The 230,686-nt window shown below is 63.6% G+C and carries 215 protein-coding genes, 7 tRNA genes and 2 pseudogenes (2 of these 224 only partly in view); 87 read left to right on the top strand and 137 right to left on the bottom strand.

Features of this window, described 5'->3' with window-relative positions; all coding sequences use genetic code 11:
- The 5 genes from dapD to cls form a co-directional block, all read left to right on the top strand.
- Positions 1-578 carry the 3' portion of a 2,3,4,5-tetrahydropyridine-2,6-dicarboxylate N-succinyltransferase gene (gene dapD / locus OKW30_RS07525; RefSeq protein ID WP_184066209.1) on the top strand. The gene continues 250 nt to the left of window position 1, outside the view, so 578 of the gene's 828 nt are visible here — the last part of the coding sequence; the start codon falls outside the window, past its left edge; the stop codon is at positions 576-578.
- Positions 578-943 carry an ArsC family reductase gene (locus OKW30_RS07520; RefSeq protein ID WP_018417635.1) on the top strand — a complete coding sequence of 122 codons (366 nt, stop codon included), beginning with the start codon at positions 578-580 and terminating at the stop codon, positions 941-943. Before dapD ends, OKW30_RS07520 begins: the two co-directional genes overlap by 1 nt.
- Positions 944-1,084: 141 nt before the next feature.
- Positions 1,085-2,224, top strand: coding sequence for a succinyl-diaminopimelate desuccinylase (gene dapE / locus OKW30_RS07515; RefSeq protein ID WP_429346400.1), 1,140 nt, complete (start codon positions 1,085-1,087; stop codon positions 2,222-2,224).
- A gap of 14 nt (positions 2,225-2,238) precedes the next feature.
- The gene (gene prmB, locus OKW30_RS07510) at positions 2,239-3,123 is read left to right on the top strand and encodes a 50S ribosomal protein L3 N(5)-glutamine methyltransferase (protein ID WP_429346399.1); all 885 of its coding nucleotides are present in this window, start codon (positions 2,239-2,241) and stop codon (positions 3,121-3,123) included.
- A 201-nt stretch (positions 3,124-3,324) separates the two neighbouring features.
- Entirely contained in the window at positions 3,325-4,812 is a 1,488-nt protein-coding gene (gene cls, locus OKW30_RS07505) for a cardiolipin synthase (protein WP_184066218.1), read from the top strand.
- A gap of 10 nt (positions 4,813-4,822) precedes the next feature.
- Here cls and OKW30_RS07500 read toward each other — a convergent pair whose 3' ends face one another.
- Positions 4,823-5,302 (bottom strand): glutathione peroxidase, encoded by a 480-nt coding sequence (locus OKW30_RS07500; protein WP_090800611.1) that lies wholly within the window; start codon positions 5,300-5,302, stop codon positions 4,823-4,825.
- Between the two features lie 166 nt (positions 5,303-5,468).
- On the opposite strand from OKW30_RS07500, the gene OKW30_RS07495 reads away from it, so the two are divergent.
- On the top strand, positions 5,469-7,424 hold the full coding sequence (locus OKW30_RS07495; RefSeq protein ID WP_429346398.1) for an ATP-binding cassette domain-containing protein: 1,956 nt from the start codon (positions 5,469-5,471) through the stop codon (positions 7,422-7,424).
- 108 nt (positions 7,425-7,532) lie between these two features.
- A complete protein-coding gene (locus OKW30_RS07490; RefSeq protein ID WP_018417629.1) occupies positions 7,533-8,588 on the top strand; it encodes a CaiB/BaiF CoA transferase family protein in 1,056 nt (351 codons plus the stop codon).
- Between the two features lie 70 nt (positions 8,589-8,658).
- Here OKW30_RS07490 and OKW30_RS07485 read toward each other — a convergent pair whose 3' ends face one another.
- From OKW30_RS07485 to alr, 3 genes are all read right to left on the bottom strand, one after another.
- The gene (locus OKW30_RS07485) at positions 8,659-8,937 is read right to left on the bottom strand and encodes a DUF2866 domain-containing protein (RefSeq protein ID WP_090800615.1); all 279 of its coding nucleotides are present in this window, start codon (positions 8,935-8,937) and stop codon (positions 8,659-8,661) included.
- 153 nt (positions 8,938-9,090) lie between these two features.
- A complete protein-coding gene (gene radA, locus OKW30_RS07480) occupies positions 9,091-10,467 on the bottom strand; it encodes a DNA repair protein RadA (RefSeq protein ID WP_184056927.1) in 1,377 nt (458 codons plus the stop codon).
- Positions 10,468-10,470: 3 nt separating this feature from the next.
- Positions 10,471-11,541: an alanine racemase gene (alr, locus tag OKW30_RS07475; RefSeq protein WP_429346397.1), complete on the bottom strand. Its 1,071-nt coding sequence runs from the start codon at positions 11,539-11,541 to the stop codon at positions 10,471-10,473.
- A 218-nt stretch (positions 11,542-11,759) separates the two neighbouring features.
- Here alr and lplT (OKW30_RS07470) point away from each other — a divergent pair, with 218 nt between their 5' ends.
- The gene (lplT, locus tag OKW30_RS07470) at positions 11,760-13,067 is read left to right on the top strand and encodes a lysophospholipid transporter LplT (protein ID WP_184066227.1); all 1,308 of its coding nucleotides are present in this window, start codon (positions 11,760-11,762) and stop codon (positions 13,065-13,067) included.
- A 61-nt stretch (positions 13,068-13,128) separates the two neighbouring features.
- The gene (gene thiD / locus OKW30_RS07465; protein ID WP_184066230.1) at positions 13,129-13,935 is read left to right on the top strand and encodes a bifunctional hydroxymethylpyrimidine kinase/phosphomethylpyrimidine kinase; all 807 of its coding nucleotides are present in this window, start codon (positions 13,129-13,131) and stop codon (positions 13,933-13,935) included.
- Between the two features lie 6 nt (positions 13,936-13,941).
- On the opposite strand, the gene OKW30_RS07460 is transcribed toward thiD, so the two are convergent.
- The 4 genes from OKW30_RS07460 to tsaB are packed head-to-tail and all read right to left on the bottom strand — an operon-like array spanning position 13,942 to position 17,267.
- Positions 13,942-14,973, bottom strand: a complete 1,032-nt coding sequence (locus OKW30_RS07460; RefSeq protein ID WP_429346396.1) for a DUF1853 family protein — start codon at positions 14,971-14,973, stop codon at positions 13,942-13,944.
- Positions 14,970-15,953 carry a uracil-DNA glycosylase family protein gene (locus tag OKW30_RS07455; RefSeq protein ID WP_429346395.1) on the bottom strand — a complete coding sequence of 328 codons (984 nt, stop codon included), beginning with the start codon at positions 15,951-15,953 and terminating at the stop codon, positions 14,970-14,972. The genes OKW30_RS07460 and OKW30_RS07455 overlap by 4 nt, the downstream gene beginning before the upstream one ends.
- Positions 15,940-16,434 carry a ribosomal protein S18-alanine N-acetyltransferase gene (gene rimI / locus OKW30_RS07450; protein WP_184049061.1) on the bottom strand — a complete coding sequence of 165 codons (495 nt, stop codon included), beginning with the start codon at positions 16,432-16,434 and terminating at the stop codon, positions 15,940-15,942. The genes OKW30_RS07455 and rimI overlap by 14 nt, the downstream gene beginning before the upstream one ends.
- Complete coding sequence (gene tsaB / locus OKW30_RS07445; RefSeq protein ID WP_184056942.1) at positions 16,431-17,267, bottom strand: tRNA (adenosine(37)-N6)-threonylcarbamoyltransferase complex dimerization subunit type 1 TsaB; 837 nt, start codon at positions 17,265-17,267, stop codon at positions 16,431-16,433. The genes rimI and tsaB overlap by 4 nt, the downstream gene beginning before the upstream one ends.
- Positions 17,268-17,434: 167 nt before the next feature.
- Between tsaB and OKW30_RS07440 the strand changes: the two genes are divergently transcribed.
- Positions 17,435-17,704 (top strand): acyl-CoA-binding protein, encoded by a 270-nt coding sequence (locus OKW30_RS07440; protein WP_184056944.1) that lies wholly within the window; start codon positions 17,435-17,437, stop codon positions 17,702-17,704.
- Between the two features lie 169 nt (positions 17,705-17,873).
- On the opposite strand, the gene OKW30_RS07435 is transcribed toward OKW30_RS07440, so the two are convergent.
- Positions 17,874-18,197 carry a hypothetical protein gene (locus OKW30_RS07435; RefSeq protein ID WP_184066241.1) on the bottom strand — a complete coding sequence of 108 codons (324 nt, stop codon included), beginning with the start codon at positions 18,195-18,197 and terminating at the stop codon, positions 17,874-17,876.
- Positions 18,198-18,205: 8 nt separating this feature from the next.
- Here OKW30_RS07435 and OKW30_RS07430 point away from each other — a divergent pair, with 8 nt between their 5' ends.
- A complete protein-coding gene (locus OKW30_RS07430) occupies positions 18,206-19,813 on the top strand; it encodes a DEAD/DEAH box helicase (protein WP_187629522.1) in 1,608 nt (535 codons plus the stop codon).
- A 401-nt stretch (positions 19,814-20,214) separates the two neighbouring features.
- Positions 20,215-21,519, top strand: coding sequence for an isocitrate lyase (gene aceA / locus OKW30_RS07425; protein WP_184066334.1), 1,305 nt, complete (start codon positions 20,215-20,217; stop codon positions 21,517-21,519).
- A gap of 270 nt (positions 21,520-21,789) precedes the next feature.
- On the opposite strand, the gene OKW30_RS07420 is transcribed toward aceA, so the two are convergent.
- Complete coding sequence (locus OKW30_RS07420; protein WP_090800630.1) at positions 21,790-22,224, bottom strand: universal stress protein; 435 nt, start codon at positions 22,222-22,224, stop codon at positions 21,790-21,792.
- Between the two features lie 127 nt (positions 22,225-22,351).
- Positions 22,352-23,254, bottom strand: coding sequence for a LysR family transcriptional regulator (locus OKW30_RS07415; RefSeq protein ID WP_184004033.1), 903 nt, complete (start codon positions 23,252-23,254; stop codon positions 22,352-22,354).
- Positions 23,255-23,405: 151 nt separating this feature from the next.
- Here OKW30_RS07415 and OKW30_RS07410 point away from each other — a divergent pair, with 151 nt between their 5' ends.
- Positions 23,406-24,212 (top strand): haloacid dehalogenase type II, encoded by an 807-nt coding sequence (locus OKW30_RS07410; RefSeq protein WP_429346394.1) that lies wholly within the window; start codon positions 23,406-23,408, stop codon positions 24,210-24,212.
- Between the two features lie 80 nt (positions 24,213-24,292).
- A complete protein-coding gene (gene aceB / locus OKW30_RS07405; RefSeq protein ID WP_429346393.1) occupies positions 24,293-25,885 on the top strand; it encodes a malate synthase A in 1,593 nt (530 codons plus the stop codon).
- Between the two features lie 127 nt (positions 25,886-26,012).
- Here the strand turns inward: aceB and OKW30_RS07400 are convergent, their stop codons facing one another.
- Complete coding sequence (locus OKW30_RS07400; RefSeq protein ID WP_429346392.1) at positions 26,013-26,414, bottom strand: gamma-glutamylcyclotransferase family protein; 402 nt, start codon at positions 26,412-26,414, stop codon at positions 26,013-26,015.
- Positions 26,415-26,596: 182 nt separating this feature from the next.
- On the opposite strand from OKW30_RS07400, the gene OKW30_RS07395 reads away from it, so the two are divergent.
- Positions 26,597-27,496, top strand: coding sequence for an AraC family transcriptional regulator (locus tag OKW30_RS07395; RefSeq protein ID WP_184066258.1), 900 nt, complete (start codon positions 26,597-26,599; stop codon positions 27,494-27,496).
- Positions 27,497-27,544: 48 nt separating this feature from the next.
- On the opposite strand, the gene OKW30_RS07390 is transcribed toward OKW30_RS07395, so the two are convergent.
- From OKW30_RS07390 to gltX, 7 genes are all read right to left on the bottom strand, one after another.
- Complete coding sequence (locus tag OKW30_RS07390) at positions 27,545-28,009, bottom strand: GNAT family N-acetyltransferase (RefSeq protein ID WP_018417609.1); 465 nt, start codon at positions 28,007-28,009, stop codon at positions 27,545-27,547.
- A gap of 688 nt (positions 28,010-28,697) precedes the next feature.
- Positions 28,698-28,774, bottom strand: a tRNA-Asp gene (locus OKW30_RS07385).
- An 80-nt stretch (positions 28,775-28,854) separates the two neighbouring features.
- Positions 28,855-28,930: transfer RNA gene (locus tag OKW30_RS07380), tRNA-Glu, on the bottom strand.
- 61 nt (positions 28,931-28,991) lie between these two features.
- Positions 28,992-29,068 (bottom strand) — tRNA-Asp (locus OKW30_RS07375).
- 87 nt (positions 29,069-29,155) lie between these two features.
- A tRNA-Glu gene (locus OKW30_RS07370) sits at positions 29,156-29,231 on the bottom strand.
- Between the two features lie 187 nt (positions 29,232-29,418).
- Positions 29,419-29,494, bottom strand: a tRNA-Ala gene (locus OKW30_RS07365).
- Positions 29,495-29,612: 118 nt separating this feature from the next.
- A complete protein-coding gene (gene gltX, locus OKW30_RS07360) occupies positions 29,613-31,022 on the bottom strand; it encodes a glutamate--tRNA ligase (protein ID WP_429346391.1) in 1,410 nt (469 codons plus the stop codon).
- A 338-nt stretch (positions 31,023-31,360) separates the two neighbouring features.
- Here gltX and OKW30_RS07355 point away from each other — a divergent pair, with 338 nt between their 5' ends.
- The gene (locus OKW30_RS07355; RefSeq protein ID WP_409340016.1) at positions 31,361-32,458 is read left to right on the top strand and encodes a patatin-like phospholipase family protein; all 1,098 of its coding nucleotides are present in this window, start codon (positions 31,361-31,363) and stop codon (positions 32,456-32,458) included.
- 113 nt (positions 32,459-32,571) lie between these two features.
- Here OKW30_RS07355 and OKW30_RS07350 read toward each other — a convergent pair whose 3' ends face one another.
- The 6 genes from OKW30_RS07350 to OKW30_RS07325 form a co-directional block, all read right to left on the bottom strand.
- Complete coding sequence (locus OKW30_RS07350; RefSeq protein ID WP_184066267.1) at positions 32,572-33,237, bottom strand: C40 family peptidase; 666 nt, start codon at positions 33,235-33,237, stop codon at positions 32,572-32,574.
- 136 nt (positions 33,238-33,373) lie between these two features.
- Complete coding sequence (locus OKW30_RS07345) at positions 33,374-35,005, bottom strand: ABC transporter ATP-binding protein (protein WP_429346390.1); 1,632 nt, start codon at positions 35,003-35,005, stop codon at positions 33,374-33,376.
- Positions 35,002-36,108: an ABC transporter permease gene (locus OKW30_RS07340; protein WP_184066272.1), complete on the bottom strand. Its 1,107-nt coding sequence runs from the start codon at positions 36,106-36,108 to the stop codon at positions 35,002-35,004. The genes OKW30_RS07345 and OKW30_RS07340 overlap by 4 nt, the downstream gene beginning before the upstream one ends.
- Complete coding sequence (locus OKW30_RS07335; RefSeq protein WP_013089745.1) at positions 36,108-37,145, bottom strand: microcin C ABC transporter permease YejB; 1,038 nt, start codon at positions 37,143-37,145, stop codon at positions 36,108-36,110. The genes OKW30_RS07340 and OKW30_RS07335 overlap by 1 nt, the downstream gene beginning before the upstream one ends.
- 49 nt (positions 37,146-37,194) lie before the next feature.
- A complete protein-coding gene (locus OKW30_RS07330) occupies positions 37,195-39,117 on the bottom strand; it encodes an extracellular solute-binding protein (RefSeq protein ID WP_187629514.1) in 1,923 nt (640 codons plus the stop codon).
- 192 nt (positions 39,118-39,309) lie between these two features.
- Positions 39,310-39,657, bottom strand: coding sequence for a hypothetical protein (locus tag OKW30_RS07325; RefSeq protein ID WP_184066281.1), 348 nt, complete (start codon positions 39,655-39,657; stop codon positions 39,310-39,312).
- Between the two features lie 464 nt (positions 39,658-40,121).
- Here OKW30_RS07325 and OKW30_RS07320 point away from each other — a divergent pair, with 464 nt between their 5' ends.
- The 3 genes from OKW30_RS07320 (at position 40,122) to OKW30_RS07310 (ending at position 45,109) form a co-directional block, all read left to right on the top strand.
- On the top strand, positions 40,122-41,408 hold the full coding sequence (locus tag OKW30_RS07320) for an MFS transporter (protein ID WP_429346389.1): 1,287 nt from the start codon (positions 40,122-40,124) through the stop codon (positions 41,406-41,408).
- Between the two features lie 19 nt (positions 41,409-41,427).
- Positions 41,428-43,863, top strand: a complete 2,436-nt coding sequence (locus OKW30_RS07315; RefSeq protein WP_429346388.1) for a TIM-barrel domain-containing protein — start codon at positions 41,428-41,430, stop codon at positions 43,861-43,863.
- A 61-nt stretch (positions 43,864-43,924) separates the two neighbouring features.
- Positions 43,925-45,109: a porin gene (locus OKW30_RS07310; RefSeq protein ID WP_090800656.1), complete on the top strand. Its 1,185-nt coding sequence runs from the start codon at positions 43,925-43,927 to the stop codon at positions 45,107-45,109.
- Between the two features lie 275 nt (positions 45,110-45,384).
- Here the strand turns inward: OKW30_RS07310 and OKW30_RS07305 are convergent.
- From OKW30_RS07305 to cysS, 6 genes are all read right to left on the bottom strand, one after another.
- Positions 45,385-45,478 (bottom strand) — tRNA-Ser (locus OKW30_RS07305).
- A gap of 180 nt (positions 45,479-45,658) precedes the next feature.
- Entirely contained in the window at positions 45,659-46,909 is a 1,251-nt protein-coding gene (locus OKW30_RS07300) for an aspartate kinase (RefSeq protein WP_090800687.1), read from the bottom strand.
- Between the two features lie 415 nt (positions 46,910-47,324).
- Positions 47,325-48,815: a tRNA lysidine(34) synthetase TilS gene (tilS, locus tag OKW30_RS07295; protein WP_429346387.1), complete on the bottom strand. Its 1,491-nt coding sequence runs from the start codon at positions 48,813-48,815 to the stop codon at positions 47,325-47,327.
- Between the two features lie 53 nt (positions 48,816-48,868).
- A complete protein-coding gene (locus tag OKW30_RS07290) occupies positions 48,869-49,840 on the bottom strand; it encodes an acetyl-CoA carboxylase carboxyltransferase subunit alpha (RefSeq protein WP_090800690.1) in 972 nt (323 codons plus the stop codon).
- Positions 49,841-49,968: 128 nt separating this feature from the next.
- Positions 49,969-51,093, bottom strand: coding sequence for a DNA-3-methyladenine glycosylase family protein (locus tag OKW30_RS07285; RefSeq protein WP_429346386.1), 1,125 nt, complete (start codon positions 51,091-51,093; stop codon positions 49,969-49,971).
- Between the two features lie 47 nt (positions 51,094-51,140).
- The gene (cysS, locus tag OKW30_RS07280) at positions 51,141-52,538 is read right to left on the bottom strand and encodes a cysteine--tRNA ligase (protein ID WP_429346385.1); all 1,398 of its coding nucleotides are present in this window, start codon (positions 52,536-52,538) and stop codon (positions 51,141-51,143) included.
- A 250-nt stretch (positions 52,539-52,788) separates the two neighbouring features.
- On the opposite strand from cysS, the gene OKW30_RS07275 reads away from it, so the two are divergent.
- The 4 genes from OKW30_RS07275 (at position 52,789) to OKW30_RS07260 (ending at position 55,694) form a co-directional block, all read left to right on the top strand.
- On the top strand, positions 52,789-53,580 hold the full coding sequence (locus tag OKW30_RS07275; RefSeq protein ID WP_184057269.1) for a tetratricopeptide repeat protein: 792 nt from the start codon (positions 52,789-52,791) through the stop codon (positions 53,578-53,580).
- Between the two features lie 50 nt (positions 53,581-53,630).
- Positions 53,631-54,212: a peptidylprolyl isomerase gene (locus OKW30_RS07270; RefSeq protein WP_184022474.1), complete on the top strand. Its 582-nt coding sequence runs from the start codon at positions 53,631-53,633 to the stop codon at positions 54,210-54,212.
- Positions 54,213-54,338: 126 nt separating this feature from the next.
- The gene (locus tag OKW30_RS07265; protein WP_090800697.1) at positions 54,339-54,833 is read left to right on the top strand and encodes a peptidylprolyl isomerase; all 495 of its coding nucleotides are present in this window, start codon (positions 54,339-54,341) and stop codon (positions 54,831-54,833) included.
- Between the two features lie 63 nt (positions 54,834-54,896).
- A complete protein-coding gene (locus OKW30_RS07260) occupies positions 54,897-55,694 on the top strand; it encodes a UDP-2,3-diacylglucosamine diphosphatase (RefSeq protein WP_429346384.1) in 798 nt (265 codons plus the stop codon).
- 45 nt (positions 55,695-55,739) lie between these two features.
- On the opposite strand, the gene cysE is transcribed toward OKW30_RS07260, so the two are convergent.
- Positions 55,740-56,585, bottom strand: coding sequence for a serine O-acetyltransferase (cysE, locus tag OKW30_RS07255; protein ID WP_429346383.1), 846 nt, complete (start codon positions 56,583-56,585; stop codon positions 55,740-55,742).
- 249 nt (positions 56,586-56,834) lie between these two features.
- Positions 56,835-57,665: an RNA methyltransferase gene (locus OKW30_RS07250; RefSeq protein ID WP_184067673.1), complete on the bottom strand. Its 831-nt coding sequence runs from the start codon at positions 57,663-57,665 to the stop codon at positions 56,835-56,837.
- Between the two features lie 407 nt (positions 57,666-58,072).
- Between OKW30_RS07250 and OKW30_RS07245 the strand changes: the two genes are divergently transcribed.
- From OKW30_RS07245 to OKW30_RS07230, 4 genes are all read left to right on the top strand, one after another.
- Positions 58,073-58,876: an inositol monophosphatase family protein gene (locus OKW30_RS07245; RefSeq protein ID WP_429346382.1), complete on the top strand. Its 804-nt coding sequence runs from the start codon at positions 58,073-58,075 to the stop codon at positions 58,874-58,876.
- Positions 58,877-59,089: 213 nt separating this feature from the next.
- Positions 59,090-60,388, top strand: a complete 1,299-nt coding sequence (lplT, locus tag OKW30_RS07240; RefSeq protein WP_429346381.1) for a lysophospholipid transporter LplT — start codon at positions 59,090-59,092, stop codon at positions 60,386-60,388.
- Between the two features lie 208 nt (positions 60,389-60,596).
- On the top strand, positions 60,597-63,284 hold the full coding sequence (gene mutS / locus OKW30_RS07235; RefSeq protein ID WP_187626686.1) for a DNA mismatch repair protein MutS: 2,688 nt from the start codon (positions 60,597-60,599) through the stop codon (positions 63,282-63,284).
- A complete protein-coding gene (locus OKW30_RS07230; protein ID WP_429346380.1) occupies positions 63,250-64,701 on the top strand; it encodes a hypothetical protein in 1,452 nt (483 codons plus the stop codon). Before mutS ends, OKW30_RS07230 begins: the two co-directional genes overlap by 35 nt.
- Here OKW30_RS07230 and OKW30_RS07225 read toward each other — a convergent pair.
- A complete protein-coding gene (locus OKW30_RS07225; protein WP_429346379.1) occupies positions 64,681-65,223 on the bottom strand; it encodes an FKBP-type peptidyl-prolyl cis-trans isomerase in 543 nt (180 codons plus the stop codon). The two genes, OKW30_RS07230 and OKW30_RS07225, sit on opposite strands and share 21 nt — an antisense overlap.
- Before the next feature lie 32 nt (positions 65,224-65,255).
- Between OKW30_RS07225 and OKW30_RS07220 the strand changes: the two genes are divergently transcribed.
- Entirely contained in the window at positions 65,256-66,509 is a 1,254-nt protein-coding gene (locus OKW30_RS07220) for a cupin domain-containing protein (RefSeq protein WP_184067658.1), read from the top strand.
- A 231-nt stretch (positions 66,510-66,740) separates the two neighbouring features.
- Positions 66,741-66,974 carry a hypothetical protein gene (locus tag OKW30_RS07215; protein ID WP_429346378.1) on the top strand — a complete coding sequence of 78 codons (234 nt, stop codon included), beginning with the start codon at positions 66,741-66,743 and terminating at the stop codon, positions 66,972-66,974.
- 192 nt (positions 66,975-67,166) lie between these two features.
- Here the strand turns inward: OKW30_RS07215 and OKW30_RS07210 are convergent, their stop codons facing one another.
- From OKW30_RS07210 to OKW30_RS07200, 3 genes are all read right to left on the bottom strand, one after another.
- Positions 67,167-69,428: an ATP-dependent DNA helicase gene (locus OKW30_RS07210; protein WP_429346377.1), complete on the bottom strand. Its 2,262-nt coding sequence runs from the start codon at positions 69,426-69,428 to the stop codon at positions 67,167-67,169.
- 63 nt (positions 69,429-69,491) lie between these two features.
- Entirely contained in the window at positions 69,492-69,710 is a 219-nt protein-coding gene (locus tag OKW30_RS07205) for a DUF465 domain-containing protein (RefSeq protein ID WP_013089766.1), read from the bottom strand.
- 148 nt (positions 69,711-69,858) lie between these two features.
- On the bottom strand, positions 69,859-70,806 hold the full coding sequence (locus OKW30_RS07200) for a hypothetical protein (RefSeq protein WP_429346376.1): 948 nt from the start codon (positions 70,804-70,806) through the stop codon (positions 69,859-69,861).
- Positions 70,807-71,125: 319 nt separating this feature from the next.
- Between OKW30_RS07200 and OKW30_RS07195 the strand changes: the two genes are divergently transcribed.
- Positions 71,126-73,480 carry a Tex family protein gene (locus OKW30_RS07195; RefSeq protein ID WP_429346375.1) on the top strand — a complete coding sequence of 785 codons (2,355 nt, stop codon included), beginning with the start codon at positions 71,126-71,128 and terminating at the stop codon, positions 73,478-73,480.
- Positions 73,481-73,629: 149 nt separating this feature from the next.
- Here OKW30_RS07195 and OKW30_RS07190 read toward each other — a convergent pair whose 3' ends face one another.
- The 17 genes from OKW30_RS07190 to ndk all read right to left on the bottom strand — a co-directional run bounded on the left by OKW30_RS07190 (position 73,630) and on the right by ndk (position 93,205).
- Positions 73,630-75,516 (bottom strand): potassium transporter Kup, encoded by a 1,887-nt coding sequence (locus OKW30_RS07190; RefSeq protein WP_429346374.1) that lies wholly within the window; start codon positions 75,514-75,516, stop codon positions 73,630-73,632.
- 262 nt (positions 75,517-75,778) lie between these two features.
- Positions 75,779-76,351, bottom strand: a complete 573-nt coding sequence (locus OKW30_RS07185) for a phosphoribosyltransferase (protein WP_184048954.1) — start codon at positions 76,349-76,351, stop codon at positions 75,779-75,781.
- An 18-nt stretch (positions 76,352-76,369) separates the two neighbouring features.
- On the bottom strand, positions 76,370-77,716 hold the full coding sequence (locus tag OKW30_RS07180; protein ID WP_090800717.1) for an adenylosuccinate synthase: 1,347 nt from the start codon (positions 77,714-77,716) through the stop codon (positions 76,370-76,372).
- Positions 77,717-77,937: 221 nt separating this feature from the next.
- On the bottom strand, positions 77,938-79,089 hold the full coding sequence (locus OKW30_RS07175) for an ATP phosphoribosyltransferase regulatory subunit (RefSeq protein WP_184067638.1): 1,152 nt from the start codon (positions 79,087-79,089) through the stop codon (positions 77,938-77,940).
- 217 nt (positions 79,090-79,306) lie between these two features.
- Positions 79,307-79,498, bottom strand: coding sequence for a DUF2065 domain-containing protein (locus OKW30_RS07170; RefSeq protein ID WP_090800720.1), 192 nt, complete (start codon positions 79,496-79,498; stop codon positions 79,307-79,309).
- A gap of 43 nt (positions 79,499-79,541) precedes the next feature.
- Positions 79,542-80,447, bottom strand: coding sequence for a protease modulator HflC (hflC, locus tag OKW30_RS07165; protein ID WP_184067635.1), 906 nt, complete (start codon positions 80,445-80,447; stop codon positions 79,542-79,544).
- Positions 80,448-80,462: 15 nt separating this feature from the next.
- Positions 80,463-81,866 carry an FtsH protease activity modulator HflK gene (gene hflK, locus OKW30_RS07160; protein WP_184067632.1) on the bottom strand — a complete coding sequence of 468 codons (1,404 nt, stop codon included), beginning with the start codon at positions 81,864-81,866 and terminating at the stop codon, positions 80,463-80,465.
- Positions 81,867-81,917: 51 nt separating this feature from the next.
- Positions 81,918-83,132 (bottom strand): GTPase HflX, encoded by a 1,215-nt coding sequence (hflX, locus tag OKW30_RS07155; RefSeq protein WP_184022437.1) that lies wholly within the window; start codon positions 83,130-83,132, stop codon positions 81,918-81,920.
- Positions 83,133-83,162: 30 nt separating this feature from the next.
- Positions 83,163-83,399 (bottom strand): RNA chaperone Hfq, encoded by a 237-nt coding sequence (gene hfq / locus OKW30_RS07150; RefSeq protein ID WP_006051315.1) that lies wholly within the window; start codon positions 83,397-83,399, stop codon positions 83,163-83,165.
- A 175-nt stretch (positions 83,400-83,574) separates the two neighbouring features.
- Positions 83,575-84,912, bottom strand: a complete 1,338-nt coding sequence (der, locus tag OKW30_RS07145) for a ribosome biogenesis GTPase Der (protein ID WP_184067628.1) — start codon at positions 84,910-84,912, stop codon at positions 83,575-83,577.
- A 468-nt stretch (positions 84,913-85,380) separates the two neighbouring features.
- Positions 85,381-86,526 (bottom strand): outer membrane protein assembly factor BamB, encoded by a 1,146-nt coding sequence (gene bamB / locus OKW30_RS07140; RefSeq protein ID WP_184067625.1) that lies wholly within the window; start codon positions 86,524-86,526, stop codon positions 85,381-85,383.
- A 79-nt stretch (positions 86,527-86,605) separates the two neighbouring features.
- A complete protein-coding gene (locus OKW30_RS07135) occupies positions 86,606-87,235 on the bottom strand; it encodes a YfgM family protein (RefSeq protein WP_184067622.1) in 630 nt (209 codons plus the stop codon).
- 66 nt (positions 87,236-87,301) lie between these two features.
- Positions 87,302-88,642, bottom strand: coding sequence for a histidine--tRNA ligase (gene hisS, locus OKW30_RS07130; RefSeq protein ID WP_184067619.1), 1,341 nt, complete (start codon positions 88,640-88,642; stop codon positions 87,302-87,304).
- Between the two features lie 21 nt (positions 88,643-88,663).
- Positions 88,664-89,980 carry a flavodoxin-dependent (E)-4-hydroxy-3-methylbut-2-enyl-diphosphate synthase gene (ispG, locus tag OKW30_RS07125; RefSeq protein WP_184067616.1) on the bottom strand — a complete coding sequence of 439 codons (1,317 nt, stop codon included), beginning with the start codon at positions 89,978-89,980 and terminating at the stop codon, positions 88,664-88,666.
- A gap of 85 nt (positions 89,981-90,065) precedes the next feature.
- Complete coding sequence (locus OKW30_RS07120; protein WP_429346373.1) at positions 90,066-91,205, bottom strand: helix-turn-helix domain-containing protein; 1,140 nt, start codon at positions 91,203-91,205, stop codon at positions 90,066-90,068.
- A 212-nt stretch (positions 91,206-91,417) separates the two neighbouring features.
- Complete coding sequence (gene rlmN, locus OKW30_RS07115) at positions 91,418-92,569, bottom strand: 23S rRNA (adenine(2503)-C(2))-methyltransferase RlmN (RefSeq protein WP_429346372.1); 1,152 nt, start codon at positions 92,567-92,569, stop codon at positions 91,418-91,420.
- A 210-nt stretch (positions 92,570-92,779) separates the two neighbouring features.
- Positions 92,780-93,205 (bottom strand): nucleoside-diphosphate kinase, encoded by a 426-nt coding sequence (gene ndk, locus OKW30_RS07110; protein ID WP_184067608.1) that lies wholly within the window; start codon positions 93,203-93,205, stop codon positions 92,780-92,782.
- 269 nt (positions 93,206-93,474) lie between these two features.
- On the opposite strand from ndk, the gene OKW30_RS07105 reads away from it, so the two are divergent.
- On the top strand, positions 93,475-94,173 hold the full coding sequence (locus OKW30_RS07105) for a Bax inhibitor-1/YccA family protein (RefSeq protein ID WP_018417558.1): 699 nt from the start codon (positions 93,475-93,477) through the stop codon (positions 94,171-94,173).
- Positions 94,174-94,318: 145 nt separating this feature from the next.
- On the opposite strand, the gene OKW30_RS07100 is transcribed toward OKW30_RS07105, so the two are convergent.
- The 10 genes from OKW30_RS07100 to OKW30_RS07055 all read right to left on the bottom strand — a co-directional run bounded on the left by OKW30_RS07100 (position 94,319) and on the right by OKW30_RS07055 (position 103,502).
- Positions 94,319-95,092 carry an MBL fold metallo-hydrolase gene (locus tag OKW30_RS07100; protein WP_429346371.1) on the bottom strand — a complete coding sequence of 258 codons (774 nt, stop codon included), beginning with the start codon at positions 95,090-95,092 and terminating at the stop codon, positions 94,319-94,321.
- A gap of 8 nt (positions 95,093-95,100) precedes the next feature.
- Entirely contained in the window at positions 95,101-96,240 is a 1,140-nt protein-coding gene (gene bamC / locus OKW30_RS07095; RefSeq protein ID WP_184022417.1) for an outer membrane protein assembly factor BamC, read from the bottom strand.
- A 123-nt stretch (positions 96,241-96,363) separates the two neighbouring features.
- On the bottom strand, positions 96,364-97,281 hold the full coding sequence (gene dapA / locus OKW30_RS07090) for a 4-hydroxy-tetrahydrodipicolinate synthase (protein ID WP_090800745.1): 918 nt from the start codon (positions 97,279-97,281) through the stop codon (positions 96,364-96,366).
- A gap of 43 nt (positions 97,282-97,324) precedes the next feature.
- Complete coding sequence (locus OKW30_RS07085) at positions 97,325-97,927, bottom strand: methyltransferase domain-containing protein (RefSeq protein WP_184067602.1); 603 nt, start codon at positions 97,925-97,927, stop codon at positions 97,325-97,327.
- Positions 97,928-97,955: 28 nt separating this feature from the next.
- Positions 97,956-99,158: a tryptophan--tRNA ligase gene (locus OKW30_RS07080; protein WP_090800748.1), complete on the bottom strand. Its 1,203-nt coding sequence runs from the start codon at positions 99,156-99,158 to the stop codon at positions 97,956-97,958.
- A 6-nt stretch (positions 99,159-99,164) separates the two neighbouring features.
- Positions 99,165-99,827 (bottom strand): site-2 protease family protein, encoded by a 663-nt coding sequence (locus OKW30_RS07075; RefSeq protein WP_184067599.1) that lies wholly within the window; start codon positions 99,825-99,827, stop codon positions 99,165-99,167.
- A 56-nt stretch (positions 99,828-99,883) separates the two neighbouring features.
- Positions 99,884-100,519 (bottom strand): L-threonylcarbamoyladenylate synthase, encoded by a 636-nt coding sequence (locus OKW30_RS07070; protein ID WP_090800752.1) that lies wholly within the window; start codon positions 100,517-100,519, stop codon positions 99,884-99,886.
- Between the two features lie 113 nt (positions 100,520-100,632).
- Positions 100,633-101,463: a 3',5'-nucleoside bisphosphate phosphatase gene (locus OKW30_RS07065; protein WP_184067596.1), complete on the bottom strand. Its 831-nt coding sequence runs from the start codon at positions 101,461-101,463 to the stop codon at positions 100,633-100,635.
- A gap of 178 nt (positions 101,464-101,641) precedes the next feature.
- Positions 101,642-102,526, bottom strand: coding sequence for an alpha/beta fold hydrolase (locus tag OKW30_RS07060; protein WP_429346370.1), 885 nt, complete (start codon positions 102,524-102,526; stop codon positions 101,642-101,644).
- 70 nt (positions 102,527-102,596) lie between these two features.
- Entirely contained in the window at positions 102,597-103,502 is a 906-nt protein-coding gene (locus OKW30_RS07055) for a ferritin-like domain-containing protein (RefSeq protein ID WP_187615534.1), read from the bottom strand.
- A gap of 279 nt (positions 103,503-103,781) precedes the next feature.
- Here OKW30_RS07055 and OKW30_RS07050 point away from each other — a divergent pair, with 279 nt between their 5' ends.
- From OKW30_RS07050 to OKW30_RS07040, 3 genes are all read left to right on the top strand, one after another.
- Entirely contained in the window at positions 103,782-104,306 is a 525-nt protein-coding gene (locus OKW30_RS07050; protein ID WP_184004143.1) for a gamma carbonic anhydrase family protein, read from the top strand.
- Between the two features lie 63 nt (positions 104,307-104,369).
- Entirely contained in the window at positions 104,370-105,320 is a 951-nt protein-coding gene (gene hslO / locus OKW30_RS07045) for an Hsp33 family molecular chaperone HslO (protein WP_090800759.1), read from the top strand.
- Between the two features lie 202 nt (positions 105,321-105,522).
- The gene (locus OKW30_RS07040) at positions 105,523-105,885 is read left to right on the top strand and encodes a hypothetical protein (RefSeq protein ID WP_429346369.1); all 363 of its coding nucleotides are present in this window, start codon (positions 105,523-105,525) and stop codon (positions 105,883-105,885) included.
- A gap of 95 nt (positions 105,886-105,980) precedes the next feature.
- Here the strand turns inward: OKW30_RS07040 and ftsB are convergent, their stop codons facing one another.
- The 6 genes and pseudogenes from ftsB to OKW30_RS07010 form a co-directional block, all read right to left on the bottom strand.
- On the bottom strand, positions 105,981-106,418 hold the full coding sequence (gene ftsB, locus OKW30_RS07035; protein ID WP_429346368.1) for a cell division protein FtsB: 438 nt from the start codon (positions 106,416-106,418) through the stop codon (positions 105,981-105,983).
- 114 nt (positions 106,419-106,532) lie between these two features.
- Complete coding sequence (eno, locus tag OKW30_RS07030) at positions 106,533-107,816, bottom strand: phosphopyruvate hydratase (protein WP_018417543.1); 1,284 nt, start codon at positions 107,814-107,816, stop codon at positions 106,533-106,535.
- Positions 107,817-108,030: 214 nt separating this feature from the next.
- Entirely contained in the window at positions 108,031-108,885 is an 855-nt protein-coding gene (gene kdsA, locus OKW30_RS07025; RefSeq protein ID WP_187626669.1) for a 3-deoxy-8-phosphooctulonate synthase, read from the bottom strand.
- Positions 108,882-110,543 (bottom strand): CTP synthase, encoded by a 1,662-nt coding sequence (locus tag OKW30_RS07020; protein WP_184022401.1) that lies wholly within the window; start codon positions 110,541-110,543, stop codon positions 108,882-108,884. Before OKW30_RS07020 ends, kdsA begins: the two co-directional genes overlap by 4 nt.
- Positions 110,544-110,685: 142 nt before the next feature.
- Positions 110,686-111,489 carry an alpha/beta fold hydrolase gene (locus OKW30_RS07015; RefSeq protein WP_184067577.1) on the bottom strand — a complete coding sequence of 268 codons (804 nt, stop codon included), beginning with the start codon at positions 111,487-111,489 and terminating at the stop codon, positions 110,686-110,688.
- A 116-nt stretch (positions 111,490-111,605) separates the two neighbouring features.
- Positions 111,606-111,860: pseudogene (locus OKW30_RS07010) on the bottom strand (hypothetical protein); the annotation flags it as partial.
- Positions 111,861-113,089: 1,229 nt separating this feature from the next.
- Between OKW30_RS07010 and OKW30_RS07005 the strand changes: the two are divergent.
- Positions 113,090-113,344 carry a hypothetical protein gene (locus OKW30_RS07005; protein WP_429346367.1) on the top strand — a complete coding sequence of 85 codons (255 nt, stop codon included), beginning with the start codon at positions 113,090-113,092 and terminating at the stop codon, positions 113,342-113,344.
- 41 nt (positions 113,345-113,385) lie between these two features.
- The gene (locus tag OKW30_RS07000) at positions 113,386-114,426 is read left to right on the top strand and encodes a trypsin-like serine protease (protein WP_429346366.1); all 1,041 of its coding nucleotides are present in this window, start codon (positions 113,386-113,388) and stop codon (positions 114,424-114,426) included.
- A 150-nt stretch (positions 114,427-114,576) separates the two neighbouring features.
- Here the strand turns inward: OKW30_RS07000 and OKW30_RS06995 are convergent, their stop codons facing one another.
- The 4 genes from OKW30_RS06995 to OKW30_RS06980 form a co-directional block, all read right to left on the bottom strand.
- Positions 114,577-115,110, bottom strand: a complete 534-nt coding sequence (locus tag OKW30_RS06995) for a lysis system i-spanin subunit Rz (protein ID WP_429346365.1) — start codon at positions 115,108-115,110, stop codon at positions 114,577-114,579.
- Positions 115,107-115,412, bottom strand: a complete 306-nt coding sequence (locus OKW30_RS06990; protein ID WP_429346364.1) for a holin — start codon at positions 115,410-115,412, stop codon at positions 115,107-115,109. The genes OKW30_RS06995 and OKW30_RS06990 overlap by 4 nt, the downstream gene beginning before the upstream one ends.
- Positions 115,412-115,927, bottom strand: a complete 516-nt coding sequence (locus OKW30_RS06985) for a hypothetical protein (RefSeq protein ID WP_429346363.1) — start codon at positions 115,925-115,927, stop codon at positions 115,412-115,414. Before OKW30_RS06985 ends, OKW30_RS06990 begins: the two co-directional genes overlap by 1 nt.
- A gap of 88 nt (positions 115,928-116,015) precedes the next feature.
- The gene (locus OKW30_RS06980; protein WP_429346362.1) at positions 116,016-116,348 is read right to left on the bottom strand and encodes a phage antirepressor KilAC domain-containing protein; all 333 of its coding nucleotides are present in this window, start codon (positions 116,346-116,348) and stop codon (positions 116,016-116,018) included.
- 123 nt (positions 116,349-116,471) lie between these two features.
- Here OKW30_RS06980 and OKW30_RS06975 point away from each other — a divergent pair, with 123 nt between their 5' ends.
- Positions 116,472-116,828, top strand: a complete 357-nt coding sequence (locus tag OKW30_RS06975; RefSeq protein WP_429346361.1) for a hypothetical protein — start codon at positions 116,472-116,474, stop codon at positions 116,826-116,828.
- 2 nt (positions 116,829-116,830) lie between these two features.
- Here OKW30_RS06975 and OKW30_RS06970 read toward each other — a convergent pair whose 3' ends face one another.
- The 22 genes from OKW30_RS06970 to OKW30_RS06865 form a co-directional block, all read right to left on the bottom strand.
- Entirely contained in the window at positions 116,831-118,927 is a 2,097-nt protein-coding gene (locus tag OKW30_RS06970; RefSeq protein ID WP_429346360.1) for a phage tail tip lysozyme, read from the bottom strand.
- Positions 118,911-119,081: a transglycosylase gene (locus tag OKW30_RS06965; protein ID WP_429346359.1), complete on the bottom strand. Its 171-nt coding sequence runs from the start codon at positions 119,079-119,081 to the stop codon at positions 118,911-118,913. The genes OKW30_RS06970 and OKW30_RS06965 overlap by 17 nt, the downstream gene beginning before the upstream one ends.
- A gap of 53 nt (positions 119,082-119,134) precedes the next feature.
- Entirely contained in the window at positions 119,135-119,506 is a 372-nt protein-coding gene (locus OKW30_RS06960) for a hypothetical protein (protein WP_429346358.1), read from the bottom strand.
- 11 nt (positions 119,507-119,517) lie between these two features.
- Positions 119,518-119,952 (bottom strand): phage tail fiber protein, encoded by a 435-nt coding sequence (locus OKW30_RS06955; RefSeq protein WP_429346357.1) that lies wholly within the window; start codon positions 119,950-119,952, stop codon positions 119,518-119,520.
- An 82-nt stretch (positions 119,953-120,034) separates the two neighbouring features.
- Entirely contained in the window at positions 120,035-121,525 is a 1,491-nt protein-coding gene (locus OKW30_RS06950) for a DUF3383 domain-containing protein (RefSeq protein ID WP_429346356.1), read from the bottom strand.
- 63 nt (positions 121,526-121,588) lie between these two features.
- The gene (locus tag OKW30_RS06945) at positions 121,589-122,185 is read right to left on the bottom strand and encodes a phage neck terminator protein (protein WP_429346355.1); all 597 of its coding nucleotides are present in this window, start codon (positions 122,183-122,185) and stop codon (positions 121,589-121,591) included.
- 3 nt (positions 122,186-122,188) lie between these two features.
- Complete coding sequence (locus tag OKW30_RS06940) at positions 122,189-122,584, bottom strand: hypothetical protein (RefSeq protein ID WP_429346354.1); 396 nt, start codon at positions 122,582-122,584, stop codon at positions 122,189-122,191.
- The gene (locus OKW30_RS06935) at positions 122,581-123,162 is read right to left on the bottom strand and encodes a hypothetical protein (protein WP_429346353.1); all 582 of its coding nucleotides are present in this window, start codon (positions 123,160-123,162) and stop codon (positions 122,581-122,583) included. The genes OKW30_RS06940 and OKW30_RS06935 overlap by 4 nt, the downstream gene beginning before the upstream one ends.
- Positions 123,162-123,596, bottom strand: coding sequence for a DUF4054 domain-containing protein (locus OKW30_RS06930; RefSeq protein WP_429346352.1), 435 nt, complete (start codon positions 123,594-123,596; stop codon positions 123,162-123,164). The genes OKW30_RS06935 and OKW30_RS06930 overlap by 1 nt, the downstream gene beginning before the upstream one ends.
- A 17-nt stretch (positions 123,597-123,613) precedes the next feature.
- Positions 123,614-124,096: a hypothetical protein gene (locus OKW30_RS06925; RefSeq protein WP_429346351.1), complete on the bottom strand. Its 483-nt coding sequence runs from the start codon at positions 124,094-124,096 to the stop codon at positions 123,614-123,616.
- Between the two features lie 70 nt (positions 124,097-124,166).
- Positions 124,167-125,270 carry a hypothetical protein gene (locus tag OKW30_RS06920; RefSeq protein WP_429346350.1) on the bottom strand — a complete coding sequence of 368 codons (1,104 nt, stop codon included), beginning with the start codon at positions 125,268-125,270 and terminating at the stop codon, positions 124,167-124,169.
- An 81-nt stretch (positions 125,271-125,351) separates the two neighbouring features.
- Positions 125,352-126,242: a phage cement protein gene (locus OKW30_RS06915; RefSeq protein ID WP_429346349.1), complete on the bottom strand. Its 891-nt coding sequence runs from the start codon at positions 126,240-126,242 to the stop codon at positions 125,352-125,354.
- A 27-nt stretch (positions 126,243-126,269) separates the two neighbouring features.
- Positions 126,270-128,300 (bottom strand): DUF2213 domain-containing protein, encoded by a 2,031-nt coding sequence (locus OKW30_RS06910; protein ID WP_429346348.1) that lies wholly within the window; start codon positions 128,298-128,300, stop codon positions 126,270-126,272.
- Positions 128,192-129,064: a phage minor head protein gene (locus tag OKW30_RS06905; protein WP_429346347.1), complete on the bottom strand. Its 873-nt coding sequence runs from the start codon at positions 129,062-129,064 to the stop codon at positions 128,192-128,194. Before OKW30_RS06905 ends, OKW30_RS06910 begins: the two co-directional genes overlap by 109 nt.
- Positions 129,061-130,641 carry a DUF1073 domain-containing protein gene (locus OKW30_RS06900; protein ID WP_429346346.1) on the bottom strand — a complete coding sequence of 527 codons (1,581 nt, stop codon included), beginning with the start codon at positions 130,639-130,641 and terminating at the stop codon, positions 129,061-129,063. The genes OKW30_RS06905 and OKW30_RS06900 overlap by 4 nt, the downstream gene beginning before the upstream one ends.
- Positions 130,638-132,215: a phage terminase large subunit gene (gene terL, locus OKW30_RS06895; RefSeq protein ID WP_429346345.1), complete on the bottom strand. Its 1,578-nt coding sequence runs from the start codon at positions 132,213-132,215 to the stop codon at positions 130,638-130,640. The genes OKW30_RS06900 and terL overlap by 4 nt, the downstream gene beginning before the upstream one ends.
- Positions 132,172-132,567 (bottom strand): hypothetical protein, encoded by a 396-nt coding sequence (locus tag OKW30_RS06890; RefSeq protein ID WP_429346344.1) that lies wholly within the window; start codon positions 132,565-132,567, stop codon positions 132,172-132,174. Before OKW30_RS06890 ends, terL begins: the two co-directional genes overlap by 44 nt.
- Before the next feature lie 4 nt (positions 132,568-132,571).
- Positions 132,572-133,921 carry a site-specific DNA-methyltransferase gene (locus tag OKW30_RS06885; protein WP_429346343.1) on the bottom strand — a complete coding sequence of 450 codons (1,350 nt, stop codon included), beginning with the start codon at positions 133,919-133,921 and terminating at the stop codon, positions 132,572-132,574.
- A 93-nt stretch (positions 133,922-134,014) separates the two neighbouring features.
- Entirely contained in the window at positions 134,015-134,614 is a 600-nt protein-coding gene (locus tag OKW30_RS06880) for a DNA-binding protein (protein WP_429347735.1), read from the bottom strand.
- Positions 134,615-134,639: 25 nt separating this feature from the next.
- Positions 134,640-135,113, bottom strand: a complete 474-nt coding sequence (locus OKW30_RS06875) for a RusA family crossover junction endodeoxyribonuclease (protein WP_429347734.1) — start codon at positions 135,111-135,113, stop codon at positions 134,640-134,642.
- Positions 135,114-135,292: 179 nt separating this feature from the next.
- Positions 135,293-135,514 (bottom strand): hypothetical protein, encoded by a 222-nt coding sequence (locus tag OKW30_RS06870; RefSeq protein WP_429346342.1) that lies wholly within the window; start codon positions 135,512-135,514, stop codon positions 135,293-135,295.
- Positions 135,511-136,626, bottom strand: a complete 1,116-nt coding sequence (locus OKW30_RS06865) for a hypothetical protein (protein WP_429346341.1) — start codon at positions 136,624-136,626, stop codon at positions 135,511-135,513. Before OKW30_RS06865 ends, OKW30_RS06870 begins: the two co-directional genes overlap by 4 nt.
- A gap of 116 nt (positions 136,627-136,742) precedes the next feature.
- On the opposite strand from OKW30_RS06865, the gene OKW30_RS06860 reads away from it, so the two are divergent.
- Together OKW30_RS06860 and OKW30_RS06855 are read left to right on the top strand one after the other, a co-directional pair.
- On the top strand, positions 136,743-137,042 hold the full coding sequence (locus OKW30_RS06860; RefSeq protein ID WP_429346340.1) for a type II toxin-antitoxin system RelE/ParE family toxin: 300 nt from the start codon (positions 136,743-136,745) through the stop codon (positions 137,040-137,042).
- Between the two features lie 3 nt (positions 137,043-137,045).
- Positions 137,046-137,345 (top strand): addiction module antidote protein, encoded by a 300-nt coding sequence (locus tag OKW30_RS06855; RefSeq protein WP_429346339.1) that lies wholly within the window; start codon positions 137,046-137,048, stop codon positions 137,343-137,345.
- A 173-nt stretch (positions 137,346-137,518) separates the two neighbouring features.
- On the opposite strand, the gene OKW30_RS06850 is transcribed toward OKW30_RS06855, so the two are convergent.
- Together OKW30_RS06850 and OKW30_RS06845 are read right to left on the bottom strand one after the other, a co-directional pair.
- Positions 137,519-137,722 (bottom strand): hypothetical protein, encoded by a 204-nt coding sequence (locus OKW30_RS06850; protein WP_429346338.1) that lies wholly within the window; start codon positions 137,720-137,722, stop codon positions 137,519-137,521.
- A 1-nt stretch (position 137,723) separates the two neighbouring features.
- The gene (locus tag OKW30_RS06845) at positions 137,724-138,035 is read right to left on the bottom strand and encodes a hypothetical protein (protein WP_429346337.1); all 312 of its coding nucleotides are present in this window, start codon (positions 138,033-138,035) and stop codon (positions 137,724-137,726) included.
- 160 nt (positions 138,036-138,195) lie between these two features.
- On the opposite strand from OKW30_RS06845, the gene OKW30_RS06840 reads away from it, so the two are divergent.
- Complete coding sequence (locus tag OKW30_RS06840; RefSeq protein WP_429346336.1) at positions 138,196-138,462, top strand: hypothetical protein; 267 nt, start codon at positions 138,196-138,198, stop codon at positions 138,460-138,462.
- A gap of 739 nt (positions 138,463-139,201) precedes the next feature.
- On the opposite strand, the gene OKW30_RS06835 is transcribed toward OKW30_RS06840, so the two are convergent.
- Together OKW30_RS06835 and OKW30_RS06830 are read right to left on the bottom strand one after the other, a co-directional pair.
- The gene (locus tag OKW30_RS06835; protein WP_429346335.1) at positions 139,202-139,564 is read right to left on the bottom strand and encodes a hypothetical protein; all 363 of its coding nucleotides are present in this window, start codon (positions 139,562-139,564) and stop codon (positions 139,202-139,204) included.
- Positions 139,561-139,926: a Cro/Cl family transcriptional regulator gene (locus OKW30_RS06830; RefSeq protein WP_429346334.1), complete on the bottom strand. Its 366-nt coding sequence runs from the start codon at positions 139,924-139,926 to the stop codon at positions 139,561-139,563. The genes OKW30_RS06835 and OKW30_RS06830 overlap by 4 nt, the downstream gene beginning before the upstream one ends.
- A 31-nt stretch (positions 139,927-139,957) precedes the next feature.
- On the opposite strand from OKW30_RS06830, the gene OKW30_RS06825 reads away from it, so the two are divergent.
- The 17 genes from OKW30_RS06825 (at position 139,958) to OKW30_RS06745 (ending at position 151,960) form a co-directional block, all read left to right on the top strand.
- Positions 139,958-140,374, top strand: coding sequence for a hypothetical protein (locus tag OKW30_RS06825; RefSeq protein ID WP_429346333.1), 417 nt, complete (start codon positions 139,958-139,960; stop codon positions 140,372-140,374).
- Between the two features lie 699 nt (positions 140,375-141,073).
- Positions 141,074-141,397 (top strand): hypothetical protein, encoded by a 324-nt coding sequence (locus OKW30_RS06820; RefSeq protein ID WP_429346332.1) that lies wholly within the window; start codon positions 141,074-141,076, stop codon positions 141,395-141,397.
- A 126-nt stretch (positions 141,398-141,523) separates the two neighbouring features.
- Positions 141,524-141,925 (top strand): hypothetical protein, encoded by a 402-nt coding sequence (locus tag OKW30_RS06815; RefSeq protein WP_429346331.1) that lies wholly within the window; start codon positions 141,524-141,526, stop codon positions 141,923-141,925.
- Entirely contained in the window at positions 141,922-142,092 is a 171-nt protein-coding gene (locus tag OKW30_RS06810) for a hypothetical protein (protein WP_429346330.1), read from the top strand. Before OKW30_RS06815 ends, OKW30_RS06810 begins: the two co-directional genes overlap by 4 nt.
- Positions 142,089-142,334 carry a hypothetical protein gene (locus OKW30_RS06805; RefSeq protein WP_429346329.1) on the top strand — a complete coding sequence of 82 codons (246 nt, stop codon included), beginning with the start codon at positions 142,089-142,091 and terminating at the stop codon, positions 142,332-142,334. Before OKW30_RS06810 ends, OKW30_RS06805 begins: the two co-directional genes overlap by 4 nt.
- The gene (locus OKW30_RS06800; RefSeq protein WP_429346328.1) at positions 142,331-142,552 is read left to right on the top strand and encodes a hypothetical protein; all 222 of its coding nucleotides are present in this window, start codon (positions 142,331-142,333) and stop codon (positions 142,550-142,552) included. The genes OKW30_RS06805 and OKW30_RS06800 overlap by 4 nt, the downstream gene beginning before the upstream one ends.
- A gap of 5 nt (positions 142,553-142,557) precedes the next feature.
- Positions 142,558-142,863 (top strand): hypothetical protein, encoded by a 306-nt coding sequence (locus OKW30_RS06795; RefSeq protein WP_429346327.1) that lies wholly within the window; start codon positions 142,558-142,560, stop codon positions 142,861-142,863.
- Positions 142,864-142,911: 48 nt separating this feature from the next.
- Positions 142,912-143,202, top strand: coding sequence for a KTSC domain-containing protein (locus OKW30_RS06790; RefSeq protein ID WP_429346326.1), 291 nt, complete (start codon positions 142,912-142,914; stop codon positions 143,200-143,202).
- A complete protein-coding gene (locus OKW30_RS06785; protein ID WP_429346325.1) occupies positions 143,199-143,999 on the top strand; it encodes a RecB family exonuclease in 801 nt (266 codons plus the stop codon). The genes OKW30_RS06790 and OKW30_RS06785 overlap by 4 nt, the downstream gene beginning before the upstream one ends.
- Positions 143,999-144,532 carry an HNH endonuclease signature motif containing protein gene (locus OKW30_RS06780; protein ID WP_429346324.1) on the top strand — a complete coding sequence of 178 codons (534 nt, stop codon included), beginning with the start codon at positions 143,999-144,001 and terminating at the stop codon, positions 144,530-144,532. The genes OKW30_RS06785 and OKW30_RS06780 overlap by 1 nt, the downstream gene beginning before the upstream one ends.
- A gap of 9 nt (positions 144,533-144,541) precedes the next feature.
- Entirely contained in the window at positions 144,542-145,765 is a 1,224-nt protein-coding gene (locus tag OKW30_RS06775; protein WP_429346323.1) for a hypothetical protein, read from the top strand.
- 27 nt (positions 145,766-145,792) lie between these two features.
- A complete protein-coding gene (locus OKW30_RS06770; protein ID WP_429346322.1) occupies positions 145,793-146,707 on the top strand; it encodes a DNA translocase FtsK in 915 nt (304 codons plus the stop codon).
- A complete protein-coding gene (locus tag OKW30_RS06765) occupies positions 146,704-148,443 on the top strand; it encodes an AAA family ATPase (protein ID WP_429346321.1) in 1,740 nt (579 codons plus the stop codon). Before OKW30_RS06770 ends, OKW30_RS06765 begins: the two co-directional genes overlap by 4 nt.
- A gap of 1 nt (position 148,444) precedes the next feature.
- Positions 148,445-148,633 (top strand): hypothetical protein, encoded by a 189-nt coding sequence (locus OKW30_RS06760; RefSeq protein ID WP_429346320.1) that lies wholly within the window; start codon positions 148,445-148,447, stop codon positions 148,631-148,633.
- A 112-nt stretch (positions 148,634-148,745) separates the two neighbouring features.
- Complete coding sequence (locus OKW30_RS06755; protein WP_429346319.1) at positions 148,746-149,816, top strand: hypothetical protein; 1,071 nt, start codon at positions 148,746-148,748, stop codon at positions 149,814-149,816.
- Positions 149,813-150,574: a hypothetical protein gene (locus OKW30_RS06750; RefSeq protein ID WP_429346318.1), complete on the top strand. Its 762-nt coding sequence runs from the start codon at positions 149,813-149,815 to the stop codon at positions 150,572-150,574. The genes OKW30_RS06755 and OKW30_RS06750 overlap by 4 nt, the downstream gene beginning before the upstream one ends.
- Positions 150,575-151,000: 426 nt before the next feature.
- On the top strand, positions 151,001-151,960 hold the full coding sequence (locus tag OKW30_RS06745) for a phage Gp37/Gp68 family protein (protein ID WP_429347733.1): 960 nt from the start codon (positions 151,001-151,003) through the stop codon (positions 151,958-151,960).
- An 11-nt stretch (positions 151,961-151,971) separates the two neighbouring features.
- On the opposite strand, the gene OKW30_RS06740 is transcribed toward OKW30_RS06745, so the two are convergent.
- The gene (locus tag OKW30_RS06740) at positions 151,972-152,193 is read right to left on the bottom strand and encodes a hypothetical protein (protein WP_429346317.1); all 222 of its coding nucleotides are present in this window, start codon (positions 152,191-152,193) and stop codon (positions 151,972-151,974) included.
- Between the two features lie 32 nt (positions 152,194-152,225).
- On the opposite strand from OKW30_RS06740, the gene OKW30_RS06735 reads away from it, so the two are divergent.
- The 5 genes from OKW30_RS06735 (at position 152,226) to OKW30_RS06715 (ending at position 154,885) form a co-directional block, all read left to right on the top strand.
- Complete coding sequence (locus tag OKW30_RS06735) at positions 152,226-152,699, top strand: ASCH domain-containing protein (RefSeq protein WP_429346316.1); 474 nt, start codon at positions 152,226-152,228, stop codon at positions 152,697-152,699.
- Positions 152,696-153,322 carry a J domain-containing protein gene (locus OKW30_RS06730; protein WP_429346315.1) on the top strand — a complete coding sequence of 209 codons (627 nt, stop codon included), beginning with the start codon at positions 152,696-152,698 and terminating at the stop codon, positions 153,320-153,322. The genes OKW30_RS06735 and OKW30_RS06730 overlap by 4 nt, the downstream gene beginning before the upstream one ends.
- Complete coding sequence (locus OKW30_RS06725; RefSeq protein ID WP_429346314.1) at positions 153,322-153,609, top strand: hypothetical protein; 288 nt, start codon at positions 153,322-153,324, stop codon at positions 153,607-153,609. The genes OKW30_RS06730 and OKW30_RS06725 overlap by 1 nt, the downstream gene beginning before the upstream one ends.
- Positions 153,606-153,953, top strand: a complete 348-nt coding sequence (locus OKW30_RS06720) for a helix-turn-helix domain-containing protein (RefSeq protein WP_429346313.1) — start codon at positions 153,606-153,608, stop codon at positions 153,951-153,953. The genes OKW30_RS06725 and OKW30_RS06720 overlap by 4 nt, the downstream gene beginning before the upstream one ends.
- Before the next feature lie 65 nt (positions 153,954-154,018).
- Positions 154,019-154,885, top strand: a complete 867-nt coding sequence (locus OKW30_RS06715; RefSeq protein WP_429346312.1) for a tyrosine-type recombinase/integrase — start codon at positions 154,019-154,021, stop codon at positions 154,883-154,885.
- Here the strand turns inward: OKW30_RS06715 and OKW30_RS06710 are convergent.
- The 4 genes from OKW30_RS06710 to OKW30_RS06695 form a co-directional block, all read right to left on the bottom strand.
- A complete protein-coding gene (locus OKW30_RS06710) occupies positions 154,832-157,381 on the bottom strand; it encodes a DNA internalization-related competence protein ComEC/Rec2 (RefSeq protein WP_429346311.1) in 2,550 nt (849 codons plus the stop codon). The genes OKW30_RS06715 and OKW30_RS06710 overlap by 54 nt on opposite strands.
- A gap of 115 nt (positions 157,382-157,496) precedes the next feature.
- Positions 157,497-158,285, bottom strand: a complete 789-nt coding sequence (locus tag OKW30_RS06705) for a TatD family hydrolase (protein WP_429293393.1) — start codon at positions 158,283-158,285, stop codon at positions 157,497-157,499.
- A gap of 43 nt (positions 158,286-158,328) precedes the next feature.
- Complete coding sequence (gene lolD, locus OKW30_RS06700) at positions 158,329-159,045, bottom strand: lipoprotein-releasing ABC transporter ATP-binding protein LolD (protein ID WP_409340030.1); 717 nt, start codon at positions 159,043-159,045, stop codon at positions 158,329-158,331.
- 31 nt (positions 159,046-159,076) lie between these two features.
- Positions 159,077-160,330 (bottom strand): lipoprotein-releasing ABC transporter permease subunit, encoded by a 1,254-nt coding sequence (locus tag OKW30_RS06695; protein ID WP_429346310.1) that lies wholly within the window; start codon positions 160,328-160,330, stop codon positions 159,077-159,079.
- Positions 160,331-160,635: 305 nt separating this feature from the next.
- On the opposite strand from OKW30_RS06695, the gene OKW30_RS06690 reads away from it, so the two are divergent.
- From OKW30_RS06690 to OKW30_RS06670, 5 genes are all read left to right on the top strand, one after another.
- On the top strand, positions 160,636-161,745 hold the full coding sequence (locus OKW30_RS06690; RefSeq protein WP_429346309.1) for a regulator: 1,110 nt from the start codon (positions 160,636-160,638) through the stop codon (positions 161,743-161,745).
- 16 nt (positions 161,746-161,761) lie between these two features.
- Complete coding sequence (gene recJ / locus OKW30_RS06685) at positions 161,762-163,468, top strand: single-stranded-DNA-specific exonuclease RecJ (RefSeq protein ID WP_429346308.1); 1,707 nt, start codon at positions 161,762-161,764, stop codon at positions 163,466-163,468.
- Positions 163,469-163,577: 109 nt separating this feature from the next.
- Positions 163,578-164,682 (top strand): peptide chain release factor 2 gene (gene prfB, locus OKW30_RS06680; protein WP_184067556.1). Its coding sequence is split into 2 segments (ribosomal slippage): positions 163,578-163,658 and positions 163,660-164,682, totalling 1,104 coding nucleotides; the frame shifts between segments, so codons are not numbered across the junction.
- A gap of 174 nt (positions 164,683-164,856) precedes the next feature.
- Entirely contained in the window at positions 164,857-166,398 is a 1,542-nt protein-coding gene (lysS, locus tag OKW30_RS06675) for a lysine--tRNA ligase (protein WP_429346307.1), read from the top strand.
- A 343-nt stretch (positions 166,399-166,741) separates the two neighbouring features.
- On the top strand, positions 166,742-167,476 hold the full coding sequence (locus tag OKW30_RS06670; RefSeq protein ID WP_187626664.1) for a glycine zipper 2TM domain-containing protein: 735 nt from the start codon (positions 166,742-166,744) through the stop codon (positions 167,474-167,476).
- 102 nt (positions 167,477-167,578) lie between these two features.
- On the opposite strand, the gene iscX is transcribed toward OKW30_RS06670, so the two are convergent.
- The 10 genes from iscX to OKW30_RS06620 all read right to left on the bottom strand — a co-directional run bounded on the left by iscX (position 167,579) and on the right by OKW30_RS06620 (position 174,798).
- Positions 167,579-167,776, bottom strand: a complete 198-nt coding sequence (gene iscX / locus OKW30_RS06665; RefSeq protein ID WP_027198111.1) for a Fe-S cluster assembly protein IscX — start codon at positions 167,774-167,776, stop codon at positions 167,579-167,581.
- 15 nt (positions 167,777-167,791) lie between these two features.
- A complete protein-coding gene (fdx, locus tag OKW30_RS06660; RefSeq protein WP_090800789.1) occupies positions 167,792-168,133 on the bottom strand; it encodes an ISC system 2Fe-2S type ferredoxin in 342 nt (113 codons plus the stop codon).
- A 188-nt stretch (positions 168,134-168,321) separates the two neighbouring features.
- A complete protein-coding gene (gene hscA, locus OKW30_RS06655) occupies positions 168,322-170,193 on the bottom strand; it encodes a Fe-S protein assembly chaperone HscA (protein ID WP_429346306.1) in 1,872 nt (623 codons plus the stop codon).
- A gap of 164 nt (positions 170,194-170,357) precedes the next feature.
- Positions 170,358-170,885: a Fe-S protein assembly co-chaperone HscB gene (hscB, locus tag OKW30_RS06650; RefSeq protein ID WP_090800792.1), complete on the bottom strand. Its 528-nt coding sequence runs from the start codon at positions 170,883-170,885 to the stop codon at positions 170,358-170,360.
- 137 nt (positions 170,886-171,022) lie between these two features.
- On the bottom strand, positions 171,023-171,346 hold the full coding sequence (gene iscA / locus OKW30_RS06645; RefSeq protein ID WP_184022376.1) for an iron-sulfur cluster assembly protein IscA: 324 nt from the start codon (positions 171,344-171,346) through the stop codon (positions 171,023-171,025).
- Between the two features lie 78 nt (positions 171,347-171,424).
- Positions 171,425-171,838, bottom strand: a complete 414-nt coding sequence (iscU, locus tag OKW30_RS06640; RefSeq protein WP_184022374.1) for a Fe-S cluster assembly scaffold IscU — start codon at positions 171,836-171,838, stop codon at positions 171,425-171,427.
- A gap of 72 nt (positions 171,839-171,910) precedes the next feature.
- The gene (locus OKW30_RS06635; protein ID WP_429346305.1) at positions 171,911-173,134 is read right to left on the bottom strand and encodes an IscS subfamily cysteine desulfurase; all 1,224 of its coding nucleotides are present in this window, start codon (positions 173,132-173,134) and stop codon (positions 171,911-171,913) included.
- 80 nt (positions 173,135-173,214) lie between these two features.
- Positions 173,215-173,745 carry a Fe-S cluster assembly transcriptional regulator IscR gene (gene iscR / locus OKW30_RS06630; RefSeq protein WP_184067539.1) on the bottom strand — a complete coding sequence of 177 codons (531 nt, stop codon included), beginning with the start codon at positions 173,743-173,745 and terminating at the stop codon, positions 173,215-173,217.
- Positions 173,746-173,908: 163 nt separating this feature from the next.
- Complete coding sequence (locus OKW30_RS06625; RefSeq protein ID WP_184067536.1) at positions 173,909-174,406, bottom strand: low molecular weight protein-tyrosine-phosphatase; 498 nt, start codon at positions 174,404-174,406, stop codon at positions 173,909-173,911.
- 152 nt (positions 174,407-174,558) lie between these two features.
- Complete coding sequence (locus OKW30_RS06620) at positions 174,559-174,798, bottom strand: hypothetical protein (RefSeq protein WP_184067533.1); 240 nt, start codon at positions 174,796-174,798, stop codon at positions 174,559-174,561.
- Positions 174,799-175,060: 262 nt separating this feature from the next.
- Here OKW30_RS06620 and OKW30_RS06615 point away from each other — a divergent pair, with 262 nt between their 5' ends.
- Complete coding sequence (locus OKW30_RS06615; protein ID WP_184067530.1) at positions 175,061-175,576, top strand: hypothetical protein; 516 nt, start codon at positions 175,061-175,063, stop codon at positions 175,574-175,576.
- Between the two features lie 95 nt (positions 175,577-175,671).
- Here the strand turns inward: OKW30_RS06615 and OKW30_RS06610 are convergent, their stop codons facing one another.
- Positions 175,672-177,087, bottom strand: coding sequence for a lactate utilization protein B (locus tag OKW30_RS06610; RefSeq protein ID WP_429346304.1), 1,416 nt, complete (start codon positions 177,085-177,087; stop codon positions 175,672-175,674).
- 111 nt (positions 177,088-177,198) lie between these two features.
- Complete coding sequence (locus OKW30_RS06605) at positions 177,199-177,921, bottom strand: (Fe-S)-binding protein (RefSeq protein ID WP_429346303.1); 723 nt, start codon at positions 177,919-177,921, stop codon at positions 177,199-177,201.
- Positions 177,922-178,099: 178 nt separating this feature from the next.
- Between OKW30_RS06605 and OKW30_RS06600 the strand changes: the two genes are divergently transcribed.
- The gene (locus tag OKW30_RS06600) at positions 178,100-178,930 is read left to right on the top strand and encodes an IclR family transcriptional regulator (RefSeq protein ID WP_090800805.1); all 831 of its coding nucleotides are present in this window, start codon (positions 178,100-178,102) and stop codon (positions 178,928-178,930) included.
- Positions 178,931-179,073: 143 nt separating this feature from the next.
- Here the strand turns inward: OKW30_RS06600 and pbpG are convergent, their stop codons facing one another.
- Positions 179,074-180,264, bottom strand: a complete 1,191-nt coding sequence (gene pbpG / locus OKW30_RS06595) for a D-alanyl-D-alanine endopeptidase (RefSeq protein WP_184067522.1) — start codon at positions 180,262-180,264, stop codon at positions 179,074-179,076.
- A gap of 745 nt (positions 180,265-181,009) precedes the next feature.
- Here pbpG and OKW30_RS06590 point away from each other — a divergent pair.
- Positions 181,010-181,585, top strand: coding sequence for a phasin family protein (locus tag OKW30_RS06590; protein WP_013089827.1), 576 nt, complete (start codon positions 181,010-181,012; stop codon positions 181,583-181,585).
- A 329-nt stretch (positions 181,586-181,914) separates the two neighbouring features.
- On the opposite strand, the gene lpdA is transcribed toward OKW30_RS06590, so the two are convergent.
- From lpdA to aceE, 3 genes are all read right to left on the bottom strand, one after another.
- The gene (gene lpdA, locus OKW30_RS06585; RefSeq protein WP_429346302.1) at positions 181,915-183,693 is read right to left on the bottom strand and encodes a dihydrolipoyl dehydrogenase; all 1,779 of its coding nucleotides are present in this window, start codon (positions 183,691-183,693) and stop codon (positions 181,915-181,917) included.
- Positions 183,694-183,826: 133 nt separating this feature from the next.
- The gene (gene aceF, locus OKW30_RS06580; protein ID WP_429346301.1) at positions 183,827-185,485 is read right to left on the bottom strand and encodes a dihydrolipoyllysine-residue acetyltransferase; all 1,659 of its coding nucleotides are present in this window, start codon (positions 185,483-185,485) and stop codon (positions 183,827-183,829) included.
- A gap of 83 nt (positions 185,486-185,568) precedes the next feature.
- The gene (aceE, locus tag OKW30_RS06575) at positions 185,569-188,265 is read right to left on the bottom strand and encodes a pyruvate dehydrogenase (acetyl-transferring), homodimeric type (protein WP_429346300.1); all 2,697 of its coding nucleotides are present in this window, start codon (positions 188,263-188,265) and stop codon (positions 185,569-185,571) included.
- A 275-nt stretch (positions 188,266-188,540) separates the two neighbouring features.
- On the opposite strand from aceE, the gene fixL reads away from it, so the two are divergent.
- From fixL to OKW30_RS06555, 4 genes are all read left to right on the top strand, one after another.
- Positions 188,541-191,057 (top strand): PAS domain-containing sensor histidine kinase, encoded by a 2,517-nt coding sequence (gene fixL / locus OKW30_RS06570; RefSeq protein ID WP_221309019.1) that lies wholly within the window; start codon positions 188,541-188,543, stop codon positions 191,055-191,057.
- Positions 191,054-191,698, top strand: coding sequence for an oxygen response regulator transcription factor FixJ (gene fixJ, locus OKW30_RS06565; protein ID WP_062129599.1), 645 nt, complete (start codon positions 191,054-191,056; stop codon positions 191,696-191,698). Before fixL ends, fixJ begins: the two co-directional genes overlap by 4 nt.
- 436 nt (positions 191,699-192,134) lie before the next feature.
- Entirely contained in the window at positions 192,135-192,998 is an 864-nt protein-coding gene (folD, locus tag OKW30_RS06560; protein ID WP_090800818.1) for a bifunctional methylenetetrahydrofolate dehydrogenase/methenyltetrahydrofolate cyclohydrolase FolD, read from the top strand.
- A 326-nt stretch (positions 192,999-193,324) separates the two neighbouring features.
- Positions 193,325-195,430, top strand: a complete 2,106-nt coding sequence (locus tag OKW30_RS06555) for a M3 family metallopeptidase (RefSeq protein ID WP_184057356.1) — start codon at positions 193,325-193,327, stop codon at positions 195,428-195,430.
- A gap of 130 nt (positions 195,431-195,560) precedes the next feature.
- Here the strand turns inward: OKW30_RS06555 and OKW30_RS06550 are convergent, their stop codons facing one another.
- Positions 195,561-196,862 (bottom strand): amidohydrolase family protein, encoded by a 1,302-nt coding sequence (locus OKW30_RS06550; protein WP_429346299.1) that lies wholly within the window; start codon positions 196,860-196,862, stop codon positions 195,561-195,563.
- A gap of 163 nt (positions 196,863-197,025) precedes the next feature.
- Here OKW30_RS06550 and OKW30_RS06545 point away from each other — a divergent pair, with 163 nt between their 5' ends.
- On the top strand, positions 197,026-197,724 hold the full coding sequence (locus OKW30_RS06545) for an aspartate/glutamate racemase family protein (protein WP_429346298.1): 699 nt from the start codon (positions 197,026-197,028) through the stop codon (positions 197,722-197,724).
- A 161-nt stretch (positions 197,725-197,885) separates the two neighbouring features.
- Here the strand turns inward: OKW30_RS06545 and OKW30_RS06540 are convergent, their stop codons facing one another.
- Positions 197,886-198,176 (bottom strand): contact-dependent growth inhibition system immunity protein, encoded by a 291-nt coding sequence (locus OKW30_RS06540; RefSeq protein ID WP_184067505.1) that lies wholly within the window; start codon positions 198,174-198,176, stop codon positions 197,886-197,888.
- A gap of 7 nt (positions 198,177-198,183) precedes the next feature.
- Entirely contained in the window at positions 198,184-199,023 is an 840-nt protein-coding gene (locus OKW30_RS06535; RefSeq protein WP_429346297.1) for an RNase A-like domain-containing protein, read from the bottom strand.
- A 173-nt stretch (positions 199,024-199,196) separates the two neighbouring features.
- Between OKW30_RS06535 and OKW30_RS06530 the strand changes: the two are divergent.
- From OKW30_RS06530 to OKW30_RS06515, 4 genes and pseudogenes are all read left to right on the top strand, one after another.
- Positions 199,197-200,444 (top strand): annotated as a pseudogene (locus OKW30_RS06530) (type VI secretion system Vgr family protein); the annotation flags it as partial.
- A gap of 226 nt (positions 200,445-200,670) precedes the next feature.
- On the top strand, positions 200,671-202,356 hold the full coding sequence (locus OKW30_RS06525; RefSeq protein ID WP_311539830.1) for a DUF4041 domain-containing protein: 1,686 nt from the start codon (positions 200,671-200,673) through the stop codon (positions 202,354-202,356).
- Positions 202,357-202,472: 116 nt separating this feature from the next.
- A complete protein-coding gene (locus tag OKW30_RS06520; RefSeq protein ID WP_184068046.1) occupies positions 202,473-202,787 on the top strand; it encodes a DUF3761 domain-containing protein in 315 nt (104 codons plus the stop codon).
- A gap of 480 nt (positions 202,788-203,267) precedes the next feature.
- Entirely contained in the window at positions 203,268-204,179 is a 912-nt protein-coding gene (locus OKW30_RS06515; protein WP_184067499.1) for a hypothetical protein, read from the top strand.
- A 104-nt stretch (positions 204,180-204,283) separates the two neighbouring features.
- On the opposite strand, the gene OKW30_RS06510 is transcribed toward OKW30_RS06515, so the two are convergent.
- A tRNA-Met gene (locus OKW30_RS06510) sits at positions 204,284-204,360 on the bottom strand.
- Positions 204,361-205,139: 779 nt separating this feature from the next.
- Between OKW30_RS06510 and OKW30_RS06505 the strand changes: the two genes are divergently transcribed.
- On the top strand, positions 205,140-205,385 hold the full coding sequence (locus OKW30_RS06505; protein WP_429347732.1) for a GNAT family N-acetyltransferase: 246 nt from the start codon (positions 205,140-205,142) through the stop codon (positions 205,383-205,385).
- Positions 205,386-205,390: 5 nt separating this feature from the next.
- Here the strand turns inward: OKW30_RS06505 and OKW30_RS06500 are convergent, their stop codons facing one another.
- The 12 genes from OKW30_RS06500 to OKW30_RS06445 form a co-directional block, all read right to left on the bottom strand.
- Positions 205,391-208,576: a multidrug efflux RND transporter permease subunit gene (locus tag OKW30_RS06500; RefSeq protein ID WP_429346296.1), complete on the bottom strand. Its 3,186-nt coding sequence runs from the start codon at positions 208,574-208,576 to the stop codon at positions 205,391-205,393.
- A gap of 7 nt (positions 208,577-208,583) precedes the next feature.
- Positions 208,584-209,147: a GNAT family N-acetyltransferase gene (locus tag OKW30_RS06495; protein WP_429346295.1), complete on the bottom strand. Its 564-nt coding sequence runs from the start codon at positions 209,145-209,147 to the stop codon at positions 208,584-208,586.
- A complete protein-coding gene (locus OKW30_RS06490) occupies positions 209,144-209,665 on the bottom strand; it encodes a GNAT family N-acetyltransferase (protein ID WP_429346294.1) in 522 nt (173 codons plus the stop codon). Before OKW30_RS06490 ends, OKW30_RS06495 begins: the two co-directional genes overlap by 4 nt.
- A gap of 94 nt (positions 209,666-209,759) precedes the next feature.
- Positions 209,760-211,148, bottom strand: a complete 1,389-nt coding sequence (locus OKW30_RS06485; protein ID WP_429346293.1) for a TldD/PmbA family protein — start codon at positions 211,146-211,148, stop codon at positions 209,760-209,762.
- A complete protein-coding gene (locus OKW30_RS06480; protein WP_429346292.1) occupies positions 211,145-212,584 on the bottom strand; it encodes a TldD/PmbA family protein in 1,440 nt (479 codons plus the stop codon). Before OKW30_RS06480 ends, OKW30_RS06485 begins: the two co-directional genes overlap by 4 nt.
- Positions 212,581-214,230 (bottom strand): ABC transporter ATP-binding protein, encoded by a 1,650-nt coding sequence (locus OKW30_RS06475; protein WP_429346291.1) that lies wholly within the window; start codon positions 214,228-214,230, stop codon positions 212,581-212,583. The genes OKW30_RS06480 and OKW30_RS06475 overlap by 4 nt, the downstream gene beginning before the upstream one ends.
- On the bottom strand, positions 214,230-215,342 hold the full coding sequence (locus OKW30_RS06470) for an ABC transporter permease (RefSeq protein ID WP_429346290.1): 1,113 nt from the start codon (positions 215,340-215,342) through the stop codon (positions 214,230-214,232). The genes OKW30_RS06475 and OKW30_RS06470 overlap by 1 nt, the downstream gene beginning before the upstream one ends.
- Positions 215,296-216,348, bottom strand: a complete 1,053-nt coding sequence (locus tag OKW30_RS06465) for a microcin C ABC transporter permease YejB (RefSeq protein WP_429346289.1) — start codon at positions 216,346-216,348, stop codon at positions 215,296-215,298. The genes OKW30_RS06470 and OKW30_RS06465 overlap by 47 nt, the downstream gene beginning before the upstream one ends.
- Positions 216,349-216,355: 7 nt before the next feature.
- On the bottom strand, positions 216,356-218,254 hold the full coding sequence (locus OKW30_RS06460; protein ID WP_429347731.1) for an extracellular solute-binding protein: 1,899 nt from the start codon (positions 218,252-218,254) through the stop codon (positions 216,356-216,358).
- 175 nt (positions 218,255-218,429) lie between these two features.
- Positions 218,430-219,173, bottom strand: coding sequence for an energy transducer TonB (locus OKW30_RS06455; RefSeq protein WP_429346288.1), 744 nt, complete (start codon positions 219,171-219,173; stop codon positions 218,430-218,432).
- Positions 219,170-219,589, bottom strand: coding sequence for an ExbD/TolR family protein (locus OKW30_RS06450; protein ID WP_429346287.1), 420 nt, complete (start codon positions 219,587-219,589; stop codon positions 219,170-219,172). Before OKW30_RS06450 ends, OKW30_RS06455 begins: the two co-directional genes overlap by 4 nt.
- A gap of 24 nt (positions 219,590-219,613) precedes the next feature.
- Positions 219,614-220,225, bottom strand: a complete 612-nt coding sequence (locus OKW30_RS06445; RefSeq protein WP_184063922.1) for a MotA/TolQ/ExbB proton channel family protein — start codon at positions 220,223-220,225, stop codon at positions 219,614-219,616.
- A 1,076-nt stretch (positions 220,226-221,301) separates the two neighbouring features.
- Between OKW30_RS06445 and OKW30_RS06440 the strand changes: the two genes are divergently transcribed.
- The 7 genes from OKW30_RS06440 to xth all read left to right on the top strand — a co-directional run.
- The gene (locus tag OKW30_RS06440) at positions 221,302-223,992 is read left to right on the top strand and encodes a TonB-dependent receptor plug domain-containing protein (protein ID WP_184067471.1); all 2,691 of its coding nucleotides are present in this window, start codon (positions 221,302-221,304) and stop codon (positions 223,990-223,992) included.
- 130 nt (positions 223,993-224,122) lie between these two features.
- Complete coding sequence (locus OKW30_RS06435) at positions 224,123-225,739, top strand: peptide ABC transporter substrate-binding protein (protein WP_184067468.1); 1,617 nt, start codon at positions 224,123-224,125, stop codon at positions 225,737-225,739.
- A 17-nt stretch (positions 225,740-225,756) separates the two neighbouring features.
- Complete coding sequence (locus tag OKW30_RS06430; protein ID WP_018417493.1) at positions 225,757-226,692, top strand: ABC transporter permease subunit; 936 nt, start codon at positions 225,757-225,759, stop codon at positions 226,690-226,692.
- A gap of 1 nt (position 226,693) precedes the next feature.
- On the top strand, positions 226,694-227,644 hold the full coding sequence (locus OKW30_RS06425) for an ABC transporter permease (protein ID WP_409340029.1): 951 nt from the start codon (positions 226,694-226,696) through the stop codon (positions 227,642-227,644).
- Between the two features lies 1 nt (position 227,645).
- On the top strand, positions 227,646-228,647 hold the full coding sequence (locus OKW30_RS06420; protein ID WP_184067465.1) for an ABC transporter ATP-binding protein: 1,002 nt from the start codon (positions 227,646-227,648) through the stop codon (positions 228,645-228,647).
- Positions 228,644-229,663, top strand: a complete 1,020-nt coding sequence (locus OKW30_RS06415; protein ID WP_184067462.1) for an ABC transporter ATP-binding protein — start codon at positions 228,644-228,646, stop codon at positions 229,661-229,663. The genes OKW30_RS06420 and OKW30_RS06415 overlap by 4 nt, the downstream gene beginning before the upstream one ends.
- 323 nt (positions 229,664-229,986) lie before the next feature.
- On the top strand, positions 229,987-230,686 hold the 5' portion of the coding sequence (xth, locus tag OKW30_RS06410; RefSeq protein WP_429346286.1) for an exodeoxyribonuclease III. The gene runs 77 nt beyond the window's last position; only the first 700 of its 777 coding nucleotides appear in the window; it begins with the start codon at positions 229,987-229,989; its stop codon lies beyond the right edge, outside the window.

The raw sequence follows: 230,686 nt of genomic DNA, 5'->3' as shown, positions 1-230,686 counted from the left end.
TCTACGACAAGGTGCCGTCGAAGTTCGCGAACTACACCGCTGAAGACTTCGCCGCCGGCGGCTTCCGCGTGGTGCCGCCCGCGATCGCGCGCCGCGGCTCGTTCATCGCGAAGAACGTCGTGCTGATGCCGTCGTACACCAACATCGGCGCGTACGTCGACGAAGGCACGATGGTCGACACGTGGGCCACCGTCGGCTCGTGCGCGCAGATCGGCAAGAACGTGCACCTGTCGGGCGGCGTCGGCATCGGCGGCGTGCTGGAGCCGCTGCAGGCCAACCCCGTCATCATCGAAGACAACTGCTTCATTGGCGCGCGCTCGGAAGTCGTCGAAGGCGTGATCGTCGAGGAAAACTCGGTGATCTCGATGGGCGTGTACCTCGGCCAGAGCACCAGGATTTACGACCGCGAAACCGGCGCAGTCACGTACGGCCGCATTCCGGCGGGATCGGTCGTGGTGGCGGGCAACCTGCCGTCGAAGGACGGCACGCACAGCCTGTACTGCGCGGTCATCGTCAAGAAGGTCGACGCGAAGACGCGCGCGAAGGTCGGCCTGAACGAGTTGCTGCGAGGCGATTGATGGCGCGCGGCACCAAAACCGTCGTCTACGGCATTCCGAACTGCGACACCGTGAAGAAGGCCCGTGTGTGGCTCGAAGAGCACGGCGTCGAGTTCGAGTTCCACGACTTCAAGAAGGCCGGCGTGACCGAGCCGCTCGTGCAGGACTGGCTCAAGGACGTCAAGCTCGACGCGCTGCTGAACCGCCGCGGCACGACGTGGCGCGCTCTGTCCGACGACATGAAGGCGGCCGCGGAAACGCAGCCGGGCGCGATCGCGCTGATGATCCACAAGCCGTCGGTGATCAAGCGGCCGGTGCTGGTCGTGAACGGGCGGGTGAAGTCGCTCGGCTTTTCGGCGGACGAGTACGCGGCGCTGTTTGTCTGAGCGCGGCGCTGAAGCGCCAGGCTCCAGCACGAGGTAGTCGAACGCGCGGCCTCGCGCCGCGTCGTTCAAAGGCTGTTGCCGGCTGCGGTGCCTCACCGCGAGCCGGCATTTTTTCATTTCAAAGTGGCTTGTACTGAATCCATGTCCGGCACCCTCGCCCTTACCGAACAACTGATCGCGCGCGCGTCCGTCACGCCCGACGATCAGCATTGCCAGCGTCTCCTGATCGAGCGCCTCGCCGCGCTCGGCTTCGAGCACGAGACGATCGAATCCAACGGCGTGACCAACCTGTGGGCCGTCAAACGCGGCGTCGACGGAACGCAAGGCAAGCTGCTCGCGTTCGCCGGCCACACCGACGTGGTACCGACCGGCCCGCTCGAACAGTGGCGCTCGGCGCCGTTCGAGCCGACCCAGCGCGACGGCAAGCTGTACGGCCGCGGCGCGGCGGACATGAAGGCGTCGATCGCCGGCTTCGTCGTCGCGAGTGAGGAGTTCGTCGCCGCGCACCCCGAGCACCGCGGCTCGATCGCGTTCCTGATCACGAGCGACGAGGAAGGTCCCGCCACCGACGGCACCGTCAAGGTCGTCGAAGCATTGCAGCAGCGCGGTGAGCGCATGGACTACTGCATCGTTGGCGAGCCGACCTCGAGCGAGCGTTTCGGCGACATGGTCAAGAACGGCCGGCGCGGCTCGATGTCGGGCAAGCTGATCGTCAAGGGCGTGCAGGGCCATATCGCCTACCCGCATCTGGCGAAGAATCCGGTGCACCTGCTGGCGCCAGCGCTCGCCGAACTCGTCGCCGAGCGCTGGGACGAAGGCAACGAATATTTCCCGCCGACCACCTGGCAGGTGTCGAACCTCCACAGCGGCGCCGGCGCGACCAACGTGATCCCCGGCCACGCGGACGTGATGTTCAACTTCCGCTTCTCGACCGCGAGCACCGTCGAAGGACTGCAAAAGCGCGTGCATGCGATTCTCGACAAACACGGCCTCGAATACGAACTGCAATGGACCGTGAGCGGCCTGCCATTTCTCACCCCGAGCGGCGAGCTGTCGAGCGCGCTCGCGCAGGCGATCAAGGACGAAACCGGCGTGGACACCGAACTGTCGACCACCGGCGGCACGTCGGACGGCCGCTTCATCGCGCGCATCTGCAAGCAGGTGATCGAGTTCGGCCCGCTGAACGCGAGCATCCATAAGATCGACGAACATATCGAAGTCGCCCATATCGAGCCGCTGAAGAACGTGTATCGCCGCGTGCTCGAACAACTGATCGCGTAACCTGGAACTTTGCGATGACGCTTCCTTTTTGCACCGTCCGCGACCTGCTGCGTTATGCAGTGTCGCGTTTTAGCGAGGCCAAACTGTCGTTCGGCCACGGCTCGGCCAATGCCTACGACGAAGCCGCCTATCTGATCCTGCACACGCTGCATTTGCCGCTCGACCTGCTCGAACCGTTTCTCGACGCGCGCCTGACCACGGCCGAAATCGAGGCGGTGCTGAAAGTGATCGAGCGACGCGCCGCCGAACGCGTGCCGGCCGCGTACATCACGCAGGAAGCGTGGATGCACGGCTATCGCTTTTACGTCGACGAGCGCGTGATCGTGCCGCGCTCGTTCATCGGCGAGCTGCTGCAGGACGGCCTGCAGCCGTACGTCGAGGACCCCGAGCAGGTCGGCGCGGTGCTCGAACTGTGCACCGGCTCCGGGTGCCTCGCGATCGTCGCCGCGCACGCGTTCCCGAACGCCGACGTCGACGCGGTCGATCTGTCCGCGCCCGCGCTCGAAGTCGCGACGCGCAATGTGCTGGACTACCACCTCGACGAGCGCGTCGCGCTGTTCGAAGGCGATCTGTATGCGCCGCTCGCCGAGCGCCGCTACGATGTGATCATCAGCAATCCGCCGTACGTGAACGCCACGTCGATGCAGGAGCTGCCGGCCGAATACAGGCACGAGCCGGAGATGGCGCTCGCCGGTGGCGCGGACGGCATGGACATCGTGCGCCGGATCATTGCCGACGCGCGCAACTGGCTGACCGAAGACGGCGTGCTCGTCATCGAGATCGGCAACGAACGCGAGCACGTCGAGGCCGCGTTCGGCGGTCTCGACCTCGTGTGGCTGTCGACCAGCGCCGGCGACGACAACGTGTTTCTGATCCAGGCCAGCGACTTGCCGGTCTGAGTCCGGCATGCTGACCGTTTGAGCGTCGTTTCAAGCGCGTTTCTCAGGCAGGGTCACGAGCAATCGCCGCGACAGCGCGTGGCCTTGCCCGCAACCGCAGCCTGAGCCCGTTGCCCGACGCGTTCGCCGCAGACCACGGAGCGAGCCCGTGCCCGCCTCCGTTTCCTGAACCACGGCGCTTCGCCAACTGTTCGCGAGCTTATGTCATTCGACCTGCTTCACGTCGGCACGCTGGTTGCTGTTGCCCACATTCTCGGCATCATCGCGGCCGCTCACGCGATTCTCCATACCCGCACCTCGCAAGGGGCGATCGCGTGGGCCGTGTCGCTGGTCGCGATGCCTTATCTGACGCTCGTACCCTACCTGTTTCTTGGCCGCAGCAAGTTCGCCGGCTACGCGGACGCGCGCCGCGTCGAGAACGAGCTGCTGCGCACGCGCGCGCATCCGCTGGTGTGGGACACGCAGGCGTCGTCGGCCGGGGTGCCGACGCAGCAGCTCGGCTCGCGGCTCGTGCAGTCGCTGACGCGCCTCGGCGGCATGCCGTTCCTGCCCGGCAATAGCGTGCGCACGCTGGTCAACGGCACGGCGACTTTCGAGGCGATCTTCGAGGCGATCGAGAACGCGCGCCGCTATGTGATCGTGCAATTCTTCATCGTGCGCGACGACGCGCTCGGCGACATGCTGAAGGACGCGCTGATCGCCAAAGCCAAACAGGGCGTGCGGGTGTACTTCCTGTATGACAGTATCGGCAGCTTCGATCTGCCGCACCGCTACGTCGCGGCGCTGCGCGCCGCCGGCATCGAGATGCAGCCGTTCGCCACGAACCGCCTCTTCGTCAACCGTCTGCAACTGAATTTCCGCAATCACCGCAAGATCGTGGCGGTCGACGGCGAGCGCGCGTTTGTCGGCGGTCATAACGTCGGGGTCGAATATCTGGGCGCGAAGCCGCCGCTGTCGCCGTGGCGCGATACGCACATCGAAGTGCGTGGTCCGGCGGTCGCAAGCATCCAGTTCGTCTTCATCGAGGACTGGTACTGGGCCACGCAGCAGTTGCCCAAGTTCGACGCGCCGGCCGCGGATTCCGTGACCCCATCCTTCGACCAGCCCGGCGACCACGGCGCCAACGAGCGCGCCGCGAACAACATGCACTGCCTCGTGCTGCCGAGCGGCCCGGCCGACAAGCAGGAGACCTGCTCGCTGTTTTTCGTCGAAGCAATCAACGCGGCACGTGAACGCATCTGGATCACGACGCCCTACCTCGTCCCCGACGAAGCCGTATTCGCTGCGTTGCGCCTCGCTGCGCTGCGCGGCGTCGACGTGCGCATCCTGATTCCGAGCCGGCGCGATCACCTCGTGGTGTTCGCGGCGTCGAAGCTCTATGCGTACGACTCGCTGCGCGCGGGCATTCGCATCTTCCGCTATCAGCCGGGCTTCCTGCATCAGAAGGTCGTGCTGATCGACAGCAGCGCGGCCGCGATCGGCAGCGCCAATCTCGACAACCGCTCGTTTCGCCTGAACTTCGAGATCATGGTGCTGACCGTCGACCGCGGCTTCGCGCTCGAAGTCGAGACGATGCTGCTCGACGACTTTGCCGAGTCGCGCGAAATCGACCGCGACGAGTACCACAAGTCGAGCGCGCTGCGACGCATGCTGATGCACGTCGCGCGGCTCTTTTCGCCGATCCTGTAGGCGTGCCCGCTTACAGCAGCGCTTCGATATCCCCGGTGATCGCCTCGGGCTTGGTCAGCGGCGCATAGCGCTTGACGACGTTGCCGTCGCGGCCGATCAGAAACTTCGTGAAATTCCACTTGATCGCCTCGAGACCGAGCAGTCCCGGCGCCTCGATCGTCAGATAGCGGAACAGCGGGTGCGCGTTCGGACCGTTCACGTCGATCTTGTCGAACATCGGAAACGTCACGCCGTAGTTCTTCTCGCAGAAGCTGCCGATCTGCGCGGCGTCGCCCGGCTCCTGCTTGCCGAACTGGTTGCACGGAAAACCGAGCACCGCGAGCCCGCGCGCCGCGTACGCGTCATACAGTTTCTGCAAGCCCGCGTATTGCGGCGTGAACCCGCATTCGCTCGCGGTATTGACGATCAGCATAACTTTGCCTTCGTACTGCGCGAGACTCGCTTCCTCGCCGCCGAGCGTGCGTGCCGAAAACGAAAAGATCGATGTCATGTGCCCTCCCGTGAAAGCCGTCAGTCTATGCCAAAAGCGCTGCCGATACAGTCGGCCGGATGGCCGATGAGCGCTGCGCGCGAAGTGACAGACGGGCAATCGGCGCCGCGCGCCCGGCAACGCGCCGGGCAGTCTAAAATAGCGGTTTTCTTCAGCCGGCCACGTCGTGATCCGCTTCAATCAGTTCAGCCTCGCGCGCGGCACCAAGCCGCTTTTCGACAACACCACGTTCACCTTGAACCCCGGTGAAAAAGCCGGCCTCGTCGGAGCGAACGGCGCGGGCAAGTCGACGCTGTTCGCCGTGCTGCTCGGCGAACTGCATGCGGACGGCGGCGATTTCTCGATCCCGCCGACCTGGCGCATCGCGCACGTCGCGCAGGAAACGCCCGCCGTCGACAAAACCGCCCTCGCCTACACGCTAGACGGCGACGCCGCGCTGCGCGACATCGAAGCGCGCATCGCTTCGGCCTCCGCGGCGCACGACGGCGCGGCAGAAGCCGAAGCGCACGCCGCGTTCGCCGACGCCGACGGCTACACCGCGCCGGCTCGCGCCGAAGCGTTGCTGCTCGGCCTCGGCTTCACGCTCGAGCAGACCCGCGAGCCGGTCAGCAGCTTCTCGGGCGGCTGGCGCATGCGCCTGAATCTGGCGCAGGCGCTGATGTGCCGCTCCGATCTGCTGCTGCTCGACGAACCGACCAACCACCTCGACCTGGACGCGATCGTCTGGTTGGAAGATTGGCTGAATCGCTATGCGGGCACGCTGATCGTGATCTCGCACGACCGCGAGTTTCTCGATTCCGCCTGCAACGTCACGCTGCATCTCGAGAACCAGCAGATCAAACGCTACGGCGGCAACTACTCGCAATTCGAAGTGCTGCGCGCGCAGCAGATCGCGCTGCAACAGAGCGCGTACGAAAAGCAGCAGCGCACGGTCGCGCATCTGCAGAGCTACATCAACCGCTTCAAGGCGCAGGCCACCAAGGCGCGTCAAGCGCAAAGCCGGGTGAAGGCGCTCGAGAAGATGGAGCTGATCGCGCCCGCGCACGTCGGGTCGCCGTTCACGTTCGAGTTCCGCACTCCCGACTCCGCGCCGAATCCGATGATGGTGATGGAAGACGTGCGCTGCGGCTACCATGCCGAAGACGGCAGCGGGATTCCGATCGTCGAGCGCGTGATGCTGTCGATCCAGAATGGTCAGCGCATCGGCCTGCTCGGCGCGAACGGCCAGGGCAAGTCGACGCTGATCAAGACGCTCGCGGGCACGCTCGAACCGTTGAGCGGCCACGTACGCGAAGGCAAGGGTCTGCGCATCGGCTACTTCGCGCAGCATCAGCTCGAAACGCTGCGTCCGGACGATACCCCGTTGCAGCACCTCGCGCGTCTCGCGCCCGATACGCGCGAGCAGGAGCTGCGCGACTTCCTCGGCAGCTTCAACTTTTCCGGCGACATGGCGACCGCGAAGATCGCGCCGTTCTCGGGCGGCGAGAAGGCACGCCTCGCGCTCGCGCTGATCATCTGGCAAAAGCCGAACCTGCTGCTGCTCGACGAGCCGACCAACCACCTCGACCTCGAAACGCGCCACGCGCTGACGATGGCGCTCGCGCAATTCGAAGGCACGCTGATCCTGGTCTCGCACGACCGGCATCTGCTGCGCGCGACGACCGATCAGTTCATGCTGGTCGCGAAGCATCGTCTGCAGGAATTCGACGGCGATCTCGACGACTACCGCGACTGGCTGCTGCAGCATGCAGCCGAGAAGCGCGCCGCGCTGAAGGCCAATGCTTCCGGTGCGTCGGACGCAGCGTCCAACGGCGCGGCAAGTGGCGACAGCAACGTCAATCGCAAGGAACAGCGCCGCCTCGAAGCGGAAACGCGGCAGAAGCTCGCGCATCTGAAGAAGCCGCTGCAAAGCCGCATCGCGAAAATCGAAAAGGAAATGGACGCACTCAACGCGGAGAAAGCGACGCTCGATACATTCGTCGCCGATCCCGCGAGTTACGAACCGGAGCAGAAGAGCAAGCTGACGGAGGCGATCCGCCGTCAGGCAGACGTGAACGCGCGCCTCGACACGCTCGAAGCCGAATGGCTCGAGACGCACGAGGAACTCGAACAGATCGGCTAGCGGCACCGCGCCGGCATCCACGGGAGCTTGGCTTTGTCATTTGCGAATTCATCGTCCGGGTTATCGGCCCCAGAATCCGAAGCTGCATCGGCAGCCGATGCGCCGCCGTTGCAAGGACTGCGCGTGCTCGACCTCACGCGTCTGTTGCCGGGTCCGGTGGCCGCGCTGCGCCTCGCCGAGCTCGGCGCCGATGTGCTGAAGATCGAGGCGCCCGGCGCGGGCGACCCGACTCGCACGATGATGCAGTCGTCGAGCGATCGTGTCGCGGGCCGACCCGGCGCGTTTTACCGGATGGTCAATCGCGGCAAGCGCGAGACGCGCCTCGACCTCAAGTCCGAAGCAGGACGCCAGGTGCTGCGCGCACTCGCGGCTGAAGCCGACGTGCTGATCGAGAGCTTCCGGCCCGGCGTGATGGAGCGGCTCGGCCTCGGCTACGCGACGCTCAGCGCAGCCAATCCGCGGCTCGTCTATTGCGCGATCAGCGGATATGGCGCGAGCGGTCCGTTCGCGGACCATGCCGGCCACGATCTGAATTACATCGGCTATGCAGGCGTGCTCGATCAACTGGCGAACCGCGACGGTGCGCCGATCCTGCCGAACTTCCAGATCGCCGATCTGCTCGGCGGCGCATTGAGCGCGGTCACGCAGATTCTCGCGGCGCTCTGGCATGTCGCGCGAGGCGGCGCGGGCCGCTTCGTCGATGTATCGATGACGCACACGAGCTATGCGCACAACTTCGTCGCGCAGGTGTCGCTCGTCAACGAAGGTGCGGCGCCCGCCGCGGGCAGTGGTCTGCTGAACGGCGGCGTGCCCTGCTACAACCTCTACCGCACCAGCGATGAACGCTGGCTCGCGGTCGGCGCGCTCGAATTGAAGTTCTGGGAAACGCTGTGCATGGCGCTCGATCGGCCGGAATGGGCGACGCGTCACTGGAGCCTGGGTCAGGCGATCGGCGGTCCCGATGCCGTGGCACTCATTCAGGAAGTCGCCAATCTGATTGCGACGCGCACGCTCGGCGAATGGGTGGAATCGCTGGAATCGCTCGATTGCTGCGTGTCGCCGGTGCTGACGCCCGCTGAAGCGGCGCAGCATCCGCTGTTCAATCCGCACGCGTATGCGGCGGTGGCCGCGAGCGCCGCCGACTCACACGACGACGGGGCCTAATGCGCGTGGCGCAGCCGCGACGCGGGCGCAATGAAGATCAAGGCCCGGTCAATCGAAAAACCCGCCGCCGTCAACGCCGCGTCGGCGTCTGCCTCGGCAGCGTTTGCCGCGGCGACTTTTCGTCGTCGTACAGCAGGTGCTTGCGGCCTTCCACATGGCGGCTGATCGTGGCACGCACTTCGGCGGCCGTTACGTCTTCAGCCACTACCCGCCGCGAGATCTGGCCCGCGGTGTCGATCCACTCGACGATCCGGCAAGCGCCGCCCCACGGCTGATGAATCGGTGCGGAGACCCGGCAGCCGCGCACCTGGATGTTATGGTGGGCAGCGGTTTCACGAGACTGTTTCAAGGCGCGATCCTTTTTCGAGCATCAGACGGGATGCATATCCTTACAGCTTAGAAAAAAGGGATGGCGACCAGGTTACAGCCAATATGAAGATATTTACCGGGCATTACGGTGCCGCAAGCGTACAAAGTACTGGCGAGCCGTCCCGGCCCCCGTCTATTCGAGCGTGCGGACGCGGTCGATGGCCTGTTCGATCCGTTCGACCGCAACGACCTGTAAGCCTTCGATTGGCTGTTTCGGCGCATTGGCCTTCGGAATCACCGCCACCGAGAAGCCGAGCTTGGCTGCTTCCTTCAGGCGCTCCTGACCGCGCGGCGACGGCCGGATTTCGCCGGCGAGGCCCACTTCGCCGAATACGACGAGCCCCTTCGGCAGCGGCTTGTTGCGCATCGACGAATGGATCGCGAGCAATACCGCGAGGTCGGCGGCGGGCTCGGAGATCTTCACCCCGCCCACCGCGTTCAGGAACACGTCCTGATCGAAACAGGCGATGCCCGCGTGCCGATGCAGCACCGCGAGCAGCATCGCGAGCCGGTTCTGTTCGAGGCCGACCGCAAGGCGTCGCGGATTTGGCGCGTTGGCCGCATCGACGAGCGCCTGCACTTCGACGAGCAACGGCCGCGTGCCTTCCTGCGTGACGAGCACACATGAGCCTGGCACCGACTGCTCGTGCTGCGATAAAAACAATGCCGACGGATTCGCGACGCCGCGCAAACCACGCTCGGTCATCGCGAACACGCCGAGTTCGTTGACCGCGCCGAAACGGTTCTTGATCGCGCGCACGAGACGGTACGACGAGTGCGTATCCCCCTCGAAATACAGCACCGTATCGACGATATGTTCGAGCACGCGCGGACCTGCGAGCGCGCCCTCTTTCGTCACGTGCCCGACCATGATGATCGTCGTGCCCGACTGCTTGGCGATGCGCGTGAGTTGCGCCGCGCACTCGCGCACCTGCGCGACCGAGCCCGGCGCCGATGTCAAAGCATCCGAATAGACGGTCTGGATCGAATCGATCACGGCGACTTCAGGCCGTTGCTCCGTGATCGTCGCCTGAATTTTTTCGAGCTGGATTTCCGCGAGCAATTGCAGCTCGCTTGCCTTCGAGCCGGGTTCGAGCAACGCCAGCCGTTGCGCGCGCAACGCGATCTGCGCGCCAGATTCTTCGCCGCTGATATAGAGCGCGCGTTTGTCCGCCGCGATTTCCGCGAGCGATTGCAACAACAGCGTCGATTTACCGATGCCCGGATCGCCGCCGATCAGCACCACGCCGCCCGGCACGAGGCCGCCGCCGAGCACGCGGTCGAATTCGCTGACGCCGGTGGAAAAGCGCGGCACGTCCGACGCGTCGATGTCGGCGAGGCGCCGTACCGGCGTGCTCTTCGCGAGCGACTGGAAACGGTGACCGGACGGCGCCTCCGCGACCGATTCGACGAGCGTGTTCCACGTCTGGCAGGACGGGCATTGACCGGACCACTTCGGCGACTGTCCGCCGCATTCCCCGCAGATGTACAACGTCTTCGCTTTCGCCACGCGTTACTCCGCCCGAACCGGCACACGCGGCGCGACCGCGCACATCAGCTCGTAGCCGATCGTGCCGCAGGCCTGCGCGACGTCGTCGATGGGCAGCGCGGTGCCCCACAATTCCACGCGCGAGCCGACGTTGGCGGTCGGCACCGGGGTCAGGTCGACGGTCAGCATGTCCATCGACACACGTCCAACGATCCGTGTGCGCACGCCATCGACGATCACCGGCGTGCCTTCCGGCGCGACGCGCGGATAGCCGTCCGCGTAACCGCACGCGACCACGCCGATGCGCATCTGACCGCGCGCAGTGAACCTCGACCCATAGCCGACCGAGCTGCCTTCGCCGAGCGTCTGCACGGCGATCAGTTCCGACGCGAGCGTCATCGCAGGCTGCAGGCCCGTGCCGTCGATCGCGGCCGTCACGCCGGACGGCGACGCGCCGTACAGGATGATGCCCGGACGCACCCAGTCGAAATGCGCTTCCGGATGCCACAGCGTCGCGGCCGAATTCGACAGACTGCGCGCACCGGCGATGCCCTGCGCGCCACGCTCGAACGCCTCCATCTGATGCGCGATGCCGCGCTCGGCATCGGCATCGGAAAAATGCGTCATCAACGTGATCTGGCCGACGCCCTGACAGGCGCGCGCACGTTCCCATGCGGCACGGAATTTTTCGACCGTGTAGCCGAGCCGGTTCATGCCGGTGTTCATCTTCAACTGAATATTGACGGGTTTCGACAGACGCGCCATTTCGAGCATGCGCAGTTGCTCGTCCGAATGCAGCGCCGTGGTCAAACTGTAGCGGTCGATTACGTCGATGTCGGTCGGCCGAAAAAAGCCTTCCAGCAGAAGAATTGGGCCCGCCCAGCCCAATTCACGCAACTTCACCGCTTCTTCGAGGTCCAGCAACCCAAAGCCGTCCGTAGCGCGCAAACCGGGAAACGCGCGCGCGAGGCCATGCCCGTAGGCATTAGCCTTGACGACGGCCCAGATTTTCGATTTCGGCGCATAGCGCCGCGCGACAGCGAGGTTATTTGCGAGAGCAGCGGTATGAATCGTGGCGGAAAGGGGGCGCGGCATGGGATTTTTTCGTAAAGACACTTGCGAATCAGCGGCTTACAGGGCGTTTTCAGCGCTCGGCGGCCCGCTGGGCGGTGCGATCAAGGATTCTGCTAGTCCGAATTCAGCTATTTTCATGATATAAAGCCGTGCGCACAACCCATTTCGATCGGCATAAGCCCGGACACATGACAAACGGCCGGGGCGGACAGACCGCAGCGAGGACAGCATCGCATCAGATGAAAAAAGGTTTTTACACCATCATGGCCGCGCAGTTTTTTTCGTCGCTGGCCGACAATGCGCTTCTGATCGCTGCTATCGCACTGCTGAAAGATCTTCACGCTCCGAACTGGATGACGCCGCTGCTCAAGCTGTTTTTTGTGCTGTCGTACGTCGTTCTTGCCGCCTTCGTGGGCGCATTCGCCGACTCCCGTCCGAAAGGACGCGTGATGTTCATCACCAATACGATCAAGGTGGTTGGCTGCATAACGATGCTGGTCGGCGCGCATCCGCTGATTGCGTACGGCATCGTCGGCTTCGGCGCGGCGGCCTACTCGCCCGCCAAATACGGCATTCTCACCGAACTGTTGCCGCCTGACCGGCTCGTTGCCGCGAACGGCTGGATCGAAGGCACCACGGTCGGCTCGATCATTCTCGGCACGGTGCTCGGCGGCGCGCTGATCAGCCCGCATATCGCCGCGCCGATTCTCAAATGGCACGTCCCCACCGTGAACACGCCCGCGGAAGCCGCGATGGTCGTGATCATGGCCATTTACGTGATCGCCGCGCTGTTCAATCTGCGCATTCCCGACACCGGCGCGCGCTATCCGCGACAGGAGCACGGGCCGATCCGCCTGATCACCGATTTCGCCGACTGCTTTCTCGTGCTGTGGCGTGACAAGCTCGGACAGATTTCGCTCGCCGTGACGACGCTGTTCTGGGGTGCGGGCGCGACGCTGCAATTCATCGTGCTGAAGTGGGCCGAAGTGTCGCTGGGCATGTCGCTGTCCGAGGCGGCGATCCTGCAGGCGGTGGTCGCGGTTGGCGTCGCGTTCGGCGCGATTTTCGCGGCTTCGCGTGTGCCGTTGAAGAAGTCGCTGTCGGTATTGCCGGTCGGCATCATGATGGGTATCTCCGTGATGCTGATGGCGTTCTACACGCGCGATCTGTTTCCCCCGCACTGGGGCGTGTATTTTGGCCGCATGCACGTGTCGGGCTATCTGATTTTCGCGTATATCTTCCTGATGTTCGTGGGCGGCCTGTCGGGCTTTTTCGTCGTGCCGATGAATGCGCTGCTGCAGCATCGCGGGCACGTGCTGCTGTCGGCGGGCCATTCGATCGCCGTGCAGAACTTCAACGAGAATCTGTCCGTGCTCGTGATGCTGTGCCTGTACGCGGTGCTCGTGTGGCTCGACGTGCCGGTCACCATCGTGATCGTGCTGTTCGGCACCTTCGTCTGCCTGATGATGTGGCTCGTGATGCGACGCCATCAGGCGAACCAGCGCGCCTTCGATTCGGTCGCGCTGATCGGCGAAGCCAAGCACTGATCGGCTGCGCCGGGCCGGCCGCGGCACACACGAGCGCGCCCCCCTTCTTCCTCGCTCGACCATGACTCAATCGATTCCCAATGTGCTGACGATCGCCGGTTCCGACTCCGGCGGCGGCGCCGGCATCCAGGCCGATCTGAAGACCTTCTCCGCGCTCGGCGCCTATGGCGCGAGCGTGATCACCGCGCTGACCGCGCAGAACACGCGCGGCGTGAGCGCGATTCACGCGCCTGACCCGGGCTTCGTCACCGCGCAGCTCGACGCGGTGTTCGACGACATCCGCATCGACGCGGTGAAGATCGGCATGCTCGCGAATGCGCCGATCGCGCGTGCGGTCGCCGACGCGCTGCGCCGTCATCAGCCCAAACACATCGTGCTCGACACGGTGATGATCTCGAAGAGCAATCACGCGCTATTACTACCCGATGCGGTCGCGGTGGTACGCGACGAACTGCTGCCGCTCGCCGATCTGCTGACGCCGAATCTGCCGGAAGCGGCCGCATTGCTGGGCATGCAACCCGCCGCCGACGAAGCCGGCATGGTCGAGCAAGGCGAAGCGTTGCGCGCGCTCGGCGCGCGCGCGGTGCTGATGAAGGGCGGCCATCTGAGCGCGACCGATAGCCCCGACTGGCTCGTGCAGGAAAGCGGCACGCTGCGTCTCGGCGGTCCGCGCGTGCCGGTGAAGAACACGCACGGAACGGGCTGCACGTTGTCGTCGGCGATCGCGGCCTTGATCGCGCAGCGCGACGATCTCGCTAGCGCGGTCGCCGATGCGAAGGTTTATCTGACGGGTGCGTTGCAGGCGAGCGAGCGGCTCGACGTCGGCCACGGCGTGGGGCCGGTGCATCACTTTCATCGGTGGTGGTGAGCGACGTCATTGCTTCGCGTAACGCCGCGCGTGCTCGGGCCAGTCGTCGGGCACGATAAAGCCGCGCGAGCGTTCAAGTACACGCCCCGCGTTGTCTTCGATGAATTCGGCGACCATCGTCGGGCCCTGTTGCGGTGAGATCCGCGCGGCGAGCGTGTTTGCGTCGACGTACCACGTGTCGTCCGCACCGGCTTGCGTTCGATCTTGCGGCGCGAGCCATTCGAGCCGCGGCAACACCCGCCACCTGTGCGCATGCGCGCACGCGAAAGCCGGCCAGTCGCGATGCGTGACCCACCAGCCGCGACCGTGCGCGGGATCGAGTTCGGCAGGATCGGTGGGCATCTCGCCATGCCGGTAAAACAGCCAGCCTTTGACGAACATCTGCGGCGTCCACGCGCCCGCATAGCCCGTCGAGGCAAATTCCTCGCGTGCGCTGAGCGGCAACTGATGATCGAGCAAATGCGCGAGCTTCAGATCGAGGCGGTCTTTCAGATTGGGGCCGACATAATCGGCGAGACGCGCCGCCTCTGCCCCATTCGCATCGCCCGCATGCAGATAGCACTTCACCGCGAGTTCCCAATGCAGTCGCGCGCCCTGGCGCGTGCGCACGAGGAAATCGCATTCACCGAGCGTGAGGCCCGCATGTCGTAGCGGCACGCCCGCTGCGATCAGTTGCGTCGCCGGTCCATGACGAAGGAAAAAGCCCAGCAGGCGTTCGGCGTAGCGGCCAAGGCGCGTGATACGCGTTGCCGCGAGATCCTGACGCAGAAGTGCCGGCGCGGCGTCGAGCGCGCGCAGCCAGTCGAGCGTGGCCTGCAATTCCTGCGGCGTGCCGAAAGGATCGGCGAGCGCGCCTGTGGGAAGCTGAGGGCGCAACAGATCGGGACTGAGCAGCAGCCACGCGAGATCGCGGACAGCGGGATCGCGCAGCGCATCGACGGAAGCATCGCCACGCAAACCCAGCAAGGTATCGAGAAGCGCCGCGCGGCTGACAAACGCGACGGGCATGCGCGCCGCCGGTCCCTCGGGCATCGTCACTTTGATTCGTTCGACGGCACGCCGCCGTTCGCGAGCCACGTGGCACGCGCGAGGCACAGATCCGCCCAGGCCTTGGCCTTGTCGGGCAGGCTACGCAGCAGATAGGCCGGGTGATAGGTGACGATCACCGGCACGCCCTCGTACGTATGCACGCGGCCGCGCAACGACGAAATGCTCGCGTCGGTCCTGAGCAGACTTTGCGCGGCGAAACGGCCGAGCGCGACGATCAGCTTCGGCTTCACGAGCGACACCTGATGCTGTAGATAAGGTTCACAACGCGCGACTTCGTCCGGCTGCGGATTGCGATTGCCAGGCGGCCGGCACTTGATCACGTTGGCGATATACACGTTGGTGCCGCGCGCGAGCGCGAGCGAGTGCAGCATGTTGTCGAGCAGCTTGCCGGCCTGGCCAACGAACGGTTCGCCTTGACGGTCCTCGTTCTCGCCGGGCGCTTCGCCGATCAGCATCCAGTCGGCCTCGCGATCGCCGACGCCGAACACCGTGTTCGTGCGCTTCTCGCACAGCCGGCACGCCTCGCATCCGGCGACGCGCTCGGCGAGCGCGTCCCAGTCGAGTGTGTGGATAGACGGCAGCGCGGGCGCGTCGCGGCGCGCTTCGGCGGGCGCGGGGGCCGATGCGGTTGGATCGTCGAACCACGCGAAGTCGTGCTCGGGAGGGGCGTCGGAAGTCGGCGGGGCTGAAAAGTCAGTTTGCGATTCTGATGTTTCGCGCCGCGCTGCAGTTTCGTCGAAGCGCGGCGTGGATTCGCGCTGCACTTGCGGCGGCTGCACCTCGGCGGACGCGCGCAGCGGTTCGCGCGAGGTCTGCGTCGCAGGCTCCGCGCGACGCAAGTCTTCCGCGTGTTCCCGCGGCGACTGCAGCGCATCACGCTGCCCGACCTCCTCTCGCGCCGCGAGTCCGCGACGCACCCACAACGGCGCGAGTCCGAATTCTTCGAGCACCGATTCATGCAGCGCCATCTGCGCCCTCCGTGGCTAACGACAGACGCATCACGATCGCGTCCTCCCGGCCGCGATGCCGCGCCGGATAATAATTTTTGCGCCGGCCGATCGACGCGAAGCCAAAGCGCTCGTACAACCGGATCGCCCGACGATTCGACGGCCGCACTTCGAGCAGCAGCCCCTCGAGCCTCTCCGCGTGCGTGATGCGCACCGCCTCGCGCAGCAGCGCGAGGCCTGCGCCGGCGCCTTGTGCTTGCGGCGTGACGCACAGATTCAGCAGATGCATTTCATCGACGACTGGCATCAGCACGCAGTAGCCGATCAACGTCCCCGTCACGTGACGCAGACAGACGCCGAAATAGCCATTGCGCAGCGAGTCGCCGAAGTTGCCGCGGCTCCACGGAAACTCATACGCGAGCTTCTCGATCGCGGCGACTTCGTCCAGGTCGCTTTCGGTCATCGGCGACATGTAGCGGTCCGTGAGCAGCACGCCGCTCATGGGCGCGCCTCGTCGTGGGACGGTTGGCCGGAGCCGCCATCGGGCGCGTGCTGCGCGGACTGCTCGGCGCTATGAGCCGCTTTGGCTGATTTCGCCGCTTTGTCGGCCATGCGCTCTGCGGTCGTCTGCGCGACCTTGTCGCGCACGTACTCGGGTGCGGCCTGATCGGCGCGCACCGTGCGGCCCGCATGAAACGCGCGCAGCGCCGCGTACGCAAGCGGCAACGCATGCGGCAACGCTTGGCCATCGACGCTCCGCGCGGCCGCGACCGCCGGCAAGCGCTCGCCGAACGCGGCGGCCGCGTTGCCGGCGAGTGTGAACGGCACGTCGGGCAGCACGAGCCGCTCGGGTGCATCGAGCGTCGCCGTCTGCACGGTGCGCCATTCGTGTTGCGTGTCGTCCCACGCGTAGTCGGCCCAGTAGATTTCGTCCATGCGCGCGTCGAGCGCGGCGAGCACGCGCGTCGTCGACGGATCGCGCAGGCGGGCGCTCTCCGCGCACGCGAGCAGCGTGCCGATCGGTACGACCGGCAGGTTCAGGCCGAACGCGAGGCCTTGGGCGACGCCGGTCGCCGTACGCAGTCCGGTGAACGAACCCGGACCCGAGCCGAACGCGATCGCGTCGCAATCCGCCAGCGTGAGGCCGGCTTCGTCGAACAGCTCGCGGATCGCCGGCAGCAGGCGGGTACTGGACACCGCGCCGGTTTGTTCGTGACGAACCCAGACGCGCGGTTCGGCGCTGGGCTGACCGGCGGCATCGACGGACGCGGACACGAGCGCCGCCGAGCAGAACTCGGTCGATGTATCGAGGGCAAGGAGCACTGTTTGAGTCATGGACCGTATTGTAATCGGCGCGGTACGCCTGAATCGTGGTTTGCGCGGCCGCGCTGCCCGGCTTCGCGGCCGTCATCGTTTGGAATAAGCCCTCGGTCCCGGGGCGGCGGGCAATTGCTATGATTTTCGGCCGATCTCATCTATCCCGCCACGCGGGCCAAACGACCATGACCGACATCAATTCCCAGTTCGAGCAAGCCCAGCAAGACGTCAAGCAACTGCCCGAGCGTCCGGGCAACCTGACGCTGCTGCGTCTCTATGCGCTCTTCAAGCAGGCGAGCGAAGGCGACGTGCACGGCGACAAGCCGGGCTTCACCGACATCGTCGGCAAATACAAGTACGATGCGTGGGCGGCGCTCAAGGGCACCGCGCAGGACGCTGCGAAGCAGCAATACGTCGAACTCGTCGAATCGCTGAAGAGCGGCACCGCGGCCTGAGTTTCCGGCGCGCCAATCATCTGCCGAAATGGCCGTCTGGCAATGCTGCGACCGCCTCGCGGCGGTTTCGGACACGAAGCTCCGGGCCGCCGCCCTCACTCGCCTACTTCATTCCGGCACTTTCTTCTGTCGGAACTGCCTGAATGGTGGCGCAGTGCAGCAAATGTCGCTATAATCCTGCCTGCGCTTCACTGCTTTGCCCGTCTTTTCCAGCGGTCCTCGCGGCGCAGCGTCCATAGCGTTTGCTCCAATCCAGTTTAGAACCTGTCCCCTTCTGCCTAGCCCACTCCGGGCTCAAGTCCCAGGCTGGCGACTCGCCATGTTGGCACGTCGCATCCGATACAGCTTCTAACGAAAAACTCGCCTTCATTGTCGCGAGTTGCCCCCGTTTTTCGATTTGCTCGCTGCTGTTTTGCTCGCTGAATCCGACGACTTGGGTATGCCGATTGGCGTTGACGTTTTCATCCGATGAACCACCCAGGATCGTTTTCAAGGATTCACATGACTTTGAGCAATACCTCCAGCAGCCCGTTGAACGCCATCGGCGACGAAGCACTCGGTCTTTCGCCCGCCGCTCCCGAAGCCGCCGCGCAGGCTGACGCCAAGCCGACCTTCGCGTCGCTCGGCCTGTCCGCGGACGTCGTCTCCGCGCTGACCGCCGCCGGCTACGAGCACCCGACGCCGGTGCAGCAACGCGCGGTGCCGGCAGCGATCGCCGGCCGCGATCTGCTGGTTTCGAGCCCGACCGGCTCGGGCAAGACCGCCGCGTTCATGCTGCCCGCCATCGAGCGTTTCTCGCAGCTGCAAAAGACGCAGGCGAGCCAGCCGCGCGAACCGCGCCCGGCCGACGGTGGCCGCGGCCGCCGTCCGCAGCCGGTCGCGCGTCCGACCATGCTGGTGCTGACCCCGACCCGTGAGCTCGCGATGCAGGTCACGACCGCCGCCGCGACGTACGGCAAGCACCTGAAGCGCCTGCGCACCCTCAGCATTCTCGGCGGCGTCGCTTATGGCCAGCAACTGATGCTGCTCGCGAAGAACCCCGAAATCCTCGTCGCAACGCCGGGCCGTCTGATCGACCACCTCGAGCGCGGCCGCATCGATCTGTCGCAACTGCAGATCCTCGTGCTCGACGAAGCCGACCGCATGCTCGACATGGGCTTCATCGAAGACATCGAAACGATCGTCGCCGCTACGCCGGCTACGCGCCAGACGATGCTGTTCTCGGCCACGCTCGACGGCAAGATCGGTTCGCTGACCGGCCGTCTGTTGAAGGACCCGGAGCGGATCGAGATCGTCCAGCGCATGGAACAGCGCACCAACATCGCGCAAACCGTCCACTACGTCGACGACCGCGATCACAAGGACCGTCTGCTCGACCATCTGCTGCGTGACGACGGCCTCGACCAGGCCATCGTCTTCACGGCCACCAAGATGGACGCCGACCAGCTGGCGGGCCGTCTGGCCGACGCCGGCTTCGAATCGGCCGCGCTGCACGGCGACCTGCCGCAAGGCGCGCGTAACCGCACGATCCGCGCACTGCGCGAGCGCCGCGTGCGCGTGCTGGTTGCGACCGACGTCGCCGCTCGCGGTATCGACATCCCGGGCATCACGCACGTGTTCAACTACGACCTGCCGAAGTTCGCCGAAGACTACGTGCACCGTATCGGCCGTACCGGCCGTGCGGGTCGCTCGGGTATCGCCGTGAGCCTCGTGCATCACGCCGAACAGGGCGCGTTGAAGCGAATTGAGCGCTTCGTGCGCACGCCGCTTCCGGTCAACGTCGTCGCAGGCTTCGAGCCGCGCAAGGCGGCGCCCTCGGGCAACGGCCGTCCTGGCTTCGGCGGCCGCGGCCGTCCTGGCGGTGGTAACGGCCGTCGCTTCGGCAGCGGCTCGGGCAAGCCGGGCGGCTACGGCGGCTCGCGCAACGGTAACGGCACCGGCAACAGCAACGGCGGCGGCTGGGGCAACAAGTCGGCCGGCGGTTCGCGCGAAGGCTTCGGCTCGCGCGAAAGCCACGGCGGTTCGCGCGAAGGCTTCGGCGGTGGCTCGCGCGACGGCTACGGCGCGCGCCGCAACGACGGTCCCCGTTCGGCACGTCGCGGCAGCTAATAGCGACCCACCTGACCGACCGGATGGCTTCGCGCCGTCCGTGACACAGAAGAAAACCGGCGCTCGGGCGCCGGTTTTTTTTCGTCTATCGACTGCCCGCCCCAAATTTCACGATGTAAAAAATTTTTTTGCGTCGTAAAAAATCATGCTGCAAGGCACAAGAAGGACTATTGCAACAGGGAAAATATCGTTTCTTATCGCGAAACGCAAGCATCAAGTCATTGATTTTATATAAAAATAAATATTGGAAAAACGCTTTGCGGTGTCTATTGCGCGTCCTTCGATTTGCCTAGACTCTTATATAAGACTTCACGAAACAGAACGCCTCTCCGGGCCCGACGCTTCGAGAAGACAGAGTCACCCATCCTCCATAACTGGCATCGAAGGAGCACATCATGACCATGACCCGCGAACAGCAAGTGCAGCAACTCAAGCAGCAATGGGAAGCGGACCCGCGTTGGAAAGGTGTCAAGCGCACCTACTCGGCCGAAGACGTGGTGCGTCTGCGCGGCTCGGTGCAACCTGAGCACACACTCGCGAAGCGCGGCGCGGAAAAGCTGTGGGCCGCCGTCAACGACGAGCCGTTCGTCAACTCGCTCGGCGCGCTGACCGGCAACCAGGCGATGCAGCAGGTGAAGGCTGGTCTGAAGGCAATCTATCTGTCGGGTTGGCAGGTCGCGGGGGATGCCAACGTCGCCGGTGAAATGTACCCGGACCAGTCGCTGTATCCGGCCAACTCGGTGCCCCTCGTCGTCAAGCGCATCAACAACACGCTGACGCGCGCCGACCAGATCCAGTGGTCGGAAGGCAAGAACCCGGGCGATGAAGGCTACGTCGATTACTTCGCGCCGATCGTGGCCGACGCGGAAGCCGGTTTCGGCGGCGTGCTGAACGCGTTCGAACTGATGAAGGCGATGATCGAAGCGGGCGCGTCCGGCGTGCACTTCGAAGACCAGCTCGCATCGGTCAAGAAGTGCGGTCACATGGGTGGCAAGGTGCTCGTGCCGACCCGCGAAGCCGTCGCGAAGCTGACAGCCGCGCGTCTGGCCGCCGATGTGTCGGGCGTGCCGACCGTGCTGCTCGCCCGCACCGACGCGGAAGCCGCCGACCTCGTGACCTCGGACATCGACGACAACGACCGCCCGTTCCTGACCGGCGAGCGTACCGTCGAAGGCTTCTATCGCACGAAGCCCGGTCTCGAGCAGGCAATCTCGCGCGGCCTCGCCTATGCGCCGTACGCAGACATGATCTGGTGCGAAACCGGCAAGCCGGACCTCGAGTTCGCCAAGAAATTCGCCGACGCGATCCACAAGGAGTACCCGGATCAACTGCTGTCGTACAACTGCTCGCCGTCGTTCAACTGGAAGAAGAACCTCGACGACGCGACGATCGCGAAGTTCCAGCGCGAACTCGGCGCGATGGGCTACAAGTTCCAGTTCATCACGCTGGCCGGCTTCCACGCGCTGAACTACTCGATGTTCAACCTCGCGTACGGCTATGCGCGCAACCAGATGACCGCATTCGTCGAAATGCAGCAGGCGGAGTTCGCGGCGGCCGAAAAAGGCTTCACCGCGGTCAAGCATCAGCGTGAAGTCGGCACCGGCTACTTCGACGCGGTCACGCAGACGGTCGAGCGCGAAGCATCGACGACCGCGCTGCACGGTTCGACGGAAAACGAGCAGTTCTTCGACAAGAAGGTCGCCTGAGATCAGCCAGTCGGGTTATGCAGTCCCGTGGCCTGAGCGCAGCAACGATCGGCAAACGTCGAGCGGCACCACCAGAGTGCCGCCGACGCAGGGAGGGCCGTGCCGTCCTGGATTGGTGAGAGCGTCAGCGCGAACGCCGACGGCCGGAGAGTCTCAAAGAAGCCAGCACGCGGCAAGCGTGCGGCGAACCTGAACGCGCCGGCAGCGCCGCCGGCGCGCTTTTTTTCGAAGGCGGTGCATGCCGGCACGCTGCCGGCAGTGCCAAGCGATTCAGCGATAGACGATCACAGGAATTTTCGTATGCGTGAGCACGCGCTGCGTTTCACTGCCGATCAGCAGGCTACCGAGCCCGCGCCGCCCATGCGATGCCATGAAGATCACGTCGCAGCGCCCCTGCTCGGCCGCTTCGATGATGCCGAGATACGGCGCCGGATGCACGCTCGTGCGGCTCTCGACACTGACGCCGACGCGGTGCGCCGCATGCTCGACTTCGCGCAGATGCACGCGCGCCTCGCGCTCGCTGCGTTGCAGGAACTCGCCGGGCGGTTCGACCACGACATCGGAGAACGGCGAGTACGGATATTGCGGCAGACAGGCGTATGCGGTAACGCGGGCGCCCACGGCCTGCGCGAGGTCGATCGCGCCCGCTATCGCCTTGCGTGACAGATCTGAACCATCGGTCGGAACCAGGATGTGCCTGAACATGATCCCCTCCGTCGCCGGTTGCCCGCAGCACGGCGTCAGCGTCCAACAAAGCCCAGGGTGCAGGCTGCTCGAAACGATTGTAATGCGTATGAATGCGGGTATTCGCGTCTGTCTGGAGATTGGCGCATCAGTCCCAGTAACCGGGTTCACCGTACGTATGCTTGAGAAAGTCCAGAAACAGCCGCACCCGCAGCGGCAGATGACGGCGCTGCGGGAACACCGCGTGGATGCCGATCGGCGGCGCGGCGAATTCGTCGAGCACGCTGACGAGGCGGCCCGTCGCGATCTCCGCGCCGACCTCCCACCACGAGCGCCACGCGAGCCCGTGTCCGGCGAGACACCATTCGTGCAGCACCGCGCCGTCCGAGCACTCCATCGTGCCGGACACCTTGATCGACACGACCTTGCCGTCGTGCTGAAACATCCAGCCGCGCTGCTGGTTCGCGCTGGCGCCGAGCGCGAGGCAGTTGTGGCGCGCGAGGTCGGCCAGGCTGTGCGGCGCGCCGCGCCGGCTCAGATACGCGGGCGACGCGACGCATACGCGCCGGTTCTCCGCGAGCTTCAGCGACACCAGCGACGAATCGGGCAACTCGCCGAGCCGCACCGCGCAATCGAAGCCTTCGTTGACGAGGTCGACGAGGCGGTCGGACAGATCGAGCGTGATCGACACGTCCGGATGCGCGACCGTGAACGCGGGCACCAGTGGCGCCACGTGCCGGCGCCCGAAGCCGGCCGGCGCCGACAGCCGGAGATGGCCGCTCGCCTTCACGCCGCCCGCCGACACGCTCGCCTCGGCGTTCTGCATGTCGTGAAGAATGCGCTGGCAGTCTTCGAGAAAGGCCGAGCCTTCGAAGGTCAGCGTGATCTTGCGCGTCGTGCGCACGAGCAGCTTGACGCCGAGGCGCTCCTCCAGTGCGTCGATGCGCCGGCCGATGATCGCGGGCGCGACGCCCTCGGCGAGCGCCGCCGCGGACAGGCTCCCTTTGGCCGCGACAGTGGCGAAGGTCTCGATCTGCTTGAAACGGTCCATGAACGATACGCGCCGCGGCGAGGCGGAACAGTGAGCAGTACGCGTCACATTAGGGACGAAAAAGTAAAAGATCAAGTGATCTTTAGCCTATTTTTTAGCACCTAAGGTCAGCAATACAATCGATCCCGACCTCTGACAGGAGCGCATGGCAATGTCGGCCACAACGACACCTTCCCCGCGAGCAGTGATTTTCGACGCCTACGGCACGTTGTTCGACGTGCATTCGGTGATCGCCGCCGCGGAGCAACTGTTCCCCAGCCACGGCGACGCGCTGTCGCAGCTGTGGCGCCAGAAGCAGATCGAATACACGCAATTGCGCACGCTCGCCGCGCGCAGCGACGCCCCCGGCGAACACTACCGCCCGTTCTGGGACATCACGCTCGACGCGCTGCGCTTCGCCGCGAAAAGACTGCAGCTCACGCTCGGCCGCGCGGCCGAAAAGCGGCTGATGGACGAATACGCGTGCCTGTCCGCATTTCCCGACGCGGTGCCCGTGCTGCGTGCGTTGCGCGAGGCCGCCGCCGTGCCACGCGTGGGGCTCGCGATTCTGTCAAACGGCAATCCGCAAATGCTCGACATCGCGGTCAAGAGCGCCGGCATGAACGCCCTCTTCGATCACGTGCTGTCGGTCGACGCCGTGCGCGCATACAAACCCTCGCCTGCCGCGTATGCGCTCGGCCCCGACGCGTTCGGCGTGGCCGCGCGCGAGATCGTGTTCGTGTCGTCGAACGGCTGGGACGTCGCGGGCGCGACATGGTTCGGCTTCACGACGTTCTGGCTGAACCGGCAGAACCTGCCCGTCGAAGAGCTCGGCGTGACGCCGCATGGCACCGGTAGCGGCATGAACGATCTGCTGGACTTTCTGCACACACTCGCGACGTCGCCACGCTCGAGCGGCGGCGGTCGAACGAAAGTTCCTGGCAGTGGCAGTCGCAAGCGCGCCGGCCCGCGCGTATGACGGCGCCCCTCGCATTCGGCAATCCACTTCCCCCTTTTCAACCTTCGCATTTCTGCAATCTGACCGACCAAGGAGAAAACATGGCTAATTCGCTGTCGTTGCCGCAAGGCATGGAAATCACCGGCGACATCAAGCCCGGCTTTGAAGCGATCCTCACCCGCGAAGCGCTGGAACTCGTCGCGGCCTTGCACCGTACGTTCGAGCCGCGCCGTCAGCAGTTGCTGCAGGCGCGCGTCGAGCGCGCGAAGCGGCTCGACGCGGGCGAGCGGCCCGACTTCCTCGCCGCCACGAAGAGCGTGCGCGAAGGCGACTGGAAGATTGCGCCGCTGCCACAGGATCTGCAGTGCCGGCGCGTCGAGATCACCGGCCCCGTCGAGCGCAAGATGATCATCAACGCGCTCAATTCGGGCGCCGACTCCTACATGACCGACTTCGAGGATTCGAACGCGCCGAGCTGGGACAATCAGATCACTGGTCATATCAATCTGAAGGACGCGGTGCGCCGCACGATCTCGCTCGAACAGAACGGCAAGGCGTATCGGCTCAACGACAGGACCGCGACGCTGATCGTACGTCCGCGCGGCTGGCATCTCGATGAGAAGCACGTGAAGGTCGACGGCCAGCGCGTGTCGGGTGGCATCTTCGATTTCGCGCTGTACATGGTGCACAACGCGAAGGAGTTGATCGCGCGCGGCTCGGGCCCGTACTTCTATCTGCCGAAGATGGAGAGCCATCTCGAAGCGCGGCTGTGGAACGACATCTTCGTCGCCGCGCAGGAAGCGGTCGGCGTGCCGCGCGGCACGATTCGCGCGACGGTGCTGATCGAGACGATCGTCGCCGCGTTCGAAATGGACGAGATCCTGTACGAGCTGCGTGAACATAGCTCGGGCCTGAACGCGGGCCGCTGGGACTACATCTTCTCGGCGATCAAGAAGTTCAAGAGCGACCGCGACTTCTGCCTCGCCGATCGCTCGCAGATCACGATGACCTCGCCGTTCATGCGCGCGTACGCGCTGCTGCTGCTGAAGACCTGCCATCGCCGCAACGCGCCGGCGATCGGCGGCATGAGCGCGCTGATTCCGATCAGGAACGATGCGGCCGCGAACGACAAGGCGATGGCCGGCGTGCGTTCAGACAAGGCGCGCGACGCGGGCGACGGCTACGACGGCGGCTGGGTCGCGCACCCGGGCCTCGTGCCGGTCGCGATGGAAGAGTTCGTCAAGGTGCTCGGCGATCGGCCGAACCAGATCGGCAAGCAGCGCGTCGACGTGCTCGTGACCGCGACCGACCTGCTCGACTTCCGCCCGGAAACGCCGATCACCGAAGCGGGCTTGCGCAACAACATCAACGTCGGCATTCACTACCTCGGTTCGTGGCTTGCGGGCAATGGCTGTGTGCCGATTCACAACCTGATGGAAGATGCGGCCACCGCCGAGATTTCGCGCTCGCAGGTCTGGCAGTGGATCCGCTCGCCGAAGGGCAAACTCGACGACGGTCGCAAGGTGACGGTCGAACTGGTGCGCGAGCTCGCGGCGCAGGAGCTCGACAAGGTCAAACAGACGGTGGGCGCAGATACGAAGCCATATGAGCGTGCCGCGCAGATCTTCGAGCAGATGTCGACCGCGGAGCAGTTCACCGATTTTCTGACGCTGCCGCTTTACGAAGAGATTTGATGGTGTTGATGATGCGGGCTCGAGCGCCTTGGGCCTGCTCGAGCCAGGTGATCGCATCGGCTTGAGCGACGGCACGCCGCGGACATATGTGGCGCGCCGTTTTTTTTGCTCGCCTTCGTGGACCAGCTCAGCGCGTGCGCCGATGTTCGACCCAATCTCCTGAACGGATCTCGGGCAGCCCTTTTACCGCGCTCGGCGCGACCGGATAGAAGCGGCAATTCACGACGTTGCCGTCCACTTTGACCATCACCTCACGTGCCAGAAAACGATCCTCGACGCCCGGATACACGGCTTCGATTTCGTCGAGCACCGCGACGAGCGCATCGTCGATTTCATAGACGTCGCCGCACACGTCGATGCCCGCTTCGTCGACGACGAGACCCGGATAGGCGCCAAAATCGAACAGATGGCCGCGCACGGTGGTACTGCCGAGCAGGCTCGGTGCGGGGATTTCGTTGCGCGCGGCGGCTTCGCTGATGTCGTTGGTTTCACCGGCACGCAGCGTGCCGTAGACAAAGACGGTCTGCATCGTCGTTGAGTCTCCATGGTCAGAGGTGATGTCGGTGGCTCGGGGGCCATCGGGACATTATGCAACGGCGGCCCGTCGGCAACAGAAACTGGGCACGGCCTACAATGCTTGATGCCCGCGGCGGTGAATGGCCTCGACCGCGCTTCGCCGTTGCCAGCTCCATGATCCGAACCGACCTTGCCATGACCTCGTCCTCCGACTCCGACTTGTTGAGCCGCGTGCGTTTCGCCGACATACCGCCCGAGTTCGCGCCGAACGAGATGCATCCGATCCGCGTGCGCTCGCGGCCAATGCCGGCGGGCTGGCATATCGCGCGTCATACGCATGCCTGGGCGCAGGTCGCGTATGCGTCGCGCGGCGTGCTGCGGGTCGCAACGACGGGCACGACATGGATGGTGCCGCCATCGCGCGCAATCTGGTTGCCGCCGCATGTGACGCACGAAGTGGTCGCCGTCGAGGATGCGTTCCTGCGCACGCTGTACATCACCGAGAGTACGGTGCCGGCCGGGCTCGATACGCCGCGCGTCGTCGAAGTATCGAACCTGTTGCGCGAGGTGATTGCCGCGCTCGATACGGCTGGCCTGTCCGCCGCGCGCGAGCAACTGCTCGGCGCGCTCGCGCTCGATGAACTGACGCGCTCCGAGCCGTTGCCGCTGTCCGTGCCGATGCCCAGCGAAAAGCGCCTGCGCGCGCTGTGCGAGGCCGTGATCGCCGACCCGATGCATGGCGAGTCGCTCGAGCAGTGGGCATCGACGGTGGGCGCGAGCACGCGCACGATCGCGCGGCTGTTCCGCCAGGAGCTGGGTGTGAGTTTTTCGCAGTGGCGTCAGCAGGCGATTCTCGCGCGCGCCATTCCATTGTTGAGCCAGGGACGACCGCTGTCGCACGTCGCGCAGGAACTGGGCTATCAGAGCCAGAGCGCCTTCTCCGCGATGTTCCGGCGTGCGTTCGGCGCGAGTCCACGCGCGTTTATCGAGCGAGGCGCCGAGCATCGCGCGAGCAACGGCGAGCATGATGACGCGCAAGCGGATGATGAAACGGCACAGGATCAAGCCGGTTCGACGGACGTCGCCGAGCGGTGAATGGCGACAACTAGCGCTGCGCGTCGGCCATCCAATGCGGGGCACGCCTCAAACCCGCCGCGCCAGATGACGGATTGCGCCTAGCTGTGCGAGCCGCGGCCCGGCGAGCTTATAGCCCTTGCGCTGATAGAGCCGCGCCGCCGGATTGTCGACGAACACGCGCAACTGCAACTCGCGCAGCCCGCGCTCGCGCGCCCATTGATGCGAGATGTCGAGCAGAAACGTACCGGCGCCAAGCCGACGATATCCTTCGGCGATCTGCACGTCGCGGATATGCAGCGAATCACCCTCCTCGGTGATGCGCAGCACGCCCATCGGCACGCCATCCACTTCGAGAATGAAATTCTCCGATTCGCGCCAACTGCCGAGAAACAGATCGCTGCGCCACACCAGATGATGCCGGCGATAGTAGCCGCCCATGTTGTTGCGGGTCAGCGCCTCGGCAAACTCGAAATCGTCCATGCTGGCCGTGCGCAGATGAAACGGTGACGGAGCTTCGGTGGGATCGAACATGGCAGGACCGCGAGGATGAGTCGGATAAACGGTAAAACAGGCCGCGCGCGCTGGCAATGGCTGTTTGTCCCGAGCCTTCCGGGAGGCGGTCGGCAACGGCAGTAGAAACGGAGCGGTTACGGTCCTATGCGCGGGCGCCATCACCCGCTCACCAGCACGACGGCTGCGGACATACACGTTCGCATCGTCGGCACAGCGCACGAAGCAGTGGCCGCGCCGTTCCAGTCCTTGTCCACCACGTCATGGCGCTGGACACGCCCTCCCGTTTGGCCCCTCATCACCAGTTCCAGTCTCACCGACCTGTCCTGTGACTACTTACGGCCTCTGCTGACTTCTCGCTCCGGCTCGACGCCGTCGCCCTTTCAGGCATGAGGCGAGATCTCCCCAGGTAAGAGCGCACTCCTTCATGGCACAGCCGCCGCATTTACGCCGCTTCGCCCTGGTCACGAGAGCTTCGCGGTCTATTACCCGGCCGCCCTGCTTGGCAACGCCTTCTATGCGGTTCTTGTTTATCGGCTCGCGACTTACGCTCCACGCTTGCTTCCCACATTCGGCCGCCGTCATGCAGTTGCACTTCACTTCATTCGCTGTGACCAGCTTATGGCGGGACTTGCACTCGCAGGAATGCGCCCATACTGGGCGCACAATAAAAAAAGCCCACTTCTTGCGAAGTGGGCTTTCTCAAATCTGGCGGAGCGGACGGGGCTCGAACCCGTGACCCCCGGCGTGACAGGCCGGTATTCTAACCAACTGAACTACCGCTCCAGATTTTGCATCGCAGCCTGCGAGCCATACTCTCAGCCTGCTGCACCGTTCAAACTTCCAACCGAACGACGCCGATGTTCTGGCGTCCCCTAGGGGATTCGAACCCCTGTACTCACCGTGAAAGGGTGATGTCCTAGGCCTCTAGACGAAGGGGACAACGTACCGCTTACACCTTTAATGAAAAAGCCCGTTCAAGTATGTGTGAACGGGCTTTGTCTGGCGGAGTGGACGGGACTCGAACCCGCGACCCCCGGCGTGACAGGCCGGTATTCTAACCAACTGAACTACCACTCCAGTCTTTACACCCTGCTTGCGAGCGTCGGTTAATTCTCTGCAAGCTGCGCTGCTCTACTACTCGAATACTAAAGCGACGCTGATGTTTGGCGTCCCCTAGGGGATTCGAACCCCTGTACTCACCGTGAAAGGGTGATGTCCTAGGCCTCTAGACGAAGGGGACAAAATCTTTTCAGATCCGTCTCAATTCGCTTTTGACTAGATCAACTTGCGCTAACTTTTCAGTTAATTCGCCAAGCCATTTTCTGGTCAACAGCGAAGACCGCCACTTTAACTACATTTCAGCGATTTGTGAAGTCTTTTTTCTACAACCATCAGACTTCTTAACCACTTTCACCTCTCTGCTCTGTTGGTGGAGGTAAGCGGGATCGAACCGCTGACCTCTTGCATGCCATGCAAGCGCTCTCCCAGCTGAGCTATACCCCCGCGCACATCAGAGAAACGAGATTTTAGAGGGCGATCTGCGCTTTGTAAATACCCTTTGAGCAATTACATTCGAATTTTCTCCGGAGGCATGCGAAACCTCTGACACGCCGCCAACGGATTAGCCAAGCGCTTTTTCGATGCGGCTAACGACGACGTCGCGACCGAACAGCATCAGCACGCTATCGATCGACGGTGTATGCGTCGTACCCGCCACCAGCAGACGCACCGGCATCGCGAGCTGCGGCATCTTCAGCTTGTGCGTGCCGAGCGTCGCTTTCAGCGCGGCGGCGATCGCCTCCTTGGTCCATTCGACCGTATTCAATGCAGCGGCCAGATCAGCGAGCGCCGGACGAACCGCGTCGGTGACGTGCTGTGCAAGCGACTCAGCGTCGGGCGCCGGGGTGCGATAGAACATCGCGGCGTTCTGCGCGATCTCCTTCACGGTCGACGCCCGATCCTTCATCAGGCCCACCACGCCCGTCAGATCCGGACCTTGGGCGAGTGTGGCTTCGTCGATGCCGAGCTCCGCGAAGAACGGTTTCGCCAGTTCGGCGAGGCGTGCGTTGTCGGCTTCCTTGATGTAGTGCGCGTTGAGCCAGTTCAGCTTGTCATGGTCGTACTGCGCCGGCGACTTGCCGAGGTGCTCGAGATCGAACCACTCGACGAACTGCTCGCGCGTGAAAATCTCCGCGTCACCATGCGACCAGCCGAGGCGCGCCAGATAGTTGACGACCGCTTCCGGCAGATACCCCGCATCGCGATAACCCATCACGCTCATTGCGCCGTGGCGCTTGCTCATCTTCTCGCCCTGCTCGTTCAGCACGGTCGGCAGGTGTGCATACACCGGCGGCTCGCCACCGAGCGCGCTCAGTATGTTGATCTGGCGCGGCGTGTTGTTGACGTGGTCGTCGCCACGAATCACGTGAGTGATGCGCATGTCGAGATCGTCGACGACGACGCAGAAGTTATACGTCGGCGTGCCGTCCGGACGCGCGATCACGAGGTCGTCGAGTTCTTCGTTCGAGATTTCGATGCGGCCTTTCACCGCGTCGTCCCACGCGACCACGCCGGTCAGCGGATTGCGAAACCTTAGCACCGGCTTCACGCCCACGGGCGGCTCCGGCAGCACCTTGCCCGGCTCCGGGCGCCACGTGCCGTCGTAGCGCGGCTTTTCGCCTGCTTCGCGCTGGCGCTCGCGCAGCGCGTCGAGCTCTTCGGTCGACATGTAGCACGGATAGACGAGCCCCGCCTCCTGCATCTGCTTCAGCACTTCGCGGTACCGGTCCATGCGCTGCATCTGGTAGAACGGGCCTTCGTCGAAATCGAGGCCAAGCCACGCCATGCCTTCGAGAATCGCGTCGACGGATTCGGTCGTGGAGCGCTCGAGGTCGGTGTCCTCGACCCGCAGCACGAAGGTCCCTTTCATCTTGCGCGCGAACGCCCACGGATACAGCGCGGAGCGGATGTTGCCCAGGTGGATGAAGCCGGTGGGACTCGGTGCGAAACGGGTACGAACGGAGGTGGTCATTAGCGGTTACTCGGAAAACAGGCGCCGGCGCTCAGGCGAACATGGCTGCGAAGCGCGGCAGCGGAGCGTGCCCATGCTGCGCGCGACGTCGCGCACGGCCACGAGGGAATAAGTGCAAGAGCCGAATTATACCTTCCGCACGCGGGTTGCCGCCCTCGTCCGAACGGCCTAAGGCGCATGGGCGAACGGCGTCCGGACATCTGCGTACACACCTTCCCAGCGCCCGCCCAACTCATCTTGAAAAAGCGCCGCATCAGTTCCGAATACTTCCTCTGCAACGTTTCATTACAGCGGACCGCGCGAGCCGATCGTTTGCATTAAGATGTGCGCGCGCTGCGATGCGGGCTTACCGCACATCGATCCGATACGGAGCGAACAACGCTGCAAGCGCGCGCAATCGCCGCCGGCGATCCGCCCGGGCTGACCTCAGCCTGATCGCGGCGCGCGCGACACCGCTCGCGTCGCGCGCGCCGTTGCTGGAGAACTCGTTGAAACCCTCATCCCCGAACTTGAGCCGCCGCAGCTTTTCGCTGGCGGCCGCATCCGCGGTGCTTGCCGCCTGCACCACGACCGCCGGCAAACTCGATGGCGCGCCGATCACCGCGACGTCCGCCGTTCCCCCGCCGCCTGAAAAAGCGCAACAGAAGCCGGTTCGCGTCGCGCTCGCTCTCGGCGGCGGCGCCGCGCGCGGCTTTGCGCACATCGGCGTCATCAAGGCTCTCGAGGCGCGCAATATCCAGATCGACCTGATTGCCGGCACGAGCGCCGGCTCCGTCGTCGGCGCGCTGTACGCGTCGGGCATGAACGGCTTCGCGCTGAACAAGCTCGCGCTGTCGATGGACGAAGCGTCGATCAGCGACTGGGCGATGCCGTTTCGTACGCGCGGCTTCCTGCAGGGCGTCGCGCTGCAGAACTACCTGAACACGACGCTGAACAACCGCCCGATCGAGAAGATGGCGAGGCCGCTCGGCGTGGTCGCGACCGATCTGCAAACCGGCCAGCCGATCCTGTTCCAGCGTGGCAACACCGGCATCGCGGTGCGCGCGTCGTGCAGCGTGCCGTCGATTTTCGAGCCGGTGAAGATCGGCGGTCACGAGTACGTGGATGGGGGTCTCGTGAGTCCGGTACCGGCGTCGTTCGCGCGCAAGATGGGCGCGGATTTCGTGATCGCCGTCGATATCTCCCAGCGACCGGAAAACGGCGTCACGGCAAGCTCGTTCGACGTGTTGATGCAGACCTTCACGATCATGGGCCAGACGATCAAGGCCTACGAGCTCGACAAGTACGCCGACGTGGTGATCCGGCCGAATCTCGCGGCGATGAGCGGCAGCGATTTCTCACAGCGCAACGCCGCGATCCTCGCCGGCGAGGAAGCGGTCGCGAAGATGATGCCGGAGTTGCAGCGCAAGCTCGCCGCGCGGCGCATGGGAGCCTGAAAGCCCGGCGACGCACAGTCGCTGTGCGTCGCCATGGCAAAAATGCGCGCATCAAACGCGAAAAGCCTGCTTCGAACGAAGCAGGCTTTTTTATCGCCAGGCCTGGCGCCGAATCAGTTATTCCCGCCGATCGTCGCGGTCACGCGCTTGCGCAGATCGTCGGCCTGATACGAGGTCTCGATCCGACGCGCACCCGTAAAGCGCTTTTCCCAGTAGCCGTCATCCATGTCGTCGACGCGGATCGTGCTGCCGGTGGACGGCGAGTGCACGAACTTGTTGTCGCCGATATAGATGCCGACGTGCGAGAACGTGCGGCGCATCGTATTGAAGAACACCAGATCGCCCGGCTTCAGGTCGCTTACCCGCACCTTCTCGCCCAGGCGGCTCATTTCCTCGGCACGGCGCGGCAGCGCGAGACCGAGCGTGTCCTGGAACACGTAGCGCACGAAACCGCTGCAATCGAGCCCCGAATCAGGCGTATTGCCGCCCCAACGGTAGCGAACGCCGATCATGTTCAACGCGCCGACCACCACGTCGCCCGCTTTGCCCGCCATGCCCGACAGGAACGATTTGGCGCTGCCGCCTGCGCTGCCGGCGGCCTTGGTTTGGGGAGTGAGAAGGGAGAGAGGATCCGAGCCGTTGGTGGTCGGATATGAGACATTCTGATTAAAACCGCTTACTTCGTCGGCGAACGCGCCGGGAGCTGCTGCCATCAAGACGCCAATGAACATCCCGGCGACGACGCGCGTGCAAGCCTGGGTGAAGTTTCTGTGCTGCATTGGTCGGTAGTTTTTGCCAAAAAATCAGGGGTCTAGAAAAAAAGTTTGCTCGATACTAGCCAGTAAGTATTTGCCTGTCAAAAGGAATAGGAAAAATCAATCGGCAGACGCACTCAATTGGGGAAAGGGTGAAAAATCAACGATCAAGCGCCGCTTTCAGCAGCTTTCGCGTGTAAGGATGCGCGGGCGCAGCAAAAATTTTCTCGACTTCGCCGGTCTCGACGATCGATCCGTTTTGCATCACCACGACTCGGTGCGCCATCGCACCGATCACTGCCAGGTCGTGGCTGATGAACACGAAGCCGAGGTTGTATTTGTGCTGCAAACCGGTGAGCAGCTTGAGCACCTGCTGCTGGATCGATACGTCGAGCGCGCTGGTCGGTTCGTCGAGGATCAGCACGCGCGGCTCCAGTACCAGCGCGCGCGCGATCGCGATGCGCTGCCGCTGCCCGCCCGAAAATTCATGCGGATAGCGATACAGCGCGGTCCGGTCGATGCCGACTTCGCGCAGCACCGCGACGACCTTGTCGCGCCGCGCCTGCGGAGTCATCTGCGGCCGATGCAGCGCGAGCCCCTCACCGACGATCCGCTCGATCGTCTGCCGCGGCGAAAGCGAACTAAAAGGGTCCTGAAAGACGACCTGCATATTCGAGCGCAGCGCGGTCTTTTCGGCGCCGCGATAGCTCGCGAGCGCCCTGCCCTGAAACTGGATCTCGCCATGCGCGGTGCGCTGCAGACCGAGCAGTGCCATCGCGAGCGTCGACTTGCCCGATCCCGATTCACCGACGATCCCGAGCGTCTCGCCCTGGCGCACCGACACGTTCGCCGCGTCGACCGCGCGAAACCGCCCCGCGCCGAACCAGCCACGCGGGCCGGGCAGCTTCGTTCTGAAGTCGACCGCCACGTCGCGCGCTTCGAGCAGCACCGGCGAGATCGGCAGCACCGGCACGACCTCGCGCTGCGGCCGGCTCGCGAGCAGCCGCTGGGTATACGGATGGCGCGGCGCCTCGAACACCTGCTCGACCGTGCCGGTTTCGACCAGCACGCCTCGCTCCATCACCGCGACGCGCTGCGCGAAGTGACGCACGAGGTTCAGGTCGTGCGTGATCAGCAGCACGGCCATGCCGCGCTTTTGTGCTTCGTCGCGCTGCAGTTCCAGCAGAAGCTCGACGATTTGCGCGCGAATCGTCACGTCGAGCGCGGTGGTCGGCTCGTCGGCGAGCAACAGGCGCGGCCGGCAGGCGAGCGCCATCGCGATCATCGCGCGCTGCCGCTGCCCGCCCGACAGCTGATGCGGGTAGCTGTTGATGCGCTTCTCCGGCTCGGTGATGCCGGTGCGCGCGATCAGCGCGACCGCCCGCCTGAACGCTTCGGTCGCGCTGACGCCGTCATGCACGACGATCGTTTCCGCAATCTGGTCGCCGATCGTATACAGCGGATTGAGCGCGGTCATCGGTTCCTGGAAGATCATCGCGATGTCCGAGCCGCGCAGGCCACGCATCGCACGCTCGCTCTTCGCGAGCAGATCTTTGCCATCGAAGCGGATCGCCCCGCTCACCTGTGCGTCGTTCAGCAGGCGCAGCACCGACAGCGCGGTCACGCTCTTGCCCGAGCCCGACTCGCCGACGAGCGCGACGCGTTCACCGCGCGCGATCGCGAGCGTGACGTCGTCGACGGCCACCGTGTCGCCGAACGCGACACGCAGATGGTCGAGTTCGAGCAGCGGCGTGTCCGTCGATTGCGGATCGATTTGCGGCAGCGCGCTCATTGACCACCTCCGGCGTGTATCGCATCGGAGATACGCGTGTCGAGCGCGTTGCGCAGCGCGTCGCCCATGAAGGTCAATAACAGCAGCATCGCCACCAGCACGCCGAAGGTCGACACCGAGATCCACCACGCGTCGAGATTCGCCTTGCCCTGAGCGAGCAGTTCGCCCAGGCTCGGCGTAGGCGGCGGCACGCCGAGGCCGAGGAAGTCGAGACTCGTCAGCGCGAGAATCGCGCTGCTCATGCTGAACGGCAGGAACGTGATGACCGGCGTCAGACTGTTCGGCAACACGTGACGCCACATGATCTGCCAATGCGACAGGCCCATCGCGCGCGCGGCGCGCACGTAGTCCTGCTGGCGATTGCGCAGGAACTCGGCGCGCACGTAGTCGGACAGGCCGATCCAGTTGAACAGCGACAGCAACACGATCAAAAGAGCGAAGCTACGCTCGAAGATCGATGAAAAGATGATCAGCAGATAGAGCTGCGGCATCGCGTTCCAGATCTCGATCAGACGCTGCCCGACGATGTCCGTTCGCCCTCCGAAGTAACCTTGCACCGCCCCCGCGGCGATGCCGACGATCGTGCTGATCACGGTCAGCACGAGGCCGAACACGACCGACACGCCGAAGCCGTACAGCAGACGCGCGAACAGATCGCGGCCGCGGTCGTCGGTGCCGAGCCAGTTCTCGCGCGACGGTGGCGCCGGGTTGGGCGCCTTCGAAAAGTAATTGAGCGTGTCGTAGTAGTAGTGATTGGGCGGATACAGCGCGAAGTTGCCCGGCGCATCGAAGCGGTGACGGATGTACGGGTCGAGATAATCGGTCGGCGTGGGGAAGTCGCCACCGAAGGTGGTCTCGGCGTAGGTCTCGACGAGCGGGAAATACAGATGGCCGTCGTAGCGCACGACGACCGGCTTGTCGTTCGACCACAGCGGCCCCACGAGGCTCGCCGCGAACGCGACGACGAAGATGATCAGGCTCCAGTAGCCGAGACGCTGCCGGCGAAAACGCTGCCACACGCGACGCGCCGGCGACGGCGACATCAGTGCCCGCGCGGGTTCGGTGCGCGCCGCCGCGTCGGCGGAAAGGCGGGCTCGATTCATCAGCGCTCCAGTTGTTCGAATTGGATGCGGGGATCGACCCACACATAGCAAAGGTCGGAGATCAGCCGCGTGACGAGGCCGATCAGCGTGAACAGATACAACGTGCCGAGCACGACCGGATAGTCCCGCCGCATTACCGATTCATACGACAGCAACCCGAGCCCGTCGAGCGAGAACAGCGTTTCGATCAGCAGGCTGCCGGTGAAGAACGCGCCGATGAACGCGCCCGGGAAATTGACGATCAGCGGCAGCAGCGCATTGCGAAACACGTGCTTCCACAACACGCGCCGCTCGGACAAACCTTTGGCACGCGCGGTCAGCACGTACTGCTTGCGGATTTCGTCGAGGAACGCGTTTTTCGTCAGCATCGTGACGACCGCGAAGCTGCCCACCACCGACGCCGTGATCGGCAGCGTGATATGCCATAGATAGTCGAGGATCTTGCCGACGAGGCTCAACTGGTCCCAGTTATCGGAAGTGAGGTTGCGCAGCGGAAACAGCTGCAGGAACGTGCCGCCGCCGAACAGCACGAGCAGCAGCACGCCGAGCACGAAGCCCGGAATCGCGTAGCCGACCAGCACGACGAGGCTCGTCGCGATATCGAAGTGCGAGCCGTTGCGCACCGCCTTCGCGATGCCGAGCGGCACCGATATCAGATAGGTGAGAAAGAACGTCCAAAGGCCGATGCTGATCGACACCGGCAGCTTCGACACGATCAGCGACCACACGCTCTGATGACGGAAATAGCTCTGGCCGAGATCGAAGGTCGCGAAGCGCTTGAGCATCAGCACGTAGCGTTCGAGCGGCGGTTTGTCGAAGCCGTACAACTGCTTCAGTTGCGCGATCTGTTGCGCATCGACGCCGCTATGCGAGCGCAGCCCGAACGGCGAGGCGCCCTCCGCGCCCTTGCGCAGTTCGTGCTGCATCTGCTCGACGGGGCCGCCCGGCACGAACTGGATCACGACGAAGGTCAGCGTCAGCACGCCGAGCAGCGTCGGGATCATCAGCAGCAGGCGTTTGAGGATGTAGCTCCACATAGGCGGTGTTCCAGTGCGAACGCGTTGGTGGGGGCGATGGATCTGCGGATCAGTCGGCGCTGCCCGTGGGCGTGGGCGTGCGCGCCCGCGGATCCTCGTACCACCACATCGTCGTGATCCAGCCCTCCGCGCCATAGTACAGCGGCAGCGTCTTCGGCCACGCGAGCCCGCGCTTGAACGCGACGCGATGCGTGCCGCTGTACCAGTGCGGCACCACATAGTAGCCATGCGTCAGCAGACGATCGAGCGCGTGCGCGGCATCGGTCAGCTGCTCGCGCGTTTGCGCATGCACGAGCGCGTCGAGCACCGCGTCGACGGCCGGCGACTTCAGGCCGATCGCGTTGTCCGAGCCGGGGGTATCGGCGGCCTTGCTGCCGAAGCGGGTGATCTGCTCGGAGCCCGGCACCTGCACGTCGGGCATGCGAATCGTCGTCACGTCGAAGTCGAATGCGTCGAGCCGCTTCTGATAGACCGCGAAGTCGGTGGTGCGGAAGTTCGCGGTAATGCCGAGCTTTTGCAGATTGCGCGTGAAGGTCGCGATGATCGGCTCCATCGACGAGGCCGAACCCGAGTCGTCGAGTATCTCGAACTGGAACGGCTCGCCCTTCGCGTTGCGCAGCGCGCCGTCACGATAGGTCCAGCCGGCCTGCTGCAGCAGATCGCGCGCCTGCAGCAGATTCGCGCGCAGCGAGCCGGGCGGATCGGTATCGGGCTGCTTCGGCGGCGGCCCGAATACCGCTGGGTCGAGTTGGGCGCGAAACGGCTCCAGCAGCGCGAGCTCGCCAGGCGAAGGCAGCCCCTTCGCCTGCCATTCGGTGTTGGCGAAATAGCTGTCGATGCGCGTGTACTGGTTGAAAAACAGCTGGCGGTTCAGCCACTGAAAGTCGAGCGCGAGATCGAGCGCCTTGCGCACCCGCACATCCTGGAACAGCGGCCGGCGCGTGTTCAGGAAAAAGCCCTGCATGCCGGTGCCGTTGTGCTGCGCAAACTCGCGCTTGATCAACTCGCCACTGTCGAACTTCTTGCCGACGTCGCGCCGCACCCAGTTGCGCGCGATGTATTCGACCAGCGCGTCGTACTCGCCAGCCTTGAACGCCTCGAGCCGCGCGGTGCTATCGGCATACAGCTTGTAGACGATGCGATCGAAGTTGTTCATGCCGACGCGCACCGGCAGATCGGCGCCCCAATAGTGCGGGTCGCGTTTGAACGTGATCGTGCGGCCGTTGTCGTAGCTGTCGATCAGATACGGCCCGCTGCCGATTGGCTTTTCGAATGCGAGCTGGTCGAACGGAACGCGGCTGCCGTCGGGCTTCATCCCCCACTTGCGCGAGAACACCGGCATGCTGCCCGCGAGCAGCGGCAACTCGCGATTGCGCTCGCGAAACTCGAAGCGCACCGTGGCCGGATCGACGACGACCGCACGCTTGATCTCGCTGAAAAGCGATGCGAACTGCGGCGCGGCCTGCGGGCTCTTCAGCGTGTCGAGAGAGAACTTGACGTCGTCGGCGGTCACAGGGTCGCCGTTCGAAAAGCGCGCGCGCGGATTGATGTGAAACGTGACCGACAGGCCGTCGGGCGCGACGACGATGTCGTCGGCGAGCAGCCCGTAGGCGGACGCGACTTCGTCGCTGCTGCCGATCGTCAGGCTCTCGAACATCAATTCGAGGCCGGGCGCCGCATTGCCACGCAGAGTGAACGGATTGAACTTGTCGAAGCTCGTTAGACGGCTCGGGTTCGCGAGCACGAGCGTGCCGCCTTTCGGCGCATCGGGATTGACGTAGTCGAAGTGCTTGAAGCCGGCCGGATATTTGGGCTCGCCGTATTGCGCGATCGCATGCGCGGCATGCGCGTGCGGCGCGACGAGCAGACTCGCGCACAGCAACGCGACGGCGAGCGCGGCGCGCAAGGGTCCGTGGATCACGCTGTGTCGAAGTCCCTCAGGCGTTTGAACCCGTCGCGAGCCAGTTGTCATGGAGTCGTGCTGGTAAATGGGCAGTGGCGATGTGGGGGATTCTACCCAATTAGCTTGCGCGATCTGGCGGGCGACTGCGACGAAATGCGTCGGCGACGGATGTTTCAGCACAAAAAACAAAACCGCCCTCCAAGGGCGGTTCTGTCATCGCTGCGGCCGGTTGGCGCGCTTCAGCGCTGACGCAATGGCGACTCAGTGCCAGCCGCGATGTTGGTCGTAGTGACCGCGCGCATAGTCGCCGCGGCCCGGCGGATGGTGGCGATACCAGTCGTTGCGCGCCCAGTAGCGATGGCCGTCCCAGTAACGGTCGCCATGCCAGCCGATCACGATTTGCGGACCGCCGTAGTACACGGGAGCCGGCTGATAGACGACGGGCGGCGGCGGCGGCGGCGGCGGTGCGTAGACCGGCGCCGGTGTGACGTAGACCGGCGCGGGAATGCCGATATTGACCCCGACGTTGAGCCCCGCGGCCATCGCGGCACCCGATGCAGCCAACGTCAACACGCCGAACACAAGCGGAACAAGACGAGCGGACTTCATTGATCACCTTTGTAGGAACATGTTTTGTTGGCGGAAATATAACGCAAAGGCAGCAACACGCGTATTTCAACTTTGTAATAACTGATGCTGAAAATCGCCTCGCCGGCGGCGGCGTAATGTCTGGTTACACACGCCAGACGGCGGTGAAAAAGCACCCTCCGCGCGGGCGCCGGCTCGCGGCCTGGCTGACATCCCGAAAACGAACATTTTAAAGTTCGAAAGAACATATCTGTTCGATATTTTTCACCATAGTCATCCGATCACCACTCCGATACCAGGCAAATAAATATCAAATTATCCCGAAAAATCAAGGAAAAACATGGCGACAACTATGGTTTTCCCGGATATCCAGGTCGATTCCAAGTGATAGGATGACTGCCATTGAAAATCAATAAATGTTCGAATTCGCGCATACCCGAGCACTGCGTCGGAAGCAACCGCTCAATGCGCCACGGAGACTGATTTTGAAAACGATCAAGGGATTGCGCTGGTGGATCATCGCCCTCGTGTGCGTTGGGACGATCGTCAACTATCTGTCGCGCAACGCGCTCGGCGTGATGGCGCCCGAACTGATGAAACTGCTGCACATGAACACGCGGCAGTACTCGTACGTGGTCGGCGCGTTCCAGGTCGGCTATACGGTGATGCAGCCCGTCTGCGGCCTGATCATCGATCTGATCGGCCTGCGCCTCGGCTTCGCGCTGTTCGCGTGCCTGTGGTCGCTGACCGGCGTGTTCCACGGTTTCGCGGGCAGCTGGTTTTCGCTCGCGGCGCTGCGCGGCTTCATGGGCCTGTCCGAAGCGGTCGCGATTCCGGCCGGCATGAAGGTCGTCGCCGAATGGTTTCCCGATCGCGAGAAATCCGTCGCGGTCGGCTACTTCAACGCGGGCACCTCGCTCGGCTCGCTGCTCGCGCCGCCGCTCGTCGTTTTCCTGTCGCTGCGCTACGGCTGGCAGAGCGCGTTTGCGGTGACTGGCGCGCTCGGCTTCGTGTGGGCCGCCGCATGGTTCGTGCTGTACCGCTCGCCCGCCGAGCACAAGCGCATGAGCGATGCCGAGCGCGCCGCGATCGTCGAAGGCCAGGCACCGCCCGCCGCGCGCCGCGCGAGCGTGCGTGAAGTGCTGCGCACCCGCCGCTTCTGGGCGATCGCGCAAGCGCGCTTTTTCGCCGAGCCCGCGTGGCAGACGTTCAGCTTCTGGATTCCGCTCTATCTCGCCACGCAGCGTCATATGGATCTGAAGCAGATCGCGATGTTCGCGTGGCTGCCGTTTCTAGCCGCGGACCTGGGCGGTCTGTTCGGCGGCTATCTGTCGCCATTCCTGATGAAGCATTTTCGCGTGCCGCTGATCTGGTCGCGCATCTCGGGCGTCGTGCTCGGCGCGCTGATGATGATCGGGCCGGCATCGATCGGTCTTGTCGCGTCGCCCTACCAGGCCATCGCCCTCTTCTGCGTCGGCGGCTTCGCGCACCAGATGATCTCGGCGCTCGTCAACACGCTCGCCGCCGACGTATTCGATCCGGGTGAAGTCGGCACCGTCGCCGGCTTCGCGGGCATGGCCGCGTGGATCGGTGGCCTCGGCTTCTCGCTGATGGTCGGCGCGCTCGCCGATTCGATCGGCTACACGCCGCTGTTCGGTGCGCTCGGCGCATTCGACATCATCGGCGCGACGCTGCTGATCATCCTGATGCGCGGTGTGCCGCGCCACGGCCGCGCGCGCCGCGCCGAACTGAGCGTCAACACTGCTGCCTGACCTTCCTCGAAGACTCATCATGCGTTCACAGATCAATCTCAAACATCCGCCGCGCTTCGCGCTCGTCCCCCACGCTGGCAACCCGGCGGCCAACCCGGTCGTGCTAAGCGCGCAGCCGAATTGCCGCATCGAGCTGTTCGTGCTCGCCGAGGACATCATCCGCGTGCTCGTGCTGCCGGACGGCGAAACGCGCGGCCCGCGCACATGGGCGATCGCGCCCGGGATGGACGACGTGCCGCTCGAAGGCCGCGAGCGCCGCGACCTGAGCGGCTTCACGCCGCCGCCGTTCACGGTGAACGAAGCAGCCGGTCACATCGTGATCGAAACGGCGCGCGTGCGCGTGAGCGTGGCGCTCGAAGGCGGCGCCTGCGCCTGGGACATCCTTCACGAAGGCACATGGCATCGCGTGATGAGCGATCGCAAGACCCAGGCGTACAACTTCGGCTGGTGGGACTCGCGCGTCTATCACTACGTCGAGCGGCGCCGCGACGAAATGTACGTGGGCCTCGGCGAGCGTGCCGGCTCGCTCGATCGCGCGCGGCAAAGCTACGAGATGCGCAACATCGACGCGATGGGCTACAGCGCGCGCACCACGGACCCGCTGTACAAGCACATCCCGTTCTACGTGACGTGGCAGCCGCAGACGTCGACCGGCTTCGGCCTGTTCTACGACACGCTCGCCGATTGCCGCTTCGACATGGGCCGCGAGCTCGACAACTATCACGGTCACTATCGGCACTTCATCGCCGAGCATGGCGATCTCGACTACTACTTCATCGCATCGCCCGGCTCGCCGCTCGACGCGGTGCGCCGCTTCACGTGGCTCACCGGACGTCCCGCGTGGATGCCGAAGTGGGGCCTCGGCTACTCGGGCTCGACGATGAGCTATACCGACGCGCCGGACGCGCAAAAGCAGATGGGCAAATTCATCGAGCGTTGCCGCGAACACGACGTGCTGTGCGATTCGTTTCATCTGTCGTCGGGCTATACGTCGATCGGGCCGAAGCGCTACGTGTTCAACTGGAATCACGACAAGTTTCCGGACATCGACGGCTTCGTGCGGAGCTATCTCGATCACGGCGTGCGTCTGTGCGCGAACATCAAGCCGTGTCTGCTGCAAGACCACCCAGCGTTCGACGACGTCGCCCACGCCGGCCTGTTGATCGAAGCGCCCGATGGCGGTCCCGCATGGGTGCAGTTCTGGGACGAAGTCGGCGCGTACCTCGACTTCACGAATCCCGCGACGATCGACTGGTGGAAAGCTCGCGTGAAGGACGCACTGCTCAAACACGGCATCGCGGCCACCTGGAACGACAACAACGAGTTCGAGATCTGGTCGCCGCATGCGATCGCGCGCGGCTTCGGCAAGCCGTATCCGGCACGCCAGGCGAAGGTGCTGCAGACGCAGCTGATGATGCGCGCGTCGCACGACGCGCAGCGCGAGCACGCGCCTGACAGGCGCCCGTTCCTCGTGTCGCGCTCGGGCGGCGTCGGCATGCATCGCTACGTGCAGACGTGGTCGGGCGACAACTACACGTCGTGGGAAACGCTGCGCTTCAATCTGAAGATGGGTCTCGGGCTCGCGATGTCGGGCGTGTCGAATAGCGGTCACGACATCGGCGGCTTCTCGGGTCCGGCCCCGGAGCCGGAGCTGTTCGCGCGCTGGGTCGCGCTCGGCATCTTCCTGCCGCGCTTTTCGATTCACTCGTGGAACGACGACGGCACCGTCAACGAGCCGTGGTTGCATCCCGAAGTCACGCGGCACGTGGCAGACCTGATCAAGCTGCGCTATCGCCTGATCCCTTATCTCTACGAGCTGCTGTGGCAATCGCATAGCGCGTACGAGCCGGTGCTGCGGCCGCTGTTCGCGGAGTTTCCGCACGATCCGCGCTGCCTCGTCGATGGCGACGACATGATGCTCGGCTCGTCGATGCTGGTCGCGCCAGTGGTCGATCCGGGCCAGAGCACGCGCGCGGTGTATCTACCGGCCGGTTCGCGCTGGGTGTCGTACTGGAGCGGCGAAACGTTCGACGGCGGCCAGACCGTCACGTTGCCCGCGCCGTTCGAGCGGCCGGTGTTCCTGCTGCGTGAAGGCAGCGTGATTCCGCTCAACATTGCCGAGCAGCATTTTGGCCGCCCCGCCGACGAACGCGCATTCCTCGCGGTTCCGTATGCCGACGCGGGCACCGCGCAAGGCGGCTCGATCGAGGACGACGGCGAGACCGAAGCCTGGCGCAACGGCGAGCAAGGCCGCTGGAACGTCACGCTGACGGGCGACGCAAACACTTTGCGGGTGACGCTCGAGCGTTCGCAATGGATGCCGCGCGTGCAGCCGCACGTGCGCGTGTTCGTGCCGATGCGCGAAACACGCGCGGTCGTCTGCGCTAACGGCACGCTCGTCACCGATCACACCGCGGACGGCTGGCGCTGCCTGACGATTTCGGTGCCGCACTGAACAACACACCGCACCGGCCTGAGGGATCAGGCCGTCCCATCAGTCTGGAGACATCCCAATCATGAAAATAAACCAGCGCGCGCGCACCCGCGCGTTCGTCCTCTGCTGCCTGCCGTTCGCGGGCACCGCGTTGTCCACCAGCGCATCGGCGCAAAGCAGCGTCACGCTGTATGGCGTCGTCGACAATGCGTTCGCCTATGCCAGCAACCAGAAGGGGCATTCGAATTTCTATATGAGCCAGGGCAACCTGCAGGCGAGCAAGTTCGGCTTCCTCGGCTCGGAAGATCTCGGCGGCGGCACGAAGGCGATCTTCCGGCTCGAGAGCGGCTTCAATTCGCTGACTGGCGCGCAAAGCACCGCGGGCTACCTGTTCAATCGCCAGGCCTATGTCGGCCTCGCGAACGACCGCTACGGCACGGTGACGCTCGGCCGCCAGTACACACCCTACTTCCAGATGGTCGGCGCGCTCGGACCGACCGGCGTGCTGACCGGCGCGACCGGCGCGCACCCCGGCGATCTCGACGCCCTCGACACGACGCTGCGCTTCAATAATTCGGTAACCTACCTATCGCCGACGATCGGGGGCCTGCAGGCAAGCGCGCAGTATGGTCTCGGCGGCGTGCCCGGCAGCGTCGCGAACGGCAGCCTGTTCAGCGCGGCGCTGCGTTATGACTTCCAGCCCGTGTCGCTCGCAGCCGGCTACGTGAAGCTGAAGGACATTTCGACGAGCGCGGCGCTCGGCAGCTTCGCGATCAACTCGCCGGTCAACAACGGTTACGCGAGCGCGCGCAGCGCGCAGCTGTTCGCCGCGGCGGGTCGCTATACGTGGCACGATCTGATGGTGGGCCTCAACTACTCGAATGTGCAGTACGCGCCGGGCCACGGCTCGCTGTTCTTCGACAAGGCCGTGTTCAACACGTACGGTGCGATCGCGACGTACCGGATCACGCCGAGCGTGACGGTCGGCGGCGGCTATAGCTTCACCCAGGCAAGCAAGGCGAACGGCATCAGCGATCCGGCGCACTATCATCAGATCTCGCTCGAACAAACCTACAACCTGTCGACGCGCACCACGCTGTACGCGCTCGAGGCCTATCAGCATGCAGGCGGCAAGTCGCTGATCTCGTCGGGCAGCGGTGTGACCATCGCCGACGCGGTCGCGGTGGTCGGCGACTCGCAGAACACGACGCCGTCATCGGGTCCGTCTCAGTTCGTCGGCATGGTGGGGTTGCGGCACGCGTTCTAAGCGAGGCGGTCTCGGTCAGCGGCACGACGGGATCAGTCATGCGGACTCCTTGCCTGCCGCGCCGGATCTGGCTCGGTTTTCTGCGGACCAGCGTGGCGGGCTAACGGCGCCATGCATTGATCAGCAGACCTGCCTATTCACGTAGGACGTGGTCACACGCTGGAGGGCTGGGAATGCCGCTGACATCGCTGAAGTAGCGAGCGAGATCAAAATCAAGCCGCGCAAAAACAAAAACCCCGCAGAGCCTAGACTCTGCGGGGTTTCGCCACCATTGCTGGCGGAGACGGAGGGATTCGAACCCTCGATCCAGGTTTTGGCCCAGATGCTCCCTTAGCAGGGGAGTGCCTTCGACCTCTCGGCCACGTCTCCCAAACTTTCTGTCGCACAGGGAGTCAGTGCGACGAAGCCAAGATCATAGCGGGCCGGGCCGATAAGGTCAATGTCTGACGAACATTATTTGTGCCAACGTGGCGTCTCATCACGCAATTCATTCACATGAACGCCACAAAACAAACGGGACGCTCCAGAGCGCCCCGTTTTTCCCGCCACTTATGCCTGATCGAGTTCGAAGGCCTTATGCAGCGCGCGTACCGCGAGCTCCATGTACTTTTCGTCGATCAACACCGAAATCTTGATCTCCGAGGTCGAGATCATCTGAATGTTGATGCCCTCTTCCGACAGCGTGCGGAACATCTTGCTGGCGATGCCGACGTGCGAGCGCATCCCGACGCCGACCACCGACACCTTCGACACCTTCGGGTCGCCCAGCACCTGCTCGGCCTGGACGTGCGCCTTTACCGTGCCGGTGAGGATTTCCATTGCACGCGCATAGTCGCCGCGGCCAACCGTGAACGTGAATGCCGTCTTGCCCTCGACGCTCTGGTTCTGGATGATCATGTCGACATCGATATTCGCGTCCGCCACCGGGCCGAGAATCTGATACGCGATGCCCGGCTTGTCGGGCACGCCCATCACGGCGATACGAGCTTCGTCGCGCTGGAACGCGATACCCGAGATGACTGCTTTTTCCATGGTCTCGTCTTCTTCAAAAGTAATCAGGGTGCCCGACTTCATTTCTTCGTCGAGTGGCATCAGCGGATCGGTCAGGCTCGACAGCACGCGCGTTTTCACCTGATATTTGCCGGCGAATTCCACCGAGCGGATCTGCAGCACCTTCGAACCCAGGCTGGCCATTTCCAGCATTTCTTCGAACGTCACGCGGTCGAGCCGGCGCGCTTCTTCAACGACGCGCGGGTCAGTCGTGTACACACCGTCGACGTCCGTGTAGATCAGGCACTCGTCGGCCTTCAGCGCGGCCGCGACCGCGACTGCCGACGTGTCCGAGCCGCCGCGGCCGAGCGTCGTGATGTGGCCGTCCGGGTCAATGCCCTGGAAGCCGGTGATCACGACCACCTTGCCGGCTGCGAGGTCTTGCATGACGCGCTCGCCGTCGATGTCGCTGATGCGCGCTTTCGTAAACGCGCTATCGGTCTTGACCGGCACCTGCCAGCCTGCGTAGCTGACCGCTTCGACGCCGGCTTCCTGCAGCGCGATCGCGAGCAAACCCGAGCTGACCTGCTCGCCGGTGGCGGCGATCATGTCGAGCTCACGCGGGCTCGGTTGAGTCGTGATTTCTTTCGCGAGGCCAAGCAGGCGATTGGTTTCGCCGGACATTGCCGACGGCACGACGACCATCTGATGGCCGGCCTTGTGCCATTTCGCGACGCGCCTGGCGACGTTCTTGATGCGCTCGACCGAGCCCATCGAGGTGCCGCCGTATTTATGTACGATGAGTGCCATTGTCGTTCTGAACTGGAAGAGAAACCGCGCTGGCGCGCTGGAGACGACCGCACAGAAAGCACAGGGGCGCAACGTCTCGTGAACGGCGGCAAAGTGTGTGGCGGCGTAGATGCAGCACGCGTGCAGCACGCGCGGATTTGCCCGGGATGAAATCGCAAATGGCTGATCGGAATTGAACGGCGACGACGGATCACGCACGCCTGCCGGCACTAACGACCGATAGCGACAAAAGCGACGGCGAAATCGGGTCGGGCAAACAAGCTAAAGTAACTGATTAGGCGCAAAAAGACAAGACGCAACGAGCGCTCAAATGCGTCGAATCAGGCCTGCAATGGCCTGTTTTATCGTTGATTTGCGCCCTGTTTCACGCTTTCGACATCCGCACGCACGGCTTGCGCGACTGTCCGACCGGCGCTCAGGCGATCAGCAGATCCTCGCGCCAGACGATTTTCACGCACGCTTCGCGCTCCGGAGATGCGTCGCGCACGGTCCCGCGATTCACGCCGATCAGCGGCACGAACAGCAGTTCATCGCCAACGTAAAGCAATGGCACGTCGCGCTTCCATGCGGGAATGCCGCGCTCCTGAAACAGGTTCTTCAGCGTGCGGCTGGGCGTGTTCGGCACACCGACGCGCATGCGTTCTCCGCCGCGGCGCGCCCGCACGCTTAGAGAGGCTCGTTGCAGGACGCTGACGGGAACGATGTCGCATGCTTCGTTACGTGGCGCTGCGTGCGCTGCGTCGGCTACGTCGGAAGCAGCGGCTGCATCCACAGCGGCTGCATCCACCATCGCGAACACGAACGTGCCGCGCCATTGCGGCAAATGCCAGATCTCTTGCCCTTGCCACGCGAGTTCACTGATCTCGCGCTCGACGAGCGCGGTTTCGTCGGCGGGTTCGCTGCTATCGCCGGCTTCCCAGTAGACGAGGCCGCGATAGCTGCGCAACGCATGCCCCGCATGATCGATGCGGAGCCGATGTCCGTCCTGCCCCGCAGCCACTTCGCGCAACTGCCGCAGTGCATCCGCGACACGCGCGCTCGATGCCGCGACGAAGCCGAGCGTACGCATCCAGTAGCGCAGCAGATTCAGCGCGCGATCGTCGTCGAGAGCGAGCAGCACGTCGTGCGCGAGGGCGCGTCCTTCATCGCGCGACGCGCTTTCCATGTCGGCGCGCGCGAGCGTGTCGAGCAATCGCTGCGCCGATGCCGAATGCGCGGCCGTGCGCGCGAGCGCATCGCGAAAGCCCGGGAAGTGCACCGCGAGCGCCGGCATCACCTGATGACGCAAGGCGTTGCGCGCATAACGCGTGTCCGCGTTCGATTCGTCGTCGATCCAGCGCAGCTTGCGCGCGCTCGCATAGTGTTCGAGCTGCGCGCGCAGCAGATGCAAAAGCGGCCGCACACGTGTCGTCGACGCACCTGTCGGCAGCGTGCCGGGCGCCATCGCCGCGAGACCCGCGAGCCCCGCGCCGCGCAGCAGTTGCAGCAGCACGGTCTCGGCCTGATCGTCCGCATGCTGCGCGAGCCATAGCGTGCCAATGCCGTGCGTTGCGCACATCGCGTCGAGCGCGCGATAACGCGCGTCGCGTGCCGCGGCCTCGATGCTCAGGCCCGGCGCGCGCGAAACATCCACGCGTCGCGCGTCGAATTCGACGCCACGTTCGCGCGCGAAAGCCTCGCAGTGCGCGAGCCACGTATCGGCATGTGGACTCAATCCATGATGCACGTGCAGCGCGATACAGCGCGACGCACCCGCGACGCGCACCGCCGCATCGAGGAGCACGCTCGAATCGACGCCGCCGCTGAATGCGACCGCAATGCGCGCGTTCGAATCGAGCCCGGACAGCGCGGCGCCGAGCGCCTCGATCACGAGGCGCTCGGCGGATGAGTCGGCGGTGGTGGTCACGTCGTTAGCGCGGAAAGCGCCGGTGGACGAAAGAGACAGGCCAACGCGCGGGCTTATGCGCCCGGCGTCGTTTCCTTGAATTTGCCGTACGCCATCAGCCGTTCGAAACGGCGTTCGCGCAGGTCGTTGGTGCTCATACCCTGGAACTGGCGCAGCGAATCGGCGAGCGCACGGCGCAGCATCGCCGCCATGCCCTTCGGATCGCGATGCGCGCCGCCGAGCGGCTCGTTGACGATCTTGTCGATCAGACCGAGCGCCTTCAGACGATGCGCGGTCAGGCCGAGCGCCTCCGCTGCTTCCGGTGCCTTGGCGGCGCTTTTCCACAGGATCGATGCGCAGCCTTCCGGCGAGATCACCGAGTAGGTCGAGAACTGCAACATCAGCACGCTGTCGCCCACCGCGATAGCGAGTGCGCCGCCCGAGCCGCCCTCGCCGATGATCGTCGCGATCAGCGGCGTCTTCAGCTCGGCCATCACGTACAGGTTGCGGCCGATCGCTTCGGACTGGCCCCGCTCTTCCGCGCCGATGCCCGGGTACGCGCCCGGCGTGTCGATGAACGTGAAGATCGGCAGGCCGAACTTCTCGGCGAGGCGCATCAGTCGCTCGGCCTTGCGATAGCCTTCCGGACGCGGCATGCCGAAGTTGCGTAGCGCGCGCTCCTTGGTGTCGCGGCCCTTCTGATGACCGATCACCATGCACGCCTGGCCGTTGAACCGCGCGAGACCGCCGACGATCGACAGATCGTCCGCGAAGTTGCGGTCGCCATGCAGTTCATGGAAATCGGTAAACAGCTCGCTCACGTAGTCGAACGTGTACGGACGCTGCGGATGACGTGCGATTTGCGAAACCTGCCACGGTGTGAGGTTCGCATACAGATCTTTGGTGAGCTGCTGGCTCTTCTTGGACAGCCGCTCGATCTCTTCCGAAATATCGACGGCCGAGTCGTCCTGCACGAAGCGCAATTCTTCGATCTTCGCTTCGAGTTCAGCGATCGGCTGTTCGAAATCCAGAAACGTGGTCTTCATTGGTTGTAATCCTTGGACTTACCGGGCAGCGCGTATTCTAACCGCGTGCGCCGATGTCAAAACCATTTCTCAACTATCGATATCATATACGCGATAGTCTTTGAAACGGCTTCGTTTCCTGTTCTTCTTTAGTAGTCGACCGGTAACGGATCGAGACTACGCCACATGTACCAGGTCGCCACCGTGCGCCACGGCTCCCAGTTCGCGGCAACCTCGCGCGCTTCGCTGCGCGTGACGGGTTCGCCGCTGAAATAGTTGACGCTGATCGCGCGGATCAGGCCGAGGTCGTCGAGCGGTAGCACATCGGGACGCGACAGGTTGAAAATCAGGAACATCTCCGCGGTCCAGCGGCCGATGCCGCGAATCTGCGTGAGTTCGGCGATCACCGCCTCGTCGTCCATCGACGTCCACTTGCCGACGTGCAACGCGCCCGACACGAAATGCCTCGCGAGATCGAGCACGTATTCGGCCTTGCGTTTCGACAAACCGCACGCGGTCAGCTTCTCGAGACCGAGCTTGATGAACTGCTGCGGCACGAGCTTCGGACACGCGACTTCGACCCTCGCCCACACGGCCTGCGCCGACGCGACCGAGATCTGCTGGCCGACCACCGAGCGCGCAAGCGTGACGAAAGGATCGCCACGACTCAGCAAATGCACGGGGCCGAACTTCGGAATCAGCTTCTTCAAAATGCGATCGCGCTTGACGAGATCCGCGCACGCCTTGTCCCAATACGCGGGACGCGTGACTTCAGGCGCGAGACCGCCGATCTGCACCGGCACCGCGACTTCGTTCCCGAGCGATGCGACACCGGCCGCTTCGCCGCCCGCGCTGGCCGTGCTCGCCGAGGTGGCCGATACGCGCGTCTTGCGCACGACTTCGCCCGCGTTCGTGTCGCGCGCGAGTTCCTGCACGTCGCCGGCGAGCTCGGCCGCGAGTTTGGCCGGCAACGCACCGTTGCCCTTCGCACGCGACGCCGTTTTCGCGCGTTTCGCAGGCGCGTGCGCAGCTTCAGTGGCCGCGCCATTGAGCGAGCGTTTGGCTGCGCTCTTCTTTGCCGCGGTCGAGTCGGCTTTCGCCGCCGCCCCGCCCGCCTTCGAGGGCGCTTTGTCTACCGCGCCGCCGCCCGCACGAGTCGACTGAGCTGCGGCAGCCGATGCTGCGGCAGCCGACGCTGCGGCAGCCGATGCCGCGGCTGCCGCACTGGTTTGAGACGCCGCGCGTTTAGCCGGCGTCTTCGTGGCCGTTGCCATCCTGCCTCCTGCCTGGCGAGTCGTTCAGAGGGAAGTACGAGGTGCGCTCACACGCGCCGCCACTCGGTCAACCCGCCGGGTTTGTCTTCAAGGGCAACGCCGGCATCGAGCAATTCGGCCCGGATCCGGTCTGCTGCCGCATAGTCCTTTGCCTGCTTGGCGGCGATGCGCGCGGCGATCTTCGCTTCGATCGCGACGGGCTCGAGCGCGCCTTCGGCTGCAGCACCCGCTGCCTGCTGCAGGTATGCACGCGGTTCGCGTCCGAGCAGCCCGAGCACCGCGCCAAGCGCGCGCAATTGACGGGCCAGCGCGGGGTCGCGCGTGCGGTTCACTTCGGTGGCCAGCTCGAACAGCACCGACACGGCCACCGGCGTGTTGAAGTCGTCGTTCATTGCCGCCTGGAAACGCTGCGCGTGCGCTTCGTTCCAGTCGAGCACGGCCCTATCGGGCGTCACGTCTTTCAACGCCGTGTACAAACGCGCGAGTGCATTGCGCGCGTCGTCGATATGTACGTCGCTGTAGTTCAACGGCGAGCGGTAATGCGCGCGCGCGATGAAGAAACGCACCACCTCTGCATCGTACTGCGCGAGCACTTCGCGAATCGTAAAAAAATTGTTCAACGACTTCGACATCTTCTCATTGTCGATCTGTACGTAGCCGTTGTGCATCCAGTAATTGACGAATGTTTGTCCGGTCGCGGCCTCACTTTGCGCGATCTCGTTTTCGTGGTGCGGAAACTGCAGATCCTGGCCGCCACCGTGAATGTCGAACTGTTCACCGAGCAGCGTGCAGCCCATCGCCGAGCACTCGATGTGCCAGCCGGGACGACCGCGCCCGTACTTCGAATCCCAGCCGCTGTCGGCCGGTTCCTCGGGCTTCGCCTGCTTCCACAGCACGAAGTCGAGCGGGTCCTGTTTCGCGTCGTTGGCCGCGACGCGTTCGCCAGCGCGCAGGTCTTCGAGCGACTTGCCCGACAGCTTGCCGTAGCCTGCGAATTTGCGTACCGCGTAGTTGACGTCGCCGTCGCTCGCCTGGTAGGCGTAGCCGTTTTTCTCGAGCGTCTCGATCATGCCGAGCATCTGCGGAATGAAGTCGGTCGCGCGCGGCTCGATGTCCGGACGCTCGATGCCGAGCGCGTCCGCGTCTTCATGCAGCGCGGCGATGAAGCGATCGGTCAGCGATTTGATGGTTTCACCGTTCTCGACTGCACGCTTGATGATCTTGTCGTCGATATCGGTAATGTTGCGCACGTAAGTCACGTTGTAGCCAAGCGCACGCAACCAGCGCTGCACGATGTCGAACACGACCATCACCCGCGCATGACCGACGTGACAATAGTCGTACACGGTCATCCCGCAGACGTACATCCGCACGACACCTTCGCGCAGCGGCACGAAAGTCTGTTTGTCACGCGCGAGCGTGTTGTAAATGCGCAGAGATTCCATAGAGAGCGGTGCGTGGGCCGAAAGAAGTCCGCATTGTGCTTCATGCGCGCCGCGACCCGCGAAACGAACAGGATAACGGGTGCATCGCATACAGCTGAAACCGGCGCACCACGTGCGGCGATCAGGCTGCAGACGAGGCTGCGAACCGGGCGGAGACGGCCACGAGTGGCGAAAAGACAGTCGGCGGTTCGACGGAACGCGCAGACCTTTTGTTAGAATGGCTCGGAGTATAACATCCAGACCTGAGCCTATGAAACACTCCAGCGGCCGCGCGCACAGCGCTGCGACCCTCGCCGCGACTGCGTTTGGCAACGTTGTCGGTGGCGTTACTTTCGAAGCGGCGCGTGCCCTCGCGTGGCGCGTCACCGTCGTTGCCGCACTTGCCGCGGTGCCGGTCGCGAGCGCTTATGCGCAGAAGACCGCGGTGATGCCGCAAGGCCCCGCCGTGCGTGACAATACGCCGGAAATCGACGCGTCGATTGCGCAGAAAAACTGGCAAGCCGCGCTGACCCAACTCGATGCGCGCGTCGCCGCGAATCCGCGCGACGCACAAGCGAAGTTCAAACGCGCAAACGTGCTCGTGCATCTGAATCGCGACGACGAAGCGATCACAGCGTTCACCGAACTCACGCAGCTGTATCCCGAGTTGCCCGAGCCGTACAACAACCTCGCCACACTCTTCGCGAGACAAGGCCGTCTGACCGAAGCGCGCGCGGCGCTCGAGATGGCCACCCAGGTCAATCCGAACTACGGCCTCGCGTTCGAGAACCTCGGTGACCTCTATCTGCGCCTCGCCGATGCCGCGTACCGTCGCGCGGAGAGCCTCGGCAAGGCGAGCCCGAGGACCGCGCAGCGTCTCGCGGATATCCAGAAGGTCGTGTCGCCGGCAACGCCCGCTGCCGCGGCGTCGCAGCCCGCCGCCGAGCAGACGACCGTGCCCGCCGCGCACCCCACGTCGAACATCACGGACAGCCCGAGCTTCCAGTTCGGCGGCCCGAATGGCTCGCTCGCCATGCCGCCGTACATGGCGCCGTCGCGCTGAGCGCCGGGCTCGGTGCCTGCCGCAAGTTTTCTCCAACCCCGAGGACTTTCATGAAATGGTTGATGTTGGCGCTCGGCAGCGCCGCCCTGATCGCAAACGCACCCGCCTTTGCGCAGTCCGGTTCGCAGGCCGCTCATCCTTCCGTGCTGCTGAAGACGTCGGAGGGTGACATCCGCGTCGAGCTGTATCCCGAGAAAGCGCCAAAGACGGTCGCCAATTTCCTCGACTACGTGAAAGCCGGCCAATATAGCGGCACGATCTTCCATCGCGTGATTCCGGGCTTCATGATCCAGGGCGGCGGCTATACGCAGAGCTTCGTCGAGAAGCCGACGCGCGCGCCGATTCCGCTCGAGAGCCGCACCGGTCTGAAGAACACCGCTGGCACGATCGCGATGGCGCGCACCAGCGACCCGAATTCGGCCACCGCGCAGTTCTTCATCAACACGGTGGACAATGCCAATCTCGACTACCCGAATCCGGACGGCAACGGCTACGCGGTATTCGGCAAGGTCACGAGCGGCATGGACGTCGTGAAACGCATCGAAGCCACGCCCACCACCACGCGCGGCCCGATGAGCGATGTGCCGCAGAAGCCGGTCGTGATCCAGTCGGCGACGGTGGTGAGCAAGTAAAAACGAACGGGCAAGCAAACCCGCGCGGCCGAAGCCCGGCCCCAACCAACGCCCCGGCGCGGCCGGTCGTCAGCACATGACGACGCGCCGCGCCTTTTATCCACCTGTTCATCAAAGGATTCCATCATGGTTGAACTGCATACGAACCACGGCCTCATCAAACTCGAGCTGAATGCCGAAAAGGCGCCGAAGTCGGTCGAGAACTTCCTGAACTACGTGAAGGCCGGCCACTACGACAACACGGTGTTTCACCGCGTGATCGACGGCTTCATGATCCAGGGCGGCGGCTTCGAACCCGGCATGAAGCAGAAGCCGACGGCCGAGCCGATCACCAACGAGGCGAACAACGGTCTGAAGAACGAGAACGGCTCGATCGCGATGGCGCGTACCAACGACCCTCATTCGGCGACCGCGCAATTCTTCATCAACGTGAACGACAACGACTTCCTGAACCACTCGTCGCCGACGCCGCAAGGCTGGGGCTATGCGGTGTTCGGCAAGGTCGTCGAAGGCATGGACGTGGTCGAGAAGATCAAGAAGGTCAAGACCGGTTCGAAGGGCTTCCATCAGGACGTGCCGGTCGATGATGTCGTGATCGAAAAAGCTGTCGTCGTCGGCTAAACCGTGAGTGAGTCGCGCCTCATGCGGGCGTCGACTCCTTTGAACTGAAATCAGGCACCTTCAATGCTGCAAGAGACGCCGCTGCGAAGCGTCGCCGCGGGCGTACCAGGCGAGGGCCAACGCCCGCACGCCGCGCGCCCTTTTTTCTTCCTCTCCGATCTGCATCTGAGCGAGGCGGTTCCGCGCACGGTCGCCGCGTTCGAGCATTTCATCCGCGTGAGCGCGGAAGCGGCCGACTCGGTGTTCATCCTCGGCGACCTGTTCGAGTACTGGGTCGGCGACGACATGCTGAGCGAGCCGTTCGTCGCCCATATTGCGGCGCTGCTGCACACGCTGTCCGAGCGCGGCATCGCGCTTTACATCATGCACGGCAACCGCGACTTTCTGCTGGGCAAGCGCTTCATGAAAGCGGCCGGCGCGATCTGGCTGCCCGATCCGTTCGTGATTACCGCGTTCGGCACGCGCATTGCGCTCGCCCATGGCGATGGTCTGTGCACCGCGGATCGCGGCTATCAGTTGTTCAGGTGTTTCGCGCGCAATCGACTCGCGCAGATTCTGTTTCTCGCGTGGCCGTTTCGTTGGCGTCGCAAGCTCGCCGAGAACATGCGCTCGAAGAGCGAGCATGGCCGCACGCGGCCGATGCCGATCAAGTATGACGTGACCCCGCAAGGTGTCGCCGCGCTGTTCAGGAAATCGAAGACCGCGACGATCATTCATGGGCATACCCATCTGCCCGCGCGGCATCGCGAGCCGGGCGGCACGCGCTGGGTTCTGCCCGACTGGGATCTCGATCACGGCGAGCGCCGGGGCGGCTATCTGAAGATCGATGCCGACGGGATTCGAGCGTTGCCGCTGGATTGACCTCGTGGATACGGCGTGCGCTTCGCGCTGCCGAGGCGCCGATACCTAGCGCTCCCCCGCCAGCCCCTCCACCTTCCCCGCGATCGCCGCCGATAGCCGCCGCAAATCGAGCAACGCCGCATCCGCGCCTTGCAGACCTTCGAGGCTCGTGCCGAGCCGCTCGAGCGCATCGACGATTTCATCGATACGTCGCGCCTGAGTAGCCGCATGGTCGATCAGACCGTGAATCGCGAGCGAAACCGGATCGTCCGCGTTGGGCGTGATGCCGTATGCGCAAAACGCGCTGATTTCGCTGCCGCGCTTCGCGTCACGCGCGGCGTTGTTCGCATTCGGGTTCGCACCGTTCGCACCGTTCGCACCGTTCGCAGCCGCCGCGGCCGGCACGATGATCCGCGCCGGATTGCCGAGCGCCGTGCCACGCGCCGGCACCGGCTTCGTCACGACCGCGTTCGATCCGATCTTCGCGTCCGCGCCGACGGTGAAGCCGCCGAGCACCTTCGCGCCCGCACCGACGATCACACCACGCTCGAGCGTCGGATGCCGCTTCGCGCCGCGCGTGAGCGACGTGCCACCGAGCGTCACACCCTGGTAGATCGTGCAGTCGTCGCCGATCTGCGCGGTCTCGCCGATCACGACGCCCATGCCGTGATCGATGAACACGCGCCGCCCGACGCTCGCGCCCGGATGAATCTCGATGCCGGTCATGAAGCGCGCCATCTGGGACACGAAACGCGCGAGCCAGCGGCGCTTCGCGCGCCAGCACGCGTGAGCGATCCGATGCAGCACGAGCGCGTGCAGCCCCGGATAACACGTGAGCACTTCCCATGCGCTGCGGGCGGCGGGATCGCGCTCGCGGATCGTGGCGATATCTTCGCGAAGTCTCGTGAACATGGCAGGGACTGTATTGTTGGGGGAAAACCGTCTGCGTGAGCGAATCCGCGCGGTTTGCGCATGCGCGGGACTCTGCGTTTCGCGCCATAGCTAACGGCATCGCTTAGCACGGCGGCAGCTTTGCTTCTAACGTTTCGTGGATTGTAGGGCGATTGCGCGAAACCTGCCGGAAGTCCCCGTCACCTGCAAGGTTGTCGTCAGACGAAGGCGGCGCATCAGGTGCGCCGTCACGGGCTGGTCAACGAACCGTCAGCCGGTCCGTCTGGTCTTGAGCAGGATGTGCTTGGCGATGCCGCGCACGATGTTGACCTCCTCGCGCTCGAGGCCCGAGCGCGCGAAGAGCCGCCGCAGCCGTGACATCAGCTTCTTCGGATTGGCCGGATCGAGAAACTCGAGCGCGACCAGTGCGCTTTCCAGATGCGCGAACATGCTCTCGATCTCGTCGCTGGCCGCCATCTGCGCGCGTGGAGCGGCGGATTCGGCCGGCGCCGCGTGCGCTCCCGCGGTGGGTGCGCCGTCGCTCGCTTCGTCGGCGCCGAGGTACGCGGTGCGTAGCTCGTAGGCGAGCACCTGCACCGCCTGCGCGAGATTGAGCGAGCTATAGGCCGGATTGGCCGGAATATGCGCGATCGCGCTGCATCGCTCCACGTCCTCGTTCGACAGGCCCGTGCGCTCGTTGCCGAACACCAGCGCGATCTCGCCGTGCATCGCCTCTGCGTGCGCGGCGGCGGCAGCCGCGCGCGGCGTCCATTGCGGCGGACCGTATTCGCGCAGCCGCGCGGTCAGCGCAATCGACCAGTGCACGCCAGTCAGTGCATCGGCGAGCGACGGCACCACGTGCACGGAGGCGAGTACGTCATCGGCGCCGCTCGCCATCGCGATCGCTTCGGGGTCGTTCTGCACGTTCGGCACGCGCGGCGACACGAGCACGAGCCGCGAAAAGCCCATGGTTTTCAGCGCGCGCGCCGCGGCGCCGACATTGCCCGGATGGCTGGGCTCGACCAGCACGAAACGCGTCGACGTGAAGCCGCCGCGCAAATCGGCCACGGTGGGGTCGGAGGAATGGTGGGTGTGATCCACGATGAAACTCGGCTGGCTAGGACTCAAGACGCGTATGGTAGCGCCAACGGGCACCTATGCCGAATCAGACGCACGCGCGAGCCACGCGCGCGGACGAGGGCGTAGCATCGGGCCGGCACCGGCGGGCGCCTGTGCGGTACATCAGCCGCACGTGAGCGAGCATGCGCGAGGGCGCCCGGACTCAGGTAAAATACCGCTTTTCGCGTCCGGCGCCGACGTTTGCTGAAGCTTGCGTCGAACCGGTCGCACCGTTCTTATTCAATTCGTCTCCGTCGACGGAATGCTCTCCGGTTTGATAGCCGGTCGGCCGTTCCGTGCTGTTTTTGCGTCGTTGCGGCGCCCGTCAGCGCAGTTTCGCGCTTATTTACCGGCCGGCAGCCGTGCTGCCCCGGCACAAGGATCAGTTTATGCATCCCATGCTCAATATCGCTGTGAAGGCCGCGCGCCGCGCAGCTCAGATCATCAACCGCGCATCGCTCGATCTCGACCTGATTCAGGTCAGCAAAAAGCAGCACAACGATTTCGTCACGGAGGTCGACAAAGCGTCCGAAGCGGCGATCATCGAAACGCTGAAGACCGCCTATCCCCATCACGCCATCCTCGCCGAAGAGTCGGGCAAGTCGGACCACGATTCCGAATACCAGTGGATCATCGATCCGCTCGACGGCACCACCAACTTCATCCACGGCTTCCCCTACTACTGCGTGTCGATCGCGCTCGCGCACAAGGGCGTCGTCACGCAGGCCGTCGTCTACGATCCGACCCGCAACGATCTGTTCACCGCATCGCGCGGCCGTGGCGCGTTTCTCAACGATCGCCGCATCCGCGTCGCCAAGCGTGACCGCCTGGCCGACTGCCTGATCGGCACCGGCTTTCCGTTCCGCGCGCAGGACAGCCTCGAATCGTACGGCCGTCAGTTCGCCGAGATGACCGAAGCCTGCGCCGGCCTGCGCCGTCCGGGCGCCGCCGCGCTCGATCTGGCCAACGTCGCGGCCGGCCACATGGACGGCTTCTTCGAGCAGGGCCTGAACGCATGGGACGTCGCGGCGGGCAGCCTGCTGATCACCGAAGCCGGCGGCCTGGTCGGCAACTACACCGGTGATTCGGAGTTCCTGCACGTCGGCGAAGTCGTCGCGGGCAACCCGAAGGTCTACGCGCAGATGATTCCGATCCTGTCGCGCTACAGCCGCACGCGCCAGCAGTCGGCGTAAGGTGCGCCGCCGCGGCCGGTCCGCGGCAACGCATAACGGTTGCAGAGAAAAGCGGCTTCGGCCGCTTTTCTGTTGGCGGCGCTCCAGTGTGCGGAGCGTCGTGCTAAAAAGCGGGAAGTTATTCGGGGCGGTACTCCGGCGGGACCGTTCCCTGCTCCATGCCGCTTTGACCCTGCCCGACTTTCGCCCCGGGCGCAGCCTCCAATCTGCCCCATGAAAAAAGGCTTCCATACGATCATCGCGGCACAGTTCATTTCGTCGCTGGCCGACAATGCGCTGTTGATCGCCGCCATCGCCCTGCTTTCCGTGATGCGCTCGGCCGCGTGGGTTACGCCGCTGCTGCAGATTTTTTTCACGATCTCGTACGTGCTGCTCGCGCCGTTCGTCGGCGCGTTCGCCGATTCGATGCAGAAGCGCCACGTGATGTTCATCTCCAACGCGCTGAAAGCGAGCGGCTGCCTGATGATGATTCTGGGCGTTCATCCGATGATCGCCTACGGCGTGGTCGGCTTCGGCGCAGCCGCGTATTCGCCCGCCAAGTACGGCATCCTCACCGAGCTGCTGCCCGCCGGAAAGCTCGTGCAGGCGAACGCGTGGCTCGAATCGGCGACGGTGCTGTCGACGATCGCCGGCACGATGCTCGGCGGTGCGCTGATCAGCACCGTCTTCGAGCATTTCGTCACGCGTGCGCATATGCCGCTGATCCGCTCGGCCGCCGATCTCGCGATGGGCGCGGTCATGCTCACCTACGCGATCGCCGCCGCGATCAACATCTTCATTCCGGACACTGGCGCGCGCTATCCGAACCGGCTGACCGAGCCGAATAAGCTGGTCGGCGATTTCCATCACTGCTTCCGGGTGCTGTGGGCCGACAAGCTCGCGCAGATCGCGCTGTGGGTGACCACGCTGATGTGGGGCGCCGCCGTGACGATGCAGCTGCTGGTGCTCAAATGGGCGAACGTGAACCTCGGGCTGTCGTTGTCGAAGGCGGCGGTGATGCAAGGCGTGACCGGCTTCGGCATCGCGATCGGCGCGGCGGGCGCGGCCGCGCTGATTCCATTGCGCCACTCGCTGAAGGTGTTGCCGGTCGGCGTGCTGACGGGCGCGGTGGCGATCGCGATGGCCTTCTACAACAAGGACCTGTTCCCGGCGGGCGCGGGCCTGCGCTTCGGCACGCACGTCGCGCCCTACTACATTCTGCTGGCCTATCCGCTGATGATCGTGCTCGGTGCGTTGTCGGGCTTTTTCATCGTGCCGATGAATGCGATCCTGCAGCATCGCGGCGCGACGCTGCTGTCGGCCGGTCACTCGATCGCCGTGCAGAATTTCAACCAGAACCTCGCGGTGCTGCTGATGCTCGGCGTGTACGCGCTGCTGCTCACGGCGAAGATGCCCGCGCAGTGGATCATCGTCGTGTTCGGCACCTTCATCACGCTGCTGATGTGGCTCGCGAAACGCCGCAGCGCGGCGAACGAACGCAGGGTGGACATGCGGGCGATGATCGAGGAATGAATGCACCACGGTGCTCCAGCAATGACAGCGCGAGGCTCGGCTCGACGGCCGTAACCCGCCGCGACGGCGTGCAACCCCCGCTTTGATCGAATAGGTCATGCTGACATTCAGCTCTTGTGTTGGGCATCGTCCGTTCGGCCAGGGTCCGCTCGCCGCGCCGGCGGGTTAAACTCACGCCCTGAGCATCTACCGCAAGAAGACACGAAGGATGGGTATTCAAACCGCAGCGGCCAACGACGTCGCACAACACACGCCGATGATGCAGCAGTACCTGCGCATCAAGGCGGAGCATCCGGGCACGCTGGTGTTCTACCGGATGGGCGACTTCTACGAACTCTTTTTCGACGACGCCGAAAAAGCCGCGCGCCTGCTCGACCTGACGCTCACGCAGCGCGGCGCGTCGGCGGGCAATCCGATCAAGATGGCCGGCGTGCCGCATCACGCTGTCGAACAGTATCTGGCCAAGCTCGTGAAGCTCGGCGAATCGGTCGCGATCTGCGAACAGATCGGCGACCCGGCCACCTCGAAAGGCCCGGTCGAGCGCAAGGTCATGCGCGTGGTTACGCCTGGCACGCTGACCGACGCCGCGCTGCTGTCCGACAAGAGCGACGTCTATCTGCTCGCGCTGGGCGTCGCGCACAATCGCCGCGGTGTCGCCACGAGCGTCGGTCTCGCGTGGCTCAATCTCGCGAGCGGCGCGCTGCGCCTCGCCGAAGTCGCGCCCGATCAGGTCGCCGCCGCGCTGGAGCGCATCCGTCCCGCGGAAATTCTGGTCGCCGACGCCACCGCCGATTCGACCAGCTGGACACCGCCTGTCAACGCCAGCGCGCTCAAGCGTGTACCGGCCTGGCACTTCGATATCACCTCGGGCACGAAGCGCCTGTGCGACCAGCTCGAAGTCGCGAGCCTCGACGGCTTCGGCGCGCATTCGCTCGGCTGCGCGTGCGGCGCGGCCGGCGCGTTGCTGCTGTATGCGGCGTCCACGCAGGGCCAGCAACTGCGCCATGTGCGCAGCCTGAAGGTCGAATACGAATCCGAATACATCGGCCTCGATCCGGCCACGCGCCGCAACCTCGAACTCACGGAGACACTGCGCGGCACCGAATCGCCGACGCTGTGCTCGCTGCTCGACACCTGCTGCACGACGATGGGCAGCCGCCTGCTGCGGCACTGGCTGCATCATCCGCCGCGCGATTCGGCGGTGGCTCAGGCGCGTCAGCAGGCGATCGGCGCGTTGCTCGATGCGCCGCAGGGCGCCGACCTCGAGACATTGCGCAGCGCATTGCGGCAGATTTCGGACATCGAACGGATCACCGGACGTCTCGCGCTGCTGTCGGCGCGGCCGCGCGATCTGTCGAGCCTGCGCGATACCTTCATCGCGCTACCTGCATTGCGCGCGCAGCTCGCGGCGGTGGCCTCGAACGCGGATTCGCTCGCGCGCATCGACGCGGCGCTCGAACCGCCGCACGCGTGCGCCGATTTGCTGAAGCTCGCGGTCGCGCAAGAGCCGGCCGCGATGGTGCGCGACGGCGGCGTCATCGCGCGTGGTTATGACGCCGAGCTCGACGAACTGCGCGATATTTCGGAGAACTGTGGACAGTTCCTGATCGATCTCGAAACACGCGAACGCGCGCGCACCGGCATCAGCAATCTGCGCGTCGAGTACAACAAGGTGCACGGCTTCTATATCGAAGTCACGCGCGGCCAGACCGACAAGGTGCCGGACGACTATCGCCGTCGGCAAACGCTGAAGAATGCCGAGCGCTATATCACGCCCGAGCTGAAGACCTTCGAGGACAAAGCGCTGTCCGCGCAGGAACGCGCGCTCGCGCGCGAACGCGCACTGTACGACGCGTTGCTGCAATCGTTGCTGCCGTTCATTCCCGACTGTCAGCGCGTTGCGCTCGCGCTCGCCGAACTCGATCTGCTGGCCGCGCTCGGCGAACGCGCTCGCGCGCTCGACTGGGTTGCGCCGACGTTCTCGGCGAACGCGGGTATCGACATCGAGCAGGGTCGTCATCCAGTGGTCGAGGCGCAGGTCGAGCAGTTCATCGCCAACGATTGCTCACTCGCGACCGAGCGCAAGCTGCTGTTGATCACCGGTCCCAACATGGGCGGTAAGTCGACTTTCATGCGCCAGACCGCGCTGATCGCGCTGCTCGCTTACGTGGGCAGCTATGTACCGGCGCGGCGCGCGGCCTTCGGACCGATCGACCGCATCTTCACGCGCATCGGCGCGGCCGACGACCTCGCCGGCGGCCGCTCGACCTTCATGGTGGAGATGACCGAAGCCGCCGCGATCCTCAACGACGCGACACCGCAAAGCCTCGTGCTGATGGACGAGATCGGCCGCGGCACGTCGACGTTCGACGGCCTCGCGCTCGCGTGGGCGATCGCGCGCCACCTGCTCGCCCACAACGGCTGCTACACGCTGTTCGCGACGCACTATTTCGAGCTGACGCAACTACCCGCGGAGTTTCCGCACGCGGCCAACGTGCATCTGTCGGCAGTCGAGCACGGGCACGGCATCGTGTTCCTCCACGCGGTCAACGAAGGGCCCGCCAATCAGAGCTACGGTCTGCAGGTCGCGCAACTCGCCGGCGTGCCGAACGCGGTGATCCGCGCGGCACGCAAGCATCTCGCGCATCTGGAGCAGCAATCGGCCGCGCAGCCCGCGCCGCAACTCGATCTGTTCGCGACGCAGCCTGCCATGCTCGCCGAAGATGCGGACGACGACCACGAGGCGGCGAGCGACGCAACCCCTGCGTCGCCCGCGATGCAGACACTCGTCGAGCGTCTGCGCGGCATCGATCCGAACGATCTGCGGCCGCGCGAAGCGCTCGATCTGCTGTACGAACTGCATGAACTGGCCGTCGCGCCGGATGCGGACCACTGACACGCCGGGACACCCGCCGCCGCGCCCGCGCGGGCTTCGCGCGGCGCTGCGCCACGTGCTCGCACCGGCAGGCGGCATCGTCGTGCTCGTGGCAGTGTGCGCATGGACCGCGCCGGCGCACGCCGAGGCCTCGCGCTTCGCGTTCGCGGTGATTTCCGGCACGATGCACAGCCCCGCCGACGAAGCCGCCACGCAACGGCTGCTCGAGGCGATCGGCCGCGAGCGCGACGTGCGCTTCATCGTCTACGACGGCAATCTGAAGGGGCCAAAGGAAGTTTGCCGCGACGCGCTATTCGAGCGCCGCCACGCGCTGCTCGACAGCTCGCGCACTGCCCTCTTCTTTATCCCCGGCCAGCATGACTGGGTCGATTGCGGCACGGCGGAAGGCGGCGGCTTCGATCCGGTCGAGCGGCTCGACCAGTTGCGGCAAACGCTGTTCGCCGATCCAACGTCGATGGGGCAGAACCCGATCGCGTTGACGCGCGAGAGCGAGGTGTCGCGCTTCCGCCCGTTCCGTGAAAACGTGCGCTGGGTGGTCAACGAAACAACGAACGACAAAGCGAACGACAAAGCTGGCGACATCGTCTTCATCGGTCTGAACGCGCCGGGTCCGAACAACCACTACCTGAGCGCGGGCGGCCGCAACGGCGAGTTCGAAGATCGCGTGATCGCCAACGCATTCTGGCTCGAGCACGCGGCCGAATACGCGAAGCGCCGCGACGCGCGCGCGATCGTCGTGTTCATTCAGGGCGACTTCGACCCGGAGCGCTACGAGCGACCCGAACGGTTCGCCTGGCTGCACTTCGCACATAGCTCGCGCCGCGACGGCTTTCTGGAATTCAAGCGCAGTCTGGTCAAGCTCGCGCAGATTTTCCCCGGACCCGTGGTCGTCATTCATGCAGACGACGACCGGCCGGCCGGCGGTTTCGTCATCGATCAGCCGCTACGCAACGACAAGGGGACGGTCGTGACGAACCTCACGCGCATTGCGCTCGCGCCGCATGATCGTCTCAACCAATGGATTCAGATAGAAGCGGATTTCGGCAGGAAGCCGCCGTTCAGAGTCAGCGTGCGCGACGTGCCGAAGCAGATGCCGCTGCCCACCACGCCGCCGGTCTTGCCGCCCGCATCGCCGCGCGACGAATCCGGCGCGTCGATGCCGATTGCGCCGGAGATGCCGAATGTGGAAGGTTTCGGGCCGGCGTCGGAATTGCCGCCCGTATTGCAGACGCCTGGAGAGTCGCAGGAGCAGCAGCCGCGCATCCCGTCCGACCAGGGCGGCAGCGACTATGGGCCCGCTATCTCGATGCCGCCGGGGTCGATACTGCCAGCCTCGCCTGCGTTGCCCGCATCGGTGCCGTCTGCCCCCGCGACGACACCGCGCATGCCCGCAAGCTCAGTGCAGGGTCGGTTTTGATCTGTCTTCTTCGTCCTCGTCTTCATCGTCGTCGAGAACTTCGAGGCCGTCCGCGCCATGCGCGTGCTCGTGCTGGATTTCGTCTTCAGTAGCCGGACGCACGTCTCTGACGGTCAACGCGAAACGCAGCGCCATGCCGGCGAGCGGATGATTGCCGTCGAGCACGACCTTGTCTTCCGCGACGTCGGTCACCACGTACACCAGCGCATCGATTTCCTCGTCGCCATCTTCGGGGGTGCCTTCGAATTGCATGCCGACTTCGAGCGGTTCCGGGAAGCGATCGCGCGGCTCGATCTTCACAAGCTCGGGATCGTATTCGCCGAACGCGTCTTGCGGCTCGAGCTGGATCTGGGTCTCGAAGCCAGCCTCGTGGCCGTCGAGCTCTTCCTCGATCTTGGGGAACGTGCCATCATAGCCGCCGTGAAGATAGACCATCGGCTCTTCGCTTTCCTCGATCAGATTGCCCTGCGCATCCGACAGCTTGTAGGCGACCGACACGACGGTGTTCTTTGCGATTTTCATTCGATTCTCCAAAATACAACTCACATTATACGATGCCCAGGCGGCCCACTCACCTCCCGGCCGATGCAGGTTCGGCAAGCAACTCGCCGTCTGCTGCAAAGCCGGCCACGCGGCCCATTCTTCCGCCCTCGCCCGACGTTCCGACCGCACTTCTCGGCCATCTGAGCCCGTCGCAATTCATGCGCCGCTACTGGCAGAAAAAGCCGCTGCTGATCCGTCAGGCGATTCCGGACATCGAAGCGCCGCTGTCGCGCGACGAGCTGTTCGAGCTGGCCGATCGGGACGACGTCGAAGCGCGCCTGATCACGCACTTCCGCAACAAATGGCAGCTGGAGCACGGCCCGTTCGCGCCCGACGAACTGCCGTCCGTCAAACAGCGCGCATGGACACTGCTCGTGCAGGGCGTGGATCTGCACGACGACCGCGCGCGCGCGTTGCTCGACCGTTTCCGTTTCGTGCCGGACGCGCGTCTCGACGACCTGATGATTTCGTATGCGACCGATAGCGGCGGCGTCGGCCCGCACTTCGATTCCTACGATGTGTTTCTTTTGCAAGTAAAAGGCAAGCGCCGCTGGCGCATTAGCGCGCAGAAAGATCTGACGCTGCAACCCGGCTTGCCGTTGAAGGTTTTACAGCACTTCGAGCACGAACAGGAGTGGGTACTCGAGCCCGGCGACATGCTGTACCTGCCGCCGCACATCGCGCACGACGGCATCGCCGAGGGCGAATGCATGACCTGCTCGATCGGTTTTCGCGCGCCCTCCGAAAGCGAGCTGACCGCGCAGTTCCTCTACCACCTGGCCGAGCGCGGAGAGGCTACGGGCAAGGCGGGCGCCCTTTATCGCGACCCACGGCAGGCCGCCGTCGAACAGCCGGCCGAGTTGCCCGCGGCGCTCGTCGAACGGGTGGGCGCGATGCTTGCTAAAGTGCGATGGAATGAGCAGGACATTGCGTCGTTCCTTGGTACGTACCTCAGCGAACCCAAGCCGAGTGTCGTCTTCGATCCGCCGCAACGGCCGCTCAACGAAGCCCGTTTCATCGGCGCGGCGTCGAGATCCGGTCTACGGCTCGATCGCAAGACTAACCTGTTGTATGAACGACGTTTTTTCTTCGTAAATGGAGAAGAAATATCGTGGACCGGCGCGAAAAAATGGCTGTTTGAACTCGCAAATCTGCGGTGCATGAGTGCGAAACGCTTTGTAACACTATCGCACGATTCATCGGTGACAGCACTGCTACACGAGTGGTATTGTGCGGGCTGGATACAGGTAGGCGAGATTGCGTAACTCTGCCCGCCTGTTATACCGTACAGTGAAATTTTGTATGAGAAAGACAACGTATTGACCCGCATTTATCGACTGTCAGTACGAAAGTGCATATAATTTCCGCCCAAGCCGTAGGGAAGATTCCAGCTCGTCAAAAGAGCATCTCCACCAGCGGCCCAGGTCGGTGTTGGAGCACATTACCGGTTTTATTTTGCGCTGTTGCTTACCTTTAAACCATAAAAGGACGTGATCATGAAGAAATCCCTCCTCGTAGCATCCCTGTTGGCAGTTGTGGCACTCGCTGCATGCAACAAGAGCAACGATCAGGCTGCTGCACCGTCGGAAGCTGCGTCCGCACCGGCGGCAGCATCGCCTGCTGAAGCAGCATCGCCGGCAGTTGCAGCATCGCCGGCCGAAGCAGCATCGCCGGCCGAAGCAGCATCGCCGGCTGAAGCAGCATCGCCGGCAGCAGGCGCAAGCCAGTAAGCCGCAACGGTTCGGCGCTGTAGCGGCGCTCCCGCTACAGCGCCTGCGCACGAAACGTTTGGAGGCTGGCCGGAAACGGCGCGAGCCGCAAACGGGAAAAGAAAAACGCCACGGATTCACATCCGTGGCGTTTTGTCATTCAGGGCCGCTTTCCGCTGCGGAGCTCGTCGCATGTGTGGAACACATCCCCTATCAAACCGGCGCCGCTGGCCCAGCGCTCTCCTCAAAGAACTCACGCACCACGTCGATCTCGCGGGTGCGCTTGAACGGCGGCAGACTCTGCCAGATGCGGCGGCCATAAGGTTTATCGACGAGACGTGTATCGCAGATCATCAGCACGCCACGATCGGTCTCCGCGCGAATCAGCCGGCCGGCGCCCTGCTTCAGCGTGATGACGGCCTGCGGCAGCTGATGCACGGCGAACGGGCTCAAGCCCTTCTTCGTCAGTGCGTCGAGCCGCGCGGCCAGCACGGGATCGTCCGGCGGCGCAAACGGCAGCTTGTCGATCACGACCAGCGACAGCGCGTCGCCGCGCACGTCCACCCCTTCCCAGAAGCTCTGACTGCCGACCAGGATCGCATTGCCGTAGGCGCGAAAGCGGTCGAGCAGTTCGGTGCGGCTCGCATCGCCCTGCACGAGCAGCGGATAGTCCCAGCCGCGCGACTCGATCGCGTCGCGCAGCTTCGCCGAGATACGATCCACCGCGCGCAGCGTCGTGCACAGCATGAAGACGCCGCCGCCCGAGGCTTCGATCGCGGGCAATGCGGCATCGAACACGGCGTCGGTGAACATCGGCGATGACGGCTGTGGCAGATTGCGCGGTACGTACAGAAGCCCTTGCGATGGATAGTCGAATGGGCTCGGCAATGTCATCGAGCGCTTCGAGTTCAAGCCCATCTGCGCCGCATAGTGCGTGAAGTCGCCGCGCACCGACAGCGTCGCCGATGTGAAGATCCACGCGCGCGGTACGCCGGCGCGCTGCTTCGCGAAAATCGGCGCGACCGACAACGGCGTTTCGTGCAGCTGCACCGTGTGCGAGAACACCTCGATCCAGCGCACCTGTTCATTCGGATCGGCGCGCTCCGCGCTGGCGTCACCCTCGCGGGTCGCAACCGCGTCGCGTTCTGCACTCGTGGGTGGCGTGGTCCAGCCGCTCAGCACGTCCTGCAACTCGCGCGCGCGACGCAAACACGCGCCGAGCGATTCGGCTCGCTCGGCCTGGGCCGCCAACGCCGAGGCCAACGCGTCGAGCTCGGCCTCGAGCGTCTCGAGCGCGGCGAACAGCGGGTGATCGTCGGGCAGCTGGCCGATCGACAGACGCACCGAGTCTTCCTTGAACGCGAGCCGCACGTCGCGTGCGGCGCGCTCGAGCGTCGCGCCGAGCTTGACCCAATCGACCGCATCGCGTGCGTGACCGAGGCCCTCGGCCACCGAATCGCGTGCGAGTTCGAGAAACTGCGCGGTCGATAGCGTCTCGCCGAAAAACAGCGTCGCGGTTTCGGGCAGCTGGTGCGCTTCGTCGAAGATGACCGTATTCGCAGTCGGCAGCAGCTCCGCCATGCCGGTATCGCGCAGCATGATGTCGGCGAAAAACAGATGGTGGTTGACCACCACGATATCGGCCTGCTGCGCTTCGCGGCGCGCCTGCATCACGAAGCAGTCCTTGTAGTGGGGACACTCCTGGCCGAGACAGTTGTCGCGCGTCGACGTGACCATCGACCACACCTGCGCCGTTTCCGGCACGCTCGCGAGTTCGGCCTTGTCGCCGGTGCGCGTGATCTTCGCGAAGCGCACGATGTCCTGCAGATACGAGGTCTCCTGGCGCGACGGCAGACGGCCGTTGTCCGCGGTGCGTTGCAGGTAGTAGTGGCACAGGTAGTTCGCGCGGCCCTTCAGCATCGCGACCGACACCGGCACCGCGAGCGCGTCGCGCACGGTCGGAATGTCGCGCTGGAACAGCTGATCCTGCAGATGCTTGGTGCCGGTCGAGACGATCACCTTGCCGCCCCACAGCATGGCCGGCACGAGGTACGCATAGGTCTTGCCGGTGCCGGTACCCGCCTCTACGATCAACGTATTCTCACCACCGTCGACGCCATCGGCTTGCGCGTTGCTCCCGGTCGACTCAGAGACGGCTTCAGCGCCGGTCTGCTGCAGGCGCCGCGCCGGGCGCTTCTGCGTCTCGAACATCGCGGGCTCGGGCATCGCGCGGCCCGACGCCTCCATCGCCGCGGCAACCGCGCGCGCCATCTCGATCTGCGACGCACGCGGCCGATAACCGTCGATCTGCCGTGCGAGCAGACCGTTGTCGGCGAAGATGTCGTCGAGCTCGCTCGCGCGGCGCCGATTCAGCGACACACCTGGCACCGGTGCTGCCGCGCGCGGCGCGGGCGTGCCCGAAGCAGATGCGTTGTCCGGCGCGGCCCGGGATGAAGTGTCATGCGATAAATTCAAGGCAAGCGTTCCTGCTAAGTCCGGCTCGCGCGCTGCGCGCCCGGCGCCTGCCAGGCCGCGAACTCAGGCGCGCGCGTCCGGTTCGAGCTGCAATTGCAGCAAGATGATGGTGTCCTTGACTTTAAGTTTGCGCTTTTTCAGGCGCTGCAACTCGAAGTCGTCGATGCCGGGTTCATCCGACATCCGGTCGATCAACCGGTCGAGTCCACTATGCTCCGATTCCAGTTGCAGAATGCGGTCGCGAAGTGTGTTTGCGTCGATGACGTGATGACGATCGCGCATGCTCGCCTCCTCTGGTCGGCGGCACGAACCGCGTGCGCGCGGTCCGATGCCTGAGGTTGCTGTCCGCCTCAAAACGCATTACGGCGACTACGGCGGCCCTGGCCACGACCGCCACGGCTTACTCTACGATACAGCCACTACAGCACGCTTACGGTTGCTCTTGTTGCTGCTTTTGCTGCTCTTCGAGCTGTTGCTGCTTCAGCTCGTCCTGACGCTTCTGCTCGGCCTTCTCGGCGGCCTGCTTTTGACGTGCTTCGACATCGAGCTTGTGCTGCGCGGCCTCGGCCTGCTTCCGCTCGAAAGTCTCCTGTTTCTGCTGGCGCTCCGCGGCCTTTTGCGCACCCTGCCGACGCGCTTCCTCGAGCTGGCGCTGGTAGTCGCTCTGCTTCTGGTCGTAGGCCTTCTGATTGGCCGCCGCCTGCGCAGGCGTGACACCACGCTGCGCCTGATCGAGCGCGTGCTGGCGCTGCTTCTCCTCGTAGGCCTGCGCATTGGCTTCGTGCTGCGGTGCCGCGGCGTTGCGCTGCGCCTGATCGAGCGCGTGCTGACGTTGCTTCTCCGCGTAGGCCTGCGCATTGGCTTCGCGCTGCGGCGCCTCGGCGTTGTGCTGCGCCTGATCGAGCGCGTGCTGACGCTGCTTTTCCTGATACGCCTGCTCGTTGCGCGCGTCTTCGGCGGCACGTTGCGGCGCTTCCGCCTCGTTTTGCGCGCGCCGCAACGCGGTGCGTTCGTCGCGTTCACGGGCGCGCTGCGCACGCTGCTCGGCGTCGAGCGCGAGCTGTTCCTTGCGGATGTCCGCCTGCACGCTGCGCATCGCGTCGCGCGCGCGGTTCAGACAGTGATTGACGAAGAAGCGGCTGTAGCAGTTGTGTTGCGCGACAGCGAATTGATAGTTGTTGTCGTCGGTGCGCTGATTGAGCACCTGTTGCCGCTCGTCGAACGACTTGTCCAGCACGGCTACGTCACTTGCGCTTTGAGGGCCGTCGGCGGTTGCGGCGGCTTGCGGGCCCGAGGCCGCGACGGGCCCCGTACCTTGCGCCGGCGTCGCGCTTTGCGCCGCGGCCGACACCGGCACGACGAGCGCTGCGGCGATCACGCACGACGCGGCAGCCGTTAAAGCCGACCGACCGAACGAGCGCAAAGAAACCAGCGGCAATTGAGACGAACCCGGCAGTGAACCCGGCAGTGAACCTGACGCCAGCGAAGAGACCAGGCGGTTGAGGGACAAGGAGATTGGCAACGTCGTAGAGGGTCAACGGAACATGCCCGAAATTCTAACACCCCACGGTTGAGCCCTTTGGCATTTATGGCAAAATGCCCCGCTCTAGCAACCTGGTCGCGGCGCACGCCCGGCCTGTCCCGATTTGCCGCCCGCGCGCGGCCCATCACTGAGTCCGCAGGAACACCAAGACCTTATGACGGAAACCGTAGCACTCAAGATCGTCCAGCGCATCGCCACCGAACTGTCCGTCCAGCCGCGCCAGGTCGCGGCCGCAGTGGAACTTCTCGACGAAGGCGCGACCGTTCCGTTCATCGCCCGTTATCGCAAGGAAGTGACCGGCAATCTCGACGACACGCAACTGCGCAATCTCGAGGAGCGCCTGCTCTATTTGCGCGAGCTGGAAGACCGGCGCGCGGCGATCATCGCGAGCATCGACGAACAGGGCAAGCTCACCGACGAGCTGCGCGGCGCGATCGAAGGCGCCGACAGCAAACAGGTGCTCGAAGACCTCTATCTGCCATACAAACCGAAGCGCCGCACGCGCGCGCAGATCGCGCGCGAAGCCGGCTTGCAGCCGCTCGCCGACGCGCTGCTCGGCAATCCGCTGCTCGATCCGCAAGCCGAAGCCGCGGCGTACGTGGACGCGGACAAAGGCGTCGCCGATGTGAAGGCCGCGCTCGACGGCGCGCGCGACATCCTCTCCGAACAATTCGGCGAGACCGCCGAACTGCTCGGCAAGCTGCGCGACTATCTGTTCAACCAGGGCGTGGTGTCGTCGAAGGTCGTGGAAGGCAAGGAAACCGCGGAAGAGGAGAAATTCCGCGACTACTACGACTACGCCGAAACGATCCGCACGGTGCCGTCGCATCGCGCGCTCGCACTGTTCCGCGGCCGCAATGCCGGCGTGCTGATGATCAAGCTCGGTTTCGGCGAAGAGCTCGACGCGCAGGTGCCGCACCCGGGCGAAGCGCTGATCGCGCGGCACTTCGGCATCGCCAATCAGAACCGCCCCGCCGACAAGTGGCTCTCCGACGTGTGCCGCTGGTGCTGGCGCGTGAAGGTGCAGCCGCACCTCGAAAACGAGCTGCTGACCAATCTGCGCGACGAAGCCGAACACGAAGCGATCCGCGTGTTCGCGCGCAATCTGAAGGACCTGCTGCTCGCGGCGCCGGCTGGTCCGAAGGCCGTGATCGGTCTGGATCCGGGCTTGCGCACCGGCGTGAAGGTGGCGGTGGTCGACCGCACCGGCAAGGTGCTCGCGACCGACACGATCTACCCGCACGAGCCGCGCCGCGACTGGGACGGCTCGCTCGCGAAGCTCGCGCGAATCGCTGCGCAAACGCAGGCCGAGCTGATCAGCATCGGCAACGGCACCGCGTCGCGTGAGACGGACAAGCTCGCGAGCGAGCTGATCGCGCGTCACCCGGAGCTGAAGCTGCAGAAGATCGTCGTGTCCGAAGCCGGCGCGTCGGTGTACTCGGCGTCCGAGCTTGCCGCGAAGGAATTCCCCGCCATGGACGTGTCGCTGCGCGGCGCGGTGTCGATCGCGCGACGTCTGCAGGACCCTCTCGCCGAGCTCGTGAAGATCGAGCCGAAGGCGATCGGCGTCGGCCAGTATCAGCACGACGTGAACCAGCGCGAACTCGCGCGCTCGCTCGACGCGGTCGTCGAAGACTGCGTGAATGCGGTCGGCGTCGATGCGAACACCGCGTCGGTCGCGCTGCTCGCGCGGGTGTCGGGTTTAAACGCAACGCTCGCGCGCAACATCGTCGACTATCGCGATGCGAACGGGCCGTTCCCGTCGCGCGAGCATCTACGCAAGGTGCCGCGTCTCGGCGACAAGACCTTCGAGCAGGCTGCCGGCTTCCTGCGCATCAATAACGGCGAGAATCCGCTCGACCGTTCGTCGGTGCACCCGGAAGCGTATCCGGTCGTCCAGCGCATCCTCGCGAAGATCAGTAAGCAGGTCGGCGAAGTGCTCGGCAATCGCGATGCGTTGCGCGGACTGTCACCCACCGAATTCGTCGACGAGCGTTTCGGTCTTCCGACCGTGCGCGACATCCTGGTCGAACTCGAGAAGCCGGGCCGCGATCCGCGTCCCGAGTTCAAGACCGCGACGTTCCGCGAAGGTGTCGAGAAGGTCAGCGATCTGATCCCGGGCATGGTGCTCGAAGGCGTCGTGACGAACGTCGCGGCGTTCGGCGCGTTCATCGACGTCGGTGTGCATCAGGATGGCCTCGTGCACGTGTCGGCGATGTCGACGAAGTTCGTGAAGGACCCGCATGAGGTCGTGAAAGCCGGTCAGATCGTCAAGGTCAAGGTGCTCGAAGTCGACGTGAAGCGCCAGCGTATCGCACTGACGATGCGTCTCGACGACGAACCCGGTGCAGCGGCCGCGCGCAGCGGCGGCGGTGCGCAGCAGGATCGCGGTGGCTCGGGCGGCAGCTTCAATCGCGGCGGAGCGGGACGCGGTGCGCCGCAACGCTCGCGCGAACCGGAGCCGGGCGGCGCGATGGCGGCTGCGTTTGCGAAGCTCAAGCAGAAGTGAGCGTCACGGACCGGAGCACGTCGTCGCACGCGCTCCGGTCCGTGACATGACTGCGTCGCGCGCTCAACCGCTTGCACGCGCGCATGAACAAAAAGCCCACGCATTGCGTGGGCTTTTTGTTTGCGCTCCCGCACGTCACGCGCGAGCCGTCAAATCTCGATCTTCGTTCCCAGTTCCACGACCCGGTTAGCCGGGATGCTGAAGAAGTCGGTCGGCTTCGCGGCGTTCTGATGCATCCACGCGAACACACGCTCGCGCCATACCGACATGCCCGGCAATTGCGTCGGCACCACCGTTTCGCGCGCGAGGAAGAATGACGTGTCCATTATTTCGAAGGTCATCTCGTGCGTGCGGCCGACGTCGAGCAGCACCGCCTTCACGTCGGGCGTTTCGTTAAAGCCGTAGGCTGCCTTCACCAGCCACAGGCCACCGTTCATGTCCTTCACGGTCACGCGATCGGCGTCCTTCACGTACGGAATGTCGCGCGTGACGAAGGTCAGAAAGATCGTGCGCTCGTGCAGCACCTTGTTGTGTTTCAGATTGTGCAGCAGGCTCACCGGCACCAGCGAATCGCTGCCGGTCAGATAGATCGCGGTGCCCGACACGCGATGCGGCGGATGCGCGAGCAGGCCTTGCAGGAACGGCATCAGCGGAATACCGTCGGCGGCCGTGCGTTCCTTCACGATCATCCTGCCCTTGAACCACGTCATCAGCAGGAAGAACAGCAGGCCGCCGATGCACAGCGGCAACCAGCCGCCCTCTTCGACCTTCAGCAGGTTCGCGCCGAAAAAGCCCAGGTCGACCACCATGAACACGCCGATGATGAGCCCAACCAGCAGTTTGTTCCAGTTCCACACCTTCACCATCACGACGCAGGCAAGGATCGTCGTGATCACCATCGTTGCCGTCACCGCGATACCGTACGCGGCCGCCAGATTGTCCGAGCTCTTGAACGCGATCACGATGCACAGGATGATGAACAGCAGCATCCAGTTCACGACCGGCACATAGATCTGCCCGATCGCGAGTTCGGACGTGTGCAGGACCTTCATGCGCGGCACGTAGCCGAGCTGGATCGCCTGGCTCGTCAGCGAGTACGCGCCCGAAATCACCGCCTGCGACGCGATCACCGTCGCGACCGTCGACAGCACGACGAGCGGCAACAACGCCCAGTCCGGCGCGAGCAGGAAGAACGGATTTTCGATCGCCTTTGGGTCGTGCATCAGCAGCGCGCCCTGGCCGAAGTAGTTCAGCACGAGCGAAGGCATCACGAGCACGTACCACGCCATGCGGATCGGCTGCGCGCCGAAGTGGCCCATGTCCGCGTACAGCGCCTCCGCGCCGGTCAGCACCAGCACGACCGAGCCGAGCACCACGTAGGCCTGCAGCACGTGCGCGGCCATGAACGTGTACGCGTAGTAGGGATTGAGCGCCTGGATCACATTCGGCGACTGCATGATGTGCCACAGGCCGAGCACGGCGAGCACGAGGAACCAAAGCGTCATGATCGGCCCGAACAGACGGCCGACCGTGGCCGTGCCGTGCCGCTGGATCCAGAACAGCACGATCAGGATCACGACGGTCAGCGGAATCACCAGATGCGCCAGATGCGGCGCGGCGATCTGGAGACCTTCGACCGCCGAGATCACCGAGATTGCCGGCGTGATCACCGCGTCGCCGTAAAACATGCAGGCGCCGAAGATGCCGAGCATCATCAGAAGGCCGGCCATTTTCGATTTCTGATCGACCGAGCGCATCGCCAGCGCCATCAGCGCGAGGACGCCGCCCTCGCCGTTGTTGTCGGCGCGCATCACGAACAGCACGTACTTGACGCCGACCACGATCACGATTGCCCAGAACAGCAGCGAAATAACCCCAAGGATCGACTGATCGGTCAACGGGATGCCGTGCGACGGACTGAAGGCTTCCTTCAGCGCGTACAACGGGCTCGTACCGATGTCGCCGAACACCACTCCGATCGCGGCAATCGCAAGGGAAGGCAGTGGCTGTTTGTGTACGTGATTGTTATCTGTCATGGACGCGAGGAAATCCGTTCCCGGGCGGAAAAAACGACCGCTATTTTAAACTGCCCATCCGGTACCGCCCGGCTTGTTGTGGATACGCCACGTGGATGTCCGCGCAGTGTAGCACTGCGATATGGACGCGCCTGTCGCGGTGCGGACGTTCTGGCGCCGCGCGTGACGCATAAAAAAACGGAGCCCGACTGGGCTCCGTTTTGTGACACCCCGATGACGCGCGAGATCCGATGCGACAAAGCGTGAGGCGCGCGGCTTCGCGTCAATTGTCCGACGCCTCATCGGCCTGGGCGATGCCGCGCTTGATCCACGCGCCGAGGTTATGCGGACGCACCGTGTCCCACTCCTCGAACGGCTGATGAATCCACGGATTGGTCGGCAGATACTGCACGTGGTAATCGGGCTTCACCTTCGAGCAGCCCTTGTACCACAGCACGGCCGAGCGCACCGCGGTGATGGCCGGATAGCGTTCCTTCAGATGCTGCTGCACGCGCGCGAGCGTGACGCCCGAATCGACGAGGTCGTCGACGAGCAGCACGTTACCGTGCAGTTCGCCGCGCGTCATCGTGATGTATTGCGCGATGTCGAGTTCGCCCTGCTGCGTGCCCGCTGCCTCGCGATAAGAGCTCGTTGCCAGAATCGCCAACGGCAGATCGTAGATGCGCGACAGCTGGTCGCCGACGCGCAGACCGCCGCGCGCGAGGCACAGGATCTTGTCGAACTTCCAGCCCGATTCGTGCACGGCAAGTGCAAGCATCTCGATCAGCCGGTGATATTCGTCCCAGCCGACCCACAGGTTCTTGTCGTCGTTGCGCGGATCTTTCATCGCGATCATGGGTACACCTTGCATCGCTTAGACCTTGAACGGATGACGCAGCAGAATCGTTTCGTCGCGGTCCGGACCGGTGGAGACCATGTCGATCGGAATGCCCGCGACTTCCTGCACGCGCGTCAGGTACGCACGCGCGTTGGCGGGCAGCTTGTCCCACTCCTTGATGCCGACCGTGCTTTCCTTCCATCCCGCAAAGGTTTCGTAGACCGGTACGCAGCGCGCGACTTCCGTCGCGCCGCGCGGCAGCAGATCGACGTTGTGGCCGTCGATCGTGTAGCCGACGCACAGCTTCACTTCGTCGAGACCGTCGAGCACGTCGAGCTTGGTCATGCATAGCCCCGTCACACCGTTGATCTGGATCGAGCGACGCAGCGCGGAGACGTCGAGCCAGCCGGTGCGGCGCGGACGGCCGGTGACCGAGCCGAATTCCTTGCCGACGGTGGCGAGTTCGAGGCCGATCGGGTCCTGGCGCGAGGCATTGTCCGCATCGTACAGTTCGCTCGGGAACGGGCCCGAACCGACACGCGTGCAGTACGCCTTCGTGATGCCGACGATGTAGTTGAGCTTCTGCGGACCGACGCCGGCGCCCGCCGTTGCGGCACCCGCGACGCAGTTGCTCGAGGTGACGAACGGATAGGTGCCATGGTCGATGTCGAGCAGCGTGCCCTGCGCGCCTTCGAACAGCAGATTGCCGCCGTTCGCGTTGACGTCGTAGAGACGGCGCGACACGTCGGTGACCATCGGCTTCAGTCGGTCGGCGTAGCTCAGCATCGTGTCGAGCGTTTGCTGGAAGTCGACCGCGGCAGCGCCGAGGTACTGCGTGAGCACGAAGTTGTGATAGTCGAGGTTTTCGCGCAGACGCTCGGCGAAGGCTGGCGCGTCGAACAGGTCCTGCACGCGCAGGCCGCGGCGCGCGACCTTGTCTTCGTAGGCCGGGCCGATGCCGCGGCCGGTCGTGCCGATCTTGCTCGCGCCGCGGCGCGCTTCGCGGCCCTGGTCGATCGCGATGTGGTACGGCAGGATCAGCGTGGTGGCTTCGGAAATGAACAGGCGCTTCTGGACGTCGATGCCGGCGGCTTCGAGTTCGCCGATTTCCTTGAACAGCGCTTCCGGCGACAACACGACGCCATTGCCGATGTAGCACGCGACGCCGGGATGCATGATGCCCGACGGAATCAGACGCAAGATGGTTTTCTTGCCGCCGATGATAAGCGTGTGACCGGCATTGTGACCGCCCTGGAAGCGAACGACGCCCTGAGCGTGGTCCGTCAGCCAGTCGACGATCTTGCCCTTGCCCTCATCACCCCATTGGGTCCCCACGACGACGACGTTGCGCCCGGGGTTCACATTCACTGCGCTGGCAGACATGTTGTTTCGTAAGCTGGTTAAAAACGTATTTTACCTAGGTTCGCGGAAGCTTCCGGAATTTTTCCGTTTCCGCTCAACGGTATGCACGTTATGTTGAGTATTGCGAGGGATGCGCGGCCGCGAAGAGTCGCTCGACCGCGCGCGATTCGGGCGGTGGTTGCGCCGCCCTCGGGCGAACGTCGGGGGACGGGTCCCCGGCAGCGTAGATCGGAACGCGCGGCTCAAGCGCGCGGTTCGACCACCCATGCGCCATTGCGCTCGACCAGCACCCGGTCGAACGCGAATTCATCGAGATCGTGCTTGTGGCCAGGCAGCGCCTGGATGACCACTTCACCGCCATCGCGCAATGCCGCGACCGCCACGCGCAACGCTTCGTCGTGCCGCCACGGCGCGAGGATCGCGCTGCTGCGCGCTTCCACCGGCGAGATCCGCGCGACTTCGCGCAGATCCAGCGAAAAGCCGGTTGCCGCGCGAGCGCGGCCATAGGCCTGACCGACGTGGTCGTAACGGCCGCCGCGCGCGACCGCGTTCGGCACGCCGTCCACGTAAGCGGAGAACATCACGCCGCTGTGGTACGCGTAGCCGCGCAGATCGGCGAGGTCGATCATCACTTCGGCGCCGTCGACCTGGCTCGCGAGGAACGCGAGGTCGTCGAGCGCGCGGGCGATCGCCGGTGAATTCGGCAGACGCGCGCGGGCCTCTTCGAGCACCGACGCGTCGCCGTACAGCGTCGGCAGCGCGCGCAGCGCATCGCGAATCACCGGCGAGAATTGCGCGGTCATCTCGACCAGGCGCGGCACGTCCTTGCCGGCCAGCGCGTCGTAGAGCGCCTGGCCGAGTTCCTCGGCGGCCGGCTCGGCTTCGATCAGCGCCGCCAGCACGCCCGCGTGACACAGGTCCAGACGCACCTTCGCGAGGCCGGCGAGACGCAGCGAGTCGAGCATCAGCTGCTGGATTTCGAGGTCCGCTTCGAGCCCCGCGTGGCCGTAGATTTCCGCACCGATCTGGATCTGCTCACGCGTCGCATGCAGGCCGCGCGGGCGCGTATGCGCGACGTTGCCCGCATAGCAAAGACGCGTGACGCCCTGGCGGTTCAGCAGATGCGCGTCGATGCGCGCGACCTGCGGCGTGATGTCGGCGCGCAGACCGAGCGTGCGGCCCGACAGCTGATCGACGAGCTTGAAGGTGCGCAGATTCAGATCGTGCCCACCGCCCGTCAGCAGCGACTCGAGGTATTCGAGCAGCGGCGGCATCACCATCTCGTAGCCGTACGAGCGGAAACGGTCCAGCAAATGACGCCGCAATTCTTCGATCTTGCGGGCCTCCGACGGCAGCACGTCGGCGATATTCTCAGGAAGCAACCAGGTCGACATCGATACAGTCCTACGGCGTTGAACACGGCGTCTTGCAGCGCCGATGATGAGTGTGAATGACGTAGAGCGGCTTGATTCTGGCGGCTGACACAGACGCCCGGGCGGCGCTTTGCGGCACGCGCGCGACGCGCGGCGGCGTGGCCGGTCAGTACGCGTTTTGCTCGGGCCGGCAAAACACGCCGCAACACGCGGCGTTCGTCAGACCAGCAAGCCGGCTTCAGGTCGCGATGAACAGTAGAACCAGCCCGAGCAACATCACGATGAGCCCTCCGACACGAATCTGATGCGGCGGTCGTTCCGCTATTTTACGGAACGTGTCGCGCCAGGCGGTTGGAAAAACGAACGGAAACATCCCCTCGATAATCAGCATCAGCGCGATCGCGAGCAATAACGAACCAGCTATGTCCATGCGAGTGAAGCGGCCGCGATGCGGATGCCGCGGCCTTCGGTAATCAGCGTTTGCGCGCAGCAGGCGCGGAAGCGTCCGGGGCGACGCCGCCGGTCGGGCTACGCATGAAGCGGAAGAACTCGCTACTGGAGTCGACCACGATCAGGTCGCCCGGCTTGAAGGTCTTCCGGTACGCCTGCATGCTTTGATAAAACTGGTAGAACTGCGGATCCTTGCCGAACGCTTCGGCAGCGATCTCCGCGGCCTTTGCATCGCCTTCGCCGCGAATGCCCTGCGCCTGCGCGAGGCCGTCGGCGAGCACCGCCTGCTGCTTGGCGAGCGCGTCCGCGCGGATCTGGTTCGCTTCGGCGGCGCCCTTCGCTCGCTCGTCCGCCGCGACCTGCTGGCGCGCGGCGATCATGCGCTTGAATACCGCGTCGGCCACCGCGGCCGGGAAATCGACGCGCGTGAGTTGCACATCCACGACCGATACGCCGAGCGATGCCGCGCCCTTGTCCATCGCACCGCGGGCCTCTTCGGCGACCGCCGGTTGTTTGGCGAGCGCGTCGGACAGCGTGAACTTGCCGAACGCGTCGCCGAGCGCGCCGCGCGACAGCAGCGCGAGCCGGTCGGGCAGACTCTGCGGATCACCCTTCGTTTCGGCGATCAGCTTCAGCGGATCGGTCACGCGGAACTTGATCACCGGGTTGACCAGCAGATCAGTTTTGTCGGACGTGACGTAATGATCTTCGTCGGGTGCGTCGAGCGACTGGATGCGATTGTCGACGAACACGACCGTTTGCAGCGGCGGCGGCAGCTTCACGTGCAGCCCCGGGCCGAGCAGCGTGGGCGTCGCGTCGCCGCGCGCGGACAACACAGCCATATGCCGTTGATCGACGACGAACACCATCGACGATGCCGCGAACAGCACGATGACGACCGCGACGACGAGCGCAATGATTCGGTTCATATTCTTGTGCGCTCCTTATTGAACGTCGTCTTCGCGTATGCGATTGCGGAACGCTTCGCGCGAGCGCAGCGACGCGGCGCTCGGCCGGCTCGCTGGCGCAGGCGCGGAAGCAGCGGGTGCGGATGCGCCATCGGCGGCGGAGCCTGCCGCGGCACCGGTCTCAGCGGCCGAGGCGGCCGACGGCGCGGCCGCACTCGCCGCTTGCGGCGCGCCCGCGACAGCAGGACCCGAAGCAGCGGCGCCCGCCGCCGCGGCCTGGCGTTCGCGGTTCTGCTCGACGAGCCTGTCGAGCGGCAGATACAGCACATTGTTGCCGTTCTTCGCGTCGACGAACACCTTGGTCGCGTTCGCGTAAATCTGCTGCATGGTTTCCATGTACAGGCGGAAGCGCACGACGGCCGGCGCCTTCGCGTATTGGGCGTAGACCTGGTTGAAGCGCTCGGCCTCGGCCTGCGCCTGCGCGACCGTGGTCTGGCTATAGGTTTTGGCTTCCTGGACCTGACGATCGACGTCGGCCTGCGCGCGCGGCAGGAGATCGGCCGCATAAGCCTGCGCATCGCGTTTCGCGCGTTCGTTTTCGTCGTGCACCTTCGCAGCGTCGGCGAACGCCGGTTGCACCTGCTCGGGCACTTGCACGCTCTGGATCGTCACGCCCGTGACTGCCAGACCGGACTGGTACTGATCGAGCGATTGCTGGATCGCCGCGATCAGCTGCTGGCGCAAAGTTTCGTGATCCTGATCGAGGATATCGCTAGTGCTCTGCGCGCCGACGATGCCGCGCACCGCCGCCTGCGCGGCGTGCATCACGCTCTGATCGGGATCGACGCTGCGAAACAGAAAATCGTTGGGATTGCGCACCTGGTACTGCACGGCGAAGCGCACGTCGACGATGTCGCCGTCGTGTGTGAGCATTGACGCGTCCTTCACGTTCGCGAGACGCACCACATTGCTACGGCCGATCTCGACCTGGCGGATCTGCCCGACATTGACGAACTCGTGGGACTCGAACGGAAACGGCAGACGCCAGTGCACGCCCGGCGCCGCGGTATAGCGATACTTGCCGAACTGCAGCACGACGGCCGCCTGGCCATCCTGCACGACGAACACGCCGCTGCCGAGATAGATCGCGATCAGCACGCCGATCACGATGCCGACGCCGATGCGCGCGCCACGGCCGTTGTCAGGACGGCCACCGCCGACACCGCCGCCCCTGCGCCCGAAAATCCGGGACAGACGGCGATTGAAATCACGCCACATTTCGTCGAGATCGGGCGGACCTTCACCGTCGCGTGCCGGTCGCTTCGGATCGTTCGGCCGTTGCCGGTCGCCGTTGCCGTCGCCCCGGCCCCAACGCGGATCGTTCAGTGAAAGCAAGGCGCGCATACGCAGCCAGATACTCCGCTCGTTGTAATCGTTCACCTGTGTTCGTTCACCAGAGTAGACAGCGGGTCAGTGCAATTTTGGAACGGGTCAGTGCCCGAGTTCTGGAACCTTGTGGTCGTCGCGCAGTTGCGCCGCGCGGTCATCTTGCGACGCATCGAACGGCATGTCGGCAAGCGGTTCGGCTGTAGCGATTTCGGCGATGGCAGCGCGCAATGCATCCAGCCCCTGCCCGGTGCGCGCGCTCAAAAAGACGCGCGAAATATTACCATACTCGTCCCGCTCGACCGCGTCGCCACGGGCTGCCAGCTCTGGCACCGCGTCGATCTTGTTGAACACGAGCACCTGACGGATCGTGTCCGCGCCGATCGCATGCAACACCTCGTTGACCTGATCGATCTGGTCGAGCCGCACCGCGCTCGATGCATCGACGACATGCAGCAGCAGGTCCGCGTGAATGGTTTCCTCGAGCGTCGCGCGGAACGCGGCGACGAGCTGGTGCGGCAGCTCGCGAATGAAACCGACGGTATCGGACACCACCACCTGCCCCGCTTCGTCGCCCAAATACACGCGCCGCGAGGTGGTATCGAGCGTGGCGAACAACTGGTCGGCGGCATACGCCTGCGCCTTGGTCAGCGCGTTGAAGAGCGTCGATTTGCCGGCGTTCGTGTAGCCGACGAGCGACACCGACATCGTCTGGTTGCGATTCCGCGCCCGGCGTTGCGTGCCATGCTGGCGGCGCAGCTTGTCGAGGCGGATCTTGAGCGCCTTGATGCGCTCGCCGATCAGCCGGCGGTCGGTTTCGAGCTGCGTCTCGCCTGGACCGCGCAATCCGATACCGCCCTTCTGACGTTCGAGGTGGGTCCACGCGCGAATCAGCCGGGTCGACAGATATTGCAGCTGCGCGAGTTCGACCTGCAGCTTGCCTTCGTGGCTGCGCGCGCGCTGCGCGAAAATGTCGAGGATCAGACTGGTGCGATCGACCACGCGCCGATTAAGCGCCCGCTCCAGATTGCGCTGCTGCGCAGGCGCCAGAGCATGGTTGAAGATCACGAGTTCGATGTCGTTTGCTTCGCACGCAAGGCGCAATTCTTCGGCCTTGCCGCTGCCGACGAACATCTTCGCGTCGGGACTGGAACGGCGTCCGGTGAGGGTGACCAGGGGGTTCGCGCCCGCGCTTTGCGCGAGCAGGCTGAGTTCTTCGAGACTGGCTTCGAAATCGATCTTGCCGAAGTCGATGCCAACGAGCGCTGCATTGATCAAATTGGAGGGTATCAAAATGACGCGGCCGGGAGTGATCGCCAACGGGCGACAGTGTGCCGGCCGCGGCGAGGGTTAGGACTGTTCGGAATCCGGGTGGAAATTCACCGGACGGGCAGGCACGACCGTCGAAATGGCGTGCTTGTAGACCATCTGGGTGACCGTATTCCGGAGCAACACGACGTACTGGTCGAACGATTCGATGTTCCCTTGAAGCTTGATGCCGTTGACCAGGTAGATCGACACCGGCACATGCTCTTTACGCAGTGCGTTCAAAAACGGGTCTTGTAACAATTGCCCTTTGTTGCTCATAGCAAACTCCGTATTTTTTTGCAGGTTGACTGAATTGACGGCGAAGAAAAAGAGATCCGCCGCCAACCGCTACACTATAGCTGATTTTCATTTCGACGCGCGGGCCCGGGACCCCCGGCCAAACCCAGCATACACGCGGGTTTCAGCCCAGGTATAAGACCGGCTTCAGCTTGCTTCAGCCTTTGTCCGCGTAAGGGTTCGTCGACGATCTGAACTCTATTCGCAATGGAGTCCCCGTCAGCTTGAAAGTTTCCCGGAAGCGATTTTCGAGGTACCGCTTATACGTGTCGGTGATCGCGTCGAGCGCATTGCCGTGAATCACGATAATCGGCGGATTCTGTCCGCCCTGGTGTGCGTAACGCAGCTTCGGACGCACTGGACCGCGACGGCGCGGCTGCTGGAATTCGACCGCCTCGATCAGCGCGCGCGTCAGCTTCGGCGTCGGCAGCTTCGACATCGCGGCCGTGTACGCGTCGTCGACCGAACGCATCAGCGGCCCGATTCCGGTTTTTTCCGCGGCGGAAATGAAATGGAATTTGGCGAAGTCCAGAAATTTTAGTTTGCGTTCGAGGTCGGCTTTGGTGCGCTCGCGCACATGCGGATCGAGACCGTCCCATTTGTTCACGCCAACCACCAGCGCGCGGCCCTGCTCGACGACGAAGCCAGCGATGTGCGCATCCTGATCCGAGATGTCCTGACGCGCGTCGAGCAGCAGGATCACGACGTTCGCATCGGAGATCGACTGCAGCGTCTTCACGACCGAGAACTTTTCGATCGCCTCGAACACCTTGCCGCGGCGGCGCAGGCCGGCCGTGTCGATCAGCGTATACGGCTTGCCGTTGCGCTCGAAATCGACGTAGATCGAGTCGCGCGTAGTGCCGGGCATGTCGAACGCGATCACGCGCTCTTCGCCGACCAGCGCATTGATCAGCGTCGACTTACCAACGTTCGGCCGGCCGACGATGGCGATCTTCACGCCGCGCGCTTCCTTGTCTTCCTCGTTCTCTTCCGGCTGACCGGCATACGCGACTTCGAGCGCCTCGTTGATCATGTCGGTGACGCCGTCGCCGTGCGCGGCCGAAATCGCGCGCGGATCGCCGAGACCGAGTTCGTAGAAGTCGGCCGCGACGTTGGCGTACTTCATGCCCTCGGCCTTGTTCACGACGAGGAAGATCGGCCGGCCGACCTTGCGCAGATAGTCGGCGATCGACTTGTCCTGCGGCGCGAGACCGTTGCGCCCATCGACGATGAACACGACGACGTCCGACTCCTCGACCGCCTGGCGGGTCTGGCGCGCCATCTCGTGCAGGATGCCGTCTTTCGCGACCGGCTCGAAGCCGCCGGTGTCGACGACCAGATACGGCCGCTCGCCGGCGCGTCCTTCGCCGTAATGGCGATCGCGCGTGAGACCGGGCAGGTCGGCAACCAGCGCATCACGCGAACGCGTAAGGCGGTTGAACAGCGTGGATTTCCCCACATTGGGGCGCCCAACGAGGGCAATAACGGGTTTCATCTGATGTTGTTCACGGTGAAACGCGGGATCGCAACCGATCGCGCGCGTAGCGACGCCAGGCGGCCGCCACGGGGTGGCGTTCTGACGAAATTATCACGAATTCAGCCTGCTCCGGATGCGCGATCGATATGCGCATCCAGGCGGACGGGCGTGGGCTGCACAGACGCCGCCGGGGGCCTGCTTCAGACCGGGCTGCTCGACGGCTGACGCGCTCGTGTTCGAGGGCGTCGTTAATTTGCAAGGCCGCCGACGAAGCGCACGCGCCGCCTTGCATGCCGGCGGCCACGGCCTCGATCCGACTTGCCGGACCAGCCCATCCGGCGATTTTTTCTATTGAGCCTGCCCGATCACGCGACGGGCAGCATGGCAACCCGACGCAGGAGCCGCACGCCAAAGCCGGCGCAGACTTCAATTAAAAAGCGCGCGGCCGGCAAAGCCGGCCTGCGCGCCCGACATCATTTATAGCGATCAGCGCGGACGATAGCCGAACAGGCCGCCGTCGCGCGTCTGTACGACCAGCGTGTCGCCAGCCAGCACCGGCGCCGCGGTAATCGCGCTGCCGTCGGTCTTCACTCGTGCGACGAGCGTGCCGTCGACGGTCGACAGGAAATGCACGAAGCCCTTGTAGTCGCCGAACACGGCCGCGCGGCCGAGCAGCGTCGGCACGCTCAGGTCGCGGTTCTTCAGCGTGTCGTTCTTCCACAGCACCGAGCCGTTGCTCACGTCGAATGCGGACACGACCGACCAGTCGTCGGCGGCGACCACGCTGCGCTCATCCTGCGCGAGCCCGCTCGTGCTCGAGAACGGCTTGCCCCACAGCGCGCGGCCCGAGTTGGCGTCGAAACAGCCAATCTGGCCCTGGAACGTCACCGCGCAGGTCTCCGAACCCACCAGCGTAGGCGGGCCGGTCACGTCGTTGATACGCTCGACCTCGGTCACGCCCTTCGGATATGACACCGGCGTTTGCCAGTAGGCGTCGCCCGTCTGCAAGTTGATCGCGGCGAACGAGCCGCCCGGGAAGCCGGCCAGCACGGCCGCGTCACCTGCGAACGTCATGCCCGACGACACGCGCAGGTTCAGCGGCACCGCGCGGTTGCGGAAGTTCCACTTCTGCTCGCCGGTTTGCGCGTTGAACGCGACGATCTGGCCGTCGATCGTGCGCACGATCACGAGGCCGTTGCCGACGAGCGGCGGCGTAATGATCTCGCCCGGCGCCTTCGCGGTCCACAGCTGCTTGCCGTCCGCGCCTAGCACGTACACGTCGCCCTTCAAGCCACCGACCGCGGTGAGCGTGCCATCGCTGCCGACGCCCGCCGACAGATCATCGTGCAACTTGACGCGCCACACGTCCTTGCCCGTTTGCGCGTCGATCTTGGCGACCGTGCCATTCGTGCCGGCAGCATACACGGCGTTGCCGACCGCAACCGGCGAGAACAGGTAGCGGCCTGCCTTGCCGACGCTCGCCGACCAGGACTGCTGCACGTCGAGCACGGGTTTGAACTCGGTGAGCGGCGTCGGCACACGGCGCTCGTCTTTCGTGGATGAGCAAGCCGCCAGCGTGAGAACGGTCATCGCACAGATAACGGGCACGGCGTAACGTTTCAGCAGATTCATCGGTGGACGAAGCATTCAGGAAATTGGATTAAAGGAGACCGCCTTGCGGTCGTGGCTCGCGGCGCGCTGCGCGGGACGCTCAGCCGCCAAGCGCATCCAGCTTGAACTGGATCAGCTGGCGCGCCGAACTGTCGCTGTTCGACAGCGAGTCGAGCGCGAGCTTGTAGGCCGCGCGCGCGTCGTCGCGCTTGCCCTGGGCGGCGAGCAGGTCGCCGCGGCGGTCCGCCACGACGCCCTTGAAGGCATCGGATTGTGGCTCGGCCAGGAGCGCGAGGCCCTGGTCGTATGCCTTGTCGTCGAGCAGCAGCGATGCCATGCGCAGCTTCGCGATCTGCTTGAACTCGTCGTCCTTCGCGTGATCGATCGCCCATTGCAGCTGCGCCTTCGCGCCGGCTTCGTCGCCAGCGGCGTACAGCGCCTTGGCGGCGCCCAGCGCGGTCATCTGCGCGTAGGCAGTGCGGCCGAACTTGTCTTCCATGTCGGCGGCGACGCGCGCAATCTGCGCCTTATCGCCCGATGCCTCGGCTTGCTGAACCTGGTCATACAGCACCGCGGCTTCCGCGGCCTGACGACGCTGCCAGAAATTCCAGCCGTTCCAGCTCGCGCCTGCCAGCAACACCACCAGCACGATCCACGTGGTCGCATTGCCCCACTGCGTCCACCATGCCTTCAGACTTTCAATCGATTCTTGTTCGTCGTGGTAACTCATTGCCCGGCGATTTCCTCATTCTTGCTACGTGTGCGTGTCGAGCCAGCCGGCCCAACGACATCGCGATCAGTCGTCGCCGTCTTCGGCGGATGCAACCATCGCATTGATTAGATATTCGGTCAAGTCTTCGGCGGGCACGTTCTGTTGCTCGTTCTTACCGCCGTGGGCTTGCGTATCGCGCAGCGGTTTCACGCCGACCGTGCCGTTGGCGATCTCATCTTCGCCGAGCACGACCGCGAACGCGGCGCCGCTCGCGTCGGCGCGCTTCATCTGCGACTTGAAGCTTGCCGACTGACCGTCCACGCTGCAATGCAGGATCACGTCGAGACCGGTATCGCGCAGACGCTCGGCGATGATGAACGCCTGCTCGCGCGCGGTGTCGCCCTGATGGACCACGTACACGTCGCAACCTTCGTCTTCCGGCACGAGCTGTTCCTCCTTCAGCAGCTCGAGAATCCGCTCGACGCCCATCGCCCAGCCGCACGCAGCCGTCGGCTTGCCGCCGAGCTGTTCGATCAGCGGATCGTAGCGGCCGCCCGCCGCGACCGTGCCTTGCGCGCCGAGTTTGTCGGTCACCCACTCGAACACGGTCAGATTGTAGTAATCGAGACCGCGCACGAGACGCGGATTGATCGTGAACGGAAGGTTGTTCGCCTTCAGCAGACGCTGCAGAGCTTCGAAGTGCGCGCGCGATTCTTCCCCAAGAAAATCGATCAGCTTCGGCGCGTTCCGCGCGACTTCCTGCAGCGCAGGATTCTTCGTATCGAGCACGCGCAGCGGGTTCGTATAGAGACGGCGCTTCGCGTCTTCGTCGAGCACGTCCATGTGCTTTTCGAAATACGCGATCAGTTCGACACGATGCGCGGCTCGCTCTTCAGCGAGGCCCAACGAGTTGATTTCGAGCTTGATGCCAGTCAGGCCGAGGTCGTCCCACAGACGCTGGCACATCATGATGATTTCCGCGTCCGCATCCGGACCCGCGAAACCGAGCGCCTCGACACCGACCTGGTGGAACTGGCGATAACGGCCGCGCTGCGGACGCTCGTGACGGAACATCGGACCGATATACCACAGACGCTTCGGGCCATCGTACAGCATGTTGTGTTCGATCGACGCGCGCACCACGGCCGCCGTGTTTTCCGGGCGCATCGTCAGGTTTTCGCCGTTCAATGCGTCGGTGAAGCTGTACATCTCTTTTTCGACGATGTCGGTCACTTCGCCGATACCGCGTGTGAACAGCTGCGTATGCTCGACGATCGGCGTGCGGATATTCTGGTATCCGTACGAACGCAGCATCGACTTGACGGTGGTTTCGAAAAATTCCCAGAGCCCGGCTTCCTGCGGAAGGATGTCGTTCATGCCCTTCACGCCAGACAGCTTCTCGAGCTTTTTCTTCTGTTCAGTCATCTGTGTTTCGATAGCGGGTATTTAGTTGAGCGCGTCGGCGCGGCCATAGCGGCGCTCGACGTAGTCGCTCACGATTTGCTGGAATTCTTGCGCGATGTTCTCGCCGCGCAGCGTCTTCACCTTTTCGCCGTCGATGAACACCGGCGCGGCCGGATTCTCGCCGGAGCCCGGCAGGCTGATGCCGATATTCGCCTGCTTCGATTCGCCCGGACCATTGACGATGCAGCCCATCACCGCGACGTGCATCTGCTCGACGCCGGGATACTGGTCGCGCCACACCGGCATCTGCTGACGAAGGTAGGTCTGGATCTGCGACGCGAGTTCCTGGAACAGCGTGCTCGTGGTGCGGCCGCAGCCGGGGCACGCGATCACCATCGGCGTGAACGACCGGAGGCCCATGGTCTGCAGAATCTCCTGACCGACGATCACTTCGCCTGTGCGCGACGCGCCCGGTTCCGGCGTCAGCGAAATACGGATCGTATCGCCGATGCCCTGCTGCAGCAGAACCGACAGCGCCGCAGTCGACGCGACGATGCCCTTCGAGCCCATGCCCGCTTCGGTCAGGCCAAGATGCAGCGCGAAATCGCAACGGCGCGCGAGTTCGCGGTACACGGCAATCAGATCCTGCACGCCGCTGACCTTGCACGACAGGATGATCTGGTCGCGCCCGAGGCCGAGTTCGACCGCACGTTCCGCCGAGCCGATCGCCGACTGGATCAGCGCTTCGTACATCACGCTTTGCGCTTCCCACGGAGTGGCGCGCGAGCCGTTTTCGTCCATCATCTTCGCGAGCAGGTCCTGGTCGAGGCTGCCCCAGTTCACGCCGATGCGCACCGGCTTGTCGTATTTGACCGCCGTCTCGATCATCTGCGCGAACTGCGTGTCGCGCTTCGCGCCGTGCCCGACGTTGCCCGGATTGATCCGGTACTTCGACAGCGATTCCGCGCAGCCCGGATAGTCGCGCAGCAGCAGGTGGCCGTTGTAATGGAAGTCGCCGATGAGCGGCACCATCACCCCCATGCGGTCGAGTTGCTCGCGGATCGCCGGAACGGCCGCCGCCGCTTCCGGCGTATTCACGGTGATACGCACCAGTTCGGACCCGGCTTGCGCCAGTTCCTTGATCTGGATAGCGGTGCCGATCGCGTCGGCGGTGTCGGTGTTGGTCATCGACTGCACGCGCACCGGCGCATCGCCGCCGACGGTCACGAGCTGGCCGCCCCAGCGGACGTTGACCGCATGCGACTTGCGCCGCATCGCGGGGCCGCCGAACACCGGCTCGTCTGAAACGATCTTGCTACAGGATTGGGATTGAGCTTCGGTTTGCATCGAAAAACCCATTTACGCCGCACGCGCTATGCAAAAACGCAGCGCCTGAATTGAAAAAGCGCCGCGGACCGGTTGACCGCGGCGCATACCGTATCTGTCAAGGCAGCGCAAAGCGCGCCACGTTGCCCTTGGCTGTCGCATATTTCGACGGATCGACCGGCTGGCCGTCGAGCGTTACCGACTCGAGACCCGCCGTGTTGCCGACCGTGACCTTGAACGGACCGACACCCGTCACTTGCTTCGGATCGCCGGCATGCACGAGGCCGGAGAACAGTTCCTTGCCGTTCTTGTCACGCACGCTGAACCAGCTGTCCTGCGTCACGCGCAGCGCGACGACCGCCTCGCCGAGCGCTGGCGTGACCGCCGGTGCCGACGCGTTCGCCACGACCGCCGGTGCATTTGCGCTCTCCATGGCGGCCTGTGCCTGAGCCTGCGAGCCGGCCTTCGGTGCCGCGGCCGTCGGTGCCGGCGTTGCCGCTGTATTCGCTGCCGGGGCCGAGCCCGGCGCGGTGCCAGTGGCAAGCGGAGCCGGCATCGGCGTTGCCGACGCAGACACCGCATTATCAGCGCTTGCCGCGTTGTCAGCCGTGGCCGCCGCATCCGGCGCCGATGCCCCTTCCGCCGCCGTCGCCGGACCCTGAGCGACCGCGCCCGAAGCCGCCGTGTCGCTGATAGTCGAACTATTCGCGCTTGCCTTCAGGCGCGCGAGCCACGCGGACGAATCACCGCCGTTAGTGCGCCACATCCCGAGTGCGATGACCGCGACGACGATCGCCGCAATGCCCCACAGCCACGAACGGCTCTTATGCCCGCTGTCGCCGAGCGACAGCGAAACCTTGCCGCGCGGCAGATCCTTGCCCGATGACGCCGGCATCGACAGATTCGGCGCCGGCACGCCCTTCTCGCGACGCAGCGCCGCCGTAAAAGGCGCCGGATCGGTGCCCAGCATTTTCGCGTAGCTGCGCACGACGCCGAGTGCGAACGTCGTGTCCGGCAGATGGCTGACGTCGCCCGCCTCGAGCGCGCTCAGCTTGACGACCGACACCTTCAGCCGCGCCGACACGTCGTCGATAGTCCAGCCTTTCGACTCGCGCAACTGGGTCAAGCGCGCGCCAACCGCTGCCAACGAATCAAGGGCCGGCTGCACGACAGGCTGGACCACCGCCCTTGCAACGGGTGCCGGATGGCCATCGCTCGTGTCTGTCTCGTGCGGCTGCGGGTGCTGCGGCTCACTCATCCCAAATCCTTTCGCGTCGATTCTTTTAATCGTGCGACCGGACGGGCTCGAGCGTCACGTCCAAATCGCAGACCGTTTATAACAAAATGTGCGGCTTTGTGTACCGCTCCCGATCGATTCTGCAAACTTTCTTTTAATCGCCGGTGGCATGGGAGCATTTTTGCGCTCGCGGTGCTTTCCGCCGAACGCCGACGCCCCGCCGCCCCTCACGATTACACGGCGCGAACCTCGATCACCTTCGCCGCCTTCCCGGTGCGCTCAGCAAGACGCGTGCGGTCTTTCACCGCGCCGGCCAGCTGACCGCAGGCAGCATCGATATCGTCGCCGCGGGTCTTGCGCACAGTGGTGACCACGCCAGCGTCCATCAACACCTGCGCAAACCGCTTGATCTGTTCCGGCTTCGAACGGATAAGGCCCGATTCGGGGAACGGATTGAACGGAATCAGATTGAACTTGCACGGCACGTTACGCGTGACGGCGAGCAACTCGCGCGCGTGCGCCTCGCTGTCGTTCACGCCATCGAGCATGCAGTATTCGAACGTAATGAAATCTCGCGGCGCGACTTTCAGATAGCGCTCGCACGCCGCCATCAGCTCGCGCAGCGGATACTTTTTGTTGAGCGGCACCAGCACGTCGCGCAGCGCGTCGTTCGAGGCATGCAGCGACACCGCGAGCGCCACGGGCAGATCCGCGCCGAGCCGGTCCATCATCGGTACGACGCCCGAAGTGGACAACGTGACGCGCCGGCGCGACAGGCCGTACGCATTGTCGTCGAGCATCAGGCGCATGGCCGGCACGACTGCGTCGTAATTGAGCAGCGGCTCGCCCATCCCCATCATCACGACGTTCGTGACGACGCGCTCGCCCTTGCCGTCGCCCCCCATCGCGCGGCCGCCGGCATCACCACGCGACGCGCGCAGCGCAAACTCAGCCATGCGCAACTGGCCGATGATTTCGCCGGTGGTGAGATTGCGGGAGAACCCCTGCTTGCCGGTCGAGCAGAACCGGCAGTTGACCGCACACCCAGCCTGTGACGACACACACAGCGTGCCGCGCGTTTCTTCGGGGATGTAGACGGTTTCAACGGCGTTGCCGTTTCCGACGTCGATCAGCCACTTGCGTGTGCCGTCCGACGAAACGTGGTCGCTGACGACGTCCGGCATCGTGATCGCGGCGCGCCCTTTAAGCTTTTGGCGCAAGGACTTCGCGAGATCGGTCATGCCGTCGAAGTCGGCAGCGTTGTATTGATGAATCCAGCGCTGCAATTGCTTGGCGCGAAACGGTTTCTCGCCCAGGCTGTCGCAATAGGCGACGAGCCCTTGGGCGTCGAGGTCGAGAAGGTTGACGGAGGGACTGCTCGTCATATCGAATCCTGCCATTTCATTGCGAGACTACGTTCATGCAACAAGCTGCATGAACGCCGTGCCCGTTCGCGCCCATTCCTGCTGCTTTTACCTTACTACTTTGCCGTGCAACGCGCGCGATTCATGCGATAAAACAATTCGGCTGCACGAAACGCGCCAGGCGGACTCGACTTACGACCGAGGCCAGTGCCTGACCTCAGCGCGAGGCGCTCAACGCGAGTAGACGTTGACTTGGGGGAAGAAGAATGCGATTTCAATCGCGGCCGTTTCCGATGCGTCCGAGCCGTGCACCGCGTTGGCGTCGATGCTGTCCGCGAAGTCGGCACGGATCGTGCCCTTTTCTGCCTTCTTCGGGTCAGTCGCACCCATCAGATCACGGTGTTTCAGGATCGCGTTTTCGCCTTCCAGCGCCTGCACGACCACCGGACCCGAGATCATGAATTCGACGAGGTCCTTGAAGAACGGACGTGCTGCGTGCACGGCGTAGAACTTCTCGGCGTCAGCACGCGACAGATGAACCATGCGCGATGCCACGATCTTCAGACCAGCGTTTTCAAAACGGGTATAGATCTGGCCGATCACGTTTTTGGCCACTGCGTCCGGCTTGATAATCGACAGGGTGCGCTCGATCGCCATAAAAACTCCAAGAAATTAAGAAGTTACAGATTCAAATGAATCCGCTATTGTAGCATGTTCCCCGTGCGCCATTGCGATTGAACCCTTACAGCACTGAAAGAATCAAAGCAAAGGGCGCGAAATACTGGTAGCGTAGGCCCTGTGGGCGACTGGAGGTATTGAAACTCCGTGCTGCCGCGCTAATCTTACGGATGAACGGTGCGCCCGCCGGCGCTTCGCAAATTGCCGTATCACCATCACGAAACACGCTTCCGAGGTAAGGAGAGATCATGAACGAACATCCGTATATGTTTGGCCGCAACGGCGCGGTCAGCACGGTCGAAACACGCAACCGCGTGCTACGGAATACCTACTGGCTGCTCGCGCTGTCCATGATTCCGACCGTGCTCGGCGCGTGGGTGGGTCTTGCCACCGGCTTCTCACTGTTCGCCGCCACCAGCCCCGCCATGAGCATGCTGGCATTCTTCGCGATCGCCTTCGGCTTCATGTTCGCGATCCAGCGCACCAAGGACAGCGCCGTCGGCGTCTTCGTACTGCTCGGCTTCACGTTCTTCATGGGGCTGATGCTGTCGCGCATTCTCGCGTTCGTGCTCGGCTTCTCGAACGGCCCGTCGCTGATCATGCTCGCTTTTGGTGGCACCGGTGTGATCTTCGCGGCCATGGCGACCATCGCCACGGTCAGCAAACGCGACTTCTCGGGCCTCGGCAAGTGGCTCTTCATGGGCGTGATCGTGATCCTGCTGGCTTCGGTCGCGAACGTGTTCCTGCAACTGCCGGCGCTGATGCTGACGGTTTCAGTCATGGCAATCGTGATCTTTTCCGCCTACATCATGTTCGACGTGCAGCGCGTCGTGAACGGCGGCGAGACGAATTACATCACGGCGACGCTGGCGATCTACCTGGATCTGTACAACGTGTTCGTCAATCTGCTTGCGCTGCTCGGCATTTTTGGCGGCAACCGCAATTAAGTTTGCCCGGCCGTGCGGCGTGCCCCACGCCGCACTCGACGCTCAAATTAGAAGCCCATAACGATTGCTCGTTATGGGCTTTTTCATTACCTGACCACCCGGCGCATGGCGTGCACCGCGACCGGACGCCAACCGGGTGCCACAGTCACACCGTCAACCACGCGAAACCTTCGCTCTGCGACGCAACCACCACCTCCGTGGGAGCCGCGTCAAGCACGCCCGCCAGCGCCGCCTGCGCAAGTTCCGGCAGATTGTTCTGCTGGCTCAGATGCGCTGCGACCAGATGCCGCAAGCGCGAGCGGTCGAGCGACGCCAGGATTTCAGCTGCCGCGCGATTGTTCAGATGCCCGTGATTGCCGCCGATACGCGCCTTCAGCGACGGCGGATAACGACTGCCCGCGAGCATCTGCACGTCATGATTGCATTCGAGCACGAGCGCGTCGCAGCCACTCAGCACCGCGCTGATATGCGGCGTGGAGGTGCCCACGTCGGTGAGCACGCCAAGCCGGCTCGCGCCGTTCGAGAACACGTATTGGAGCGGTTCGCGGGCGTCGTGCGGAACGGTATAAGGGAGAACGCTGAGCTCTCCGATCGATACCGCCTCGTCGCCCCACAGCACCTGCAGGTCAACATCGGCTTCGTCGGCGCCCACCGCGCGCGCGGTGCCCCAGCTCATGTACAGCGGAATCGACCACTTGCGCGCCAGCGTCAATGCGCTGCCGATGTGATCGCTATGTTCATGCGTAATCAGGATCGCGTCGAGGTGCTCGGCACTCGCGCCGAGCCGCGTCAGACGCCGCTCGACTTCGCGCGCGGAAAAACCGCAATCGAGCAGCACACGCGTGGTGACCGCACCGCTGCGCGCCTCCACCAGCAGCGCATTGCCTTCACTGCCGCTGCCGAGACTTGCGAAGCGCACGACCCGCCTTAGTTCAGTTGCGCGTGCAGCAGCGACACGATGCGCTGCGCGTCCGACGACGTGTCGATCTGCCCATTCGCGTCGACGACCGCGACCTGCGTCACCGCGTCGCCCTTCGCGCGCACATTGACGAGGAATTCCTGGCCCGGCTTGCGCGTCGAATTGCCGCTGTAGAATAGTTTGCCGAACAGGCCTTCCTTCTTCAGTTCCTGCATCGAATCCGCGTAGCGCACGTAGTAGATGCCCTTCTCGCGATCGCGGTTGTCGACCGTAAAGTTGGTGCGATCGAGCGCGAGGCCCACACGCAGCCAGGCACGGTCGAACGACTCCTGCAGATCGAGCGTCGACGCACCCGCGTTCTGCTCGATCGTGGTCGGCGCGGCGGCGGTGCGCGCGTCGGTCAGCAGCTGCTTCGATTGTGCTTCAGTCAGGCCGAACTTCTGCATCAGCTTGGCGAGAAACAGCGCCTCGAGCGCCGGATCACGCGGACGCTCTTCCCAGCGCGAAGACGTCTTGTCCTGCCCGGTCATCACCTCTTCCATCGCGCTGTGCGTGATCGAGATATCGGTCGCGCTGTCCGGACCGCGCGATACCAGCGTGCGGAAACTGTCGCGGGTGCCCGACGAATAGGCGAAGTCGATGACCTTGCCGATCGTGCGGCGGAACCAGTCGTCCGGAATGTTCGCGCGGTTTTCCGCCCAGTCGGTCGTCATGATGCCGGTGGCCGGCGCATCGGTCTTCAGCACGAAGCCGTTTTCCTGCCAGAACTCCTGCAGCTGCGGCCAGAGCTGTTCCGGGGAACGGCCGTCGACCACCAGCCAGCGACGGTCGCCGTCGCGCTCGATATGCATGCCGAGCGGATCCTGCGCGTTCGGCTGACCTTCGGTCGCGTTGCCGGCCGCCGTGACAGCGCGCGTCGGCGTGCCACCAAGCGCCAGATTGGCCGGCGGTGCCACATAGCGCTGGTCGTTCGGCGACGTGCTCAGATCGCTCGGCACGGCGAGCGGCGGCGCGCTCGAGGTCGCCTTGTAGTTGACGCGGTCGGAAGCGAACCAGTCGTTCAGCGTGTCACAGCCGGCGAGCGTCGACAGGGCAAGCGCCAGCGCCGCCATGCGGGTTGCGTGGAGGGAAAGTGCGGAACGTTTCATGAGGTCCTTCGTGATGCTGGAACGCGATGCCTCGTTCGATCTGCCGGGAACGTGGGCTGAAGCGACGTCGGTTAATGAAATGCCGGTGGCGGTCTTGCGTGGGCGGCGGGACGGTCGGCCCGTTCAGCCGAGCAGGCCCGCTTCGCGCAGCGCGCCGCGCACCACTTCGTGGTATTGCGCGTCGAGCGGCGTGAGCGGCAGGCGGATGCCGCCCTGCACACGCCCCAGTTGCTGCAGCGCCCACTTCGCCGGAATCGGATTCGCTTCGGCAAACAGGTACTTGTGCAGTGACAGGAGTTTCAGATGAATCTCGCGCGCGGTCTTCACGTCCGCGGCGAGCGCGGCCTTGCACAGTTCGCTCATTGCGCGCGGCGCGACGTTCGCGGTGACCGAAATATTGCCGTGACCGCCGAGCAGCATCAGCGCGATCGCGGTGGGGTCGTCGCCGCTATAGATGCCGAAATGCGCCGGCGCCGACTTGATCAGATGCGCGGCGCGGTCGATGTTGCCCGTGGCCTCCTTCACGCCGACGATGCCCGGCACCTGTGCGCAGCGCAGGATGGTCTCGTTGCTCATGTCGGCGACGGTGCGGCCCGGCACGTTGTACAGAATCACTGGCAGATCGACGGTTTCGGCGATCTTCGCGAAATGGCGGTAGATGCCTTCCTGGGTCGGCTTGTTGTAGTACGGCACGACCTGCAGCGTGGCATCCGCGCCGACGTCCTTCGCGTGTTGCGTGAGTTCGATCGCCTCAGCGGTGGAATTGGCACCCGCGCCCGCGATGACAGGAATGCGTCCAGCGGTGTGCTCGACCGCGGTCTTGACCATCAGCACGTGTTCTTCGACCGACAGCGTGGCCGACTCGCCGCTCGTGCCGACCACGACGAGCGCATTCGTGCCTTCCTCGACGTGCCAGTCGATCAGTTTGCGAAACGCCGGCAGATCGAGGCTGCCGTCTTCGAGCATCGGAGTGATGATGGCAGGAATGCTGCCGCGGATCTGAACGCCGTCCTGGTGACCGCTGTGGTTGCCGTTAGTCATGAAACGCCATGAATATGATCAGGTAAACCGCGATTGTAGCGGATTAGCCAGCCAACTCGTAACAAGGTGGCGCTGTTGCCCGTGCGGGATCATGCGCCCGGGCCGTTTCCCGAACCGCGCAGATGCGCTGAACGTAGGCCGGACGCGGCTCGGCGAGAAATCCGTCCTGAAATGCGATCACCCGCAGGTGGCCCCGCACGGTGTCGAGCAGCTCGCCAGGCGCGAGCAAAAACGCCGGATTGGAGGGTTTGCCGACGCTTTCGTTTCCTTGCGCGAAGGTCTCGTAAACCAGTACGCCGCCGGGCGCGAGCGCGCGCAGCAACTGCGGAAAAAGCGGCCGGTGCAGGTAGTTGGTGACCACGACGGCGGCGAACGCCGCATCGGCCGGTAGCGGCCACGTCGCGCCTTCGAGATCGGCCACGAGAGGTGTGACGAGCAGCGCGTCGCGCAGCAGGTCGAGAGCAGCCGCGTCACGATCGATCGCGGTGACCGGATGGCCGAGCGACGCAAAAAAGCGCGCATGCCGCCCGGCCCCCGACGCGACGTCGAGCACCGCGCCGCCCGGCGCGATCAGGTGCGCCCAGTGACGCACCCAGCGCGACGGTTCACCGAGGCCATGCAAGCCACTGGTAACGGGCGTGCTCATCGCTGCACCGCGGTGCGTCGGGTGCGCATCAGTTGTACGACAGCCCCATCGCCTCACGGACGTCGCGCATCGTTTCGGTCGCGAACCGGCGTGCCTTGTCGCAGCCATCGGCGACGATCGCGCGCAACAGCGACGGGTCGTCCATGTACTTCTGCGCGCGCTCGAGCATCGGCTGCTGCTCGCGCAGAATCCCTTCGACGACCGGCTGCTTGCAATCGAGGCAACCGATGCCTGCCGAGCGGCAGCCCTTCTGCACCCACTCGTGGGTCGCTTCGTCGGTATAGACCTGATGCAATTGCCACACCGGGCACTTGTCGGGATCGCCCGGATCGGTGCGGCGCACGCGCGCGGGGTCAGTCGGCATCGTACGGACCTTCTTCGTGATGGTTTCCGCGTCTTCGCGCAGGCCGATCGTGTTGCCGTACGACTTCGACATCTTCTGGCCGTCGAGACCCGGCATGCGCGACGCCTCGGTCAGCATCGCCTGCGGCTCGACGAGGATGATCTTGCGCGAACCTTCGAGATAGCCGAACAGGCGCTCGCGATCGCTCATCGACAGGCTTTGCGATTCCTGCAGCATCGCCCGCGCGCGTTCGAGCGCTTCGTCGTCGCCTTCCTGCTGATACGCGTTGCGCAACTCGTGATACAGCTTCGAGCGCTTGCCGCCGAGCTTCTTCGCGGCTTCGTTCGCCTTCTCCTCGAAGCCCGGCTCACGGCCGTACAGGTAGTTGAAACGACGGGCGATTTCGCGCGTCATCTCGACGTGCGGCACCTGGTCTTCACCGACCGGCACGAGCGAGCCGCGATACAGCAGAATGTCCGCCGCCATCAGCACCGGATAGCCGAGGAAGCCGTAGGTGGACAGGTCCTTGTCCTTCAGCTTTTCCATCTGCTCCTTGTAGGTCGGCACGCGCTCGAGCCAGCCGAGCGGCGTGCTCATGCCGAGCAGCAGCGCCAGCTCGGCATGCTCGGGCACCTTGCTCTGGATGAACAGCGTCGCCTGCGCCGGATCGATGCCGGAAGCGAGCCAGTCGATCAGCACGTCCCACACGTTCTTTTCGATCACTTCGGGCGTTTCGTAGTGCGTCGTCAGTGCGTGCCAGTCGACCACGCAGAAGAAGCACGGGTATTCGGACTGCAGCCGCACCCAGTTTTTCAGCACGCCGTGATAGTGGCCGAGGTGCAACGACCCGGTGGGCCGCATGCCGGAGAAGATACGGTCTGGGAACATGGTTATTTAGAAAAGCGATACAAGTGGAGTCAGAATTGCGGTGATCGCGCTATACCCGAGCGTCACGAGTGGCCTCAACCAGAATCGCGTGAGCGTACCCGTCATCACCAGCGCCATGACGATGAAAAAGCCGTACGGCTCGAGCCGCGACAACGCGATCGATTGCTTCGGCGGCAACAGGGCCATCACCACGCGGCCGCCATCGAGCGGCGGCAATGGAAACAGGTTCAGCACGCCGAGCACGAGATTGACGCCGACGCCCGCGCCCGCCATGCGCGTGAAAAACGGTTCGTTGACATTGAGCCCCGCGAGCGCAACGCCGAACACGCCCCAGAACAGCGCCTGGATGAAATTGCACACGGGCCCGGCCGCCGCGACCCATAGGCTGCCCCAGCGCGGGTTGCGCAGATTGCCGAACGCGACCGGCACCGGCTTCGCATAGCCGAACACGAACGCGCCGCTCGTCGCGAAGTACAGCAGCAGCGGAATGGCGATCGTGCCGAGCGGATCGATGTGCCGCATCGGGTTCAGCGACACGCGGCCGAGCACGTACGCGGTGTTGTCGCCGAGCCAGCGCGCGACGTAGCCATGCGCAGCCTCGTGCAGCGTAATCGCGAAGATCACCGGCAGCGCGTACACCGCAATCGTCTGTATCAGGGAAGAATCCATAGCTCGCTATTGTAACAATGCGCTCGCGCGTGTCTGTCCGCTTTCGCTCACGACGCTCACGCCGTTTCCTCGAGACCGAACGGCGCGAGCGAGCCGCGCCCTGCCCGCACCAGCACCGGCTCCGAGCCGGTCAGATCGATTACGGTGGACGGCTCGCACACGCACGCGCCGCCGTCGATCACCAGATCGAGCTGCTTTTCGAGCCGCGCGCGGATTTCCTCGGGGTCGTTCAGCGGCTCGGTTTCGCCGGGCATGATCAGTGTCGAGCCGAGCAGCGGCTGGCCGAGCTCCTCGAGAATCGCGAGCGTGATCGCGTGATCCGGCACGCGCAGGCCGATCGTCTTGCGCGACGGATGCGACACGCGCCGCGGCACTTCCTTGGTGGCCTGCAGCACGAACACGTACGGACCCGGGGTCACCGACTTAAGCAGCCTGTACTGCCAGTTGTCCACCATAGCAAAATTGGCGAGCTCCGACAGATCACGCACGAGCAGCGACAGTAGTTGCTTTTCGTCGAGTCCGCGGATGCGCCGCAGGCGTTCGACCGCATCCTTGTCGTCGAGACGGCAGGCGAGCGCGTAGGTCGAATCGGTCGGCAAGGCGACCACGCCGCCGCCGTTGATGATCTGCACGGCCTGCTTGACGAGACGCGGTTGCGGATTGTCGGGGTGAAGCCGAAAGTATTGGGACATGGAGACTCACGATGGCGGCAGACGAACTGCGGCGGATGGGCTGCGGCGAGCAGAGCGCGTGCCGCATCCAGCCGGCCCCCGCGCGCGCCGTGCCGCTCCGGCACGGCGCGCGGTCACAGCCAGCGTTCCCAAACGGGCTTCAGATCGGCGGGTAGCGGCGGCAGTGCACCGAGTTCGACGCGGCCTTCGCCAGGCGCATGGAAGTCGGAACCGCGCGAGGCCTCGAAGCCATAGCGACGCGCGACGTCCGCATATTCGCGGTACTGGCCGGGCGTGTGGCTGCCGGTCACGACCTCGATCGCCTCGCCGCCGAGGTCGATGAATTCGCCAAAGAACGCGTCGAATTCGAGTTGCGAATATGCGTAACGACCGGGATGCGCGACGATCGCGACGCCGCCCGCGGCCTGGATCCAGCCGAGTGCGTCGGCGAGCCTGGCCCAGCGGTGCGCGACGTAAGCCGGCTTGCCGTCGCCGAGATAGCGGTCGAACACTTCCTGGGTGTTTGCGCAGTGGCCGTGCTCGACCAGGAAGCGCGCGAAATGCGTGCGCGACATCATGTCGGGATTCGATACGTAATGCAGCGCGCCCTCGTACGCGTCTGGAATGCCGAGCGTGGCCAGTTGCTCGCCGATTGCTTCGGCGCGCGCGGCGCGGCCGTCGCGCGTGCGGGCGAGACCGTCGATCAGGATCTGGCTGCCCGGATCGATGCCGAGTCCGACGATGTGCACGGTGCGCCCCGCCCACGTGACCGAAATCTCGACGCCGCTCAGGTAATCCATGCCGAGAGCCTCGGCCGCGGTGCGCGCCTCGTGCTGGCCGCCCACTTCGTCGTGATCGGTGAGCGCCCACAGCGTCACGCCGTTAGCGTGCGCGCGGCGCGCGACGTCGGCCGGCGCGAACTGGCCGTCGGAAACGGTGGAGTGGCAGTGAAGATCGGCGTTCATCGTGGTCCTGGAAGGGTTCTGGGGGCATTTTACTGCAATGCAGTAAGGGGCCGCAGGGGTATCTCGCGACGCCAGTGCCGGTTGCCGGCGTGCCGCGAGGTCAAGACCAGTCAGCGCCGATCCCGCGACCTCCGGGCGACCCACGAGCGCCGTTTCAAACGTAGCTTCAGGCGCGGTGTCAGGTGCAGAACCCCTCGATCAACGCGGCGATCTGCTCCGGCTGGTCGTGATGCAGCATGTGCCCCGCGCCGTCGATGATCTTCTCGCGCCAATCGGGAAACGCCTGGAAACGCGCCTTGAATTCGGCGAGCGGAATGTCGCCGGCGATCTGCGCGAGCGTCGGCGAGCCGGCGGCCTCGACGTGCAGCACCTTCGCGCTGACCTGACGCCACACCGCCATCACCTCGTCGAGGCGATACAGCGTCGGGCCGCGGACCTTGTGCGCCGGATCGGCGAGCAGCATGAAGCGCCCTTCGCCATCCGGCTTCGACCAGTGCTGCGCGAGAAACTGCGCACGCCGCGGATCGAGGCGCGGATTGGTTTTGATCAGGCGCGCGGCGACCTCGTCGAGCGACGCGTAGCGCTTGAGCTGCGGTGGATCGCGCAAGTCGTCGAGCCAATTGAGCAGGCGCTTCGGCGCCTGCGCCGAATGCGATGGCGCGAGCCCGAAGCCTTCCAGATCGACCACGCGCCGTACCCGCTGCGGCCGCACGCCCGCATACAGGCACACGACGTTCGCGCCCATGCTGTGACCGACGAGGTTCACCTGGCCGTCGGGCGCGTAGTGGTCGATCAGCGCGTCGAGATCGCCGAGATAGTCCTGCACCCAGTAGCTACCGCCGCCGCGCTCGGCGACCGGCCAGTCGGACAGACCGAAGCCGCGCATGTCGGGCGCGATCACCTGCCAGTCGCCACCGAGCGCATCGACGACGAACTGGAACGACGCGCCGACGTCCATCCAGCCGTGCAGCATGAACAGTATCCGCGCATCGGGATGGCCCCAGCGCCGCACGTGCAGCCGGACGCCGCGCGCGGCAACGAACTCAGAGCGGGATGTATTCATGAACGGCGCACCCGTAAAAAAAGAATGGTCGTTCGATTATAGGAACAGCGGCGCAAGAAGTGGTAACGGTTTATTGACGCGATGCTCGGTCGTCCGTTGCCTGCATGGCTTGCTGCGCATCCTGACTCGCGAGCGCGGCGAGTTCGGCATCGTCGAAACCAGCGTCGCGGCGCGCTTCGAAATTGAACGGGCCACGCAGTTTCGGCGCGTGATACTGGTCGGCGAGACGCAGATAGGTGTGGTGCGGATCGAGGCCGTCCGCGTCGCACAGGTGACGAAACCAGCGGTTGCCGATCAGCACGTGGCCGATTTCATCGCGCAGGATCACGTCGAGAATCGCCGCCGACGCGTGATCGCCGGCCTGCTGCAAACGCGCGCGGATCGGCGGCGACGCGTCGAGGCCGCGCGCTTCGAGCGTACGCGGCACGAGCGCCATGCGCGCGAGCACGTCGCCACGGGTGCGCTCGCACATGTCCCATAGGCCGCCGTGCGCCGGGAAGTCGCCGTACGCGTGGCCATATTCGGCGAGACGCGCGGCGAGCAGCGAGTAGTGATACGCCTCTTCGGCGGCGACCTTGAGCCAGTCGGTATAGAACCCGGCGGGCATGCCGGGGAAACGCCAGACGGCGTCGAGCGCCAGATTGATCGCATTGAACTCGATGTGCGCGAGCGCGTGGAGCAGCACCGCGCGGCCCTGCGGCGACTGCATGCTGCGTCGACCGAGTTGGCGCGGTTCGACCAGTTCGGGCCGTTCGGGGCGGCCCGGCAGGCCAGCGGGCTCGGCGAGATCGAGGCCGGAGTCACAGAGCGCGCGACCGTCGAGTACCGCAGCGTACAACTCGCGGGCCGCCGCGGCCTTCGCGGCCGGATCCCGCTCGCGCAACGCGGCGAGCGCGGCGCGGCGCGCGCACGGCGGCTCGTCGTGAGAATTCGATGCGGGAGAAGCGACAGAAACGGGCGAAGCGGCGGACGTCATGACAAACAGATCGGCGTTGGAGGCGGTAAAGACGGCGGACAGACGGCGGCTGAGCCGCGCGCGAGCGGCCAAGCGGCTCATGCACACAACCGTTTACAATACCCGATTCGACCAACCGGCGCGCTTTCGGGCACGCCCGTCAGTTGGCGACGCAAGACCGCCAACCTCGCACCGCGCCGGCTGCGCGCCGTCCCGCCCATGCGTGGCAACCGATCAGACCATCATCGTGCACAGGATCGGCGTCACCGAAGGCCCGGCTCTGACCAACAAGGAGACATTGTGACGATTTACAAGCTGGGCGAAGCCGCCCCGATCATTCATGAAAGCGTGTTCGTCGCGGATTCGGCGAACATCATCGGCAACGTAACGCTCGAGGAGAACGCGAGCGTGTGGTTCGGCGCGACACTGCGCGGCGACAACGAGCCGATCACGATCGGCGCCGGCAGCAACGTGCAGGAAAGCGCGGTGCTGCACACCGACCCCGGCTATCCGCTGACGGTCGAGTCAAACGTGACGATCGGCCATCAGGCGATGCTGCACGGCTGCACGATCAAGGAAGGCGCGTTGATCGGAATTCAGGCGGTGGTCTTGAATGGCGCGGTGATCGGCCGCAACTGTCTGGTCGGAGCGGGCGCCATCGTCACCGAGGGCAAGGTGTTTCCCGACAATACGCTGATCCTCGGCGCGCCCGCGAAGGCGGTGCGCGAACTGACGGAAGCGGATATCGCCAACATGCAGCGCGGCGCGGCAAGCTATGCCGGGCGCCGCGAGTATTTCAAGGCGCAGCTCGTACGCATCGGCTAGACGGCCGGCGCGCGGTGCGCAAAGGCGCGGCGTCATGCCGCGTCATTCCAGCGAGGAAAAGTTGTGAGCGACCAGTTGCAAAAATTCATGTTCAGCGCGGCGCCGGTGCGCGGCGAGATCGTTTCCCTGCGCAATACCTGGCAGGACGTGCTGACGCGCCGCGATTATCCGGCGCCCGTGCGAACGATTCTGGGCGAAATGATGGCCGCGTGCGCGCTGCTGTCGGCGAACCTGAAGTTCGACGGCACGCTCGTCATGCAGATTTTCGGCGATGGCCCGGTCAAGATGCTGGTCGTGCAGTGCAGCTCGAACCTGACGATGCGCGCCACCGCGAAGCTGTCCGGCGAAGCCGCCCATACGATCGACGACACGACCTCGCTCATCGATCTGGTGAACGCGAGCGGCTACGGCCGCTGCGTGATCACGCTCGACCCGACCGCCAAGCAGCCCGGCCAGCAGCCGTACCAGAGTATCGTGCCGCTGTCGGGCGTGGACGGAGCGCTGAAGTCGATCGCCGAGGTGCTCGAGCACTATATGCATCACTCCGAGCAGCTCGACACGCGCATGTGGCTCGCGGCGAACACCGAGCGCGCGGTCGGCATGCTGCTGCAGAAACTGCCGGGCGACGGCGGCATCGTCCCGCATCCGGGCGAGCTCGACGCGGATACGTGGGAACGCGTGTGCACGCTCGGCGGCACGCTGTCGCACGACGAGCTGCTGAAGGAAGAACCTGAGACGGTGTTCCGACGCCTGTTCTGGCAGGAAAACGTCCAGCATTTCGAGCCGGTTACCGCGCGCTTCGAATGCACGTGCTCGCGCGAAAAAGTCGGCGCGATGCTGAAGATGCTTGGCCGCGATGAAGTCGACAGCGTGATCGAGGAACGCGGCCACGTCGAGATTCACTGCGAGTTTTGTAATCAGCGCTACGAGTTCGACCCGGTCGACGTCGCGCAACTTTTCGTGGCCGGCGGACTCTCACAAGGTGTGACGCCGGCGGCCGCGCAGCGGCACTAGACCGCGCTTTCGCCGAAGCGGAGTACGTGCCCGTGAACTGATCGGGCTCTTCAACGCAAGTCCTGACCGCGCCGCCCCATGCCTCGTCACGGCTCGGGCGGCGCGTTGCTTTTGAGCGCGGCGTCGATACTTTGGAAGGATGCATGCGGCGCTGCGCTTTGGAAGACGCTTGCTCGAGCCTCGGACCGATGGAGATTCGACCATGAAGCACACGCTTTCGTTGATGCTTGCCGTCCTCACGGGCAGCGCGGTGCTGGCCGGCTGTTCGATCGATCCGCGTGGTCCAGCGCCGATTCTGAGCCGTCTGCCGCCCGATCAGGCCGAAGCCATGAGTCATACGCAGACGCTGACACCGGAGGAACGCGCGCGCTATGACGCGATCGAGCAACAGGTCATGTTCGAACAGAATCAGACGATGGCCGCGGACGCCGCCGCGCAAGCCTGGTCGCGCTATTACTCGCGTTCGCCGCCCGTGAGGTTTTCCGCGGGCTTCTCGAGCGGCGGCTGGGGACGTGGCTGGGGAACCGGGATCGGCGTCGGGTTCGGGCCGTATTGGGGCTGGTAGGGCGAACACGGCAGCATAAAAACAAAAAAGCGCGGTTCAAGATGAACCGCGCTTTTTTTGCGCCTTCCTGCGAGGCCGATGCGAAATATCGAACCTCAGTGCACCGGCTTCTTCTCCTTCGCAGCCGCTGCCTTCCCGGCATGCTTGCGATCCGGCTTCGCGCGCGACTCCGGATTCGGCACCACATGCAGCGGCGCGACCGACACCTCACCGCGCGTCGAGGTGTTCGCCGACGGCGTATTCGCCAACGGCAACGGCTGGTTCGGCGACACGAACTGCACGAACACTTCGCCGTCCTTGACCATGCCCATTTCGTAGCGCGCCCGCTCTTCGACCGCGGCCGTGCCATTCTGCAGGTCCTGCACTTCGCCCTGGATGCGCTCGTTGCGCAGCTTCGCGTCGGCATTCTTCTGCAGTTGCTGCGCGAGTTGTCCCTGCAACTCATGCACGCGCAGCCAGCCGCCGTGCCCCCACCAGAGCGGGTACTGGATCAACGCCAGCAGAACGATCAGGACAGCAGTGACAAGCCGCATGAAGTAAGCACAATAAATACGCGCCGCCCTGCGCTATACGCAGGGCGGCGAGGTCAATCAGAAACGAAGGATAACCGGCTCATCGATCGGCGTGAACAATCTGGCGAAGACCGCTTAGCGCAGATTGTAGAAGGCCGACTTGCCCGGGTAGCTCGCGATATCGCCGAGATCTTCCTCGATACGCAGCAGCTGGTTGTACTTCGAGATGCGGTCGGAACGCGACAGCGAACCTGTCTTGATCTGGCCGGCGTTCAGACCGACTGCGATGTCCGCGATCGTCGAGTCTTCAGTTTCGCCCGAACGGTGCGAAATCACCGCCGTGTAGCCCGCGCGCTTGGCCATTTCGATCGCCGCGAAGGTTTCCGTCAGCGTGCCGATCTGGTTGATCTTGATCAGGATCGAGTTCGCGATGCCCTTCTCGATGCCTTCCTTCAGGATCCGCGTGTTCGTCACGAACAGGTCGTCGCCGACCAGTTGGACCTTGTTGCCGAGCTTGTCGGTCAGCGTCTTCCAGCCTTCCCAGTCGCCCTCGTGCATGCCGTCTTCGATCGACACGATCGGGAACTTGTCGGCGAGGTTCGCGAGGTAGTCCGCGAATTCCGTCGACGACAGCTGCAGGCCTTCGCCCGCGAGCTGGTACTTGCCGTCGTGGTAGAACTCGCTCGCCGCGCAGTCGAGCGCGAGCAGCACGTCTTCACCGGCGCGGTAGCCTGCTTTCTCGATGGCTTGCAAGATAGTGGACAGGCATTCCTCGTTGCTGCCGAAGTTCGGTGCGAAGCCGCCTTCGTCGCCGACTGCCGTGCTCATGCCGCGGTCCGACAGGATCTTCTTCAGCGCGTGGAACACTTCGGCGCCGCAGCGCAGTGCTTCGCGGAAGCTCGGCTGGCTGACCGGCACGATCATGAATTCCTGGATGTCCAGGCTGTTGTTCGCATGCGCGCCGCCGTTGACGATGTTCATCATCGGCACCGGCAGTTGCATGGCGCCCGAGCCGCCGAAGTAGCGGTACAGCGGCAGACCGGCCTCCTCGGCCGCGGCCTTCGCGACGGCCATCGACACGGCCAGCATCGCGTTCGCGCCGAGGCGCGACTTGTTGTCGGTGCCGTCGAGCTCGAGTAGCGTCTTGTCGAGGAACGCCTGCTCGGAAGCGTCGAGACCCATGATCGCTTCGGAGATTTCCGTGTTGATGTGCTCGACGGCCTTCAGCACACCCTTGCCGCCGTAGCGGCCGGCTTCGCCGTCGCGCAGTTCGATCGCTTCGCGCGAGCCGGTCGACGCGCCTGACGGTACGGCCGCGCGCCCCATCGTGCCTGACTCGAGCAGCACGTCGCATTCGACGGTGGGGTTGCCTCGCGAATCGAGAATCTCTCGACCGATGATGTCTACGATAGCACTCATGGTTTCCTCAAAGGATGACGTTGAATTCTTTACTGTGACCTTGCATCGCGCTGTCGAACCGGAGTTGGCGCTTTAGCGCCTACTCCGGTCCCATGCAAAGCGCCTGCCGGTCCCCCGACAGACAACTCGCGCGCCGATACGTTCGACGACCATTATGCGAAAACGCCGCGGGTCGATTATCGAGGGCAATCGTGACACGCGGCGCACACCTGAATCAGTTGAAATCGCTTTCGAGGAACGGCCCGCGCTTGACGGCCCGGTCGAGCGTGACGAGCGTCTCGAGCAGCTCGGCCATGCGATTGAGCGGCACCGCGTTCGGCCCGTCCGACTTCGCTTGCGCCGGATTCGGGTGCGTTTCCATGAACACACCGGCGACGCCGACCGCGACCGCGGCGCGCGCGAGCACCGGCACGAATTCGCGCTGGCCGCCCGAGCTCGTGCCCTGACCGCCCGGCAACTGCACCGAATGCGTCGCGTCGAACACGACCGGCGCGTTGGTCTCGCGCATGATCGCGAGCGAACGCATGTCCGACACGAGGTTGTTATAGCCGAACGACACGCCGCGCTCGCACGCCATGAAACGGTCTTCGGACAGACCCGCTTCACGCGCGGCGTCGCGCGCCTTGTCGATCACGTTCTTCATGTCGTGCGGCGCGAGAAATTGGCCCTTCTTGATGTTGACCGGCTTGCCCGAGCGCGCGCACGCGTGGATGAAGTCGGTCTGACGGCACAGGAACGCGGGCGTTTGCAGCACGTCGACGACCGACGCCACCTGCTCGATCTCATGTTCGGCGTGCACGTCGGTCAGCACCGGCAGACCGAGCTGGCGCTTCACTTCCGACAGGATGCGCAGACCTTCGTCCATGCCCAGACCGCGAAACGACTTGCCGCTGCTGCGATTGGCCTTGTCGTACGACGATTTGTAGATGAACGGAATGTTCAGCTTCGCGCAGATTTCCTTCAGGCGGCCGGCCGTGTCGATCGTCATCTGTTCCGATTCGACGACACAGGTACCGGCGATCAGGAAAAACGGCTTGTCGAGCCCGACGTCGAAATCGCCCAGTTTCATGCTTTCTCCTCGACCCTCGACTGCTGATGCGCGAGCGCCGCTTCGACGAACGACTTGAACAGCGGATGACCGTCACGCGGCGTAGACGTGAATTCAGGGTGGAACTGGACGCCGACGAACCACGGGTGCATGCTGCGCGGCAGCTCCATCATTTCCGGCAAATCCTCGCTCGGGGTACGGGCGCTAATGATGAGGCCACCGCCTTCGAGCTGGGGCACGAAACGGTTATTCACCTCATAACGGTGACGGTGGCGTTCGTTCACATCGGTGCCGTAGATCTCTTCGGCGAGCGTGCCGGGCTTGATCGGGCAGCGCTGCGAGCCGAGGCGCATCGTGCCGCCGAGATCCGACTCTTCGGTACGCTTCTCGACTCGGCCTTCGCGGTCGTACCACTCGGTGATCAGCGCGACCACGCGGTTCTTCGTTTCCTGATCGAATTCGGTGCTGTTCGCGTCCTTCAGGCCGACGACGTCGCGGGCGAATTCGATCACGGCGAGCTGCATGCCGAGGCAGATGCCGAGATACGGCACCTTCGCTTCGCGCGCATAACGGATCGCGGCGATCTTGCCTTCGGTGCCGCGACGGCCGAAGCCGCCCGGCACGAGCACCGCGTCGAGATGCTTGAGGCTCCCGACGCCTTGCGTTTCGATTTCTTCGGAGTCGATGTACTCGATATTCACGCGCGTCGACGTATGCATCGACGCATGACGCAGCGCTTCGATCAGCGACTTGTACGACTCGGTCAGATCGACGTACTTGCCGACCATGCCGATCGTCACTTCGTGCTTCGGGTTCTGCAGCTTCTCGACGAGGTCCGACCACATGGACAGGTCCGCCGCCTTCGGCGTGAGCTTCAGCTCTTCGCAGATGATCGCGTCGAGACCCTGGTCGTGCAGCATCTGCGGAATCTTGTAGATGCTGTCCGCGTCCCACACGGAAATCACCGCGTCTTCGGGCACGTTCGAGAACAGCGAGATCTTCGCGCGCTCGTCGTCCGGAATGCGGCGGTCGGCACGGCACAGCAGCACGTGCGGCGAAATGCCGATTTCGCGCAGCTTCTGCACGCTGTGCTGGGTGGGCTTGGTTTTGAGTTCGCCGGCCGTGGCGACCCAGGGCACCAGCGTCAGGTGCACGAAGCACGCGCTGTTGCGGCCGAGGCGCAGGCTCATCTGGCGCGCGGCTTCGAGGAACGGCAGCGATTCGATGTCACCCACCGTGCCACCCACTTCGACGATCGCGACATCCGGCTCGCCGCACGTCGCAGACGCTGCGCCGCGCTCGACGAATGCCTGGATTTCGTTCGTGATGTGCGGGATGACCTGCACGGTCTTGCCGAGATAATCGCCGCGGCGTTCCTTGCGGATTACCGACTCGTAAATCTGGCCCGTGGTGAAGTTGTTGGCCTTGCGCATCTTCGTGCTGATGAAGCGCTCGTAGTGGCCGAGGTCGAGGTCGGTTTCCGCTCCGTCTTCCGTCACGAACACTTCGCCGTGCTGAAACGGGCTCATCGTGCCGGGGTCGACGTTGATGTAGGGATCGAGTTTGAGGAGGGTGACTTTAAGACCGCGCGATTCGAGGATCGCGGCGAGGGAAGCGGCGGCAATACCCTTGCCGAGGGAAGATACTACGCCGCCGGTGACGAAAACATATTTGGTCATCGCTGGATGCTCGCGGGAAAAACGGATTATACCGTAAAGGATGTTCCCGACCCAGCAAAAAACGGCCGACCCACGCGTGCCGAGGCCGCCTCGCGTGGCAGCCGGCGCAGCGGTTTGGGGCCCGCTTCGTGCGCGCAGCACGTCAGGCGGTTCGCTCCAGCTCACGCAGCATGCGTTGCACCGCGCGCGCGGTTTCGATCGGCTTTTCCATCGGATACAGATGGCTGCCCTCGATCCACTCGACATGCCCGCCGGTCGCGCGTCGCGTCGCGTCGAGCCCGGCCTGGCGGATTTCCTTCGAGCGTTTCCCGGCGATGAACCCGACCGGCACCGGCGCGCCGCGCGCGAGCCGCGCGCCGAGCGTATGCGGCAGCGTCCGGTAGATCTGGTATTCGATGCGACGATCGAACGCGAGCACCCGGGTGCCGTCGGGCGAACTCTGCGGAATGCCGAAGTCGATGTAGTCGGACAGCATGCGCTCGTCCCAGCGCACGAACGCGGGCTTCGAATGGAAGTGCCGCCATGCTTCGTCACGGCTCGTCCATTGCGTGCGCCGCTTGCGCGTCGCGGCGGCAGGCGACAGCCGCTCGTCGAGCCCGGTCCATTGCGACACGCGCAGCATGCTGCTGCGCCAGCCGGCGATAACCGGCGAGTCGAGCATCACGACGCCCCTCACCCACTGCGGCTTTTTCAGCGCCGCCATCAGCGACAGATAACCGCCGAGCGAATGCCCGACGAGCCACACCGGCTGCTCGTACTTGCGGGCGATATCGTCAAGCAGTTGCTCGACCAGATGGGGCCAGTCCTGCGTGACCGGAAAGCGCGGATCATGGCCGATCCGCTCGATCGAGCGCACGTCGTAGTCGTCGGAGAGCTCGGCGAAGATCGTCCGGTAAGTCGAGGCCGGAAAGCCGTTCGCATGCGAGAAATGGATGATGTTTTTCAACTGCGGCGATCTCCGTTGTGTTTTTTACGCGTGGGCGGTGCTTTGCCTGTGCCGCTGCTTATACCGCTGCTTGCGCCTGTTGTCTGCGCTGTTGCACTCATCGGGCCGCGACGCGCTCAGGGCTCCATCCAGTAGCGGCGCTGCGTGTCCCGATAGCGCTCGAGCGTGAGCGCGGCGCCCTCCTCACCGCGCGCGCCCGGATCGACGTCGACCCGGGCGCCCTCCTCACCGCGCGCGCCCGGATCGACGTCGACCCTCACGGCGCCATCGCGATCGCTGCGCCCGAGTTCGATATGACGCGCCGCGTAGCGCGCGAACACGCCCGCATTCGGATGATGGAAGCGATTCTCGTAGCCTACGTAACAGAAAGCCCCTGATTTTCCATCTAACCAACTGATTTTTAACACAAAGTCTCGCGCCGGTCAGTGATGGGACTTTCCAAGGTTTTCAGGCGTTTCGCAAGGAAGCGTACAGGATCAGGGCACAGTTTGGGCACAGTGCCGCAGGCGCTGCATAGAGCGCCCGTACTAGTTGCCCTCCGCTATACTGTATATTCATACAGCTTTTTACGCACTCAATGTCTCACTTCCGATACCCCGACGCCGTGACAGACCGCCCCTGCCGTCTTTGCGAACATTGGGGCGGCGACGTTGCGGGCGGATCACATGCCCTATGCTTGTGGAACGAGCAGAAGCAGGTGCAAGCACAGCCAGAGCGCGGATGCGTGCATTGGGTGAGGGCCATGGGGGCGGATGACGGCGACGAAGAAAAAAAGCCGCACACCGCTCGCGGTAGAAGTTTTGACTTGATTTGACAGACGGTGTCAGAACGCCCGTCTCAGTTCGGCCAGGAACTGTCGTTCGTAGTCGGACCGCGGACGTCTGCTGAGCAGCGAGGTAGCGCAATTGAGGGGCGCTACGTTCGGAGAATCAGCTGTCAATGAGCCGCGGTTCGGACACGAAATCACGGGCAGCGGACAGCTGCCCGATGCGGTCGACCGTAGCCGACCCGGAAGAGACGTCCGATAGCGCCGAAAGCGGACGTCCAGTCGCTCGCTGGTCGTCCTCACATGGCGCCTTGGCCACTGCAACTGCCGAAAGAGATTTTCCGGTTACCGATCCCATATCACTGAGCCAGACTCCTTCAAACTTCGCGAATCTCGTGACCGCCTTTAGGGGCGTCCTTTTCGGGCCTTCGCGCCGCGCGTGCACCCCCTCGATCAGCACAGAGAACGCCATCGCTGTGCAGATATTACCGACACCTGTTTGATAAGGACAAACACTCGCCCAGAATACAAACATAAATCAGCCTTACATGCGGCAGCGCGATCCGCCGTGGGCAAAAGTCGGACAGCTGGGACCTGGTTGGCACCATCCGAGCGGGGATACGTATCTACGAGTATCCTTGAGTATCCTTGTAACAATCCGTCCGGCCAGAGAACGCGGCTGTGAGCGTCGGCGCGTCCGTGGCACAAATGCTGCGCTATGCGGAAGTACCGCTTGACGAATTGCAGAAACCGCGGGCAAAGTCGCCTGAATCGCTCCGGTTCTGAATTTCGGACGCAACGTGACAACGGACGGTCGCTTGAAGGGGAGGCCATATGGAACTCAGAGTACTAGCGCAGCTCATCACAGCACCAGAACTTCATCGGCAATTGCTCGGGCACTACAAAGGTGCATATTCGCTCGGCATTGGTCAACTGCCGAAGCATCCGGGCAAGCATGCACTGATTCTGAGCGTTGTCGATGAACCCTCTGAATCATTCCCTAAGTACGTCGTGCTCAATGGCGAGAAGGTTCCAGTGTTGATCGAGCACGATTTCAGCGTCGCAAAACCGCTTGCAACGACGTATTGAAGTCTTTCGACTCTACTACCAAAAGCTAGTGAACACCAGGGATGAGTGGAGGACATATGGCGGCGTCTCTGCAACAGGCAGCGAGCATGGTCGAGTCCGCAGCCGCGAAACTCTTTGACGCGGATCCCACGATACGCTCAGTAGGCGTGGGCGAGAGGGACGGCGACGTGGGGTTTGTTGCAGTGCGAAACGCCTTATGTGCGATTCCATATTATTCGCCCAGCGCTTGGCGTGTAGCCCCTGAGAAAATAGAAGACCTGCGCGTCGAGTATGTCAAAGAGTTCGCAGATCCCCGAAGCCTCATAGAAGTACCTCATACTGGCCCGGGCAGTCCTCAAAGCGTAAGCACAATGCCTGAAGTGCATCGCACCCGTCCCCTTGTGTGCGGACTTCAGATTCAAAATTTCGATGACGACTCGCGAGAGGGCCTACTTTCGCGCGGCACATACAGAATCGGCACACTTGGTTGTTTTGTGTCAGTGAATGGCGACATTGCCATCCTCTCTAACAACCACGTCGGCGCGGGAGAAAATCGCGGGAAAAATGGAGCCGATCGAATCTTGCAAGAAGGCGGGGCGCAGTTTAACTCACACCTGTTGGCCGCTACGCTGACGGATTTCGTGCGGCTTGTGGAAAGCCCAAACAGCGCCACGATCGCAACGGGAAACGTAAATTGGAATGATGCCGATGCATGCGTGGCTAAGCTCTCTCCGGGCGAAAGTCATGTCCAAGGCTACTTACCGATTCGCAATGCGCGGCCCCCCACTGGGAGCGGCGACGCTAGACCCGGCGACCGAGTCTTCAAGGTTGGCCGGACCACAGGATTAACGTTTGGGACCGTGAGGCAAATGGCGGCAATCGTTCCGATCGAATACAGCATAGGCAGGTGTTGGTTTCGCAATGCCGTTGTGATTGAGGGCGAAAACGGCACCACATTTTCTAACCCAGGGGACTCGGGCTCGGCAGTGGTGCGCGAAAGTGACGGGAAGGTTGTCGGCCTAGTATTCGCCGGAGGCGCAGTCTATACCTACGCCTGTCCTATTTCAGCCGTACTGAGTGGCTTGAACTGCATACTCGTTTAACGCCAGCGGCATACAATCGACGTCTGCGTGCCAACGGATGATTGTTGACGATCCAGGTCGTACTCTCCAACGTCCGATCATGGCCGGCATCGGCCACTTCCTTAGCCATCGATCCCAGAAATGAGCATAGAGCGCCTGCACTAGACGTCGCTAACGGACCCCACACACGCGCAGTGCTTCGCGCGCGTAAACCTGCAATGCGGTCAGTTTCCGGATTGAGCGGTCGCCGTCGCCGGTGATGCCGAGAAGCGCATCAGCAGTCGATCCGTCAAGTTCGGCTGTTCCGGTTCCATCAGTTCCGCCGGCGGCGGCGCCACCACCGGGCATGCCACCGCCACCGGCTGGAGCGATGCAACTGGCAGTTGCGACGCGCAGCCGGACATCGCCAGCGCGCACATCGGCGCGTAGAGCATCGATCGTCTTTTGAGCATTCGTTTGTTCCGTTCGATAGATTAGTTCGACCGCGGCGACGGCCGATGCCGCACGCACCGTTTCTGCGAGCGCGGCGTCGGCCGCCGAGGCGGCCATATCGGAGATCGCTCTCAATTCAGCCTCGTGTTGCTGCCGAGCGTTCGCAAGATCAGTCCCGGCGCTGGCAATCTGCGCGCCAAGTCGCCATTGCTGCACGGCACCGGCCAGACACCCGCCGATGAACAGCGCCGCAAATAGTGCTTTCCAGTTCAATTGCCCCCCTCGCCCCGATCGTCGGGAAGCTTGCCGATGTACTTGTGCACAACGGCCTCAAGCACTACTTGCCCGCAAATGCCTAGCGCCGAAGCGATGCCGACCAGGCCCGTCGCCGGAAGATCCGGAAAGACAGTCAGCGTGGCCCCGGCGCTCATGGACAGGCCCGCACCGATAATGATCCGCCCGGCCACAACCCGCACCTCGAAGCGTTCGCCGCTCAACAGCCACTTGGCGAAACCGATCACGGCCCCCACACCGAACAGCGTCAAGAGCTCCTTTTCATGTTCGTTCAGTTGCATCACGTCTCCCCTGCATTCCGATCAGGACCGACGGCGCCGACCGCCTGCCGGTGAAATGCATCCCACGATTCAGGTCGCGGCTTGCCGGGGCGCCAAGTGCGCAAGTAGAGCGCCCACGCGCCGGCGGCATCGTCAGCGGGGGGCAGCCTTGGCGGATCGGTGAAAAGCAGCAGCCGCGCGACACCTGCCGCGAGGATGTCGTCATGTTCGAGCGTGCTGTAGATCGAGACCGGATCGAATCGGACATGACGTACGTCGCACAGCCCATTCAGCCAGTAGCGGCTCGCGTCGTGCAGGTAGACGCCCCACACGCCGCCGCGGGACTTCTCCGTACCCTGCTCGAACTGCCAGAAGCCGCGGGCGGGACCGCCGTTCATCTGCCGGCGAGCCATGAAGTGGCTTTCCTGCAGCCCGATTGCCGTCAGCATGACGCGAGCGGGATGCGAGTCCATCGCAGACGGCAAGATGGCAAGCGCCGGCGCAATGGCGTCCCTGATAACTTGGTCCAATGACACTGCTGTCCTCCACAAATAGAAACGGCCGCACGCGGCGGCCGTAAACGAAAAAACCCGCCGAAGCGGGTGTGGTGATTGATTTACTGCGTCAATTACTCGCCAGTATGTGCGCCAACCGAGTCAAACCCTTCGGCGTAACACGCACCTGCTCGACGAGCTTTTCGGAACCATCTGAGCGCGATACTTCAGTTACCTTGTGCTCAAGATATCCAGCCTGCACCTTCTCCTGATAGCCGACGAGCGCATTGCCGTTCCGGTCGGCAATGATCCACTGCGGCGTGTTGCTCGGCAGCAACCCGAAATAGTCGAGCCCTTGCAGCAATTGCGTCGCGCCGGTGCGCACGCCGATCGCCGTCGGCAGCCGGTTGAGATCCGGCACACCGGGCAATGCCGGCACATCGGGGAAAGGGATTAACGGCACTCTCGCAACCCAAAAAAGTCCCTCGGGGTTAGCCCAGGGCTCACGTAACAGAAGTTGACAGTCGGTTCTTTCGATATGGGCGGCGGGCTAGAATGCCCGCTCCCGTCAACGGAGAACTACAAGATGAAACCCGTTCTTGCTGTTGCTGCAATTGCCGCCGCCCTGCTCTCGCTCTCGACCGTCGCCTCGCATGCCGCGTCTCCCGCTGATTTGCAAAGAGACTTCGACCGGTGCAATACGATAAGCGGCCTGTACGGAAGCATTGCGCAGACCAGAGACATGGGAGCCGATCCGCAATACGCGTTCGATAGCATGAAAGGACGAGGATTTGGAGACGGTGTGAACCCGTCGGAAAAGCAGCTCAAGAACATGATCAACACAGTCTACTTCGACCAGCGGTTCGCGCACTACACCGCCCATCAGATCAAGATGGGGATGTTGGATGCCTGTCTCGGTCGAGGCCCAAAGCCCCTGAAATAACGCTACGTGACCGGAATCGCGCTGTTCGCCATAAGGCCATGCTGATTGATTTCAGCGCGCATATCCGACGCGACAGCGCGGCCGTCGTTGGTGTTTGAGCCGTAGACATTCACCGTGCCGATGTTCGTTTCGACAGTCGAGGTCGTCGTCGTGCCCCCGGCTTGGGAGCGAGTCGCGGCGGCGTACATTGGCGCGAGCGACGCGCCGTCGAGCGAGGCGTGAAGCGAACTTGCGGCTGAAGAACGCTTCTCGATCTCGGCCGCAACATTCAAGGGACGCTCGTACCTCGATGAAATAATGCCGCCCGCCTCACCTGCTGAAGTTGTTGCGCGCAACGCGCGCCCGGCGGCTTGTTCACGTCCCTTGGTCAGTTCATAGTTCACGAACTGCAACTGCTCATCGAGGGTCGAGTTGTGTATGTCCTTGCCGAATACGCGCTTGAACTCTCCCTGCCTGTCGGCATGCCATTGCGCAACACCGTAAGCGGCTCCGTTGTCGCCTTTGATGTTTGGTCGCAGCCCGCTCTCGACATTCAGGTTCGCGACGATCCCGCTCGCCTGCTCTTTCGTCCACCCCATCCGCATAAACGCCGCTACCGCCGCCTTGGCGTTGCCCGACGTAACAGGTACGCCGGATGACATCTCTGCCGCGCTCGCGTTCGTAGATATCGCATTCGCAAAGTCTTTGGCCGCGTCGACAAGCGCCTTGGATGCGGTCTGCTGAGCAGTGGCTGCATCGCTCAGTTTGCCGGCGGCATCCTTCGACACCTGCGTTGCCTGTTTCGTGTCGCCGGGCCACTTGCCACCCGCCGCCTTCTCGGCCGCGCGAATCTTCTTGAGCTTCTCGTCTTCGCCAGTGTTCAGACTCTCGGAGTGTGTCAGACCGTAAATCAGGGCACCGATCGGCCCGAGCCACCTCAGCGCGCCACCACCGGCAGCGGCAGCCGCCCCCGTCGCTGATGTCGCGCCCTCTCCTGCAGCCGCCGCCTCCGCAGCTGTGCCTGCCACGCCACTCAGCCAGCTCCCTCCCGCGGTCGTCGCAGCGGTTCCGGCCGTGGCGGCCGTCCCGGCTCCAGCAGCACCCGCTGCTCCGGCCGCACCCGCCTCCGCGCCCGCACCGGCAAACATGCGCAGGAACTTGGAAGCGGCGGACCGGCCAAGCAGCCACGTACCGATCGCGCCGATCGTCCCTGCGCCGGCGACACCGACTGCGGCACCCGTGGGATGCTCTGACGCAAGATCGCCCAGCGCTTCGAGCCCTTTCGTGGCTTCCTTCATCGCAGCATCGAAGCCCGGGAAGTTCTGCAGCGACATTCCGATTTTCGTCTTGAGGTCTTGATAGGCCTTATCGAGCCCCTTTGCATCCTCTGCTGCCTGATTGTTCGCGCCAGCAGCGTTGTTGTAGGAGTCAGCGATTCCCTTCGCGCCGCTCTGGACGAGCTGGATCATCCCCGAGCCAAAACCAAGCGCCGGTGTGTTGCCGAGAAGGTTGGCAATGTCGGCGTTTGACTGGCCCTTCATCGAACCCGCGATCTGCGTGAAGATGTCCTGAAACGATCCCTGCATCAACGCGTTGTTCGAAACGCCGACCATCTGCATCCCGGCCTGCAGCGTCGCGTCGGCCTGATCCTGTCGCCCGAGCTTCACATCGGAACGGAATTTCGCGATGCGTGCGGCAAACTGATTAAACTCAGCAGGGTCGCCGCCGAGCTTCGTCATGACGTTCTGCCACTTCTTCAGCTCGTTCGCCGAGTATCCAAGCAGTTGCGATTGCGTCTGGAGCTGCGAGAGACCGCTGACGGTCCTCCCGATCATTTTCCCGAGGCCAGTCGCAGCGAGCGTGCCAGCCGCCATGTCCAGCAGTTCCAGCTTTACTTTGCCGTACTGCTCGGCCAGCTTCTTCGCCGCCTGTTCCTGCTTTTTTACCTGCGCGATCTGAGCGTCGGCTGCTTTTTTCGATGACTCCGTGATCTTCTTGGTCACCTCATTCTGCGTCGAAACCATCCGCTTGCCGGCCGCCTCAGCATCGTGCGCGCCAGCCTTGTAGCCGGACGTGTCGAGTTTGAGCGTCACGAGCAGCGCATCAATGATCGTCGCCATTTCGTACCTTGTTCTGGTTGTGGATATTGACCGAATGGACCTCAATCATGTCCCACATGTCTTCCAGGCCATACACGGTTTGCAGTTCGATCAGCGTGCACAGTCCGCTGCTGAGTGCGAACCCAATCGAGTGCGGCACATTCGCGTAATCCATCAGCGGCACATTCGGGCCGTCAGGAATGCCGAAATCCAGTCCTTGACGGCCGTCTAAAAACCCGTGTGGAGTCGAAACACCTCACGGCGCAGCACCACGCGCGTGACCACTTCCTCGATATCGTCGACAACGAGGCCGCGCACGACTTCTGGCTTCGAAGGATCCGGAATGATCGAGACGCACTCCATCATTTCGTCGATGAGCGGCTCGGCTTCGTGGAATTCGACACGCATCAATGCATCCAGGCCGACTCGTGCCATCGCGCCCATGCCCTCACGAATCGCGCTCTCAGGAATATTCATCCCTGCGCGCCCGAGAGCGAGCAGCGCGCGAATCGCCCACTTCTCACCGCGCTCCGCAGGCATTTCAACGAGCTTGAAAACCTTTCCCTTGTCGCGGCCCTCGGCCTGCACGGTGTAGGTCACAGACTTTCTGGTCATGCTGTAGCCTCGCCGATGACCTGTTCGAATGCGATTGTGAACGACACATACTCGAGCACTTTTTTCGCATTCACCATCTTGTTGCCCGTTCGCAGGATGCCGTTCATGAGCGAATAGCGACGCGCGATTGAGGGAATCGAAATCGAGCCGTTGCAGTAGTACACCTCGCGCGCGGTGCGCTGCGCTGTCATCCAGTTCTCGAAGACCGGCAGCGACGGCGAATCGGGCATGATCGCCACCCGCAGCATCGTCGGGTTAAAGATGAAACCGCCGCTCATATGGCCGTCGACGCCCATGACGATCTCGGCCATTTCCACCGCCTCGGCGCTGAATGCGTCGTCAGCCGCATAGCCTTGAATTGTCTGCGGCGTGGGATAGAGATTCGTCACAGCAAGACTGAAAGCCGAGTTTGCCGAAGTAATTGTTGCCATCGAGGCACTCCAGAAAAAGCGAAAACCGCCCGAAGGCGGCTTCCAGATGCGTAAGCGGAACCGTTACGTGGTTCGGTCGGCGTCACACCACACAGACGCTCGCGAGGTCGAGCGCCTGCATGCTCTCGCCATCTGTGTAGTAAAGAGTCATCGGCGGGCTCCCGCGCGCAGCGCGGATATCCGCCGTCGCCGGGGCGATGTAGAGGTAAAAGCCTTTCGCCTGAATCGTCATCGAAGCGTCGAAACCGAGTGCGTTCTGGATCTGTGCGACCTCGGAATACGAGAGCTCGATACCGGTGCGGATCGCACCGTAGTTGAGCGCTTTACTGATCGGGTCGAGGCACGCGGCGTCGACCAGCGAATCCCCCTGCGGGTTGTAGGGCAGCGAATTGATCGACATGAGCAGTTGGACCATCGCCAACTGCAGGTTTGCGTTCAGCCAGATCTGGTTGAGGAAGCTATCGAGCCAAGCCCAGGTGCCCGAAATCACGCCGGCGTACATGAAGTTCCACGATGCGGTGGAGTTCGCGTATACGCCATAGAAGTTGTAGCCGTTTGCCTTCAGCGCGAGCGCATCGGACGCGCTGTTCACCGCCGGCAACAAGCCCGACTGCGTGCGAAACGCGAGCGTCGCGCGACCATTGCGGCGGTCGAAATCGAGCGACGCCGCGAACCCGAGGATGAACGCGGCGTGCGTGTGGTCACCGAACAGCGGCACAGTGCCTTCCATTTCCGCCTGCTTCACCGCGTAGCCCCACGTCGTCGTCGAACCCGCCACCTTCGCATTCGGGTCGGAGTCGTACCCGACATACGCGAACCGCTCGCCAGTGCTATTCGCCCACTTCGAAAACTCCGTTTTATCGGCCGTCTCCGGTTCCCACGTCGTCGTGAACAGGGCCCAGTTTTGCGTCAGTCGGTCGACGAGGTTCGCCATGAACGTTCCGGGGTCGTCCGCATCTGCCCCGGGAGAAACCGTGGCACCTGCTGCTGTCGTCAGGCCGAGCACATCGGCAGGCGAGCCCGGTACTGGTAGCCCGCCGGGACTCGTGACTGACGACGACGCGCCGGTCGTGCCGCTCGTGACGACAAAAGCTTGACGCAGCGAGTCGAAAGTCACATCAGCAGCCAGGTCCGCGCCCAAAGTCTGCGCGGCATCGGAGAAGCTGGTGACGTCCGACAGATCCACGTTAGCGTCCTTCTGCACGCCGTCGATCACAATGCTGAACGTCCCGCTCACAGCCCTCAGCTCGTCGAGCGTCATCGAGGCGCGCGACGCGCCGCGCATCGACCCGGATGCCGCCTGCTCGTTGAATCGAACGAGATACAGGGTGCCCGGCGTCTTCGTGCCGTTCGTGAACCCGCGGAAGTAGATGTTCGCCATTTCGGCTTCGATGGACTGCGCACCGGTGTAACTGGCAACGTCATCAGCGATGGCGAAGGGAATCGCCTGTCCGTTCGGAATTGCCGCCGATTGCGACACAATCAGACCGTTCAGGTTGACGGCGTTGCCCGATGCGCTAAGCACGCTCGGCAACACCCTCACGATCTGCGAGATGGGAATAGCTTGGGTCATGGGTGCTCCAATGACAATAAAAAAGCCACCCGAAGGTGGCTCTGTGTGCAGAGACGATGACGATTACTTATGCGCTAGACGGTCGACATTGATCAGGCCGTTCCACGCCTGTCGGACCGTAGTTTCAGCCGTTACCGGGTTGCCCGCGGTGCCGATTTCCAGGCTGTCTGCGAATTCCTGCGCAACCGTGACGACAGGCTTGATCTGTAATTGAAGGTCGATCGTCCATCGGCGCTCGACCTCGTTCTCGGCATTGCGAAACGGCACCTGTCGCGCTTCGCTTGTGTAAAGCGGCGCGATCTCGATGCCGGATGCGGCCAGTGCATCGACGCCGTATGAGTCGCGAAACAGCATCGTGATGATCTGTGCGTTGTCGGCGCTTGCCGGGCCGTGCACGTCGAGCTGCACCGTCAGCCGTGTCGACTGCGACACCTGCTTCACGGACAGTGCGGCGGGAAACCCGTCGCTATACCGCGTGACGTTCGTCGCGAGGCGATCGCGCAACAGTGGCCACATCACGACGAAGTCAGGAGATTGCGGCTCGGACACCCGGTTGTCCTGTCCCTGCACGACCTCGATACCATCGGCCAAGATGCCGAGCAGGAACGCGCGCAGCGCGGCGAGCGCCTCGGATTCCGTGAAGGAAAGTTCTGCGCGCATCGGTCAGTCCATCTGCAACTGGATAGCGAGCGCACACCAGTCGGCCCACGTTTCCATGACCTGAACGACCTTCCACGTGGTGCCCTGCAGGGACTGCGGAACAGAATCCGCAAGGGCGAAGACAAAAAGGTCGCCGCCCTGGTTGTCGCGCCGATATACGCCGCGCCAGTCACCATTCAGGTAGGCCTTGCGCAACACGCCCTGAATGTTGAGCCCGTCGAGCTGCTGGAGCTCGGCCGCGCTGAGCGCCTGCACCTGCACCGTTTCGCCCGACTCAGAATAGTCCGGAGTGCGCTTCCCGTCGGCCGCGGTCGCATAGCCGGTGCTGCGCTTTAGCGTCACCTCGACGAACGGATTGATGGTGCCAATCGCACCTGAGACGATGTTATGCAAGTTCATTTTTCCACCCGGTAGCTCGTGCTGTTCATCATGTGCCCACTTTCAATCAGCGGGTCGTTGAAGCCTTTCTGTGCGATGGTTGATGACGCGTTTTGCGGGTTGGAAAAGTCGCGAATCGATTCCTGCAACTCGCCCTGAATCAATTCGCCCATCTGCGCGAGCGCGAGCGGCGCGTCATAGTCGTTGGCCTTCAGCAACTTGCCTATGTCGCTGCCCCAGTGCCCGCTTTCCTTCTGGACCATGCCGCGGAAGTACGGACGCGGTGGGATCGTCACGGTGTGCTCGGGCACGAGGTGGGTCGTCTCGAAGTTCGATTGCGCCTGTTTCACGAACCGGCCGCCCTTCAGGAAATCCCCCTCCTTGTTGATCTTCCGGTGCAACGTGACTTCGTGCTCGGGGATCGTCACCTCGCCGCCGAACTCGTTCATCGCGGCGATCAGCGCGACAGGCGTGCCATCGGGATAGGTCGCGTCCTCCATGAATCCGACTTCCAGCGTGCCCGGCTGCGCGATCTTGGCCGCGAGCTCGCGCAGGTATGCCTCGAGCTTCTCGCCACCCGAAAATGCCTTGCCTGCCATCACCACCTCCACCCGCCGCGCCCGCTCCACGGGTTGACGATCGGCGCCGGGCCCGGCACGTAGCGCATCGAGCGGTACTTCGCTGTCGCCTGCCAGAAAGCCAGCCCATATTTCGACTGCGCGTACCACTGCGCGCTGCCCGCCGGCAGATCGAGTTGCGTCTGCACCGACACGCTGCCCTCTGTCGCGCCACCGATCCTGCCCACGAGTGGCGACGAAGCCTGGCCGTTCAGCGGGGCGTTCAAGGCCGCGATATGTGCCGTCACCATGTTGAGCAGCAGCGCGCGCTCGCACAGATCGCGCACAATGCTCTGCGGACTGTTATCGCAGTAGAGCTGTGCCTCCTTGAAGTACTCCTGCGCCAGCTCGGCGCTGACCCACCGCGCGAGTTCCGGATAGCGCGTGCTCCAGCGGGCGTATGAGAACTGAACCACGCCACCGCAAACCATGATCAGGTCGCCCGCTTCATGTCGGAGGTGGACAGCCCCTTCGGCAGGTTGGCTGGGTCGAGACGCTCGACATTCGACTTCATCTTTTCTTTTTCGCGCGCCTCGGCCAGCGTGCTCGCGTGCTCGACGTGCGCGAAGATCATGCCGTTGACGATGAAGTCCGCCTCGCTGTTCTGCTCGAACCACTCCTCCCAGAACGCTTTCGGGATGCCGCGGGTGATCGCATAGCCGAATTCGATCTGCTGGTGTGGTCCCTGGTTCTGCGGGAACGAATTCCCCTGAATCTTGAACGTCTTCGCTCCGCGGCGCGGTTCGGCGATCTTGTACGTGCGCACGCCGCCGCCCATGACCGGCTCATTGCGCTCGCGGAAATCGTAGAGCCGCATGGTCAGATCCATCGGCAATTTGGACGCGACACTCACGACGGCGGTAGACGCTACGTTGTTGCCCTTCCTAAGGGTGTTGGTGGATTCTTCGGTGGCCACATTTCTCTCCGGAAAAAAAAGCCCGGGAACGCCGGGCGCGAATTGCTCAAATCGGTCAAATGCTTGGGCGTTACGCGCCGACCATCGTCGACATCGCAAATGGCTGGCGCAGGATGAAGCCCGACGACCCTTGAGCCATCTTCTGACTCCACGAGGAAAGTCCCGGCACCACGGGGCCTGCCCACAGCTTTGCGTTGAAGCTGCAGTAACCGGAGTTCTGACCGCCGGCGTCCGGGCACCAGCACTGAACGATCTCGCCGATGGCAGACCCCTGCGGGTTCTGCGGCGAAAGCGCTCCGTACTGCATAGCTGTCTTGACCGTCAGATTCGGGAAGTTCTTCTTCAGCAGGTCCGCCACGTTCACGTTGAAAGTGTTCGTTGCGGTCATCGCGCCTTCACGGCTCGGCGACATGCCGAGGACGAATCGCGACTTCGTGTTGATGCGGCCTGCGGACTGGTTGATCTGCTGGATCACGAGCGCCTGGACGTCCTCGAAAATCTCGTTCGCGCTGGCATTGATCGACGTGCCATTCAGCCACGCGACGCCGCCGTTCGCCTTCGGAATCGGCGTGATCGCCTCGTGCAGCGAAGGATCGTTCAACGCACCGTAGTTCTGCAGGCCGTCGACGCCGCGGAAGTAGGTCAGGTTGCCGAACTTGTTCAGGCCGTCGATCGCCGCCTGTTTCTGCTCGGCAACGAAACCGATCTTCGCGAGCCCGACGCGCGCGATCTCCAGTTCACCGTATTCGACGATGGTTTGATAGAGATACGGCTGCCGTTGCGGAAAATTCGTGTTGATACCGGCACGACCGTTGTTGTTGAAGTCGCCGTAACTCGACACCTCGTACGTGCGCTCGACCACCGGGAAGATCAGCGCGGACGATGTCCATTCGCCCTTCTTCTCCTCGCCGAAGATCTCCGCCGCCTCGTTGGGTGCGGTGAGAATCTGCAGAATGTCGGGGTCCGTATAGAACGTGAGGTATGCCGGAATGCCCGAGTTCGGCGTGGTGATCAATTCCGGCTGCGCGTCCATCGCCAGATTGATGTCCTCTTTCCATTCGGGCCGGCAGAACGCCTGCGAGCCGGGAAAGTTGATGCCCCAGTGGGTTCGGTGATAGTCGAGCGCGACACGCTGGTCGTGCGGCGCCATGTCATACGCCATTTTTTTGGCCATGATGAATTCCTCGAGCAAAAACAAAGGCGCCCGAAGGCGCCACTGCTGCGTTGATAGTTGTCCGTAAGCGTGTGAAGTGCCTTAGCCTCGCAGCCAGGTCGTCATCTTCACGAGTTCGTCGGGAGCGCCGGCAGACGCCGCGACCCATTTCGTTTTCGTGCCGCCGATCGTTTCCATCGCCTCCGATGCGACCGTCTGCCCGATGTTGACCGCGTACGTACCCGCGCCGCCCATGCCGGTCAGTTGCCCGATCACCGCGGTGCCATCGGCTACGCTCGCGCCGGTAATGGCGTCTCCGACACCAATCTCGCCCGAGTCGACATCGGTCACGGTCAGCGTGCCGCCAGAACCGGTGATCTCAGTCGAGTCGATCGACTGCGCAATGCTCACCGCGTACGTGCCGTCCGTGTCCACACCGATGATCTCCGTGCCATCGGCGACACCCTCGCCGCTGATCGTCTGCCCGACGCTCAGCACGCCAGACGTAACGGCCGTCACCGTAAGCGTGTTACCTTCAATCGATCCGGTGACGACGTTCGGATCGATTTGCCCGGTGACGCTCGCGCCCGCCCAGTTCTTGTCGAAGCGGATCTGACCCGTCGAATTGTTCGCGTACGCCGGTTGGTCGCGAGCGCTCGTTGCGTCGCCGTCATTGCGAACCCAGAAGCCACCCGCGCTGAACAGCGTGATCGGAGAGCCCACCGGCATCACGAGGCCATACTCGGCGAGGAACGCGGTGATCAGTGCCTGCTGATCGCGACGAACGAAACCCGAGGGCTCGCCCGCGCCATAGCTGTTCACGCGTCGTCGATCGACCGGATCCAGCCAGGCGAAGCGGCCGACCGTCACGCCGTTGGCACCTGCAATCAGCGCGGCTTCGCCCGCGTTCACCGTCGCTCGCGGGTTCGAGTCGCAGAAGTCGCCGAGTACTGCCGGCGCTGCTTGCACATTTACCTGTCGGGGAAAACTCATAATCTGCTCCTGAGATGGGACCGAGGGTTAGCGGCCGAGGCGGTGGACGTTCGGAAAAACCTCTTCCATGTCGTTTGGCGGTGCGATCGCCGAATCTTCCGCGATGCGGTGCCGCGGCTGCTCGCCGCCCGGTTTCGGTTGGGCGAGCAGGATTGCCTTGTAGGCGCTCGGGTGGACGTCCTTGATGTCCACTTTCAGCACCTCAAGTGCGCCCTTGTAGACGCCGTCGGCACTGTCCATGGCGGTGAGCTTGCCGACGTACGGCTTTACCGCTTCCTCGGCCTCCTGAATCGCGCGCAGGCGCGCGATGGTGGCCTGCTCGGTCTCCGCTCGCGCGGCATCGACGGCCACCTTGATCGCCTTGTCCATAGCCGCTCGGTTCATCGGGTTTTCCTCATTGGTCTGATCGCCCGGATTCGCGTTGGCCGCGCCGGGCGTTTGCGGTGGATTGTCCTTCGCCGTGGGGTTCGCGGCCGCCCCGCCCTGGGCTACCCCCGCGCCGTTCGTTTCGTCCGTCGCAGCCGGCGCCGCGGTCAGCATCGCCTGAACCTGCGCGAGATCCTCGTCGCTGATCTTGCCGCGAAGCAGGGAGAGAATCCCCTCAATCTTCGGATCAACATCGTCGGCAGCGACCTCGTCGTCATCGACCTTCTCGCCGTCGAGCGTGTCGAGCAGCTCGATCACGTCTTCGATATCGGCATCCTTGGCCAGCAGCGGCTTGATCGCCGAAGCAATGGTCGGCTTCTTCGCCAGCCAGTTGCTTCGCTTCACGCCCGCCAGAATCGCACTCAGACTCGCATTAAGGTCGGGGGCCGCATCCGCGGCGATCTTTGGCTTCAGGACAGCCAGCAAGGCCCCCTTCGCCATAACAGCTTTCTTACTGAGAGACTTGCTCACTGTCGTAACTCCCATCGGGTTGATTGAATCGGCAACCAGCACATCGGGGCCCGCACGGCCCTTGCGCACCAGCGCCACGTGGTTCGCGCGGATGTCGCGCATGACCCCGTCGTAGGCGACGCCTTCATACTCGCCGGGCGTCATGTCGGCTTTGTAGTAGTACGCGCAGCTGATTTCCTGCTGCTCGCCTGACTCGACGCCGCGAATGGCGTCCTGCACCCAGATGACGAGCGAATTGTCGAGATACGGCGCGTTGAACGTGGCGTCGGTGCCGGTCGCGCCCACAACGCATTCCGGCCTGTGGTCCTCGGCACTCACCGGCACATGATCGTTGAGCAACGGCACGCTGTTCCATGTCGGCACCGACTTCGCCAGTTCATCCGGATCGCGCAGCAGCATGTACGCGCGATTCGGATCGAGCCCGAGCTCCTCGTAACTGACGATCTCGTCGCCGCGGTACGGGCAGACCATCGCTTTCGAGATGTGGCTGACCTCGATGCGCATGCGGCCGTCCTGATCGACGGTTCGCACGCTCGCGCGATCGAACGCCAGGCCGCGCACGCTATCCGCGGCGGTGCGCGCTCCGACCGACGTCTCGATCGTTTCCTTTACTCCGGGGTGAAGCGGCTGCGGCGGATTGTCGAGCGGAGCCCAGCGGAACGCGGAGTGCTCCTCGACCTGCAACCGTGGCTTGAACTTCCGGATGACGTTCATGCGGAACGTCACGAAGTCCACGCCGTCGAGGTCTTCGACGCTGCTCATCAACCCAAGCTCGCCATACGGCATCGCGCCGATTTCCTCGCGCGTTTCACGAATTGCCGTCTGTTCGGGCGTTTCGCTGCCGGCCGACTTGCCGCCCGGAAAATCCCATTCGCCCGGATGGTTAGACGTTGAACTGCGCAGCAGAAACAACGCTTCGCGCTGCGGCGTCAGCAGGCAGATGCCGGCGCCCTTGATGCGCTCGTCTGCTGCCATCGATGCTTTCTTTCCCATGCGTAAAAAAGCCCGCACGAGGCGAGCTGTCTGAACCTTACTGTTGGATGGTGTGCGCGCTAATCGGCGTCCGCCGTCGCGCCTTTGATCGTCGAAGCGAGCAGCGGACGTGAGGCGGTACCGGTGTCGCTGAGCGTGAGTGCAGGCAGGATCGACCGCGACACGCAACGGCAGTTAATCAACTGCCCGGGAAAGATGTAATCACCGTCGATCAGCATTCCCTTGTCGATATCGAAGATCTTTCCGTCCGCTTCCAGATGCGACTTGCGCGGTTCCTTTCCGCCGTTGCTGTGCAACCATTTCGCCTGCGTGATGCCGAGCGACCGTTGCCGCACCCGTGTAATCGTTGCTGTGGCCTTGTTGTTCTGGTCACGCGCGATCAGAGCCGCGCGCCGCCGTGTCACCCCGTACCGCTGCTGCAACTCATTCGTCAGGGTTCCGAGATCGCGGCCGGTCGAGACGCTGCGCATCACCAGCCCTTCGACCTCGCTCAAATGCTGCGACGCAATCGATTTGATCAGCCCAACTTGCTCACCGATCGTCGCCTGCATCACGTCGTTGGCCTCGCGCGTCATCGTGAACTCGACGGCAAATCCACTGCGCTTCAGGATCGACTTCAATGAGCCGTCGACGCGCGCTGTGGCATTCGTTGCGAAATACTTAGCCAGTTCCGGCGCGGCTTCGTCAAAGCGTTTCAACCACCGGATCGCCAGCTTGCGCATGGCCGCGCGCAGCGCCATCGCGGGACTCATTGCGTCCTGGGCGATCTCCGGCGAGTTAGCGCGGTAGCTAGCCCGCAGCCAGTACAGCAGGCTCGCGTGCATCTCGTCGACGAGCGCTTCGAGCTTCCGGCGGTATGCCGCTTCGAGTCCCGCGTTCGGGTGTATGGCGCCAAGCACGATCGACCGCCGGCGTGCCGGCGCGCGCGTCATGCTGGCACCATCTGCGGCTGGTTCTCGTGCTCCTCCAGCCCGAACTCGTTCGGGCCCGGTCGACCGCTCTCGGTGACGGGCTCCGGCAGTTCACGGTCGAGATCGAGCGCCGGATACGGCGAATCCTCCTCGTTCGAGATACGCGTGCGGCGCTCTACGGGGAAAAGCACACCAGCCTCGATATCGTTCCGGTCCGTCTCCGAGTTGAGTTTGCGGATGTTCGCCTTCTGCTCCTCGGTGATGACCTTGAGTTGGTTCCAGGCGAACCCGATTTCCGGGTCGATCTCGCCGAACAGCGACAGCTGCACGAGGTTGAGAATCTTCGACACGTGCGGCGTGTATATTTCCTGATTCGCCGCAATGGTGTCCTGAAAAACTTCGATCTCGTCCTGACTGGAAGCGTTCAGGCCCGCCGGCGTGATGCCGGTGAGGTACACCAAAGGAAGCCCGGATGGTGCGCACTGCTGTTCCTGCGACTGCGCCTGCAGCTTGTCGAGGCCGCCGAGGGGCGCCGACACGTTGCTGAATTCCTCGGTGTCTTTGTTGATCGCGTTCACGCCGTGGTTGTCGCGCGCGAGATTGAAAATCTCCATGCGGTTGTAAAAGTTTTCCGCGCCACCGCCTGCGATCACTTGCGCCATGTCGGTCGCAAGCGTCCACACCGTGAATGCATGAATTAGGTCCGACACCGACTGCCGCGTACGGAGCCAGTTATCGACATAGGGCTTCATCATCTGCGTGAGCGACAAGCCGGCGAAGGCGTACGCTGGCTTCAGAATGTCCGGTACCTCACGCGAGACGATTGTCAGCAGGCGGCTCGAATGAATTTCCTTACCCATCACGAACCAGCTTTCCGGCTTGTAGAACGTCGGGTCGAGCGGATCGTTGGCGTTGAACCGGTTCGGATATGTCCAGATCGGCTCGATCACGGTTAGGCGCTTGATCGAGCCTTTGCCGACCTTGACCGGCGACTCGACGAGTTCCGTTTTCAATTCGTCGCGCGCGTCGGGCCCCGACCCTGTGCCGAGGTCGACGTAGATCTGCGAGCGACCGAAAAACCCGTCCTGCTCGATCGCCTCGCGCATCTTCGCGCGAACGTTCAAACGCTTGAACTCCGCCTCGATCTGTTTGATCTTGTCGGACTTGTCTTTCTCCCCCGTCGCCTGAATCTTGATCCACTTGCGCGTCATCTCGCGCGCATACACCTCGGCGGGCTTGCGGAACTCAGGGATTTGCGCCCAGTTCGCCAGCGTGGCGAATCCGGGGAACGCATAGCCTTCGCCGAAGGCAGCATTGACGTTCTCGAGCAGCCCCATCGCCGACGCGGCATTCGCGTCGAACGCCGCATCCATCGCGATGCGCGCGCCAGTGTCGCCTGTCGGCAGCACGCCCTTCATCGGCTCGTACGGCCGGAAGACGTTGCGGCTGGATGGCTTCTTACGCGTCGGCGACTTCGCGCGCATCGCGAGGACGGCCTCGGCCGATACCTTCATCGCGATGGCCTTCACCTGCTCGGCCGGCGCGTTCTGGCTCACCTGCTCCGCCATGCGGTTTTTCTTGCGTTGCCTGCGGTTCATGTACGTGTTCGACCCATTCGGGCAAATTGCTTGACTGTGTCCGCGCTGACCACCATCGGCCCCGCTCCACCCAGCATGTCGGCGATCGCATCCACCATCGGGTCGATCTGGTCATCGTGCTCGTGCGTGTCGTCGGGCGTGAACGCCTCGCACTCGCCAATAAAATCGCTGACCCACGGTGCGTTGAGCGGCACGTAGACGTTCCCCGAATCGATATGGCTCACGACGTCCATCACCCGCATGAGCTTGTCCTTGTCGCGGCCAATGCCCACCACCGGCACGCCGCCCTCGCTCTTCACTTCCTGAATCAGACCGGTACCGCTCGCCTTGTCCTCGACAACCATCTGCCGCAGCACTGGCGCGTCGGGGTCGCCCGCGCCGATGGCAGCGTGCTTGTTCCAGAAGTCCTTCGCGCGCCGTTTGAGTTCGGGCGCTTCCCACTTCCCTCGCACAAGGTCGATCAGGTAGATGTGGTTGTCGTAACCGTGGCCCCAACACTCGAGCACGCTGTAGTCGTGGCGCTCCTCGGTTTTTTGCGCGGTGTCCGCGTAGACCTTCCGGTACCGCAGGCGCGGCAGCACCTCATAGCGGCCGAACTTGGCACCGTGAATAATCCCGCCGCCGAGCGGCGTCGGCCGCTGCTGATACTGGCCCGAGAACACGAAACGGTCGGCCTTCTCCGTGGCGAGCAGATCGTCCAGCGGCTCCTTGTACGGCCAGTACGAAAAGCGGCCGTGCTCGTCGCGCTCGTTGCTGTCGACGAGCTCCTGAATGTGCTCGGGCAACGTCTCGACATACGCGTCGTCGATCAGCGCCGGAATCTCGATGTACTCCCAGTCGCCCGGTACCTTTCCGGATCTGATGAAGCCCGTCGGGTCTTCCTCGGCCAGCCGCTGCATGATGACGATGATCGGCGTGTCCGGATTCGCTTTCCGGCTCTTGACCGTCGAGATCAGCCTGCGGTTGGCCTTGTTGCGGGCCGGCTTGCTGTAGGCGTCCTCGACCTTCAGCGGGTCGTCGATGATGATCGCGCCCTGCCAGCCCTCGGCCATGTGGCCGGCACGAAAGCCGGTGATCTGGCCGCCGAGCGAAACCGCGTACACGCCGCCGGCCTTCTTGCCGTCGGCGATGACGTTCCAGCGCTTCTTCGACTTCGCGTCGTCAGCGATCGTCAGCGGCCAGAGTGCCTGATACTCGTCGGACGAGACGATTTCCTTCGCCGTCTCGCTGTTGAGCAGCGCTAGGTCATCCGAATAGGAGATGTGCAGGAACCGCGCACGCGGATTCTTCGCGAGGCCGCGAGCGATCAGATTGATCGCGACCAACTCGGTCTTCGACGAGCCCGGCGGCACGTTAATTACGACGTTCTTCAGCTCCCCGCGAATCACGCGCTCGACCGTATCGGCGATCAGGACATGATGCCAGTTGACGCGAAACTTGATGCCCTGCCGGTGCTTGAAGAAATACCGGCTGAAGAACAGGTGGTCGCTTTCGCACTTTTCCTTTATGACAAGGCGTTCAACCTCCGGATCAATACTCGGACTCAAGTTTTTGCATGACGGCTTTGACGGCATCCTGTGTTACAACCGTTGTCCTACTCTCGATCTGGCCGCCGTCCTTGCCCGTCAACTCGACAGCTTGGGGTGTCTCGCGCCAACCACCGCGGGTCTTCAGCCAAAAGATGATGCTCGCCACGTTGCCGGCCTTCGCCTTCTTGAACAGGGCTTGCGCGACCGCCGTGTTGGCCTTGACCAACCCCTCGGTCAATTCCTTGCGGAAGTGCTTCCGCAGCGTCGGTACCGAGATCGGCTTCTCGTTCGCGTCGAGGACGAGCATCACCATGTCTTCCTGCGGAATGCCGAATGCGGCGAGCTGCTCGACGAGCTTTCGCTGGTCGTTGTTCGCATTGAAACTCGGTCGTGCCATTGCTCTATCCGGGCCGCCGAGTCGCAGCGACCTCTTCGAATGTTGTACCGGTCGCCGCGTGCTTTGCCCGCAGCCCGGTGAACGCCTGCCACCGCTCGACGATGACGTCGCAGTAGATCGGATCCAGCTCGAGCAACCGGGCGTGCCTGCCGCATTTCTCGCACGCGATGAGCGTCGTTCCAGAACCGCCGAACGTGTCGAGCACAAGATCGCCGTCGCGACTGCTGTTCTGGATCGGGTATTCGACGACGGCCACCGGCTTCATCGTCGGATGCAGTTCGTTGCGTGCGGGACGGTCGAACGACCAGACTGTCGACTGGCTGCGATCTGCATACCAGCGGTGCGTGGCGGTTGGCTTCCAGCCGTACAGCACAGGTTCGTGCTGCCAGTGATAGTCCTGGCGTCCGAGGACGAGCGATTGCTTAACCCACACACAGCACTGCGCCAGCTTGAAGCCGCCGTCGACCAGCGCGCGACGGAATGTCAGACCCTCGGTGTCCGCGTGAAACACATAGATCCCGGCGCCGCCCTTCGCCGCCGCGAACATCGCCTGATGGGCGGCCAGCAGGAACCGAGCAAATTCGTCGGCCTGCATGGCGTCGTTCCGGATCGTCATGTGCTTGTCGGTCTTTCCGACGTACGCGACGTTGTACGGCGGGTCGGTGACGATCAGATCGGCAAGGTAGCCGTCCATCACCGTCGCGACGCTATCGCCGCGCAGGCTATCGCCACACATCACGCGGTGACTGCCGCACTGCCAAACATCTCCGACGGCCGACACCGGGACTTCCGGCGGTGCCGGAGCATCGTCCTCATCCGTCAGCCCACCTCCCGCATGCTCGAGCAAACGAGCCAGGTCCACTGCCTCGAACCCGAGCAGGTCCACGTCGAAGCCGTCATCGCGCAGCTCGGTCACTTCGAGACGCAGCAGCTCGTCGTCCCACCCGGCGAGCAACGCGAGCTGGTTGTCGGCGATGACGAACGCGCGGAACTGCGCCTCCGTCCACCCGGACGCATCGAGCACCGGCGCCTCGCCGTCGGAAAATGGATCGGCGCCGCGCGAGCGGCCGGGCGGCGGATACAGGCGCTTGCCGGCGCCGTACAGCTTGCGGATCGCGGCGAGCGTCCCGTGGCCCTTGGCGATCACACCGTCGCGCACGACGATCGCGCCGACCATGCCGAACTCCTCGATGCTGGCGGCGATCTGCGCTATCTGGCTTTCCGAGTGGGTGCGCGCGTTGCGCGCGTACGGGATGAGGCTGTCGATCGAACGGCTGGAAAGTTGCACGGCTGGACCCTTTTCATAGTCGAAAAAAACGGCCACAACAGCAAACTGCGAAACCAGCAACGCCAACGAAAAAGCCCGCTGGCTTGCGCTCAGCGGGCTTTGGTCGCACGTATGACGTGTATCGAATACGGCGGATTATTGTGCATAGTTTGCACAGCGTCAAGCAGCAACGTCAGATTTCACCAATCCGAGTTCACCGAAACGGCGTTCTATCGCCGCCCGCGCGACCTCCTCGACTCCAAGTTCGCCGGTCTTGCGGTTGCCTTCGATCCACCGGCGCACCGCGGCATTCTGGTTGCTGACCGTGTTGCGGTGCGCGCGGCAGTGGTCCGCGATATCGACCAGACTCTTCCGCTGCTTCTTCGGGCTGAAGATATTTTCGATGATCGTGCGCCGGACCTGATAGTGCGAAAAGCCCGAGACATACGCCGTCGACGCCTCAGTCAGCCAGACGATCGCAGCTTCCCATTCCGAGTTCCGGCGATGTTTGCTGCAACATGGTTGGCCGCAATCGCATGGAACATCGTGCGGCGCGGCGCGCGCAATCAGCACCGCGAGATGCAGATCAGGCAGCTCCCACATTTCTCGGCGGATCTGACCGGACTGGCCCGCACCGTCCAGCCCGACGAGCCCCATGCCCTTCTCAACCGACTCGCCCTTCAGTCGCTTGGCCATCATCGTTTCGCCATATTGCTGCGTCGAATAGCAAAGCGCGAATCGCACCGCGTCGAACGCACTCTTGAACTGAATCTCGTCCATCATCTGCACTCCCGAAGATCCTCACCTATGCCCGTTGCTGGTTCAGTTCCACTGCCTCAATTTGCACGCAGGGCGTGCGGCCGTAGCGCTTCGATACCCACAGATCAACGATCTGTGAGTCGTCGGCGTACACAACGCCGTTCATTCCGTCTTTCACGCCCTTGATCACGTTGTCCGCGTCAGGCTTCTTCGTGGCGCCGATCAGCCCGTCCGCTGCATCGCGTTGCCGCTTCTGCGACCAGCTCGCCGGAATCGGCAGCGCGATGTGCACGACGAGACGCACCGGGCCCGCAAATGGCTCACGCGTGCCCATACCTTGTCGCGCCGCCAGCTTCACAAGATTTTCATAACGTTCGGTCTTCTCCGGGGTGAACGTCCGAACGTGCGCGCCCTGACGCGCGAAGCGCGGGCGCCCCTTCGCTACCGGTGCGCCCGGTACGGTGAACTTGACACGCTGGCGGACCGGCGACGTCGGAATAAGCGCCGGCTGCTCGCCGATGCGTGTGCTGATCGCCTGCTCGAGCGGAGCGGGGCCGCGCGACTTCAGTGCGCGCGCTGCAGTGGAAATCTCGTCGCGGATACGTGCTGCGCCGGGGTTCTGCTTATTCATCGCCTTCCTCGCTGCTGTGGCGGGGTTCCTGATCCCGCCACGGGTTTTCTTCGGATCGGCGTTCATGGTCAGAACGGAATCCCGTCGAAGTACTCGACGCGCTGCATCGCGACAGCGCAGTAAGACATTTCAGCCCCGAGCACGAAAAACTCGCGCCCGGGATTTGAGATCGCGAGCCGCTCGGCTTCCGCGACGGCGCTGCCAGCGCTCAAGTGCCGATAGCTCGGCGGCTTCTCGCCGGTCGGGCACCATACGATCCAGAATTTTTGCTCCTGGGTCTTCGTGCTCATGACGCATGACCTCCTGGAGTTTCCGCACGCATCTGCGCGATCTTGGCGATCGCCTGTGGCCGCTCCATGCCGGGCGGCAACACGTACCCGAAACGTTTCGCCTCGACCATCAGTTGGTCGTTGCTCATACTGCCGAGCGGCAGCGGAACCTCGCGTGGTGGCGCGCGCACTTCCTCGATAAAGCGATCGAGAAACGCGGCGTTGATGGGCGTGCTGTCCTGGTCGGCGTCACGCCGCGCGAGCGCGCGCCGGTACGCCTCGCGTAGCTGGCCGAGCGTGACGTCGCGCTCGCGCCAGGAACGGAACACGCACAGGCACTTCTCGCCGCCGAACGCGACGCGTTTGCCGCGCTTCGCCTCCCACAGGCTCAGCACCTGTGCAATTTCCGCCTCGTCCGGCAACGGTTCGTCATCCGAAGGGATATCGGACTCATCATCACCCGGCGGCGGCGATGCAAAGTTATCCACAGGCCCACCACGTATCAAAGTTCCTACGCCGCCGCTAGAACCTATGGTGTTTACTTCATTTCGTTTCAATTCATTTGCGACCGGGGGGCGATCGGCTTCCGATCGGGGGGCGATTCCATCCCCATCGGGGGGCGGTTCGCCATCCGATGGGAAGCCGATCGCCCCGGGATCGGGGGGCGATTCTTTCAGGATGGCCCTGACCTGCGATTTTTTGAGCCACTCGGATCGGGGGGCGACGGCCTCCAAGCGACGTGCAGCGTCAACGATCTGCCGCTTGACGGCGTCTGTATCGACCTCGATACCCCAGCGCTTTGCGTTGCCGGTTGCGCCGGCAACGGTGCTGAGCAGTTTCGAAAGCCACGCCTCCAGCGCTTTCTCCGCCACTACGGGGTGATACAAGCGTCCGTCTGCACACTTGACCCATCCCCGAAGCGCGCCGGAGCGCACATCCGACCAGGCCGAATCAATCTTGCCGCGCACGACGTAGCGAGTCTGAGCCGCAAGCCACATGTCGTCGTCAGGCACCGACGCCGCCGGAACCTGTTGCCACGACGCGCACCAAAGCAGCACGGCAGCCCAACACGACTCGGGCATCTCGTTCGACGCAAGTTCGGAGTCGCGCAGGCGCGCGGCGTCCAGCGGCATGTACGGAAATCCATGCCGAAGGTCGCAATCCGCCGGGGTGAGCGGTTCGGGCAAATCACTCATTAGTCATGTTAACCATAGTTGACGGCATGTGAACCATGATTTACACTTGCCGCATGCTGAATATCCGAACTACCGCAACGTTTGACGTCTGGTTTGACGGACTGAAAGACCGGATTGCGAAGCGCCGCATTCAGGCCCGCATCGACCGGTTGGCAATGGGCAACCCGGGCGACACGAACTCGGCCGGCGCGCCCGTTACGGAGCTGCGCATTGACCACGGCCCCGGCTATCGCGTCTATTACGTGCAGCGCGGTGCGGTCTTGGTGATCCTGCTGTGCGGCGGCGACAAGTCGACGCAAGCCGCAGATATCAAAGCCGCACACAAGATGCTCTCCAATCTCGATACGGAGTGAACGATGGAAAAGATCAAAACCCGGCCGTGGGATTCGGCCGAACACCTGAAGACCGAAGACGACATGGCCGAATACTTCGAGGCCTGCCTGCTTGAAGGCGGTGACGACCCGACGTTTATCGCGCACGCGCTGGGCGTCATTGCCCGCGCGCGCGGTATGGCACAGGTCGCACGCGATACTGGCCTGACGCGAGAAGGGCTGTACAAGGCGCTGTCGAGCGAAGGCAATCCGAGTTTCGGCACAATCCTGAAAGTCATCAAGGCGCTGGGGCTGCAATTGCATGGATCGAAGGCTCATGCTTAACGGACGCCTGCGCCGTATGCTGGTGCTGAAGCGGCGCACAACCATGGATAGCCGGCGGCTGGATCGCGAAGCCGCGGAGCGGCGCACCACCGCTCCGCCAGTCGCGCAACCGTCTGATCGCAAATCGCCGCCGGATTCGAGCCGCCGGTAGTCCCTACACGGCTGGTGCTCGCTCACACGACCTCCAGCACAAGGTCCGGCTGCCGCAGTTGTTCCTGATCGCACATCGACTCCACGACCACCGACCATCCCTGCTCGCATTGCCTTGCGAAGCGCGACAACGGCCCCGGATTCAGCGGGTTTTCATGGAAAGGGACGCCGCGGCGCGCCGCAGTCAATCCAGCCCGAAACGCTGCGTGCTCGAACAGTTCGCGCATGTCAGCGCCGCCCGCACTCGCCCATGTTCATGCGGGCGCAGTGACAGTTCGAGCCGATAACGTTCCCGCGCGCGAGATAGTCCGCGTATTCCGTTGTCAGGGTGACCAAATCGAGTTGCCGCATAAAGGTCGCAAGCTTACTGACCAGCACGCCGGTCGTTCCTTGACGCAACTTGTCCAGCATGTCCACGGACCATCCCATTGCCTCGGCGAAATCGTGCTTGCGGCGCTTCTCCGCACAGACATAAAGCAATCGCTCAACGATGATCGACGACACCTCCGTGTCCGTCGATTCCCGACCATTCGTTTCCATTCCGTCTAATTCCTAAAATTCTCAATGCGCCGGAATGACGCGACCGATACGATTCGGCCAACGTCAACCGTGGTTTAAAAGGATGGGCTTCCAGCCATGCCAGAATTGAACTGGGCCACCAACCCAACTGCATCAACTCTTTTCATGAAAGGAAGCTCCTGTGAAAGAAATCGAAAACCTGAAATTGCTGATCGCAGAACTGGAAGGACACGTCACCGCCCTCGTCGCCTTTTCCAACTCGTTACTGAGCGAATTGCCAGAAGCAAGGCGCCAAGCCATCGCCGCGAAATTCGAATCGCAGTGCGAGCAGACGTCGGCGTTCCTATTGGGGCAACCGGACCCTTATGCTGAGCGGCAGATTGCAGCGCTACAGCTGACGCGGGATACGATCCGAGGCGACGGCGGTTCTCAAGCCAGAAGTGCATAGCCGAGAGAGTCGCCGGCTCGACGCATGCGGTGCGGACAGAGACGCGTCCTCGCAACACGGAGATGCGCCGCCGGCCACGAACTGGCTGGAAGGTGCGTTGCTTTTTCACGCTGCCTCCTTCGCGGCTCTCCGCACTGCTGCACGCGCGAAGTCTCTGAGATCGCGATGAATCGCAGACGCTTTTGGCGTGGGCGGCATCCGGCGGCCGATCCTTTCTACGTGCTGGATGTCTTCGCGTCGCGTCACAACGATCGCCGCTACCGCATAACCAGTTAGTGATGCCGTGGCAGCGAGTGGATGAACCCGACCGGCAGTCGTGATGAAGTAGCTCTCGGCCGGCGTGTCCGCCGTATTGGTGGCGCGGTCCAACAACCACCGAAGAAGCCGAATGTAGAGTCGCCTCATCACGCCACCTCCTTCGTCGGGTGCGTGCCACCCCATGTGGTAAAACCAGACCGGCGGTCCCGTTGCCTGAAAAACATCGGACCGACAAACTTTCCAACCAACTTTTCAGAGGTAGCACGCATGGAAAAAGAGCTGAGTAAAAGGCAGATTGAGCAAATCGCACACATCGTCCAAGGTGCGGCACTCAAGCAAGAGAACAGGCTATCCGCAATCCAGCTTGCATTCAGTCGACTGGTCGGACACCTGGGTGCGACTGGAGTCCTGAATGTCGCAGCCTTCAAAAAGGTGCTACAGACGGACTCTCCGCAGATTCCAGCAATAGTGCGCGCAGACGTCATGGCTCAGTTGGCTCACATTGCGGATGCGATCCGAGATCCCGACGTATCTGCGCCCCCAACTCGTCAATAGCGCAATACCCCGAGAAGAGACCATTGAGCATCCCGTCTTGGTACGCGCTCACGGCCTTCGCCACACCGGCCGCGACACCGCCGCTAAGTTCAGTGAACACCCGGTCCCGGTCTTCCTGCGCACCAGGCGGAATCTCACGACCCTGATGACTGATGACTGCCTTTTGCCCGGCTGCGCGGACCTGGTATATGGTCTCGGCTCCGTCAACGCCAATCGGTACGAGTTCGTATCCGCTCGCTACTGAAACGGTGTCGCCGGCCCAGGCGGACAGGTGGGAGTTCTTCGTCACGCCACCTCCCGCTCAGCAGGAACGGGCGGCGAGCCAGGCTTGCCGATCAGGTCGGGCCAGTTTCTGTGCCAGTTGTCAGGGCGAAGGTCAAAGCGGGTCACCCTAAAGGCCGATTCCCGCTCGATGTCACAGCACAGCGGCACGCCGAGTTCTGTGCCGGTACTGATGGCCTTGCGCAAATAGCCGATCGTCGTTCCGCAAGCGATCGCAAAGGCGGCCTGCTCGTCTCGCAAAAGCGAGTTCAAGAAGATTCGGAGCTTTTCCATAGTGCAGCAAAGATACCAAGTGGTAACGAAAATATCAACACCACATGGAAATTTACTCCGAGGTAATTTTCCGCTCAAATTCGAGGTTATGGACACACATGCACTCCGACAGGCGCGTCGACAGCGCTTGGCTCAACTGAGAGATACGTTTTGCGACGGATCGATAGCCAAATTGGCTGCGCGGCTAGACAAGCAGCCCTCCTACGTCTCGCGGATGCTTTTTGATGAGGACAGGGCGGGCGTCCGATTCATTGGCGAAGGAATGGCGCGCGAAATTGAAGCCAAGTTCGGTTTGCCGCAGTACGCGATGGACAGCCTAGATGGTGACCTGGTGGTTACTGACGAAGCCGGAGCTCATAACTCTCGTGTCGCGGCCGCACTGGAATCGATTGATGAGGAAGAACTGGCAAGTGCTATCAACGTGCTTCAGAAATTATTGCAAGCCAAGCGCGTGCAGTCGCGACCTCAGGTGAGCGAGCAGGATGACACCGTGATGTTTTCAGTCGGCACGCCAAAGACGAAAAAACGACACAAGGACGCCTGATTAGACGCCGCGCAAGCGGCCATTTTTTTACCGCCATAATAGATTTTAACAATTGATAATGGATTTTTAAGATAAATCCTAAATTAAGGACCTCTGCGCGGCTCGACCAACTGCGCCGCCGCCAAATGTGAATTTATTCGACATTCTAGATAATTACTCGCATTAAATTCTGTAACCGAGTGTCAGACTGGCTTGACAGTCGCGCCGGATCAAGCACATGTTACTGATTCTGCGTCCTACGATATGACAAAACGCCCATCCCGCGCGAGGGGGCAGCTTACCCATGGGCGAGGCGTTTCTATGGTCCGATCGGCTTTCGCGTCGCATCAAGAACCGCGGCCGACTTCGTAACAATCGGCTGGGTGTCGGCGTGAAAGTCATCCAATTCAAGCCATATCTCGATCGCCGCCAGCAAGCTGCGGGCGTTGCTCCGCGCGCGCCTCCTCCCCCATCCTCTCTGCCACCCGATTGCATCTTGATAGTGCCAAAACCCGACGGTACGGACGACGTCTGGCTGCGAGGTACCTGTCGCCGCGATCGCCTTCGTTCAATAAACGCACTCTCCAAAGTCATCGACAGACTTTCCGACGGGGACGTTCCTGATCCGTTGGCCTAACGCCCGAAAGTTACCATGTGGTATTGCATTGAAAGTTACCTTTTGGTATCTTCGCTCCATCGCACCCTACCGATGGAGGAACGATGCACCACCTTCCACCCCCTGCGCCGCTGGCATCGCACCCCGCGAAAAAAATCGTCAACGAACATCTGGCAGTCGTCCATTCGATCACCGTCGCCGACATCGCAGCGGCGCTCCAAGCACAACCCGAGGCGACGCAACAGCGCTGCTTAGTCGCATTGATCGACGGTGAACCGTTCGACGCGGGACTCGTGCTGCTGCACGCCTTTAACCAGGCAATCGAGGCCCGGGCGTTACGCGCTCGTGACGCAGCAACGACGACTGCGGGGCCGGAACCTATCGAGGCCGCGCCGCACCACCGCACATTCATCATTGCGGGGTGCTGAAATGTCAGTCCTCGCGAAAGACCTCCTCGACCTACGCGCGTTGCCACGGAGAAAAGGACTCCACGGCGCACTGACTGAACACCTCATGCGCGCGATCGCGTGCGACCTCATTGCGCGAGGTGCCGCATGAACGAGATCAAAACCGGTGGACCGGCATTTGCGCGCCCGATGGGCGGCGCGGTGGGCAAGTACAGTCCGTCGCAAGAAGGCATGTCGCTGCGCGACTACTTCGCAGTGCGGGCGCCAGCGGACATTCCCGAGTGGTTCAAGTATGTGCCCGCGACGCCGCGGCCCGCCGTTTCGATTCCGCACGAATCTCTCACACCCGAGCAATACAAAGAATGGGAGGGTCTCGGCGATTGGCTCGACGAAAGCGACGTGAGCCCCGAAGTGAACGCGTTCGACGAGAAGTGGGAGTCTGAGCGTGCCGCGCTTGAAGCATGGGATGCAGAGCAGCGAGTCGCCCGTTATTACGCCTGGCGCTGGGCATACGCCGATTCCATGCTCCGCTCGCGAGGTGCCGCATGAATGCCCGCCTCCTGCTCGGCCGAGCTCCCGGCGATAACACACTGCTCGCCTCGTGCCCGCGCGCGCGCCGTCGCCTTCGTGCGCTCGCGACCATGCTGGCCTATGGCGTCGCGGCCGGTGCTTTCCTCTGGCTCGTCGTCGCGCTGCGCGCTGGTGGTGGCGCATGAGTTCCACCCTCGGTTTTCTCGGCATCTGGGCATTGATCGCGCTCGCCTATGGCGCGCTGTGGGTCTTCGTCCGCAGCGACAGCGCCGTGCGCCGCCTCGACATGCTCGAACGCAGCCATCCAGTCTGGACGTGGCTCGGGATGGTCTTGCTGCTCGTCTGCGCCGCTCTCGCTTTGGTCTACATCAACACCGATGTGGCACCGCAACTCACCAACGACACCAACGCCCGAGGTACAGCATGAATTTACCCATCCACGTGATGCACGACCCACGCGAGCTGGACACCACGAAGATCGACTGGCACAGCAAGGGGCACTCGAGCGCGACGATGATCAAGGAAGGGGTCTACCCTCCCAGCGCGACGCGCGAAGACGTCGAGAACGCCGTGCGCGGAACCTTCGGCGGCCGCTTCGAGCACTTCGGCGGCGGCCGGTTCAAATACATCGCTTACACGGACTGACCACCATGCGCTGTCATTTCGAAATTCTGCACGCGCCGCTCGATAGCCTGACCGTCGCCGAATGCGGTGCGCTTGCGCTCACGGACGCGATGCAACGGGTCCGCGTTGCAGCGAACGACATTCGTCTGAACTGGTGGATGAGCCGACGCGACATGTCATTCCGGGTCGGCTACTTCGCGGGCGTCCGCTTGGCCGCACTGGCTGCACTGAAATACGGCGATGACGGCTACGACGAATTGAGGGAACTGGCCGGACGATACGCATCCGAGGTCGAGTTTCTTTCGTGGCCCTATCTCAGATGCGTCGCGTAGTGAAGCCCAATAGCAAGCACTGACCAACCCCTCACCCTAGCGTCCGATATGAACACATCCAGTCCGAAGATCGCAATGGATTCTGTGGAGTCCTCACAGATCCACAGCATTGGCTACGATCCGTCGACCGGCACCCTGGCGGTTCGGTTCAAAGACGGTAAGACCGGGGCACCCACCTCGCTCTACTACTACTCGAACTTCACGCCTTCGAATTTCGAGGCGCTCCGGCAGGCCGAGTCGATCGGCTCACATTTCTATCGCCGTATCAGGCCCTTTTCAGAGCGTTTTCCGTGCGTCTGCGTCGAGAAGATGCCGTACACCGGGCGGGCCTCCGAATGAGTACGTTCACGGTTCGCGCCTCAAGCTGGGGCGGGCTTTTCGACTGCGCCATGAAGTGGGAAGGCGAACACCTCCTCGGCATGCGCAAAGCGTCCGGCCTGCGCGCCACGCTCGGCACGGCGGTGCACGCCAGCACCGCAGCGAACGATCAGGCGCACCTCGACGGCAACCCGCTGTCGCCTGACGATACCGCTGGCGTGTTCATCGACACCCTGCATAACCCGACGCAAGACGTCGATTACAGCGACGACGATCTGACGTTGCGCGAAGCCGAGCGGATCGGCCTGTCGCTGCATACGCGGTATTGCCTGGAGGTCGCTCCTCAGTTCGAGTACACGGCAGTCGAAATGAAGCTCTCGCCGTTCGAGATCGACTGCGGCGGCGGCACCATCGTGCGCCTGACAGGTTCGATGGACCGCGCACGCGTCGCGCGCCGGGAAGACGGAATTGCCATTCCTGACCTGAAGACTGGGCGCGCGATCATTCAGAACGGCCAGGTGAACCTGAAGGGCAAGTCGGCGCAGCTCGGCACGTACCAGCTGTTGTACGAGCACACCACCAAGGAGCCGACGGTGGGCGGCCAGATCATCGCCCTGCCGACCGCTGGCAAGACATCGCCAATGGTCAGCCCGCTGTTCGACGCGCGACGCGTCATGGTGGGCACCGAAGACCACCGCGGCCTGATCCAGTTCGCCGCGGAAATGTTTCGCAGCGGCCTGTTCCCGCCTAACCCGTCCAGCGTGCTTTGCAATCCCAAGTATTGCGCCCGCTGGAAAACATGTGTCTTCCACGAGTAATGGATCAGGATCAGCAACTCCTTGTTCGAATGATCGAACTGTATCGGTCCGGAAAAAGCTGCCGAGAGATTGCCGTCGCCACGTCAAAGAGCGTAGGAACCGTCTGGCGATGGCTGAGAAGTAGCGAGATCAATTTCCGACCGCGCGGCTCCCATTCTCGCGACAAGTCCTGGACCGATGCTCGTCGTGCTCACCACCCAGCGAAGCCGGCGCGCAACCCGTCTGCCCCACGCGGATACGAGATCCTCGTTCAACGGTCGCTTGGCAACAAAGGCCTGACCGAGCAAGGCTATGTCGTCGTAAATCTGGGGCGTGGGAAGCGCCAGTACGAGCACATTCTGATTGCCGAAAAAGCAATCGGACGCAGACTTCGGCGGGGAGAGGTAGTGCATCACATCAACACAATTCGCCACGACAACCGGCCACAGAACCTGCTCGTGTGCACGCATCGCTATCACCTTCAACTTCACGCGCGCATGCGGCGGCATCCGTTCTGGAGCCAAGTCGAAGCCGCAAATCGCAAAACTGCTTAAGAGGATCCTATGTCGACCCCGACAACTGTAGAAAATCTGCGCAACCCCGCGCCACGCGAAGCCAATTTGCCCGCCGTTGAAATGGGGTTCGGCACGCTGCAATCGTTCGAACTGATGCAGCGCGCCGCAAAATTGCTGACCAACTCGACGTTGGTACCCGTTGCGTATCGTGCACAGACCGAAGTCAAGGAGTACGGCAAGGTCACCGGCTATGAAGACAATCCCAACGGGCTTTCCAACTGTGTCGTCGCGCTGAACATGGCGCAACGCATGGGCGCCGATCCGCTGATGGTGATGCAGAATTTGTACATCGTCGAAGGCCGCCCCTCCTGGTCATCGCAATTCATCATCGCGGCGATCAACTCGTGCGGGAAGTACTCACCGCTTCGCTTTGACCTCAGCCCTGCAACCGATCCCGAGGAAGTGACCTACAACGCGACCGAGTGGCAAGACCAGCCGAATGGCCGTGCCAAAAAGGTGAGCGTACCCAGGAAGGTAACCGTTCGGCACCAGACATGCGTCGCGTGGGCGATCGAAAAGCAGACCGGTGAGCGCCTCGAATCACCGACCATCAGTATTCAGATGGCGATTGACGAAGGCTGGCTGACGAAGAATGGCAGCAAGTGGATGACGATGCCTGAAGTGATGCTTCGATATCGCTCCGCCGCCTTCTTCGGCAAGCTTTATGCGCCCGAATTGCTGATGGGTCTCCAGACGGCAGAGGAAGTCACCGACATCGTCGACGTGCACGCGGATGGCTCGTACACAGTCAACCGCACGACCGTCGACGATCTTCGCGCCGGTCCTGCGCCTGCTGCTGAAGTCGTTCCGGCCACCCAGGCCTCAGCACAACCGACCTCGCCTGCGGCTCAGCGACGCGAACCCGCGCCGGCCAACGAAGCGAAGCAGGAGCAGACCGTCGCATCTACCGCGCAGGTATCTGCGCAGCAAAAGTCGGACAGCCAGCAAGACGACTTCGCGTTCGACGAGTCGGGACTGATTCAGGGCATCCGCGAGGACCTCGAAACCGCGAACTCGCCCGAGGAAATCGACCTCGCGCGCAGCGCGATCAGCGGTGTGTCTGACGAGGCGGTCAAAGCGGAACTCAACGCGCTGGCATCGAAGCGCATTCGGGAACTCAGCAGCACCGAGGAGCCGCAACAGCGCGCGCGGCAGCGACAGGCGACCACGCCGACGCAGCGCCGGCCGCGCGGACCGATCAGCGCCGAATAACCATTCATTCGAATAAAAGGAGCATCTGTGAGCCATTCTGAAGAACACAAGGCCGTCCTAGACATGACCGCGGCCACTGTCGGCAAGGATCTGCTGTCGGCAACCGTCCTCGAACTGAAAATGCTTCCCGATGTCTGGGTCAAGCTGTCCGAGACCAAACAGAACGACATCATTGACCGGCTGCGCAAGCGCGTCGAGAACGCGGTCAAGATGGCCGTGCACCTGATCGCCAGCGATGGGCGCATGGTCGTCGCCGGGGACCTCGAGCAGATCACCATCAAGGACGGCGCGAAAGCCGTCATCAAGGTCGGCAAATCGGCGCCCTCGCTGCACGAGCTCTACGATGCACAGGGAAAGCAGGTGCTGATCGTCGTGTCCGACGCCGGCGAGCATACGGGCGGCATGGACGAGGTGCGCGGCGAAAACGATCAGCGCGGCCTCGACCTTGGCGGCGAGTACACCGCCGAGGATGGCGATGGAATGAATGGGCCGTCCGACGATGACGACGTTGTCGACGCCGAATTCCGCCCGGTCGCCGCGCTCGGCGACGGCCCGCTGCAATCCGAGATCGACGAGCAGCACGAAGCGGGTCGCAACGCTGCTGCCGACGGACTGCCCGAAAGCGAGTGCCCGGTCATGCGCGGAGATCTGTGCATCGCGTGGGTAAAGGGTTGGAAGTCGTGGCACGAGGAACAGGCCGACGCTGCCGAGAGTCATGACCCCGTCGACGAACTGTTCGAGCAGGCGGCGGCCCTTGTGCGCGAGCACAAGCGCGCGACGATCAGCTTCATTCAGCGCCACCTGAAGATCGGCTACAACCGCGCAGCGATCATCATCGAGCAGCTCGAAAAGCGCGGCGTCGTGAGCACGGCAGACGAAACGGGCCGTCGAACAGTGATAGATGCCAACGACAGCGACGACCTTGGCGGGGACGAAGCATGAAGTTGACTCATATCCTCGTGCGTGACGTTCTCGGCATCGCCGAGGCCGACGTCCACCTGACCAAGCCCGTCGCCCTGTTCGCCGGCGCCAACGGCGCCGGTAAAAGCAGCATTCAGGAAGCCGTGCGCATGGCGCTGACTGGCGACACCGTGCGGGTGTCGTTGAAGAAGGCATACGGCCAGCTGCTGCACGACGACGCGAAGGACGGCCAGATCATCGTCGCTGCTGGCGATGACGCGAACAGCATCACGTTGCCTGCGGGCAAGCTCGCGCGCGGTCTGATCGATGATCCGCGGCTTCCGATGGTGCTCGACGCCCAGCGCTTCGCCCAGCTTGACGACAAGGCACGCCGATCGTTCCTGTACGAACTGATGGGAGTGAAGGTCGGCTCCGATGAAATCCGGCGTCGCCTCGTTGCCCGGCTGTTCGACCAGACACCTATGTCCGATGCGGACAAAAAGCGGATCGAGTCGGTGATTCCAATGGTGCGCGCCGGTATCGACGCCGCCCACAAGGAAGCGGGCGACAAGGCGCGAGCCGCAAAAACCGCGTGGCGCGTCGTGACCGGTGAGACCTACGGCAGTTCAAAGGCTGACGGCTGGGCGCCCGCCGCGGTGACGTTCGACGAAGCCGGGTTACTCAAGCTCGAGGCCGATCGCGAATCGCTCGACGGCGAGATCGGCGACGTGCAGCAGGAAATCGGCGCGGCCGAGGTCGCCCAGACCACGGCCCGCGAACGGGCAGAACAGGTCGCTTCCCTGCGCACCACTGCCTCCCAGTTCGCCCGCCTGACCGATCTTGTGCAACGGGCAGATAACGAGGTGGTGGAGTTCAAACCGCAGGTCGACAGCCTTCGCGAGCGCGCGGGCGGCACGCCGGCGGGTATCGAATGCGCGTGCCCCGAATGCGGAGCCCTTCTCCGCTACCTGAACGGCGTGCTGAGCGCCAGCGTTGCCGCGGTGCGCGACGATGAGGCGATCGCCAAGCTTCCCGAATACGAAGCGAGTCTGACCATGCTGCAGAACGCCGCAGCCAATCGCCGCCGCGAGCTGGAGGCGGCCGACACTGCAGCGAAGCAGTTGCGAGCCGTCGAGGGAGAGGAAGACACCGACGCTCCCGTCATCGACGTTGACGCCCTTCGACAGGAACTCGCTGACTTGCAGGCGCGGCGCCGAACTATCACCGCGGAGGTCGAGAAGCACCGCGACCAGCAGCGGGCCGCAGCAGCAGCCGGGGAAAAAGAGCGAGACGCGGCCTCGCACCACGCCGATGTACAGGCGTGGGAAGCGATCGCCGACGCGCTCGCGCCAGATGGCATTCCAGCAGACCTGATGCGCGAGGCGTTGCAGCCGCTCAACGAGCAGTTGACCGCGCTCGCAGAAATGTCCGAGTGGGCTGACGTAACGGTCACGCCTGAAATGGAAATTCTGGCCGACGGGCGCCCGTACCAACTGCTGTCTGAATCCGAGCGTTGGCGCGCCGACGCGCACCTAGGCTGCGCTATCAGCCTGATCAGCGGTCTGCGTTTGCTGGTGCTGGACCGCGCCGACGTATTGATCGGACCCGAGCGCGATCGCCTGTTTTATTGGCTCGACGACCTCGCCTACGCGAACCAGATCGACACGGCGCTGGTGTTCATGAGTCTGAAGGAACCGCCGAAGGCACTCCCGGAAGGAATCGAGGCGTTCTGGATCGAGGGTGCCACCGTGCGCCCCGTTGCCCTGGAGGTCGCCTGAAATGCGCCACGTCTCTACGACCGAAATGATTCAGCGACTGTCCGGCCTGCTCGGCACCGACGACCTGAACGGCTGGGAACAAACTTTCGTGACCAATCTGCAGCGCTTCGTCAGCGCGGGAAAGGTCACTGAGCTGACCGACAAACAGGTCGAACGACTCGACGAGCTGCACGCGAAACACTTCGCCTAACCCCGCGGCGCGCCGGTATGCCGCAGAGACTTTCAAGCCTCGAAAGCCGGCACACGTCCCTCGGAATTTACGGGCGGCTTGCACAGCGTCCGGCTTTTTTGGATCGACACCTATGACAACCATCAACCAACCTGCGGGCGATGAAATGCGTGCAAATGTCCGCAATGCTCTCGTGTCCCTAGAATGCACCGCACAATGGCTAGAGAACGGATGCGATCCGAAAGCCGCTGCACATGAACTCCGGCTTGTCATGAATATGCTTCACGGCATTCCGACCGCTCTCGCCACCGCCGGCCCTCTCCCTCGCTCTGCCGCGACTGTGAGCGACGAGCGTGCAGCAGAGCCTCATACGCCCGAATGGGAAGCGCAAGTGCTCGCCAGCATCCTGCGCGGCATGATCGAGGGCTGCTCTGAGGCTGACCCGGCCGTGATCTACGAAGACGACTATGAGGCTATCGACGGCGATGTGTACGTACGCCGCGCTGCGACGCTTCTCGACCGGTTCGCCCGCGCCGCATCCACTGCCACGGCACTCAGCGACCAGCTCGTGACGGTCGCGCAGATGGGGCACGGTTCCGTCGCGGTCGGCGGCTGCTTCTCACCCGAAGCGAACGCGCCCGGCATCATTTACATGGCTCTTGACGAGCCGCGCGAGATCAATGCCGATACGTCCGACGTCTATCCGGTCGGGGCGCGCGCGAGGAACGTGCTCGCCTTCGTGACATTTGCGAACGCTGCCGCCGTCGATCAGACGATCGGGATCCTGCATGAGCTGAAGGCGGAATACTTCGACGCCGAGCAGTCCGCCGCCCCGCAAGCCGAGACGGTGCCTGAAGGTTGGAAGCTAAAGCTGGTGCCCGTTAATCCGACGAAGCAGCAACTGGCCGACATCTGCGAGTCCTATTGGGGCGATGGGTGGGGGGACGACGATGACATGCGCGATGCTCGGATTGTCGATGCTCGCAACATGTACCAAGCCATGCTCGCCGCAGCCCCGGCCGCTCCCCTTCCGCGTGCCAGCGAGCAAGCAGACGAGGCGGTGACGTTGCCACGCGTTCACGGTGTTAGCCGAATTGCGGACAACCCCTGCGCGCTGATGGTGCTGCTGATGCGAGAACCGTCTGACGACGATCTGCGGGCTATCCACGATGTGCTCGCCGCCCGCGCAAAGGACCGCTCATGATCGAAGCACAGAAATGGGTCGTCGCCTGCCTCCGAAACAAAGTCATCGACTTGGAAGCGACTGAGGATCACCGTGAATGCGCGAGCGATCTGGAAGAAGCTCTTGAACTGATCGAGCAGCAAGCCGCGAACATCGCCGCCCTTGAATTGCAGGTATCAGGCGAGCGTGGCCAGAAGGAGATATGGGAGGCTCGCGCCAAAGAATGGTGCGACAAGGCAACCGAACTCGAATCCGCTGCAAGCGCTCAGGCGACTGTGCAGGCGGCGGCAGTCGAGCATTCGGACGAATGCCGGGCGGGATATGTTGATGGATGTCGGGATGCTAAATCGAAGGTAGCACTCGTTCAAAAGCCGGCAGTCTGGATCACCAAAGAACAGTTGGCCCAGCTGGAAGATGCCACATCCGATGCATGGGTGTACTGGTGCGAAACCGGCCACGTTGCGGAGCCCGATGAAATTCCTCTCTACACCCACCCCGCCCCTACTGCGCAGGATGGAGCGCAGAGGGATGCGGACGACTCTGACCTCTTCACGCTGCTATGCGAGATCCGCGCGGCTTGCGGAGATAACGGAGAGCGCGAGAGGGATGAGCTTGTGGGATTCATTGGCGAGGTTCGCAGGGATGCGGAGCGGTATCGAGCATTCTTCGACTCCGGCCTACCGATCTGCTTTTGCGGTGTCGAATACCGCGATAAGGCGAGTCTTGATGCGGCCATCGACGCCGCCATCGCGGCATCCGCAAAGACGGGACGCTCATGATTCGAACGCACAAAGTCTCACCGTTTGGAACCCGCTGCAGCCGGAGCGGATCCGCTGCGGAATTCAACCGCGACGCCATTGCGGTTGAATTCCGATCCGCTTGCATTGACGTCAACGCCGCTGTTAGGGACGGAGATAGCCACTCCGTTGTTAGTGAAATTATTGCCGGACAAGTTGAGTTGCGAGTTGGTATGCGGTGCGGACGCCGGTCTTGGGAGGGCCAGGTCATGGACACCCGTCGTCGACCAATAAACAGCGATGCCGCCCAAGGCGGTAACGATGGCCATCCAAATACCCAATTTGAATTCCCATCTCATTCTGCGCTGTTCGGCAGCGGTTGGCGTAGATCGCTTATCGGTCGCTCGTTTGGCGGGGTTCATGCTGATCGGGTTTTGGAGCCGTCAGAGCTTAGAGGGGGACTTTAGTATGAGTGAAAACAGCAAAATCGAGTGGACGGATCATACGTTTAATCCGTGGATAGGGTGCACGCGCGTGTCGCCCGGTTGCGACCACTGCTACGCAGCCGTGAGCACGCCGTCGCGCGCGATGAGCGTCGTTTGGGGGCCGGGCGAGGCGCGGCACCGCACGGCGGATAGCACGTGGAAGCAGCCGCGCGCATGGAACAGACGGCACGACGCATTCTTCGAGAAGCACGGGCGTCGTCAACGAGTGTTCTGCGCCTCGCTCGCCGATGTATTCGACAACGCGGTCGATCCGGCATGGCGCCGCGATCTGTTCGACCTCATCGAACTCACACCTAACCTGAACTGGTTGCTCCTCACGAAGCGCATCGGCAACGTGTTCGATATGGTCGCGCGCGCACGGTCGCATGACTGGCTCGCCGGCCGCGACAACGTGTGGCTCGGCGCGACGATCGTGAATCAGGAAGAAGCCGATCGCGACATCCCGAAGCTGCTGGCGGTGCCGGCGCGCGTACGATTCCTCTCGATGGAGCCGCTCCTCGGCGAAGTCGATCTCTCGAAGGAATACCTCGCGCATCGGTGCGGCGGCGAATATCCATTCCCGAAACTGGAGTCAGAGCACCGTACGAGGATGATCGATCGGCTCGATTGGGTGATCGCCGGCGGCGAAAGCGGACGTGGCGCGCGACCGATGAATACAGATTGGGTCCGCACACTCCGCGATCAATGCAGCGAGGCCGGTGTGCCTTTTCTATTCAAGCAGCACGGCGAATGGGCCGATGCCTCGGTTAGGGCCTTCGGGTCGTCAGCCGGCGAAGTCCGTTTCATGCGCGCCAACGGCACCCTATGGGACGTGCCTCCCAGCGATGAGGACGCCGACTGCATCACGATCAGACGCGTGGGCAAGAAAGCCGCTGGCCGCCAGCTCGACGGCCGCACGCATGACGAGTTCCCGACGACATGATGACCACTCAGCTAAACAGCATGCCGGGCTGCCATCTGACGGGCGACCACACTTCCCTGCTCCAGGGCCTGCTCCTCAGTTTCGTAGACAACGTCACTGTCATGGCGTGTCTCGACGAAGGAATCGCCCTTGTCGTGTTGATGCACGATTGTGATCGTCCAGCCGCCGTCGACAACGGGAATCGTCGAGATTCTGAACGTGTGTTGCCCGACCGAAACGTCTGCCGTAGCCATCGAACTCTCCTCATTTTTCGACCAAGCCTAGCATGAAGGCATTATCCATCCGCCAGCCGTGGGCTTGGCTTATTGTGCGCCCGGACCTTACCGGTCTCGCGCGCGCCGCCGCAATCGCCAGAGGCATCCTGAAGGACATCGAAAACCGCAGCTGGCCGACGAAGGTCCGTGGGCGCGTGCTGATTCACGCTTCGAAGGGGATGACTCGTGCCGAGTACGAAGCAGCGCAGGATCCCCTATGGTCCGTCGGCGGCCCGACGATCGAACTGCCGCCTTTTGACCAGTTGCAGCGCGGCGGGATCGTCGGAGTCGTGACAATCGACGAATGTATCCATCCCGCCGATCGCACGTCGCGCTGGCATATCGAGGGGGCTTTCGGTCTCCATCTGGTCGACGCAAAGCCGCTGCCGTTCGTCGCCTGCAAGGGTGCGCTCAACTTCTTTGACGTGCCGCACGACGTCGCCGCGCAGTTGCGCCAGATGCACGAACTGGGAGCGATTGCATGATCGCTGCCTATCCTCTCCAGTGGCCCGAAGGGTGGCCGCGCACGAAGTCGTACGCGCGACAGCACGGCAAATTCAGTCGACAGCGCCGCGCGAACTATCGCGAAGACCTGACCGTAGCTGATGGCGTCGAGCGCGTGCTGCTCGAACTCGGCCGCCTCGGCATCGGCCGCGACGACATCGTGATCTCGACGAATCTCAAAACGCGTCTCGACGGCCTGCCTCGATCTGACCAGAAAGCTCCCGATGATCCAGGCGTCGCAGTGTATTGGGAGAAGCGCCGCGGCGGCCGAAAGGTGATGGCCGTCGATCGCTATCAGAAGGTCGCGGACAACCTTGCCGCCGTCGCCGCGACGCTCGATGCCATGCGGGCGATCGAGCGACACGGCGGCGCACAGATCCTCGAACGTGCGTTCACCGGCTTCACGGCTCTGCCGGCGCCCGAAGCGCCGCGCCACTGGCGTGAGGTGATCGGAGTGCCGGCATACGTGCGCGACATGGCGACCGTACGCGCCGAATACCGGCGCCGCGCGGCCCAGCATCATCCCGACCGGCCCGGCGGTTCGCACGATGCGATGACCGAACTCAACGCGGCACTCGCGATGGCGGAAAAGGAGATTGGCTGATGCCCTGCATTCCGTTCCGCACGCCCGACGGCACGTCGGGAATCGTCTGCACGCGAGACCGGAGAACGGGCCCACGCTGCGCGGTCGACGGCTGCCGCGCGCCGAGCGGCTATCAGTGCGACTACCCGGTGAGCCCACGCAAGACGTGCGACCGGCACCTGTGCGCAAACCATGCACACGAGGTCGGCGCCGACATTCACTACTGCCCCGAGCACTTCGCGCAATGGAAGCGCGACGGCGCTCCCACTCAAGGGGCCTTTGATTTCGACAAAGGAGAAGGATCGTGAGCGACAAGGTCCCGATCATCGGCACGCGCGCAATCACCTTGAAGGAGGCCGCCCAGCTGCTGCGGGTCTCTTACGGCACGGTGTACGCGCGCCGCCAGCAGCTCGGATTCTTCCAGATCGGCTCGGTGTGGCGCATCTGGCCGGAAACTTTGGCCGATGCGACACAGGGCTACAATGAGCGCCGACCGGCGCAGACGGACGAGGAAAGCGAAACATGTCAATCCGAAAGCGCGAAGGCAGTGACGTCTGGCACCTTGACATCCGCACGCCAGACGGCCGCCGAATTAGACAAACTACTGGAACGACCGACCGCAAGGAGGCGCAAGAATTCCACGACAAACTGAAGCATGAGCTCTGGCGCGTCGCGAAGCTCGGTGAGCGGCCGCGCCGCACGTTCGATGATGCCGCGTTGCGGCTGCTGCAGGAATGTCAGGGCACAAGCGATTTTGGGAACAAGCGGCTTCACATTCGACATTGGCGAACGCATTTCGCCGGCCGATACCTGGATTCGTTGACTCGGGACGAAATTTTTTCCGCCCTGCCGGAGCTGAGCGGTCGCACGAAGGAACCGCGGCGGGTCTCGATTGCCACGAAGAACCGGTATCTGTCGACCATTCGCGCAATGGTTAGCCGCGCAACGCACGAATGGGGTTGGATCGACAAAGCGCTCAAGTTGCCCGATCTGTCGAACAGACAGAAGCGGATTCGCTGGATCACGAAGGAAGAAGCGCAGCGTCTGATCGGCGTCATTAGCACGGACTGGATGCGCGACGTCGCGATCCTGGGGTTCGCAACCGGGCTGCGGCGCGCCAACCTACTCGGACTCGAATGGTCGCAGGTGGATCTGGTAAATCGCCGCGCATGGATCCACGCCGACCAGGCCAAGGCTGGAAAGCCGATCGGCGTGCCGCTCAACGACGACGCGGTCGCGGCGATCCGTCGGTGGATCGGCAAGCACCGGACTCATGTATTCGTGCGGAAGGGGCACCCTATTCGTCATTGGTGCAGCGTGCAGTGGAACCGGCAATGCGAGCGTGCGGGAATCGAGAACTTTCGATTTCACGACGTGCGCCACACGTGGGCGAGTTGGCACGTTCAGGCCGGAACGCCGCTTGACCGGTTGATGGAGCTCGGCGGATGGTCAAAGTACGAGATGGTGTTGCGGTACGCCCACCTCGCGCCCGACCATCTGGCGCCGCACGCGACGGCGGTCACAATCTGGTCACAGCCGCCGCAAGAAGGATCGGCAGAAATGGCGGAAAGAGCCGCCGCATAAGGAAGACAAGGGAGCGCAGAACAAGTAGTAATTCAGGTAGCCTACCTGAAATAACGCGATGGACGGATCGATAGAGTCGAGGAACGGCTCGGTCGACGACGTTTTGCTGCCATGATGCGGCACCATCAACACTTGCGCGCGCAGCATAGCGGGATCGCGCGCGAGCAGCGCGCGTTCGGTCGGCGCTTCGATGTCGGCGGTCAGCAGGGCCGTGAAACGCGGCGCGTTCGCACCGACGAACGCCGCCGCCTGGCTTGCGTTGGTGGGCGGCAACGTGCTGACCCTCAACACGCAGCAATGCTCGTTCGCCTTGCCCGTGAGTGCCCCGACGTCAGGCCACAGCACGGCGAACTCAATACCATCCCACTGCCAGCGCTGCCCCGCCACGCACGGCAGCGTCTGCGTGCCATGCTGTTTTGCCTTCGGCCACAGCGGATTGTCCGGCTCCAGAGCAGCCACCAGCTGACGCACCTCGATCGCATCGAAAACGGCAGGGGCGCCGCCCGCATGATCCGAGTCGGCGTGACTGATCATCAGCGTATCGAGCGTCGTCACGCCTTGCGCCCGCAGGAACGGCACCACCACGCGCTCGCCAGCGTGGCTCGATTCCGGACCGGGACCCGCATCGAACAGCAACGCGTGATGCGCGGTCTGCACGAGCACCGACGAGCCCTGCCCGACATCGAGCGCAGTCAGACGGAACGCGCCTGATGGCTCGGCGAGTGCGCCGCTTGCGCTGGGCATCAGCAGCGGCAGCCACGACAGCGGCGCCGCCCAGCGCAGTGGCCAGCCGCGCGGCGCGAGACACCACAGCACACCGAGCGCCGCCGCGGCCAGCGCCCACGCATGCGGCTGCGGCAGCCACCACAGCGTCCAGCGCGGTCCCGACGCCAGTTGCAGGCCGGCCGCGAGACCATCGAGCAGCGTGTGCGCGGCGCGCCACGCGAACGCATCGAGCGGCGCGGGCATTGCGACGCCCGCGAGCACCGTCGGCGTGACGAGCAGGCTCACCCAGGGAATCGCGAACGCGTTCGCGAGCGGACCGGCGAGCGGAATTTGCGCGAACCAGTAGGCGGTCAGCGGCGCCAGCGCGACCGTCACCGCGAACTGCGCGTGAGCGGCGCTGCGCAACCGTTCGGCGAGCACGCGCAGACGCCGGATCGATACGGGACGCGCCGCGCTGCGCTCCTCGTCTTCATGATGACGGGACGCCAGTGGAACCCGCACGCGCGGCCGCCCCGACATCGCGAACAGGATCGCGCCGACTGCGCAAAACGACAGCCAGAATCCGGCCGACACGACCGCCCACGGATCGACCAGCAGCACGAGCCCGAGCGCCCACGCGAGCACCGTGGAGCGCGCTAGCTGCCGGCCGCCGACGAACGCCAGCGCGACGAGCGCGGCCATCCACAGCGCGCGTTGCGCTGGCACGTTGAAGCCCGCGAGCGCGGCATGCAGTGCGGCGAACATCGCACCGGCCGTCACGCCGACGAGCTGCGCGGGCAAGCGCAGCGGCCAGTTGCGGCCGAGCCACCCCGAACGCCTCCAGATTGCCGCCGCGAGCCAGCCGGTCAGCCCCGCGACCAAGCCGAGATGCAAGCCCGAAATCGCCACCAGATGACTCGTGCCGGTGCCGCGCATCAATTGCCAGTCGGCGGGGCTCACTTCGTCCTGCGCGCCGATCGCGAGCGCGACGACGATGCCGCGATGCGGCGCATCGGCAAGCACCGTGTCGATACGCGCACGCAACCCGGCGCGCCAGCGGTCGACCAGCACGGCGAGCCCGCGCGCGTGACCGGCCAGGCGCCGCGCATGGTCCGGCACGCTCACGTAGCCGGTCGCGCGGACGTTGCGCGCGAGCAGACTCGCCTCTGCATCGCGCACGCCGAAATTCGCGTTGCCGTGCGGGCGCTTCAGGCGCACGGTCAGACGCCAGCGTTCGCCCGGTTCGAGCCGCGGCGCCGCGGCGTCGCGCGCGATCCAGGTTAGCTGGATCACGCGCGGGAAAGCGGCGAGCCGCGCACCGTTCGTATCGACGTCGAACAGGAAGCGCGCGCCTTTGTCGTCACGCGTCGGCAATCCCTTGATCGTGCCGACCACCTCGATATCGCGCCCTTCCCACTCGTGCGGCAGGCTCACCGCGAGCCGCGTTTGCGCGCGCACGGCCGCGTAGCCGAAGCCGACGCAGATCGCCGCGCACCACACCGCGCCCCAACCGGCCACCCGCCGCATGCGAGCGTCGCGCCATACGCGGCTAGCGAGCTGGTGCGAGAAGCCCCGCTCGTAGTCGCGCTGGAGCGCCGCACCGGCCGCACCTGTCACACCTGTCACACCCGCCGCCGCAGCCGCTGCGCCGCCACGCAAACCCCACACCGCAACGCCGGCCGCCGTGCAGCCGAGCAGTATCAACGCGCACCATGCGCCTGTATCCGGCAACACCGCCTGTCGCTGCAGCCAGACCACCCCCAACGCAAATCCACACCAGACCGCCCTCATCCGCCCTCCGTACCCGTTGGCGCCGGGCCTCGTCACCGCGCCAGCGAACGGGCAGCAGCGAGCCCGCCGGGCGAGGGGATCGCCCGACGCGAACCCTTTCGATCAACGGAATCGATTATGCAGAGGAAAGCGCGAGTCGCGGCAGCGCGGCGAGCGCGTTAGCCGTTGTGCCAAGGGCGGCTGCGTCGGAAGTGACACCGCGCAGTCGCGCGAGGCTCGCGCCGATCGCCGGAATCTGCTCGGGTGAATTGCGCTGCCTGTACATCCAGGACGGCGCGATATCCGGCGCGTCGGTCTCGACGACCAGCGCATCGAACGGCAGCTGTTCGGCGAGTCGCCGGATCTGCCGGGCGCGCTCGAACGTGAGGTTGCCGCCGAACCCAAGATGCATGCCCTGATCGATGTACGCCTGCGCCTGCTGGAAACTGCCATTGAACGCGTGCGCGATGCCGCGATGAATCTGATGCCGGCGCAGCCCTTTGATCACCTGATCCTGCGATTTGCGCACATGGCAGATGACCGGCAAATCGAATTCGCGCGCGAGCTGCAACTGGCCGTTGTAGAAAAACTGCTGGCGCGCATCGTCGAGGCCGTCGACGAAATAGTCGAGCCCGATCTCGCCGATGCCGACGAAGCGCGGATCGTCGAGACTCGCCTCGATCTCCATGCGCAACAGGTCGAGGTCGGCATCGACGGCGTGCGGCGTGAACAGCGGATGAATGCCGAGCGCGTACGCGCCGCCGTCGACGCGATGCGCGAGCTCGCGCACCGCCGCGAAGTTCCGTGGCCCGATCGCCGGAATCACGATGCGCGACACCCCCGCATGGCGCGCGGACGCCGCAACCGCATCACGGTCGGCGTCGAACTCCGAAGCGTCGAGATGGCAGTGCGTGTCGATCCACATGGGTTATCTCGCTGGCAAGAGGACGGACCGTGCCGGCCCGCACTCAGACCGGCACTGGCGGCTCTTCGTGCAGCACGCCGTCGCGCAACCGCATGATGCGATCACAGCGGCCCGCCAGCTCCGGGTCGTGCGTGACGATCACGAAGCTCGTCTCGAGCGTGCGCGACAGTTCGAGCATCAGGTTGAAGACCGTGTCGGCGGTGCCGCCGTCAAGGTTACCGGTCGGCTCGTCGGCGAGCACGCAGGCGGGCTTCGTGACGAGCGCACGCGCGATCGCGACACGCTGACGCTCGCCGCCCGACAGCTCGCCCGGCCGATGCTTCGCGCGATGCCCCATGCCGACGCGCTCCAGCACCGCCATGGCCTCGCGGCGCGCGACTTCGGTCGTCTCGCGACGAATCCGCAGCGGCATCGCGACGTTATCGAGCGCGGAAAACTCCGGCAACAGATGGTGAAACTGATACACGAAACCGAGCGCGCGATTGCGCAGGTCGTTGCGCTCGCGCTCGGAGAGCTTCGTGAACGGCTTGCCGAGCACCGACACGTGGCCCGCGCTCGGGTCGTCGAGACCGCCGAGCACGTGCAGCAGCGTGCTCTTGCCGGAGCCCGACGCGCCGACGATCGCGAGCTTCTCGCCGCGCCGCACGGCGAGTTGCGCATTGTTGAGCACCTGCACGTTCAGCCCGCCCTGCACGAACGCTTTGGAAATGCCGGTGGCTTCGAGCACGAACGGATGCGACGCGGAGTCCTGAGCGGTCATGGATGAATCGGTTGAGGGATGGACGAGGCGGTCATTCATAGCGCAGCGCCTCCGCCGGACGGACCTTCGCGCCGCGCCAGCTCGGATAGAGCGTCGCGAGCGCCGACAGCACGAACGCGATGAGGCCGATGCGCGCGACGTCCGCCGGAACCAGCTCGGACGGCAGCTCGCTGATGAAGTACACCGACGGCGGCAGGAATTGCACGCCGAGCAGATGCTCGATCATCGGCACGAGCCACGGAATGCTCCACGCGATCAGACAGCCGAGCACGACGCCGGTCGCCGTGCCGATGAAGCCGATCGTCACGCCCTGCACGACGAAGATCTTCATGATCGAGCCGGGCTGCGCGCCGAGCGTGCGCAGGATCGCGATATCGGCCTGCTTGTTGGTCACCGTCATCACCAGCGACGACACAAGATTGAACGCGGCCACCGCAATGATCAGCGTCAGGATGATGAACATCATGCGCTTCTCGATCTGCACCGCCGAGAACCAGGTCTTGTTCTGCTGGGTCCAGTCGCGGATGTACAGATCGCCCGACAGCGTGCGCGCGAGCTGATGCGCGACTTCCGGCGCGCGCTGCATGTCGGTGAGGCGCAGCCGCACGCCGGTCGGTGCGGGCAGCCGGAACAGCGCCTCTGCGTCGTTGATGTTGATCAGCGCGAGCGTGCTGTCGTATTCGTAATGGCCCGACTCGAAGATGCCGACCACCGTGAACTGCTTCAGGCGCGGCAGCATGCCCGCCGGCGTGATCGTGCCTTCGGGCGCGACGAGCGTGATCTTGTCGTTCAGCTGCACGCCGAGATTGGCCGCCAGATCGGCGCCGAGCACGATGCCGAAGCCGCCGGGCACGAGGTCGGCCAGCTTGCCGCCCTTCATTTCCTTGCCGATGTCCGACACTTCAGGCTCGAGCGTCGGCTCGATGCCACGCAACGCGACGCCGCTCACCGCGTCCTGGCGCGTCAGCAGCGCCTGGGCCTCGACGTAGGGCGCCGCGCCGATCACCTCCTTGTTCTGGCGCGCCTCCTTCGCGGTCAGCTGCCAGTCGGGCATCGAACCGGTCGGCGAAAAGATCTCGACGTGCGCGAGCACCGACAGCATGCGGTCGCGCACCTCTTTCTGAAAGCCGTTCATCACCGACAACACGACGATCAGCGCCGCGACGCCAAGCGCGATGCCCGACATCGACACCAGCGCGATGAACGAAATGAAGCCGTTACCGGTCGTGCGTTTGCCGGCGCGTGTGTAGCGCCAGCCAATCTGCCATTCGTAGGGAAATTTCAAGCGAATCCTTTTGTGCGTTCTTCGACTGTATGTCGGGACCGGCGGACATCGACGTCCGCCGTGCGGCCCGAGCGTCGTGATCGTTGGGCTCGCGGCGGCGCGGATCGTTCCTCGCTCGCCCGGCCGCTGTGCGGCTCTGCCGGCGCATAGAGGCGCCGCGCCGCGGTGCGCCACCCTGCCGGGTCCGGCGATCAAGCGCGAAGTTTGCCACACAATGCCGCCAGCTCGCGCAAAGGACATGCCTCGGCCGCGCCATCGACGAACCGGCCGCGCTTCGTCGAAATACTCGCACCGTTTGCCCTACAATGCGCAGCATCATGCCTGCCGACCGCCTCCATCTTCTGCTGCCCTTCGCGCTGCCTGCCGCGGCCGACGCCTCCACCGCGCTTCACGACATCCAGTGCCCCGCTCTCGACAGGCTGATCGCGCGCGCGACGCTGATCGAACGCGTGATCGGCGAGGATTTTCAGCGCACGCTGCCGCACGAGCGCTGGGTCGCGCGACAATTCGGCGCGCTGCCCGACGGCGCCTCGGCCGCCGCCGACGAAGCCCCGCTCGCGCCCTACATGCTGCGCGCCGACGGCGGCGAACCCGGCAACGCGACGTGGGCCTGCGTGCAGCCGGTACACGTGCACATCGCGCACGACCACCTGGTGCTGATCGACCCGGCGTCGCTCAATCTGTCGGACGCCGAAGCGAGCACGCTGCTCGCGCTTGCGCGTCCGCTGATCGAGGAACTCGGCGTGCGCATCGAGGCGCCCAAGCCAATCCGCTGGTATCTGTCGAGCGACGCTTTCGGTTCGCTCGCGGGCGCGTCGCCGTTGCGCGCGAGCGGCCGCAACATCGAGATCTGGTTGCCGCACGAAGCGCATTCCGGCGAACGCTCTCGCGCGTGGATGAAGCTGCAGAACGAAGTGCAGATGGCCTGGTTCGAGCATCCGGTCAACGAAGCGCGGGAGGCGCGCGGGCTGCCGGCCGTCAACTCGATCTGGTTTCACGCGCAAGGCGCCGCGCGGAGCGTGCGCAGTCCGTTCGCGCAGGTGCTGTCCGATGCCGCCGCAACGCGCGGTCTCGCGCTCAGCGCGGGGGTCGCGACAGGCGCGCCGCCGGCGTCGTATCGCGAACTGGCCGCGGCGCTGCGCGGCACCACCAACGGCAGCGGCGCAACGCTCGTCGAACTCGCCCCCTTCTCCGCGCCCTACATCGAACAGGACTGGGCGCGCTGGAACCAGGCATTCGCCGCGCTGCAGACCGACTGGTTCGCGCCCGCGCTCGCGGCATTGCAGTCGGGCGAACTCGCCGAGCTCGGCCTCACGCTGTGCGGCGACACCGGCTCGGTGACGCTGACGGTCACGCGCGGCGATCTGCGCAAATTCTGGCGGCGGCGCGTGCTGGCCTCGCTTTTCATCGAATGATCCACGGTCCTTCCGCATGACCCGAATCGTTACACGCCCCTGCTCCCCCGTCGACGCCGAAGTGCTGACCCGCTGCGGCCTGCATCCGGTGCTCGCGCGCCTGTACGCAGCGCGCGGCGTGTGCCTGCCCGAGGACGTCGAAACCGGCCTCGCGCGGCTCGTGCCGCCAGCCGAACTGAAGGGCTGCGACGCGGCCGCCGCGCTGCTCGCCGACGCGCTCCAGCAGCAGCGCCGCATGCTGGTCGTCGCCGACTACGACTGCGACGGCGCGACCGCCTGCGCGGTCGCGGTGCGCGGGCTGCGCATGTTCGGCGCGCGCATCGACTACCTGGTGCCGAACCGCATGGAGCACGGCTACGGGCTCACGCCGGACATCGTCGAGCTGGCGGCGCGTAGCGCGGCCGGCAAGCCCGATCTGCTGATCACCGTCGACAACGGCATCGCGAGCGTCGACGGCGTCGCGGCGGCCAACGCCCTCGGCATCGACGTGCTCGTCACCGACCACCACCTGCCCGGCGACGAACTGCCCGCCGCGCGCGCAATCGTCAATCCGAACCAGCCGGGCTGCACATTCCCGAGCAAGTGCCTCGCCGGCGTCGGCGTGATGTTCTACGTGCTGCTCGCGCTGCGCGCCGAACTGCGCCGCCGTGGGGCGTTCGGCGACGCGCTGCCCGAGCCGCGCCTCGACGGTCTGCTCGATCTGGTCGCACTCGGCACCGTCGCCGATGTCGTCAAACTCGACGGCAACAACCGCGTGCTGGTCGCGCAAGGTCTGCAGCGCATCCGCCGCGGCCGCATGCAGCCTGGCATCGCCGCGCTGTTTCGCGCCGCCGCGCGCGATGCGCGCAACGCCTCCGGCTTCGACCTCGGCTTCGCGCTGGGACCGCGCCTGAACGCGGCGGGACGGCTGTCGGACATGTCGCTCGGCATCGAATGCCTGACCACCGACGACGTTGGCCGTGCCTGGGAACTCGCGCAGCAGCTCGACACGATGAACCGCGAGCGCCGTGAAATCGAGGCCGGCATGCAGCAGCAGGCGCTGGACGACCTGTCGACGGTCGATCCCGACGGCGCGACCACGATCACGTTGTTCAATCCGGGCTGGCATCAGGGCGTGATCGGCATCGTCGCGGGACGGTTGAAAGAGAAGTTCCACCGCCCGTCGTTCACGTTCGCGCCGGCCGACGGTACCGGCATGCTCGTCAAGGGCTCGGGCCGCTCGATCGCGGGCTTCCACCTGCGCGACGCGCTCGATCTGATCTCGAAGCGCGAGCCGGACCTGATCGTCAAATTCGGCGGCCACGCGATGGCCGCGGGCCTGACGATCGCCGCCGCCGACGTGCCGCGCTTCACCGCCGCGTTCGAGGCGGTCGGCCGCGAATGGCTGTCCGCGCAGGCGCTCGCACGCACGATCGAAACCGACGGCGAGCTCGAAGACGCGTACTTCACGCCGCAATTCGTCGAAATGCTCGACGCGGCCGTCTGGGGCCAGGGTTTTCCGGCGCCGGTGTTCTCCGGCGAATTCGAGGTCGCCTCGCAGGCGTTGGTGAAGGACAAGCACCTGAAGCTGCAACTGCTGCGCGGCCGCCAGCGCTTCAACGCGATCTGGTTCAATCACACCGACACGCTGCCCGCGCGCACCACCGTCGCCTACCGGCTCGCGAGCGATACATGGAACGGCGTGTCGCGCGTGCAACTGATCGTCGAGCACGCGGTGAGCTGAAATCTTCCGCAAAATCAATCGCGAACACGCGCTGGGTCGCCCGCGAGGCTCCGGCGCGGCGTGCCGATCGGCTATAATTTCTGCTTTTTACGCAGAATAGAAGATCGACATGGAAGCGGAACGTCTCAACGCGATCGAAGCCTCTCTGGCCGACCTGCGCAAGCGCGCGGACGACCTACGGGGGTATCTTTGACTACGACGACAAAGCACTGCGTCTAATCGAAGTCAACCGGGAACTCGAAGACCCGGACGTCTGGAACGACTCGAAGCACGCCCAGGCGCTCGGTAAGGAAAAGAAGCTGCTCGACGACACGGTCGGCAAGCTCACGTCGATCACGAACGACGTGCGCGACGCGCAAGACCTGTTCGCGATGGCACGCGAAGAAGCCGACGACGACACGCTGCTCGCCTGCGAGGGTGACGCCCAAGCCATCGAGGCACGCGTCGCCGACATGGAATTCCGCCGGATGTTCGCGAACCCGGCCGATCCCAACAACGCCTTTCTCGACATCCAGGCCGGCGCCGGCGGCACCGAGGCGTGCGACTGGGCGTCGATGCTGCTGCGCCAGTATCTGCGTTATTGCGAGCGCAAGGGCTTCAAGACCGAAGTGCTCGAGCAGACCGAAGGCGACGTCGCCGGCATCAAGAACGCTACGATCAAGATCGAAGGCGACTACGCGTACGGCTTCCTGCGTACCGAAACCGGCGTGCACCGGCTCGTGCGCAAGTCGCCGTTCGACTCGTCGGGCGGTCGTCACACGTCGTTCTCGTCGGTGTTCGTGTACCCGGAAATCGACGACTCGATCGAAGTCGACATCAACCCGGCCGACCTGCGCATCGACACGTACCGTGCTTCGGGCGCGGGCGGTCAGCACATCAACAAGACCGACTCCGCGGTGCGTATCACGCACATGCCGTCGGGCATCGTCGTGCAGTGCCAGAACGACCGCTCGCAGCACCGCAACCGCGCCGAAGCCATGGCGATGCTGAAATCGCGCCTGTACGAAGCGGAAATCCGCAAGCGTCAGGCCGAGCAGGACAAGCTGGAAGCCGGCAAGACCGATGTGGGTTGGGGCCATCAGATCCGTTCGTACGTGCTCGACAACAGCCGCATCAAGGATCTGCGCACCAACGTCGAAATCAGCAATACGAAGAGCGTGCTCGACGGTGACCTCGATCCGTTCATCAGCGCGAGCCTGAAACAGGGCGTCTAGGCGCGCACGGCGCCGCCCCGTTCACCGATCGGGACCGCGCCTTCTTCGTTGGCGCCTTTGCGTTGCTTCCACGCTATTTGTTCGCCGTTTTTCCAGTACCGCCTGAGGTTTTTACACTGACTGGCTTCCCGCCAGCGGAGCACTCCGCGGCGGGCCACCGAATACCAAATCATCATGACTGAACCGACCCAGCCGACTGTCGTGCCCGAAGCGGACGACAACAAGATCATCGCCGAGCGCCGCGAAAAGCTGCGCGAACTGCGTGAGCGAGGCGTCGCCTATCCGAACGATTTCCGTCCCACGCACCACGCCGAAGATCTGCAGGCGCAGTACGAGCACGCCGACAAGGAAGCGCTCGAAGCGAATCCGCTCGAAGCGAATCCGCTCGAAGTCGCGATCGCCGGCCGCATGATGCTGAAACGCGTGATGGGCAAGGCAAGTTTCGCAACCGTGCGCGACGGCTCGGGTCAGATCCAGTTCTTCATCACACCGGCCGACGTCGGTCAGGAGACCTACGACGCGTTCAAGAAGTGGGACATGGGCGACATCGTCGCCGCGCGCGGCGTGCTGTTTCGCACCAACAAGGGCGAGCTATCGGTGCGCTGCACGGAGCTGCGTCTGCTGTCGAAGTCGCTGCGTCCGCTGCCGGACAAGTTCCACGGTCTCGCCGACCAGGAAATGAAGTACCGCCAGCGCTATGTCGATCTGATCGTCACGCCGGAAACGCGCCGCACGTTCGTCGCGCGCACGAAGGCGATTTCGTCGATCCGCAAGTACATGGCCGACGCGAACTTCATGGAAGTCGAAACACCGATGCTGCACCCGATTCCGGGCGGCGCGGCGGCCAAGCCGTTCTCGACGCACCACAACGCGCTCGACATGCAGATGTTCCTGCGCATCGCGCCGGAGCTGTACCTGAAGCGGCTGGTGGTGGGCGGCTTCGAGCGCGTGTTCGAGATCAATCGTAATTTCCGCAACGAGGGCGTATCCGTGCGCCACAACCCGGAATTCACAATGATCGAGTTCTACGCGGCCTACACCGATTACAAGTGGCTGATGGACTTCACCGAGCAGCTGATTCGCCAGGCCGCGATCGATGCGCTCGGCACGGCCACCATCACTTATCAGGGTCGCGAGCTCGATCTGTCGAAGCCGTTCCATCGGCTCACGATCACGCAGGCGATCCAGAAATACGCGCCGCAATACACGAACGAGCAGCTCGCCGACGGCACGTTCCTGCGCGCCGAGCTGAAGAAGTTCGGCGTCGATGCGTCGCAGCCGCAGTTCCTCAACGCGGGCGTCGGCTCGCTGCAACTGGCGCTGTTCGAAGAGACCGCCGAGTCGCAACTGTGGGAGCCGACCTACATCATCGACTACCCGATCGAGGTGTCGCCGCTCGCGCGTGCGTCGGACAAGGTGGCAGGCATCACCGAGCGTTTCGAGCTGTTCATCACCGGCCGCGAAATCGCCAACGGGTTCTCGGAGCTCAACGATCCGGAAGATCAGGCCGCGCGCTTCAGGAAGCAGGTCGACCAGAAAGACGCCGGCGACGAGGAAGCGATGTTCTACGACGCCGACTACATCCGCGCGCTCGAGTACGGCATGCCGCCGGCGGGCGGCTGCGGTATCGGCATCGATCGTCTGGTCATGATGCTGACCGATAGCCCGAGCATCCGCGACGTGATTCTTTTCCCGCATCTGCGTCGCGAAGACTGAGCGACGCTGGGCGCGAGCGCTCGTTGTGCTTCGCGCGCAATCCGATGGTTTGAAGAGCGCCCGGTTGATGCCGGGCGTTCTTTTGCGCGCGTTTTCGCTTTGCGGGACCGTTTTCTGCTTCTCATCGTTTGTAACCAGCGGTAAAAGCTGCTCGTTCGCGCTTAAGTCGCCGCGGACTCAATGGTCTTGGAAGTTTGTTGACACCAAAGCGCACCGCGTGAAGGGCGCCTACCGACGCCCGAGGGCGCCACCTGAGCGGTTACAAATAGAAACGCTGCCCGGATCGAATTGCGCGACACTCAGTCTCACAAGAAGTCGGCTCTGTCAGAAACGGAGGCCCTACATGGACACCCCTACTCATCAACCCACGCAGCCACGTCGTCTTCATCCCTTGATCGCGGTGGCCGCCGGCGCGGTGCTCGTCGCGAGTCTCGTTGCTACCGCGGCGATCACCGGCGTGTTCCCGAAGGCGTCGGGTAACGGCGCACAGAACGATCAGACGCAGGCCGCGCAGGTCAGCACGCAAGCGCCGGGCGTCGTCGATTCGGCCGCGCCGGTCAAGCCATCTGCGCAACAGCGGCAGGATCAGGCTCAGCAAGCGGTGCCGGCCGCCCCTGCCGCCGCTCCGACCCAGCAGCAATACGCGCAGCAACAGCAGGCACAGGCCGCGCCGCAATATGCGCCACAGCCCGAGCCGCAAGCGGCGCCGCAGTATGCGCAGCAGCCGGCGCCGCATGCCGCTTATTGCTCGACTTGCGGCACCGTCGTCGCGATCTCGGCGGTTCGGCATGAAGGACATGGCACCGGCATTGGCGCGGTCGGCGGTGCGGTGGCCGGGGGCGTCGTCGGTAATCAATTCGGCGCCGGCGGCGGGCGTACCGCGATGACGCTGCTCGGCGCGCTGGGCGGCGGGTTCGCCGGCAACTCGGTCGAAAAACATCTGCGCAGCACAACGTCGTATTCGGTGCGCGTGCACATGGAAGACGGCAAGACGCGCTACTTCACCTATAGCGAGGCGCCGCCGTTGCGCGACGGCGAGCGCGTGCGCGTTCAGAACGGCGGCCTCGTCGCCGACTGAGCTGAGCTCGGCGCCCAACGTTCGTCGACGCGCCATGAAAAAAGGCGATTCCATCGGAATCGCCTTTTCTTTGGAGTTCAATGCACCCGTTCGAACACGCGTTCAATAATCCGCGTCTTCGATCCATGCCGCCTGAATCGCTTCGAGAATCTTTTCGCTCGAACGGTTCGGATCGTCGTCGAAGCCTTCGAGCTCGGTCACCCAGCGGTGCAGGTCGGTGAAACGCACCTGCTGTGGATCGACGTCCTGATGCTTGTCCGTCAGAGCCATCGCGATGTCTTGCGTATCGGTCCACTTCATGGCGGCACCCTCCTGTTAGTGGTTTTCCTTCGCGTGATTGATCGAGTAACGCGGAATTTCGACGACCAGATCCTGCTCGTCCGGCATGACCGCCTGACACGACAGGCGCGAAGCCGGTTCCAGCCCCCATGCCTTGTCCAACAGATCGTCCTCGTCTTCCTCGGATGGCGTCAAGGCGGCGAAACCCTCACGCACGATTACGTGGCAGGTCGTGCACGCGCACGACTTCTCGCACGCATGCTCGATTTCGATACCGTTATCGAGCAGGTTGTCGCAAATGCTCTTGCCGGGAACGGCGTCGATCACCGCGCCTTCCGGGCACAGTTCGACGTGAGGCAGCACAACGATTTGAGGCATACAGTTTCCGTTTGGGTCTGAGGCACGGCGGCTGCCAGCAATGCCGGGTGCAGGCTCCGTGCCATTTTACTGGCGCCGCGCGGACTTTTTAAGTCCGCGCGGGCGCGATCGGTGGTTCGTGGGGGGCGCAGTTCGTGCGTGGCCTGAGCGCGCGTCGCGTGCACGTTGCTGTCGCTACGCTCGCCCGTTCAGATCTCGTCGAGCTTGCGGCCCGACAGCGCGCGGCGAATTCCCTTGTTCATGCGGCGCGCGGCGAATTCGTCGGTGCCTTCGGCGAGCGCCTTCGTCGCGGCTTCGATCGCGCCGACGTCTTCGCCCGGCGCGACGTTGCGCAGCGCGGCGAGCAGCGCGTCGAGTTCGGCGCGTTCGCTGTCGTCGAGCAACTCGGCGTCGGCGGCGAGCGCCGCGTCGGTCGCTTCGACGAGACGCTGCGCTTCGACCTGCGCCTCGCGCAATGCGCGCGCCCGCATGTCGATTTCAGCGGTCGAAAAGCTGTCTTCGAGCATGCGCGCGATGTCGTCGTCGGCGAGGCCATACGAAGGCTTCACGACGACCGATGCCTCCACGCCCGACGCCAGCTCGCGCGCAAACACCGACAGCAGGCCGTCGGCGTCGACCTGATAGGTCACGCGAATGCGCGCGGCGCCGGCGGCCATCGGCGGAATGCCGCGCAGCTCGAAGCGCGCGAGCGAACGGCAATCGCTGATGAGCTCGCGCTCGCCTTGGACGACGTGAATCGCCATCGCGGTCTGGCCGTCCTTGAAGGTCGTGAAATCCTGCGCGCGCGCGACTGGAATCGTCGAGTTGCGCGGAATGATCTTTTCGGTGAGGCCACCCATCGTCTCGACGCCGAGCGACAGCGGAATCACGTCGAGCAGTAGCCATTCGTCGCCTTCCGCCCCGCGGTTGCCGGCCAGCAGATCGGCCTGGATCGCGGCGCCGAGTGCGACGACCTGATCCGGATCGAGATTGACGAGCGGCGGCTGGCCGAAGAACGCCTCGACCGCGCGGCGGATCACCGGCATGCGCGTCGCGCCGCCGACCAGCACGACGCCCTTGATTTCCTTCGTGGTGACCTTCGCGTCGCGCAGCGCCTTTTTCGTCGGGCCCAGCGTGCGTTGCACCAGCGCGGCCGTGATGGTCTCGAAAGTGGCTTCGTCGATCGTCAGATCGAGCGCGGTGCCGTTGGCAAGCGTGAGCTCGAGGGTAGTTTGCGACGCGCTCGACAGCGCCTCCTTGGCCTCGCGCACGCTATCGAGCAGCAGGCGCACGTCGTGCGGCGCGAGCGTCTGCGACGCGATGCCGGCCTGTTCGAGCACATGGCGATATAGCGCATGGTCGAAGTCGTCGCCGCCGAGCGCGGAATCGCCGCCCGCCGCGAGCACTTCGAAAACGCCCTTGGTGAGCTTCAGGATCGACAGGTCGAAGGTGCCGCCGCCGAGGTCGTAGACCGCGTACAAACCTTCCGCGCCGTTGTCGAGACCGTAGGCGATCGCCGCAGCGGTCGGTTCGTTGAGCAGACGCAGCACGTTCAGCCCCGCGAGGCGCGCGGCGTCCTTGGTCGCCTGGCGCTGCGCTTCGTCGAAGTAAGCGGGCACCGTGATTACCGCGCCGACGAGCTCGTCGCCGAGCGTGTCTTCGGCGCGCTGGCGCAGCGTCGCGAGAATTTCAGCCGATACCTCGACCGGGCTCTTCACGCCGTCGACGGTGCGGATCTGCACCATGCCGGGTGCATCGACGAAGTCGTACGGCGCGTTTTCGGCGCCCTCCACCTCGGCCTTGCCGCGGCCCATGAAGCGCTTGACCGACACAATCGTGTTGCGCGGGTCGGTCGCGGCTTCGGCCTTCGCCCGGCGGCCGATGCGACGGCCGCCCTGCTCCAGGTAACGCACCACCGACGGCAGCAGCACGTGCCCGTCTTCGTCGGGCAGCACATCGGGCACGCCGCTGCGCACAGCGGCGACGAGGGAGTTGGTGGTGCCGAGATCGATACCGACCGCCAGACGCCGCTGGTGAGGCGCCGGCGCCATGCCGGGTTCGGAGATTTGCAGTAAGGCCATCTGGATCTTCTCGGGGACGTTGTGCCCCGTCCTGAATGTTCGCGTTGCTGGGGTGATGCCGCGGCTCGCGGCCGCTCTGGTTTTTTGTTTGTCGCTTACTACGTCGCTGCCTACTGTTGCTGCTTGCCCGCGCCGCGCTTTTGCGCGCGTCGCGCGAAACCGCGCTAGCCTTCGAGCCGCTCGATCTGGGCATCGATTTCCGACGCGACGCGCTCGATGAACATCAGCTGCCGCACCGCCTCGCCCGCCGCCTGATTCGCGCCGTGATCGAGCGATGCGCCGAGCTTGTCGAAGCGCCGACGCTCCTCGTCGCGCAACTCGATGAGCAGCGCGTCGAGCGCGTCGACGTTCTTCGCCGCGGCCGCGTCCTCGATGTTCTCGCGCCACTCCATCTGCTGCATCAGGAACGCGGGCTCCATCGCCGTGTTGTTCTCCGCGCCGACGTTGATGCCGCGCAACGACAGCAGATAGGTCGCGCGCTTGAGCGGATCGCGCAGCGTCTGATAGGCCTCGTTCGCGCGCGTCGCCCACTGCATCGCGATGCGCTTTTGCGCATCGCCGGCGGCCGCGAAGCGATCCGGATGCACCTGCGCCTGCACGGTGCGGTACGCGTGATCGAGCGTGCTCGCGTCGAGCGCGAATTGCGCCGGCAGACCAAACAGATCGAAGTGGCTGTCGTTCAGCGAGGCCATCGGATTAAAGTCCGTTGATGAAAACTGGTATGGAGACGTCGGGCCTTGTCAGGCGTGACCGGTTCAGTGGAGCGCGGATCAAACTAAAAAGGCGGCCCGCGCCGCCTTTTATCCGCCGCACGCGGAAGGTAACGAATCTAGACGCGGAACGACTCGCCGCAGCCGCATTCGTCTTTCACGTTCGGGTTGTTGAACCTGAAGCCTTCGTTCAGCCCTTCGCGCGCGAAGTCGAGCTCCGTGCCGTCGATATACGCGAGACTCTTCGGGTCGACGACGACCTTCACGCCGCCCGTCTCGAACACCTGGTCTTCCGGCGCGAGTTCGTCCACGTACTCGAGCTTGTAGGCGAGGCCCGAGCAACCGGTGGTGCGCACGCCGACGCGCAACCCGATGCCTTTACCGCGGCGGGTCAGATACCTCTGGACGTGCTGTGCTGCCTTTTCGGTCAACGTAATTGCCATAACGTTTCTCAGTTGCCAGAGTGCGCGGCGCGCGTGTTCGCGCCGCGCTCACCGGTTGCTTCTTTCTTACCCTGTTGCTCAGGCGGCCTTGCCGTCTTCGACAACCGCTGCTTCGCCGTGGCGCTGCTTGTAGTCGGCGACCGCTGCCTTGATCGCGTCTTCCGCGAGGATCGAGCAATGGATCTTCACCGGCGGCAGTGCCAGTTCTTCGGCGATCTGCGTGTTCTTGATCGACATCGCCTGGTCGAGCGTCTTGCCCTTCACCCATTCGGTGACGAGCGAGCTCGATGCGATGGCCGAGCCGCAGCCGTAGGTCTTGAACTTCGCGTCTTCGATGATGCCGTCCGCGCCGACGCGGATCTGCAGCTTCATCACGTCGCCGCAGGCCGGCGCGCCGACCATGCCGGTACCGACCGTGTCGTCGTCCTTCGCGAAGGAACCGACGTTGCGCGGGTTTTCGTAGTGGTCGAGGACCTTGTCGCTATAAGCCATGATTACACTCCTTGATTCGTTTCAACCTGCAATGCGATGAACGTTCGATGTCCGCTTCGTCCAGCCGGCGCGTCAGTGCGCGGCCCAATGGATGGTCGACAGATCGATCCCGTCCTTGTGCATTTCCCACAGCGGCGACAGATCGCGCAGCTTGGAAATCTTCGACTTCAGCAGGTTGATCACGTAGTCGATTTCCTGCTCGGTCGTGAAGCGTCCCACCGTGAAGCGGATCGAGCTGTGCGCGAGTTCGTCGTTGCGGCCAAGCGCGCGCAGCACGTACGACGGCTCCAGCGACGCCGATGTGCACGCCGAGCCCGACGACACCGCGACGTCCTTCACCGCCATGATCAGCGATTCGCCTTCGACGAAATTGAAGCTGATGTTCAGGTTGTGCGGCACACGCTTTTCCATGTCGCCGTTCACATACACTTCCTCGATTTGCGACAGGCCTTTCAGCAGCCGGTCGCGCAGCATGCGGATGCGCTCGTTTTCGGTCGCCATCTCTTCACGCGCGATACGGAACGCTTCACCCATGCCGACGATCTGGTGCGTGGCGAGCGTGCCCGAACGCATGCCGCGCTCGTGACCGCCGCCGTGCATCTGCGCCTCGATACGGATACGCGGCTTGCGACGCACGTAAAGCGCGCCGGTGCCCTTCGGGCCGTAGGTCTTGTGCGCCGAGAACGACATCAGGTCGACCTTCAGCTTCTGCAGATCGATCTGGATCTTGCCGCTGGCCTGCGCCGCGTCGACGTGAAAAATGATGCCCTTCTCGCGCGTGATCTCGCCAATCGCCTCGATGTCCTGGATGACGCCGATCTCGTTGTTGACCGACATCACCGACACCAGAATCGTGTCCGGGCGCAGTGCCCCCTTGAACGCGTCGAGGTCGATCAGACCGTCGTCCTTGACATCCAGATAGGTGACTTCGAAACCTTCGCGCTCGAGCTCGCGGGTGGTGTCCAGCACCGCCTTGTGCTCGGTCTTCACCGTGATGATGTGCTTGCCTTTGCTCTTGTAAAAGTGCGCGGCACCTTTCAGAGCGAGGTTGTCCGACTCCGTCGCACCCGAGGTCCAGATGATTTCGCGTGGATCGGCGTTCACGAGCGCGGCCACCTGCTCGCGCGCTTCCTCGACTGCACGCTCGGCGGTCCAGCCATAAGCGTGACTACGCGACGCGGGATTGCCGAACTGCTCGCGCAGATACGGGATCATCTTGTCCACCACACGCGGATCGATCGGCGTCGTGGCGCTGTAGTCCATGTAGATAGGCAGATGGAGAGAGTCGTTATTCATCAATTGCTCCGGGGACGTCATGTGCTCTGGCTTCTGGGTTCGATATGGGCCTGCGGCGAGGGTTTTCTATTGCGTGCCGCTCACGAACCGGCCATGTTGAAAACGGAATTGGGACCCTTGGGCGCCACGCGCACGGGTTCGGCCGCCGGCGCGTCGTTGCGCCTGTCGCGCAGCACGGCCGGCGTGCCTTCGCGCGAACGCTGCTGATCCACCAGATCCTTCAGCGAAACCGAATCGAGGTATTCGACCATTTTCTGGTTCAGCGTCGACCACAGCTCATGCGTCATGCAGTGGCCGTCGTGCTGCTTGGTGCCTTCGCATGTGCCCTTACCGCCGCACTGGGTGGCGTCGAGCGGTTCGTCGACCGCGATGATGATGTCGGCCACCGTCACCTCTTCGGCACGGCGCGCGAGATTGTAGCCACCGCCCGGTCCGCGCACGGATTCGACGATTTCATGACGGCGCAGCTTGCCAAACAGCTGCTCGAGATACGACAGGGAGATGTGTTGGCGCTGGCTGATACCCGCAAGCGTCACCGGGCCCTGCTCCTGGCGCAGCGCCAGGTCGATCATCGCCGTGACGGCGAAACGGCCTTTCGTGGTGAGTCTCATATGATGTGGGAACCGCAATTCTCGACAAGTTTGGTCAAGTATAAATACATGAGCGATTTAGTCAAGTATGGGCGGTAAATTTTGTGTCATTCGCTTAATTGATCGCCATACGTCGACGCCGCGCCCCAACCCGTGTGGTGCGTCTGCGTTCTTCGCCCGATGCCTACGCGAGCAACTGCGGGCGCAGCGCGGTGATCAGCCCGCGGCAGGCTGCTTCGCACTGATCGAGCACCAACTCGAAGCCTTCCGCGCCGCCGAAATACGGATCGACAACCTCTCGCGCGCCGCTCCAGCGGCCATCCGACTCAGGCACGAACTCCATCAGCAGACGGATCTTGTCGCGCTGTGCGGGCGGGCACAGTTGACGCAACGCGGCGACGTTTCGGTCGTCCATGGCAATCAGCAGATCGAAGCGCTCGAAGTCCGCGACCGTGATCTGGCGGCCGCGCAGCGCGTCGAGCGCATAGCCGCGCTGGCGGGCCGCGTGTTGCGCGCGTTCGTCGGGCGCCGCGCCGATGTGCCAATCGCCGGTGCCGGCCGAATCGATCAGGATGCAGTCCGCAAGCTTCGCCTCGTCGACCAGATGACGCATCACGCCCTCCGCCGTCGGTGAACGGCAGATATTCCCGAGGCAAACGAAACAGATGGATACAGTTTTCATCAGGGATTTTCGACGCCCGAGGCGCCGCGCGTGAGGTCGTCAGACAGTCAGCGGACTGCGCCGCGATTATACAAATCTCGACAGATTCGCGCCGAGCGGGGCGCAGCCAGCAAGATCAGCGGCTTCGGACCGTCGCGGTCCGCCGCGCCGGCTTACGATGCCTCGGCGAGCGGCGTCGCCGTGGCGGCACGCATCGGCTTGGCCGGCAATGCCGACGCCGTGTCGATCATGCCGTACGACACCGCGCGTGCGAGTTCGGCGGTCAGATGGTTGGCGTCGAGCGGCATCTGCGAAGCGCGCGAAGCGGTTTGGCCGTTGACGTGCAGAAAGGCGAGCACCGCGAGCGGTACAACGATGGCTAGGGGCCAGTACACCGATATTGTCTTTTTCATGATGTGTTCTTCAATTAGGGGCGCATGAGCTTATGACGCACTATGCCCTAACGAAATGCTATAGGAATTCACAATCGGGAAAAACCCGCCCGCGCGAGATAGATCGTTGCTTGATACGAAACAGTCAATTGAGACCTCTTTCGGGAACGATTGGCGCATCGCTGGCACACAAAGTAAAGCTTACAAACGCATACAAAGCCGCCGCGACGGACGGCGACAATGACGGTCTTATTCTTACCCTTACATTTCTTTGCACCACAAAATGAAACGCATTGCACCTCCCGTCGGCCTGATGGCCGCCGCGCTGCTCGGCGGCTGCGCGGTCTATCCGGACGGCACGCCGATGTACGGCAACGGCTACGGCGCCTATAGCGGCTACAACGGTTATGACGTTTCCGCATTCGCGCCGGGTGCCGTGGTCGTGCCGCAAACCAATGTGTACCTGGGCTACGGCGATTACGGTCCGGGACGCTACTACGGCCCGGCGCCGGGCTCCGGCTATCGCGGCTATCCGGATCGCGGTCATCCGAACGACAACGACTGGCACCACGGCGATCACGGCAACGGTCATGGCAACAATGGCGGCGGTCCTGGACAACCGCACGGCGGCCCGCCGCCGCAGGGCGCAGCGGGCGGTCCGCACGGCCCTGGTGGCGCCAATGGCGGCCCGCACCCCGGCGCGGGCCGCCAGCCGCAAGCCGGCAACGGCGGCGGACGAGGCAACGATTTGGGGAGAAATGCGCCCGCGCGTCAGCCGGGGCAGATGACCGAACATTGAAGACGGAGCGGCGCTGAAGTATCCCGCCGGCTTCTTCGCCCATTTCGACGGCTGCGCGAGCGCGCAGCCGTCAAACCAATCCCAATGCCGCCCGCTCAGCCAATATGGCTGCGCTGCGCGGCATACAACTCGCGGAACGTACGACCCACCGGCGCCGGCATGTCGCGCGTATCGGTCCAGCCCGCGCCGCCGAGCGGCAGCTTGGTGATCGACCGATTGCGCCCACCCATGCGCTCCAGCACGCGCACGGCGAGTTTGGTAAAGAGCGCATAGGCATCGGGATGCAGCGCGAGCCAGCCCCACAGCGCCAACCCGGCGCGCTCCTTCCACGGCCGCAGGTGTCGCTCCATCTGCTTTTCGCGCAGCTTGCGCAACAGATCGGACAGCGGGATACCGACCGGGCACACGCTATTGCATTCGCCGCATAACGTCGCCGCTTGCGGCAGGTCGAGCGCCTTGTCGATGCCGACATAGCTCGGCGTCAGCACCGACCCCATCGGCCCCGGATAGACCCAGCCATACGCGTGCCCGCCGACCTTCTGATACACCGGGCAATGGTTCATGCACGCGCCGCAGCGGATGCAGCGAAGCATCTCCTGGAAGTCGCCGCCGATCAGCCCTGTGCGGCCACCGTCGACGAGCACCACGTACATATGCTCGGGCCCATCCTGATCGCCCGCGCCACGCGGCCCGGTCAGCATCGAAAAATAGTTCGAGGTGGCCTGGCCGGTTGCCGAACGCGGCAGCAGGCGCATAGCCGTCGCGAGATCCTCGAGCGTCGGCAGCACCTTCTCGATGCCGGTGACAGCGACATGCACGCGCGGCATCACCGTGCACATACCTTCGTTGCCCTCGTTGGTCACGACCGCGACCGAGCCCGTTTCCGCGATGATGAAATTGCCGCCCGTCACGCCCATGTCCGCGCTCAGAAAATGCGGCCGCAGCATCTCGCGCGCCTCACGCGTCATGTCGGGAATCTCGGTGAGCCGCGGCCGGCCGTGCGTCTTCGCGAACAGGTCGGCGATCTCGTCCTTATCCTTGTGAACGACCGGCGCGATGATATGGCTTGGCGGCTCGTTGTCGTTGATCTGCAGGATGTATTCGCCAAGGTCGGTTTCGATCGACTGCACGCCCATCTGCCCGAGCACTTCGTTCAGGCGCATTTCCTCGGTGACCATCGACTTGGTCTTGATCACCTTCTTCACCTCGTGCTTGCGCGCAATGTCGCCGACGAGCCGCGCGGCCTCCTGCGTGGTCTCCGCGAACAGCACAGTCACGCCGCGCCGGGTCGCCTCGCGCTCGAAGGTTTCGAGCCACACGTCGAGATTCTCGAGCGCGCGATCACGGCGCTCCTTGAGCGCGGCCCGCGTCGCGGGGAAATCGATCGCGGTCATCGCGCTCGCGCGCGCCGACACGAACTTCGTGGACAGCTTGGTCAGGTTCTGCTGCAGGCGCTGGTCGGCGAGTTTCTGACCGGCGCGAGCCTTGAACTGCATCGATTGGACTTGCATGGCGCCCCTGATGAGATCGGATTGAAACGCGCGGCGCATTCGCGCCCGACGCAATGCGTGACAGACAAGATAAACGTGACGCGAACAATAGCGGTGTTCGCCACGCGGGGATTACACGTCGCCGGCCAGCACCTGTGCGATATGCAGCACGCGCGTCGTCGAGTCGCCGTTGCGGCGCAGCCGCCCTTCGATATTCAACATGCAGCCGAGGTCGCCGAGCACCACCGCACCGGCGCCGCTCGCGGCGATGTTCGTGCACTTTTCGTCGACGATCGCGGTCGAGATATCGCCGTATTTGACCGCGAAAGTGCCGCCGAAGCCGCAGCAATGCTCGCAGCCTTTCATCTCGGTGACCGCGACGCCGACCTGCGCGAGCAGTTCGCGCGGCTGTTCCTTGACGCCCAGTTCGCGCAAGCCCGAACACGAGTCGTGATAAGTCACCTGTCCCGCGAACTCGCCCGCTTGCAACTGCACCTTCGCGACGTTGACGAGGAAATCCGTCAGCTCGAACACCTTGCCGCGCAGGCGGCCGAAACGGTTCATCAGTTCGGGATCGTCGCGGAACAGGTCGCCGTAGTGCGCGCGGATCATGCCGCCGCACGAGCCCGACGGCACCACCACATAGTCGAACTGTTCGAACTCGCGCAGCGTTTTCTCGGCAAGGTCGCGCGCGAGGCGGCGGTCTCCCGAGTTATACGCAGGTTGCCCGCAACAGGTTTGCGCGGGCGGCACTACGACCTCGAAACCGGCGCCTTCGATCAGCTTGATGACGGAGAAACCGATCTCGGGACGCATCAGGTCAATCAGGCAAGTGACGAACAATCCGACTCGCATGAGCCCTCCTTGCGGGGAAACGTCCCTGATTATCCGCTGTTTGCCGGTGCAATACCAACGGCCGGAAGGCATAGGAAGCACGCCGCGCCGGATTGGAAGCGCGCCTCGAAGCGTTCGCTTTTTTCACAATACGAGATACAATCAGTTTTCGCTGTTTGACGCATCCACCGATTCTCATATGAGCGATACGAACCCGGATCCCAAAACTTCGATCCAGGTGATCGAACGCATGATGCGCCTGCTCGACGCACTGGCGGCGCACAGCGACCCGGTCAGCCTGAAAGAACTGGCCATCCGCACGGAGCTGCATCCATCCACCGCGCACCGCATCCTGAACGATATGGTGATGTGCCGGCTGGTCGACCGTTCAGACCCCGGCACCTACCGTCTTGGCATGCGCCTGCTCGAACTGGGCAATCTCGTCAAGGCGCGCCTGTCGGTGCGCGACGCGGCGCTCACGCCGATGCGCGAGCTGCACCGCGAGACCGGGCAGACCGTGAACCTGTCGGTGCGTCAGGGCGACGAAATCGTCTATATCGAACGCGCGTATTCGGAGCGCTCGGGCATGCAGGTGGTGCGGGCGATCGGCGGGCGCGCCCCGCTTCATCTGACCTCGGTCGGCAAGCTGTTCCTCGCGGCCGACGAAGCCACCCGCGTGCGTGCCTACGCAACACGCACCGGTCTGTCGGGCCACACGCAGAACAGCATCACCGATCTCGCGAAACTCGAGCGCGAGCTGTCGCATGTGCGCCAGCAGGCCTGCGCGCGCGACAACGAGGAACTGGAGTTGGGCGTGCGCTGCATCGCCGCCGGCATCTACGACGATACCGGCAAGCTGGTCGCGGGACTGTCGCTGTCGGCGCCGGCCGATCGTTTGCAGGATTCATGGCTCGGGCAGTTGAGCCAGACCGCGTTGATGATTTCGGAATCGCTCGGCTACCGGCCGCAGCCGCAGCAGGACCATGCGCACGGCGGGCACGGCTCACATGGCTCGCACGGCCAGCATTAGTGAAGGGGGCGGCCGCCCAACCGCCGTTGCACCCTTTGCCCTCCCGCCGGCGCCATGAAAAAAGCCTCGCATCCGCGAGGCTTTTTCTTTGCACGTCAGCTGCAGCCGGACTGACTACCACCGGCTGAGTATGCGTTGCGGCTTCAGGTACCCGGACCGCCGGCATCGGCGCTCGTGATACGCGGCTGGTCGCCGCCGTTGTCGAGCCACGTACGCAGACGCGTCGCGTCCGCGAAACGCGAGTACTTGCCCGACGAATCGAGCAGCACCAGGATCATCGGCCGGCCGTGGATGGTCGCCTGCATCACGAGACACTCGCCCGCTTCGTTGATGAAGCCGGTCTTCTGCAGACCGATGTCCCACGTCGGGTTGCGCACCAGCGCGTTCGTGCTGTTGTACGCGAGCGTGCGCTTGCCGGTGTACACCTCATAGCTGTGATCGGTCGAGAACTTGCGGATCAACGGGTACTGATACGCCGCGTTGACCATCTTCACGAGATCGCGCGCGCTCGACACGTTCATGCTCGTCAGACCGGTCGGGTTCTCGAAGTGCGTGTCGTTCATGCCGAGCTGCCTCGCCTTCGCGTTCATCGCCGCGAGGAACGCCGGACGGCCGCCCGGGTAGTAGCGCGACAGCGCCGCCGCCGCGCGGTTTTCCGACGCCATCAGCGCGATGTGCAGCATGTCCTCGCGCGACAGCACCGAGCCCACCGACAGACGCGAACCGGTGTTCTTCTCGTAGTCGCGGTCTTCGTCGGTGACTTCGATCTGATCGGTCATCGGCTCTTTCGAATCGAGCACCACCATCGCCGTCATCAGCTTGCTGATCGATGCGATCGGTACCACCGCGCGCGAGTTCTTGTCGAACAGCGTCTCGCCGCTGTTCTGGTCGATCACATAGGCGACGCTCGAGCGCAGCATCAGCGCGTCCGGCGTCTCGTGCAGACCAAACGCCTGGCCGACGCTCGGCTGGCGCGGCTCGTACGCGACGCGTCGCATCACCGAACGGTGTCGGCCGTTCGCCGTGAACGTGACGCGCTTGCGTTTGACGCCGGCGTGCGGGGCATCTTCATCCGCCGCAGCGACTTTCACGGCCTCACCCTTGCCGGCTTTCGCCGCATGGCTCGACACCTTTGCGGTGGCGGCCGCCTGCGCAGGCTTCCTGGCAGTGTTAGCGTGTTTGGAAGTTTTTGCGGATGCAGCAGACGTAGCTGCGAAAGTGCTGACAGGCGTAGCGAACGCCGCTGCGACGGCCAGCGAGACGGCCACCGATAGAGCGGTGCTGCGCGCCGCGCCGTGGAGCACTTTTAGCGACGAAAACATGTCGGTTTTCATGGGTGTTCGATAGGGAGCGGCGAGAGGTTTCCGCAAGTGTAGTAAAGCAACGAAAAATTAGCAATTTGAAGCACTTATACGCGCTCCTTAAACCGGCTTGTCAGCTCCGATCGCGAAAACACGAATAAGTGCCGCGCCTCGATCGAAAAAAACGATCGTCGCCAGCAAGCCTCGCCATCGCCGCCCGGCCCAATCGAGCAGATCATTGCAGGATAACGGCAATTTTGAGACAACCTTGATCCGGGGAAATACTGTCAGAGCACAGGCGGAAACTACTGCGCCGCGCCATGAAGGCGTTGCGAGCGTGCGACGGACTTTTTTAAGTGTCCGACGAAAGTCGCTAACGCGCGTTCGACTGCCATCGTTCTTTAACGTTCCTTGTCATCTTGTGGTTTACATCGAATTGATGATGATCGGTTTTTCAGGGGAGAATTGCTGCCACACGGAAAAATAATCTCCCGACGGCCTGCTGAACGGTTGGTTTATGTCGCACCAGCACGGTGCAACGAGCAATCGTTCCGCGTCATATTAATGACATGCCTACTGTATAACCTATTGTTTTGTCGGCATTTTCTCAACATTGTGCGATGCACAAAAAACGCTTGACATTCCTTGTAGGCATCCTAAAATGGGAACCATTGCTGCGATGCACAATACATCGCGGTCCGGTGAGACGATGAACCTGCGTCTCGCCACCCACCCAATGCGGTCCGCACAGACCGGCCGCAATCCAGGAGCGTAAACCATGACTCTGCTGACCCCTGAGCAATTCGCCGCAGCCCAGAAAGCCAACTTCGAAACCCTGTTCGGCCTGACGACCAAAGCATTTGAAGGTGTCGAAAAGCTGGTCGAGCTGAACCTGCAAGTTGTGAAGTCGACGCTCGCCGAAAGCCAGGAAAATGCCCAACGCGCGCTGTCCGTGAAGGATGCGCAGGAACTGCTGGCACTGCAAGCAAGCCTCGCCCAGCCGGTGGCTGAAAAGGCGCTGTCGTATGGCCGCCATGTGTACGAAATCGTTTCGGCAACGCAGGGTGAATTCACCCGCGTCGCGGAAGCGCAATTCGAAGAGCAAAACCGCAAGGTTCAGGCGCTCGTCGAAAACGTCGCCAAGAACGCACCGGCCGGTTCGGAAACCGCTGTCGCCGTGATGAAGTCGGCTATCACCGCCGCCAACACCACGTACGAAACGGTCCACAAGGCAACCCGCCAGGCTGTCGAAATCGCCGAAAGCAACTTCAACGCAGCTGCAACGGCCGCTTCGAAGGCAGCTTCGCAAGCCGCTGCGCAAGCATCGCGCGCCGCCGCCAAGAAGGCCGTCTAAGCTTCACGCGTCAACACGCCAGGCTTTATGCCTCGCGTCGTCTTTCACGCCGGCCCAGCCTATGCGCTGCGCCGGCGTTATCGCAAGCAACAGCGTCGTGCCGTTGCCGCTTATACGGTTTGAAGAGCCGAACGCTCCGATACGTTGCAATGGCGTATCGTTTGCCCGGCCGCCAAGCCGGGATTTTTTTGCCCGCCACTGGCCGCCACGAAAACAGAAACGGCGCAGAAACGGCGCGCTCCGACATGGAGCGCGCCGTTTTTCTTTGCCGTACGGCTCGACCGGCTTTGCCGCGCCCGCATGTCGTCACACAGGCGCGGCGCACCGCGTTACTTCTTCTTGACGGGCGGCAGATCGGTACAGACGCCTTCATACAACTCGGCCGCCATGCCGATCGATTCGCCGAGCGTCGGATGCGGATGGATCGTCTTGCCGATATCCGTTGCGTCCGCGCCCATCTCGATCGCGAGACAGACTTCGCTGATCAGGTCGCCCGCGTTCAGACCGACGATACCGCCGCCGATCACGCGATGCGTTTCCTCATCGAACAGCAGCTTCGTGAAGCCCTCGTCGCGACCGTTGGCGATCGCGCGACCCGATGCGGCCCACGGAAACACCGCCTTGCCGAACTTGACGCCTTCGGCTCTCAGTTGGTCTTCCGTCTTGCCGGCCCAAGCCACTTCCGGATCGGTGTAGGCCACCGACGGAATCTGCAGCGCGTCGAAGTACGCCTTCTCGCCATGCGCGGCTTCCGCCGCCACGTGGCCTTCGTGCACGGCCTTGTGCGCGAGCATAGGCTGACCGACGATGTCGCCGATCGCGAAGATGTGCGGCACATTCGTGCGCTGTTGCCTGTCGACTTCGATGAAGCCGCGATCCGTCACCGCGACGCCGGCCTTTTCCGCGCCGATCCGCCTGCCGTTCGGCGAACGGCCGACGGCCACCAGCACGAGGTCGTAGCGTTGCGGCTCGGCCGGCGCCTGCTCGCCCTCGAACGACACGTAGATGCCGTCGTCCTTCGCTTCGGCGGCGATGGTCTTGGTCTTCAGCATCACGTTCGCGAAACGCTTGCTGTTGTACTTCTCCCAGACCTTGACCAGATCGCGGTCCGCGCCGGCCATCAGGACGTCGAGCATTTCGACCACGTCGATGTTCGCGCCGAGCGTCGAGTACACGGTCGCCATTTCGAGACCGATGATGCCGCCGCCGATCACGAGCATGCGCTGCGGAATCTGGCGCAGTTCGAGCGCGCCGGTCGAATCGACGACCCGCGGATCTTCCGGAATGAACGGCAGCTTCACCGCTTCCGAGCCCGCTGCGATGATCGCCTGGTTGAACCTGACGACCTTCTTGCCGCCCTCGGTCTGCACTTCCATGTGGTTCGGATCGACGAACGCACCCGTACCGACCACCACTTCGACCTTGCGCGCCTTCGCCATGCCGGCGAGACCGCCGGTCAGCTTCCTGACCACGCCGGACTTGAAATCGCGCAGCTTGTCGAGATCGATCTGCGGCTTGCCGAACGTGATACCGTGCGCGGCAAGATCAGCCGCTTCGTCGATGACGAGCGCGGTGTGCAGCAGCGCCTTCGACGGGATGCAGCCGACGTTCAGACACACGCCGCCGAGCGTCGGATAACGCTCGACCAGCACGGTCTTCATGCCGAGGTCGGCGGAGCGGAACGCGGCCGAATAACCGCCGGGGCCCGAACCGAGCACGAGCATGTCGCACTCGATGTCGGCGCTGCCCGAATAGCTGCCGGCTTGCGCAGCCGCTGCGGCGGCCTTCGGCGCCGCAGCGGCAGGCGCCGGCGCGGGAGCCGCCTTCTCGGGCGCTTTCGGCTCCGCAGCGGCCGCAGCCGCGCCGCCCGCCGTTGCCTCGACGAGCGCGATGACCGTGCCCTGCGAGACCTTGTCGCCCGGCTTGATACGCACTTCCTTGACGGTGCCGGCGGTATCGCTCGGCACTTCCATCGACGCCTTGTCGGATTCGAGCGTCAGCAGCGACTGCTCTTTTTCGATGGTGTCGCCCGGCTTGATGTTGACTTCGATGACGTCGACGTCCTTGAAGTCACCGATGTCCGGCACTTTTACTTCGACGAGACTCATGGTGTCCCCTTCTCTTATTGATCGATGATGAGCGCGCCTTCGCGCACAGCGCACGTGAGCGCGAACGCGCGGACGGCGCGACGCGGATCGGTCGAAACCATCCGCGCCCGCGCCGGCGGACCTCACCAGCCGGTCAAAGAATCACACGCCGGAAATCGGCAAGAATCGAACCGAGGTATGCGTTGAAGCGCGCGGCTTCCGCTCCGTCGATCACGCGATGGTCGTACGACAGCGACAGCGGCATGGTCAGACGCGGCTCGAACTGCTTGCCGTCCCACACCGGCTTCATCGCGCTGCGCGACAGGCCGAGAATCGCGACTTCAGGCGCATTGATGATCGGCGTGAAGTGCGTGCCGCCGATACCGCCCAGCGACGAGATCGAGAAGCAGCCGCCCTGCATCTGGTCCGGCTTCAGCTTGCCCTCGCGCGCGGCCTTCGACAGCTCGGCCATTTCCTTCGCGATGTCGACGAGGCCCTTCTTGTCCGCGTCGCGAATCACCGGCACCATGAGGCCGTTCGGCGTGTCAGCGGCAAAACCGATGTGGTAGTACTGCTTGAACACCAGGTTGTCGCCGTCGAGGCTCGCGTTGAAGGTCGGGAATTTCTTCAGGGCCGCCACGCAGGCCTTGATCACGAAGGCGAGCATCGTGAACTTGACGCCCGCCTTCTCGTGTTCCTTGTTCAGCTTGACGCGCAGCGCTTCGAGCTCGGTGATGTCCGCTTCGTCGTTGTTCGTGACGTGCGGAATCATGACCCAGTTGCGATGCAGGTTCGCGCCCGAGATCTTCTTGATGCGCGACAACGGCTTCGGATCGATCGGACCGAACTTCGTGAAGTCGACCTTCGGCCACGGCAGCAGATTCAGCTCGCCACCGCCGGCGGCCGGCGCGGCCGCACCAGCCGGCGCCGCGCGCTGGCCCGTCATCACGCCCTTCACGAACGCGGTCACGTCGGCCTGCGTAATGCGGCCCTTCGGACCGGTGCCCTTCACCTGGCCGACGTCCACCCCGAGTTCGCGCGCGAACTTGCGCACCGACGGCGACGCATGGCTCGGATGACGCGAGCCGCCTTCTCCAGCCGGGATCAGCGGCGCCTGCGCGAGCGCGGACGGCGCGGCCGGTGCCGGGGTCGGCGTGGCCGGCGCGTCGAACGGCTTTTCAGTCGGCGCCTTCGCGGCCGGTGCCGGCGCGGGTGCCGGGGCAGCGCCGCCTTCCGCTTCGATCACGACGATGACCGAGCCTTCCGACACGGTATCGCCAACCTTGACCTTCACTTCCTTGACGACGCCGGCGGCCGAGCTGGGCACATCCATCGTCGCCTTGTCGGATTCGAGCGTGACGAGCGATTGTTCCTTCTCGACACGATCGCCGACCTTCACCGCGATCTCGATCACGGGGACGTCTTTGTAGTCGCCGATATCCGGCACCTTGATTTCCTGCACGCCGCCGCCTGCCGCCGCGGGCGCGGGCGCCGCAGCGGGAGCTGCCGCCGGCGCAGGAGCAGGAGCAGGAGCCGGTGCGGCAGCCGGCGCGGGCGCCGCGGCAGCGGCGTTGGCGCCTTCCAGCACGATGATCAGCGTGCCTTCGGACACCGCATCGCCGACCTTGACCTTCACTTCCTTGACGACGCCGTCGGCCGAGCTCGGCACGTCCATCGTCGCCTTGTCGGATTCCAGCGTCACGAGCGATTGCTCTTTTTCGACGGAGTCACCCGCCTTCACCAGCACCTCGATCACAGGGACGTCCTTGTAATCGCCGATGTCCGGCACCTTGACTTCGATCGCTTGACTCATTGTTAGTGTCTCCTGGGCCGCGCACGCCGCCGGCCCCTCGCGATGAGGAGCAAGCGCGTGCATCGTGGCACACGGGTGATGCCTTAGACGGTCATCGGGTTGGGTTTGGCGGGATCAAGGTTGTACTTCTTGAGCGCCTCGGCGACCACCTTGCGTTCGATCGTGCCTTCGTCCGCCAGCGCGTTCAGCGCGGCGACCGTGACCCAGAAGCGATCGACTTCGAAGAAGTGACGCAGCTTCTCGCGCGTGTCCGAGCGGCCATAACCGTCGGTGCCCAGCACGACGAACTTCTGCGGCACGAACGCGCGGATCTGCTCGGTCAGCGCGCGCACGTAGTCGGTCGATGCGATGACCGGACCCGGCGCATCCTTCAACAGCTTCTCGACGTGCGACAGCTTCTTCTCTTCGGTCGGGTGCAACAGGTTCCAGCGCTGCACTTCGTGACCTTCGCGCGCGAGCTCGGTGAAGCTCGGCACGCTCCACAAGTCGGCGTTGACGCCCCAGTCGTTTTTCAGCAGGTCGGCCGCGGCGATCACTTCGTTGAAGATCGTGCCCGCGCCCATCAGCTGCACGTGCGGCGCCTTTTTATCGGCTGCGGTCTTGCTGAACGAGTACATGCCCTTGATGATGTCGGCCGCCACGGTCTCGCCCTGCGGGATCGCCGGGTGCTCGTAGTTCTCGTTCATCACGGTGACGTAGTAGTAGACGTCTTCCTGGTCGGCGACCATGCGGCGCAGACCGTCCTGCACGATGACCGCGAGTTCGTAGCCGAACGTCGGGTCGTAGCTGATGCAGTTCGGCACCGAAGCCGCCCACATCAGCGAGTGGCCGTCTTCGTGTTGCAGGCCTTCGCCGTTCAGCGTCGTGCGGCCCGCCGTGCCGCCCAGCAGGAAGCCGCGCGAGCGCATGTCGCCAGCGGCCCATGCGAGGTCGCCGATGCGCTGGAAGCCGAACATCGAGTAGAAGATGTAGAACGGGATCATGATCTCGCCGTGCGTCGAGTACGACGTCGCGGCCGCGATCCAGTCGGCCATGCCGCCGGCTTCGTTGATGCCCTCCTGCAGGATCTGACCGGTCTCCGACTCACGGTAGAACATCAGCTGGTCGGAATCTTCCGGCACGTACTTCTGGCCGTCCTGATTCCAGATACCGATCTGACGGAACAGACCTTCCATGCCGAACGTACGCGATTCATCCGGCACGATCGGCACGACGCGCTTGCCGAGCGTCTTGTCCTTCAGCAGGATGTTCAGGATCCGCACGAACGCCATCGTCGTGGAGATCTCGCGGCCTTCGCCCGTGCCCTTCAACAGCGGCTCGAATGCCGACAGTTCCGGCACCGGCAGCGACTCGGCCTTCTGACGACGCGCCGGGAGATAGCCGCCGAGATCCATGCGTTTCTGACGCATGTACTCGAGTTCCTTCGAGCCTTCCTCGAACGTCAGGTACGGCACATCGACGATCTGCTCGTCCGTGATCGGCAGACGGAACTGGTCGCGGAACTTCTTCAGCTGCTCCACCTGCATCTTCTTCTGCTGGTGGGTGATGTTCATCGCCTGGCCGGCTTCGCCCATGCCGTAGCCCTTGATCGTCTTCGCGAGGATGACGGTCGGCTGGCCCTTCGAATTCGTCGCTTCCGTGAACGCCGCGTAGATCTTGTGCGGATCATGGCCGCCGCGGTTCAGATTCCAGATGTCGTCGTCGGACCAGTCGGCGACCAGCGCCTTCAGTTCCGGCGTGTTGAAGAAGTGTTCGCGCACGAACGCGCCCGACTCCGACTTGTACGTCTGGTACTCGCCGTCGACGACTTCCATCATGCGGCGCATCAGCGCGCCCGACTTGTCGCGCGCGAACAGCGCGTCCCAGCGGCTGCCCCAGATGACCTTGATCACGTTCCAGCCGGCGCCGCGGAATTCGCTTTCGAGTTCCTGGATGATCTTGCCGTTGCCGCGCACCGGACCGTCGAGACGCTGCAGGTTGCAGTTGATCACGAACACGAGGTTGTCCAGGCGCTCGCGACCGGCCATGCCGATCGCGCCGAGCGATTCCGGCTCGTCCGTTTCGCCGTCGCCGAGGAAGGCCCAGACCTTGCGGCCGTCGGTCTTCGCGATGCCGCGCGCCTGCAGGTACTTCATGAAGCGCGCCTGGTAGATCGCCATGATCGGGCCCAGGCCCATCGACACGGTCGGGAATTGCCAGAAGTCCGGCATCAGCCACGGATGCGGATACGACGAGATGCCCTCGCCGCCGACTTCCTGGCGGAAGTTGTCGAGCTGCTTGTCGGTCAGGCGACCGAGCAGGAACGCGCGCGAGTAAACACCCGGCGACGAGTGGCCCTGCACGAACACGAGGTCACCGCCGTGCTCGGCCGACGGTGCGTGCCAGAAGTGGTTGTAGCCGACGTCGTACAGCGTGGCGGCCGATGCGAACGACGCGATGTGGCCGCCGACGTTGGTTTCCTTGCCGGCGCGCAGCACCATCGCCATCGCGTTCCAGCGGGTGTACGAGCGGATACGGTGTTCGATGTCCTGGTCGCCGGGGTTCTTGGCCTGGCGCGCGACCGGAATCGTGTTGATGTAAGGAGTGTTAGCAGAGAACGGCAGATGTTCGCCGTGCACGCGTGCGAATTCGATCTGTTTTTCGATCAGGTAGTGGGCACGGTCAGGGCCTACTGCAGAAATCACGCCATCCAGCGCTTCCAGCCATTCGCCGGTTTCCTGGGGATCGTCGTCTTTATCGGCGGCGACATATTTCATGACTTCGTCGGGTACAGCGGACATGCTCGTCTCCTGGGTATGGGGAACGCACTTTGAACAGACGACGCGGACGCAGGAACGGCCGCGGCAGCTCCGGCCGATTGTAATAAGGGTCCCGACGTCAGCGCAACCAAATTTTCAAATTACGAGATCAATTCTCATAATGCGGAAAATTGCTGCAACGCAACCTGGTTTGACTGCCGATCGACCGATCCGCCGGCTAGTTTGCACCGATTAACTGCACTTTCCGTGCTTTTTTGCGCCATTTGTCGGGGACGTGCTGAGCTACAATGCCACGCATGTTGACCGAACGGCTCTTCTCTCGCTCGGCGCGCACCGCGGGTTCGCCGGCGGATTCGTCGCCGTCCTCGCGCTGGCACCACGGACCCTGGTGGTCCAATTCCTATTTGCTGACGCCGCTCCTGTCGATCCTGGTGTTCCTGGTCGTCATGAGCCTGATTCTGTGGAGTCTGAACCGGCGCGAGCAGCAACAGCAGGAAGACACGCTGTACCGCAACGTCGCGTGGGCGCAGCAGCAGATCCGCCTGTCGATGACGGGCGCGCAAGAGCAGATCCAGGCACTCGCGCGCGACCTCGCCGCCGGCCATGCCGACGAGCATTCGTTCCAGGTGAGCACCACGGACATCATGCAGGGGCATCCTGAGATCCTCTACATGAACTGGTACACGGGCCAGCAGCAGCCGCGCTGGCCCAACGCCGCGCCGCCGGTGCTCGGCCAGCGGCTCGCGCGTCCGAACGACGCGCAGATGGACGAAGCTGTCAAGGCCGGCTTCGCCGAGGCGCGCAACACGCGCCGCCAGGTGTACTCGCCGCTCATCTACGACGACCTCGGCAACGGCTTCATCACGCTGCAAACGCCGATCTTCCGCGACCGCGATTTCCTCGGCACCATCGCCGCGGTGTTCTCGGTGGAAGGCATTCTGAAGCGCGACATCCCGCCCGAGCTGTCGGCTAAATACAAGATCTCGATCATCGACGCGAACAACCGCGAGTTGACCACCACGTCGACCCGCCCGCGCCTGCCGCGCGACATGTTCTACGACCTGCCGCTCGACCCGCCGGGCCAGGGCATTTCGGTGCGCGTGTACGCGTTCCCGCAGATCACCAACTTCACGAACAACACGCTGGTGTGGCTGGTGGCCGGCCTCTCCTGCTTCGTACTGTGGAGCCTGTGGAGTCTGTGGAAGCACACGCGCCAGCGCTTCGAGGCGCAGCAGGCGCTCTACGCGGAAGCGTTTTTCCGCCGCGCGATGGAAAACTCGGTGCTGATCGGCATGCGCGTGCTCGACATGCACGGCCGCATCACGCACGTGAACCCGGCGTTCTGCCGCATGACCGGCTGGGACGAAAGCGACCTCGTCGGCAAGAGCGCGCCGTTCGCCTACTGGCCGCGCGACGCGTACCCCGAGATGCAGCGTCAGCTCGACATGACGCTGCGCGGCAAGGCGCCCTCGTCCGGCTTCGAGCTGCGCGTGCGGCGCAAGGACAGCTCGACGTTCCACGCGCGGCTCTACGTGTCGCCGCTGATCGACAGCTCGGGCCGCCAGACCGGCTGGATGTCGTCGATGACCGACATCACCGAGCCGAAGCGCGCGCGCGAAGAGCTCGCCGCCGCCCACGAACGTTTCACGACCGTGCTCGAAAGCCTCGATGCGGCGGTGTCCGTGCTCGCCGCCGACGAAGCCGAGCTGCTGTTCGCGAACCGCTATTACCGGCATCTGTTCGGCATCCGCCCGGACGGCCACCTCGAACTCGCGGGCGGCGGCTTCGACGCCTCGCAGGCGTCGTCCGATTCGATCGACATGGTCGACACCTTCGTCGGCCTACCCGCCGCCGCGCTGACCGAAAGCGCCGCCGACGCGCAGGAAATCTACATCCCCGGCATCCAGAAGTGGTTCGAGGTGCGACGCCAGTACATCCAGTGGGTCGACGGCCATCTCGCGCAGATGCAGATCGCGACCGACATCACGACCCGCAAGCGCGCGCAGGAACTCGCGCGCCAGCAGGACGAAAAGCTGCAGTTCACGAGCCGCCTGATGACGATGGGTGAAATGGCCTCGTCGCTCGCGCACGAACTGAACCAGCCGCTCGCCGCCATCAATAACTATTGCTCCGGAACCGTCGCACTGGTTAAATCCGGTCGAACGACGCCCGACAATCTGCTGCCGGTGCTCGAAAAGACCGCGCAGCAGGCGGTGCGCGCCGGCATGATCATCAAGCGTATCCGCGAGTTCGTGAAGCGCAGCGAGCCGAAGCGGCAGGCCACGCGGGTCGCGGATATCGTCGCGGACGCGGTGGGTCTCGCCGAAATCGAGGCAAGGAAGCGGCGCATTCGCATCGTTACCGATCTGCGCTCGCGGCTGCCGGTGATCTACGTCGATCCGGTGCTGATCGAGCAGGTGCTCGTGAACCTGCTGAAGAACGGCGTCGAAGCGATGGCCGAAGCGCGCCCGAACGCGGTCGACCCAGTCATCCGCGTGGTCGTGCGACTGGAGAGCGGCTTCGTCTGCATCAGCGTCGTCGACCAGGGGCCCGGCGTCGACGAAGCGACCGCCGAGCGTCTGTTCGAACCGTTTTACAGCACCAAGTCCGATGGCATGGGCATGGGGCTGAACATTTGCCGTTCGATTATCGAATCGCACCGCGGCCGTCTGTGGGTGGTCAACAACGTCGAATCCGACGGCCACATCACGGGCGCCACGTTCCATTGCAGTCTGCCCATTGGGGAGCCTGACGGCCCGAGCAACGGCGGGTCCGAGGCGCCGATACCACAAACCGTTACGGGAGAGCTATGAACAGCCCAGTCACCACACAGGAAACCGTCTTTGTCGTCGACGACGACGAGGCCGTGCGAGATTCGCTGCGCTGGCTGCTGGAGGCGAACGGCTACCGCGTTCAGTGCTTCTCGAGCGCCGAGCAGTTCATCGACGCATGGCAGCCGCATCAGCATCCGGGCCAGATCGCGTGTCTGATCCTCGACGTGCGGATGTCCGGCATGAGCGGGCTCGAGTTGCAGGAACGCCTGATCGCCGACAACGCGTCGCTGCCGATCATTTTCGTGACGGGCCACGGCGACGTGCCGATGGCGGTGTCGACGATGAAAAAAGGCGCGATGGACTTCATCGAAAAGCCGTTCGACGAAGCCGAACTGCGCAAGCTCGTCGAGCGCATGCTCGACAAGGCACGCAGCGAAAGCACCAGCGTCCAGCAGCAGCGCGCCGCGGCCGAGCGCCTCGGCAAGTTGACCGCGCGCGAGCATCAGGTGCTCGAGCGGATCATCGCGGGCCGCCTGAACAAGCAGATCGCCGACGACCTCGGCATCAGCATCAAGACGGTCGAAGCGCATCGCGCGAACATCATGGAAAAGCTGAACGTCAACACGGTCGCCGATCTGCTGCGACTCGCGCTGTCGAACAAGCCGCAAACGGCGCAGTAACAGAGGCACGGGCGGCCTTTCGTCCGGAGGGGCCGTTGGTACGTGGCCGCCATCCGTGGCGGTTGCGTCGCCGGTTCGCGACGGCCTGACCGACGCCGAGTCCGGCGTGCGGGTGGCGTGCGAGCGGCCTGCCCCGCCGCTCGCAGTGCGCTTCCTGGCCGCCACAGGACCGCCGCCTCACCTCCCGGACGCTCCCACGCGCGCCGCGCGCCCCGAATCCACTGCGAAAGCGCGCCCCCGCGCCGGTATAATGTCGGACTTCGCGGCGGCGCCTTGCCCGAACCGGCAGCGCGCCTGTCGCAGGGCGACGGGGCTCCGTCAGCCAGCCGAAGCACGCCGTCGCGCGCCCCTCCGCGCGAGCGCTTCGCCCCGCCTGCCAAACCGTCTGTCCCGACCTGATTCCCGATCCCAATCTCGACCCAACGTTCGACCGACCATGACTGCCAAACTGATCGACGGCCTCGCCCTCTCCAAGACCCTGCGCGCCGACGTCGCGGCGCGCGCCGCCGCCCTGACCGCCCGCGGCCATCAGCCGGGCCTCGCCGTGATTCTGGTCGGCGACAATCCGGCCAGCGAAGTGTATGTGCGCAACAAGGTGAAGGCCTGCCACGACAACGGCCTCGGTTCGTCGTTCGACCGCTATCCGGCCGATCTGCCCGAAGCCGACCTGCTCGCGCGCATCGACGAGCTGAATCGCGATCCGGCCATCCACGGCATTCTCGTGCAGCTGCCGCTGCCGAAGCACATCGACAGCCACAAGGTGATCGAGGCGATCGCGCCCGAGAAGGACGTCGACGGTTTCCACGTCGCCAATGCGGGCGCGCTGATGACGGGTCAGCCGCTGTTCCGTCCGTGCACGCCGTACGGCGTGATGAAGATGTTCGCGGCCTACGGCATCGATCTGAAGGGCGCGAACGCGGTCGTGATCGGCCGCTCGAACATCGTCGGCAAGCCGATGGCGCTGCTGCTGCTCGAAGCGGGCGCGACCGTCACGATCTGCCACAGCAAGACGCGCGATCTGGCCGCGCACACGCGCAACGCCGACGTCGTGGTCGCCGCGACCGGTCTGCGCAACATCCTGACCGCGGACATGGTGAAGCCGGGCGCGACCGTGATCGACGTCGGCATGAATCGCGACGACGCCGGCAAGCTGTGCGGCGACGTCGACTTCGCGGGTGTCAAGGAAGTGGCCGGCCATATCACGCCGGTGCCGGGCGGCGTCGGCCCGATGACGATCACGATGCTGCTCGTCAACACGATCGAAGCGGCCGAGCGCGAGGCGGACGCGGCCAAGGCGTAACCGCCGGGCGGTGAGCGCGAGGCGGAGTGAGGCGACTCATCCGTCTCGTCCACCGGGTCATCACCCGCCCTTCTCTCTCACAGAACCCCCGCCTCCTTACCGCGTCGCCGGATCCCGCGGCCCACGCCCTGCCCCAACGCGCGCCCAGCGCGCCGCAACATCTGTTAATTTGTCAGCCGATGGATTGGAATCGGCGCCCCGCGCCCCAATAATGTCCGTAGCCGGTGCCGCCATGCGCCGTGCGCCGGGCGTCGAGCGACCCCAGCACGAGACGGCACGCGCGAGCGCCGCACCGCCCCCTTCACCCGCGTCAGACAGGAAGCCTTATGTCCACTACCGCCACGCATCAAGACAACCCGCTCCTCGATTTTTCCGATCTGCCGCGCTTTGGCTCCATCCGACCCGAACACGTGACGCCCGCCCTCGACGTGCTGCTCGCCGACGCGGCGGCCGCCGTCGAGCGTGCCGCGCTGCCGGCCACGCCCGCGTCGTGGGCCGACGTCGTCGAACCGGTCGAGCGCGCCACCGAGCCGCTGTCGCGCGCGTGGAGCGTGATCGGTCATCTCAATGCCGTCGCCGATACGCCCGAGCTACGCGCCGTGTACGGCGAGAACCTGCCGCGCGTGACCGAGTTCTGGTCGAGCGTCGGCCAGAATCTCGCGCTCTACGAGAAGTACAAGGCACTGAACGCCAGCGACGAATTCGCATCGCTGAACGGCGAACGCAAGAAGATCCTCAGCAACGCGCTGCGTGATTTCCGTCTGTCGGGCGCCGAGTTGCCGGAAGACCAGAAGCCGCGTTTCGCCGAATTGCAGGAGCGCCAGGCGGCGCTGTCGAAGGCGTTTTCGGATCACGTGCTCGATGCGACCAACGCGTATGCGTACATCGTCGATGCGGGCAACGAAACGCAACTGGCGGGACTGCCCGAAGACGTGATCGAAGCCGCGAAGGAAGCCGCCGAGCGAGACGGCAAGACTGGCTACAAGTTCACGCTGCACTTCCCGTCTTATTTCCCGGTCATGCAGTACTCGGAAAACCGTCCGATGCGCGAAGCGATGTATCGCGCCTATGTGACGCGCGCGTCCGAGCTCGGCGCGCAATACGGCAACGGCAAGACCGAGTGGGACAACACCCAGGTGCTCGCCGACGAACTGAAGCTGCGCGCCGAAGAAGCGCAGATGCTCGGCTACGGCAACTTCGCCGAAGTGTCGCTCGCGCCGAAGATGGCCGAATCGCCGGCGCAGGTAATGGCCTTCCTCGAAGACCTCGCGACGCGCGCGCGTCCGCATGCCGAGCAGGACTGGAAAGAGCTGCGCGAATTTGCCGCGAGCGAACTCGGCATGACCGATCTGCAGCCGTGGGACATGACGTTCGCCGCCGAGCGCCTGCGCCAGAAGCGCTATTCGTTCTCGGAAAACGAAGTGAAGCAGTACTTCCCGGAAGACGCGGTGTTCAAGGGCCTGTTCAAGGTCACCGAGACGCTGTTTGGCGTGCGCATCCGCCGCGACGAAGCGGCCGTCTGGCATCCGGACGTGCGCTTCTTCCGCGTCGAGAATCAGGACGGCGGCCTCGTCGCGCAGTTCTATCTCGACCTGTATGCACGCGAAGGCAAGCGCGGCGGCGCCTGGATGGACGACGCACGCGGTCGTCACAAGCTCGCGCATGGCGCGGTGCAAACGCCGGTCGCGTATCTGACCTGTAATTTCTCGGCGCCGGTCGGCGGCAAGCCCGCCTGCTTCACGCACGACGAAGTGATCACGCTGTTCCATGAGTTCGGCCACGGCTTGCATCACATGCTCACGCGCGTCGATGAGCTCGGCGTGTCGGGCATCAACGGCGTCGAATGGGATGCGGTCGAGCTGCCTTCGCAGTTCATGGAGAACTTCTGCTGGGAGTGGGACGTGCTGTCCGACATGACCTCGCACGTCGATACCGCGAAGCCGCTGCCGCGCGAGCTGTTCGACAAGATGCTCGCCGCGAAGAACTTCCAGAGCGGCCTCGGCACGCTGCGGCAGATCGTGTTCTCGATGTTCGACATGCAACTGCATACCGGCTTCGACGCGAACGGCGCGAAGAGCGCCAACGAACTCGCGCGCGAAATCAACGAACGCTTCCACGTCGTGCCGCAAGCGCCGTTCTCGCGCTGGCCGAATACGTTCAGCCATATTTTCGCGGGCGGTTACGCGGCCGGCTACTACAGCTACAAGTGGGCCGAAGTGCTGTCGGCCGACGCGTACGCGGCGTTCGAGGAAGCCGCGCAAGCCGCGGGCAGCGTGCTCGATCAGTCGACCGGCATGCGTTATCGTCGCGAGATTCTCGAAGTGGGCGGCAGCCGTCCGGCGATGGAATCGTTCAAGGCGTTCCGTGGCCGCGAGCCGAATATCGATGCGCTGCTACGGCATAACGGCATGGCGCCGGGTGCCGCGCACTGAGCGATTGAAACGTCGCGATGATCGTTCGTTCGGCCTGGATGCGATGGCGCTGAATGAACGATGCCGATAGAAAAACCGGCGGTCTGCTCGCGCAGGCCGCCGGTTTGTCATTGATGCGCGAGATATGTCGCTACGCGCGATGCAGCTTGAAATCGACCTGCTCAGGCCGCCCTTCGAGCGATAACGACACGCTCGCGGCCGGCGCGCGGCCGACCACCCTGCCCCGGCTCACCACCACGAGCCGCGCGGCGCGCAGACGGATCGCCTCGATCTCGTCGCGCGCATCGAGCACGACGAGATTGGCCGCGCATCCGGGCGCGATGCCATAGTCTTCCAGACCGAGAATGCGCGCCGCGTTCACGGTCACCGCGTCGAAACAGGCGTGCATGCCGTCGACGCTGGTCATCTGCGCAACATGCAGGCCCATCTGCGCGACTTCGAGCATGTCGGCCGAACCGAGGCTGTACCACGGGTCCATCACGCAGTCGTGGCCGAACGCGACCGTGATGCCCGCGGCCAGCATCTCCGGTACCCGCGTCATGCCGCGCCGTTTCGGGTACGTGTCGCTGCGGCCTTGCAGCGTGATGTTGATCAGCGGATTCGCGATCGCCGCGACGCCCGACTCGCGAATCAACGGCAACAGCTTGCTCACGTAGTAGTTGTCCATCGAATGCATCGACGTCAGGTGCGAACCGGCGACACGTCCGTGCAGGCCGAGCCGGTGCGTTTCGGCCGCGAGCGTTTCGATGTGGCGCGATAGCGGATCGTCCGATTCGTCGCAATGCATATCGACGCGCAAACCCTTTTCGGCCGCGTACTCGCACAGCATGCGCACCGACTGCGCGCCGTCGGCCATCGTCCGCTCGAAATGCGGAATGCCGCCGACCACGTCGACGCCCATGTCGATCGCGCGCTTCAGATTATCGAACGCGCCGGCGCTGCGCAGCAGACCGTCTTGCGGGAAGGCAACCAATTGCAGATCGAGATACGGCGCGACGCGGCGCTTCACTTCGAGCAATGCCTCGACCGCGAGCAGACGCGGATCGCACACGTCGACGTGGCTGCGGATCGCGAGCAGGCCGCGCGCGACCGCCCAATCGCAATACTGCATCGCGCGTTCGATCAACGCTTGCTGCGTGAGCTCGGGCTTCAGCTCGCCCCATAGCGCGATGCCTTCGAGCAGCGTGCCCGACGCGTTCACGCGCGGCAAACCGTACGACAGCGTCGCGTCCATATGGAAATGCGGGTCGACGAACGGCGGCGTGACGAGCGAACCGGCCGCGTCGATTTCGTCGCGCGCGCTCGCTGCCAGGTTCGGCTCGATGGCGACGATACGGCCCGCGTCGATGCCGATGTCGATTGGGGACTGGTGATGCGGGGACAGCTGGGCGGCACTGCGCGGCAGCGTCGCGTGGCGGATGATCAGATCCATGTTCGCTCCGGTTGATCGCGTTCGGACTCGCTACGATTCTATCGGCGCCAGAAAAATGCGGGCACCGATGCGTACCGGCGCGCAGGCCGAAATCCGTACCGGCTGCGCGCGATGCGACGCGCCTATACTCGCCGTTTCGGCCATGCATTGACGGAGCGTACAGATGAAAACGATCGGCGTGATCGGCGGAATGAGCTGGGAGTCGTCCACCGAGTATTACCGGCTGCTGAACCGCCACGCGAAGGCGCGGCTCGGCGGCCATCACAACGCGCGCAGTCTTCTGCTGACCGTCGATTTCGCGTCGATCGAGGCGAACCAGCGCGCCGGCGACTGGCACGCGCTCGGCGAACAGATGGCCGACGCCGCGCGCCAGCTCGAACGCGGCGGCGCCGATCTCGTGATTCTTGCGACGAACACGATGCATCGCGTGTGCGAATCGATCGAGCAGGCGATCACGGTGCCGTTCCTGCACATCGCCGATCCGACCGGCGCGGCGCTGCGCGCGGCGGGCGTCGAGCGGGTGGGCCTGCTCGGCACGCGCTACACGATGGAGCAGACGTTCTATATGGGCCGGCTGCGCGAGCGCTATGGACTCGACACGCTCGTGCCTGATGAGGACGAACGCGCGGACGTGCACCGCATCATTTACGACGAGCTATGCCACGGTAACGTGGCCGACGCGTCGCGCAAGGTTTATCGACGCGTGATCGAGCATCTGGCCGCGCGTGGCGCGCAGGCGGTGATACTCGGCTGCACCGAGATCACGCTGCTGATCAAGCCCGAAGATTCGGTGCTGCCGGTGTTCGATACCACTGCGTTGCATGCGCAGGCGGCGGTGGAGTGGGCGATCGGGGCGGAGTGAAAATGGGCGCGGGGCTCTGGTTTTGCGCCGGAAGGAAAACAGATTCGCCTCCCTTTGGCGGTGAGAGAAGGCGCGAGTCGAAAGCGATAGATCGACACTGAGAACGTCCCGTGCATAGACGTCGGACCGCACCGAACTGTCCGCAACTGGCAACAAGCCGATTATTCGCTCAGAACGCGCTGGATCTCGTCGAGAAAAGAGGCGGTTGTGTAGCCCCAGCCTTCGGGACGAAACCCCCTCCTGAACACCTGTTTGAAAGTGGCGTCCAGGTCACTCGGATGTTCGCTCCTGAACGAGTCAATTTCGCGAATCAAATTTTCATAATCGTAAGGGCTGTCTTTCTTGTAACACGCGACAATTTCTTGCACGTTCTCCCCGAACAGGTCGAAGTCCTGGCCGAAATACACATTAAAAATATGCTCCATTGCTGGATAGCGCTCGGAGTAACTCATTGATTTCTCATTCAGGGTAGGCGGTAAGGACGTAATATGGCATGCCGTTATAGGTTTCGTATTTCAGGACGACGAACACCTGGTTTATGCGCGTGAGTGTGCCTGTTTCCCGCGTCACTCCATATCCAATGTCGCCTGAGACGACTTTGGTTACCATGATCGTCGCGCTTCGAGTCGAAGACTGCGCCCACGTCCTGATTCTTCCGGCATTGGCATCCACTGCTTCAGAAATGGCACGTTCGGCCTGCTCGAGATTTGTGAATGACGACACGATGTCTCGCCCGGACTCGCGTTTCAGCCGCTCCCTGAGCCATGCTTCGTTCTTACCAACATGCTTCTGGAGCGTGTGCCCTCCGAGCCTTGGATTGAGCGCTTTCGCCTCGTGCATTTGCAGATGGATCCGGCCCATCGTAACGCTGGCCGCACGTGCTGCCTTGATCGAGCCAGCAAAGCCGAACGGCACGGCCATCTCGATAGACAGGCCGATCTGGCCTGCCAGGTCAGGGCTGACCCGCATCGCCTCTGCCAGCTTTGTCGTGCCATGCTGAGTCAGGCTGGCGGTATCGCGCCCTATCCAGACCTGACGCAGGCCCGCCGCGGCCGTGTCCGAACCATGCGCCCCGAACACTACACACCCGGCCTTGCTTGCCATCGTCGGTTCGGGCAACACGCACAGCGCTGCCGCTCCGGCCATTTCAAGCACCCCGCCGACAACCTGCAAACCGCCCCACAGACGGTTGGAAAGCATTTCGGTGGGGCTAATCGACTGGCGAGCCAGTACGGCCGACAGTTGCGGGGCGCTCAGTCGTACGCTCCCACTACTTTCCTGAGCCGGTGGAAGAAGCATTGCGCCTTGACAATAAATGACAGTTTTTCAGAGTTTGCCGGATTGAATCGGGACGGCTCGCAGGGTAAAAGCGTTCAGGGGCGAAATGAGTCCCGCATCGCGGCCTTTCACCACTATTGCAGTCCCGATGTACCGGGCCGCGTCTCCCCGACAACCAGCAAGGAGGCCAGCCGATGGCGGACCTGCAAGCCGCACTGCACGCCATACCAGGGCGGCAGGCGTATCACCTCGACGTACCCGGCACGGACAGCGCGCCGGCCCTGTCGGTCGTGTCGTTCGAGGCCACCGAAAGGATGGGTGCGCCGACCGAGGTGCGCATTACGCTGACCCACCCTCAGCAGCTTGCGCGCGCGGACTACCTGAACCGCGACGCGGCGTTTTCCATCGTGGCCGACGATGGGGCCATGCGCAAGTTTTCCGGGTTCATCGCGCGCTTCTCGACGGTCCAGACCACGAAGGATTTCACGAAGTACGAAGTTCTCCTGAAGTCGTACTTCGGACGGCTTGAGGCCGTCACGACCACGCAGCCTTACCAGCACCTCACGACACCGCAGATCATCCAGGCCATCCTGCGCCGGCACGGTATCCCGGATCACCTGGTGGCGTTGCGCCTGCGCCGCCAGTATCCGGTTCACCTGTGGCGCTTCCAGTACCAGACGAACGATCTGGCCTATGTCCAGATGCTGATGCAGAAGGCGGGCATCTACAGCTACATCGTGGAAACGGAACATGGCGACATGACGGTCTTTGCCGATGACTTGGATCACTACCTTTACGACGAGCCGCAACGGATCGTGCCGTACCGCGAGGCGGCGGGACTCGAAGCGGACGGTGTGGAAGCCGTCACGACTATCAGGACCCATACCGTGACGGTGCCGCAGTCGTTCACGGTCGCGGACTATAACCCTGAGAGCGCCTGGGAACGTTTCCGCGACACGGCGAATGTCGCGCCTCAGGACCCGACCACCTACGGCCAGCCTTATCTCTACGGCACGAATCACCTTGACCAAGCGGGTGCGAAGTGGGAGGTGCAGCTCCGCCACGAAGCGGCGATTGCGCGGCAGGTCGTGTACGAAAGCGAGAGTAACGTGCTGGCGTTGCAGTGCGCGAGCGTGCTGGAGACCGATATCGTGCTGCCCGACGCGCCCAAAGGCCAGGTCATTGTCGAGCTCACGCACAGCGGCGCACGCGATGCGTCCTATTCGAACAGCTTCAAGGCGATTCCCGCTGACCGGCGTTTCCGGCTCCAGTTCGAGCCGGAAAAGTGGGCTCGCATTTCCGGCGCGCTCTCTGCCCGAATTTGCAGCCCGGACAAATACACCTATGGCTACCTGAACGCGGCGGGCTACTACGTGGTTCGGCTTGATGCCGACTTCGGCACCTGGCCCAAGGGTGGCGAGAGCGTGCCTCTGCGTCTCGCAAACACGACACGTCAGGAAGGGCGAAGCCATGCCGCAGCTTGTCATGAACGATCCCCGACCCATTCCGTTCCTCGACGCATTGCTCGGCATGCGCGTGCACCGTACCAATGCGACGTGGAGCCTTGTCGCCTGCGGCGAGCAGACGTAGGGGCGGCTCGGAACGCGAGCAAGTAGTAAGAGTGACTAACGCAATCTGGGCATTGTTCATAGGACTTTGAGAGGACCCGTGGTCTTGACTATAACTATTCTCGTCATCCTCGTCGCGGTGCTGCTGTGGCGGTACTCTGTTGCCTCCAAGGCGTTGTCGGCAAGCAGGAAGGAGTCCACTGACCTAAGCGCGCGCTTCGAAGTGTTGCGAACGGTGAAAGAGGAAAACGACGCTACTAATGCGCATGCAATAGCTGCCTTGAGGGAGCAACTGGCAGCAACAACGGCCGACAGGGACTCCCTTTCCCAGTTTGTCAGCATACGCGACACCTCGGTCGAGGCCGATCGCATCAGAGCCGAAGCGGCACAAATCCTGAACTTCGCCAAGAGCAAATCAACCGCATCGCTCGCGGCCACAGAGGAAGAGGTCACGCGACTGATGGCAGAGGCGAACGCTGCGGCCAGACAGAAGCGTGGCGAGGCGGAGCAGATGATTTCTCGCGCCAGCATGCAAGCAGCAAAGGTTATCGAGGATGCCAGCAAAAGAGCGGAGGAAATTGGCGGCGATGCCCTGCGCGCGCTACAGGACGCCGACAGCCTGACGGCGACTGTTGCCGCAATGAAAAACGTTATCGATGGCTATGGGGACTCCTACATGATCCCCAGCCACAGTTTGCTGGACGACCTCGCGGAGACCTACTCGCATACGGAAGCAGGAAAACAGCTCAAGGTCGCACGCGACTATTCGAAATTGATGGCAACGCAGAACCGCGCGGCTGAGTGCAACTACGTCGAAAAAATCCGCCGTGACACCGCTATCAGGTTTGTTGTCGACGCTTTCAACGGTAAGGTGGACTCCATCCTTTCTCGTGCCAAGGTAGACAACTTCGGCACGTTGCAACAGGAAATCAAGGATGCCGCCGCACTGGTGAACCACAATGGGGCGGCGTTCCGGAGCGCGCGAATTCTGAAGGAGTACATTGGCGCGCGCATCGAGGAACTGGTCTGGGCGGTGCGCACACACGAACTTCGCGAGCGAGAAAAGGAAGAGCAACGGCAGATTCGCGAGCAGATGCGTGAGGAGGAGAAAGCTCGTAGGGAGTACGAACGCGCGATGCGTGAGGCTGCGAGGGAGGAGGACCTGATTCGACGCGCGATGGAAAAGGCGCACGGCCAGATTGCGCGCGCAACGGAAGAGCAAAAGGCGCAGTTCGAAGCTCAGCTTGCAGAGCTTGAAGAAAAGCTGCGCCAGGCGGAGGAAAAGAATCAGCGTGCGCTTTCGATGGCGCAGCAGACGAAGGCTGGGCACGTCTACATCATTTCAAACATCGGCTCGTTTGGCGATCACGTTTACAAGGTTGGCCTGACCCGCCGTCTTGAACCTATGGATCGCGTCCGGGAGCTTGGTGACGCGAGCGTGCCATTCTCGTTCGATGTGCACGCCATGATCTGGTCCGAGAATGCTCCTGACCTCGAACGGACGCTGCATCGCAAGTTCTTCGAGGCGCAGGTCAACAAGGTGAATCCGCGCAAGGAATTTTTCCGCGTCGGGCTTGCGGATTTGCGTGCGACGGTAGAAGACATGGGACTGAATGTGTCGTGGACAATGACCGCCGCTGCTACGGAGTATCGCGAAAGTCTTTCGATTGCGCGCCAGATTGAGGCAGACCCGGAGCGGCGAGACAGGTGGTTCAGTCAACAGAATGCTTACGAGGCAGGCTTGGAGGGCGACGAGGAGAGTGAGCTTGAATCCGCATCACGGTAAGCGAACCGTTTCACAACTTCGGGCGAGGGATTATTGCGGCTAGAGCGGGAACACGAATCAAAATAATGCGTTTGACACCGATTCAGTTGATGTTTCCGATCACGTTTCCAATTTTCATGAAAATCACTTTTCAGATATCCAAAGCAAAATTGGCTACAGCACTCGCTCTTGCGATAGCCGCATTGGCGGTGACGCCGGTTTATGCTCGCAACTCGACGGCAGACGACTGGACCCAGCCAGACGAGGCCGACCTGACGCGCCACGGTCACTACATGAACCACGATGGCCATAATGTGCACGCTCCCTCAAGAACGAAAGATGGCGCTGTTCCTCCGGGCGCTACGGCCCATTGCGGTGACGGAAGCTACAGCTTCAGCCAGCATCGTTCGGGTACCTGCTCGCGGCACGGTGGTGTCGCCGAATGGGAATAGTTTGGCACTCAGCTCGCGGGCGCAGCTATCGGCCTGAAGGGCTCGGTGCCGTCCCGCTTCGGTGCGTACAGCTATGACGTACTCGCCGGTACCCCGGTCTATGCACCGGCCGGTTTCCCCGTGCCGGGCGTGACGCTCGGCTTTCAGGTGATCGGGCCAGTTCTAGTCATAAATGTATAGGTGCGAGCACGATGTGCGACGAGGATTTATCCGGTGTTCAAGTGAAAATGCACGTTCCTTCAGCTTGCTAAACTATTGCCCAGCCAAGAATAAGGAGAAACGAAGGTGGAGAATGTCGCGCGCATTGAAACGCACTACTACTTAAAGCATAACTCGTATTGCATGGACGCGTTCGTCCGAAATCGCTGCGAAGCGGAGTTTTTGGCCGCCGTGTCCTACATTGCCCAATGTTTGGGAGCAGAGCTTAGATTTGAGGCAAGCGTCCCTACGGAGGGCGGGTTTCGTGACATATGGAGGGTCGTGGTCCGCAAGGACAATAGGACTCTCACGGTACCCATTCTGGGCACACTTCTCTCTCTAGCCGTGCAGATTTGGCTTGCCCCGGCAAAGCCGAACGAGGAATTGGAGAGGCAGCAGTTGGAGATCAATCGCCTGAACATCGAGCACTTGAAAACGGAAAACCGGCGATCCGAACTGGAGGTTCAGAAGCTCCAGCGTGAGTTGAATACGGGCACTCCAACAACCAGTCGTCCGTTGCCGCCCGACGCAACAGCCAAGAAATCCAAATCGTCGTCAATCTACATTAAACTGGCTCAGCCCGAACAGTTGCTGTCGCCGAGTACATTCGGAGCGGACAAGCTCAGCCGTCTGAGCCTGCAAATGGACGCGAAGCTCAACCGCCGACGTTCCAATTTCTATAGGCAACTCCTTTCCTACAACTCCGTTACTGCTGTTGGCTTCCGGTGGTTACCTCAGGACGAACCGGCGCCAGAAGAGCAGGTTGTTCAGCGGGCGGATTTTTCGAACTTTGTGCTGCAAAGCGACAAGCTGGCGCCTGAGGTCAACGAGGCGATCATAGAGATTGTGGCACCGGTCATAACTCACGGCGATATCCAGTGGAAAGGGCGTTGGAATGACCAAGCCATTTCATTCACCATGGACGACAAGGCGTACAAGGAAGAGGTCTTGCATAACCGTGTCAGTTTTCAGCACGGGGATTCGATCCGGTGTGTGCTTGAAAGCGAGCGCAAACTCGACGAGTTTGGCAACGCTAAGGTAACGGGCCACCGCGTCACCACGGTGCTCGACAAAATTGAAGGAAGTGGTGAGATTCGCGAGACGCCACAGGGACGTAAGAAGCGCTTTGAAAAACGGCACGCCGACGGTCAATTCGGCTTGTTCGACGGTGAGAATGTTTGGGGTACCTGGTGAGTGGCCGGAATACACCGGCCTTGAACCGGTTACACCTAGGTTACACGACGCCAGAAATGCAAAAAAGGGTTACACGCCAGCGCGCTGTAACCCTTTGATTTCATTGGTTGCGGGGGTAGGATTTGAACCTACGACCTTCGGGTTATGAGCCCGACGAGCTGCCAGACTGCTCCACCCCGCGTCAGAGAAAAAAGAGTATATCGGATCGCTGACACAACGTCAAATGTTGGCGCGAAATACATATCGAGTGCGATCGAGCAAGCGGCACATTCGCGCGGCGCGATGCGTCGCACGCGCTACGAAACATCGCAACGGCAAGTTGCACACTCCCCGCTCGCGCACGCGATAAGATGCGGGACTACCGCGAATCGGAGCAACTGGCCGGGACTTCATTCATCGAGCCTCGCCCGCGCGAACGCAACAACGCAAGAAGCTATCTTCATCTTTGAGCGGAACTTGATATGACGTACCCACCCGATGCAATTCTTGGTGCGCTGCCCGTGAACCTCTTTGCTCAAGTTGCGCAGGCATCGGCACCCGTGCACGAGGAATCAACACGGCATTTAAATTCTTTTGCCGGGAGCACGGTCGCTCATGCTCATGCGTATTGCGCCATGAGTCGTCCCTTCGTGCTTCCAATCGATCATTTATTTGCGTAAGCGGGGATACCCGTTCACGCGATACACCATTTCTTTCAATCAAGACGGTTCATCTTGCTGCGCGCGGTGTGCGGCTTTCCTGCTCGGACGAACGCATCTTCCTGCGGCGGCTGTTGCTTTATTTGCGCGACCACGGTCAACGCCGCTCACCGGATTTGCGGACGGCAAATTTAAAGACATAAAAACGATTGGCGAGCTTTGCAACCGGCTATGCCTGGAGGAAGCTGTGGGCCTGAAGTAACATCGGCTATAACCGCCCTGCCGATAGTGGCCACATCAGTGAGACCGCCATGACACTTCTATCTTTGGTCTTGCATCCTTCCAGGCGTCTCATCTCAGGTTCCCGGTATCGCGGCGCTTCGAAGGTCGCGGCTTCGCGCGCGAAGGGTTGAGCAACGCAATCGACCACGTCTTTAGCACGCTGCAACTGCGTCACGTAATGGCGAATTACCGGCCCGACAATCTGCGCAGCGCGCGACTCCTCGAGCGGCTCGGCTTTGAAAACGAAGGCCTCGCGCGTGCGTCTCTGAAGATCGACGGCGCGTGAGCCGATCATGTGCTGACATCGCGAATCAACTCGCGCGACTGACGCCGATAGCCATGCAAGCGCCGCAGCGCGCCGCGCGGCCCTTGCTGCGCGACCACCGCCACCGCCTGAAACGCGACCGGCGCAAACACCAGCCCGAGCAAGGTCGCCGTCACGACGCCGCCGAACACGCCCGTACCGATCGACCGGCGGCTTTCCGCACCGCCGCCGCTCGCCAGCACCAGCGGCACGACGCCCAGCAGGAACGCCGACGACGTCATCACGATCGGGCGAAATCGCGCGCCCGCCGCGCGTATCACCGCGCGCGTCAGCGGCACGCCGCGTAGGCTCAGGTCGCGCGCGAATTGCACGATCAGAATCGCGTTTTTCGCGGACAAGCCGATCACTGTGATCATCCCAACCTTGAAGTAGACGTCGTTCGGCATGCCGCGCATCAGCATCGCCGCAATGGCGCCGACTACGCCAAGCGGTACGACCATCAACACCGCGAGCGGAATCGTCCAGCTTTCGTATAGCGCGGCCAGCGCCATGAACACCGCCAGCAGCGACAGTCCGAGCAGCAACGGCGTCAGCCGCGCCGCCGCGCGTTCTTCGCGCGCCGCATCGACCCAGTCGAACGCGATGCCCGCAGGCAAGCTCGCCGCGAGCCGCTCCATCGCCTCCATCGCCGCCCCCGAACTGACACCGCTCGCCGCACGGCCGTTCAGATCGAGCGACGGATAGCCGTTGTAGCGCGTCAATGCGACTGGCCCGATGGTCCAGCGGCGCGTCGCAACCGACGACAGCGGCACCATCGCGCCCGACTGGTTCGGCACCGACAACGCCAGCAGATCGGTTTCCGTCATCCGCGTCGACGCATCGCCCGCCACCAGGACGCGGCGCATCCGGCCACCCGCCGGAAAATCGTCGACGTAGTACGAGCCAAAGGTGCTGCCGAGCACGTCCGCAATCCGGTCGAACGATAGGCCGAGCGCGTACGCCTTCGCGCGGTCCACGTCGAGTTCGATACGCGGCGCGTCGGGCAGATCCTCGAAATGAATCGACGCCAGCGACGGATCGGCCTTCGCGCGCTCGGCAAGCTGGTCGCGGGCGGCCTTCAACGCGTCGCGGCCCAAGCCGCCGCGATCTTCGAGCCGGAACGTGAAGCCGTCCGAATGCCCGACGCCCGGCACCGACGGCGGCAATTGCGCCTGCACGTTGCCGTCGAGAATCCGGCTGAACGACCGGTTCAACGTGTCGCGCAGCGTCATCGCATCAACGCCGCGCTGGCCCCAGTCTTTCAGCGTGACGAATGACATCGCTACGTTCTGTCCGTTGCCCTCGAAACTCCAGCCGATCACGCTTGTCACGTTCGCCACCGCCGTTTGCATGCGCAAAATCGACTCGGTCTTTTCGACGACGGCGAGCGTGCGCGCCTGCGTCGCGCCAGCCGGCAACTGGATCATCACCTGCAGCTGGCCCTGGTCTTCGACGGGCAGGAAGCCGCCCGGCATCCGCCAGTACAACGCGCCGCACAGCAGCAGCAAGACGGCATACACCGCGAGCAGCGGCCCGACCCTGCGCATCGCGGCGGCCGTCATGGCCCGGTAGGCGCGCGACGCGCGATCAAAGCCCTGTTCGAAACGCGTCGAGAGGCGCGCGGCAACGCCACGCAAACCGCGTCGCGCGTCACGCTGACGGACCGATTGCGCAGGCGCGCTCAGCAGGTTCGCGCACAACGCGGGCGTCAACGAAAGCGCCATGAAAGACGACACCAGCATCGACGCAATCATCGCGACCGCGAATTGCCGGTAAATCCCACCGACGCCGCCAGGAAAGAACGCCATCGGCACGAACACGGCGGTCAGCACCGCCGTCACGCCGACGATCGCACCGCCGATCTGTTTCATCGCTTTCAATGTCGCGTCGCGCGGCGCCATGCCCTCTTCGTCCATCACGCGATGCACGCTCTCGACCACCACGATCGCGTCGTCGACCAGAATGCCGATCGCCAGCACGAGGCCGAACATCGTGAACACGTTGATCGACAAGCCGAATGCGTACATCGTGACAAACGCACCCATCAGCGTGACCGGAATCACCACTGTCGGCACCAGCGCGTAGTGCAGATCGCGCAGGAACAGCCACATCACGAGAAACACCAGCAAGATCGCCTCGGCCAGCGTGATCAGCACTTCGCGAATCGCAACGTTGACGAAGCGCGCGCTATCGAACGGCACCTGAACCGCGACGCCCGGCGGCAAACGGCTCGCCAGTTCCGCGAGCCGCGCCCGAATCGCGTCCGATGTTTCGAGCGCGTTGCCGCGCGGCCCGAGTTGAATCCCGACCGTCGCCGACGGCTTGCCGTTCAGGCGCGACCAGAACGTATAGTTGTCGCGGCCGATCTCGACCCGCGCGACGTCGGCAAGCCGCACGGCCGAGCCGTCGGGGTGCGCTTTCAGCACGATCTGGCCGAATTCCTCCGGCGACAGCAACTGCCCTTTGACGTTCACCGACGCGCTCAGCTGCTGGCCGTCCACCAACGGCGCGTCGCCGAGTGTGCCTGCCGCGACGCTCGCGTTTTGCGCGGCAATCGCGGCGTTGACGTCGGACGCGGCGAGGCCGAATTCGCGCAGCTTCATCGGATCGAGCCAGACGCGCAACGCTTCGTCGGCGTCCCACAGTTGCGCGGAACCGACGCCCGGCGCGCGCTTCAGTTCGCGCATGATGTCGCGGCTGAGGATGTCGCTCAGTTGCGCGGAATCGCGCGTGCCATCGGTGGATGTCAGCGCGACCAGCATCAGGAACGTGTTGGCGGCCTTGAAAACGCTGATACCCTGCTGCACCACCTGTTGCGGCAAACGCGGCTCGACCTGCTTGAGCCGGTTCTGCACGTCCATCATCGCGATATCGGGGTTGGTGCCGGGCGCGAAGGTCGCCGCGATTTCAAGGTTGCCGAGGCCGTCGCTGGCGGTTTCGTAGTAAAGCATCCCGTCGGCACCGTCGAGACTTTCTTCGATGATGCTGCCAACGTTCGCATCCACGGCTTCTGTCGATGCGCCCGGATAGACAGCGTCGATCACGATACGCGGCGGCGCGAGTCGTGGATATTGCGCGACCGGCAGTTGCGTCAACGCGAGCGCGCCCGCGATGATTACCGCAAGCGCCAGAATCCACGCAAACACCGGTCGGTCGATAAAAAAGGCGGCCAAGGCATGCTCACGCGTGTGGGTTCGGTGCGGGCGCGACCGGCGAAGCGAACACCGGCGCATCGGCGAAACGGGCCATATGGAATGCATCGACCAGCTTGCCGTCGCGCATCGCGAACGCTGGCGAGCGTCCTTCCTCGACGAAACCGAAGCGCCGGTACAGAGCGATCGCGCGGTGGTTGTCGACGAACACGGTCAACTCCAGCCGACGCAGGCCGAGCAGCGTATCCGCGCACTCGACGGCCGCCGCGAGCAGCGCCGTGCCGATGCCGCGCCCGACGTAATCGTCATGCACGCAGAGACCGATTCCCGCGCAATGCGCCATCCGGTGCATGCGCGGCAACACGTCGATCATCCCGACCACGCGACCGCCCACCTCCGCGCACAGTCCGAGCGTGTTCGCGGGCATTTTTTCGAGCCAGCTCCCGACCGTCGCGTTCGAGCGATACGGCGTCTGCAACGTGCCATGCCGCGCGCCGGGGCAGTTCATCAACGAAGTGATCGCGTCGAGGTCGGACACTTCGCGGGCGCGGATAATCACATGCGCCGTGTCGGGTTTCAACGAGACGTTCATACGGCCGCCTCGATTTCCGCTTGCAGATGACCCATCGGCGCGCGTAAGCGGCCCATGAACACCGAGTCGATCAGCATGCCGTCGCGCAGCACGGCGCCGCGAAGGGTCGCTTCGTGCGAAAAACCGAACTTGCGATACAGCGCAATCGCGCGATGGTTGTCGGCGAACACGTTCAGCTCGAGACGGCGCAGCCCGTACCAGTTGTCGGCGGCATCGATCAGTTCGGCCATCAGCCGCGTGCCGACGCCCTTGCCCTGCCAGTCGTCGTGCACGCTGATACCCAGCCAGCCGCTATGCGCGCGACGCAGCGCGCCCGGATGCAGATCGGCCGCGCCGACCAGCGTATCGCCCACCAGCGCTGCAATCGCCATCGACGGCGCCGCGAGCTTCGCGAGCCAGCCTTGAGTCTGCTGCAAGGTCGGATACGGACGCATCGGGTTCTGGCGCATCACACCGGGGCATGAACGCAGCGCGTGGAATTGCGCGGCGTCGTCCGGATCCAGCGGCCTGATGCTCATCTCGACCGGTTCGGCCCCGAACCGTGTCGTGCTCTCAAATATTGTCTTTGGTTCTGTCATTGTTATGGCCTTCAATCTGTCATCGGAAACTCGCTCACAGCGTCAGTTCGAACGAGCGTGCCAGCAAGCCGGGTAGTTTCCAGCCGCCGGTCTGCCGCTCGCCCTCCGTTCCATCGTTCAGCAGCAGTTCCGGCCGGGCGTCGAGACGTTCGAGTTCGCTCGACAGCAAACGGTACAGGCTGTCGTCGAAACGCATCGCGTCGACCGGCGCGACGATCTGGCCGCGTTCGACCCAGAACGTCGCGAAACGCGTCATGCCGGTCAACCGGCAATTCATCCGGTCAGAAAAATTCACGTACCAGAGATTGCCGACATACAGCCCGGTATCGAGTGCGGCAAGGATATCGGCGGCGTCGAGATCGCCGCCAGCCATCGCCAGCGACTCGGGCGTTTCGCTGGCGAGCGCGCCGTTCGGCGTCAATCCGTATTCGCGCGCGCTACGGGCGTTGGTCAGTTGCCCGGCGTTGCGGCCGTCGTGAATCAACGGCACGCTGTCGCGCTGATAACCGTCTTCGTTGAAGCGCGGCGTGATATTCAGGCTCAGGTCTTCGGTCATCGACACGCGCGGATCGAGCGCGACTTCGCCGCTGTGCAGCCGGTAAAACGGGCTGCGCGCGGTGGCGTTCGCGCGCGCGGAAAACCCGCCCCACGACGCCGTGCCGACCAGTTCCTGCATCGCCGACGGCGCCAGATACGTGCGATACCGCCCCGGCGACAACGCGCGCGGCGTGTGTCCAAGCACCGGCAAACGTGCGGCGGCCTGTTCTACCTTCGCGGCGAACACGCTGTCGTCCCAGTGGTCGCCGGTGTACGTGCTTTTGATCGCACGGCCGCTCGGGTCGTACAACGACCAGCTAAAGCTGAAGTTGCTGACTTCGTACCAGCCGCGACTGCCGCGCGACGACGCGAAGCCGCGCACCATCAAGCCACCTGCATGGAAGCCGACGAAATCGAGTCCGCGCGCGCTTTCGGTGGCGATCCGCAACAGTGCGTCGGGCGCGGGCAGCTTGCCGCTGCGGCGCGTCGATTGGGTCCATTGGGTGGCGTCGTACAACAGATGCGGGTCGTCGGGCGCATCGCGCAAGCCGTCGCGCAACGTATTCAGCGCATCGGCGATATCGCGCAGGTCCGTCGCCGGATCGCCGCATACCGTGAAGCTCGAATACGCCTGCCTGGCGCCGTCGATCAGGCGGACGGTCAGTTTGCCTTGCGACACCTGGCCGATCTGCCGAACCTTGCCACCGTTGAAGCGGATAAAGTCGGATTGCTCCGCCGACAGCCGCGTCAACGCCACTTCGTCGCCGCTGAGCAACGTGTCGATCGCATCGGCGAGCAGCGCGAAATGCGCGTGCCAATCCGGCGACTGCGCGTTCGAGGCGAAATCGAAGCCGCTCGATGCATTGACTGCATGGGTTGTAGTCATCGCGCGCCTCCGAATACATCGACATGCGTGAACACGCACGGCGGCGACGCATGGCCGACGCGCACCAGTTGCACCGGTTCGCCTTTGCCGCACATCGACGTGCCGAACACTTCGCGCGTGCCGGCATTGCCGACCGCGCTCAGGCTGCGCCAGAAATTCGCGGATATGCCGCGATAATTCGGTTGCTTGACGATTTGCGTGAGCTTGCCGTTTTCGATCAACTGGCCGAACTCGCAGCCGAATTGAAACTTGTTGCGGTGATCGTCGATCGACCACGACGTATTGGTGCGCATCAGGATGCCGTGTTCGATGCCGGAAATCATTTCGCCCAGCGTGCTGGTTCCCGGTTCGATATTCAGGTTCGCCATCCGGTCGATCGGCGCGCGATTCCAGCTCGACGCACGCGAATTCGCGACGCCCGCCATCTTTGCGCGCTGTTGCGACAGCGCGCCACCGAGCGGACGTTCGAGCACGCCATCGCGAATCAGATACTGTTTGCGCGCTTCAGTGCCGTCGTCGTCGAATGCGTACGACGCGGCTTCTTCGCGCAACGACGGATCGAATGTCACGTTGAGCAGTTCCGAGCCGTAACGGTAAGTGCCGAACATCTCCGGCTTCACGAAACTCCATCCGGCGAAGTTGCGTTCGTCGCCGAGAATCCGGTCGAGTTCGAGCGGATGCCCGATCGATTCGTGAATCTGCAACATCATCTGATCGGGCATCAGCAGCAGGTCGCGCGGACCAGACGGACAGTTCGGCGCGGCCAGCAAGGTCAGCGCGTCGGTGGCGAGCCGCACGCCTGCGCCGTCGAACGCGTAACGGTCCAGCACTTCGGCGCCGCCTTGCGCGAGCGTGCCGTAATTGCCCCCGAGCGTGCGCACCTGCGTGTCGCCGTTCGCGTGCGCCGCGACGCTCATTTCCGGCATCACGAGGCAAAAGCGCTGGTCGATTCGCGCGCCGTCGCCGGTCAGATAAACCTGTTCGGTGCGCGTGATCTGCACGGATGCCGTGCGCTCGACGATCCGGTCGTCGATTTTCGCGGCGGCGCATTCGTGCGCGAGACGCGCGAGCCATTCGCCGCGCGTCGGCAGCAGCTGGTCGGCATTGGGCGAGACATACGCGCCGCTGCGCGCTTCGCGCGACACCGCGCGATGGTCGATCAGCGATGCGCCGGCGCTCGCCAGCGCACGTTGCGTCGCGATATCGAGCGCAGCCTGCAAGCCCGCGATGGACAGATCCGTGCTCGCCGCATAGCCCGCGCCCGCGCCGGCCCACGCGGTCAGCATGGCGCCGTGTTCGCGCTGCGTGCGCAGCGGCTGCGCGACGTCGTTGCGCACTTCGTGGTCGTCGATCTGTTCATCGACAATCCGTAAGGACCAGAACGCCGCGGTGCTCTTCAACGCACGGGCGGCCTGCGTCCAGCGCGATTCACTCATTGCAGCACCTCGGGTTCGTCGTGCTCCGGCGCGATCATCGACGCGGCGAGCAACGACTGCGTATAAGGATGTGACGGCGCATGCAGCACGTCGAGCGTGTCTCCCGCCTCGACCACGCGGCCGTTCGTCATCACGATCACGCGATGCGCCATCGCACGCATCACCGCCAGATCATGGGTGATCAATAGATAGCTTAACCGGTACTTCTTCTGCAAGCCCGCCAACAACTTAAGCACCTGTTGCTGGATCGACACATCGAGCGCGCTGGTCGGTTCGTCGAGAATCAGCACTTCCGGTTCGACCGCCAACGCACGCGCGATCGCTATGCGCTGCCGCTGCCCGCCGGAAAACTCGTGCGGATAGCGCAGCATCGATTCTTGCGGCATGCCCACTTCTTCGAGCATCGTCCCCACCCGCGCGCGGCGCGTGCGCGCGTCGATTTCCGGCCGGTGCACCTCGATCCATTCCCCGACGATCTGCTCGACCGTCATACGCGGCGATAGCGACCCGAACGGGTCCTGAAACACCACCTGCATCCGCGAGTACAACGCCCGGCGCGAGTTCGCGCCGCGCAATGCCGACAACGGCGCGCCGTCGATATGGATATGACCGGCGGCGGGCCGTTGCAGACCGAGCAGCGTCGCCGCCAGCGTCGATTTTCCGGAGCCCGATTCGCCGACCACGCCGAGCGTCTCACCGCGACGCAGCGTCAGATCGACCTCGTGCACTGCGCGAAACGTCGAACCGCTGAACAGCGAGCGCCAGCCTTTCGCGGCCGTCCGGTAATCGACCGCGAGGCCTTGCACCTCGAGCACCCGACGCGCGTGCGGTTCGATCGGCTCGATCTCGCGATGCGGTTCGCTGTCGAGCAAGCGCTGCGTGTAAGGATGCTGCGGCGCTGCGAACAGCGCCTGGGTCGTATTGGTTTCGACCAGCACACCCTTTTCCATTACCGCCACGCGTTGGGCGAAGCGGCGCACGAGATTCAGGTCGTGCGTGATCAGCAGCACCGCCATGCCGCGATCGGCGGCTTCCTGTTCCTGCAACTCGATCAGCAGATCGACGATCTGCTGACGCACGGTGACGTCGAGCGCGGTAGTGGGTTCGTCGGCGAGCAGCAGGCGCGGACGGCACGCGAGCGCCATCGCGATCATCGCGCGCTGGCGTTGTCCGCCGGATAGTTGATGCGGGTAGCTGTCGATCCGCCGTTCCGGCTCGGGAATGCCGGTACGGCGCAGCAGTTCGATGCCGCGGGCGCGCGCCGCGTTCGACCACAAACCCTCGTGCAAACGCAGGCTTTCGGCGATCTGCTGACCGATCGTGAACAGCGGATTGAGCGCGGTCATCGGCTCCTGAAACACCATCGCGACGTCGGCGCCGCGAATCCCGCGCATCTGCTGCTCGGTTTTCTGTAATAGATCGACGCCGTCGAGACGGCGGATCTGGCCGCTGGTCTGCGCATGTTCGACGAGGCGCAGGATCGACAGCGCCGTGACGCTCTTGCCCGAACCGGATTCGCCGACCAGCGCAACCCGCTCGCCGCGCCCGATCGTCAGATTCAGTTCGCGAACCGCGACCTTGTCGCCGAAACGGATCGAGAACGTGTCGATTTCCAGCAAAGGCTTGTGCAACGTTGCGTCGCCCATCACTTCCTCCCGCCGAACGCCGACCCGCGCGAACGCGTGTCGAGCGCATTGCGCAACGCGTCGCCCATGAACGTCAGCAGCAACAACGTGATCACCAGCGCGGCAAACGCAGATACCGAAATCCACCATGCGTCGAGGTTGTTCTTGCCTTCCTGAAGCAGTTCGCCCAGGCTCGGCGTGGGCGGTGCGACACCCAGCCCCAGAAAGTCCAGACTCGTCAGCGACAGAATCGCGGCGCTCATCCGGAACGGCAGGAAGGTGATCACCGGCGTCATGCTGTTCGGCAGCAGATGACGCCAGATGATCTGCCAGTTGCTCAAACCCATCGTGCGCGCGGCGCGAACGTAATCGAGCGAACGGTTGCGCAGGAATTCGGCGCGCACATAGTCGGACAACACCAGCCAGCCGAACATCGACAGCAGGATAAACAGCAGCCACAAACTCGGCTCGAAGATCGACGCGAAGATGATCAGCAGATACAGGTCCGGCATCGAACTCCATACTTCGATCAGGCGCTGCCCGATCAGGTCGGTGCGGCCGCCGTAAAAGCCTTGCAACGCACCCGCCAGCACGCCCAGCACGATACCCGACACCGTCAGCGCAAGCGCCATCAACACCGACAGCCTGAAGCCGTACAGCAATCGCGACAGCACGTCGCGGCCGTATTGATCGGTGCCGAGCCAGTTGGTCGCGGACGGCGACGCCGGAAACGGCCGCGTCGCGAAGTAATCGATCGTGTCGTAGTGGTAGTGATTCGGCGGGTAGATCGCGAAGTTGCCTTTCTCCGTCAACTGCTTGCGGATAAACGGATCGAGATAGTTCGCGCGGGTCGGAAAATCGCCGCCGAACAGCGTTTCCGGATAGTCCTTCACGATCGGAAAATAGTCATGGCCGTCGTAACGGACCATCAGCGGCCGGTCATTCGCGAGCACTTCGCCGAGCAGGCTCAGCACGAACAGCGTCGCGAACACGATCAGGCTCCAGTAACCGAGCTTCTGCCGGCGGAAACGCTGCCATACGCGTCGCCCAGGCGACACGGACACCGGCAACGCGCCGGGCGGCAGCTTATCGGTCCAGGCTGTTGAACTGGATGCGGGGGTCGACGAGGACATAGCAGACGTCAGCAATGAGTTTGGTCACGAGACCAATCAGCGTGAACAGGAACAGCGAACCCAGCACGACCGGATAGTCGCGGCGGATCACCGAGTCATAAGACAGTTGGCCCATGCCGTCGAGCGAAAACAGCGTTTCGATCAGCAGGTTGCCGTTCAGGAAGGCGCCGATAAACGCGGCGGGCAGTCCGGTCAGCAGCGGAATCGCGGCGTTGCGCAATACGTGCTTCCACAGCACGTCACGCTTGGGCGCGCCTTTCGCCCGCGCGGTCAGCACGTATTGACGACCAATCTCTTCGAGAAACGTATTCTTGGTCAGGATCGTGACGATCGCGAAGTTGCCAACCACCGACGCCGTCACCGGCAACACGATGTGCCATAGATAATCGAGCACCTTGCCGAACGCGCTGAGTTCGTCGAAGTTATCGGACGTGAGGCCGCGCATCGGAAAGACCTGCCAGAACGTGCCGCCGCCAAACAGCATCAGCAGCAGCACGCCGAACACGAAGCCCGGAATCGCGTAGCCGGTCAGCACCATCACGCTGGTGGCGGTATCGAAGCGCGAGCCGTTGCGCACCGCTTTCGCGATCCCGAGCGGCACCGACACGATGTAGGTCAGCACGACCGTCCATAAGCCGAGCGTGATCGACACCGGCAGTTTCGAGCGGATCACCGCCCATACGCTCTGATGGTGATAGTAGGACTGGCCGAGATCGAAACGCGCGTAGTCCCTCAGCATCTTCAGATAGCGCGTCAGCGGCGGTTTGTCGAAGCCGAACTGCTTCCTGATCTGCTCGATCTGCTGCGGATCGACGCCCTGGCTGCCGTGATACGCGCTGCCGCCGCCTCCGCCTTCGCCGCCGCGCTGCTGGCCGTGACGCAACTGCGTCATCATCTGTTCGACCGGGCCGCCCGGCACGAACTGCGTCACGAAGAAAGTCAGCGTAACGACGCCGATCAGCGTCGGGATCATCAGCAGCAGACGTTTGACGATGTAGATAAACATAAGCCCCTCACTTCGCAGCGGCGGTGTTGGCCGCAGCGGACGGCGTCTTGCGATACCAGTAGCTGATGATCCAGTCCTCGCCCTGGAAACTGACCGGCGTCACCGACGGGTAGCCGAGCGCGCTTTTGTACGCGATCCGCGTATCCGGCGCGAAATATTCGGGCACCAGGTAATAGCCGTTGATCAGCACGCGGTCGAGCGCATGGGTCGCGGTTTCGAGTTCGTTCAGCGTGCTCGCGCGCATCACCGCGCGCACCAGCGCATCGACCGCCGGCGACCTCACGCCCGGATAGTTCTCCGAGCCGACCTGCGATGCCGATGCGCTGCTGAAACGACGCTCCAGTTCGGAACCGGGAATCGTCACGCGCAGATAGACGAACGTCGTCATATCGAACTCGAAGTTGTCGATCCGCTTCTGATACAACGCACTATCTATCTCGCGCATATGCGCGTCGATGCCGAGCAGTTGCAGGTTGCGCATATACGCCAGCAGTACGCGATCCATGCCAGGCTGATCGTCGATGATTTCGATCGACATCGGGTTGCCGTGCGCGTCGCGCAACTGGCCGTCGCGCACTGTCCAACCCGCTTCGGCGAGCAGGCCGCGCGCTTCGCGCAGGTTCTCGCGCAACGTGTGCGGCGCAATCGTGTCGGCCTGCCTGACCATTGGACCGAACACGGCCGCCGGCAAACTCGCGCGATACGGGTCGAGCAGCGTGAGTTCGGCAGCGGTCGGCACGCCTTGCGCGGCGAACGGGCTATCGTCGAAGTAGCTGTTGGTGCGCCGGTATTGGCCGTAGAAGGTCATCCGGTTCAGCCAGTCGTAGTCGAACGCGAGTGCAAGGGCATGCCGCACCCGCACATCCGAAAACATCGGCCTGCGCGTGTTGAACATCAGCCCCTGCATCTGCGCGCCGTGATCAGGAAAGAGTCTGCGCTGCAACACGCCGTTCTCGAAGTTCTTGCCGATATAACGGCGCGCCCATTGCATCGAACTGTATTCGACCATCACGTCGGTATCGAGCGCTTTCAGCGATTCGAGCTGCGTGTAATGATCGTGATAGAGCTTGAACGCGACGCGCGCGAAATGGTACATGCCGCGCCGCGACGGCAAATCGGCGGCCCAGTAAGCCGGATTGCGACGATAGACGATCTGCGTGTCGTTCTTGCGCTGCTCGATCAGATACGGGCCGCTCGACACCGGCGGCACGTTGGTCAACTGATCGAACGCGATGCGCGTGCCGTTGGCTTGCATTGCCCACTTTCGCGAGAAAACCGGCAGGTCGCCTGCGATCAACGGCGCGTCGCGTTCCACGTGCCTGAAGTCGAAGCGCACCCGCGACGGGTCGAGCACCGTGGCGCGGCTGATCACCGCGAACTGCGAGTTGAACACCGGCGATGCCTGCGGGCTGGTCAGCGTATCGAACGAATACTTGACGTCGTCGGCGGTGATCGGATCGCCGTTCGAAAAGCGCGCTCGGGGGTCGATATGAAACACCGCTGATTTGCCATCCGGCGCCACCTCGACGTCGTCGGCGATCAATGCGTATTCCGACGCGAGTTCGTCCCAGCTGCGCTGCATCAGCGTATCGAACATCAGATGCAGGATGTCCGGCGCCGGCGCACCACGCGTCAGGAAAGGATTCAGCGAATCGTAGCTTTGCGCTTCGTCGTAGTTCTGGAAAACCAGCGTGCCGTCGGTCGGCGCATTCGGGTCCGCGTAATCGAAATGCGTGAACCCGGACGGATACTTCGGCGCGTCGTATTGCGCGATCGACGCCCTCGCGAACGCGGGCGCCGTCGTCAACGGCACGACCAGCAGCCCCGCGACGAGCGTCACCGCAACCCGCGCCGCGAGCATCTTAACGACGCGCGCGCGCGGGCCTCGAAACCTGTCGGTTGTCATCATGCGTGTCTGGACGCAATCGGCTCGTAGCCGATGCGCGATGCTTCGAAACCGCGCGGGCGGCGGCGGGTAGCCACCGCTCGCGCGGGTCCGGGTTGAAGGCCGGATGGGTAAATTGCGAAGGCCGGAAGTTCGCGTCGAAGCTGAGCTTATTCGTCGTCGTTACTCGTCGTGGTTACTCGTCGTCGGACGGTGTGGTCTTGAACGAGAACTGAACTTCGCCGACATACGGCTCGGCATTCTTCTCGCACTTGTACGCCTTGCCTGCGGCAATCACGGCTTCGTTGAACACCGACGTCGGCGGCGTGACGCGCATGATCTTCACGTCGCTGACCTTGCCGTCCGTACCGATCGTCAGATGCGCGATCACGTCCGCCGAAATACCGTCCGTCAATGCCTTGCGCGGAATCACCGGCTGCACCGACTGGCAATGACCGCGGCCGTCCACCACGCCATGCAGCGCGGGCGGCGCCGGCGGCGCGGACGGTGCCGGAGCGGGTGCCGGCGCAGGCGTCGGCGAGGTGATCGCCGGAGCGTTCGGAGCCGGATTCGCCGTGGGCTGGATCACCGGCTGCGGCGTCGGTCGCGGCGGCGGCGGCGTCGGGGTCGGCTTCGGTATTTCGTGCTTCGGCTGCGCTTTGGGCGGCGCCGGCGGCGGCTCCAGCTTCTTCACCTCGGGCGGCGGCGGTGGCGGAGGCGGCGGCGCAATCTGCACGCGCATCTCCTTCGGCGGCGGAGGCGGCGGCGGCTGGAACTTCATGTGCGACACGCCCAGAATCACCAGCGCCTCGACCAGCACCGCAACGCCGATCGCCAGCTTCATGGGCATGCGACCGTGATGCGCCGGCGTCGTCGATGCCCAGAGTGCACCGTCCAGGCGGTTTTGCGGATCTTTCATGTCGATGGCCGGTGAACTCATGTCGTCGGGTTCGTGGCCAATGCAACCGAACTGATGCCCGCCGCGCGCACCAGGTCCATCACCTTGACGATATTCTTGTAACTCGTGCCTTCGTCGCCGGCAATCGCGACATCTACTTTCTTCGAGTCGTGAACCAGACCTTGCAGACGCGCGGTCAATTCTTCGGGCGTCACGGGCTTCGAATCCAGATAGATTTCATCCGTCTTCGTCACGCCGATCGATACCCTGATGGTCTGCTGCAACTGCTCGGCGGTGCTCGATTGCGGCAGGTCGAGCTTGATGCCTGCGCCCTGGATCATCTTCAGCGTCGCGAGCATGAAGAACACCAGCAGGAACATCATGATGTCGATCATCGGGATGATCTCGATGCGCGCTTTCTCTTCACCGCCGAGGTAATGGCTGCGATGGTTTCGCATGGTCCGTCTCCTTGAGTGCCGGCGTCAGACTGCGAAGCGCGATACGAGCAGCGACTTGATGAGGTCGAACTGGTTGACCGTCATCCGGATACGCTTGTTGAAGTAGTTCAGGAAGATCACGCAGATGATCGCGATGGTCAGGCCGCACGCAGTGGCCGTCAGCGCGTGACCGATGCCGCCCGTCACACCGTTCGGGTTCGCGGTGCCGCTGGTGCCGAGCACGTTGAACGATTCGACCATGCCGATGATCGTGCCAAGTAGACCCAGCAACGGGCCGAGCGTCACGGCCGTATCGAGAATCCACAGGTTACGGTCGAGACGCGGCAACTGGAACATGATCGTTTCCTCGATCTCGCGTTCGACCACGGCTTCGCTCTTGCCCTTCACTTTCATCGCCGACTTCACGAGTTCGCCTTGCACGGTCTGCTTGTAGTGCTCGGCCACTTTGGCGGCATCGTCGGGATTGGCTGCATCGACGAGTTTCAGGTCATGTTCGAGGGTCTTGCCGGCACGCACGGCACGCGAGAAGAACATGAATCGTTCGATGATGATCGCGATGCCGAGCAGGAAGATGAACGCGAGGAGAGGGATCAGACCCATCGACTGGATCGAGTAGTTAATGAGGGTATTCAGCACTGCGGACTCCGGTTAGTACAGGCTCAAGCGGCCGTTGAATAACGGTAGGTTTCGAGATGCCGGCTGCCTTGTGAGTCGCCGGCTAAAGGCCCGCCACTTATGCAAAGCCCGTACCAGGTCAGGCGACTGGTTTCTCCGTAACGAACGTCGCCAGTCCTTTACACGGGACGCTTTGCCTTTTATTTCATGGACTTGCCGAGCGCGACAAAGATCTCGCATGCCCGCGGCTTGCGTGGCGCTCGCGCACGCATATAGCAAAACAAATTGATTTTTGTAATTAGAGTAAGTCCGTTTTCCAAGACTGTTTCTCCCAAAGCCTTTAATTCTCTATTGCAGAAATGGTGCGAAAAGTCGCACTTGAAGCGTTTTGGTGCAATCTCAGAATACCTATAGACAATTTCATTACATATACCTTTCATATTACTTTCGATTTAGTATGGCAATAGGCACCAATTGAAGACCAGCTACCAGCCACAAATGCCTACGCGTAACGCGAAGCAACCTTACAGAAGCGCTTTCTTACACTTATTACCGTTAATTTCAACGGCACATTAATCGCCCCGAATTAGGGAATTTAATTGCCATGGATCATTTTTTATTTAATGCACCAATTCTGTAATTAAGCATTCTTACGGTGCGTAAGCTGCACCAAATGGCAATTAAAATAAGCCGTCTAACTTTATTTTTTTCTAATGGAAACTTTCCTGCGTTCTGTTACGCGCGAGGAATGCTTTATTTCCAGGCACTACCCGCGCGACACAATTTTTCGTAACTCTGAATTCCTAAGCAAATCAATCGCTTCGATGCATTTGCGGAGGCCGCTCAAGGCCTTTCCGACGGTCCGCGACCTCACACATGGCATATCTCGTGCTCTTGCTGCGCTCGCTTCAAGACCAAGGCGCGCGCGTCCGACACGATCGGCGACGCACCCTGGACGGGATGTGCGGGACGGCGCGGGGATGCGCCGGACAGCGAAGAACTCGCTGACGTCAACGCACTGCATCGCACGCGCAACTCGCGCCTGCGTTTGCGTGATCGTTCAACGGAAGTGGCCTTAACAACAAGAAGGAGCGCAAGTGAAACAAAAGCGATTGGCCTCAGCCATCAAAAGAATCATTGGTGCCGAGCTGGTGTTGACAGCGGCGTTCGTCCCGCTGGCACACGCACAAAGCCAACCTGATACAGCGGCCGTTCCGACGGCCGCAAGCACGCCAGCGGCGACTCCCCCCGCCGTCAGCAAGCTCGAAAAAGTAGAAGTCACCGGTTCGCTGATCCGCACATCGGACAAGACCGGCAACGTCGAAGTCCAGACCGTTACAGCAAGGGAAATCCAGCAAAGCGGCTACACGACCGTGGCCGACTTCCTGCGCGGCATGTCTGCCAACTCCGCGTCCAGTTGGGGTTCCACCACGATGAACGGCACGGCGCCGGGCGGCTCGGGGATCGCATTGCGCGGTCTGTCCGAGAAGTACACGCTGGTGCTGGTCGACGGCCAACGCGTCGCGAACTACGCACAGGCGGTGAACTTCACCGACACGTTCTTCGACGTCAACACGATCCCGCTGAACATCGTCGATCACATCGAAATCGTGAAGACGGGCGCCGTGTCCGCATACGGTTCCGACGCGATTGCCGGCGTGGTCAACATCATCACGAAAAAGAACTTCCAGGGTCTTCAGGTCGACGGGCAGCTCGGCAAGGCACAGCATCCGGGTAACGCTCAGGGCAACTTCAGCGTGCTCGGCGGCTTCGGCGACCTGAACTCGGATCGTTTCAACGTGACGGCAGCCGCCAGCTACTATCGCGATTCCGGTTCGACGCTCGACCAGCGCGACATGACCAAAAACCAAGACTTCAGCCAGTACCCAGGTGGGTCGGCGGGTCCTCTTGGTCCGAACCAGCAGTCATTCTGGCAACTGCCGGACGGCTCGACCGCCGCGTTGAGCCCATGCCCCCCGGGCAGCACTAACGCGGCGGGCGCAACGTGCGTGTACAAGAACGCGAACACGTACTCGCTGATTCCGCAGACGACGCGTCTGAACGCGAAGGTGCGTGGCACCTTCAAGATCAACGACGACATACAGGCTTACGCCGACTTGTGGGCGAGCCGCAACGAGACGGTCCAGTACTTCGGCAGCCCGTCGATCAGCAGCACGTCGAACGTGTTCAATCCGCTGACCGGCTCGGTGTCGCAGCTCGACCGCACGGTGTCGGCGCTGAATCCGTACAACCCGTACGGTGTCGATACGCCGATCAACCTGACCTTCCCGGGCATTGCGCAGCGCGCAGACACGGCATCGACGTTCTGGAAGGCCTCGACGGGCGTGAAGGGTTCGTTCACCACGCCGAAGGTCGGCGACTGGGACTGGTCGGTGGACTACGGTCATTCGCAGAGCACGGTCGACACGACGTACTCGAACATGATCAACACGGCCGCGCTTGAAAACATCCTCGGCCCGAACGGCGGCTACAACTTCGCGAACCCGGCATCGACACCGAACGGTCTGAACGGCCTGTTCCAGAACGACTACCAGCAGGCGATCTCGAAGCTCGACAGCTTGACGGCGAAGACCTCGACCGGCAATCTGTTCAACCTGCCGGCTGGTCCGGTCGGCATCGGTTTCGGTACGGAATTCCGTCACGAAAGCTCGCTGATCAACCCGCGCACATACTCGTCGCAAGGGATCGTCGTGCCGGCGAACGTTCAGTCCGTCGACGGCGAACGCAACATCGCGGCTGTGTATTACCAGATCGATATTCCGATCATCCACAACCTGACGTTCACGCAAGCGGGCCGCTATGACCACTATAGCGACTTCGGCGGCGCGTTCTCGCCGAACTTCGCACTGCGCTTCCAACCGGTCCAGATGCTGACGACGTACGCGTCGTACAGCCGTGGTTTCCGCGCGCCGACGCTGGTCGAAAACTCGCAGGCAACCTACCTGGCTCACCAGAACCTCGTCGATCCGAACGACCCGAGCGGCGTGCCGACCAAGCACTTCACGACGGAACAGATCAATGGCAATCCGAACCTCCAACCGGAGCACACGAAGAACTACAACATCGGCTTCCAACTGTCGCCGGATGCGTCGACCGATATCGGTGCAGCGTTCTACAAGATTCATATCGACGGCGTGATCGGTACCGACGATCCGAATGCCGTGCTGGATGCCAACGACCCGTCGAGGGTCGTGCGCAATCCCGACGGCACGATCCGCTACATCTCGCAACAGTTCATCAACCTCGGCTCGCTGGATACCGACGGCTTCGACATGAACTTCCGCAAGTCGGTCGGCACGAAGTACGGCACGTTCACGCTGTCGGGCGACTGGGCGTACGTGTGGCACTTCAAGCTGAACAGCCCGGGCGCTGCAACGCAGGACTTCGCGGGTAACAACCTCGCGCTGCTGCAACCGTTCGGTGCGTCGAATCCCCGCTGGAAGGGCAACACGAGCCTGACTTGGGATTACCGCAAGATGACCACGACGCTGAGCTGGCAGTACACGGGTCCGTACACCAACGCAGTGGCAGCCGAGTTCGGCGACGGTGGCACGGGTTCGGTGGCGTCGTATAGCCAGTTCAACCTGATGATGACGTATCGCGGCTTCAAGAACTGGACGATCTATGGTGGCATCCAGAACATCTTCGACAGGACGCCGCCGTTCGACGTGGAGTGGCAATCAACGCCGGACATCACCGGCTACGACCAGTCGCTGTACACGAATCTGGGCCGCTTCTTCCAGATCGGTGCGACCTACCGCTTCTGATCGTCGCAGCGGGCTTTATCGCAGGACCGTAGGTCTCCTCTTGCCTCTTCTTCGTTGTTGAAGAGGATTGGCGGCGGTGCCTCGCGCACCGCCAGCTTTTTTGCTATTCGGATGCCACTTGAAATACGCAATGAAACCGATTCACGCCACTCGGGCGGCGTTGGCCGCGTTGGCGCTCGCCCTTCTCTCTCCCGCCCACGCCGTGACGATCCCGCCCGGCGTCACGCTCGCAGCCACCCAGGAACTCACGCGGCAAACACCCGTCGAGGCAGAATCGATCGACCCCGCGCATATCGAATCCTGGGCCGCTAATACCATCGGCCTCGACCTGTTCGAAGGTTTGACGCGAATCGCCGCCGACGGTGCGGTCGTGCCGGGCGTCGCGCAATCGTGGAGCCGCAGCGCGCCCGATACATGGATCTTCAAGCTGCGCCACAACGCGCGCTGGAGTAACGGCGAGCCGGTCACGGCCGCCGATTTCGTCTATTCATGGCAACGCGTGGTCGATCCGAAGACCGGCTCGAAATACACGATCCTGGTCGAGTTCGTGAAGAACGCGAAGGCGATTCTGGCGGGCAAGGCGCCGCTCGCGAGTCTCGGCGTGCGCGCGGTCGATCCGTACACGGTGGAGGTCAAGACCGAAGACCCGACTGCGTTCTTTCCGCAACTGACCGCAATGTCGACGATGGCGCCGGTGAACCGCGCGACGGTCGCGAAGTACGGCGACGAATGGACCCGTCCCGGCCACATGGTCAGCGACGGTGCGTATGCGTTGAGCGACTGGCAACCGGGCAACCGTCTCGTGATGGTGAAGAACGACAAGTACTGGGATGCGAGCAAGGTCGCGATCACGAAAGTCACCTATCTACCGATCGAAAGCGACGAAACGGCAATGCGGATGTATCAGGCCGGCCAGTTTGATTACACGTATTCGATTCCGTCCGGCATCTATAACCAGGTCAGCAAGCAGTTCGGCTCCGAACTGAAGACCGGGATGTTTATCGCCACCTACTACTACTCGCTGAACAACGCCGACCCGGCCTTCAGGGACAAGCGCGTGCGCGAGGCGCTGTCCATGGTGATCGACCGCAACCTGCTGACGTCCAAACTGACCGCAAGCGGCGAGTTGCCGCTGTACGGCCTGATTGCAAAAGGCACGCAAGGCGCGGCGCAATTCCAGCCCGACTGGGCCGCGTGGCCGATGGCGAAGCGCATCGAAACCGCGCGAGACCTGCTGAAACAGGCGGGCTATTCCGCTGCAAAGCCGTTGACGTTCACGCTGACATACAACACCAACGACCTGCACAAGAAGGTCGCGCTATTCACGACGTCGGAATGGCGCACCAAGCTCGGCGTCAACGTGAAGCTCGAAAACGTCGAGAACCGCGTGCTGCTGAAAATGCGCCACGACGGCAAGGTGCAGGCGTCGCGCGACGGCTGGTTCGTCGACTACAACGACGCGATGTCGTTCTTCGACCTGATCCGCTGCAACAGCGTGCAGAACGACCAGCACTACTGCAATCCGAAGGTCGATGCGTTGATCGATCAGGCGAACCAGCAGATGGACGAAGCGAAGCGCACCGCGATGCTAACGCAGGCGCACGACATCGCGATGAACGACTATCCGCTGATTCCGATGTTCCAGTACTCGGCGGTGCGGCTCGTGAAATCGTATGTGGGCGGCTATTCGCCGACCAACTACGTCGATCAGCGGCAGTCGCAGGACATGTACATCATCAAGCACTGAGCGCAAGGAGCCTTGCCATGCTGGCTTATACATTGCGCCGCGCGTTATGGGCGATCCCGACGATTCTCGCCGTGATCACCGCGTGCTATCTGCTGCTGCACCTGACGCCCGGCGGCCCGTTCGATTCGGAGAAGCATCTGTCGGCGGCCGTGCTTGCCAATCTCGACGCGAAATACCACATCGATCAGCCGCTGTGGAAGCAGTATTTGCTCTACATCGACTCGCTGCTGCACGGCGATCTCGGCGCGTCGTTCCGTTACACGGACTGGTCGGTCAGCGAACTGGTGTGGAAAGCCCTACCGGTCAGCCTCGGCGTCGGCGGCATTTCGGTGCCGATCGCGCTGGTGATCGGTGTGGCGCTCGGCACGGTTGCGGCGGTGCGCCGCAATGGCGTGATCGACTACGGCGTGATGTTGCTCGGCAATCTCGGCAGTGTGGTGCCGCCATTCATCCTCGGCCCCGTGCTGGTGTGGGTCTTCGCGATCCTGATCAAGCGCGGCGAGCATGGTCTGCTGCCCGCTGGCGGTTGGGGTGACGGCGACTGGCACTACCGCGTATTGCCGATCGTACTGCTCGTGATCATCAACGTATCGACGATTGCGCGCGTGATGCGCGGCAGCATGATCGAAGTGCTGTCCGGCAATTTCATCCGGACCGCGCGCGCGAAAGGTCTGGCCGGCCGCACCATCGTCTTGCGTCATGCGCTGAAACCGGCGCTGATGCCGGTCGTATCGCTACTCGGCTCGCTGTGCATTTCGTCGATCACCGCCGCGGTCGTCACCGAATCCGTATTCGCGCTGCCCGGTCTCGGGCAACTGGTCGTGAACGGCGCGATCAATCGCGACTACACGCTGGTGCTCGGTCTGGTCGCATTGATCACGGCATTCGCGGTCCTGTTCAATCTGCTGGTCGATCTTGCTTACGCATGGCTCGATCCGCGCATCCGGTACTGACATGAAGATTCGTCGATTCAACCTGGCCGCGCGTGCGTTCGTCGCGCCGCCGGCCGATGCGGCGTCCGCAGGCGGCTGTCTGTCCGGCGGCATCGTCACGAAGGCTTCGCGCGGACCGTTCGCGATTGCCGGCATGCGCTTTTTGCGTAATCGCGCGGCATTTGCAAGTCTCGTGATCCTGCTGCTGATCGTCGTCGCATGCTTTGCGGGGCCGCTGTTTCTGCCCAACAATCCGGTCGACAGCGACTGGGGATCGATCAGTCTGCCGCCGTCGTGGCTCGGCATGCATCTGTTCGGTACCGACGAACTCGGTCGCGACCTGCTCGCGCGCACGCTGGTGGGCGGGCGCGTATCGCTCGAAGTCGGGTTGCTCGGCACGCTGGTGTCCGGACTGATCGGCGTCGCGTGGGGCGCGACAGCCGGCTTCATGGGCGGACGCGTCGATGCCGTTATGATGCGCGTCGTCGACGTGATGTACGCGATTCCGTACATGCTGATCGCGATCATGATGATGACGCTGTTCGGCCGCGCATTCTATCTGGTCGTGCTGACCATCAGCGCGTTTTCGTGGCTCGATATGGCGCGCGTGGTGCGCGGTCAGACGCTGTCGCTGCGTTCGCGCGAATTCGTCGACGCGGCGCGTGCGACTGGCGTCAGCACCCGCGCCATCATCGCGCGGCATATCGTGCCGAACCTGATCGGCGTGGTGGTCGTGTATGCCACGGTCACAGTGCCGTCGATCGTGCTGACGGAATCGGTGCTGTCGTTTCTCGGACTCGGCGTCCAGGAGCCGATGACGAGTTGGGGCGTGCTGATCGAAGACGGTGCCCAAAAACTCGAATCGATGCCGTGGCTGCTGCTCTGCCCAGCCGTCATGCTGTGCGTGACGCTTTATTGCGTGAACTTCGTCGGCGACGGTCTGCGCGACGCTCTCGACCCCAAGGATCATTGACATGGCGCTACTCGAAGTGAAGGACCTGAGTGTGCGCTTCACGCGCCGCGAAGGACCGCTGGTCGATGCGGTCCAACGCGTGTCGTTTTCGCTCGACGCGGGCAGCACGCTGGGCATCGTCGGCGAATCCGGGTCGGGCAAGAGTCAGACCGTGATGGCGCTGCTCGGTTTGCTGTCGTCGAACGGCAGCGTGTCGGGCACCGCACTGTATCGTGGCGAAGACGGCGGCGATCTGCTGACGATGAACAACGCAGCGCTGAACAGGATTCGCGGCAACCGGATCGGCATGGTGTTTCAGGACCCGATGACGGCGCTCAATCCGTTTTTGACCATTGAACGGCAGATGACGGAATCGCTGCAATTGCACAAGAAGCTGTCGCGTCGCGAAGCGCGTCGGCGTGCCATCGAGGTGCTCGACACGGTGCGGATTCCCGATGCCGCACGCCGCATCGGCATGTATCCGCATGAGTTTTCCGGTGGTATGCGGCAGCGCGTGATGATTGCGATGGCGTTGCTGTCCGAACCGGAAATTTTGATTGCCGACGAACCGACTACCGCGCTCGACGTCACCGTTCAGGCACAAATCATCGAATTGCTGCGCGAACTGAATCGCGAGCGCGGCACGGCAATCGTCCTCATCACGCACGACATGGGCGTGGTCGCCGGTTTGTGCGATACCGTGATGGTGATGTACGCAGGGCGCACGGTCGAGCAGGCAGACGCGCGTGCGCTGTTCGCCGCGCCGACCCATCCGTACACGATCGGCCTGTTGAACGCGCTGCCGCGCATCACCGACGACGACGACCGCCCGTTGCAAACCATTCCGGGCAATCCGCCTTTGCCGGGGCAAATTGGCGCGGGTTGCGCGTTCGCACCGCGTTGTTCGTTTGCAGACGATACTTGCCGCACCACAGTGCCGTCGCTCGACGCGCGTAGTGATCTGGCGGGTGCATTGCGCGCGTGCCACCGTCCGGTTCCAGCCATACTGGGGGCCGTTCGATGAACCAGCATTCCGCTTGCAACAGTACCGAACCGCTGCTGTCGGTGAACGAACTGAAGGTGCATTTCAGCGTGCCGCGCGGCAAATTACCGTGGTCCGGCAAGGCCACGCTGCGCGCTGTCGACGGCGTGTCGTTCGATGTACGGCGCGGCGAAACGGTCGGGCTGGTGGGTGAATCCGGTTGCGGCAAGTCCACGCTCGCGCGCGCGATCGTCGGTCTTGCGCCTGCGTCGGGCGGCAGCGTCAAGCTTCATGGCGTCGAAACCGTGCAAGGCGCGAAGCGCGATCTCGGCATCTTGCGGCGCGACGTGCAGATGATCTTTCAGGACCCGCTGGCGTCGCTCGATCCGCGCATGACGATCGAGCAGATCGTCGCGGAGCCGTTGATCACGCATCGGCCCGATGTCGCGCGCGCCGATGTGCGCGCTCGCGTGCTGACCATCCTCGAACGCGTCGGCCTGAATGCGCAGCATCTGCGGCGCTATCCGCATGAGTTTTCGGGCGGGCAATGTCAGCGCGTCGGAATTGCACGGGCATTGATCAGCGAGCCGCAACTCGTGATCTGCGATGAACCGGTGTCCGCGCTCGACGTGTCGATTCAAGCGCAAATCGTTAATCTATTGCGCGACTTGCAACGCGAACTGTCGTTGTCGCTGCTGTTCGTCGCGCACGATCTGGCCGTGGTGAAAGCAATCAGCCATCGCGTGATGGTGATGTATATGGGGCGCGTGATAGAGTTCGGCGAAAAACGCGCGCTGTACGCGGCACCTGCGCATCCCTATACCCGTGCATTGCTGTCGGCCGTACCGGTTCCCGACCCGACCGTCGAGCGCGCGCGACGGCATCTGCTGCTTCAAGGCGAGATTCCGTCGCCCTTGCAGCCGCCGTCGGGATGCGCGTTCCGCACGCGCTGCCCCGCCGCGATCGACGCATGCGGCGATGCGCAACCGCAAGCGGTTTCCCGGCAAGGTGATGCACGGCGGGTTGCGTGCATCCGGGTTCCCGTTCCTACCGAATAGCGCCTGTTTCATGGGCGGGAGTTCAACAACCGGGACAGCGGCGAAAGCCCACGCTCGACCGGCCCGAGCTGATGGCCTCGTGATGGGCCAAAAGCAAAAAGCCCGTTCAAGTTCCCATGAACGGGCTTTGTCTGGCGGAGTGGACGGGACTCGAACCCGCGCCCCCCGGCGTGACAGGCCGTATCATATAGGCTGCGACGCCGGACTGGCATGGCGTGCGACTCCCGAGTAACGGAACACCACTCGTGAAATGGTATATCGATACGTATATCAGGACCACATCAAGTCAAATATTTATTGAAAATCAACAGCTTGTGCAACCGATGAAAATCGCCACCTGGAACGTCAACTCCCTCAAAGTCCGCCAGCAACACGTCATCGACTGGCTCGCGAGCAGCGGCACCGACGTGCTGTGCCTGCAGGAACTGAAGCTTCCCGACGAAAAATTTCCGCGCGCCGAACTCGAGGCGGTCGGCTATCGAAGCTGGTACGCGGGTCAGAAAACCTATAACGGTGTCGGCATTCTGGTGCGCGAAGGTTTGAACGTCGACGAAAGCAGCATCGTGCGCAACATCCCCGGTTTCGAGGACCCGCAGCAGCGCGTGATCGCGGCAACCATCGACGGCGTGCGCATCATCTCCGCGTATTTCCCCAACGGCCAGGCGCCCGGCACCGACAAGTTCGCGTACAAGCTGCGCTGGCTCGACGCGCTGCACGACTGGCTCGCAACCGAGATGACGCTGCATCCGAAGCTCGCCTTGCTCGGCGACTACAACATCGCGCCCGACGATCGCGACGTGCACGATCCGAAGGCATGGGAAGGTCAGAATCTGGTGTCGCCCGAGGAACGCGCGGCGTTCGTGCAGCTGATCGGCCTCGGCCTGCTCGACGCGTTCCGCCAGTTCGAGCAGCAGGAAAAAATCTATTCGTGGTGGGACTACCGGATGATGGCGTTCCGTCGCAACGCGGGACTGCGCATCGATCACATCCTGCTGTCGAAGGCATTGGCCGACATCTGCTCGG

Origin of the sequence: Paraburkholderia sp. Clong3 (genome assembly GCF_050436485.1) — a bacterium.
Classification (GTDB): domain Bacteria; phylum Pseudomonadota; class Gammaproteobacteria; order Burkholderiales; family Burkholderiaceae; genus Paraburkholderia; species Paraburkholderia tuberum.
This window is presented reverse-complemented; position numbering and strand designations above follow the sequence as displayed.

Excerpts from the sequence above, each read along its gene's own strand:
- OKW30_RS07520 (WP_018417635.1), top strand. The coding sequence starts at position 578 with ATGGCGCGCGGCACCAAAACCGTCGTCTACGGCATTCCGAACTGCGAC.
- dapE (WP_429346400.1), top strand. The coding sequence starts at position 1,085 with ATGTCCGGCACCCTCGCCCTTACCGAACAACTGATCGCGCGCGCGTCC.
- prmB (WP_429346399.1), top strand. The coding sequence starts at position 2,239 with ATGACGCTTCCTTTTTGCACCGTCCGCGACCTGCTGCGTTATGCAGTG.
- cls (WP_184066218.1), top strand. The coding sequence starts at position 3,325 with ATGTCATTCGACCTGCTTCACGTCGGCACGCTGGTTGCTGTTGCCCAC.
- OKW30_RS07500 (WP_090800611.1), bottom strand. The coding sequence starts at position 5,302 with ATGACATCGATCTTTTCGTTTTCGGCACGCACGCTCGGCGGCGAGGAA.
- alr (WP_429346397.1), bottom strand. The coding sequence starts at position 11,541 with ATGCCGCGCCCCCTTTCCGCCACGATTCATACCGCTGCTCTCGCAAAT.
- lplT (WP_184066227.1), top strand. The coding sequence starts at position 11,760 with ATGAAAAAAGGTTTTTACACCATCATGGCCGCGCAGTTTTTTTCGTCG.
- thiD (WP_184066230.1), top strand. The coding sequence starts at position 13,129 with ATGACTCAATCGATTCCCAATGTGCTGACGATCGCCGGTTCCGACTCC.
- OKW30_RS07455 (WP_429346395.1), bottom strand. The coding sequence starts at position 15,953 with ATGGCGCTGCATGAATCGGTGCTCGAAGAATTCGGACTCGCGCCGTTG.
- rimI (WP_184049061.1), bottom strand. The coding sequence starts at position 16,434 with ATGAGCGGCGTGCTGCTCACGGACCGCTACATGTCGCCGATGACCGAA.
- tsaB (WP_184056942.1), bottom strand. The coding sequence starts at position 17,267 with ATGACTCAAACAGTGCTCCTTGCCCTCGATACATCGACCGAGTTCTGC.
- OKW30_RS07440 (WP_184056944.1), top strand. The coding sequence starts at position 17,435 with ATGACCGACATCAATTCCCAGTTCGAGCAAGCCCAGCAAGACGTCAAG.
- OKW30_RS07430 (WP_187629522.1), top strand. The coding sequence starts at position 18,206 with ATGACTTTGAGCAATACCTCCAGCAGCCCGTTGAACGCCATCGGCGAC.
- aceA (WP_184066334.1), top strand. The coding sequence starts at position 20,215 with ATGACCCGCGAACAGCAAGTGCAGCAACTCAAGCAGCAATGGGAAGCG.
- OKW30_RS07420 (WP_090800630.1), bottom strand. The coding sequence starts at position 22,224 with ATGTTCAGGCACATCCTGGTTCCGACCGATGGTTCAGATCTGTCACGC.
- OKW30_RS07415 (WP_184004033.1), bottom strand. The coding sequence starts at position 23,254 with ATGGACCGTTTCAAGCAGATCGAGACCTTCGCCACTGTCGCGGCCAAA.
- OKW30_RS07410 (WP_429346394.1), top strand. The coding sequence starts at position 23,406 with ATGTCGGCCACAACGACACCTTCCCCGCGAGCAGTGATTTTCGACGCC.
- aceB (WP_429346393.1), top strand. The coding sequence starts at position 24,293 with ATGGCTAATTCGCTGTCGTTGCCGCAAGGCATGGAAATCACCGGCGAC.
- OKW30_RS07400 (WP_429346392.1), bottom strand. The coding sequence starts at position 26,414 with ATGCAGACCGTCTTTGTCTACGGCACGCTGCGTGCCGGTGAAACCAAC.
- OKW30_RS07395 (WP_184066258.1), top strand. The coding sequence starts at position 26,597 with ATGACCTCGTCCTCCGACTCCGACTTGTTGAGCCGCGTGCGTTTCGCC.
- OKW30_RS07390 (WP_018417609.1), bottom strand. The coding sequence starts at position 28,009 with ATGTTCGATCCCACCGAAGCTCCGTCACCGTTTCATCTGCGCACGGCC.
- gltX (WP_429346391.1), bottom strand. The coding sequence starts at position 31,022 with ATGACCACCTCCGTTCGTACCCGTTTCGCACCGAGTCCCACCGGCTTC.
- OKW30_RS07355 (WP_409340016.1), top strand. The coding sequence starts at position 31,361 with ATGCGGGCTTACCGCACATCGATCCGATACGGAGCGAACAACGCTGCA.
- OKW30_RS07350 (WP_184066267.1), bottom strand. The coding sequence starts at position 33,237 with ATGCAGCACAGAAACTTCACCCAGGCTTGCACGCGCGTCGTCGCCGGG.
- OKW30_RS07345 (WP_429346390.1), bottom strand. The coding sequence starts at position 35,005 with ATGAGCGCGCTGCCGCAAATCGATCCGCAATCGACGGACACGCCGCTG.
- OKW30_RS07340 (WP_184066272.1), bottom strand. The coding sequence starts at position 36,108 with ATGAATCGAGCCCGCCTTTCCGCCGACGCGGCGGCGCGCACCGAACCC.
- OKW30_RS07335 (WP_013089745.1), bottom strand. The coding sequence starts at position 37,145 with ATGTGGAGCTACATCCTCAAACGCCTGCTGCTGATGATCCCGACGCTG.
- OKW30_RS07330 (WP_187629514.1), bottom strand. The coding sequence starts at position 39,117 with ATGACAACTGGCTCGCGACGGGTTCAAACGCCTGAGGGACTTCGACAC.
- OKW30_RS07325 (WP_184066281.1), bottom strand. The coding sequence starts at position 39,657 with ATGAAGTCCGCTCGTCTTGTTCCGCTTGTGTTCGGCGTGTTGACGTTG.
- OKW30_RS07315 (WP_429346388.1), top strand. The coding sequence starts at position 41,428 with ATGCGTTCACAGATCAATCTCAAACATCCGCCGCGCTTCGCGCTCGTC.
- OKW30_RS07310 (WP_090800656.1), top strand. The coding sequence starts at position 43,925 with ATGAAAATAAACCAGCGCGCGCGCACCCGCGCGTTCGTCCTCTGCTGC.
- OKW30_RS07300 (WP_090800687.1), bottom strand. The coding sequence starts at position 46,909 with ATGGCACTCATCGTACATAAATACGGCGGCACCTCGATGGGCTCGGTC.
- OKW30_RS07290 (WP_090800690.1), bottom strand. The coding sequence starts at position 49,840 with ATGAAGACCACGTTTCTGGATTTCGAACAGCCGATCGCTGAACTCGAA.
- OKW30_RS07285 (WP_429346386.1), bottom strand. The coding sequence starts at position 51,093 with ATGGCAACGGCCACGAAGACGCCGGCTAAACGCGCGGCGTCTCAAACC.
- cysS (WP_429346385.1), bottom strand. The coding sequence starts at position 52,538 with ATGGAATCTCTGCGCATTTACAACACGCTCGCGCGTGACAAACAGACT.
- OKW30_RS07275 (WP_184057269.1), top strand. The coding sequence starts at position 52,789 with ATGAAACACTCCAGCGGCCGCGCGCACAGCGCTGCGACCCTCGCCGCG.
- OKW30_RS07270 (WP_184022474.1), top strand. The coding sequence starts at position 53,631 with ATGAAATGGTTGATGTTGGCGCTCGGCAGCGCCGCCCTGATCGCAAAC.
- OKW30_RS07265 (WP_090800697.1), top strand. The coding sequence starts at position 54,339 with ATGGTTGAACTGCATACGAACCACGGCCTCATCAAACTCGAGCTGAAT.
- OKW30_RS07260 (WP_429346384.1), top strand. The coding sequence starts at position 54,897 with ATGCTGCAAGAGACGCCGCTGCGAAGCGTCGCCGCGGGCGTACCAGGC.
- cysE (WP_429346383.1), bottom strand. The coding sequence starts at position 56,585 with ATGTTCACGAGACTTCGCGAAGATATCGCCACGATCCGCGAGCGCGAT.
- OKW30_RS07245 (WP_429346382.1), top strand. The coding sequence starts at position 58,073 with ATGCATCCCATGCTCAATATCGCTGTGAAGGCCGCGCGCCGCGCAGCT.
- lplT (WP_429346381.1), top strand. The coding sequence starts at position 59,090 with ATGAAAAAAGGCTTCCATACGATCATCGCGGCACAGTTCATTTCGTCG.
- mutS (WP_187626686.1), top strand. The coding sequence starts at position 60,597 with ATGGGTATTCAAACCGCAGCGGCCAACGACGTCGCACAACACACGCCG.
- OKW30_RS07230 (WP_429346380.1), top strand. The coding sequence starts at position 63,250 with ATGAACTGGCCGTCGCGCCGGATGCGGACCACTGACACGCCGGGACAC.
- OKW30_RS07225 (WP_429346379.1), bottom strand. The coding sequence starts at position 65,223 with ATGAAAATCGCAAAGAACACCGTCGTGTCGGTCGCCTACAAGCTGTCG.
- OKW30_RS07220 (WP_184067658.1), top strand. The coding sequence starts at position 65,256 with ATGCCCAGGCGGCCCACTCACCTCCCGGCCGATGCAGGTTCGGCAAGC.
- OKW30_RS07215 (WP_429346378.1), top strand. The coding sequence starts at position 66,741 with ATGAAGAAATCCCTCCTCGTAGCATCCCTGTTGGCAGTTGTGGCACTC.
- OKW30_RS07205 (WP_013089766.1), bottom strand. The coding sequence starts at position 69,710 with ATGCGCGATCGTCATCACGTCATCGACGCAAACACACTTCGCGACCGC.
- OKW30_RS07195 (WP_429346375.1), top strand. The coding sequence starts at position 71,126 with ATGACGGAAACCGTAGCACTCAAGATCGTCCAGCGCATCGCCACCGAA.
- OKW30_RS07190 (WP_429346374.1), bottom strand. The coding sequence starts at position 75,516 with ATGACAGATAACAATCACGTACACAAACAGCCACTGCCTTCCCTTGCG.
- OKW30_RS07185 (WP_184048954.1), bottom strand. The coding sequence starts at position 76,351 with ATGATCGCGATGAAAGATCCGCGCAACGACGACAAGAACCTGTGGGTC.
- OKW30_RS07180 (WP_090800717.1), bottom strand. The coding sequence starts at position 77,716 with ATGTCTGCCAGCGCAGTGAATGTGAACCCCGGGCGCAACGTCGTCGTC.
- OKW30_RS07175 (WP_184067638.1), bottom strand. The coding sequence starts at position 79,089 with ATGTCGACCTGGTTGCTTCCTGAGAATATCGCCGACGTGCTGCCGTCG.
- OKW30_RS07170 (WP_090800720.1), bottom strand. The coding sequence starts at position 79,498 with ATGGACATAGCTGGTTCGTTATTGCTCGCGATCGCGCTGATGCTGATT.
- hflC (WP_184067635.1), bottom strand. The coding sequence starts at position 80,447 with ATGAACCGAATCATTGCGCTCGTCGTCGCGGTCGTCATCGTGCTGTTC.
- hfq (WP_006051315.1), bottom strand. The coding sequence starts at position 83,399 with ATGAGCAACAAAGGGCAATTGTTACAAGACCCGTTTTTGAACGCACTG.
- der (WP_184067628.1), bottom strand. The coding sequence starts at position 84,912 with ATGAAACCCGTTATTGCCCTCGTTGGGCGCCCCAATGTGGGGAAATCC.
- bamB (WP_184067625.1), bottom strand. The coding sequence starts at position 86,526 with ATGAATCTGCTGAAACGTTACGCCGTGCCCGTTATCTGTGCGATGACC.
- OKW30_RS07135 (WP_184067622.1), bottom strand. The coding sequence starts at position 87,235 with ATGAGTTACCACGACGAACAAGAATCGATTGAAAGTCTGAAGGCATGG.
- hisS (WP_184067619.1), bottom strand. The coding sequence starts at position 88,642 with ATGACTGAACAGAAGAAAAAGCTCGAGAAGCTGTCTGGCGTGAAGGGC.
- ispG (WP_184067616.1), bottom strand. The coding sequence starts at position 89,980 with ATGGGTTTTTCGATGCAAACCGAAGCTCAATCCCAATCCTGTAGCAAG.
- OKW30_RS07120 (WP_429346373.1), bottom strand. The coding sequence starts at position 91,205 with ATGAGTGAGCCGCAGCACCCGCAGCCGCACGAGACAGACACGAGCGAT.
- rlmN (WP_429346372.1), bottom strand. The coding sequence starts at position 92,569 with ATGACGAGCAGTCCCTCCGTCAACCTTCTCGACCTCGACGCCCAAGGG.
- ndk (WP_184067608.1), bottom strand. The coding sequence starts at position 93,205 with ATGGCGATCGAGCGCACCCTGTCGATTATCAAGCCGGACGCAGTGGCC.
- OKW30_RS07105 (WP_018417558.1), top strand. The coding sequence starts at position 93,475 with ATGAACGAACATCCGTATATGTTTGGCCGCAACGGCGCGGTCAGCACG.
- bamC (WP_184022417.1), bottom strand. The coding sequence starts at position 96,240 with ATGAAACGTTCCGCACTTTCCCTCCACGCAACCCGCATGGCGGCGCTG.
- dapA (WP_090800745.1), bottom strand. The coding sequence starts at position 97,281 with ATGACTAACGGCAACCACAGCGGTCACCAGGACGGCGTTCAGATCCGC.
- OKW30_RS07085 (WP_184067602.1), bottom strand. The coding sequence starts at position 97,927 with ATGAGCACGCCCGTTACCAGTGGCTTGCATGGCCTCGGTGAACCGTCG.
- OKW30_RS07080 (WP_090800748.1), bottom strand. The coding sequence starts at position 99,158 with ATGTTCCCAGACCGTATCTTCTCCGGCATGCGGCCCACCGGGTCGTTG.
- OKW30_RS07075 (WP_184067599.1), bottom strand. The coding sequence starts at position 99,827 with ATGGATTCTTCCCTGATACAGACGATTGCGGTGTACGCGCTGCCGGTG.
- OKW30_RS07070 (WP_090800752.1), bottom strand. The coding sequence starts at position 100,519 with ATGTCCCAATACTTTCGGCTTCACCCCGACAATCCGCAACCGCGTCTC.
- OKW30_RS07065 (WP_184067596.1), bottom strand. The coding sequence starts at position 101,463 with ATGAACGCCGATCTTCACTGCCACTCCACCGTTTCCGACGGCCAGTTC.
- OKW30_RS07060 (WP_429346370.1), bottom strand. The coding sequence starts at position 102,526 with ATGAATACATCCCGCTCTGAGTTCGTTGCCGCGCGCGGCGTCCGGCTG.
- OKW30_RS07055 (WP_187615534.1), bottom strand. The coding sequence starts at position 103,502 with ATGACGTCCGCCGCTTCGCCCGTTTCTGTCGCTTCTCCCGCATCGAAT.
- OKW30_RS07040 (WP_429346369.1), top strand. The coding sequence starts at position 105,523 with ATGAAGCACACGCTTTCGTTGATGCTTGCCGTCCTCACGGGCAGCGCG.
- ftsB (WP_429346368.1), bottom strand. The coding sequence starts at position 106,418 with ATGCGGCTTGTCACTGCTGTCCTGATCGTTCTGCTGGCGTTGATCCAG.
- eno (WP_018417543.1), bottom strand. The coding sequence starts at position 107,816 with ATGAGTGCTATCGTAGACATCATCGGTCGAGAGATTCTCGATTCGCGA.
- kdsA (WP_187626669.1), bottom strand. The coding sequence starts at position 108,885 with ATGAAACTGGGCGATTTCGACGTCGGGCTCGACAAGCCGTTTTTCCTG.
- OKW30_RS07020 (WP_184022401.1), bottom strand. The coding sequence starts at position 110,543 with ATGACCAAATATGTTTTCGTCACCGGCGGCGTAGTATCTTCCCTCGGC.
- OKW30_RS07005 (WP_429346367.1), top strand. The coding sequence starts at position 113,090 with ATGGAACTCAGAGTACTAGCGCAGCTCATCACAGCACCAGAACTTCAT.
- OKW30_RS07000 (WP_429346366.1), top strand. The coding sequence starts at position 113,386 with ATGAGTGGAGGACATATGGCGGCGTCTCTGCAACAGGCAGCGAGCATG.
- OKW30_RS06990 (WP_429346364.1), bottom strand. The coding sequence starts at position 115,412 with ATGCAACTGAACGAACATGAAAAGGAGCTCTTGACGCTGTTCGGTGTG.
- OKW30_RS06975 (WP_429346361.1), top strand. The coding sequence starts at position 116,472 with ATGAAACCCGTTCTTGCTGTTGCTGCAATTGCCGCCGCCCTGCTCTCG.
- OKW30_RS06970 (WP_429346360.1), bottom strand. The coding sequence starts at position 118,927 with ATGGCGACGATCATTGATGCGCTGCTCGTGACGCTCAAACTCGACACG.
- OKW30_RS06965 (WP_429346359.1), bottom strand. The coding sequence starts at position 119,081 with ATGGATTACGCGAATGTGCCGCACTCGATTGGGTTCGCACTCAGCAGC.
- OKW30_RS06955 (WP_429346357.1), bottom strand. The coding sequence starts at position 119,952 with ATGGCAACAATTACTTCGGCAAACTCGGCTTTCAGTCTTGCTGTGACG.
- OKW30_RS06950 (WP_429346356.1), bottom strand. The coding sequence starts at position 121,525 with ATGACCCAAGCTATTCCCATCTCGCAGATCGTGAGGGTGTTGCCGAGC.
- OKW30_RS06945 (WP_429346355.1), bottom strand. The coding sequence starts at position 122,185 with ATGCGCGCAGAACTTTCCTTCACGGAATCCGAGGCGCTCGCCGCGCTG.
- OKW30_RS06940 (WP_429346354.1), bottom strand. The coding sequence starts at position 122,584 with ATGAACTTGCATAACATCGTCTCAGGTGCGATTGGCACCATCAATCCG.
- OKW30_RS06935 (WP_429346353.1), bottom strand. The coding sequence starts at position 123,162 with ATGGCAGGCAAGGCATTTTCGGGTGGCGAGAAGCTCGAGGCATACCTG.
- OKW30_RS06920 (WP_429346350.1), bottom strand. The coding sequence starts at position 125,270 with ATGGCCAAAAAAATGGCGTATGACATGGCGCCGCACGACCAGCGTGTC.
- OKW30_RS06915 (WP_429346349.1), bottom strand. The coding sequence starts at position 126,242 with ATGAGTTTTCCCCGACAGGTAAATGTGCAAGCAGCGCCGGCAGTACTC.
- OKW30_RS06905 (WP_429346347.1), bottom strand. The coding sequence starts at position 129,064 with ATGACGCGCGCGCCGGCACGCCGGCGGTCGATCGTGCTTGGCGCCATA.
- OKW30_RS06900 (WP_429346346.1), bottom strand. The coding sequence starts at position 130,641 with ATGAACCGCAGGCAACGCAAGAAAAACCGCATGGCGGAGCAGGTGAGC.
- terL (WP_429346345.1), bottom strand. The coding sequence starts at position 132,215 with ATGCCGTCAAAGCCGTCATGCAAAAACTTGAGTCCGAGTATTGATCCG.
- OKW30_RS06890 (WP_429346344.1), bottom strand. The coding sequence starts at position 132,567 with ATGGCACGACCGAGTTTCAATGCGAACAACGACCAGCGAAAGCTCGTC.
- OKW30_RS06880 (WP_429347735.1), bottom strand. The coding sequence starts at position 134,614 with ATGGACGAGATTCAGTTCAAGAGTGCGTTCGACGCGGTGCGATTCGCG.
- OKW30_RS06870 (WP_429346342.1), bottom strand. The coding sequence starts at position 135,514 with ATGAGCACGAAGACCCAGGAGCAAAAATTCTGGATCGTATGGTGCCCG.
- OKW30_RS06865 (WP_429346341.1), bottom strand. The coding sequence starts at position 136,626 with ATGCCGCTGGACGCCGCGCGCCTGCGCGACTCCGAACTTGCGTCGAAC.
- OKW30_RS06860 (WP_429346340.1), top strand. The coding sequence starts at position 136,743 with ATGCTGAATATCCGAACTACCGCAACGTTTGACGTCTGGTTTGACGGA.
- OKW30_RS06855 (WP_429346339.1), top strand. The coding sequence starts at position 137,046 with ATGGAAAAGATCAAAACCCGGCCGTGGGATTCGGCCGAACACCTGAAG.
- OKW30_RS06850 (WP_429346338.1), bottom strand. The coding sequence starts at position 137,722 with ATGCGCGAACTGTTCGAGCACGCAGCGTTTCGGGCTGGATTGACTGCG.
- OKW30_RS06845 (WP_429346337.1), bottom strand. The coding sequence starts at position 138,035 with ATGGAAACGAATGGTCGGGAATCGACGGACACGGAGGTGTCGTCGATC.
- OKW30_RS06820 (WP_429346332.1), top strand. The coding sequence starts at position 141,074 with ATGCACCACCTTCCACCCCCTGCGCCGCTGGCATCGCACCCCGCGAAA.
- OKW30_RS06815 (WP_429346331.1), top strand. The coding sequence starts at position 141,524 with ATGAACGAGATCAAAACCGGTGGACCGGCATTTGCGCGCCCGATGGGC.
- OKW30_RS06810 (WP_429346330.1), top strand. The coding sequence starts at position 141,922 with ATGAATGCCCGCCTCCTGCTCGGCCGAGCTCCCGGCGATAACACACTG.
- OKW30_RS06805 (WP_429346329.1), top strand. The coding sequence starts at position 142,089 with ATGAGTTCCACCCTCGGTTTTCTCGGCATCTGGGCATTGATCGCGCTC.
- OKW30_RS06800 (WP_429346328.1), top strand. The coding sequence starts at position 142,331 with ATGAATTTACCCATCCACGTGATGCACGACCCACGCGAGCTGGACACC.
- OKW30_RS06795 (WP_429346327.1), top strand. The coding sequence starts at position 142,558 with ATGCGCTGTCATTTCGAAATTCTGCACGCGCCGCTCGATAGCCTGACC.
- OKW30_RS06790 (WP_429346326.1), top strand. The coding sequence starts at position 142,912 with ATGAACACATCCAGTCCGAAGATCGCAATGGATTCTGTGGAGTCCTCA.
- OKW30_RS06785 (WP_429346325.1), top strand. The coding sequence starts at position 143,199 with ATGAGTACGTTCACGGTTCGCGCCTCAAGCTGGGGCGGGCTTTTCGAC.
- OKW30_RS06780 (WP_429346324.1), top strand. The coding sequence starts at position 143,999 with ATGGATCAGGATCAGCAACTCCTTGTTCGAATGATCGAACTGTATCGG.
- OKW30_RS06775 (WP_429346323.1), top strand. The coding sequence starts at position 144,542 with ATGTCGACCCCGACAACTGTAGAAAATCTGCGCAACCCCGCGCCACGC.
- OKW30_RS06765 (WP_429346321.1), top strand. The coding sequence starts at position 146,704 with ATGAAGTTGACTCATATCCTCGTGCGTGACGTTCTCGGCATCGCCGAG.
- OKW30_RS06760 (WP_429346320.1), top strand. The coding sequence starts at position 148,445 with ATGCGCCACGTCTCTACGACCGAAATGATTCAGCGACTGTCCGGCCTG.
- OKW30_RS06755 (WP_429346319.1), top strand. The coding sequence starts at position 148,746 with ATGACAACCATCAACCAACCTGCGGGCGATGAAATGCGTGCAAATGTC.
- OKW30_RS06750 (WP_429346318.1), top strand. The coding sequence starts at position 149,813 with ATGATCGAAGCACAGAAATGGGTCGTCGCCTGCCTCCGAAACAAAGTC.
- OKW30_RS06745 (WP_429347733.1), top strand. The coding sequence starts at position 151,001 with ATGAGTGAAAACAGCAAAATCGAGTGGACGGATCATACGTTTAATCCG.
- OKW30_RS06740 (WP_429346317.1), bottom strand. The coding sequence starts at position 152,193 with ATGGCTACGGCAGACGTTTCGGTCGGGCAACACACGTTCAGAATCTCG.
- OKW30_RS06735 (WP_429346316.1), top strand. The coding sequence starts at position 152,226 with ATGAAGGCATTATCCATCCGCCAGCCGTGGGCTTGGCTTATTGTGCGC.
- OKW30_RS06730 (WP_429346315.1), top strand. The coding sequence starts at position 152,696 with ATGATCGCTGCCTATCCTCTCCAGTGGCCCGAAGGGTGGCCGCGCACG.
- OKW30_RS06725 (WP_429346314.1), top strand. The coding sequence starts at position 153,322 with ATGCCCTGCATTCCGTTCCGCACGCCCGACGGCACGTCGGGAATCGTC.
- OKW30_RS06710 (WP_429346311.1), bottom strand. The coding sequence starts at position 157,381 with ATGAGGGCGGTCTGGTGTGGATTTGCGTTGGGGGTGGTCTGGCTGCAG.
- OKW30_RS06705 (WP_429293393.1), bottom strand. The coding sequence starts at position 158,285 with ATGTGGATCGACACGCACTGCCATCTCGACGCTTCGGAGTTCGACGCC.
- lolD (WP_409340030.1), bottom strand. The coding sequence starts at position 159,045 with ATGACCGCTCAGGACTCCGCGTCGCATCCGTTCGTGCTCGAAGCCACC.
- OKW30_RS06690 (WP_429346309.1), top strand. The coding sequence starts at position 160,636 with ATGCGCAGCATCATGCCTGCCGACCGCCTCCATCTTCTGCTGCCCTTC.
- recJ (WP_429346308.1), top strand. The coding sequence starts at position 161,762 with ATGACCCGAATCGTTACACGCCCCTGCTCCCCCGTCGACGCCGAAGTG.
- lysS (WP_429346307.1), top strand. The coding sequence starts at position 164,857 with ATGACTGAACCGACCCAGCCGACTGTCGTGCCCGAAGCGGACGACAAC.
- OKW30_RS06670 (WP_187626664.1), top strand. The coding sequence starts at position 166,742 with ATGGACACCCCTACTCATCAACCCACGCAGCCACGTCGTCTTCATCCC.
- iscX (WP_027198111.1), bottom strand. The coding sequence starts at position 167,776 with ATGAAGTGGACCGATACGCAAGACATCGCGATGGCTCTGACGGACAAG.
- fdx (WP_090800789.1), bottom strand. The coding sequence starts at position 168,133 with ATGCCTCAAATCGTTGTGCTGCCTCACGTCGAACTGTGCCCGGAAGGC.
- hscA (WP_429346306.1), bottom strand. The coding sequence starts at position 170,193 with ATGGCCTTACTGCAAATCTCCGAACCCGGCATGGCGCCGGCGCCTCAC.
- hscB (WP_090800792.1), bottom strand. The coding sequence starts at position 170,885 with ATGGCCTCGCTGAACGACAGCCACTTCGATCTGTTTGGTCTGCCGGCG.
- iscA (WP_184022376.1), bottom strand. The coding sequence starts at position 171,346 with ATGGCAATTACGTTGACCGAAAAGGCAGCACAGCACGTCCAGAGGTAT.
- iscU (WP_184022374.1), bottom strand. The coding sequence starts at position 171,838 with ATGGCTTATAGCGACAAGGTCCTCGACCACTACGAAAACCCGCGCAAC.
- OKW30_RS06635 (WP_429346305.1), bottom strand. The coding sequence starts at position 173,134 with ATGAATAACGACTCTCTCCATCTGCCTATCTACATGGACTACAGCGCC.
- iscR (WP_184067539.1), bottom strand. The coding sequence starts at position 173,745 with ATGAGACTCACCACGAAAGGCCGTTTCGCCGTCACGGCGATGATCGAC.
- OKW30_RS06625 (WP_184067536.1), bottom strand. The coding sequence starts at position 174,406 with ATGAAAACTGTATCCATCTGTTTCGTTTGCCTCGGGAATATCTGCCGT.
- OKW30_RS06620 (WP_184067533.1), bottom strand. The coding sequence starts at position 174,798 with ATGAAAAAGACAATATCGGTGTACTGGCCCCTAGCCATCGTTGTACCG.
- OKW30_RS06615 (WP_184067530.1), top strand. The coding sequence starts at position 175,061 with ATGAAACGCATTGCACCTCCCGTCGGCCTGATGGCCGCCGCGCTGCTC.
- OKW30_RS06610 (WP_429346304.1), bottom strand. The coding sequence starts at position 177,087 with ATGCAAGTCCAATCGATGCAGTTCAAGGCTCGCGCCGGTCAGAAACTC.
- OKW30_RS06605 (WP_429346303.1), bottom strand. The coding sequence starts at position 177,921 with ATGCGAGTCGGATTGTTCGTCACTTGCCTGATTGACCTGATGCGTCCC.
- OKW30_RS06600 (WP_090800805.1), top strand. The coding sequence starts at position 178,100 with ATGAGCGATACGAACCCGGATCCCAAAACTTCGATCCAGGTGATCGAA.
- pbpG (WP_184067522.1), bottom strand. The coding sequence starts at position 180,264 with ATGAAAACCGACATGTTTTCGTCGCTAAAAGTGCTCCACGGCGCGGCG.
- OKW30_RS06590 (WP_013089827.1), top strand. The coding sequence starts at position 181,010 with ATGACTCTGCTGACCCCTGAGCAATTCGCCGCAGCCCAGAAAGCCAAC.
- lpdA (WP_429346302.1), bottom strand. The coding sequence starts at position 183,693 with ATGAGTCTCGTCGAAGTAAAAGTGCCGGACATCGGTGACTTCAAGGAC.
- aceF (WP_429346301.1), bottom strand. The coding sequence starts at position 185,485 with ATGAGTCAAGCGATCGAAGTCAAGGTGCCGGACATCGGCGATTACAAG.
- aceE (WP_429346300.1), bottom strand. The coding sequence starts at position 188,265 with ATGTCCGCTGTACCCGACGAAGTCATGAAATATGTCGCCGCCGATAAA.
- fixL (WP_221309019.1), top strand. The coding sequence starts at position 188,541 with ATGTTGACCGAACGGCTCTTCTCTCGCTCGGCGCGCACCGCGGGTTCG.
- fixJ (WP_062129599.1), top strand. The coding sequence starts at position 191,054 with ATGAACAGCCCAGTCACCACACAGGAAACCGTCTTTGTCGTCGACGAC.
- folD (WP_090800818.1), top strand. The coding sequence starts at position 192,135 with ATGACTGCCAAACTGATCGACGGCCTCGCCCTCTCCAAGACCCTGCGC.
- OKW30_RS06555 (WP_184057356.1), top strand. The coding sequence starts at position 193,325 with ATGTCCACTACCGCCACGCATCAAGACAACCCGCTCCTCGATTTTTCC.
- OKW30_RS06550 (WP_429346299.1), bottom strand. The coding sequence starts at position 196,862 with ATGGATCTGATCATCCGCCACGCGACGCTGCCGCGCAGTGCCGCCCAG.
- OKW30_RS06545 (WP_429346298.1), top strand. The coding sequence starts at position 197,026 with ATGAAAACGATCGGCGTGATCGGCGGAATGAGCTGGGAGTCGTCCACC.
- OKW30_RS06540 (WP_184067505.1), bottom strand. The coding sequence starts at position 198,176 with ATGAGTTACTCCGAGCGCTATCCAGCAATGGAGCATATTTTTAATGTG.
- OKW30_RS06535 (WP_429346297.1), bottom strand. The coding sequence starts at position 199,023 with ATGCTTCTTCCACCGGCTCAGGAAAGTAGTGGGAGCGTACGACTGAGC.
- OKW30_RS06520 (WP_184068046.1), top strand. The coding sequence starts at position 202,473 with ATGAAAATCACTTTTCAGATATCCAAAGCAAAATTGGCTACAGCACTC.
- OKW30_RS06495 (WP_429346295.1), bottom strand. The coding sequence starts at position 209,147 with ATGAACGTCTCGTTGAAACCCGACACGGCGCATGTGATTATCCGCGCC.
- OKW30_RS06490 (WP_429346294.1), bottom strand. The coding sequence starts at position 209,665 with ATGAGCATCAGGCCGCTGGATCCGGACGACGCCGCGCAATTCCACGCG.
- OKW30_RS06485 (WP_429346293.1), bottom strand. The coding sequence starts at position 211,148 with ATGACTACAACCCATGCAGTCAATGCATCGAGCGGCTTCGATTTCGCC.
- OKW30_RS06480 (WP_429346292.1), bottom strand. The coding sequence starts at position 212,584 with ATGAGTGAATCGCGCTGGACGCAGGCCGCCCGTGCGTTGAAGAGCACC.
- OKW30_RS06475 (WP_429346291.1), bottom strand. The coding sequence starts at position 214,230 with ATGGGCGACGCAACGTTGCACAAGCCTTTGCTGGAAATCGACACGTTC.
- OKW30_RS06470 (WP_429346290.1), bottom strand. The coding sequence starts at position 215,342 with ATGTCCTCGTCGACCCCCGCATCCAGTTCAACAGCCTGGACCGATAAG.
- OKW30_RS06465 (WP_429346289.1), bottom strand. The coding sequence starts at position 216,348 with ATGTTTATCTACATCGTCAAACGTCTGCTGCTGATGATCCCGACGCTG.
- OKW30_RS06460 (WP_429347731.1), bottom strand. The coding sequence starts at position 218,254 with ATGACAACCGACAGGTTTCGAGGCCCGCGCGCGCGCGTCGTTAAGATG.
- OKW30_RS06455 (WP_429346288.1), bottom strand. The coding sequence starts at position 219,173 with ATGAGTTCACCGGCCATCGACATGAAAGATCCGCAAAACCGCCTGGAC.
- OKW30_RS06450 (WP_429346287.1), bottom strand. The coding sequence starts at position 219,589 with ATGCGAAACCATCGCAGCCATTACCTCGGCGGTGAAGAGAAAGCGCGC.
- OKW30_RS06435 (WP_184067468.1), top strand. The coding sequence starts at position 224,123 with ATGAAACCGATTCACGCCACTCGGGCGGCGTTGGCCGCGTTGGCGCTC.
- OKW30_RS06430 (WP_018417493.1), top strand. The coding sequence starts at position 225,757 with ATGCTGGCTTATACATTGCGCCGCGCGTTATGGGCGATCCCGACGATT.
- OKW30_RS06425 (WP_409340029.1), top strand. The coding sequence starts at position 226,694 with ATGAAGATTCGTCGATTCAACCTGGCCGCGCGTGCGTTCGTCGCGCCG.
- OKW30_RS06420 (WP_184067465.1), top strand. The coding sequence starts at position 227,646 with ATGGCGCTACTCGAAGTGAAGGACCTGAGTGTGCGCTTCACGCGCCGC.
- OKW30_RS06415 (WP_184067462.1), top strand. The coding sequence starts at position 228,644 with ATGAACCAGCATTCCGCTTGCAACAGTACCGAACCGCTGCTGTCGGTG.